This is a genomic window from Streptomyces sp. HNM0575, assembly GCF_012726265.1.
Classification (GTDB): Bacteria; Actinomycetota; Actinomycetes; order Streptomycetales; family Streptomycetaceae; genus Streptomyces.
The window spans coordinates 747317-934398 of record NZ_JAASAG010000002.1 but is presented as its reverse complement, the minus strand read 5'-3'; the positions used below and the strand labels follow the sequence as shown (position 1 = coordinate 934398).

The window sequence follows — 187082 nt, the reverse complement described above, 5'->3', positions numbered from 1 at the left end:
GTTTCGGTGGTCATAGCGTGAGGGAAACGCCCGGTTACTTTCCGAACCCGGAAGCTAAGCCTTACTGCGCCGATGGTACTGCATGCGGGAGCGTGTGGGAGAGTAGGACACCGCCGAACTATCAGTGAAACAAGCCCCGTTGGAACGGCCACGGCCACCCCAACGGGGCTTTTTCACACCCCCGTACAGTAACGGCATGGGCAGTTATGACGTGGTCGTGTTCGACAACGACGGTGTGCTGGTGGACAGTGAGCCGATCTCGAATCGGGTTCTGGCCGGCTATCTGAGCGAGTTGGGGCATCCGACCACGTATGAGGACTCGATCCGGGACTACATGGGTGCTGCGTTGCACCGGGTTCACGACCTCGTGCTGGAGCGGTCGGGGCGGCGGCTGCCGGACGATTTCGACGAGACGTTCCATGAGCGCGTGTTCGCCGCTTTTCAGCGGGAGTTGGCGGCGGTGGAGGGTGTGCGGGAGGTGCTGGCGAAGCTGGATGCGGATGGTGTGCCGTACTGCGTCGCATCGTCCGGAAGCCATGAGCGGATCAGGGTCGCGCTGCGGAAGACCGGACTGTACGAGCATTTCGGAGAGGGACGGATCTTCAGCGCGCAGGACGTCGGCCGCGGCAAGCCCGCCCCGGACCTCTTTCTGCTGGCGGCGGAGAAGATGGGCGTGCGGCCCGAGAGATGCGCCGTCGTCGAGGACAGTCCGCTCGGGGTGCGGGCGGCCGTTGCTGCCGGTATGGACGTCTACGCGTTCGCTGCGATGACGCCGAGGGAGAGCCTCGCCGGGGCCACGGCCTGCTTCTCACGCTTCGAAGAGCTGCCCGCACTGCTCTGCCGGGCGTAGAGGGCCGTAGAGGCGGCCGCTTCGTTCGCTCATCGGGGGGTGCCGGTACGGTGGCGGGATGAGTGGCGGCGCACGGTTGATGTGGGACGAGGCAGTCACCGGCTATGACTTCGGCCCCGGGCACCCGATGGATCCGGTCCGGCTGGCGCTGACGATGCGGCTGGTCGAAGCGCTGGGTCTGGACAAGCAGGACGGTCTGAAGGTGGCCGCCGCGAAGCCCGCGGGGGACTCGACGCTGCGGCTCGTACACAGACAGGACTACATCGAGGCGGTACGGCGGATCTCGGGTGACCCGGGATCGGCGACGGGGGAGTACGGGCTGGGTACGCCGGACGATCCGGCGTTCGCCGGCATGCACGAGGCGTCCGCGCTGATCGCCGGCCAGTCGGTGGCCGCGGCGGACGCCGTGTGGCGCGGCGAGGTCAAGCACGGTGTCAACTTCGCCGGGGGCCTGCACCACGCGATGCACGCGTCCGCGTCCGGTTTCTGTATCTACAACGACGCCGCCCTGGCCGTCGCCCGGCTCCTGGAGCAGGGGGCGGAGCGCGTGGCGTATGTGGATGTGGACGTACATCACGGCGACGGAGTGCAGGACGCGTTCTGGAACGACCCGCGTGTGCTGACGATTTCGCTGCACGAGCATCCGCGCATGCTGTTCCCCGGCACCGGCTGGCCCGAGGACAGCGGCGGCCCCGATGCGGAGGGGGGCGCCGTGAACGTGGCGCTGCCCGCCGGCACCGGCGACGAGGGATGGTTGCGGGCGCTGCACGCGGTCGTGCCCGAGCTCCTCGCGGAGTTCCAGCCGCAGGCGCTCGTCACGCAGCACGGTGCCGACACCCACTTCGAGGATCCGCTGGCGCATCTGGCCGTGAGCGTGGACGCGCAGCGCGCGGCGGCGGAGGCGCTGCACGGCTGGGCGCACGAGTACGCGGACGGGCGCTGGGTGGCGCTCGGAGGCGGCGGCTACGCGGTGTTCGACGTCGTTCCGCGGACGTGGACGCATCTGGTGGGGATCGCGGCGGGGGCGCCAGTGAAGCCCGAGTCCGAAGTCCCGGACTCGTGGCGGGAGTTGGTGTACGCGCGTACGGGCAGCCCGGTGGCGCCGCAGCGGATGACGGACGGACGTGAGCCGGTGTGCCGCATGTGGTCCGAGGGCTACGACCCGGCTGACGCGCTCGACCGGGCGGTGCACAACACCAGGAAGGCGGTCTTCCCCGCGCACGGATTGCTGCCGTAGCCCTCGGGGCACCGGGAGTCGTGCGCGATTCTGGCTGAAACCTGCGGGGCGGCCGGCGGTCCGGCTACTGTCCCCGGGAGACGGCGCGGACCGTTCCGGACCCTCGCCGGTGCCGCTGAGCGGCACGTTCCCCGGATGCCGTCGGCAGAGCCCCGGCGTGGCTCAGAGGCTTCTACGTCACATGGGCCTCAGATCTATCGTCGCCTGGACGCACTCGTCTCACACCAGCGGTGGGGAGACCTGTCGACATAACGACCCGGTTCGGTGTACGCACGCCAAGTCCCGTTCGGGCACGGGGAGTTGCACGGGAACACGGCCCCGGCGTACATCCCGCACCCCGTGCGCCTGTGGTGCACACGTATTCGCCCCTGCCGCTCCGGACCGTGTCCGTCACGGCGATGACGGGACGCACGTATCGGCGCGGCCCGGTCCGCGGGTCTCATCGGACATCGCCAACGGGTCTGCGCAGCAGGTCAGTTGGGTATCGATAACGATTGAGGCCATCGGGCACGAGGGGGCGGACGATCCGGTGGCGTACGCGGGCCGTGCCGGGGGCAGTGCCGCGCCGTGGCGGCCGGTGACGCTGCGCGGTTCCGTGGCTACGGTCCGCTGGGCGCGCTATGTACTCAATCGAGCGTGTCTGTCACAGTAGGAGACCGATCGCTACTCCTCTTCCCCACTTGCATCACCCGCCCCTAATCTGGGGAGGAGCGCGCATGCGAGCGGGAGTCGCCGGAAGGGGAAGCCGGTGACCGACATGTGCGGAAGGTTCAGGTGTGACATGGCAGCTGGCAAGGGACCTCTGAACGAGGTCAACTTTCTGACCGTGGCCGAAGTCGCCTCGGTGATGCGAGTGTCCAAGATGACCGTGTACCGGCTGGTGCACAGCGGTCATCTGCCGGCGATCCGGGTGGGCAGGTCCTTCCGGGTCCCAGAGCAGGCCGTCCATGAATACCTCCAGGAATCCTATGTGGGGGTGGAAACGGCCTGACGGCGCTGCGCGACGACCCTCGGATTACGAGCCGCGCCCGGCGACGGGTAGGCTGAACCTCATGTAGGTCGTGTGGGCTCGGACGCCCCGCGCCGAGTGAAGACAGTTCTCTCCGCATCGGCGGAGATGATTTGTGAGCGAGGGTTGTCGTGGGCTCAGTAATCAAGAAGCGGCGTAAGCGGATGGCCAAGAAGAAGCACCGCAAGCTCCTGAAGCGGACGCGTGTTCAGCGTCGCAACAAGAAGTGAGCGAGCGCCGCGTTCGTCGTTGACCGCCGTTCTGCTGCCCGCACCAGGTGTGCGGCGCGGCGGGGCGGCGGTTTCGTTACGTAGGCTGCGTTTCGGGGCCGCGTGTACGGACAGGCGTGAACCGGAATCCGCAGAAGCGGAGCCGTGCTGCCCGCCGGATCCGAATCCCGCTTTGCGGGACACAAGCCGCAAATGGGCGCCTGGGGAGGGAATTTGGGCAGGGTCGTGCTCGTCACCGGAGTGGCCCGGCCGCTCGCCGGCCGCTTCGTGCGGCGTGTCCAGCGTGAGCCGGACGTGGACCGGGTGATCGGCGTCGACGTCGTCGAACCCGTGCATCACCTGGGCACCGGCGCCGAGTTCGTGCTCGCCGACATCCGGCAGCCGGACATCACCGGCGTGCTCGCCCGGTACGGCGTGGACACCGTCGTCCACATGGATGTGAACGGGACGCCGCCGGCGGTGCCCGGGAGCGGCGGCCGCGGCTCCGTCAAGGAAGTCAACGTCATAGGCACGATGCAGCTGCTCGGCGCCTGCCAGAAGGCCCCGGCCGTGCGGCGGCTGGTGGTGAAGTCGACGACGGGCGTCTACGGCGGTACGCCCCGCGACCCGGCCGTCTTCGACGAGTCCACGCCCGCCAAGTCGCTGCCCGGGGGCGGCTTCGCGAAGGACGCGGTGGAGGTCGAGGGGTATGTACGGGGCTTCGCGCGGCGCCGTCCCGAAGTCTCCGTCACCGTGCTCAGGTTCGCCCATGTGCTCGGGCCGTCCATGGACTCGCCTCTCGCGTCGTACTTCGCGCTGCCCGTGCTGCCGACGGTGCTCGGCTACGACCCGCGGTTGCAGTTCGTGCACGAGGACGACGCGGTGGAGGTGCTGCGGCTGGCGGCGCGAGAGCCGCGGCCGGGGACGCTGAGCGCGGGCACGTTCAACATCGCGGGAGACGGCACCCTGTTGCTCTCGCAGTGCGCGAGGCGGCTCGGGCGGCCGACGGTGCCGATGCTGCTGCCCGCGGTCCGCTGGGGCAGGTCGCTGCTCCAGTCGACCGGGCTCGCGGACTTCTCACCGGAGCAGGTGCGGCTGCTGACGCACGGACGCGTGGTGCGCACGGCTCAGATGCGTGAAGTCCTCGGTTTCGAGCCGCGGTTCACGACGGCCGGGACGCTCGCGGCCTTCGCGCGCGGTCGCGGGCCGGGGCTGCTGCCGCCGGAGACTCTCGCTCGTACGGTGGACAAGCTGGCCGCGATGGTGGGGTCGCCGGATGAGGAAGGACCGCAGGACGAGGAGGTCGGCCGGCGTGGCTGATGCGAAGGTCATACCGTTCGGGTCTCCCGACGACGGGCACGAGCGGGGCGGTGCGTACGAGCGGAGCGGGCAGCAGGGCAACGAGCGACGCGGCGGACAGCAGCGGCAGCAGGGGCGCCCCGGAGGAGGGGAGCAGCGGCGGCTGCGTGCCGGACGGGCGGACGGATACCGGGCGGAGGGCGGCCGGGCAGAGGGTGACCGTACGAAGGGAGACCGTACGGGCACCGGACCCACGGGCACCGGACCCACGGGCACCGGACCCACGGGCACCGGACCCACGGACGCCGGGCGGGCGCAGGCAGGGCAGACGGATGGCGGCCGGCACGACGCCGGCGACGGTCCCGGCGCCGCCTGGGACGGCAGCGTCTGGGAGGACAGGGCCGCCAAGGCGCTGGCATTCCTCCGCAGGAGGGTCACCGGCGAGTACGAGGTCGACGACTTCGGCTACGACGCCGAACTGACCGACCAGGTGCTGATGTCGATGCTGCGCCCCCTGTACGAGAAGTACTTCCGCGTCGAGGCGCGCGGCGTCGAGAACATACCCGCCGACGGCTCCGCACTCGTCGTCTCCAACCACTCCGGCACCCTGCCGCTCGACGGTCTGATGATGCAGGTCGCCGTGCACGACAACCATCCGGCGGGCCGCCACCTCCGGCTGCTCGCGGCCGATCTCGTCTTCACACTCCCGGTCGTCAACGCGCTGGCGCGCAAGGCCGGGCACACGCTTGCCTGTTCGGAGGATGCGGCGGCGCTGCTGAGCAGGGGCGAGGTCGTCGGCGTGATGCCCGAGGGGTTCAAGGGGCTGGGCAAGCCGTTCTCGGAGCGCTACAAGCTCCAGCGCTTCGGACGCGGCGGCTTCGTGTCGACGGCGCTGCGCGCGGGGGCGCCGATCGTGCCGTGCTCGGTAGTCGGCGCCGAGGAGATCTATCCGATGGTGGGCAACGCGAAGACGCTCGCCAGACTGCTGGGCTTCCCGTACCTCCCGGTGACGCCGACGTTCCCCCTGCTGGGGCCGCTCGGTGCCGTACCGCTGCCGACGAAGTGGACCATCCAGTTCGGCGAGCCGATACCGACGGACGGCTATCCGCCCGGATCGGCCGACGACCCGATGCTGATGTTCAACCTCACCGACCAGATACGGGAGACCATCCAGCACACGCTCTACAAGCTGCTGGTGCGGCGGCGTTCGGTGTTCTTCTAGGGCCTGGTCCTGGGCCTCCAGAGCCCGTTGTGGAAACGGACCCTGTCGCGGTCGCGGTCGCAGTGGCAGCCGGAACGCGGCGCGGCGCCCCTTCCCCGTACGGCTACGGGAAGGGGCGCCGCGTGCTGCGCTGGCGCCGGGCGCCCGCTACTCGTCGTGCTCCGAGAGCTTCTTCAGCCCGGGAAGTACGTCCGGAACGATGGGCGGCAGCGTGACGTCCGACCCGCGCCCCGAGTCGCCGCTCCCGCCGGAGCCCGGCCGCGACTGGCCGCCGTGCCCGTGCGGATCCCGGGACGGGTCCAAGAGGCCGCTGCCGCCGATGAGTTCGCCGGTGCGCGGGTCCGTGCCGGAGGGCGACGGTGTGCCGCTCTCGCCCGCCGCCCGGTCGCCGGTGTCGGCGGAGCCGGACGGCGAGGCGGACCGGCGGGCCTCGTCCGCACGCTTGCGGGCGCCCGGACCGCCGCGTCCGCCGGAGCCCGAAGTGGCCTCGTCGTCGGCGGAGATGAGGCTCGCGATCGGTGCGACGTCGCTGTCCATCGAGTCGAACACGGAACTCACTTCGTCGCCCACGTCGGCGAACTCCGGGGGAAGGTGCTCCCGCAGCTTCGTCCAGCTCTCGCGCTGCCCTGAGCTGAACGAGGACAGCGAGCGCATCGGCGCGATGCTGCCGTCCCTCTCGTACGCGGCGTTGAGCAGCCGCCGGCCCTCCGCGGCGTCGTAGCTCATCCCGGCGAGGGCCCTGTGGACCCCGGCCGCCGACTCCTCGTCCAACTCGGCGCCGCCACGGGTGCGTTCCATCAGCCGGCGGGCCTCCCGCAGCCGCGTCGCCGCGTGGTCGAGATGGACCTGGCCGCGGTCGGCCTCGTCGTCCGCGTAGTCAAGGCGGAGGTCTTCCATGCCCCGCTTGACGCCGTACAGCGAGTCGCCGGGAAGCGCCTCGCTGCTGGCCGCGGCGACTCCTCCGAGGGCCGAGGCGGCGACGCCGACGCCCAGCCCTCCTGCCGCGATCCCCTTGCCGAGACGGGAGTTGGGGCGGAGCCTGCTCAACGGGCCGAGGGCGGGGGCCCGATGGGCTCCTTTCCGTGCGCCGCCACTGCGCACATCGCGCTGTGCGGGGATCTGGCGGGCGCGGGCCTCCGGCGAGGCGAACTCCGCCTCCATGGCGGCGATCAGCCGTGCCCGCTGGACGATCTTGACGTCGGGCGCCATCGCGGGTCTGGGCACGGCGCGGAGTCTCTCGGCCAGGCCGAGCAGCAGCGACGGCTCGGCCTCACCGTCCTCGTCGGACGAGCACTCCACCGGGGCTGCTACGGGCCCGGCCCCGGCCGCCACCGGATCGTCGCCGGCCGGGGCGCTCGGCGCGGGCAGCCGCAGGGCGGCGGGCAACGAGACGCCTGCGCGCTGGTCTTCCGTCGTACGGTCGGCCGCCGCGGCCTCGTCGAGCTCGTGCTCGCGCTCGTGCTCGTCCAGGGCTCGGGCGAAGGCGGCAGCCCGCTTGCTCGCGGCTACGGACCCGATCACGGGCGGCACCTCCTCTCGTCAGCACGGTCCACTCCCTGCCACGAACGGACGGCTGTCCGGCATTACGCCGATGTTCACTCGTAAGTGGGAGCGAAACCTTGCGCGTCACGGGTGCGGGGAGACAACACCCCCACAACGAGCGGCAAGCCACTCGGGTTACGGACTCACGATGATGTGACCGCATGCGTGCGCGGCGTCACTCTGTGCTGAAGTCACGGCCGTGGAAAAAGCGGTGAAAACGGTCCAACCGGGCGCCGGGACAGGCGAGTTGGGCTGCGGTGGGGTCGGACGCTCAGCGCGCGTCCTGAGGCAGCAGCCGTGCCAGGGTGCGCACCGCGCGGTACTGAAGAGTCTTGATCGCGCCCTCGTTCTTGCCCATGGCGCGTGCCGTCTCGGCCACGGAGAGGCCCTGGAGGAAGCGCAGGGTGACGCACTCCATCTGCTGCGGGTTGAGCCTGCGTACGGCGTCGAGCAGTGCGGCGTTGGAGAGGGACTCCAGCACCGACTCCTCGGGGCTGCGCTCGACTTCGTTGGCGTCGAGCATCTCGCCCGTGGTCACTTCCAGCCGGAAGCGGCTCGACTTGAAGTGGTCGGCGACCAGGTTGCGCGCGATCGTGACCAGCCACGCGCCGAAGTCGCGGCCCTGCCAGGTGAAGGTGCCGATGCGCCGGAGCGCCCGCAGGAACGTCTCGCTCGTGAGGTCCTCGGCCGTCGCCCGGCCGCCCACGCGGTAGTAGATGTACCGGTAGACCGTGTCGCTGTACTGGTCGTAGAGACGCCCGAAGGCCTCGGCCTCGCCGGCCTGCGCGCGCTCGACGAGGTCCATCATGCGGCGGCTGTCGGTGTCCGTCGCGGCGGGCCGTGCGCGCCGGGCGGTGGAGGCGCCCGAACTGCCGGACGCAGAGCTGCGGGTGCGCCGTCCGACACCGCCGGAGGCCGTGGCGCCGCCGCCGGCCGACGAGGACGGTGAAGCGGACGGAGCGGGGACGGGGGCGGATGAGGGGACAGGTGCGGCGGGGGCGGCCGCGGCGCCCACGGCGCTCGTGGCGGCGCGGTGGGCGAGTGCGTAGCGGGGGCCGGCGGGGACGGGCACGGCTGATGCGAGGGCGGGGGCGTACGCATGGGGGACAAGAGCGCGTAGCCGGCCGAGTGCCGCAACGACCGTGCTGCGCAGCGTAGCCAGGCCCGAGGCGTCAACCCCGACGTGTGGGTACACGGGACTCCCAGAGGCAGAGCTTCCATCACGTGCAGTACGGGACCGTTCGACCCGGAAGGGACGTGTGGGTACCGATTGCGTCTGAGGAGAATAACGCTTCGTATAGAGAGTGCTACGCGTAGTTGCTGAAATCGCCGGTTCGGTCTGATCTGTTACGCCTTGGTGCCTGGTATTGCACCGAGTGTGATCGGTCCAACGATCGCTTTCCGGTCGTAACTTGTCGTTCGAGTTACGACTTGTGCCCAGAGGTCCGAAGCGTCACAGGCGGGAGCACGATCGCCGCACGGCGGGGAAATCGCGGCGTCCGACCGCCCGGGAGGTACGCCGTCACGGCGTGTCGCCGCCTCCGTCCGGCGGTTTGCGGTCCGTCCCCCCTCATCGCCGGCGGCGCTGAAGGGCGACCGCGGCCGCGGCTCCGCCCGCCACGGCACCGACGCCGGCGGCTGCCGGAATGCCGACCTTCGCCGCCTTCCTGCCGGTCCGGTAGTCCCGCAGCCGCCAGCCCATTTCGCGCGCGTGGTCGCGAAGGCGGCTGTCAGGATTGATCGCATACGGATATCCGACGAGCGAGAGCATCGGAATGTCGTTCGCCGAGTCGCTGTACGCGGCGCAGCGCTCCAGCTCCAGTTCCTCGGCCGCGGCGAGCGCCCGTACGGCCTCGGCCTTGGCCGGACCGTGCAGCGGCTCGCCCACCAGCCGGCCCGTGTAGACGCCGTCGACGGATTCGGCGACCGTGCCGAGCGCACCGGTCAGTCCGAGGCGGCGGGCGATGATCGTCGCCGTCTCGACCGGCGCGGCGGTCACGAGCCAGACCTTCTGGCCCGCGTCGAGATGGGCCTGTGCGAGGGCGCGGGTGCCGGGCCAGATGCGGCCGGCCATGTACTCGTCGTAGATCTCCTCGCCGATCGTGGTCAGTTCGGCGACGCTGTGCCCCTCGACGATGGACAGGGCGCTGGAGCGCACGTCCGCCATGTGTCCGGCGTTCTCATTGCCGGCCATCCTGAACCACGCCTGCTGCCAGGCGAACCGGGCCAGTTCGCGCTTCTCGAAGAAGTCGCGCTTGTACAGGCCGCGGCCGAAGTGGAAGAGCGCGGCGCCCTGCATGACCGTGTTGTCGAGGTCGAAGAAGGCGGCCGCGCGGGTATCGCCCGCGACGGGGAACTCGAACTCCTCTTCCTCTTCTGCCTGCACGGCCGCGAACACGCCCTGCTGGAGCTCTTCGGCCTGCCGCAGCTCCAGTTCCTGCTTGCGGGCCGCGTCGGCGGACGCCTCGCCCGCGAGCACGCTGCGTGCGCTCACGGCGCGGCCGCGGCGGGCGATCCAGGACCACGCGTGCCGGGGAGCGTGCCGGGGAGAGGGGCGGGAACGCCGGGAGGACATGGCATCGAGGATAGCCACTTCGCACGGCATGCCTGTTACGCATGGATGTCCAACTGTGGGCCGTGCAGGACATATTCGGGACACGGCGGTTGCATACCGCTGGTATGGCGCCGGGTGGGCGGCGTCCCCCGTGCCGGTTGTGAAACGTCGCGGAGGTGACGTGTGGTGCCGGAGAAGCGTGACAATGGCGGGCATGAGGACTGTCACCCTGATCGGCAAGCCCGGATGCCATCTCTGCGACATCGCGCGCGATGTGATCGTGCGGGTGTGCGCCGAGACCGGAGCGTCCTGGGAGGAGAAGAGCATCGAGAACGACCAGGAGCTGTACCGGAAGTACTGGGAGCAGATCCCGGTCGTGCTGGTGGACGGTGCGCAGCACGACTTCTGGCGGGTGGACCCGCAGCGGCTGCGCAAGGCACTGGAGAGCTAGACCGGCCCGTGGCCGCCGGGTTCAGGTGTGTGCCCGTCGCGTACGGGCCGCGCATGAGCGGCGTACGGGTCGCGTACGAGCTGTATACGAGCCGTGTGCGGGCCGCGCACCGGATGCGTACGGAGCGCGTACCGGACGTGTACGGGTCGTATACGCGACGCGTACCGGTCGTCGTGCGAAAGGGCCGGTCGCCGTGCCCCGCACGGCAGTTGGGAGCCGGGCGGGGAAGCCGCCGGCGGCGGCCGTGATGTGAGGAGTGACGTGTGTCGCGTCTGTCGCATGTGGCACCGGTCACGTTGACCGGACAAATCGGACTCCATCTTTGTGCACGCGTTCACAAAGGCATAGCCTTGTCACGATGGAGCGTTCGGGACGCGCGGCTCGCGCGGGAGCGCTCACCGCTTCGCGCAACCGGCAGGAGCACCGTGGCAACTGGCCGAAACCACCGACCGGCGGCGACCCGGAGCCGAGGGATCCCCGAGGCCACCGTCGCCCGGCTACCGCTGTATCTGCGGGCCCTGACGGCGCTCTCCGAGCGCTCGGTGCCCACGGTCTCCTCGGAGGAGCTGGCCGCCGCGGCGGGGGTGAACTCGGCCAAGCTGCGCAAGGACTTCTCGTACCTCGGTTCCTACGGCACCCGCGGCGTGGGCTACGACGTCGAATACCTCGTCTACCAGATCTCACGTGAGCTGGGCCTGACCCAGGACTGGCCCGTCGTCATCGTCGGCATCGGCAACCTCGGTGCGGCGCTTGCCAATTACGGGGGCTTCGCCTCCCGCGGGTTCCGCGTGGCCGCGCTGATCGACGCCGATCCCTCGCTGACCGGGAAGCCCGTCGCCGGGATCGACGTGCAGCACACGGACGGGCTCGAGCAGATCATCGACGAGAGCGGCGTCTCCATCGGGGTCATCGCCACTCCCGCGGGCTCCGCGCAGCAGGTGTGCGACAGGCTCGTGGCCGCCGGCGTCACCTCCATCCTCAACTTCGCGCCGACCGTGCTGTCCGTCCCCGACGGCGTCGACGTACGGAAGGTCGACCTCTCCATCGAGCTCCAGATCCTCGCCTTCCACGAGCAGCGCAAGGCGGGCGAGGAGGCCCCCGAGGAGGAGACCGAGACCGCGCCTCCCGCGGCGCCGCCCGCCGCGTCGGTCAGCAAGCGCTCCGAGCCGGGATCTGACGGGGACCGCCCCGCCGTGATGCCCGCATGAGCCTGCTGGTCGTCGGACTGAGCCACCGCAGCGCGCCCGTGAGCGTGCTGGAGCGCGCCGTGCTCGCACCCCGCGTACGGGAGAAGCTGCTTCAGGACGCCGTGAGCGCCGAGCCCGCGGCGGAGGCCGCCGTGCTCTCCACCTGCAACCGCATCGAGCTGTACGCCGACGTCGACAAGTTCCACGCCGGCGTCGGCGAGCTGTCGACGCTGCTCGCGCAGCACAGCGGCGTCGGTCTGGACGAGCTCACGCCGCATCTGTACGTGCACTACGAGGACCGGGCCGTCCACCACCTGTTCTCGGTGGCCTGCGGCCTCGACTCGATGGTGGTCGGCGAGGGCCAGATCCTCGGCCAGATCAAGGACGCGCTCGCCGTCGCCCAGGACCAGCACACCGCCGGGCGGCTGCTGAACGACCTCTTCCAGCAGGCGCTGCGCACGGGCAAGCGCGCGCACAGCGAGACGGGCATCGACAAGGCGGGGCAGTCGCTCGTCACCTTCGGCCTGGAACAGCTCGCGCGTCCCGCGCCCGTCGAGAAGTGGGTGCGCGGCAAGCGGGCGCTGGTCGTCGGGGCGGGCTCGATGTCGTCCCTGGCCGCCACGACCCTCGCGCGGGCCGGTGTGGCCGAACTGGTGATCGCCAACAGGACCCTGGACCGCGCCGAGCGGCTGGCCTCCGGGCTGGCTCCAGGCCTTGCCGCGGGGGCGGCGCCCGCCGCCGCGCTGACCGCCGGGCACGGGCCGCGCGCGCATGCGCTGCCGATCGACGGGCTCGCCGCGGAGCTGCCGCGCGCGGACATCGTCGTCTCCTGTACGGGCGCCACCGGGCTCGTGCTCACGGTGGAGGCCGTACGGGAGGCGCTGGAGCAGCGGACGCAAGCGGCTGCCGGGACCGAGTCCGGGTCTGACGGGGCCGCCGGTGCCGGGTCCCGGTCAGACGGCTCCCCGGGCTCCGAAGACGGCGGCCCCGGCGCCTCCATGGCCCTGCTCGACCTGGCCATGCCCCGCGACATCGACGCCGCCGTCCACGGCACCGAGGGCGCCCGCCTCGTCGACATCGAGTCGCTCGCGGAGGTCGCCGCCGACGCGCCGCTCGCCGCCGACGTGGACGCCGTACGCACCCTCGTCAGGGAGGAGGTCGCCGCCTTCGGCGCCGCACAGCGGGCCGCGACGATCACCCCCACCGTGGTCGCGCTGCGCACGATGGCCGCGGACGTCGTGGCGTCCGAGATGGCCCGGCTCGAAGGCCGCCTCCAGGACCTCGACGACAAGCAGCGCGCGGAGATCACCCAGACCGTGCGGCGGGTCGTCGACAAGCTGCTGCACGCGCCGACGGTGCGTGCGAAGCAGCTGGCCGGTGAGCCGGGCGGCGCCGGTTACGCGGACGCCCTGCGCGAGCTCTTCGACCTCGATCCGCAGACGGTCGCCGCCGTCAGCAGCCCCGTCTCCGGCGTACCGGAGCCCACACCGTCCCCGGAGCGCCGCGGCGACGGCCCGCGGGGCGAGCAGAACGAGAAAGCAGGCGCCCCGGGTCACGGCACGGCCGGGCGCGACGAGGTGAGCACATGAGCAACAGCCCAGCGAACGCCCTGAAGTTGGGCACCCGGCGCAGCAAGCTCGCCATGGCCCAGTCGGGCCTCGTGGCCGAGCAGGTGCGCCGGGTCACCGGCCGTCCCGTCGAGCTGGTCGAGATCACGACGTACGGCGATACGAGCAGGGAGCACCTCGCGCAGATCGGCGGCACCGGCGTCTTCGTCACGGCGCTGCGCGACGCGCTGCTCGACGGCCGCATCGACTTCGCCGTCCACTCGCTGAAGGACCTGCCGACCGCGCAGCCCGGGGAGTTGACCCTGGCGGCCGTGCCGCGCCGCGCCGACCCGCGGGACGTGCTGATCGCCCGCGACGGCCTGCGCTTCGAGCAGCTCGCCGCGAGCGTGCGTGCGACCGGCAGGCCCGCCCGCGTCGGCACGGGATCGCCGCGCCGGATGTCCCAGCTCGCCGCCTGGGCCCGCGGCCTCGGTACGGAGGTCGAGACCGTGCCGATCCGCGGGAATATCGACACGCGCATCGGGTATGTGCGCTCAGGCGAACTCGACGCCGTGGTGCTCGCAGCAGCCGGGATGGAACGCACCGGACGCCTCGACGAGGTCACGGAACTGCTCAGTCCCGACGCCCTGCTGCCGGCCCCCGGCCAGGGGGCACTCGCCGTCGAGTGCGCATCGGCCGACGCACATCTGGCCACCCAGCTCGCCGAGCTCGACGACCCGCACACGCGGGCCGCCGTGACCGCCGAGCGAACCCTGCTCGCCGCCTTGGAAGCCGGTTGCAGCGCCCCCGTGGGCGCGCTCGCCGACCTGCTTGGCGACGGGCAGGCTGTCACCGAAATGCGCCTGCGCGGCGTCGTCGGAACCATCGACGGCGAGACGCTGGTGCAGCTGTCCACCACCGGTCCCGTACCGGCGTCCGCGGAGGGCACAGCGACCCCGGAGAAGATGGGGCGCGAGCTCGCCGACGAGATGCTCGCCAAGGGCGCGGCCGGTCTGATGGGGGAGCGAGCACTTTGAGCCCCACCACTGCCCACAACTCGACAACTCAGCACCTCTACGGCGCACACGGGCACGTCACCTTCCTCGGTGCCGGTCCCGGTGACCCGGGTCTGCTGACGCTGCGCGCCGTCGAGGCGCTGGCGCAGGCCGACGTGCTTGTCGCCGACCCGCAGGTGTACGACGTCGTCCGCAGCCATGCGCGGGCAGGGGTGGACACGCCGCTCCGAGTGGAGGACGGGGCCGGGCAGGACCCGAAAGCTGACGGCACGTCAGCGGGCGGGGCCGCGAACGGTGCAGCAGATCTTGCCATGGCGGCCGCACGGTCGGGCAAGCGGGTCGTGCGAGCGGTGACGGGCGACCCCGGCCTCGACGCCGACGCGGCGCGCGAGATGCTGGCGTGCGCCGGCGAAGGCATCCCGTTCGAGGTGGTGCCGGGCATCGCGACCGCCGTGGGCGTGCCCGCGTACGCCGGGATCCCGCTGCGCGACGGCGAGGGCACCGACGTCCGCTTCATCGACGCGCGTACGGCCGACGACAGATGCTGGACGGAGGTCGGCGCGAGCGACGCGACCGTCGTCGTCTCCACGACGCTGGACTCCGTCGCCTCCGTCACGGGCGAACTCGTCGCGGGCGGACGCAAGCCCGAGACGCCGCTCACGGTCACCGCGGCGGGCACCACCACCAGGCAGCGCTCCTGGAGCGCCACGCTGGGCACGATGGGCCAGGTGCTCAAGTCCGCGAAGGTGCTGCCGTCCTCCGACGGCGGGCAGCCGGTGATAGCCGTGGTCGGGGAGCGCGGTGCGGCGGCGGAACGCCAGCGCCTCGCCTGGTTCGAGTCCAAGCCGCTCTTCGGCTGGCAGGTGCTTGTGCCGCGGACGAAGGAGCAGGCGGAGTCGCTCTCCGACCAGCTGCGCAGTTACGGTGCGGTGCCCGCCGAGGTGCCCACCATCGCCGTCGAACCGCCGCGCACCCCGCAGCAGATGGAGCGCGCGGTCAAGGGACTGGTCACCGGGCGGTACGAGTGGATCGCCTTCACGTCGGTCAACGCGGTGAAGGCGGTGCGCGAGAAGTTCGAGGAGTACGGGCTGGACGCGCGTGCCTTCGCCGGGATCAAGGTCGCGGCGGTGGGCGAGCAGACCGCGAAGGCCCTCGTCGAGTTCGGTGTGAAGCCGGACCTGGTGCCCAGCGGCGAGCAGTCCGCCGCCGGGCTGCTGGACGACTGGCCGCCCTACGACCCGGTCTTCGACCCCATCGACCGCGTCTTCCTGCCGCGGGCCGACATCGCCACCGAGACCCTCGTGGCCGGGCTGATCGAGCTGGGCTGGGAGGTCGACGACGTCACCGCGTACCGCACGGTGCGCGCCTCGCCGCCGCCTGCCGAGACGCGGGAGGCGATCAAGGGCGGCGGCTTCGACGCGGTGCTGTTCACCTCGTCGTCCACGGTGCGGAATCTCGTGGGCATCGCGGGCAAGCCGCACAACGTCACGGTCATCGCCTGTATCGGCCCGGCCACCGCCAAGACGGCGGAGGAGCACGGGCTTCGCGTGGACGTCATGTCGCCCGAGCCGTCGGTGCACAAACTGGCCGAGGCGCTGGCGGACTTCGGTGCGGAGCGCCGGGCGGAGGCCCTGGAGGCCGGTGACGTGGTGAAGCGGCCGAGCGAGAAGCGTCCGGCCAGGAGGAGGGCACGGTCGTCGTGAGCGCAGCAGCAGGACTCCCGGGCGGTACGGGCGGCACCGCGGGCGGCTTCCCGTCCGTACGGCCGCGCCGGCTCCGTACCACGCCGGCGATGCGCCGCATGGTCGCCGAACACCGGCTGCACCCGGCCGAGTTGATCCTTCCCGTCTTCGTGCGGGACGGCATCGGGGAGCCGGTGCCCGTCTCGTCCATGCCGGGCGTCGTGCAGCACACGCGCGAGACGCTGAAGAAGGCGGCGCACGAGGCGGTACGCGCGGGCGTCGGCGGAATCATGATCTTCGGCGTGCCCAAGGAGGAGGACAAGGACGCCGTCGGCACGGCCGGCACGGACCCCGAGGGCATCCTCCAGGTCGCGCTGCGGGACGTACGGGCCGAGGTCGGCGACGACATCGTGATCATGTCCGACCTGTGCCTGGACGAGACGACGGACCACGGCCACTGCGGCGTGGTGGACGAACGCGGGCGGGTCGACAACGACGCGACGCTGGAGCGGTACGCCGAGATGGCCCGCGTACAGGCCGAGGCCGGCGCCCATGTGCTGGGCCCCAGCGGCATGATGGACGGCCAGATCGGCCATGTGCGGCGCGCGCTGGACGAGGCGGGGCACCAGGACGTGTCCCTCTTCGCCTACACCGCGAAGTTCGCCTCGGCCTTCTACGGGCCGTTCCGCGAGGCCGTCGGCTCCTCGCTCCAGGGCGACCGCAACACCTACCAGCAGAACCCGGCCAACTCCCGCGAGGCGCTGCGCGAGCTGTCCCTGGACGCCGCCGAGGGCGCCGACATGGTGATGGTCAAGCCGGGCCTGCCGTATCTGGACGTGCTGCGCGACTTCGCCGAGCACGCCCGAGTCCCCGTCGGCGTCTACCAGATCTCCGGCGAGTACGCGATGGTCGAGGCCGCCGGGCGGAACGGCTGGATCGACCGGGACCGGGCGATCATGGAGACCCTGACGAGCTTCAAACGCGCGGGCGCGGACCTGATCCTCACGTACTGGGCGACGGAGGTCGCGGCCAAGCTGTGACGCCGTGCTGATGTGACGTCGTAATGCCGTGACGCCGCGCCTGCGGTGCCCATGGCGGCCGGTCCGGGTCTCCGGGGCTCGGGTCTCCGGGTTCCGGCCGCCTGGTATGGCGGCCGGGCCGTCGTCAGGGCTTGCGGCCGATGCCCGCGTAGAAGAAGGCGTCCTCGTCGGTGATGCCGGAGTCGCCGTCCGGGCGCCAGCGGTGGGTCGTGGTCAGGCCCGGCTCGATCAGCTCGGTGCCCTCGAAGAAGCGCAGCACCTCGGACTTGGTGCGTATCTGGGCCGGGGTGCCGCTCTGGCGGTAGACCTCGACGGCCTTCTGCGCCGCGGGGTTGAAGTCGGGGGTGGCGTGCGAGAGGACCAGGAAGCTGCCGGGGGCGAGACGGTCGACCATGGACCGTACGATCTCCTGCGGCCTGTGCTCGTCAGGCAGGAAGTGCGTGACGGCGAGCATCGACAGCGCCAACGGCCTTTCCAGGTCGATGACTTCGCGGAGCTTCGGGTCGTCGAGGATCGAGTCCTGCCGCAGGTCGGCGTGTACGTACGCCGTGCGGCCCTGGGGGCTGCTGAGGGTCAGCGCGTCGGTGTACTCCAGCACCGTCGGGTCGTTGTCGGCGTAGACCACGCGTGATTCCGGGGCGGCCTGCTGGGCGACCTGGTGCAGGTTGGGCTCGGTGGGGATGCCGGTGCCGACGTCGACGAACTGCCGGATGCCGTACTCGCGGGCGAGGGTGCGGGTGGCGCGGTGCATGAAGTCCCGGTTGGCGCGCGCGCCGAGGACGATGAAGGGAAAGACCTTCTTGACCTTCTCGGCGGCCTCCTGGTCCACGGGGTACCAGTCCTTGCCGCCGAGGTAGTAGTCGTACATCCGGGCCGAGTGCGCCCTGCTGGTGTCGATCTGGGAGGGCCGTTCGCCGGGACCGGTCATCGCTGTGCTTCCTCTTCTGCCGTGCCGCTGAGGGTGCGGATGCAGGGGGCGGTCACACGTCCGGGCCCCGGTCCCTGGTCAGGGGGCGTGCCGGCCGTCAACTGCCCTTATGTGCAGCCGCGTTGAAGCTATCAGAGCGATGGTTGCGCATTGAAGATCCTGGGCGGTACGAGGACGGGTGGAATCCGCCGCGTGGACGGCGGAACGCACAGCGCAGGGCCCCGACGTCAGACCGGTGTCAGGTGGGTGTCAGGCCGGTGTCAGGTCGACGTCACGTCGAGGTCAGTCCCGCGTCCCGGGCCAGCAGCGCCGCCTGCACCCGGTTGTCCACGTCGAGCCCGGTGAGTATCCGGCTGACGTGCGCTTTGACCGTGCTCTCCCGCATCCCGAGGGCCTGCGCGATATGGGCGTTGGTCGCGCCCTCGGCGAGCAGCGCGAGCACGTCCCGCTCGCGTGGCGTGAGAACGCCGAGGCGGGACTGGGCGGCGCCCGCCCTCGGGCCCGTCGCGTGGTGGTAGCGGTCGATGAGGTGGCGGGCGGCGGCGGGGTGCAGCATCGCCGAGCCCGAGGCGACGAGGTGCACCGCGCGCCGGATCTCTTCCGGGCGGGTGTCCTTCAGCAGGAAGCCGTCGGCCCCGGCGGCGAGCGCGTCGTGCACGTACTCGTCGAAGTCGAAGGTGGTCAGGGTGACGACCCTCGGCGGGTGGGGCAGCGCACGCAGATGCATGGTGGCGGCGATGCCGTCCATGCGCGGCATCCGTACGTCGACGAGCGCGACGTCGATGCGGTGTGCGGTGGCGCATTCGACGGCCTGGCGTCCGTCGGCGGCCTGGGCGACGACCTCGATGCCGTCGTCGCCGTCGAGGAGATCGGCGAGTCCGAGGCGGACGAGGGCGTCGTCGTCGACGATCATGACGCGGATCACTGGGGGACACCGTTCTGTTCGGAGCGGGCCGTATGGGGAATGCGGGCGGCGACGCGCCAGGACCCGGTCCCGGCCGGACCGGCCTCCAGGTTTCCTCCCAGGGCCTCGACGCGTTCCGCCAGACCGACCAGTCCGAAGCCGGACGGAGGCGGTGGACCGGCCTGTGGGGTGGCTGTGTTGGTCACCTCGACGAGGGTAGTGGGCGGTCCGTAGCCGATGTCGACGGTCACGGATCCTTCCGGGGCGTGCTTGCGGGCGTTGGTGAGCGCTTCCTGTACGAGGCGCAGCACCGCGAGCCGGTGGGCGGAGGGCGCCTGCTCCGGGCTGCCGTGGCTGTGCCACTCGACCGACTGCCCTGCCGTACGGGCCTGTTCGATGACCTCGCCGACCTCCTGGAGCACGGGCGCCGCGACTCCCTCGGCTCCGCCCTGCGGCCCGGACTCCCGCAGGGCCCGCAGCACGTCGCGCAGGTCGGCCAGCCCGTCGGTGCACGCGGTGCGCAGCAGGTCGACGCGTTCGGCCATCGGCTCGGGGAGGGCGGCCTTCTTGGTGGTGAGGACGCCGCTGTGCAGGGCGATCAGGGTGAGCCGGTGTGCGAGTACGTCGTGCATCTCGGCGGCTATCGCGGATCGTTCGGACAGCCGGGCGGCCTGCTCCCGCAACTCCCGTTCGGTGAGGAGGTGTTCGACGTTCGCGGTGAGGGCGGCCACGAGCCGGCGGCGGTTTCCGGCCCACAGCCCCAGCACCAGGGCGAGGGTGAGGAAGAGCGCGGGCCCGTACTGCTGCGGGGTGAGCAGTGAGATCCGGGGCCGGAACACCGCGTTGCCCAGCAGGGACAGCACCGCGCAGGCGGTCGCGACGAGGGCACGGCCGCGTACGGCGAGGTCGTAGAGGGCCACCAGCAGCGGGGCCAGCATGGGCCAGCCCCAGACCCCGGCGGCGGCGGTCGTCATGACCGGGGAGGCCGCCGGGAGGCCGTGGCGCAGGAGCAGTGCGCCGCCGCACAGCAGTCCGGCGGCGGGAGCGGGGTTGAGGTAACTGCCCGCGACGGTCGCGCTGTTGCTCACGGCTGTGACGGTCACCGCCGCCACCAAGGCGAGGCGGCCCCGACGCGACCACGAGCCGATGTCCCCTGGACCCACGGGCAGGAGAGTAGGCCGTGGGCGCCGTGTGGCCCTCCTACGTTCGGACACCTCCGCCCCCGACTTTCGTAGGGGGTGGCAGTCGCACATGGGCGGGTCCGCCCGGCGGCCGCCGTCAATACCGTCCCGGTCATGGACAACCGGACGAACACCGCCGGCCGCCTGCCCGCGCAGCGGCCGGCCGCCAAGCAGCCCGCCCGGCACCCCGCGGGGAGCTGGCTGTTCCTGCGCGAGGCCGCGCGCAACATGCGTACGACGGGCGCCGTCGCCCCCAGCGGCAGGGCGCTCGCGGGGCTGCTCGCGGCACCGCTGGACGACTGGGCCGGGCGGCCGCTCGACGTGCTGGAAGCGGGCGCGGGCACCGGGTCGGTCACGCGCGTACTGCTCGGCAGGCTCTGTCCCGGCAGCCGGCTGGACCTGGTGGAGGCCAACCCGCGGTTCGCGGCACGGCTGCGGCGGTTCGAGGGCGCGCGTGTGGAGCGGGCGGACGGGGAGGACGGGGCGGAGGCGGCGGAGGTACGGGTCCACGAGGAGTTCGTGGAGAGGCTGGAGACCGGACGCCGCTACGACGTGATCGTCTCCGGGCTGCCGCTGACCAACTTCGCCCCGGAACAGGTCGAGTCGATCATGGAGTGCTATCTGGCGCTGCTGCGGCCCGGCGGCGTGCTCACCTGGTTCGCATACCGCGGCACCGGAACCGCGCGGTCCCTGCTGTCCTCTCGTGCCGAGTCGAGCCGGCACCGCGCCGTCGAGGAGACCCTCGCCCGCTACCGGAACCGGTACGAGACCGCCGCGCGCACCGCGTGGAGCAATCTGCCGCCCGCGACGGTGTGGCAGCTGCGCCTGCCGTCCGTACAGCCCGCCGCCGCCATGTCCGCCGCCACCCCCATGCCCGCCGTCGCACCGCAGCCGCCCCGGCGGGCGCTGCGGTGAACGAACTGGCCGAACTGCTCGGAAGAGTGCCGGACCCCGTCTCCTACGCCGTACTGGTCTCAGCCGTACTCGCCGAATCGGTGCTGCTGATCGGGGCGTTCGTGCCCACGCTCACGCTGCTGCTGACGGCCGGCGCGCTCGGCCGCAGCGGTGTGCTGGAACTTCCGCTCGTCGTCACGGCCGCGGCCTGCGCCGTCGTCGCCGGGGACGCGCTCGGCCACCGCACCGGGCGGCTGCTGGGCGCCCGTGCGCGCACCGGACGGATCGGCCGACGCGTGCCGGCTGCCGCGTGGCTGCGCGCCGGTGCCCTCATGGACGCGTACGGCGGCCAGGCCGTCTTCCTCGCTCGCTTCGTGCCCGTCGTGCGCACGCTGGCGCCGCATCTGGCGGGTGCGGCGCTGCTGCCCTACCGGCGGATCGCGCCGTACAGCGCGGTGGCCGCGCTGGTGTGGGCCGGGGCGGAGGCCGGCGCGGGCTACGCGGCGGCCTCCGCCCTGCCGCGGTTCGGCCCCCTGGGCGGACCGGCGATCGGCGTCGCCCTCGCGGCGGCGGCAGCGCTGGCCGTCACGGGTGTGAGGCTGCGCCGCCGCCGTGAGGGGCGTGGCGGGCGTGGCGGGCGTGACCGGCGTGACGGTACGGACGTGACGCCAACCGGACGCCCGGACGGGCCTGTTCGCATGCCGCCACGATGACGGCTCCCCCCGGCCGCAGCTCCGCCCGTGAGGCTCCGGGACCGTCAGAGGTCGTGAGGGGCCTTGAGAGGCAGGGGCCTTGAGAGGCCAAGAGGCCAAGAGAACGGGAGGCCAGGAGGCCGAGAGGACAAGAGGCCGTGCGGCCGAACCGCCCGCCGCGCACGGCCTCTCGCCTTTCCGCCGTCCCCGTCCGTTCAGAAGATGCCCTGGCCCGGGACGAGGATGCCCGCCGGGTCGTAGCGGCGGCGCGCGGCGGCCAGGGCAGGCCACGCCTCCCCGAAGTGGTCCCGCCAGTCGGGGCGGCGGAACGGTACGGATCCCACCGGGTACTGCTTGCCGCCCGCGTCGCGCACCGTCTCGTACGCCGCGCGGTTGGCCGCGAGCAGCCGGTCGACGGTGGCCTGGTCGTCGGGCGGACCCGTGCGCAGCACCGCGAGCAGGTACGGCACCGGGTCGTCCGGCATCCGCAGCAAGGGGGCGTGCAGCACCTCGCGCCGCAGCGGGTAGAGCAGCACGACTCCGCTCGTACCGACGTCCTCCGGCCTGAGCGCGTCGAGGATGCCGGAGGCCAGCCGAGTCACGGAGGCGGACGGCAGCAGCAGGTTGAGCCAGGGGTGCGGGTCGTCCCAGAGGCCCTGCTCCTTCTGGTCGGCGACTGAGGGCGCGAGCCGGTCCAGGAACGCGTAGTACTCCAGGGTGTCCGCGGTCATTCCGGCGCTGTCGAAGCGCAGTCCCGCCAGCAGCCTCTCGTCGTCGGGCTCCGGCCCGGCGGGAGGTCCGTAGGCGACGGCCTCCAGCACGTGGATCTGGAAGACCCCCTCGGCGCCGCCCGACTGGGAGGCACCCGCGGACTCGGTGGGAAGCACCAGGCCCTCGACGTAGTCGAAGCGGCGCTCGGCCGTCAGCCGCCGCTGGTCCTCCAGGAAGACCTCCAGGTCGGTGTACGGCAGCTGGAAGTGCCGCACCGTCTTCGGGGCGCGTACGAGGCGCAGCGTGGCACCCACGACGACCGCGCACTGGCCCAGGCCCGCCCGTACGGCGTCGAACAGGTCCGCGTGCCGCGTCGCCGAGCAGCGCACCGACTCGCCCGCGCCGGTGACGACTTGGAGCTCGGTGACCGTGTCGGCCTGTGAGCCGTGCCGGTGGGCCTGCCCGCCGAGGCCGCCGACGGACAGGGTGCCGCCGACGGAGAGTTCGAGATAGTCCGTGAAGACGGGCGGTGTGAGGCCGTGCCGCAGCGTGGACTTGGCGACGGTGCTCCACCGGGCGCCCGCGCCCACCGTGACCGTGCCGTTCTCGACCTTGCCCACGTGGTCGAGCGGCGACGTCTCGATCACCAGGCCGCCCTCGGTCTGCGCCTGCCCGAACGTCGCGTGGCCCTGGCCGCGGGGCGCCACCGGGATGCGGTGCCTGCGGCAGAAGCGGACCATCGCCACGACGTCGTCGACGGAGCCGGGCCGCAGGACCGCCGCAGGGCGGCGGTGGACGATGTGCCCGAAGTCCTCGGCCGCGGCGTCGCGCGAGGCGTCGTCGGTGAGCAACTCGCCGTCCAGCGGCGGCACATGCTCGAATCCGCCGCCCGGGGGCCGCCGCCGTACGGTGCGCTCGGTGGCCCAGGCGCGCGAGCCGGGGTCGAATCCGACCACGGCCGCGGCGCCGGCCAGGCCGTAAAGGGCGGTACGTCTGGAGGGTTCTGAGCGTTCCCGGGGCATGAGCGTCCTCCTGATGCGGCGTCAGCGGGTGTCTCCCGGTCGTGGATGCTACTTCCGCCCGCGGGGGCGCCGCGCGCTCTTGACCGCCGGACACGGCCCGCCCGTACTCGCGGCGTGCGGACGGAAAGCTCTGATTCTCCTCAGATCCGCAATGGGCCCGTGCGCCGCCGGGTAGCGGCTGTCAGGAGACCCGGAACGACCGGGGACCAAGGGGGAATGAATTCATGGTGGCCCTGATCATCGCGCTCGCCGTCTGCGTCGCGGTCGCCGTCGGCCTGACCGCCGTCGTCTTCACGCGGCAGAGGCGGGGGACCGGCGAGAGCGCCGAAGGCCGCGCGTACGCCGATGTGGACCCGTACGGCAGGCAGTGGAAGTGGAAGGCCCAGATGGGTGGCGGCGGAGGCCACCAGGGCAACAACCTTCCCTTCACCTAGAGCGCTCCGCCCCGGCAGGGCGTCCGGCCGGAGCGCTCCCGTGAGAGCGCTCCGCCGGAACGTGCTCAGAGCCGCTCGGGCGTGCGGATGCCCAGCAGCGCCATGCCCTGCCCGAGCGTGCGGGCCGTGAGGTCGCACAGGAAGAGGCGGTTCTGGACCAGCTCCGTGGTCTCCGCCTTCAGGACCGGGCAGTTCTCGTAGAACGGGCTGTAGAGCGTGGCCAGTTCGTAGAGGTACGCCGCCAGCTTGTGCGGCTCGTAGCTCTCCGCCACTGCCGCGAGGGTGTCGCCGAACTCGTCGAGGTGCAGCGCCAACGCCCGTTCCGCGGGCTCCAGTTGCAGCAGCGGGTGCACCTGCGCCCGCTCGCCGCCCGCCTTGCGGAAGATGGACTGGATGCGCGCGTACGCGTACTGGAGATAGACGCTGGTGTCGCCCTGAAGGGAGACCATCCGGTCCAGGTCGAAGACGTAGTCCCTCGTCATGGAGTTGGACAGGTCCGCGTACTTCACGGCGCCGATGCCGACCTGCGCGGCGCGCTCCTGGATCTCCTCCTCCGTGAGGTCCTGCGCCTTCTCCCGTACGACCACGGCGGCGCGCTGCGTCGCCTCCTCCAGCAGGTCCGCCAGCCGCACCGACTCGCCGGCGCGGGTCTTGAACGGCTTGCCGTCCTTGCCGAGCACGGTGCCGAACGCGAGCTGCCGCGCGGCCCCTTCGGGCAGCCAGCCCGCGCGCCGCGCCGTCTCGAAGACCATCCGGAAGTGCAGCGCCTGCCGCGCGTCCACCACGTACAGCACGGTGTCGGCGTGCAGCTCGCCGATGCGGTCGCGGATCGCGGCGAGGTCCGTGGCGGCATAGCCGAAGCCGCCGTTGGACTTCTGCACGATCAGCGGCGTCGGCGTGCCGTCGGGGCCCTTGACGTCTTCGAAGAAGACGCACAGGGCGCCCTCGGAGCGCACGGCCACACCCGAGGACTCCAGGTCCTTCACGACCGCCTGGAGGCCGTCGTTGTAGGCGCTCTCGCCGACGATGTCCTCGTCGCGGATCTCGACGTCGAGCGTCTCGTAGACGCCCTGGAAGTACGTCTTCGACTCGTCGACGATCTTGTGCCAGAGGGCCAGGGACTCCTCGTCGCCGGACTGGAGCGCGACGACCCGGTCGCGGGCGCGTGCCTTGAACTCCTCGTCGGACTCGAAGAGCGAATAGGCCGCCTTGTAGAGCCGGTTGAGGCGCGCCATGGCGGCCTCGCCCTCGTCCTTCGCGTCCACCGCGTCCGACTCGTGGTCCAACTCGTGCGGATGCTCGACCAGATACTGGATGAGCATGCCGAACTGCGTGCCCCAGTCGCCGATGTGGTGGCGCCGGATCACCTTCTCGCCGCGGTGCTCCAGGATCTTCATGATCGCGTCGCCGATGACCGTGGACCGCAGGTGGCCGACGTGCATCTCCTTCGCCACGTTCGGCTGCGAGTAGTCGATCACCGTGGTGCCGGGCCGGTCCGCGTACGGGACGCCGAGCCGCTCGTCGTCGGAGCGCGCCGCGAGGGTGCGCAGCAGGGCGGCGTCGGACGCGGTGATGTTGATGAAGCCGGGGCCGGAGACCTCGACGCTCTCGATCTCCTCGTTGGGCGGCAGGCTCTCCACGACCCGGCCCGCCAGGTCCCGGGGGTTCGCCTTGAGCCGCTTGGCGAGCGCCAGCACGCCGTTGGCCTGGAAGTCCGCACGGTCGCTCCGGCGCAGCATGGGGTCGATCCACCCTCCGGGAGTGTCCTCCGGCAGGGCGGCCGAGAGAGCCTCCGCGAGGCGCTGGTGGAGCGTGGTGGCGAGCGACGGGACCGAGGGCATGAAGCGAGCCGTTCCGTACGTGGGTGACTGAGCGGAATCCGAGTATTTCACGCGGTGCCACCGGCCGTCGCAGCAGTATTCGGTGTGAAGGGCGGCCGTACGCAGTGGGAGAATGGGCCCCGCAGGCTTGGCGGAGAAGACAGAGAAGGATGTGCCGGAAGTGGCTCAGACCACCCCCGAGACCGACTGGGTCTCCCGTATCGCGGACGACGTCATCGCCGAGGCGGAGCGTCGGTCGCCGGGGAAACCAGTCGTCTGCGCCTCCGGCCTCTCGCCCTCCGGGCCGATCCATCTCGGCAATCTGCGCGAGGTGATGACGCCGCACCTGGTCGCCGACGAGATCAAGCGCCGCGGCGTTCCGTGCGAGCACATCATCTCCTGGGACGACTACGACCGGTTCCGCAAGGTGCCCGCCGGAGTCGAGGGCGTCGACTCGTCGTGGGACGAGCACATCGGCAAGCCGCTGACGTCCGTGCCCGCGCCTCCCGGCAGTCCGTACGGCAGCTGGGGCGAGCACTTCAGGTCCGCGATGGAGGACTCGCTCGCGGAGCTGGGCGTCGAGTACCGCGGCATCAGCCAGACGGAGATGTACACCTCGGGCGCCTACCGCGAGCAGATCCTTTTCGCGATGCGCGAACGCGACCACATCGACGCCGTGCTGGAGCGGTACCGGACGCTGGACAAGGCGGCCGCGGCCCCCATGGGCAAGAAGCAGCAGCAGAAGAAGCAGAAGCAGGGCGAGCCGGACGCCGCCGAGATCGAGGCCGCCGAGGGCTCCGGCGCCGCCGCCGAGGACGACGGCTCGGGCTCGGGCGCCGGTGCGTACTACCCGTACAAGCCGTACTGCACCGCCTGCGGGCGCGACACCACGACGGTCACGGCCTACGACGACGGGACCACCGAGCTGACCTACACCTGCGGCAGCTGCGGGCACAGCGAGACGGTGCTGCTGAGCGAGCACAGCCACGGCAAGCTCGTATGGAAGGTCGACTGGCCGATGCGCTGGGCCTACGAGGGCGTGGTCTTCGAGCCGAGCGGTGTCGACCACCAGTCGCCGGGGTCGTCGTTCGTGGTCGGCGGCCAGCTGGTGAAGGAGATCTTCGGCGCCGAGCAGCCCATCGGCCCGATGTACGCGTTCGTCGGCATCAGCGGCATGGCGAAGATGTCGTCGTCGAAGGGCGGAGTGCCCACGCCCGCCGACGCGTTGGAGATCATGGAGGCGCCGCTGCTGCGCTGGCTCTACGCCCGCCGCCGCCCGAACCAGTCCTTCAAGGTCGCCTTCGACCAGGAGATCCAGCGTACGTACGACGAGTGGGACGCCCTGGAGCGCAAGCTCGCCTCAGGGGCCGCGCAGCCCGCCGACGCCGCCGCGCACGCCCGCGCCTCGTCCACGGCCTCCGGGCCGCTGCCCGCCACGCCGCGCCCGCTGCCGTACCGCACGCTGGCGTCCGTGGCCGACGTGACCGCGGGCAACGACGAGCAGACGCTGCGGATCCTCGGCGAGCTGGACCCGGAGCGCCCGGTGCGCTCCCTCGACGAGGTGCGGCCGAGGCTGGACCGCGCCCAGCGGTGGATCACCACGCAGGTACCGGCGGAGCAGCGCACGCGCGTGCGCGAGGAGCCGGACACGGCGCTGCTGGAGTCGCTGGACGACGGGCAGCGCGAGTCGCTGCGGCTGCTGCTGGAGGGGCTCGACGACCACTGGTCGCTGGAGGGGCTGACGCAGCTCGTCTACGGGGTGCCGAAGATCCGCGCGGGCATCGATCCGGACGCCAAGCCCACGCCCGAACTCAAGGTGGCGCAGCGGTCGTTCTTCGCGCTGGTCTACAGGCTGCTCGTGGGCAGCGACACCGGGCCGAGGCTGCCGACCCTGCTGCTGGCGGTGGGCGCGGACCGGGTGCGCAAGCTGCTCGGGGCGTGACGCACGCGGGCGCGGCCGAGCGCGTCGCAGTGATGTGGTCGCAGTGATGTACGTGCCGCTCGGCCGACTCAGTCGGCTCGGCCGGCTCAGCCCGCGAGGCCCATCTCGGTGTTGTAGCGCTCCCTGAACTCCCGCAGATAGGTGCGCAGATACGCCTCGCTGAGCAGCGAGCCGTCCACGTTGGTCACACCGTGCCGCTCGTGCAGGTCGCGCGAGAGCTGGCGTGCGTTGGGGAAGCTGGTGTGCGACGCGACGAACTGGCGGTACGCGGAGAAGTAGAACTCCTCGCGCGGCACGCCGTCCGGTATGCCCACGGGCTCGGCGTCGTCGGACGCGGAGGGCGCCGGCGCGGGCGGCTCGGGCTGCGCGGAGGCGAAGTCGAGGTCGTCCGCCGCGGCACCGGCGTACGCCGCACCCGCGGCCGGGGCGGGCTCCATGAACAACTGCTGCTGCTCCTCGGCCCGTTGGGGAGGCAGATAGGCGGGAGCGCCGTTGCTGCCGGGCGGGTTGGAGTTGCCGAGCGCGCGGCGCCGTCCCGGGCCCACGGGGACGGTGACCTGCGGGCCGGAGGACGCCGACCCTGCGGCGTACGTGTACTCGGGGGCGGCGGACTCGCCCTGCGCGACCGGGTCCTGGGCCGCCGTCCCGTAGCCGGGCACCTCCTGCACGGGGTCGGGCACCTGCGCCTGCGCCCGGGTGCGGGCGGCCCGCGGCCCGGCCTCGGCGGCGGGCTGCTGCGGGTATCCGGCGGCACCGGCGTCCTCATACGGCTGTGACTGCGGCTGTGCGGGCTGCTGTTGGGCCTGCTGCGGGGCTTGTTGCGGCTGTCCGGGCTGCGGCCGTTCCGCCGCTCCCGCCCCCGCGTACGCGCCCGCTGCGCCCTCCGGGCTCTCCAACTGCCTGTACCAGCCCTGCTGTTCGGCACGGCCGGACTCAACGGGCGCGGTCTCCTCCATGCCGCCCGTGCCGCCCGTGCCCGCCGTGAGCGCCGCGTGCTGCCGCCGCAACGCCCCCGCCTCCCCCTCGGCGGCGCCCGTTCCCGCACCCGCCTCCGTACCGGTGACCGCCCCCGTGCGCGCCCGCGTCAGCGTCGCCGGCGCCTCGATCCCGGCGGCCTCCAGCCCGGACGGACCGGTCTCGGCGAGCGGGACCCCGTAGCGCGCCAGCTTCAGCGGCATCAGCGACTCCACGGGGGCCTTGCGCCGCCAGCCGCGTCCGTAGTGAGCCTGGAGCCTGGCCTCGTAGACGAGCCGCTCCTGTTCCATGCGGATGACCTCGTCGTAACTGCGCAGCTCCCACAGCTTCATCCGGCGCCACAGCTTGAAGGTGGAGGGGAAGGCGAGCAGCCAGCGCGAGATGCGTACGCCCTCCATGTGCTTGTCCGCGGTGATGTCCGCGATCCGGCCGATCGCGTGCCGCGCGGCCTCGACCGAGACGACGAAGAGGACCGGGATCACCGCGTGCATCCCCACGCCGAGCGCGTCGGGCCAGGCGGCGGCGCCGTTGAAGGCGATGGTGGCCGCGGTCAGCAGCCAGGCCGTCTGGCGCAGCAGCGGGAACGGGATGCGGATCCACGTCAGCAGCAGGTCCAGCGCCAGCAGTACGACGATGCCCGCGTCGATGCCGATGGGGAAGAAGGGCGCGAAGGCGCCGAAGCCCTTGCGCGCGGCGAGATCGCGCACGGCGGCGAAGGACCCGGCGAAACCGATGGCGGCGATCGTCACGGCACCGATGACGACCACCGCGACCAATATGCGGTGTGTACGAGTCAGTTGTACGCCTTGCACTGGAGTTGTCCCCCACCCTCGGAAAGCGACGCGGCGCACCAGACTGGCACATGCGTCAAGCCTTCGCCGCACGGGTGTGCGACTCGCGGGCGCGTCATGTGCCCCACCTGCGCCGGGCGCGAGCGCGCCCGGCGCGGCGGTGCGTCACTCGGTGAACGTCACGCCGGTGAACGCCACTTCGGCGAAGTCACCTCAGCTGAAGTCACTTCAGCGACGCGACGGCTTCCTTGGCGGCCTGCTCGGCGTTCTTCTTCAACTCGTCCGCGCCGGGCGTCTTTCCGCTCTCGAAACCGGCGCCCGCGTAGTCCACGGTCACCACGACGTTCGCGGTGCGTGCCACGACACGGTGCTCACGGAAGTCCTCGGACTTCTTCCCGTCCTTCTTCTCGACCTCGTAGCCGAGGGACGTCGCGCTGTCGCCGATCCCGCTCACCGGGGAGGACTTGACGTCCTTGTTGGACTTCTCGGTCTTGAGCGCGTCCGCCTGCTGCGACATGAACGCGCCCGCCAGCTTGTCGCCGGAGCCGCGCGAGGCGTCGGACTCGAAGCGCTTGAGGGAGATGGTCAGCTGCCGGTAGTCGAACTTGTCCAGGCCGCTCCACAGGCAGCTGCCCGAGTCCGTGGTGTTGCCGGAGCCGATCCGCTTGCCGGAGGCGTTGTCCGTCTTCGGCGTCAGCTTCTCGACCGTGCCCTTGGAGAGCGACTTGCAGGCGTCCGGGAGCTCCTTGAACTTCACCGGAGCCGCGGTCTTCTGGCTTCCGGCGTCGTCCGACGAGGCCGCACCGCCGTCGTCGTCGCCGCCGGAGTCGGAGGAGCAGCCCGCCAACAGCAGTGCGGGGACTGCGACTGCCGCGCAGGCGAGCGTCCGTACCGGACGCCGGGAGCGTCGCCCTGAGGTTCGCTGAGCATTACGAGGCATGATTCCTTCGCTTCCAGTCGGTCTGCGTCAGTTGTCGTCGAAGCCCGCAGCCAGCTCCGCGGCCACGTTACGGGCCTTCTCCTGCAACTCGGCGCTGTCCGGGGTGCGCCGCTTGTCCGTGAGCCACTGGTCGTACCTGACGGTGGCGATCACGTTCGCGCTGCGGAAGACGAGCGTGATGTCACGGTGGACTCCCGAGTCGCCGGTGTCCAGTTGGTCGTCGATGTAAGCGTTGTCGCCGATGTCGCCGAGCATACGGGGCGAGAGATCCTCGTCCGGAGACTGGGACGCGTCGGGGCCCCCTCCGGATTCGTTCGCGGCCGCGGAACCGCTGTCGGATTTCTCACCCTCGTCGTTCCCGTCGCCGCCGCCGTCCCCGCCCGCGTCGGCGCCGCCGCTCTTGCTCTTGTCGCCGCCCTTGCCGTCGCCCGCGTCGCTGTTCTTGTCGCTGCTCTTGTCGTCGCTCTTGCCGCCGTCGCCGGTGTCCCCGCCCGTGCCTTGGTCGTCGCCGCCGTCGGCGTCCCCGCCGTCGTCGGGCGGGGGAGTGCTGTCGTCGTCCGTGGGGATCTCGGCCTGGCCAGCGCGCTCGTCGTAGAGCAGTTGGGCCTGCTTGTCGTCGCTGACGGCCGGGTCGTAGGAGACGACCCGCTCCAGGTCGACCGCGAGATGGCGGGTGGCGAGGGTGGTCGCGCTCTTCCAGCGGCAGCCGGCGCGGCGGTCGGTGTCGTACGTGACGATCGCCTGCCCCTTGAACGGGGAGGAGTCCGGGTCGGCGTCGTCGTTCTTGCCGGACGCGTCGCTGCTGCCGCCCGCGCCCTCGGCGGCCTCGGCCCCGGGCAGCAGCTTCTTGAGGGTGCCGAGCCCGACGGCTCCGCACGGCTCGGGCAGCGTGCTGTACTTGCCGGGCTGCGCCGGGGGCCCGGCGGACGAGGAGTTGCCGGGCTTGGTGTCGGAGCCGGAGCCCTGGCCGGACGAACCGGTGCAGGCGGTGAGCCCTCCGGAGAGCACGGCGACCAGCGCGAAACCGGTGACGCCGGTTGCGTACGTCCTTGCCCTCCGCTGCACTGTGCTGCCTCCTGCTCGGCGCTGCTGCCGTCCTGTGGGCGCCCCGTCGACGCCCGGTGGGGATCGTGCTTCCGCGGCGGCGGTGCCGCGGAAGACAATGTCTACCGCACGCGCGCCGGAGGCGTCCGTCCGGGCAGTGCATATGTTGCGCGAAGTCCGGGTTTTCCGTTTCGCGGATTCAGTGCGTCTTCTTCTGTTCTGTTCGCGGGGCGCCAAGTGAGATGTCTTACGCGGGGGTTCTGCACGGGCCCGCAGCCCGCAACCAGCCCCCCTGCCCCTTGCCCCCTGCACGGGGACGCCGGTGGCGGAGCGCGGCCGGCGCGTGCGCCTCAGCGTTCGCGGTGGACCTTGGTGTTGGAGGCCTGGGCGCGCGGACGCACCACCAGCAGGTCCACGTTGACGTGCGGCGGCCGGGTCACGGTCCACGCGATCGTGTCCGCCACGTCCTCCGCGGTGAGCGGTTCGGCGACGCCTTCGTAGACCTTCGCCGCGCGTGCGGCGTCGCCGCGGAAGCGGGTGAGCGCGAACTCGTCGGTCTTCACCATGCCGGGCGCGATCTCGATGACTCGTACGGGGTCCCCGCACAGCTCCAGGCGCAGTGTCTCGGCGAGCACATGGGAGCCGTGCTTGGCGGCGACATAGCCGCCCCCGCCCTCGTAGGTTCCGTGACCCGCCGTGGAGGAGACGACAACGACGGTGCCCTCGCCGGAGGGGGATCGGGTGAGCGCAGGCAGCAGCGCCTGTGTGAGGTGCAGTACGCCGATGACGTTGACCTCGTACATGCGGCGCCAGTCGGCGGGGTCCGCGGTGGCGACGGGGTCGGTGCCGAGGGCGCCTCCCGCGTTGTTGACGAGCACGTCGCAGCGGTCGAGCCCCGCCGCGAAGGCGTCGACGGCGGCGCGGTCGGTGACGTCGAGGGCGTGGGCCTCGGCCGAGTGCCCCTCGCCCGTCAACTCCGCGGCCAGAGCGTCGATCCGGTCCTTGCGGCGCGCGGTGAGCACGACCCGGTATCCGGCCTCGGCCAGCCGGCGGGCGGTGGCGGCGCCGATGCCGCTGCTGGCGCCGCTGATGACGGCGGTGCGGTTGCTCATGGCCAAGAGGCTACGCCGTGTGCCGGTGGGCCCGGCCGCCGCGGGGTGCACGTGGGATCCCCGGACCGGGGCGGTACGGGTCGCCGCGGGGACGGTCGCCGCGGTGCGGGGGAGGGCCCGGCCCGCGGTCAGTGGCCGCGCGGCGCGTACATGATGACGGCGACTCCGGCGAGGCAGATCAAAGCGCCCGTCACGTCCCAGCGGTCCGGGCGGAACCCGTCCATGGCCATGCCCCACAGCAGGGAACCCGCGACGAAGACGCCGCCGTACGCGGCGAGGATGCGGCCGAAGTGGGCGTCGGGCTGGAGCGTGGCGACGAAGCCGTAGACGCCGAGGGCGATCACGCCCGCGCCGATCCAGGCCCAGCCGCGGTGTTCGCGAACTCCCTGCCAGACGAGCCACGCTCCGCCGATCTCCATGAGCGCCGCGAGGACGAACAGGGCGACGGAGCGGGCGACGAGCATGGCGGCAGGTTACGCGAGGCCCGCGGTGTGCACGGAGGGCGCGGGTCGCGGGCGATCTCGTCTACGTGCGGTCCCGCGTGCCGCGGCCAGGGAGCCCCGCGGTCCCGCGCCCGTCGCTGCGGAGCCCCGCGGTCCCGCGCCCGCGGATACGGAACCCCGCGGTTTCGTGTCCGCGGATACGGAGCCCCGCGGTTTCGTGCCCGCGGATACGGAACCCCGCGGTCCCGTGCTCGCGGATACGGAACCCCGCGGTCCCGTGCTCGCCGTCAGGCCGCTTACGCTTCCACTTCCCGTACCGCCGGTGAGCCCGTCCACTCCGCCAGCGCCTGACGCAGCCCCTGCGGATCCTGCTTGTCGCTCGCCCACGCGATATAGGCGTCCGGCCGTACCAGCAGGGTCCGGCCGCCGGTCGACGCCGAACGCACGTGGACCGTACGGTCGTCGGCCTCCACGCCCGTGTCCGGCGGAGGCGCGTCCACAGGCGAGACGAGTACGAACGAGCCCGCGCGCAGCGCCTCGTAGAGACGGGACCCGGAGGCGAGCGGCAGGTCCGGCGCGCGCCTGCCGGCGAGCGGATGGGAGCCGCGCGGCGCCGGGTAGGAGATGGCGATGCCGGAGACCGTCCGCACGGCACGTCCGGCCAACGGGCGTACGCGGCTGAGGAGTCCGGCCCCGGTGGCGCGCAGCGTGCGGCCCGCGGCGGAACGCGCGAGGGCGAGCCGGATGATGGTGCCGCTGATGCGCAGCACGAGGCTGCCCACGGGGTGCCGTTCGCCGTCGTACGTCTCCAGGAGCGTGGCGGGGGAGTGGCCGCGCAGCACGGCCGAGAGCTTCCAGCTGAGGTTCGCCGCGTCCTGGAGGCCGGTGTTCATGCCCAGGCCGCCGGCGGGCGAGTGGACGTGTGCGGCGTCGCCCGCGAGGAAGACCCGGCCCACGCGGTAGCGCGGTGCCTGCCGTTCGTCGCTGTGGAAGCGGGAGATCCAGCGCGGGTCGTGCATCCCGTGGTCGGAGCCGAGTGCCGCCACCGCGAGCTCCCTGACCTCCTCCAGTCCGGCGGGCTCGGTGTCGGGCAGCTGCCGGTGGCGGCTCCAGCCCATCACCCGGTACCAGCCGTCTCCGAAGCCCGCGATGAGCGCGAAACCGTCCTGCGTCGCGTTGACGAGGAAGGGGTTGGACGGCGGGTCGGTCAGCCGGACGTCGGCCAGCACGATCGAACGGATCACGGACTTGCCGGGGAAGGGCAGCCCCAGCAGTTCGCGGACGGTGCTGTGCACGCCGTCGGTGCCGATGACGTAGGAGCCGCGAAGCGTGCGGGGCGCGTCGGCGGTCCCGGCCGTGGCGGTCGCCCCGGCCGTTTCGGCCGTCTCGGCCGACTCCGTGGTGCCGGACGCGTCGGCCGTACGGCCCGCTTCGGCCGTGACGGAGGCGTCGGCCGGGGAGGACGCCTCGGCCCCCGCCCCCGCATCGGCCCCGCCTTCCGTCTCGCTCCCGTACGCGGGAACCGTTCCGTCGTACGCCCCCTCCTCCGGCGGCGTGGCCGCGACGTCGACCTCGACGCCCGAGCCGTCCTGGCGGAGCTCCAGCACCTCCGTGCCGTGCACGAAGGTCACCCCCGCCTTGCGGGCGCGCCGCTCCAGCAGCCGCTCCACCTCGTACTGGCCGGTGACCAGTACGAACGGGAAGCGGCTCGGCAGCCGCGACGGTCGCAGCTCCGCACGTCCGAAGAGGCCGAGCGTCTCCATCCGGGCGCCCGTGCCGATCAGTTCGTCGGCCAGACCGCGGGCGTCCAGCTGCTCCAGCGTGCGGGCGTGCACGACGAGGGAGCGGGTGAGGTTGCTGATCCCCTCCGGGCGGCGCTCGACGAGCGTGACCCGGTGCCCGGCCTCGGCGAGGTCCCCGGCGGCCATGAGCCCCGTGGGCCCCGCGCCGACGACGATCACGTCCGCGGTCCGGTCGCCGCCGTGGGCGATGCGCTCCGGCTCGCCGCCGGGAGCCGTACCGGTGGCTCGGGTGCCGCTGGGTGCCATGAGTCCTCCCGATCGCCGAACAAGGCCGGACAAGCGGATGCCGATGTCAACAGACGTTGGTCAACACCCGTTGGCACCACGGTAGATGGGCCCTCTCGGCGATGTCAACGCATGTTGGCCCACGGGTGTTGGCTCAGGTGCCGGTCTACGGGGAATCGGCTCACAGGGCCCGGCTCACGGGACCCGGCTCACGCAGCCCGGCTCACGGGGTCCGCCCACGCGCCCCGGGCTGCGAACTCACGCTCGCCTGCCCGCGGATGAGAGCGGCGCCGGCGCCGCCCCGCGCTCAGTCGTCCAGGCGCGCGCAGAACAGGTCCACCAGGCGCGCCAGGAACGCGCGCCCCTCCTCGCCGGGCTCCATGGAGATCGTGCCGCCGCCCCAGTCCAACGTGCCGACCATGGCCTGGTATTCGGAGTGCAGATGGTGAAGGATCCCGCTGACCCGCGCCCGCGGCAGGTCCAGCAGCTTGCACACGGGCTGTACGTACGGCTGCCAGCGGTTCGTGACCGCACGCAGCAGCAGCTCGCCCACCTCGGCGCCGAGCCCGGTGACGTCGAGATACGCGCGGAGCGGCAACGCGAGTGCCTCCGCGAGGAGTTCGGCCTGACGCCCGGTCAGCCGCCACCGTCCGCTGCGCTCCATCTCCTCGTACTCGGCGGGGGAGACGCCCAGGCGCAGCGCCATGTCGAACGTCGAGACGCCACGGGCGAGCCGGTGCTGGTGCACACTGCTCAGCGAGCCCATGAGGTCGCCCACCGAGCACCACAGCACACCCGCCAGAGCCGCCAACTCCCGCTCGCCGGGGCTCTGGTCGCCCGACTCCCAGCTGAGCACCGTCAGCGGGGTGACCTGCACGCCGTACGCGCTGAGCATCGTGGACGCGACGTCCTCGGCCCGCATCCCGAGGGCCTGGCGCGTGCTGCGCGCCGCCTCGCGGTTGAACGCGGGCCTGCCGGGGTCGGATGACGTGTGCTGGGACAAGCGGTCCACTTCTTCAGTCGTCTCCCTGATGGCACGGCCACGGGCCCGAAGTACAAAGGATGTCAAAGCGCTACGGCAGCGTCCAGGCCAGGATGCCGGACTGTGCATAGATCAACACGGAGAGGATCAGCAGCAGTCCGAGGCTCCACTTGAGCGTCGCGCGCAGCAGTTCGGACTCCTGGCCGGCGCAGCCGACCGCGGTCGCGGCGATGGTGAGGTTCTGCGGGCTGATCATCTTGCCCACGACGCCGCCCGAGGTGTTCCCGGATACCAGCAGCGTCGGATCGAGGCCGGCTCCCTTGGCGGCGGTGTGCTGGAGGGTCGCGAAGAGCGCGTTGGCCGAGGTGTCGGAGCCCGTGACCGCGGTGCCGAACCAGCCGAGCACCGGGGAGAGCAGCGCGAGCGCGCTTCCGCTCCCGGCCACGAACGTGCCGATGGTGATGGTCTGGCCGGAGAGGTTCATCGCGTACGCGAGCGCGAGCACGGACGCGACGGTCAGCAGCGCCGTGCGCAGCTTGACGAGCGTGGCGCCCAACTCCCGCAGCGCGGACTGCGGTTCGATGCGGAGCACGAGCGCGGTGATGACGCCGGAGAGCAGCAGGAGGGTCCCGGGGGAGGACAGCCACGCCAGGTTGTAGACCGTGGAGTCCACTTCGCCGCCGGAGACGGTGCGCAGCTTTCCGTCCAGGCCCGGCCAGGGGACGGCGATGTCGGTGGCGCCGAGGAACTCCTTGACGGGCGTCCACAGTTGGGCGACGGAGAAGACCGAGATGACGATGATGTACGGGGCGAAGGCCGAGGCCAGGCGTCTGCCGTCCGCCGGCGGGCGCACGGGTGCGGCTCCGTGGCCGGTGCGCGGTGCGTGTGCCGCGGTGCCGTGCCGCGCGTGCCCGCGTCCTCGCCCGTGGTCGCCGTGCTGTTCGCGGTGGCCGTACGGTCCGCCCGTCGGTCCTCCGTGTCCTCCGTGCCCGCCGTTTGATCCGCGCGCCGTCGCCGTCCGCTGCCCGCCCGCGTCGTAGCGGCCCCGTCCGCCGGCCTCGCCGAGGAGTTCGGCCCTCGCCTCCTCGCTGCCCCGCGGCCGCCAGAACCTCATGAACACCACGGCCGCCACCATGCTGGCGAGCGAGGTGATGATGTCGGTCAGCTCCACGGATATGTAGTTGGAGCTGACGTACTGCACGAGCGCGAAGGTCGCGCCGCACACCAGCGCGACCGGCCATATCTGCCGCAGCCCGCGGAAGCCGTCCACCAGCACCGTCAGCAGCAGCGGCACCAAGAGCGCGAGCAGCGGCACCTGATGGCCGACGTACGCGCCGATGTCCGTGTACGGGATCTTGGTCAGCCCGCCCGCCGTGATGACGGGTATGCCCATGGCGCCGAAGGCGACGGGCGCGGTGTTGGCGACCAGCACGGTCACCGCCGCGCGGAACGGCGGGAAGCCCAGCGCGATCAGCATGATCCCGGTGATCGCCACGGGTGCGCCGAAGCCCGCGAGCGCCTCCAGCAGGGCGCCGAAGCAGAACGCCAGCACGACCGCCAGCACCCGCGGGTCGTCGCTGATGAGACCGAGTGAGCGGCGCAGATCCTCGAACGTGCCGCTGACGACGGTCAGTTGGTACAGCCAGATGGCCGTCACCAGGATCCAGCCGATGGGGAAGAGGCCGAACACGGCGCCTTCGCTCGCGGCGAGGGCCGCCAGCTTCAGCGGCATCCCGTACACGGCGACGGCGATGCCCACCGCGACGGCCAGAGCGGCGAGTCCGGCCCAGTGCGCGCGTACCCGGGCCGCTCCGAGCAGGAGGAACAGGGTCAGCAGCGGCACCGTGGCCACGAGCGCCGACAGCGCGAGGCCGCCGGAGAGCGGAGAGAGCGCGGGCTGGTACAAGGGCATCCCCGTACGGATTTGGTCAGACCATGCAAAGAAGCTGCCACACACTATGAAGAGCCCAACTCGCTGTCCAGGGACCGCACATGATGTGGTCCGACCAAAGCATGGGTGATTGGATTGCGCTCCCGGCGACAGGTGCCGTGCCGTTTCGGCGCCACCGGGCGAGTGGCACGACGCCGCGGATTCGGGAGGGGTTTCATGGCCGGGCCGGACGACTGGGAACCCGTGGCCCGTTCCCGTACGTACGAACTCGTGCTCACCAGGATCGAGCAGCTCATCCACAACGGAAGGCTCCGGGTGGGCGACCGGCTGCCGCCCGAGCGGGAGTTGAGCGAACTGCTCGGGGTGAGCAGGGCGGCCGTGCGCGAGGCGCTGCGCGTGCTGGAGGCGCAGGGGGCGCTGCGGCCCCGTGTCGGCACGGGACCGGATTCGGGGAACGTGATCGCAGCCATGCCCGACGCGGGGCTCACCCAGTTCCTCAGACTGCACATCGCGCTCGCGCACTTCCCGCTCGACGACGTCGTCGAGGCACGTGCCGTACTGGAGCGTTCCAGTGCCCGGCTCGCCGCCGAGCGCGCCGGTCCGGACGACCTCGCGCGGATTCGTGAGCAACTGGACCGCATGGACGCGGCCGGCCTTCCGCGCGAGGCGTTCAACGACTGCGACACGGACTTCCACGTCGCCATCGCGGAGGCGGCGGGCAACCGCCTCGTCGCCGACCTGACCGTGTCCGTGCGCAACGCGGTGCGGCAGACGCTGCTCACCGTCTTCAACCGCGTCGACGACTGGGAGACGGTCGCCGCCCGGCTGCGCTCCGAGCATCACGAGATCTACGACGCCGTGGCGGCCGGTGAGGCCGAGCGTGCCGGGCAGGCGGTGGAGGCGCACATCCGCTCCGTGCACCGGGAGATCGTCCTGCCGTCGCTGTCGCCCGTGCCCTGAGACGGCGGCCGCACGGGACCGCCGGTGCTCCCGCACTCCCCGGGCAGCGCCGGCTTCCGTACCCCGTGACCAGGGGTCTGGTCCGTCAACGCACGTTGGCCTACAGTCGTTGGCGTGGAAGACGAAGCGAAGTCACGCCCCCGTGCGGGAGCCTCCGCCGAAGCCGCGGCCCCGTCCGTCGCCGCAGCCGGCAAGGCCCATGCGGCCTCCGCGCAGGCGGCTCCCGTCCGGTCCACGCGCCGCTCGGACTCGACGCGTGCGGCGATCCTGCGCGCCGCACGCGAGCGCTTCGCCACGGACGGATACGAGCGGGCGACGATCCGCGCCATAGCGCGCGACGCCGGCATCGACCCCTCGATGGTCATGCGCTACTACGGCAACAAGGAGGGCCTCTTCGCCGCCGCCTCCGAAATCGACCTGCGGCTCCCGGAGTTGAGCGGCGTACCCGCCGACGAGATCGGCACCCGGCTCGTACGCCACTTCCTGCACCGCTGGGAGGGCGACGAGACCCTCAACGCACTGCTGCGCGTCGGCGTCACCAACCCGGCGGGCGCGGAGCGCGTGCACTCGGTCTTCCGCGACCAAGTGGCGCCCGTCGTCGCCACGGTGTGCCCGGACCCGGAGCAAGTGCCCCTGCGTGCGGCGCTGCTGGCCTCGCAGGTCCTCGGGATGGCCGTCAGCCGTTACGTGCTGAAGCTGCCGTTCTCGGTCGGACTGACGCACGAGGAGATCGTGAACTGGCTGGGACCCACGGTGCAGCGCTATCTCACGGCGGAGAGCCCGTAGCGGTCAGGGCCACACCAGGCAGTACGGCTGGTGGCCCGCCATGTGCAGACGGTCGGAGAAGTCCTGCCACTCGTGCAGGAGTTGATACACGTTGAACGCGTCCTGCGGGCCCGCGCGGTCGGGCACCGTGGACCAGATGAAGGCCGCCGCGCCCACCGACTCCTCGCCGATGCCGCGCAGCGGGTCCACGACGGTCATGGGCAGCTTGACGACGGCGTAATCCGGGTGCAGCACCACGAGTTCGAGCGGCGGGACCCGGTGAAGAGGTATGCCCTCGATGCCCGTGAGCACCATCGCGGCCATGGTCTCCGGCTTGATCTTGGTGAACATGCCGTGGCCGAGCTCGTCTCCGCCGAGCTCCTCGGGGCGCATGGAGACCGGGACCCGGGCAGCCGTCGCGCCGTCCGGTGCGCCGAAGTACTTGTAGGTCACCCCCACTCGGCCGCCACCCCTGCTGCTCCCTGTGTCTCTCTCCGCCGCGTCTCTACGGTGGCGTCCCCGCGCGCGCTCCGGACCGAGGTCCCCGGTACCCTCTCCCAGTCCACCACCGCGCTGCATGTCACCACCCGACCACTCGCGGCCGCCGCCGCGCAACCCGATCATCGTGACAGAGACCTCCCCGCCCTGCGGTCCGTGAAACGCCCCGCAGCGCCCGGGTAATCCCCGCGTTACCGGGCCGGTACCTCACCGGCCTCCTGCGTCTCGCTTACCCACCCGCGGCAAGACGACGCAGTGCTCTCACGATGCTCTGACACCATGGCCCTGTGACTTACTCGTACGAGGCCCCAGTATCGCAGTCGCTCTTCGACCGCGCCGCCGCCGTGACGCCGGGAGGCGTGAATTCTCCGGTCCGCGCCTTCCAAGCAGTGGGCGGTACGCCCCGGTTCATGGTGTCCGGTGCCGGTCCGTACCTCGTGGACGCCGACGGACGGGAGTACGTGGACCTCGTCTGCTCGTGGGGACCGATGATCCTCGGCCACTCCCACCCCGAGGTGATCGCCGCCGTGCAGGAGGCGGTGAGCCGGGGCACGTCCTTCGGCACGCCCGGCGAGGGCGAAGTCGCCCTGGCGGAGGAGATCGTGGACCGCATCGGACCGGTCGAGCGGGTGCGGCTCGTCTCCTCCGGCACGGAGGCGACGATGTCGGCGATCAGGCTCGCGCGGGGATTCACCGGGCGCTCCAAGGTCGTGAAGTTCGCGGGCTGTTACCACGGGCATGTGGACTCGCTGCTGGCGTCGGCGGGTTCGGGCGTCGCCACGTTCGGGCTGCCGGGCACGCCGGGAGTCACCGAGGCGCAGGCGGCGGAGACGATCGTGCTGCCGTACAACGACATCGACGCCGTACGGGCCGCGTTCGCCGCGCAGCCGGGCGCGATCGCGTGCGTCATCACCGAGGCGTCCCCCGGCAACATGGGCATCGTCCCGCCGGAGCCGGGCTTCAACGGGCAGTTGAAGGAGCTGTGCCGGGAGCACGGCGCGCTGTTCGTCTCGGACGAGGTGATGACGGGCTTCCGCGTCAGCAGGCAGGGCTGGTTCGGGATCGACCAAGTCGTCCCCGATCTGATGACGTTCGGCAAGGTGATGGGCGGTGGCTTCCCGGCCGCGGCCTTCGGCGGACGGGCTGACGTGATGGCCCAGCTCGCCCCGGAGGGGCCCGTCTACCAGGCCGGCACCCTCTCCGGGAATCCGGTCGCCACCGCCGCGGGCCTGGCTCAGCTGCGACTGCTGGACGACGCGGCGTACGCGGCGGTCGACTCGGCGTCCGAGCAGCTGCGCGGTGCCGTCACCGAGGCGTTGAGCAAGGCGGGCGTGGCGCATCAAGTGCAGGCCGCGGGCAACATGTTCTCCGTGTTCTTCACCGACGAGCCCGTCACCGACTACGAGGGGGCAAGGGCCCAGGAGGTGTTCCGCTTCACCGCGCTCTTCCACTCGATGCTGGAGCAGGGCGTGTATCTGCCGCCCTCCGCCTTCGAGTCGTGGTTCGTCTCGACAGCGCACGACGACGGTGCGCTGGAGCGCGTCGCCGATGCGCTGCCCGACGCGGCGCGGGCCGCCGCGGAGGCGACGGCATGAGCGACAGCCGTGAGGGCCGCGGGAGTTCGGAGGCCCGGGGAAGTTCGGAGGGCCAGGGAAGTTCGGAAGCCCGGGGGAGTTCGGAGGGCCGCGAGGGGGTCGTCACCGTCGTGCACGTGATGCGGCACGGCGAGGTCGAGAATCCCGGCGGCGTCCTCTACGGGCGGCTGCCCGGCTACCACCTCTCCGAGCTGGGGCGCCGGATGGCCGACCGGGTCGCCGAGCATCTCGCCGGCCGCGACATCGCCCACGTCGTGGCCTCGCCGCTGGAGCGGGCGCAGGAGACGGCGGCGCCCATCGCGAAGGCGCACGGCCTGGACGTCGCCAGCGACGACGGCCTGATCGAGGCCGACAACGTCTTCCAGGGCAAGACCGTCGGCGTCGGCGACGGCGCCCTGCGCAGGCCCGCGAACTGGCGCCACCTCTTCAACCCCTTCCGGCCCTCGTGGGGCGAGTCGTACGTGCATCAGGTGCGGCGGATGCGGACCGCGCTCGACGCGGCCAGGGACGCCGCCCGCGGGCGCGAGGCGGTCTGCGTCTCGCACCAGCTGCCGATCTGGACGCTGCGCAGCTTCGTCGAGCGGCGCCGGCTGTGGCACGACCCGCGCCGCCGCCAGTGCACGCTGGCCTCGCTCACGACCTTCACCTTCCACGGGGACGAGATCGTCTCCGTCGGCTATACGGAACCGGCCCGCGACCTCGTGCCCCCACATCTGCGGACGGGCGCCAGGCGCGGCACGGGCGGCGGCGGGCGCGGCGCCTGACGGGTGCGGTGCGTGACGGCGCCCGCCCCAAGTGCGGACGGCCCGTGCGCAACGGGCACAAGGGGGGCGTGAAAGATCGGCCACGGGCCCATGCGAAACTTTTCACATGAGTCAGACCCGCCCCTTCCGATACCGCTCCGCACTGCTGGCCGTGTTGCTCGCGGCGGCTGCGTCGGTGCTGGCCGGCTGCGGCGGCGGCGAGGACGACACCGGATCGTCGTCGGGGGACACGAAGTTCGTACGGGGCACCGGGAAGATCACCGAGGTGAAGCGCGGCGAGCGGCAGCAGGCTCCGGACATTTCGGGCAAAGGTGTCGACGGCAAGCGGCTGGAACTCTCCGACTACAAGGGCAAGATCGTCGTCCTGAACGTCTGGGGCTCCTGGTGCGCGCCCTGCCGCGCGGAGGCCCCGAACCTCGCCAAGGTCGCCAAGGACACCGAGGACAAGGACGTACGGTTCGTCGGCATCAACACCCGCGACCTCGACCGCGCCAACGCCAAGTCCTTCGAGCGCAACTACGGCATCGACTACCCGAGCTTCTACGACCCCAGCGGCAAGCTCATCCTCCGCTTCCCCAAGGGCAGTCTGTCCCCGCAGGCAATTCCGTCCACGCTCATCCTCGACCGCGACGGGAAGATCGCCGTACGGGCCCTGAAGGAGCTCGGCGAGAAGGAACTGCGTTCCGTGCTCGACCCGTTGACGACGGAGAAGTGACGACGCCATGAGCGTGCTCGCCACCGCCGCGGCCACCGCCCACGGCCCCGTACTCGCGGCCGGTACGGGCGGGGTGAACCACACGGTCCTCAGCGGAGCACTGCTGCTGGCGGTGCCCGTGGCCGTGCTCGGCGGTCTCGTCTCCTTCTTCTCCCCGTGCGTGCTGCCGCTGGTGCCCGGCTATCTCAGCTATGTCACCGGCGTCAGCGGCACGGATCTGGCGCAGGCCAGGCGTGGGCGGATGCTGCTCGGCGCGGGCCTGTTCGTGCTCGGCTTCACCGCGGTCTTCGTCTCAGGCGGCGCCCTCTTCGGCGGCTTCGGGGCGACGCTCCAGGAGCACCGCACGGTCATCTCCCGGGTGCTGGGCGCCCTGACGATCGTGCTGGGGCTGGCGTTCATGGGCGCCCTCGGCCCGCTGTCGCGTCTCACCTCCCGCGAACTGCGCATACAGCGGCGGCCGTCGGTGGGCCTGGCGGGGGCGCCGATGCTCGGGGTGCTGTTCGGCATCGGCTGGACGCCGTGCATCGGGCCGACGCTCGCGGCCGTGCAGACGCTGGCCTTCAGCGAGGCCAGCGCGGGACGCGGGGCGCTGCTGACCGTGGCGTACTGCCTGGGTCTGGGCGTCCCGTTCGTCGTGGCCGCGATCGCCTTCCGCCGCACGCTCGGTGCCTTCGGCTGGGTGAAGCGGCACTATGCGTGGGTGATGAGGACCGGCGGCGTGATGCTCGTCGTGGTCGGTCTTCTGCTCGTCACCGGGATATGGGACCGGATCGTGTACGACCTTCAAGTCTGGTCGTCGGACTACACAGTGGGAATCTGATGCGTACGACGGACACGGGGACCGGCGGCGGCGTCGACGGTGACGCCGCGGTCCCCGGCGGCGGTGACGGCGCCGCAAAGGGCGGCTCCGAGGAGGCGCGGCTCGCGCGCGAGGCCGAGTCCCAGCTCTCGTCGCTCTCCACCGCGCCGGGCGAGGAGAAGCTCAACGTCCCCTCCATCGGCGTCGTCGGCTGGGCCCGCTGGTTCTGGCGGCAGCTGACGTCGATGCGCGTCGCGCTGATCCTGCTCTTCCTGCTCTCCCTCGCGGCCATCCCCGGATCGGTCATCCCGCAGAGCAACGTCGACAGCGTCAAGGTCGAGGAGTTCCAGAAGAAGCACGACGTACTCGCGCCCGTCTACGAGAAGTTGCAGCTCTTCGACGTCTACACGTCCGTGTGGTTCTCGGCGATCTACATCCTGCTCTTCGTCTCCCTGGCCGGCTGCATCGTCCCGCGCACCTGGCAGTTCGTCGGGCAGCTGCGCAGCAGGCCGCCGCGCGCACCGCGCCGCCTGGAGCGGATGCCCGCGTACACGACCTGGCGTACGGAGGCGGGCCCGGAGGAGGTGCTCGGCGGCGCGCGGAAGCTGCTGGGCGGACGCCGGTTCCGGGTCGAGCGCGAGAGCGACGCCGTCGCGTCCGAGAAGGGCTATCTGCGCGAGGCCGGCAACCTGGTCTTCCACGTCGCGCTGATCGTGCTGCTGCTCGCCTTCGCCGCGGGGCAGTTGTGGAAGTCCGACGGCGGCAAGCTGATTATCGAGGGCGACGGCTTCTCCAACACCCTCACCCAGTACGACGACTTCAAGTCCGGCTCCCTCTTCGACCCGGACGACCTGGACTCCTTCGGCTTCACGCTCAAGGACTTCCGCGCCACCTACGAGGAGTCCGGCCCGCAGAAGGGCACGGCACGCGACTACCGCGCCGGCGTCTCGTACTGGCAGGGACCCGGCGGCAAGGAGAAGCAGGGGTCGATCAGGGTCAACCACCCGCTTGAGGTGGGCGATTCCAAGGTCTTCCTCAACGGCAACGGCTACGCGCCCGTCGTCTCCGTCAAGGACGGCAAGGGCCGCACGGCCTACCGCGGCCCCGTGGCCTTCCTCCCGCAGGACCCCAACCTCACCTCGTCCGGCGTCGTCAAGGTCACCGACTACAAGAACGCGCAGGGCCGCAAGGACCAGCTCGGCTTTCAGGGCTTCTTCGTGCCGACCTTCGGCGGCTCGGGTTCGGGCTCGATGTTCTCGCGGTCGCCGTCCCTGAAGTACCCGGTGCTCTTCCTCACCGCGTACCACGGCGACCTCGGTATGGAGTTCGGGGCCGGGCAGAGCGTCTACCAGCTCGACACCAAGCGGATGAAGCAGTTCAAGAAGTCCGACGGGAGCCCGCTTGCGAAGAAGATGCTGCCGGGCGAGACCATGAAGCTGCCGGACGGCGGCGCCGAGCTGAAGTTCGAGGGCGTACGGCAGTGGGCCCAGTTCCAGGTCGTGCACCAGGTGGGCGCGGGCTGGGCGCTCGGCGGCGCGCTCGCCGCGATCGGCGGGCTGGCCGGGTCGCTGTTCATCCAGCGGCGGCGGGTGTGGGTGCGTGCGGTCGCGGGTCCGGACGGACGTACGGTCGTGGAGATGGCCGGGCTCGGACGCAGCGAGTCGGCCAGACTCCCGGAGGAGCTGGGTGACTTGGCGTACGCCCTACAGGCGGAGGCGCCGCCGGTACGGGACCGGGACGCCGGTGACGCCACCGACAGCGCGCACAGCGCCAACGGCACGAACAGCGCGAACGGCAGCAACGGCACAGAGGACGACGGCCGGGACCAGGGCAAGGACCAGGGCAGGGACCAGGGCAGGGACCAGGGCAAGGACGAGGACAGCGCCGAAGCCTCGCCGCGAGGAGAACGCACGTGAACATCGCCGCCGGAACGAACGAGAATCTCGCCGAGATCAGCAACTACCTGGTCTATTCGGCGATGGCCGTCTACACCCTCGCCTTCCTCGCGCACGTCGCCGAATGGGCCTTCGGCAGCCGCAGCAAGGTGGCCCGTACGGCCGCCGCGCTGAGCCCGGGGAAGGCTCGGGACGAGCAGACCGCGACCGCGGGCACGTCGTCCGGCAAGGCGTCCCCCGCCAAGTCGTCCTCCGCCGGGGAGGGTTCGGGGGCCGCCTCGTCAGGCGGCACGTCCGTCCTGGAGCGCCCGCGCCCCGAGGTCGTCGTGCGCTCCTCCGCGGGCCGCCGCGGCGAGCTGCCGGACGGTCCCGGCGCCGCCGCGGGCGACGAACAGGGCGATCTGTACGGCCGGATCGCGGTCTCGCTCACGACGCTCGCCTTCCTGCTGCACGTCGCCGGGGTGCTCGCACGCTCCCTGTCGGTGCAGCGCGCCCCCTGGGGCAACATGTACGAGTTCTCGACGGCCTTCTCGATGGTCGCCGTCGGGGCGTACCTCGGCTTCCTCGTCGCGAAGAAGAACGTCCGCTGGATCGGCCTGCCGCTGGTGACGACGGTGCTGCTCGACCTGGGCCTGGCCGTCACGGTGCTCTACACCGACAGCGAGCAGCTGGTGCCCGCGCTGCACTCGTACTGGCTGTGGATCCACGTCTCGCTGGCGATCACCTGCGGCGCCCTGTTCTACCTCGGCTTCGTCTCGACGGCGCTCTACCTCTTCCGGGACCGCTACGAGACCAAGCTGCTGGCGGGCGGCACCCCTGGCGGCTTCGCCACCTCGGTGCTGGAGCGGCTGCCGTCGTCGACGTCGCTGGACAGGTTCGCGTACCGGATCAACGCGGCCGTCTTCCCCTTCTGGACCTTCACCATCGTCGCGGGCGCCATCTGGGCGGGCGACGCGTGGGGCCGCTACTGGGGCTGGGACCCCAAGGAGGTCTGGTCGTTCATCACGTGGGTCGCGTACGCCTGCTATCTGCACGCCCGCGCCACCGCCGGCTGGAAGGGACGCAAGGCCGCCTACCTGGCACTGCTCGCCTTCGCGTGCTTCCTGTTCAACTACTACGGCGTGAACATCTTCTTCAACGGCAAGCACTCGTACGCGGGGGTCGGCTGACGGCCCCGGCCCCGCTGACCGCCCCGGTCCGCTGACGGCCCCGGCTCCGGGGCGCTCAGCCCTTGGGCGCCGCTCAGCCCTTGGGCGGCGTCTCGTCCGGGCCGCCCCGGCCGTCGTCCCGGCGCCCCGACTCCTCGTCGTGACGGCGCACTTCGGCCTCCTGCGGCTCGGCCCCGGGGCGCGGCGCCGGCGGCTCGGCCACCGCGGTGCCGGCTCCGGTGTCGCCTCCGGCCGCTGCACCGTCGCCGCCCGCGTCGGAGCCCGTACCGTCCTGCTGCTGCCCTTCGCCCCTCACCTCGTCGTCGCCCGGGTCGCGCTGCTGCGCACCGTCCTTGAGCGACTTGAGGAACTCCGGGTTGTCGTCGGGCGCGATCCAGCGGCGCTCGTCGGGGCGCGTGGCACCGTACGGGGCGTTCCTGCGCGGACGCCCGACGATGAACCACGCGACGGGGCCCAGCAGCACCTGCCCGAAGAGCAGGATGACGATCACCCACACCACCTTGGGCAGCTTCCGGACCTCCTGCTCAGGTGTGTTGAGGCAGTCGATGAAGGCGTAGATCCACACCGCCAGGACGAGAAGGAACGGCAGATACCTGAGCATGCGGGACGCCCCCTAGGCGAGCTGACTCGGCACGGCGGGCCGGAAGTGCGGTTGGTGCGGTTCGTCTTGCTGTGCATGTGCGTGTGTATGCGTCTGTGCTTCGCGCGTGCGCTTGTCACGCGGTACGCACCGCGATCCGGCGCCGTACGTACGTAAGCCAGCGTAACGGTGCGCGGAGGGCCCCGGGGGCGGGCCGTCAAGTGCGTGAGCCCATGCCGGATACTGGGGCGCATGGCATACGACGACCTCCGCTCGCTGCTGCGGGCACTGGAGCGCGACCGGGACCTGAAGCGGATCAAGGCGGAGGTGGATCCGTATCTGGAGGTCGGGGAGATCGTCGACCGGGTGCAGAAGTCCGGCGGCCCGGCGCTGCTCTTCGAGAACGTGAAGGGCTCGTCCCTGCCGCTCGCGATGAACGTCTTCGGCACGGACCGCCGCCTGCTGAAGGCGCTGGGCCTGGAGTCGTACGACGAGATCAGCGAGAGGATCGGCGGCCTGCTCAAGCCCGAGCTCCCGCAGGGCTTCGTCGGGATGCGCGAGGCCTTCGGGAAGCTCGGCGCGATGGCGCACGTACCGCCGAAGAAGGTGAAGGACGCGCCCGTACACGAAGTGGTGGTGCGCGGCGACGACGTCGATCTGGAGACGCTGCCCGCGCTGTTCACCTGGCCCGAGGACGGCGGCTCCTTCTTCAACCTCGGTCTCACGCACACCAAGCACCCCGAGACGGGCGTGCGCAACCTCGGTCTCTACCGCCTCCAGCGGCACGACCGGCGCACCATCGGCATGCACTGGCAGATCCACAAGGACAGCCGGAACCACTACCAGGTCGCCGCGCGGCGCGGTGAGAAGCTGCCCGTCGCCATCGCCTTCGGCTGCCCGCCCGCTGTGACGTACGCCTCGACGGCGCCGCTGCCCGGCGACATCGACGAATATCTCTTCGCGGGCTTCACGCAGGGCAAGCGCGTCGAGATGACCGACTGCAAGACGGTGCCGCTTCAGGTGCCCGCCAATGCCGAAGTGGTGCTGGAGGGGTGGCTGGAGCCCGGGAAGACGCTGCCGGAGGGCCCGTTCGGCGACCACACCGGTTTCTATACGCCGCAGGAGGACTTCCCGGCGCTGACGATCGACTGCGTGACGATGCGGAAGCGTCCCGTCTTCCAGTCGATCGTGGTGGGCAGGCCGCCGACGGAGGACGGGCCGCTGGGGCGCGCCACCGAGCGGTTCTTCCTGCCCCTGCTGAAGATCATCGTCCCCGACATCGTGGACTACCACCTCCCGGAGGCCGGCGGCTTCCACAACTGCATGCTCGTCTCGATCGAGAAGAAGTACCCGAAGCACGCCCAGAAGGTCATGCACGCGATCTGGGGCGCGCACATGCTCTCGCTGGAGAAGCTGATCGTGGTCGTCGACGCCGAGTGCGACGTGCGGAACATGCACGAGGTGGCGTGGCGGGCGCTCGGCAACGTCGACTACTCGCGGGACCTGACGGTCGTCGAAGGCCCGGTGGACCATCTCGACCACGCCTCCTACCAGCAGTTCTGGGGAGGCAAGGCCGGCGTCGACGCCACGGCGAAGCTGCCCGAGGAGGGCTACACGCGCGACGGCGGCTGGCCGCACGCGATCGACTCCGACCCGGAGGTCGCACGACTGGTCACCGAGCGGTGGAAGGAGTACGGCCTGTGAGCGGGGACGCCGCGACGGGGGAGGGCGCCCAGGCGGACCTGTCCGGAAGGCCCGGGAGGATCGTGCAGCCCGGGAAGACCGGAGAGTCCGGGAGGATCGGAAAGCCCGGGAACCTGGAAGAAGCCGGGAAGTCCGGAAGGAAGTCCGGAAGCGCCGACGGGTCCGAGTCCGGGAAGCCCCAACGGCCCGGCGCGGTACGGGCGTTCCTGCGCGTGGTGATGATCGAGCACTCCGTCTTCGCGTTGCCGTTCGCCTACATCGCGGCGCTCACGGCGATGTTCCTCGCGGGCGGCGCCGTCCGGTGGCGCGAACTGCTGCTCGTCACCGTCGCGATGGTCGGGATGCGTACCTTCGCGATGGCCGCGAACCGGATCATCGACCGCGAGATCGACGCCCGCAATCCGCGCACCGCCGGCCGTGAGCTCGTCACCGGCGCGCTCTCCGTACGCTCCGCGTGGACGGGCGCGCTGGTCTCCGTCGCCGTCTTCCTCGGCGCCTGCGCGCTGCTCAACCCCCTGTGCCTGGCGCTCGCGCCGGTCGCGGCCGTGCCGATGGTGGTCTATCCGTACGGCAAGCGCTTCACGGACTTCCCGCACGCCATCCTCGGTCTCGCGCAGGCGATCGGCCCGGTCGGCGCCTGGATCGCGGTGACCGGCGCCTGGTCGTGGGAGGCGGCGGTGCTCGGGCTGGCGGTCGGCGTGTGGATCGGCGGCTTCGACCTCATCTACGCCTGCCAGGACGTCGCGGCCGACCGTGCCCACGGTGTGCGTTCCGTGCCGGCCCGCTTCGGCATCGCGTGGGCGCTCCACGGGGCGCGCGGGAGCCATCTCGTCACGGTGGCGCTGCTGGCCTGGTTCGGGCTGCTGACCGGGGCGGGGCTCTTCTACTGGCTGGGCCTGCTGACCGTCGCCGTCGCCTTCGTCTACGAGCACTCGATCGTCAGGCCGGGCGACCTGTCCCGGCTGAACCGGGCCTTCTTCAAGGTCAACGGGTTCATCGGCATCGCGCTGTTCGTGTGCGCGCTGCTGGACCTGGCGGTGCGCGGGCTGAGCGTCTGAACGTACGGATCACGACGTACGGATCACGGCGTACGGCTCACGACAGACGGACCGCGCTCAGTGCCAGTCCGGCTTTGCGCCCCCCGCACGGGCCGACGAGGTCATGAAGGCCGCGACGACCCCGCCGATCAGCCCGAACAGATGCCCCTGCCAGGAGACTCCGCTCTCGGTGGGCAGCACGCCCCACAGGATCGAGCCGTACAGCACGGCGACGACGCCGCCGAGCGCCACGTCCGTGATGCGCCGGTCCACGAAGCCGCGCACGAGCAGATAGCCGAAGAGCCCGAAGATCAGGCCGGAGGCTCCCGCCGTATTGCTGCCGTCCGGTGCGACGAGCCATACGCCCAGGCCGCTGACGACGATGATCGTGAAGGCGACGGCCAGGAAGCGCCCGGTGCCGCGCAGCGCCGCGAGGAAGCCGAGGACGAGCAGCGGCAGCGTGTTCGCGATGAGATGGCCGAAGCCGAAGTGCATGAAGGCCGCCGGGATCACGTCGACCAGCTCGCCCTCCCTGCGCGGGATGATCCCGAAGGTGTCGAGCGAATTGCCCGTCGCCTGGTCGACGAACTCCAGCACCCACAGCAGCGCCACCCAGAACAGGATCAGCTTGGCCGCGGGCCATGCGGTGCGCCGCGGAGACCTGTCGCTGGTGCTGTTGATGCCGGAGCCTGATCTGTACGCCATCGAGTCTCCCCCTGAGAGACAGTGAGCGGAGCCGATGCTGTGACCTCGCGGACCTCGACTTCGTGGACCTCGTGAACACCTTGGAAACGTGGCACACCGCATGTGGAGTTCCGCGCTGCGGGAACTCCACACGTCCAAGGATGACGTCAGAACTTCTCCGTGCCCAGAGCGCCGTACATCATCGCGGCCACCAGGTCCTGCGGCTGAAGCTCCTTCGTGCCGCCCGGCGCGGTCACGGCGACCGCGTCGCCGCCGCTGAACTCCAGGCTCAGCGGCAGGTGGGCGTCGCCGCGCGTGAACTGCCCGAGGTCGAGAGTGAGCGAGGTGAGCTGGCCCCGCCGGATCGACAGGTCGGCCGCGATGTCGCCGTCGGGCACCCGCTTCGGATCGATCTCCGCACCCAGCGGGCGCAGAGCCCCGACCAGGTCCTTCGCCGCCTTGTGGCCCGGCAGCGTCATCCGTACGCGCTCCGCGCCGCCGCGCTCCCCCTTGGCGTCGAACTCCGCGTGCTTACGCAGCAGTTCCTGGACCCGGTTGACGAACTCGCGCTGCGACTGGCCGTCGAGCGCCGAGCCGACGGTGATCGCGTCGCGGATCTCGCGGGCGCGCTCGGCCTGGTCGCGCGGCCCGTCCTTCCCGCCCTTTTTGTCGCCTTCGTCCTGCTTTGCGCTCTTGCCGTCGCCCTTCTCGTCACCCTTTTCGTGGCTCTTCTCGTCCGCCTTCTTCTCCTGCGCGGCCCGCTGCCGCTCCGCCAGAATCTGGGCGGCGTGCGCGAAGTCGTCGAACGCCGCGGGATCCGCACGCACCCACTCGCCCTTGAGCGCGTCCTGTGCCGCCCCGAGCGTCGAGGGCAGGTCGTCGGCGAGGTCCACGATCTCCTCGGCCTTGTCCTGAGCGTCCTCGGAGCCCCGGGTCTCGTCGACCAGCAGGGGCAGGTCCGCCTTGAGATAGAGCTTGTCGTCGACGGACTTGATCCCCGCGACGTCCTTCCCGCCGAAGTTCAGCGCCGCCGCCACGTTCGCGGCGTCGGACCGCGGCATCTCCTTCAGCGGCGTCTTCTCCTCCTCGTCGCCCGTACCTGCCGACAGGGTCAGCTCGGCACGCGCCAGCCTGAACGCGTCCTTCTTCGAGACCCGGTGCTTCCCGCCCCCGCCGCGGGCCTTCGTGAGGAACTCGCGGGCCTGACGCGGCGATCCGTCGACCGAGGCGACGACGGTGGCGGCCGGCTGGTCGCCCAGCTTCAGGACGGCGTTCCGCACCTTCATGCCGGTGGTCAGGTGCTCCGCCGAGCTGCACGCGGAGACGGAGACGGCGAGCAGCGCGGCGCAGCCGACGGTGAGAGCGGCGCGACGAGCCGTGCGGGAGCCGCGGCCGGTGGTACGGGTGCTAAGGGTCGTACGGGTGCTAAGGGTCGTACGGGTGGCACGCGCCGTACGGGAAGCGGCCCCGGAGGGCGCGGACGGCGGACGGAAGAACTGCATGCGCCGAGCCAACCGCACAACGGGCCCGTCACGCCAGTCGCATCCGCAGACCTAGGCCTCTCCGGCCCGCGCGCTCCCCAACTCGCCCTCCCAGCGCCGGTAGAGCTTGTGCGGTACGCCCGCCGCGTCCAGCGCGCGCCCGGCGACGAAGTCGACCAGCTGCTGCGCCGTGCTGCCGCCCGCGTAGAAGCCGGGGGACGCCGGCAGCACCACCGCTCCCGCGTCGTCGAGGGAGACGAGATGTCTGAGCGTCTGCCCGTGCAGGGGCGTCTCACGTACGGCCACGACCAGCGGCCTGCGCTCCTTCAGCGTCACCGAGGCCGCCCGCTGGAGCAGGTCCTTCGAGAGCCCGAGGGCGACTCCGGCCACGCACGCGGTGCTCGCGGGCACCACGATCATCCCGCGTGCGGGATACGAGCCGGAGGACGGTCCCGCGGCGAGGTCCCCGGCGGCCCAGTGCCGTACGGACGAGACGTCCGGGTCGAAGGCGTCGGGCGTGCCGTCGGCGCCGGCGGACAGCCAGCGGCGCAGGTCCTCGTGCGCGTGCGCGTCGCGGAAGGGGTGCCCCGTCTCGTCGAGGACCGTGAGCCGCGCGGCACGGCTGACGACGAGGTCGACGTCCTCGCCGGCGTGCAGCAGCGCACGCAGTACGGCCGCCGCGTACGGCGTGCCCGAGGCGCCGGAGACGCCGACGATCCAGGGCCTGCGCGGCGTGCGGGCTCCGTTCGTATCCGTCACGCCGACGAGCCTACGCGTGGGCACCGGCGACGGCGGAGCCACGGGTCGGGCCCGGCCTCTTGCGGTCCGGCCCGACCCCTTGCGGTCCGGCCCGACCCCTTGCGGTCAGGCCCGGTCTCTTGCGGATCACCTCGCGTACGGCGACGCCTCGCGGGAGTCCTCGCCGGGGCCCGGAGTGCGCTCACGACCCCATGAGGTGCCGAGAAGGCCCCTTGAGGAGAGGTCTCTGAGGGCGAGCGCTCCCCATGCCTTAGATTCGTTACCGGAGATTTCGCGGAGCCCACGGTTCCCCGGCCACCGGCGAAGAAGCCGGGTCCCCGCCCGGCGGGCGGTCCCCGGCGCCCTTCCCCGGCACAGGCGCGGGGGGCCTTCATATTCGGCAACGGAGGCACCAGGACCCATGGACGCGGTGGACAGGCAGCTCATCCAGGCGCTGCGGGAGAACGGCAGGGCCTCCTATGCCGAACTGGGCCGGCTCGTCGGCCTGTCCGGGCCCAGCGTCACCGACCGCATCAACCGCCTGGAGACCGCCGGCGTGATCACCGGCTACCGCGCGACGGTCGACGCCAAGTCGCTGGGCCTCGGCGTCACGGCCCTCATCGGCATCCAGCTCACCGACGCCACCGACCACGAGGACGTCGCGGCCCGGCTGCGCGAGCTGAACGAGGTCGAGGACTGCTGGTTCATCGCGGGCGACGACTCGTTCATGCTCAAGGCGCGCGCGTCCGACGTGGACGCGCTGGAGTCCCTCATCCGCCGGCTCTCCGGCACGAAGGGCGTCTCCCGTACGCGTACGACGGTCGTGCTCTCCACCAAGTGGGAGAACCGGGTCACCGATCTGCCCGACGAAGCCTGACCCGCGGCCGGTCCGCGGGCCCGCGTGAGCGGGGAGTAGGCTCACAAAGGCGCTCGAAGCAGAAATCTTAGGAGGGCGACGCATGGACTCTGGGCTCAAGCGCGAGCTGGAGGAGAAGGTCCGCGCAGGCGAGCGGCTGACCCGCGAGGACGGCATCGCCCTGTACGAGTGCGACGACCTGTCCTGGCTCGGCGGCCTCGCCCACGAGGTGCGGACGCGCAAGAACGGCGACGTCGTCCACTTCAACATCAACCGCCACCTCAACATGACCAACGTGTGCACCGCGTCCTGCGCGTACTGCTCCTTCCAGCGCAAGCCGGGGGAGAAGGACGCGTACACGATGCGCATCGAGGAGGCGGTGAAGCTCGCCAAGGCGATGGAGGGCGACAACCTCACCGAGCTGCACATCGTCAACGGCCTGCATCCGACGCTGCCTTGGCGCTACTACCCGCGTTCGCTGAGCGCCCTCAAGGAGGCGCTGCCGGAGACGGTCTCGCTGAAGGCGTTCACCGCCACCGAGATCCACCACTTCGAGAAGATCTCCGGGATGGACGCGAGCGAGATCCTCGACGTCCTCATCGACTCCGGTCTGGAGTCCCTCACGGGCGGCGGCGCCGAGATCTTCGACTGGGACGTACGGCAGCACATCGTCGACCACGACACCCACTGGGAGGACTGGTCGCGCATCCACCGCCTCGCGCACCAGAAGGGCCTCAAGACGCCGTGCACGATGCTGTACGGGCACATCGAGGAGCGCCGCCACCGCGTGGACCACGTGCTGCGGCTGCGTGAACTCCAGGACGAGACCGGCGGTTTCCAGGTCTTCATCCCGCTGCGCTACCAGCACGACTTCGTCGACATGCAGGACGGCAAGGTGCGCAACACCCTCCAGGCGCGCACCACGATGGCCTCCGGCGCGGAGGCGCTGAAGACGTTCGCGGTCTCGCGTCTGCTCTTCGACAACGTGCCGCACGTGAAGGTCTTCTGGGTCATGCACGGCGTGCAGACCGCCCAACTCGCGCTCCAGCACGGCGCGGACGACATGGACGGCTCCGTCGTCGAGTACAAGATCACTCACGACGCGGACAACTACGGGACGCCCGACAAGCTCACCCGCGAGGACCTGCTCGACCTGATCCGCGACGCCGGCTTCAGGCCCATGGAGCGCAACACCCGCTACGAGGTCATCCGCGAGTACGAGGGGCCCGACCCGGAGCGCCGCGAATCGCCCCAGCCCATGCGCATCTGACGCGGCGCCACGGGCCCCGCCGGCCGCGCGGCACAGCGCGGCGGGCGGGGCCCGTGGAGTTCCGTTCCGCTCAGGGGACGTTTTCGTTCCGGTCAGCGGCGGGCGGGCGCGGGCTCTCCCGTCAACTGGCCGTCCGCGCGGTGCTGTTCGGTGGTCCGGGCGCGGGCGGCGTGCGGCACGGTCGCCAGCCTGGGCTCGGCCAGCCGCCGCTTCACTCCCTGCACCACGCGGTTCGCCGCGAAGGTCGCCCCGTACACGAAGCGCATGGACGGCCCGAACGACGGGGTCGCCAGCAGGCCCGTAAAGAAGAGTCCGGGGTGCGACGACTCGAACCTGGCGTTGAGTTCGGGGGCGTCGCTGGAGCCGACCCGGTGCAGGATGCTGCGCACCGAGGTGTCCAGCATCGACAGCCGTGCCAGCCGCGGGGTGAAACCGGTCGCCGCCACCACGTGGTCCGTCTGCACCGTGCGCACGACGCCGTCGGCCGACTCCAGCCGCAGCCGCACCTGTTCGCCCACCTGCTCCGCGGCGCTGAGCCGGCTGCTGAGCAGCACCGGCACCGCGAACTCGAAGCGGTCGCGCAGCCACCACGCACCGGCCGGGCCCAGCGCCGTACGCGCGATGTGCTGTCTGAGCGGCGCCGGAAGCTTCCGTACCGCCCAGGGGATCTCGGAGAAGACCCAGCTCGGCCAGCCGGTGCCCAGCCCGCAGTGCGGATCGCGGATCGCCTTGAGCAGGGTGCGCTGGAGGGGCTGCGGCGGGGAGTTCCAGTTGATGCGGTCGGCGCGGGCGACGACCCTCACGTGCGCGCCCTCCTCGGCGAGCAGCGCCGCGGTCTCCAGGGCCGCCTGCCCCGCGCCGACCACCGTGACGTCCCTGTCCTTGAAACGGCTCAGGTCCTGGTGGTGGCTGCTGTGCGAGACGAGCGCGGGCGGCAGCTTCCGCAGCGGTCCCGGCTTGTGCACGAACGGCATGACGCCGACGGCGACGACGACGGTACGGGTCACCAGCACCTCGCCCTCGGCCGTCTCCACGCGGAAGCCGCGCGCGCACGGCACGACGGACGTCACCGTCTGCTCGTCGGCCGGCGGCGCGGCCCGCCGGCCGAACCACTGCCCGTACTCGGTGAACGTGCCGAGCGGCAGCGGCCGTCCGTGCTCCACCGTGATGCCGCGCGCGGAGCAGTAGGCGGCGAGCGTGTGCGTACCGGCCGGGTCCGAGAGGTTGGAGGACCAGGGCTCGGACTTGAGGTACATGCCCTGTGGCATGTGGTCGCGCCACGAGGCCATGGGACGGCCTAGGACGCGCAGGTTGAGTCCGGCGGCCGCGGCGTGCGAGGCGATGGAAAGGCCGTAGGGGCCTGCGCCCACCACTACGAGGTCGTACATGCGTTTCCTTCTCTCTGATCTTGCACTGATCGCTCGTCACGAGTGGTTCGGAAGTGCGCTGCGGCCGGCAGCCCCGGCGCCGCGGCGGGCAGCGCCGCCCTTACGGAACCGACGCGATGCCAGACCTTGAGGGCGCCGCGTACGAACCAGGCGCCGGCCATCGCGAAGAACGGCCGCGGATCGTCCAGCGCGAACCAGGCACGCTCGACGCCCCGTCCGGCGCCGGCGCGCCCATGTCCCCGCCGTCCCCGCCCGCCCAGGGGCAGGCGGAGCCCCAGCCCAAGCCCAAGCCGCAGCCAGACCCGGAGCCGGAGTTGGAGCCGGAGCCGCAGCGGCAGCGGGGTCCCGTGCTCCCCCTCCTCGCGCCGCGCCGTCCGCCCCCGCCCCGCCCGCAGCAGCTCGCCGACCAGCGAGGCGCCCGCCACGAGCGCCGACAGCAGCGCGTAGTTCTCCGCCACGAACACCCGCCCCTGCCCGTCGCCCTGCCGCGGCACCGGACGCCCCGTCAGGTGCAGATGCTGCGCCCTTACGACGTCCAGCCCGTCCTCGTCCGTGAAGAGCCGGAACTGCGCGCCGGGCCGCGGATTGAAGTCGAGCAGGTGGTACGAGCCGGTGACCGGGTCGAAGCGGAAGTCGAGGTCGAGGATTCCGCGGTAGCCGACCTGTGCGGCCAGCCGCGCCGCCGCGTCCTCCACCTCGCGGTTGGCGAGCCAAGTGCCGACCGCCGTCAGGCCCGTACGGGGCGGCCAGGAGCGCTCCTTGCGGCCGGCGCCGCCCACGAGGAACCCGCCCTCGCCGTCGGCGTAGCCGTGGAAGAACCAGTCCGTTCCGCGCCCGCCGCTCAGCCGCTGCTGCAACAGCAGCCGGCTGCCGGCGTGAGCGCTGCGCTCGTACAACTCGGAGGCGTCGGCGGGAGTGCGTACGAGCGTCGTGCTGCGCATGCCCTTCGGCAGCAGCCATGGACGGCTCCACTTCGCGACCGCGGGAAGCCCCAGCAGCGCCGCCTCACGCGCCGCCTCCGCCGCGCTGCCGGGCGTGACGGTGACGGGGTGTGAGATTCCGGCCGCGGCGCATAGTTCGGCGAGTTCGGCCTTGTCGGCGACGCGGGCGGGCAGTCCGGGAGCCGTCGCCGGGAGCAGGAAGCGCTCGCGCAGCCGGTCCGCCAGCGCGGCCACGGCGATCGCGCCCCGGTCGTCGAGTGCGATGAGCACGGCGGGTGCGCCGATCGCGTCCGAGACGCGGCACAGGGCCCTCTCGAGTTCCGCGTCCGAAGTGCCGTCCGGCGGCAGCGAATGCACCCGGTGCACGAACCGGGAGCGGTCCACAGGTCCCGGTGCCGCCTCCGCGACGTGCACCTCGATTCCCGTACGCCCCAAGGACCGGATGGCGCCCAGCGTTCCGTGGTGGAACGGATTGGGATCGAGCCGGAGCAGCAGGACGGGGACTTCCGTGTCGAACGACGGCATGGGTATGTCCTTGCATCATGAATAGGGCGAACAGGGAGAAAATATCCCCATTGGCCTATCAGACCGCACCGAGCCGTCCCGAGCGGTGAGGTCTCAAATGCGTGTTTCGCGGCCGAGGACAACGACGGCATACCTGGAGGAGCCATGGGAAGTCCCAACCGCCGCGGATACAAAGGAGCGTGCGGCGCCGTCCTGGCCGCCGGGCTGCTGGCCTCCTGTAGCGTCCTGCCGGTGAATCTGCCCGACTTCGAGACGGAATCGTTCATCCGCAGCGTCGCCTCGACCGTCGGCGGCCCCGGCGAGGCGGCCCCCACCCCGACCCCCGCTCCGAGCACCGGCACGGGTTCTGCTTCCGGCGGCGACGCGGGGGCGGGCGCCCCCGCACTGCGCTCCGCGGCGGCACCGCTCGCGCCGCTGGGCGCGTTCCTCCGCTCCGGCGCCGACGGAGTGCAGCGCATGACGCAGTTTCAGAACTGGCTCGGCGGTACGGAACTGAACGTCGCCCACACCTATCTGCCCGGCGACCGGTGGTCCAACATCGAGGGCCGGCCCGAGTTCCTGACTCCCTGGACGCAGTGGCGGCAGGCCCGCAAGGACCGGCTCTTCGTGCTCAACGTGCCGATGCTGGAGCGCAACGAGGCCGGTCTGCCCGACCACGAGGTCCGGTCGCTGCTGCGTGCGGGCGCGGACGGCCGCTTCGACGCCCACTTCCGCACCCTCGCCGAGCGCCTGGTACGGCAGAAGGCGCCGGACACCGTGATCGTGCTCGGCTGGGAGATGAACGGCCTTACGTACTCGCACCGTTGCGGGCCCGACCCGGAGGCGTGGAAGGCGTACTGGCGGCGAGCCGTCGCCGCCATGCGGTCGGTCGCAGGGCAGAAGTTCCGTTTCGACTTCGCGCCGAGCCGCGGCAAGGACGCCTTCCCGTGGACGGAGTGCTACCCCGGCGATGACGTCGTCGACGTGATCGGAATGGACACCTACGACCAGCCCGAGGGCCGGTCCTTCGATGAGCAGGTGAACGAACCGCTCGGACTCCAGGCCCAGGTCGACTTCGCCAGGCAGCACGGCAAGGCCGTCTCCTACCCGGAGTGGGGACTCTTCCGCAACGGCGACAACCCGGAGTACGTGCGGCGGATGCTCGACTGGTTCGACCGCCACAAGCCGCTGTACCAGACGCTCACCGACTACTGCCCGCACGGCGTGTGGCAGTGCCCGCACAACCCCGCCTCCGCCGAGACCTTCCGGGCCGCGCTCTTCGCACGGAGCGGGGCGGCGGAGGGGGCCGCGCCCTCGCCGTCGCCCGGCGCGAGCGGGACCCCGTCGGCACCGCCCACCGCGTCCACCGCTCCCGTGCCGCCCACGCCTTCGCCCTCGCGCACCGCGGTGCCCGTGCCGACGGAACCGGGGCGCCGCATTCCGTGGTACGAGCACTGCTTCGTGGTCGGTGACTTCTGCGTACGGTTCGACAAGGTGCTGCCGGACAGGTGGGGCTTCAGGGACTAGTACGGGACTGGTACGGAGACGGAACGCGGGCGCCCCCGGAGGGAGGCGCCCGCGTGGCATGTGGAACACGTCGGAACGTCGGCTAGGCCCGCTCCCGTTCCGCTGCCGCTCCCGCCGACGAGCCGGATCCCGAACCGGATCCCGAACCGGATCCCGAAGCGGCGCCCTGGCCCGGTCCCGGAGCGTGGGCCGTACCCTCCGGGCCGCCGGGCAGGATGCGCCGCAGCCACTCCGCGTCCCGTCCCCTGCGTACCGCACCCGCCGCGAGACCCCGTCCCGCGATCTGCGCCAGATGCAGGCCCAGCGCCGGAGCCATCTCCCTGCGGGTCATGATCAGCCGCCGGTTGGCCACCGATTCGGCCTGCCATCTCAACTTGTGCGGTTCCGCGCCCCGCAGCAGGTTGAGCGTTCCGCATCCCTTGGCGTCGGCGTGCCCGGCCGCGTGCCGCAGCAGCATGGTGGTGATGTCCACCCGCTGCGACCGCAGCCGCGGATGTGCGCCGTAGAGATAGCCGCAGACCATGTCGCGGCTGACGAACGTGATGTCCGAGGCGACGGCAGCGTCGTCGATCCGGTACACGGTGATCGTCGCGTCGCCGCTCTCCGTCAGCCGCTCGACGGTGCGTTCAAGGTGCGCGCGGAAGCGCGGCCGCAGGTGCTCGGGCGTCACGCCGCGGCCCTTCCACTGCAACTCGTGCAGGTGCAGCAGGGTGCGTACGGCCTCGGCCGCCTCGGAAGGCAGCACGTCGTGCTCCTTGATCCCCATCTTGTCGATCTTGCGGAGCTTCTGCCGGGTGCGCTTGGCGCTGGCCGTCGGCAGCCGTTCCAGCAGCTCCTCCATGGGGACGCCGGGGAGTTCGAGGCACGCGGAGTCCGCGAGCCGCCGCCCGATGCCCGGCCACACGTCGTAGACCTGCTCGGCCGCGGCACCGGGACGCACCTCGCGCAGGTCGATCAGTGCCCCGCGGGCCGCCCGGTGCAGGGCCGCCGCGAGGCACGCCGCCGCACCGGGGAACTCGGCGTCGAACAGCACGTCGCAGAAGTCCGTGATGCCGCCGCCGAGCACCACCAGCGCGGGCAGCGGCCGGTGGGTGAGCATCATCGGGGCGGCGGCGACGAGCCGGCCCTCGCTGCGTACGAGGACGACGCGCAGCCGCCCCCTCCTTCCGTACGACTGCCACCAGGAGTGGAGCCACGCATGCGACTGGAAGGTCGTGGCGCCGGGGCTGCGGCGGCGCAACTCCTCCCACTCGCGGGCCAGTTCGCCGAACTCGGCCGGATCGCGGCAGACCGTCGCCGAGGTCATCGCCGCTGCTCCGTCCCGGGGGTCGCGGCGGGCGCGGAGGTCTCGGGGGACGCGGAGGTCGCGGGGGACGCGGAGGTCGCGGGGGTTCCGGCGGACGCGGAAGCCGCGGAGGTCTCGGCGTAGGTCCCGGAGGAGACCGCGGGAGCCGCGGTGGCGGTCTCCGGACGGCGGCGCGACCGCGGGAGCGTGAGCAGTACGAGCCCGCCAAGCAGCCCGCCCGCGCAGGCGCCCACGGAGATCGCGACCACCGGGGACGGAGACACCGGAGTCGCGGGAGCCATGGAGTCGGAGAGCACGGTGAGCCGTGCGCCGGTCCGCTTCACCGACGACTTGGCCGTGTGCGTGAGGGCCTTGGCGACGGCGTCGGCGTTCTTCGCGGCCTGCGACGCGTTGGACGAGGTCGCCGTGATCTGCACCATGGGCGCGTCCGGCGAGGTGCTGGCCTGGATGCCCTGGCGGATCGTGCCGGGGCGCAGATGGGCCCGCTTCTCGGCGTCCGCGATGATCACCGGGTCCGTGGCGATCTTGCCGTATGCCTGTGCGTAACCGAGCGCGCCCCCCGCCTCCGACTGACCGGCGGGCGAGACCACGACATAGCTGACCGCTGCGTACTGCGCGGGCGTCATCGCCGAGTAGCCGGCTCCCGCTCCTGCTCCCAGTGCCAGGCACAGCGGCAGCGGCCACCAGAAGGGCACGCGGCGCAGTCCCGCCATCAGGCGCCGGGACAGCCTGGGGCGACGGGGCTTCGCGGGCTCCGGGACGGGGCTGCGGACGCCCGGGCGGGTGCGTGCCCGGGTGTCACGGGCGGCCACCGTGTCCGTACGCGTGCCGGTGCCCGTACGCGTGCCGGTGCTCGTGCTCGTGGTCGTGCCGGTGGCTCCGGGCGCGGATGTGCGCGAGGGGGAGGTGCCGCCTCGACCGCCGTTCCCCGTAAGGGCGTTGGCGCGCAGCGGGGTGGTCCGGGTGAGCGAGGCGGTCTTCGGGCTCGTGCCGATAGGGGTTCCGGCGCCGGGGCCGTCCTTGCCACCCGCGGCCGAAGTCGCCTTGAAGGTCTGGGTCTTGACGGCCTCCGTCCCGGCCGTGTCCTTCCGGGCGCCGACCGGCTCGGCGGTGCCGGATGCTGCTCCGGCGGCGGGACGGGAACCCGCGGCCGGGTTGCCGCTCTCCTGCCCGGACTTCGTCTCCGTACCGGCCTTGGTGTCCGTGGCGGACTTCGTCTCCGTACCTGTCTGAGCGTCCGTACCGGCCTTCCCCTCCGCCGCGTCCGCGCCGTCCTTGCCGGTGCCCGCGGGGGTGTCGGTGGTGTGCGTCTTCGGGGCCGTACCGCCGGGCCTCGGTCTCACCTCGTCATCGCTCCTCGTCGTCGCGCCGGACGTCGCGTTCTCCGTCGTCTCCTCCTTCATTTCCTTCTCGACCTCCTCCTTCGCCCCGTCTTCCGCTTCGGCGGGTGCGGAGCCGCCGGGCCTTCCCCGGCGGGCTTCGCGTCTGGACTGTTTCGTACGTGCCGAGCCGCCCGCGTCGGGGGACTTGGCCGATCCCTGTGCGGCCTTGCGCATGGCAGAACTCACCTCGATGTCAGGGGTAGGGACGCCGGCGCCGGTACGGGCGTCGGCGCGGACGGTGCCGGTGCGGGCAGTTGCGGTGCGCCCGTCGCGGCGCGGTAGACGGCCATCAGCCGCTCCGCGCTGCGGGCGATGTCGTAGCGGTCCACGACGGGGGGCACGGGCAGTCGTACGGGCCCGGCCTTCTCGTACTGGCAGAGCAGCGCGGTGAGTTCGGGCACGCCGGTGCCGATGCGGCGCGCGCCGGGTGCCTGCTCCGCGGGCAGGTCGTCGATGGCGGGGCACGTCACGTGCAGCGTCGGCAGACCGGCCGCGAGCGCCTCCAGCACGGCCAGCCCGAACGACTCGTCGGAGGACGGCGAGACGAAGACGTCCATCGCGGCCAGCAGACCGGGGATCTCCCAGCCGCCGGCGCCCGCAGGGGAGACCGTCCCGTCGCACTCGCCGAGCATGTGCACGCGGTCGAGCGCGCCGAGCGCGGAGGCGATCTCGTGGAGCCGTTCGCGCTCGGGGCCGTCGCCGGCCAGCAGCAGCCGTACGCCCGGGAGTACGGACACGGCCCGTACCAGCGTCTCGAAGTGCTTGCCCGGCACGAGCCGCCCGACCCCGCCCACGACGAACGTGCCCTCCGGGATGCCGAGCCGGGCCCGCGTGGCCGCACGCGCCACGGGGTCGAAGCGGAAGCGGAGGGCGTCGATGCCGTTGGGCACGGTGTGCACCCGCGACGCCGGTACGCCCCACTTACGCAGCCGCTGCGCCACCGTGTCGGACACGGCGATCGTGGCGCAGCCCAGCCGTTCGGAGGCGAGATACAGCGCGCGGACACCGGCGCTGAGCGGGCGCCCCTCGATCGTGTCGTCGCCCAGCGAGTGCTCGGTGGCGACCACCGCACGTACGCCGGCGATGCGCGCGGCGAGCCGTCCGTAGAGACAGGCCCGGTAGAGGTGGGTGTGTACGAGGTCGTAGCGGCCCTCGCGGAGGAGATGGACCAGGAGCGGCATGACCGTCGCGTCGAGGTTGCCGGTCATGCCCAGATGAGTGACCCGGTGGCCGTCGGCGAGGATGCCCTGCGCCACGGAGCCCGGCGCGGTCAGGGTGAACACGTCGCAGCGGGCGGGGAGATGGCGGAGCATCAGCCGCAGCTGCTGTTCGGCGCCGCCGACGCCGAGCCCGGTGATGATGTGCGCGACTTTCATCGGCCGCCGCCCGTTTCGCTTCCGACGGCGTCCGCGTCCTGCCCTGCGGCGTCCTCGTCCTGCCCTGCCGCGCGGCCTGCGGCGGGAGGCGCCTCCGGCGTCCGGGGCTCCTGCGCCCGGGGTGCCGCGGGCGATCCCTCCGCCTGCGGGTCCTGACCGGGCGACTCCTGGACCGGTGAGTCCTGGACCGGTGAGTCCTGGACCGGTGCGTGCCGGACCGGTGCGTGCTGGACCGGCGGTTCCGACGGGAGCGGCTTGCGGCGCAGCGGGTTCAGCATCCGCTTCAGGAACAGCCGTACGGACGTGTCCGAGGCGTCGATGTGCACCCGCGGAAGCGCATGAATGCACGTCAGCGTGCCCGGGTCGATGGCGCACGCGTAGCCGTAACCCGCGTCGCGCACCGCCTCGACCGCGCGTGAGTCGACCGTCCCGTACGGATAGCAGAAGCCCTGCGGCGCGGTGCCGGTGATGTCGGCCAGGCAGGCGCGGCTGTGCTTCGTCTCCCTTTCGAGGGTGGCGTCGTCGGCGGTGGTCAGGTCGGTGTGCATGAGGCCGTGCGAACCCACCTCCATCCCTTCCGCGGCGGCGGCGCGGATGCCGTCGGCCGTCAACAGCGGTTTGCGCGGGCCGAGTTCGTCCCAGGCGTTGTCGCCGCCGAGCCGTCCGGGCAGCACGAAGACGGTCGCCGTGCAGCCGTGCCGGCGCAGCAGCGGCAGCGCGCTCTCGGCGAAGTCCGCGTAGCCGTCGTCGAAGGTCAGCCCGACCAGTCCGGCGCCGCGACCGGCGGCCCGTGCCCGCATCAGTTCGCCGACGCTCACGCCCGACAGTCCGTGGTCGCGCAGCCAGCGCAGCTGCCGGTCGAGCCGGTGGGGGGAGACGGTGATCCGGTACGGGTCGTCGGTGCAGCCGGAGACGGAGTGGTACATCAGCACCCAGGGAGGCCGTCGGCGCCGCACGCCTGAACGGGCCGTGGCGGTCGCCGGCTCGCGCGCGGACGCGGGTGCGGGCACGCGGCGCTGCGGCGTCGGCAGCGGCAGAGCGGGGATGCGGGCACGGAAGCCGGCGTACCCGGCGGACCGTGCGGACCCCGTGGGCCCGGCGGACCCCGCGGATCCGGCAGGCCGGGCGGTCTCGGCGGTCTCGGCGGACTCGGCGAATGCGGCGGACTCAGCGGACATGAGCGAACCTTCGTTTGACGGCGGCGAACAGCTGAGGCAACTCGGGGGCTCGTACGAGATGAGCCACGGACGCGAAGACGACCAGCACGGCCAGGCCGCCGACGGCGGCTCCGGCCAGCGGACTTGAGACGAGCCGGGCGGCGCCCCAGCCGGCCGCCGCGGCGACCGCGGCGGACAGCAGCAGCCGCGCCAGCCCGCCCGCGACTCCGCGTACGTCGATGGCGACGACGCGGGCGCCCAGGCCGTGCAGCAGGAGCAGCGCGGCGGTGAGGATCCCGGCGGCGTTGGCGGCGGCGATCCCGTGCACGCCCCAGACGCGCACCGCGAGCGCTCCCGACGCCACGGTCACGAAGAGCCCGGCGCCCATCGCAGCGGCCGGATACCAGGGGGGCCGAGCACCGGAGAAGAACGGGCGCACCAGCGCCCCCACCAGGCTGTGACCGAGCAGGCCGCAGCTGTATACCCGCATCACCGACGCCGTGTCCGCGGTGTCGCCGGCGTCGAACTCGCCGCGCTGGAAGAGGAGTCGGATGAGCTCCGGGGCACAGGCGATGACGTACGCGGCACCCAGCAGCACGACGATGCCGACCAGCGCCAGATCACGCTCCACGCGCAGCCGGGCGCGCTCCCGGTCGCCGTCCGCCATGGCGCGCGCGACGACCGGGAAGGTGACCGTGCACACCATGAGCGAGAGCACCATCGGCATCTGCGCGACCTTCTGCGCGTAGTTGAGGTGCGAGATGGCCCCGGCGGGCAGCGGTGAGGCCAGATAGCGCTCGAAGAGCACCTGCGCCTGACGGCTGACGGCGAAGGTCACGACCGGTGCCAGTACGCCGAGACCGAGCATCGCGATGCGTCCGGTGGACGGGTCGGGTGCGACGTCCGTACTCGGCCCGGGGAAGGGGGCGTTGGACGTGGCGGTCGCGGCGGACGTGGCGGGCGCGGTCGCGGGCTCGCGTCCGGCACCGGTCGGCAGACCGGCCGCGTCAGCCGCGTCCGCGGCAGGGGCACCCTCGGGCAGGTGCGCGGTCGTGGCGGTGTGCTCGGCCGTGTGCGTGGTCGCGTGCGCCGTCACGTGCGCGCTTTTCGCCGTCGCCACGGCAGGGCCCTTCGCCGCCGCGGGCCGCGTGCCGCGGGCCCTCCGCGGGGACGACCGCAGCTCCCGGGACGACCGCAGCTCCCGGGACGGCAACTGCTTGATGAACGAGGGGAGTTGGACGAGGACCATCAGCGCGCCGCCCGCCGCGACCCCCAGCGCGGCCGCCCGCACCCCCCATACGTTGTGCCCGGCGAACATCACCGCGATGATCGCCGCGTTGTATGCGACGTAGATCGACGCGGGGGCCACGAAACGCCGGTGCGCGCGCAGCGCCGCGCTGAAGTACCCCGCCAGCCCGAACGTCACCACGGTCAGCGATGTCAGACGCATGCAGTCGACGGCCGTGTCCGCGTCCGGCAGCCCCGGCGCCAGGATCCGTACGAGCACCGGCGCCGCGAGCAGCATCAGAACCGCGATGGCCACGAGACCGAGCAGCAGCCGGGGCAGGGTCCGCCGCACCACGCCCCACACCGGGTCGGGACCTTCGGGGGGTGCGCCCGGGAGCGTCGCGCCGTTCGCCGCGAGTGTGCCGTCCACGAGCGCGTCCGCCGCGAGCGCGTCCGCCGCGAGCGCGTCGTCCGTACGCGGAAGGCCCGCAGCCCGCCGCGAGAGCGCGAGGCTGAACGCGGGGACGAGGATCAGCGCCATCGCGTCCTCGATGAGCAGCGTGGCCGCCAGTTCCGGGACGGTCCAGGCGACGAGGAAGGCGTCGGTGTCGGCGTCGGCGCCGAAGAGGCTGGCGATCGTCTGGTCGCGCAGCAGCCCGAAGAAGGCACCGGCGGCGGTGAGAGCCGCCGTGATCACCGCCGCCCGCGCGAGGAACCGACCCAGCAGCGGGGGAGCGCCGTCCCCGCCGCCGAGTCGGCCGCCCGGGCCCTCGCCGTCGCGGACTTGATCGCCCTGGACCTCTTCGCCCTGGAGTTCCTCGCGCTGGATCGCTTCGCCCTGGACTTCGCCGGTGCCTGATGCCCGGGACGGCGACGCCGGTGCGTCCCGAGCGGAGGTCCGGGAGGCGTGCGTATCGGTCATCGAGCCGGTGCCTCTGCCTTGCCCTCGCGGCCTTCGGCGTACCCGGCCTCACCGGCGTCGCCGGCGTCGCCGGCGTCCGCGGCCGAGTCGCCGTCCGCGGGGGACGCGAGCGCCCACCAGGCGACACCGCCGAGCACGACCGCGGTCAGCACGGTCGACGGGCCGCCGATGTCGGCGTACAGGAAGTCGACGGCCTGCCAGACGAGCAGTCCGGCGGCGGCCAGCCCGCACTCGTACGAACCCGGGGCGCACGAATCCGGAACGTACGAATCCGGGACGTACGAACCCGGGGCGTCCGAGACCCTGACGTCCGAGGCCGTCGCGTCCGGGCCGGAGGCGTACGAACTGCCCCCGCCCCAGCCGCCGTAGCCGTGCGCCTGCCGCGCCCTGTGAGCCGCGTGCACCCTCCGCAACCCGCACACCAGCAGCACGCCTCCGCCGCCGACGAGCGCCGTGATCCCGACGAGGCCCTGCTCGCTGAGCACGAGCAGATACATGTTGTGCGGCGAGAGCAGCGGCTCCTTCTGGAACTGCATGCCCGCGCCCGCGGTGTCGCTTCCCGAGGAGAGCCCGAGCGTGGCGTGCCCGTCGCGCTGCGCCGCGAAGTTCTTCGGGCCGACGCCCGTCACCGGAGAGTCCTGCCAGATGCCGGTCGCCGCCGACCAGAGGCTGTAGCGGTCGGTGACGGAGCGGTCCGGCGCGGAACCGATGTCGGCGATGCTCGTCAGCCGCTCCGTGACCATCGCCGAGCCGACGCCGAAGCCGCCCACCAGCACCACCGATGCGGCCACCAGCGCCAGCAGCACCGCCACGGCCCTGCGCACCCCCGCCAGCACCAGCACCGTCGTACAGGCGACGGCCGTCGCGATCCACGCGCCGCGGCTGTAGGACAGGACGAGCGGCGGCAGCAGCGCGAAGGCACAGCACATCGCGGTGATCCGCTGCCGGCGTGAGCAGTCGGCCGGGTACGCGAGGGAGAGCGCGAAGGCGGCAACGAGCCCCAGGGAGACGACAGTCGACATCCCCATCACGTCGAGCGGCCCGAAGGTGCCCACGGCGCGGACGTTCTTCCCCATGTACGAGGCGCCGGTGCCGGTCAGGCTCTGTACGACGCCGACCGTCCCCTGCACCAGCGCCAGCACGATCACGGACCAGCACAGGAGTCTGAAGTCCCTTGCGCCGCGCAGCAGAAGCAGCAGCGCACCGGGGACCAGCACGAAGATCTGGAGGCAGCGTACGAAGCCGGGCACGCTCGCCCACGGATCGGCGGACGCGGCGGTCGCCACCGCGAAGGCGACAGCCGGTGCCCCGAGCACCACCGCCGCCCTGGGTGTCAGACGACCGCCGCGTCCGCGCAGCAGCCTCACCAGGCACCACACCACCAGCACCATGGAGGCCGCGTCTGCGGCAGTGATCTTGCCCGAGGTGGTCACGTCGCCGGTACGCACCGGCGCACAGAGGACCAGCACGGTCGCCACCGCCGGAGCCATGGGAGCCCAGTGCCGCCAGGGCACCGGTCCGTTCGCACCCGCCGGGCTTCCGGCCGGACCGTGGGACGCCGGCGCCCGGTGCCCCGGGCCGTGTCCGCCGTCCGCACGGGCGGCTCGTGCGCCCGCGTCGTCGCCGCCCGGCGGACGCCGGCTCTCCGGAAGTGCGACCGTCACCCCGATCACCGTCCTTCGAGGCGGAAGAACGAGGTCACCGTGCGGAACATGATCCGCACGTCCTGCCAGAGCGACCACGTCTCGATGTAGTGGTTGTCGAAGCGCGCCCGGTCCTCGATGGAGGTGTTGCCGCGCAGCCCGTGCACCTGAGCCAGCCCGGTGATGCCGACGGGCGAGCGGTGCCGCTCCGCGTAGCCGGGTAGCTCCTGGCTGAACTGCTGCACGAAATAAGGGCGTTCGGGCCGCGGCCCGACGAGGCTCATGTCGCCGCGCAGCACGTTCCACAGCTGCGGCAGCTCGTCCAGCGACGTACGGCGCAGCAGCCGCCCGACGGCGCTCATCCGCTCGTCGCCCGCGACGCTCCACAGCGTCGCCGACTCGTTCTCGTCCGCGGGCCGCAGCGTGCGGAACTTCAGCAGCGTGAACGGACCGCCGCCCAGGCCCACCCGCTCCTGACGGAAGATCACTCCGCGCCCGTCCGACAGCCGTACGGCCAGCGCGCACGCCGCCAGCAGCGGCGCCGCGACGACCAGCGCCGGCGCGACCAGCGCCAGGTCCAGCAGCCGCTTGCGCCAGCTCCACCCCGAACCGGGGCACTCCAGGGACAGCCGCCTGCACGAGAAGCCCCACACATGCGAAGGCCCCCCGTCGTGCGTTCCGTGAGCCCCCACGGCACAGCCCGGCCGCACGAGCCAGCCCGTCACCCCGCGTTCGCCCAACGCCCTTGCCAGCAGGGCGTTCCGGGCCTCCTCCCACGGAGATCCGAGGAAGACCACGTCGCGGACGGTGTTCTGGATGACCGCTCTCGTCACGTCCTCCAGCACGACGACCACCGGCAGCGGTGCGCCGTCGCGGTCCGCGTGCCCGTCGCCGGCGTCCGTGCCGGTGGCGTCGCTCGCGCCGTCGAGGGCCGCTGCGGTGTCCGCCGTGCCGACCAGGTCGACGAAGCCGACGGGCCGCAGCCCGTAGCAGGAGTGCTCGGAGAAGACGCCGGCGACCGTACGGGCCAGCCGTCCGCTGCCCACGATCAGCGCGGGCCGTGGCCGCCGCCGCGCCTTCATCCGCCGGAAGCCGTGCACCAGGAAGCGGGCCGTGGCGGTGAGCACCGCGTTCGCGCTGATCGCGATGAGGAGTGCCGCCCAGTCCAGCGCCGACGGGCGGTCGAGCGACGCGAGGAGTGCCGCGGCGACGCACCAGACCACGGCGACGCGGGAGGCCACCGCGGGGAGTTCGTCGAGCGCGTACGCCATCAGCCCCGGCCGGTACAGGCCCGCCTGGGCGTTGAGCGCGAGAGCGCCGCCCACGACGGGCCCCAGCAGCAGGGCGTCCGCTTGTGACCCGCCGACGGCCGAGGCCATCACCGCCACGACGGCCGCGCCCGAGGCCGCGTCGGCGAAGGCGAGCGCCGCGGCACCGCGATGGCGAAGCCGCAGCAGGTTCCGGCGTCTGCGCAGAGTGCCGACTGGCGCGGGCACGGCCCGGTCGGCCGCCTGCTGGGGTGGCCGTACGACGACGCCGCTCTCGGAGGCCTTTCCCGGCGCCGACGCAGGCTTGGTCACCACCCGTGCGCTGCTCGCCCGCTCGTCCGTGCTGTCCGCCGTCATAGTGCCGCCCGTCCCTTGCCGTCGCGGGCGCGGGCGCCGAGCACTTCGCCGTACAGCCGCAGCACCGAGGCCGCGGTCTGCCGCACGTCGAAGTCGGCGCGCACGTGCTTGCGTGCGGCCTCGCCCATGAACTCCCGTACGTCCGGCGCCCGCAGCAGATGCGTGACCGCCTCGGCGAGGGCCCCCGGATCATCGGGCGGCACGAGGGACGACTCGTGCTGCCCGGGCGGCAGGCACTCGCGCGCCCCGCCCACGTCCGTGAGCACGACGGGACGGGCGTGGGCCATCGCTTCGAGGGGAGTGAGCGCCATGCCTTCCCAGCGGGAGGGCAGTACGACCAGATCGGCCGCGGCGTACCAGCGGCCGGCCGTGTCGCTCGCCCCCGCGAACAGCACCCGCTCGGGCGCCGATCCGCTCAGATCACCGCGGTCGGGCCCGTCGCCCACGAGCACGAGCCAGGCCTCCGGTACGTCGTCGGCGATGCGCCGCCACGCGTCGAGCAGCACCCGCTGCCCCTTCTGCCTGCACAGCCGCCCCACGCACACCACGAGCGGAGCGCCGTCCGGCACCTCCGCCAGCTGGTGCAACTCCTCGCGCGCCACGGCACGTTCGCAGGGCTCGGCCTCCGGGACGCCGTTGTGCACCACGGCCCACCGCGCGGCGATCCCGGCCTGCTCGCCCGTACGGCGTTCCGCCTCGCTCACGCACAGCACGCGGTCCGTCCAGCGCGCGGCCCGGCGCTCCCAGGAGCGGGCGAGCCGGGCGGTGCGCCCCTCGACGGCCTCGAACGACCAGGCGTGCGGCTGGTAGACGGTGGGCACCCTGCCGCGCAGCGCCAGCCGTGCGGCCAGTCCCGCCTTGGCGCTGTGCGCATGCACGACATCGGGCGAGATCCGTCGGACCAGCCGTGCCGCCCGAAGGGTCTCCGCCGCGATCTGGGGGCCCAACTCCCTTACGGCCGCCCAGAGTTCGACTTCCGCACCGCCGTCCGCGGCCTGTCCGGAGAGGCTTCCGCCGTCCGGACAGGCCACCACGGCGCGTACGCCTTCCCGCGTCTGGGCCCGGGCCAGATCGGCCACGACCCTCGCCACCCCGCCTTCGACCGGTTGTGCCAGATGAAGGACCGTCAGCCGGTCAGTTCCTTCTCTACGCTGGGATTGCACCCGGACGTCTCCCTCAACGTCACAGCCGGACAGGCTTCTTGGCGGAACAGCGGATTCTCGGAGTCAGCGGCGGGCGTCTACCTGCGCGAAGAGCGCGCCGAGCAGGTAGTCGTCGTCGCCGGACGCGAAGCGGAACTGGAGGCGGTTCCCGCCGGCACGCAGCGCCTCCCGCGCGTCCAGCACGTCGGAGTCGTATCCGAGCGTGTTGCGGTACGCGGGAGCCCGCCCCGCCACCTCGCGGCCGCGGTCGGTGATCGTCGAGTTGAACAGGTCGTCGCGGGGGTTCGCCGAATTCGAAATCCGCGTCCCCGCACGCTTGTTGGCCGACACCGTGAGGGACTCGCCGCCCGCTCCGCGGTCGCCGTCGTATCCGACGACGCCCACCGATCCCTTGGCGCCCGCGGGGAATTCCATCGCCGGGCCCGCCACGGGCATGCCGCCGGAATTCCGTTCCGACGCCGCGAATCCGTCCCAGACGCTCAGATGACGAAGCGGCGACTTCTTGTTCTCGTACGCCACGACCAGCGTCCAGCCGCCCCACGCGCCCGCCTTGGAGCGGCCCTTGGCGACATTGAGCTGCGCCACGGTGTACGCGCCCGGGCCGCTTTTGCGCACCAGCGACGTCACGTTCGCGGAGGCCTGGTAGGCGTCCGCTCCGTCCGCGCGGCGGTGCGTGCGCACCGTGTCCGCCTTGACCGACCGGTACGAGCCGCGCGGCTCGGCCATCAGCGCCCGGCCGTTGTCCTTCGCCGGCTTGACCTCGCCGACACGGAGATTGCCGCCCCAGTAGAGCCGCGCGTAGGAGACCTCGGCCTTCTTCGGCAGCCGCAGCGTCGCGCGGGTGGAGTTGTACGTGTTCCGGTCGCGGTCGACGTCGGAGTAGAACATGTCGAAGTCGCTGTTCCGGCCGCTCCCGCCCTTCTGGGCCGAGCCGCACGGGCCGGCTTTTGCGGCCGACTTGCGGCATGTGATCGACGCGTTCGCGGCGGTGGCGATGCCGCCGTGACGCGTCGCGTGGTAGCGCTCCTTGAGCGCCTGGCCCGTCTCATTCGGCCTGGGGTTCGGCGCCGACGTCGCCTGCGGCGAGAGCGACACCGTCGCCGCCGCGCAGAGCATCGCGCAGGTCAGTCCGCGCACAGCTGATTTCTTCTTGCCCACCATGGTTGTCTCCGTCTCCCGTCACGAAACAGAGCGACCTTTACAAAGGCGGTGGTTCAAAATCCGGTGGCGCGCCGGTCATCTTTACCTTTTCACTGACTAGCGGACACCCGATGGTGCGCGTCCGGCTGAAGAGGGCATCGGAAAGGGCCGGACGAATGCCCGGGCAAGCTCGGTCGTAAGGTCGGTCCTATGTCGCTCACCTTCGAAACGGATCCATCCATCACGCCTCAACTCCGCGACGGCTTGGGCGCGTTGTGGGCGGACGTCACCAATGCGGGCGGTGCCGTGGGCTTCGTGCCGCCGGTGACTCCGGAGGAGGTGCACCCGGATCTGCTGGCCCACCTGGCCGCCGTCGACTCCGGCCGTACGCGGATGCTGATCGCCCGCGACGGGCGCGACACGATCGTCGGGGGCGCCTTCATCGCCCTGAACGGGCACCGGCTCAAGCGCCACTGGTGCTCGGTCTACACCGTGATGGTGCACCCCTCGCTCCAGGGGAAAGGCCATGGGCGGGAACTGATGTCCGAGGTCGAGAAGACGGCACGGGAGATCGAGGGCATCACCGCGATCCGGCTCACCTGCCGCGGCGGACTCGGCCTAGAGCGCTTCTACACCGGCTGCGGGTATCGCGAGACGGGGCGTCTGCCGGGTGCGATCAAGGTCGCGGACGGCGATCTGCGGGACGACGTCACCTTCTGGCTGGCCCTCGACTAGAGCCCGGCTCCGGGGCCGGGAGGGGCCGGAATGATCGCCTGCGCGCTGTGTTTGACTGGACGGAGGGCACGCGCGGTCCCTGCGCACCCGCACACTCGCGCACTCGCACCGCGTGGGCGCACCGTGCGCCGCGCACCGCGCCACGGCCCCCGAGCCGCATGAAGGGCGCCGCACGACAGGCGGGCGCCCGTATCACCGAGAAGTCCGGAGAAGACCCCGTGAGCAGCAAGTCGCACGCAACGCTCCGCTACACCGCCATGCGGGCCGGCGTCTTCGCCGCCTGCCTCCTCGTCGTCGCGCTCCTCGCGTACACCGGGATCATTCCCGAGGGCATCGGCAGCTCCAACCCGCTGTGGGTCGTGCTGCTGGCGCTGGTGGTCTCGGCCCCGATCAGCTTCGTGCTGCTGCGCAGGCAGCGCGACGCGATGTCCGAGCAGATCGCGGACGGCGTCGGCCGGGCCAAGGAGCGGATCTCGGCGAACCAGAGCCAGGAGGACGGCGTCGCCTGACGCCGTCGGAGACCGGGGCCGCGGGACCGCCGGGACGCGGCTGCGGCCGCTGCGCCGGCACCCGCCGGTGCTCAGCTTCCGTCCTCGGAACCTGGCTGGTCGACGGACATCTCGCCGAGCTGCGACCAGTCGTCCTGGTCGATGTTCGCGTTGATGATCAGGGGAGTCTCGGCGAGATGCGGGGGTAGTTCGCGCCGGGCGGTCTTGAAGTGCTCGGAACCGACGTGTGCGGCGCCGGCTTCGTCGTCACGGAAGGCCTCGACCAGAACGTACTCAGTCGGGTCCTCGACGCTGCGGGACCAGTCGAACCACATGCAGCCCGGCTCCGCGCGCGTCGCCTCGGTGAAGTCGCGGGCGATGTCGGGCCAGCGGTCCGCATGCTCGGGCCGTACGCGGAACTTCGCCGTGATGAAGATCATGCCGTTCTCTCCTCTTGCGCAGATTGCCCGTAATGCCGCTGCACGGGGACTGGTGAAGGCAGTTGGCGAGCTTGTCGCGGTGCTCACCGGCCGGTCCACGGCCTGCCAACATACATAGTCGCTGTGCGGCGGCGAACGTGGCCGGGGAGTCGGTGATACCCGTGCCGGTCCGCGCCCTCCGCGGGCTCAGACCACGTCGTATGAGACTCCGAGCAGGTCGTCGTCGGCGAGGCGCTGCTTGAACGAAGTGAGTTCCGGGCCTTCCGGGTTGAGGCTCTCCGCGACCTTGAGCCCCGAGTACAGGGACGTCTCCTGGAGGTCGGTGATCGTGGTGAAGCTGCCCGCGAAGTAGAGGTTCCGCTCGCCCTGCAAGGCCATCATGTCGCGTGCCGCGCCGAGGCTGCGGGGCGTGCACAGGGGGTGCCGGAACCGGCGTTCGGCGAGGATCTCGGCGGGATCCGAGGACCGGTAGGCGGCCCAGCTCTTGAAGATGTTCGGCTTGGTGGCCGGGTCCGAGGTGCCGTAGTACGCGCCGACCCAGATCGACGTCTCGCAGTTGCGGCCGCCCGCGGCGGCGTTCTGGACAGACCAGTAGCCCTTGTCGGCGGGCATGTAGTGGGGGTCGCGGTGGATGACGAGGCGCGCGGGGTGGTATTCGTGCAGGCCCAGGTACTCCCCGATGCGGCTCAAGTCCGGGGCGTCGCCGAAGAAGCCCTTCGAGACGGGCGGCGGGGCGGTGACGACGACCGCGTCGTACGGGCCGTGACGGCCGGAGTCGGTACGGACGTGCCAGGTGCCGGACCGCTCCTCCAGGCTCTGCACCGCGGCGCGGGTGAGGACGTTGGTGTTCTCACAGGCGTCGAGCAGCATCCGCAGATAACCCTCAAGGCCCACCGTCGAGTTGTAGGTGTGCACGGACTCGAAGATGTTGCTGGGGAAGGTCTTCGCGAACGACGAGAGATGGGCGCGCGCCGACTGCGTACGCACGAGTTCGGTGTCGCCGCAGGTCAGGGAGGACAGCCAGGGGGTGAGGACGTCGCGCCGGTAGTCGGCGTCGATGCTGAGGCCGTCGAGCCACTCGCCCATGGTGGTCCCCCACGGGGCGTCGGGCTCGGTCATCTTCCGCGCCTCCCTGGTGAAGGCGAGGAAGCTCAGCGCGCCGGGGAGGTCGTCCAGGACGTGTTCCGAGCCGAAGCGGGGCTTGCCGGTGGCGCCGTCGAAGACGGTGAGGCTCGCCGGCCCCTCGATCACCTTGCTCGTCGCGGGGTCGTCGGTGCGGGCGCCGATCTCCTCCAGGAACGACCAGTACATCGGGTGGGTGTTGGGGTGGAAGAACTCGGCGCCGATGTCGACCGCGTACTTCTTGTCCCCGTCGGTGACGGACACCGTGTCGGCGTGGCCGCCGATCTTGTCCCGCGACTCGAAGAGGTCGACGCTCCACGACGAATCGCAGAAGTAGGCGGTGGCGACGCCCGCCGCGCCCGCGCCTATGATCGCGAGCCGCTTGCCCGGTGCGTCCGCGTTCCTCTGCCCCTTCCTCTCCCGCTTCGGCCCGCTCGGCAGGCTCGCTTGCGCGGTTCCCGCTCCGAGCACTCCCAGGGCCGCGGCCCCCAGGACTCCTTTGCGCAGGACCGATCGACGCCCCAAGGGATGTCCCGAGCCAGGCATTTGACCTCCACATGTTTGGTCTGAACCTTTAGGTGGAGGGCCATGGTACGGGCGGAAGGCGGCCCGCGACACAGCGGTCCGGCCGGCGGGTGTGGCCGCTGCTCAAGTGCCCCGGCCCGTCCGGTCATTCGATGCCGAGCGGGCCCACGCCCAAGTCCTCCCGCATGCGGTCGCGCATCCTGGCCATGGCCGTACGGCGCTGCGCGATCAGCGGGGCGTCCTCGCCGGAGCCGACGGGGACGCCGCGGGCGTAGGCGTCGCGTATCCGGCTGTTGCGGTCCGCGATCAAGGTGGCCGCGATGCCGATGACGGCACCGCTCAGCGTGGAGAGCAGCGGCATCCAGTCCATGCGCGGCAGCCTGCCGGTCCCGTCGCCGCCGCACCAGACCGCACCGGACGGCACCTGACCGCATCAGGGGGGCCAGGGGGGCGCCGGGCCGTCGCCGGGCGAGGGGCTTCGAGGCAGCGGCAGGTACCGAATCGGCGAGAATGCGAGGTTCACCAGATTCATTACCCGTCCGGGATGTTCCGCATTGGGCGAAGTGCGGTTCCGGCCCGTGGAGCGGGCCGAAATTCGACCGGCCTATAAATCGAATACGCCCTTCCCCAGGTGGAAGTGCGTGTTAACTGTGCCGCCGGGTCTGCGAGTCGTGGCTCCCGTCCCGAAGAAGGGACGAGGAGTGGTATGGCCTGAAAACAGTGAACAATTCAGACGGAGTATGCAATGGCAGTTCAAGATGGAAGCAGCGGGACGCTTTCATCCGGCACAGTCAGAACCGCGGTGCCGGCACGCCTTGACAGGCTGCCCTGGTCGCGCTGGCACTGGATGATCGTGATCGGGCTCGGCACGGTGTGGATCCTCGACGGGATGGAGGTCACCCTCGTCGGCAACATCGCCGGGCGGCTGTCCGAGTCCGGTAGCGGGCTCGACATCTCCTCGGCGCAGGTCACGGGGCTCGGCGCCGCGCTGTATGTCGCGGGGGCGTGTCTCGGGGCGCTGTATTTCGGCTGGCTGACCGACCGTTACGGACGGAAGAAGCTCTTCCTCCTCACGCTCGCCGTGTACCTCGCGGCGACGGCTCTGACGGCGCTCTCGTTCGACAGCTGGTGGTTCTTCCTCTGCCGCTTCGCGACCGGTTTCGGTATCGGCGGCGAGTACGCGGCCATCAACTCGGCGATCGACGAGCTCATTCCCTCGTACTACCGGGGTCGTGTGGACCTCATGATCAACGGCAGCTTCTGGCTCGGCGCTGCGGCCGGCGCGATGCTGTCGATCCCCATGCTCGACACTGACATCTTCGCGGCGGACGTCGGCTGGCGTCTGACCTTCGCGTTCGGCGTCATCCTCGGCTTGGTGATTCTGGTGGTGCGGCGGAATGTGCCGGAGAGTCCACGGTGGTTGTTCATCCATGGACGCGGCGACGAGGCCGAATCCATCGTGCAGGACGCGGAGGCACGCTGTCTGGCACAGCACGGCGAGGGCAGCCTGCCCGAGCCGGCCGGCGAGATGGTCATCAACCAGCGTGAGGCCGTCGGTTTCGGGATGATCGCGCGCACGGTCTTCTCCAAGTACCGTTCCCGTGCATTCCTGGGGCTTTCGCTCTTCGTCGGCCAGGCGTTTCTGTACAACGCGGTCACATTCGGATTCGGCGCCATTCTCGCGGCCTTCTACAAGGTGCCCGCGGGATCGACGGGTTACTACTTCGTCGCCATCGCGGTCGGGAATCTCCTCGGTCCGATTCTGCTCGGTCCGCTCTTCGACACGGTGGGCCGCCGGATAATGATCGCCGGTACCTATATCGGGTCCGGTGTGCTGCTGTTCGGCACCGCGGCGCTCTTCTCGAGCGGCGTGCTGTCGGCGACGACCCTCACGGTCTGCTGGAGCGTCGTGCTGTTCTTCGCCTCCGCGGGAGCCAGCTCGGCGTACCTGACGGTCAGCGAGATCTTCCCGATGGAGACCCGGGCCATGGCCATCGCGTTCTTCTACGCGCTGGGCACGGCGGTGGGCGGCATCAGCGGTCCGCTCATCTTCGCCTCGCTGACGGAGAACGGCGTACTGGCCGACACGACCCTCGCCTTCGAGATCGGTGCCGGGCTGATGTGCCTGGCCGGTCTGGTCGCGGCGTTCCTGGCCGTGCCGGCGGAGCGGCGTTCCCTGGAGGACATCGCCACGCCGCTGTCCGCGCAGGAGACGCCGGCCGCCGCAGCCGGCTAGCAGATCCCGCCGGCGCAGCAGGCCGGCGGACACCGCCGTCGTGACGGCGAAGACCTCCGTGACCGGAGCCGTACGAGGCTTCGGTCACGGAGGTCTTCGATGCGTCGGGGGTCGTGTGCTGCCCTGCTCGTATGTCCGGGCTGATGCGTCCGGGGCCCGGACGCCCGGGGGCGGTCACTCGGCTTCGCCGGCTCTCCCCTCGGGGTGCGTCTGCCCGCGGGCCGCGATGACGCGGCTGACGAGGTGCTCGTAGACCAGCGCACCGATGACGGCGCCGATGAGCGGGCCGATGATGGGGATCCACCAGTAATGGCTGTACCAGTCGAAATTGCCGGGGAAGGCGATCGACCCCCATCCCTCGAAGAAGGTGAAGAGCCGGGGGCCGAAGTCGCGGGCAGGGTTGATGGCGTAGCCGGCGTTCGTCCCGTATGCGAGGCCGATGGCGACGACGACGAGACCGATCAGGAACGGCCCCATGTTCGACTTGGGCGCCGTGTTGCGCATGTCGATGAGCGCGCAGACGAGCAGCAGCAGGAACGCGGTGCCGACGATCTGGTCGAGGAACGGCCCCCACCACGAATCCCCGAAGTACTCGGCGGGGAAGGTCGAGAAGATGGAGAAGGTGGGCAGCGACTTCTCACGTCCCGTGCCCTCCTTCGCGTTGAAGGCGTCGATCGCCCAGTGGTAAGTGGCGTATACGACCGAGGCGCCGACGAAGGCTCCGACCAGCTGCGCCCCCCAGTAGGGAAGAACCTTCCGCCAGGGGAAATGGCCGCGCACCGCGAAGCCGAGCGTCACCGCCGGGTTGATGTGGGCGCCGCTGATTCCGCCGGCCACGTACACGCCGAAGACGACGGCCAGGCCCCATCCCCAGGAGATGATGAGCCAGTTCGAGGGGCCGAAGTCGCCGGTCTGGCGTCCGGATCCGGAGAGTCCGACGACCGCGACGGCCACCGAGCCGCAGCCGATCAGAATGAGGACGAAGGTGCCCAGGAATTCGGCGATGAGCTCGCCGCCGAGTCCAGTTCTGTAACCGATTCGGCGTGGACTGCTCTTCGTGTGTTGCTCAGCCATCGGCTCTCCTTGGTCGATCGGAACAGCCCTGCCTCCCCCTCCCTCCGGAACCGTATGCAGGGGCGGCCAGCACGGTCGGGGGGCTGAGCGCGCGTCACTCCGTTTGTCCACCCGATGGCGTACGGGTGCGCCGTTGCAGGCGTCCGATCAGGAATTTGGCCGGGAAAAGCGTGAGCCAGAACCATTTCGCGGCCGTCGGCGAGGCGAATGCGAGCGGTACGGCGGCCCCGAAGACGAGCACCGTCGAGGCCAGGTCCGCCGATTCGAGACGGCGGCTGCGGAGCGTGGCGCCGGACGCGGGGCCCAGGCGCCGGTGCGAGCTGTACAGCAGGGAGAGATGCACGCCGTTGAGCGCGGCGACGCTGAGGCCGTAGACGGCGACGGCCTGCGGCTTGTCGCTGTATTCGGCGAGGAGCGCGGTGGGGAAGGGCAGCAGCGCCGTCAGTCCGAGGCCGAGCAGCGTCAGCGCGGTGACGCGGCCGTCCACCGCGGCGAAGGACGACAGGATGCGCCGGTGGTCGAGCCAGAACTCCGAGATGACCGCGAAGCTCAGGGCGTACGCGGCGATATGGGGCAGCGTCAGGTGGAGGGACTCGCGGAAGCCTTCGGTGCTGAGCCCGCGCCGGACGGTGATGTCGAGCACCAGCAGCGTCATGGCGATGGAGAAGACGTTGTCGGACAGGTTCTCCAGGCGTTCGGGCCCTCCGCTGCCCCGCGGGGCGGCCGGTGTGTGATCCACGTGCCGGATGTTAGATGTGCTCCGGTTTCGGCTGATTGATCCCGCGCCAGGGCCGTACGGAATCGCATGCGACGGCTTCCGGGCGGTCTGCACGCGCCGGTGCCGGGCAGACGCAGGTCGGTGGGCGTGCGCCGTACCCGCGCTCGCCAGCTGCGTTGACGGAGGGTCCGCGTACGCTTACATCCGAGGATTGTGTGGGGAGACGGGGGAGATGACGCGGAGGGGCGTGCAGGTGGGGACCAAGAGCACGAGCAGCGGGGGGCGCCGGCGGATGCCGCGGGAGGTGCGCGAGCGGCAGATGCTGGACGCCGCCGTCGCGGGCTTCGCGCGGCATGGCTATCAGGCGGCGTCGATGGACGACATCGCGGAGGAGGCGGGGGTCTCCAAGCCGCTGGTCTATCTCTATCTGAAGTCGAAGGAAGACCTGTTCACGGCGTGCATACGGAGGGAGCGGGCGGCGCTCGTCGCCGCCGTACGGGGCGGGACGGGCGATGGCGAGCGGGCCGCGGAGCCGCGGCACTCGGACGCCGAACGGCAGCTGTGGCGCGGGCTGTGCGCCTTCTTCGCGCACACGGCGGCCAGACCCGACGGGTGGTCGGTGCTGCACAGGGCCGCCACGCAGGGCGAGCCGTTCGCGCGTGAGATCGCCGGGATGCGGGCGGAGATCACGGAGCTGGTGACGCTGCTGCTGGGCAGGGCGGCCGTCGACGCGGGCTGCGACGAGGAGTTCGCCGAGCGCGAGGTCTCGGGGCTCGCGCACGCCATGGTGGGAGCGGCGGAGTCGCTGGCGGTGTGGGCCAACTCCCGTACGGATGCGGCACCTTCGCCCAAGGAGACCGCGGCCACGCTGATGAACTTCTGCTGGACGGGGATGGGGCAGATGATCAAGGGCGCTCGCTGGTCACCTCACCGGTGAGATGGAGCCGGGGGCGGCCTTCGCCCTCGCCGTGCTCCGCGCCGCCGTTGCTTCGGGCCCCCGGGGCCCCCGGGGCTCCCTGGGGCGCGGTCGCGTCGTCGCCGCTGCGCAGCTCGAAGCGGTGCACGCGTACGGGCGCGCGGTAGCCCCCGGCGGAGGCGGTCGGCTCGTCCACGCAGTAGGCGACGGACGAGGGGAGCGGCACCGGAGCCTTGAACTCCGCGCGGGCGGTGAGCTGTTCGCTGCCATCGGTGGCGCCCGTACCGGCGAGTGCGCGCGCGAAGGTCCACATGCCGTGGGCGATATGGCGCGGGAAGCCGAAGAGCTTCGCGGTCAGCGGGTGCAGATGGATGGGGTTGCGGTCGCCGGAGGCGCGGGCGTAGCGGCGTCCGAGGCCGGACGGCAGATCCCAGTGCTCCCGCACGGGCAGGGGTGCCGCGGGGTGTTGCGGTGCGGGGTGTTGCGGTGGCGGGTCCGTTGCGGGGAGCCGGAGCCCGGGGGGCTGTTCGCCGGGCTGTTCCTCGGGCCGCCGGCCGCCGTCCGCGGTGCGATGACGGCACAGGTAGGTGCTGCGCGAGTGCCATATGAGGGCGCCGTCCAGGCGGGCCTCGGTCACCACGTCGAAGCTGCTGCCGCGCCGGTGCGGTGCCGGTCCCTCCGCGTGCACGGAGATCTCGGGCCGGTCGCCGGTCCGCAGCGCGCGGTGCTGGGTGAGTTCGATCCCGGTGTGCACGAGGCCGAGCACCGGGAACGGGAAGCCCGGCCGCGCCATCAGCTCCATCGCGAGCGGGAAGCCGAGGACGTGCGGATAGGTGGGCGGCACGGGCGAGCCGGTGGCCGGAAGGGGCTGCCCGGGCCCCTGTCCCGCGTCGCGTATCTGTGCCGTGCCGTATCCCTGTGCCGCGCCGGGCCCCTGCCCCGTCGTGGCCTTACCGTCCCCGCCGTCGAAGCCGCAGACCCGGGCGTACGCCCGCAGCCGCCTCTCGTCGATGCGGGCGTCGGGCAGCAGCAGCCGCTCCCCGGGCAGCCGCGCGTGTTCGTACGGACCGCGCCTGGAGCGGGAGGCGAGCGCGCCCCTCGCGAGTACGAGCGGCAGCCGGGGCGGTGTGCTGAGGCGCTGAACGGTCATCGCGGTCACGCTCCCAGCAGGCTCTGGCCGCAGACTCGTACGACCTGGCCGTTGACGGCGCCGGAGTCCGGTGCTGCCAGCCAGGCCACGGTCTCGGCGACGTCGACGGGAAGACCGCCCTGCGACTGGGAGTTCATGCGCCTGCCCGCCTCGCGGATGAAGAACGGCACGGCCGCCGTCATCTTCGTCTCGATGAATCCCGGGGCCACGGCGTTGACGGTCACTCCGTGCTCGGCGGCGGCGCGCGGCGCGAGCGAGCGTACGAGGCCGATGATTCCGGCCTTGCTCGCCGAGTAGTTGGTCTGGCCGACGTTGCCCGCGATGCCGGAGATGGAGGCGGTGGCGACGACCCGGCCGGTGCCGCGGCGCAGGGCGCCCGCCGTCAGCAGATGGTCGGTCGTGCGCAGCACGGAGGCGAGGTTGACGTCCAGCACCTGGTCCCAGCGCTCGGGCTTCATGTTGACGAGCCTGCGGTCCCGAGTGATGCCCGCGTTGTGCACGAGCACGTCGAGGCCGCCGCCGGGCAGGGCCTCCGCGATGCGGGCGCCCGCGTCGTCGGAGGTGATGTCGAGCGGGAGCGCCGTGCCGCCCGACGCCTCGGCGACGCGGGCCAGTTCGGCCTCCGCCTGCGGTACGTCGAGGCAGAGGACGTGCGCGCCGTCACGCGCCAGCGTCGCCGCGACGGCCTCGCCGATGCCGCGTGCCGCACCGGTGACGAGCGCGGTGAGGCCCTGGAGCGGGCGCTCGCGGCCTGCCGCTTCCACGGCGCCGGATCCCGTCTCCGCGGCACCGGACGACGCGGTCCCCGCGGGTCCGGCGATCTCGACGACCTGCCCGCTGACGTAGGCCGACCTCGGCGACAGCAGGAAGCGCAGGGTGGACTCGGCGTGTGCCGGGGTCGCGTCCGGTGCGAGCCGTATGAGCTGCACCGTGCGGCCGCCGCCTGTCTCCTTCGCGAGCGAGCGCACGAAGCCCTCCAACGCCTGCTGCGCGGCGGCCTGATGGTGATCGCCGGCGTCGGGGCGTGCGGCGAGCACCACGATGCGGCCGCACTCGGCGACCGAGCGCAGCACCTCGTGCAGGCACTCGTAGACGTGGTGCAGCCCCGGTACGTCGCGCAGGCCCGTGGCGTCGACGACGACGGCGGCGTGGCGGGTGCCGGGTTCCGTCCCGCCGCCGTCCGTGCGGACGGGGAGGCCGGTGGCCTCCAGCGCCGCCGCGAGCTCCTTCGCATGCGTACCGCCGCCGCCGCTGCCGTCGCCGCTGCTGTCGGCCCCGCTGTCCCTGTCGCCGCCGTTGCCGCCGTTGCCGTCCCCGGTTTCGCCTCCGCCGCGCGGCGGCAGCGGCGTGAGGTGCAGTATGGGGCCGCCCCCGAGCGACGGCCGCTCCGCAGACCAGCGGTGCAGCGGTACGGGACGGGGGAGGCCGAGCCGGCGGGAGAGGAGGCGGCCTGGACGTGTGTTGGTCCAATGCAGATAACGGTCAGCCATTCCCTGTTCCCTCCGGCTCGCGTAAATTTACTTCCGAGTAAGGTTACTTTCAGGTCAGGAGTCTGGTCGAGGATGAGTTCCAACGGCCTCACAAGTCCCAGCACCACGCGCCGTGTTGCCGTGATCGGCGGCAGCCGCATCCCCTTCGCGCGCTCCGACGGACCGTACGCGACCTGCTCGAACCAGGAGATGCTCTCGGCCGCGCTCGACGGGCTGATCGAGCGGTTCGGGCTGACGGGCGAACGTGGGCGCGGCGTCGGGGAGTTCGTGGCCGGTGCCGTGCTCAAGCACAGCCGGGACTTCAATCTCGCGCGGGAGACCGTGCTCGGCTCCCGGCTCGATCCCCGCACTCCCGCCTACGACATCCAGCAGGCCTGCGGCACCGGCCTCCAGGCGGTCATCGCCGTCGCCAACAAGATCGCGCTCGGCCGGCTCGACGCGGGCATCGCGGGCGGCGCCGACAGCGCGAGCGACGCGCCCCTCGGCGTCAACGACGAGCTGCGGCGGATCCTGCTGGCCGCCCGCCGGGCCAAGACGTGGCAGGAGCGGGTGAAGCAGATCGCGCGGGTGCGCCCGCGGCACCTCGTACCGGAGATCCCGCGCAACGCCGAACCGCGCACCGGGCTGTCGATGGGCGAGCACGCCGCCCGCACCGCACACGACTGGGGCATCGGCCGGTACGAGCAGGACGTGCTCGCCGCCGCCAGCCACCGCAACCTCGCGACCGCGTACGACAGCGGCTTCCTGCACGACCTCGTCGTGCCCTTCCGCGGTCTGGCCCGCGACCACAACCTGCGGCCCGGCACCTCGGTGCAGAAACTCGGCGAGCTGCGGCCCGTCTTCGGCACGGAGTTGCCGGACGCGACCATGACGCCGGGCAACTCCACGCCGCTCACCGACGGCGCCGCGACGGTGCTGCTCGCGAGCGAGGAGTGGGCCGAGCGGCACGGACTGCGGCCGCTCGCCTATCTCTCCACGTACGAGACGGGCGCGGTGAGCTTCTACGACGAGGACGGCAGGCCCGGCGAGGACGGTCTGCTGATGGCGCCCGCGTACGCGGTGCCGCGGATGCTGGAGCAGGCCGGGCTCGGCATCGAGGACTTCGAACTCTTCGAGATCCACGAGGCGTTCGCGTCCCAGGTGCTGGCGACGCTCGCCGCGTGGGATAAGCGGGGTCTCGCGCCCGTGGACCGCGAACGCCTCAACGTCGCCGGCTCCTCGCTGGCGACCGGCCACCCCTTCGCCGCGACCGGAGCCCGGATCGTCGCCACCCTCGCCAAGCTCCTCGCCGAGCGGGAGGGCGCCGGGACCGGTGCGAAGGGGCTGATCTCCATCTGCGCGGCGGGGGGCCAGGGGGTGACCGCCGTACTGGAGAAGGCCTGAACGCCGCCGGTCGGGCCGGGTGTTCGCCGGGAGGACGACCCGGCCGGCGCCGCGGAGCCCGTGGCCGGCCGTTCCGCGCCTGGCGCCCGGCACCGTTCCGCAAACCGGCCCTTCCGCAACCGCCGTTCCGCACCGGTCCCTTCGACACCGGTCCGCTCCACGGCGGACCGGTCCGTCCGGCCAATCCCGGTGATCCGTAAGACCGCCGGGCAGGCCGGGACCATCCGAACCAGGCCCGAATCGACACCGGATCAAGAGGTACCGCACGAACAGGAGCCGCTCGTGACGACCCAGCCCGCAAGCCCAGCCCCGGCACCCGTCGGCATCAGCCCGGGCGCCACGCTCGTCGAGCCGGAGAAGGAGGTGGTGGACGGCGTCGTACGCCAGGTCTCCATGCGGCCGTTCGCACCGGCGGTCACGAGCGGTTCCCTCGGCGACATCCCCTTCACCAACGCCGCCGAGGCCCCCTCCGAGGCGGTGCTCAGCCGCAAGCAGCCGGACGGCACCTGGCATGACGTGACGTCCTCGGAGTTCGCGCAGGAGGTGCTGAGCACCGCGAAGGGCCTCATCGGACTCGGCCTCGAAGCGGGGGACCGGATCGCGATCATGGCCCGCACGACGTACGAGTGGACCCTGCTCGACTTCGCGGGCTGGGCCGCGGGCCTCGTCACCGTCCCCATCTACCCGACGTCCTCGTCCGCGCAGGCCCGCTACATCCTCCAGCACTCGGGCGCGCGCGGCTGCGCCGTCGAGAACGCCGAGCTGTCGCGGATGCTCTCCGCGGAGCGCGAGGCCATGCCCGCCCTCGAACACCTCTGGCAGCTCGACGCGGGCGGGCTCTCACAGATCGTCGCCGCGGGCACGCAGACCGACGACGACGCGGTCGCCGGACGCCGGGGCGTGACAGGTCCCGGCAACGTCGCCACCCTCATCTACACCTCCGGCACGACGGGACAGCCCAAGGGCTGCGTGCTCACCCACGGCAACTTCTTCGCCGAGGTGGACAACGACATCGAACTGCTGCACCCGGTCTTCAAGTCCGTCAGCAAGGACCCTGCCTCGACGCTGCTGTTCCTGCCGCTGTCGCACGTCTTCGGCCGGATGGTCGCGGTCGCGTGCATGCGGGCGCGCGTACGGCTCGGGCACGCGCCGAGCATCCAGACCGAGGATCTGCTCGCCGATCTCGCGGGCTTCCGGCCGACGTTCCTGCTGGGCATCCCGTACGTGCTGGAGAAGGTCTACAACACGGGCCGCGCCACCGCCGAGAAGATGGGCCGTGCCTCGTCCTTCGACCGTGCCGCACGCATCGCACGCCGCTACGGCGAGGCCGTCGAGCAGCAGGAACACGGGCGCGGCAACGGTCCCGGCGCCGGCCTGAAGACGGCACGCGGCCTCTACGACCTGCTGGTCTACCGCCGCATCCGGGCCGCGCTCGGCGGGCGCTGCCGCTATGTCATCAGCGGCGGATCGCCTCTCGGGTCGCGGCTGGCCGCCTTCTACGAGGGCGCGGGGATCTCGGTGTTCGAGGGGTACGGGCTCACCGAGACCACGGCCGCCTCGACGTGTACGCCGCCGCTCAAGCCCAGGCTGGGCACCGTCGGCTGGCCGATGCCCGGCACGGCGGTGCGCATCGCCGACGACGGCGAGGTGCTGCTCAAGGGCCCGCACGTCTTCGCCGGTTACTGGGACTCGCGGACTCAGGCCGCGGTGCCGGACGTCGGCGGCGACGGCTGGTTCGCGACGGGCGACCTCGGTGCCCTCGACGACGAGGGCTATCTGACGATCACCGGCCGCAAGAAGGACCTCATCATCACCTCCGGCGGCAAGAACATCGCCCCCGCGCCCCTGGAGGACTGGCTGCGCGCGCATCCGCTGGTCGGCCAGTGCCTGGTCATCGGCGACAACCGTCCGTACATCACCGCGCTCATCACCCTCGAACCGGACGGCCTCGCGCACTGGCAGCAGATGCACAAGAAGAAGGAGCTGACCCGCGAACAGCTCGCCGAGGACCCCGACTTGCTCGCGAACCTCCAGCAGGCCGTCGACGAGGCGAACCGTATGGTCTCCCGCGCCGAGTCCATCCGCCGCTTCGTCGTGCTGCCGCAGGACTTCACCGAGGAGGCGGGCCATCTGACGCCGTCGATGAAGCTGAAGCGGGCCGCGATCGTGCGGGACTACGAGGGGGAGATCGCGAAGCTGTACGAGAAGTGACGCGTGGGTGGTGGCTGTCGCGGACGTCGACGTGAGGGGCCACCGGGCCGGGCCGGGCCGGGGGTTCCGGATGCGGGGCTCGGGCTCGGTTCCGGGGCTCGCGGGTCCGGCTGCGGGTTCCGCTGCGGTGCGCGGGGGTTCGGGGCCCGGGCCCCGCTGACCGTGGCGTTCGGCCGGTGCGGTCAGCGGGGCGGGGCGGGGACCTCGTGCGCGGCGGTCAGCTGCCGCAATCCCCTTGCGTGGGCTCGCCCTTGAAGCGGTCGGAGAGCCAGTTCATCGCGGGGATCGAGGCGAGGACCGCCGTGCCCGCGTGCGGTGAGAGCGGGAAGCTCGTCCACTCGACGGTGTCGCCCTTCGCGCACCAGTCGGCGCGCAGCTGCTTCCCGACGTCGTACGGAATGATCTCGTCGGCCTCGCCGTGGTACAGGTACACCGGCGCACTCGGTGCTTTGGTGCCGAGCTTGTCCTCGGCGAGGCGCTGCTGCCAGTCGGGCTGGTCGTTGGGGTCCTTGGTCGTGACGTCCTCGACGGACTTGTTCGCGCCCGCCTGCGACGCCTCGTCGACACAGCCCTCCTTCATGATCTTCGTGATCCGCCTGCCCTCGTCGTTGAGATAGGCGTCCAGGCCGAGTTCGGGGAAGGCGGCGTCGTGGCCGATGGCGGACATCAGCACCAGGCCCGCCTCCGCGTCGCCGTCGTTGTACTCGGCGACCTTCGGCAGGTCGGCCGGTACACCGCCGCTCGCCGTGCCCTTGACCTGGAGCTCGGGCGCGTACGTTCCGGCGAGTTCGGCCGCCCAGCCGCTGGCCTGGCCGCCCTGTGAGTAGCCCATGATGCCGACGGGCGACTCCTTGGTGACGCCCAACTCGGCCGCCTCGGGCAGACGTTGGGCGGCGCGTGCGGCGTCGAGCACCGCGTTGCCGGCCGAGCGGCCGACGGTGTAGGTGTGCGTGCCGGGCGTCCCCAGGCCCTCGTAGTCGGTGACCGCGACGGCCCAGCCGCGCAGCAGCGCGCCCTCGATCAGCGGCGCCTCCTTGGTCTTGCCCACGGGGAAGTTGACGGACGGCGCGCACTTGTCGGCGATGCCGACGGTGCCGACCGCGTACGTCAGCAGCGGTCTCGGGCCTTCGTGGTCGTCCTTCGGTACGAGGACGGTGCCGGAGACGGTGTCGGCCTTCCCGTCCGCGGCGGTCGACTTGTACTGGATCCTCCAGGCGTGCGTGGGGAGCGATACGCCCGGGAAGACCTGGAAATCGGTCGGTTCGGCGCTGACGACGTCACCGGGGCCGGCGGCCTCGGGAGCGGCCGTGGCAGCGGCAGCGGGGAGGGCCAGCGCCCCGGAAAGCGACAAGGCGGCCACCGCGACTGTTGCGGTGACCGCCTTGCTACGGACGTTTCCGGTACGGGGGCGTCTTCTTCGGAGGGGGATGTGCATGGGGGGTCTCCCAACGATTCGGAAATGCTGGGCTCGTCAGATGGAACGTACTGACGCGTCAGTACCTCCGCCAGGGGGCGCGCAGTTGTTGTGCATGTACGGCACAACAACGGCCGAGAACGCGCCCCGGGGGCGGCGGCATCGCAGGGCGATGGGGTCTTCGAGGTGGGGGCAGTGGCGGACGGCGAGTTGGACGCAGGGCCGGCAGATCGGCGGTTTGGTGCAGAAGATGCCGTCGGTCGGTTCGTCAGTGGGCATGTCCGGGCCCGGCATGAGGAAGAGCCATCCGCGGGATGTCCGGTTTGCGGGGGCGCCGCAGACTTGGCATAGCAGTGTCCGTACGGCGCGTCGCTGCCGTACGGAGTGCACGGTCCCGAAGTTCGGCCGTCCTTGGCCGGGGATCTGCCGCGTCCGTGCCCAGAGCACTCCGTGCTGGTCGCGGTCCGCGGGTGTCTCGTCGCGGTAGCACAGGCCTCTGCCGTCGGCGCGGACGGCCAAGTCGCGGCCGACAGCGCCGGATTCGCCGCTCCAGGCCACGACGTACGGCACGGGCAGTTCGCGAGACCCCCACGTGCGCAGACGGGCGGGGGCGACGCCCTGCTGATCGCGTCGCGCGTGGTGAACCTCGTCGCTCACCTCGGGTAGTGAGCGGTGCGGAGGAGCAGGAGTGGTTTCACTGTGGGACATGCTTCTGTCAGGACGGTGAAGAGCCACCTGTACCAACGGTCAGGGGCACATTGGTGAACTGGTCAACGCAAGCCATCCGAGAGGCTTCGCGCACGGGCAACTACGGGTGCGTGGTCAGGCTTGCCCGCGAAGCGGCCGGTGTATCGCAAAGGCAGCTCGGTGAAGCCTGCGGCATCAGTCAATCCGCTGTCTCCCGAATGGAGGGGCACCGTGCCGCCTCCTATGACATGACCCAACTGGCGAGAGCTGCCACTCACTTACAGGTTCCCCTGCGACTGGTCGGTCTCGCCGATCAGCCTGCGGCTCAGACCGCAATCGTGGACGGAACAGAAGTGGAACGGCGTGATTTCCTTGCCGGGGCGGCGGCAGCCGCCAGCAGGCCCGCGCTCGCAGCACTCGGTACCGGTCATGGATCAGTTGCCGAGAACAGCCAACCTGCCACGCTCCGGCTCGCGACGAGCGCATTCCGCCGTATGGACGGCTCAACGCCGTCCCGTCACCTGGCCGAGCCTGTGCTTGCTCATCTGCGGCTGGCTCAGACAGTCGCCAGCGAAGCGGAGGACAAGACGGCAAGGGCTGGGCTCGCGGCAGTCGGCAGCGAAGCCGCCAGTCTGGCCGACTGGCTCTCGTGGGACATGGGGGACTACGGATCGGCTCGCACTTGGTACGGCACGGCCATCAAGGCCGCTCGCAGCTCCCGTGATCGTCTCCTGACCGCCTACCAAATGGGAAGTCTCGCCCAGTTCGAAGCACACACCGGCAACGCAGCTCAGGGGCTCTCCCTGACTCGCTCGGCTCGTCGTCAACTCGGCCCGGAGCGCCCCGCGATCGTTGACGCGTGGCTGTCCACAGTCGAAGCACTCGCACACGCGGCAGCCGGGGACCGTGCTTCTGCTGACCAAGCGCTGCATGAAGCCGCGGCGGACACCTACCGCATAACGGTCGAAGAGCCGCCACCCTGGCCGTGGGTCTTCACCTTCAACAGCAGCAAAGTCGCTGCCGGTCGACTTGCCTGCGGCGCACGGCTGGGTGTTCCACAGTGGGTATTCGACGCTCAGGACGAAGCGGGGCCGGTCCTTGCTTCGGGTCACGACAAGCAGCGCGCCCTCTACGTCCTTGATGTGGCAGCGGCTCACCTTGCTGCCGGTCGACCGGACGGTGCATTCGCAATGGCGACGCGTGCGCTGGAGGTAGGAGTGCGGTACCGCTCGGGCCGCATCGTGGAGAAGGCCCGGTCGCTGCGCCGGTCCTTCGTCACCAACCCTCCCCCCAGAGTCGTGCGCGACTTCGACGACCGGCTCTATGGCGTCCATCTATGAGCAGTGGAAGGACACACATGCGCCTGGGCATCACGGGACATCGCGGGCTCCCCGATGAGACAGAGAGCCTGGTCCGCGCGGCTCTGAATGAGCAGGTGCAGCAGCACAGTCCGGACGGGCTCGTGGGGATCTCTTGTATCGCTGACGGGCCCGACTCCTGGTTCGCGGAGTCCGTGCTTGAGCACGGTGGGCAGATCGAGGTCGTGGTTCCGGCATCCCGCTACCGGGACGACTTGCCTGCTTCGCATCACGCGACGTATGACCGGCTGTTGGGGCAGGCGCGTGAAGTGCACTCGACCGGCTTGTCTGAATCCGGCTCCGAGGCGCATATGGCAGGCAGTGAAGTCCTCGTGAGCGTGGCTGACCGGTTGGTAGCCGTTTGGGACGGCAAGCCTGCTCGCGGCTACGGTGGAACGGCTGACGTGGTCGCGTACGCGAAGCGGAAGGGCGTGCCTGTAGACGTTCTGTGGCCCGAGGGCGCGACCCGGGACGCATGAGCGAGGACGTCATCACTACCGGGCGGCTCGTCAGCGTCGACGCGAGCCGGCGCTTCCGCGGCGGGCGGCTCAGCCCGGCCAGGGCCCACTCCGGCTTCGCGCGCCCTGAGTCGGCGCATCTCGTGCTGAACCTGGCCGACTTGTCGCGTTGACGCTGACAACTGGCCTGAGGGGCCCTCCCGTCACAGAAGGCCCCTCCGTCAGAGGCTCTGCGTCAGAAGGGGCGGTCGCCCGCGATCGCGACGCGTTCGGCCACGCGGCGCTGCGGGGCGTAGTCGTCGATCGCGTAGTGCTGGGTGGCGCGGTTGTCCCAGAAGGCGATGTCGCCGGGCTGCCAGTGGAAGCGGACCTGGTACTCCGGCACGTGCGCCTGCCGTACGAGGTAGCTCAGCAGCCGGTCGCTCTCGTCGCGGTCCATGCCCACGATGTGCGTGGTGAACGACGTGTTGACGAAGAGCATCCGGCGCCCCGACTCGGGATGCGTCCGCACCACCGGGTGTTCGACGGGCGGGAACTGCTCCTGCATCGGGATCAGCTTCTCCGGGCCGTAGAAGCGGGCGAAGCCCGGGATGAAGTCGTGCACGGCGGTCGCCGAGTCGATGCGGGCCTTCACCGTGTCCGGAAGGTTGTCGTACGCGGCGGCCATGTCCGCCCACATGGTGTCGCCGCCGACGGGCGGGACCTCGCGGAGCTGGAGCACGGCGCCGAGCGCGGGCCGTTCGCGGAAGGTGACGTCCGCGTGCCACACGTTCTCGAACGTCGGCGCGGCGTTGCCGCCCTTCTCGAAGCGGACGACCTCGGCCGAAGCGCCGCGGGCCAGCAGCGGATTGGTCTCCAGCTCGCCCCAGTTCGCGGCGAAGTCGCGCTGCTGCCCGGAGGTCAGGCCCTGGCCGCGGAAGAAGAGCACCTTCCACTCCAGCAGTGCCCGGTTCAGCTCGTCGCGCAGCTCGGGGGTGAGCGGACGCGACAGGTCGAGGCCGCGGATCTCGGCGCCGATGACGCGGCCCTGCGGCACGACCTCGAAGCGCTCGTACGGGAGTTCAGGCGCGCCCTCGGGCAGCCGGTGCAGGGTGCGGCGGCCCTCGTACATGCCGTCGGCGGGGACGCGGGCGTCGCGCAGTACGGGGGCAGGGGAGGCGGGGGTGAGAGTCATGGTGAAGATCCTTCGAAGTCAGCGGTCGGCGTTGGAAGTCGAAGTCGGAGCCGGTGCGCACGTACGGAGGTGGCGCGCGCACGGGCGCGCGACGAGTGCGTGGGGCACCTATCGGCCGGACCGCTCACACCCACGCCGCCACGGCACGCTGAGGCGTCCACAGGCGGCGGCGGAGGTGTGCTGGATCATGGCCACATTCTGTGGGTGCGGCTCCGGGCTCGTCAACGCCCGACCGCGATGCGGACAGGCACCCGGGACGGCCCGTGCGACGGCTGGCCGTACGGCCCCTGGCACCGGCCACGGGGCGCTCGCCGGACGGCTCGGGGCCGACTCGGGGTCGTAACCCAACTGCCCCCTGCACGCTACGACTTGGGGACCGGGCCGATGGAACTCCCCGCCCACGACGGCGCCTTCTCCGTGAGCGACGCGAAGCGCTCACGCACGGCGTCGGGGAACGGCGCCGCCCGGCCCGCGCCCTGGTCGACGTGGATCATCAGCAGCTCCGAGGTGGCCACCGGGTCCTTCCGGCCCTTCGCCCGCATCTCCAGCACGAGGCGCACCTTCTTCGCGTCGACGCCCAGGATCCGCGTACGGACGTTGAGTTCGGCGCCCTCGGAGACCTCGCGGAGATAGCGCACGTGGGCCTCAGCCGTGTAGAGCGAGCAGCCGCTCTCCTCGCGGTACTTCTGGCCCATGCCGGTGTCGATCATCATGGCGTCCGTGGCGTGCCCGAAGACGAGCACGTAGAAGGCCTCGTTCATGTGGCCGTTGTAGTCGATCCATTCGGGACGCACGGTCGCCTCGTGGTCCGGGATCAGGCCGTCGCCGGGCGCTGCCGGCGACGGCTGCGCTGCCGGTGACGGCTCCGCCGCCTGGGCGGCGTCCTGTGCCGCGCTCTCGTCCCGACCGGTCTCTTCGGCTTCGGTGTTCACCTTGTCTCTCCCTCTACGGGGGCTTCTCCTCGGTCCTTGTGCCCGCCACCGCCGCGCGGCAGGCGGCCCGTCGCGCGCAGTACGTCGATGACGCCCTGGTCGCGCTCGGCCACGAGCTGTGCGATGGAGCGGCCGTCGGCCGCCTCGTCGCAGCCGTCGACCATCGCATCACGCAGCTCCGCGTCGAGCTCCGGCGCCTCCAGCCTCGTCCAGGGCGACTTCAGGCTCGGACCGAAATGGTCCAGCATGTGGGCCATCCCGCCCTCGCCGCCCGCGAGCGCGAACGTGAGGCACGGCCCCATGAACGCCCAGCGCAGACCGGGGCCTTCGGTGATCGAGTCGTCGATGTCGCGCACGCTCGCCTCGCCGTTGGCGACCATGTGCAGCGCCTCGCGCCACAGCGCCTCCTGGAGGCGGTTGGCGATGAAGCCGGGCAGTTCGCGGTCCATGGTGATCACGGACTTGCCCGCCGTCTCGTAGAAGCGCGACGCCCAGGCGACCGCCTCCGGGTCCGTCGACTCGCCGCCCACGACCTCGACGAGCGGGATGAGATACGGCGGATTGAAGGGGTGGCCGACCAGCAGCCGCCCGGGGTCCGCCGCCTCCCCCTGCATGTCGGTCATCGGATAGCCCGAGGTGGAGGAGGCGATGACGACGCCGGGCGGGGCGGCGGCGTCCAGTTCGGCCAGCAGCGAGCGCTTGAGCTCCAGCTTCTCCGGTGCGCTCTCCTGCACGAACTCGGCCTCGGCGACGGCTTCTTGAAGCGTGGACGCGACCGTGAGACGGCTGGGCGAGGCTCCTTCGGCGAGGCCGAGCTGCTCCAGGGCGGGCCAGGCGGCGTCGACGAGCCGGCGCAGCTTCTCCCCGGCGTCGGGCGCCGGGTCCCATGCGGTGACGTCGTAACCGCGGGCGAGGAAGTGCGCCACCCAGCCGCCGCCGATGACGCCGGCCCCGATGCAGGCGACTCGGCGTACGGCCTCGGGCGGGCGGGGCCTGCCGGGCCGGCCGGCGGCGGGGGAGGGGGAGTCTGCGGCGGTCATCGTGATGGGTGTCCTTACGTGCGTACGTTGCTGCTGCTCGGGGAGGACGGGCCGGGGCGGCGGGCGGCGTATACCGTCACGCGCCGCGAACCGTCATGCGCGTGGCTTGAGTCCCAGCCGCTCGCGGGCCTGGTCCGGAGTGGCGACCTGCGCGCCCAGCAGCTCCGTGATCTGCACTGCGCGCTCGACGAGTTGGGCGTTGGTCGCCTTCACGCCCTTGCTGAGGTAGAGGTTGTCCTCCAGTCCGACCCGTACGTTGCCGCCGAGCAGGATCGACTGCGCGACCCAGGGCATCTGCATCCGGCCCAGCGCGAAGCTCGCCCACTGGGCGCCCTCGGGCAGGATGTCGACCATCGACTTGAGCACTCCCGGCTCGGCCGGAGCACCCCACGGGATGCTCATGCACAGCTGGAAGACGGTCGGGTCGTCCAGCAGGCCCTCGTCCCGCAGCTGCTTGGCGAACCACAGCTGACCGGTGTCGAAGATCTCCAACTCCGGCCGCACGCCCAGCTCCTGGATGCGCTTGGCGCCCGCTCGCAGCATGTCGGGCGTCGAGATGTACAGATTGCTGCCCTCGCCGAAGTTGAGCGAGCCGCAGTCGAGGGTGCAGATGTCGGGCAGCAACTCCTCGACGTGCGGGAGGCGTTCGACGCCGCTGACGAGGTCGGTGCCCGGCAGATGGGTCAGCGGGTCGTCCGGGTCGATGACGAGGTCGCCGCCCATGCCCGCGGTCAGGTTGATGACGACGTCGGTCCCGGTCTCCTTGATCCGCTCGACCACCTCGCGGTAGAGGCGCGGGTCGCGGGCGCCCACGCCGGTCTCCGGGTCGCGTACGTGGATGTGCACCACGGCGGCGCCCGCCTCGGCGGCCTCGACCGCGGAACGGGCGATCTGCTCGGGCGTGACGGGGACGTGCGGGCTGCGGCCGACGGTGTCGCCGGCGCCGGTGAGCGCGCACGTGATGATGACGGAGCTGTTCATGGGCATGGGTTTCCTCCGCTCGTACGGATCGGACGGGTTCGGTCGGCGGGTCGCGCGGATTCGCGCGGTCCGCGAGTCGGTCGCGGGTCGGTCGCGGGTCGGTTCGCGGTCGGTTCGGTCGTGGGTTTCGGGGCCGGGTCCCGGGCTCAGGCTCTGGCCGGGGTCCGGGCCCGCTCGTACGGAATCAGCGGGCGGGCTTCGCGGACAGCTCCGAGTCGATGTGGGCGAGAAGCACGTGCCGCATGGCCTCGGTCTCCTCGGCGCCGTCCGGTCCGTCCGGTCCGTCCGGTCCGTCCGGTCCGTGTGGTCCGTCCGGGGCGCTCGCGGCGGCCGGTGCCGTGGCGAGCGCCTGTGCGGCGAGACCGTCGATGAGGGCGGTGAGGCGCAGGGCGGCGGACCCCGGCTCCACGTCACGGAACACGCCCTGCTCGACACCGCGCCGGATCACGTCGGCGACCGTCGTACGCCACTGCCGGTAGTAGTCGGCGTGCAGCTGTCCGACGGCGGTGGAACGGGCCGCCTCCGCCCACAGGTCGAGCCAGACCAGCCACTGCCGGCGCTGCTGCGCGCTCCGCGGGATCTGGAGCTCGACCAGCCGGCGCAGCTCGTCGGCCGCGTCGTCGCCCGCCTCGGCGGTACGGGCCGCACGGCGCGCGGTGTCCTCGTCCATGCACCAGCGGACGGCGGCCTCCAGCAGCTCCGCGCGGCCGGGGAAGTGGTAGTGGATGGCGGCGGTGCTCGTCGCGCAGGCCTCGGCGATGTCGGATACGCGTACGGAGTGGAAGCCGTGCTCCGCGATGAGTCGCACGGTCTCGCGGACGATCTGGAGGGGGCGCCCGCCTTCGGGTGCGGGTGCGGGTGCGGGGGTCGTGCTCCCGGCCGCGGCTCCGGTTCCGGCTCGGGACCCGGTCACGATTCCGGTGCCGTTCGCACCGCCCGCACCGCCCGCACCGGACGAGCCCAGCAGCCACCCCGCGTCGACGCTGCCCGCGTCCGCGATGCGCGCGAGCTCGGCCACGGTGAAGCGGCGGCCGCCGCTCAGCGAGCGGGACAGCTTCGACGGGTCCATGACGATCCGCCGCGCGAACTCCCGCTGGCTGCAACCGGCTTCACCGATCACCTTGCGCACGCGTACGGAGACGTCGCCGCCCGTGTCGGCGACTCGGCTACCCGGCTCCTGCTGCATGCGGGACACCGTACGAGAGTGTTGAGAAAAACGCAATATTGGCGGCAGTCTCAACGAGAACAGCAAGTTCAGAGCTGGTGTCGAGCTGCGTTGAGCTGCTGACTGATGCGCCAGTCAGTGATGAGCCACAGCCCGCGGCGCCCGGCGCCCCACCCGTCGCGGAGCCCGCGCCCCACCCGTCGCAGCGGCCGTGCCTCGTTCCCGCGCCCGCTGACTGCCCGTCAGCCGCTTCGCGATCGGTGTACAACCCCCGCGGGGGTTCGCCGGTCTCTTCTTGTGGACCGGCGGCCTGTGGACCGCAGCAGCCGCCGTCGCCGTTCGACCGACCATCGACCGGGCAAGACCGATGACCATGACTGGGGGAACAGTTATGCGTTCCAAGAGTGCCGCTCTGGCCGCCGCCGTGATCTTCGCGGGTACGGGACTGATCGCGACCGCGGGCACCGCCTCGGCCGCGACGTCCGCGGGCGCCACGAGTGCCACGGCCGCCGCCGGCGCGGAGGCAGCACCCAAGGCGGCGTACAACGGGGCCTGCGGCTCCGGGTATTCGGTGGTGAACTCCGCCGGCATCGCCGACCTGGGCACCGTCTATCTCACGTACAACGCGCAGACGGGCAGGAACTGCGTCGTCACGATTCGCAACGCGAAGGACGACCCGATCCACATGGCCGCCTCCGTCCGCGTCCTCAAGGACGGCGAGGAGACCGAACCGGTCGTGGAGGAAGGCGAGTTCAGCCTCTACGCGGGCCCGGTCTACGTGGACGAGGGCTCGGGCCACTGCATCGAGTGGAGCGGCGTCATCGGCGACGAGGAGTACTTCAACAGCGGCTCGAACTGCGGTCAGTTGAAGTAGCCGTCGCGCCGGCGGCCGTGCCCGCCCGCCGCTCGGCGCGCGGGCAGCGGCCGTGGCTCAGAGACGTCAGGGGCGGTTGACCAGGGGGAACGGTCAACCGCCCCTGACCGTGAGGGACTTGCACCTGCTCCCTTCGCCCGGCAGTCGTGCCCTCACTCGTCTGCTGTCGGTACCGGTCCTCGGCGTATCGGCCGGTGTACCGGTCCGCTCAGGGCTGCTTCCACGTGTCGAGCGCCGTGCTGAAGACCTGGCTCTTCTGGGAGTCCCAGAGCCGCTCCGCCGTCTCGAAGTAGATGGTGTACTCGGTGCCTTGGCCGTCGATGTACGCCTGCTGCACGACGTGCATCTGCTCGCCCGACTCCGGTACGTAGGTGAACTCCCAGCGCGCTCCGTTGTCCCCCTGGAAGGTGTTGTGCGCCAGGGTGATCCGCGAGTAGTCGTTCCCGGACTGCTGCATCGCCTGTTCCGTCTCCAGGAACCTGATGAACGAGGCCTTCGGCGCGCCCTCCACCTCACTGACGTGGAGATACTGGTCGCCCGTCGGCGCCATGTAGCCGACCTGCGTCGGGCTGAGCTCCTGACGCTGCCAGCCCTCCATCACGGCGAGCGAGAACCCGTGGTCGTCGACGACCGTATGGAATCCCGCGGGCAGTTGGGGACCGGGGTCCTTCGTCGGCTCGGGCTTGGGGGGCGGGCTCGACGACGTCTTGCTCGGCGACGGCGTCGGCGACGCCGGCTTCACCTTCTTCTTCTTCTCCTCCTTCACCTTCGGCGACGCCGACGCCGTGGTGGGGGAGGGCTCGGGGGACGCCCCTGTGTCGACCATCTTGTACTGCGACACCTTGTGGTCCGCGCGGTCGTCGGAGGCGTCGTCCCGGTTCATCAGAATCCCGGAGGACGTGCCCGCGCCGACCAGGAGGGCCATGACGCCGAGAGTGATCCCCAGCCGTACGTAGTTGGTCCTGGTGCGGAACTTGAACGGAGGCGGCGGCGGAGGCGCCGTCAGCGGATACAGGGCGCGGCCGCAACCGCCGCAGGCGTCGGACGAGGCCGGTGATCTGGTGCCGCAGTGCGGGCATGTGGTCAGCATGAGCAGCTCCCGAGCGATCCCGATGGTCCCCAATAACGCGCGGTGTACCGACAGACGGTACTGGCGGGAACACACTTTGCTCCGCTGCGGATTGACTTTTAGCAGACACGTACAGTATCTGAGCTGGGAACTTTCCCTATATGCCGGACGATTCACGGTCAATCGCCCTCAGTCACGCAGGGGCGGACGTAAACGGGCGGGCTGCCGGGAAACGGCAGGAGCCCCCGCCGGTATCCCGGCGGGGGCTCCTTGGGTGGTGCGATTCTGCTGCGCCTCAGATCACTGAGGCGTGACGTTCTCCGCCTGGGGGCCCTTCGGGCCCTGGGTCACGTCGAAGCTCACGAGCTGGTTCTCCTCCAGGGAGCGGAAGCCAGTCGCGTTGATCGCGGAGTAGTGGACGAAGACATCGGGACCGCCGCCGTCCTGGGCGATGAAGCCAAAGCCCTTTTCAGCGTTGAACCACTTGACGGTTCCGGTAGCCATAAGCCCTCCTTGGGCCTATAAGGGTCGCCCTGCTCCCAGAACCCCGCTAAGAAGTCTCTGAAAACGACGAGAGCCCGCGGTCACATGCTCCGCAGGCTCAGGTACTGCAAGGAAACCAAACTGCAACTTGCCGGTGAGCGTAGCACGGTGCCGCGTGGGGTGGAAGGGCAGACGATCTCGGCTCTGCGCTGCTGGGTTTCCGTCTGCGTTTCTCCCGGCGCTCCCTCTCGTCCTCCGCGCTCCTCGCGCCTTACCGGCTCTCCTTCCCGGCCCTCCTTCCGGATGACCGCCCGGAGCCTTCCGCTGGCCTTCCGGCCGCCTTCGCCCCACGTTCCACTTCCCTCCCGGCCCGCTCCGCGCGCACCGGAAAACGGTCGTGCGGCGGCGGGCCGGGGCTGTGCCGGACGGCCCGCGGGCGCGGCGTACGCTCCGGGGTGTGACTGAGTTTCCGAGCTTCAGCAGATCCCGTCCGCGCGTGGGCCACATCCAGTTCCTCAACTGCCTTCCGCTCTACTGGGGCCTTGTGCACACCGGCTCCCTGCTGGATCTGGAGCTCACCAGGGACACCCCCGAGAAGCTGAGCGACCAGCTGGTCGACGGTGATCTCGATATCGGGCCGGTCACCCTCGTCGAATTCCTCCGGAATGCAGACCGGCTCGTCGCCCTCCCCGACATCGCGGTCGGATGCGACGGCCCCGTGATGTCGTGCGAGATCGTCACGCGCAAGCCGCTCGACCAACTGGACGGCGCCAAGGTCGCGTTGGGCTCCACGTCGCGCACGTCCGTACGGCTGGCCCGGCTGCTGCTGTCCGAGCTGTACGGCGTGCGCCCGGACTACTTCACGTGCGAGCCCGACCTCGGGCGGATGATGAGCGAGGCCGACGCGGCAGTCGTGATCGGCGACGTGGGGCTGCGCGCGTACCTGCGGAACCTGCCGGAGCCGGGCCTCGAGGTCCACGACCTGGGCGAGCTGTGGAAGGAGTGGACGGGCCTGCCGTTCGTCATGGCGGTCTGGGCCGTGCGCCGCGAGTACCTGGCGCAGCACCCGGAGACGGTGCACGAGGTGCACCGCGCCTTCCTCTCCTCCCGCGACCTCGCCCTGGAGGAGGTGGCGAAGGTCGCCGAGCACGCCGCGCGCTGGGAGGTCTTCGAACCGCCCGTGCTGGAGCGGTACTTCACGACGCTCGACTTCCGGCTCGGGAGCCGTCAGCTCCAGGGCGTCGGCGAGTTCGTGCGCCGCACTGCCGCGGCCGGCGACTACCCCGCGGACGTACGGGTCGACCTGCTGCCGGCGCCCGGCCGGGACTGAGGGCCGGCCGCGGGCTGAGCACGGTGCCCGGAGCCGCTCCCCGCCCCTGGCGTACGCTGGCGTGGCACAGCAAATGCCGCCTGCCACCTCCGGAGGGACGCCCCGGTGCCCGAAACCGCCGACCGTCAGGCCGTTCTCGACCGCGCTGCCGAGGGCGCCCGCATCACCCCCGAGGAAGCGCTCGACCTGTACCGCTCAGCACCCCTGCACGCGCTGGGCGCGGCGGCCGACGCCGTCCGCCGCAGGCGCTACGCCGGTACGGAGCACATCGCGACGTACATCATCGAGCGGAACATCAACTACACCAACTCGTGCGTGACCGCCTGCAAGTTCTGCGCCTTCTACGCCTCGCCGAAGAGCGACGACGTGTGGACGCGCGACCTCGACGACATCCTGCGCCGCTGCGCTGAGACGGTCGAACTGGGCGGCACGCAGATCATGTTCCAGGGCGGCCACCACCCGGACTACGGCGTCGAGTACTACGAGGAGCACTTCGCCGCGATCAAGGAGCGCTTCCCGCAGCTGGTGATCCACTCGCTGGGCGCGTCCGAGGTCGAGCACATGGCGAAGATCTCCGGCGTCACCCCGGAGGAGGCGATCCGCCGCATCCACGCCGCCGGCCTGGACTCCTTCGCGGGCGCGGGCGCCGAACTGCTGCCCGCCCGGGCGCGCAAGGCGATCGCCCCGCTCAAGGAGTCGGGCGAGCGCTGGCTGGAGATCATGGAGACGGCGCACGGCCTCGGCGTGGAGTCCACCTCGACGATGCTGATGGGCACGGGCGAGACCAACGCCGAGCGGATCGAGCACCTGCGGATGATCCGCGACGTGCAGGACCGCACGGGCGGCTTCCGCGCCTTCATCCCGTACACGTACCAGCCGGAGAACAACCACCTGAAGGGGCAGACGCAGGCCACGCTCTTCGAGTACCTGCGGATGATCGCCGTCGCGCGGCTCTTCTTCGACAACGTCGCGCACATCCAGGGCTCCTGGCTCACCACCGGCAAGGAGGTCGGCCAGCTCTCCCTGCACTACGGCGCCGACGACCTGGGCTCGGTGATGCTGGAGGAGAACGTGGTCTCCTCGGCGGGCGCGAAGCACCGCTCGAACCGCACGGAGCTGCTGGAGCTGATCCGCTCCGCGGACCGGGTCCCGGCGCAGCGGAGCACGACGTACGAGCACCTGGTCGTCCACGACGACCCGGCGGAGGACCCCTCGGACGACCGCGTCGTCTCGCACTTCTCCTCCACGGCCATCGAGGGCGGCAGCGCGCACCCCGAACTCAACCTGATCGAGGCGAAGTAGTCCCTGGCGGGACCGGCCGGGCCCCGGTGAAGGCCGGGCCCCCGTGAAGGCCTCGGGTGGGGCGCGGGTCACAATGGGGGCGTGACCCGCGCATCACTGGACAAGCAGCCGCAGGAAGTCGCCGCGATGTTCGACGACGTCGCCGCGCGGTACGACCTCACCAACGACGTGCTCTCCCTCGGGCAGACGCGGCTGTGGCGGCGGGCCGTGGCCCGTGCCGTCGACGCGCGGCCCGGTGAGCGCGTGCTCGATCTCGCCGCCGGTACGGGGACCTCGTCGCTGCCGTTCGCGGCGGCGGGCGCGTACACCGTGCCGTGCGACTTCAGCCTCGGAATGCTCGCCGAGGGCAAGAAGCGGCACCCGTGGCTGCCCCTCACCGCCGGCGACGCGACCCGACTCCCGTTCCGCGACGGGGCGTTCGACGCCGTGACGATCTCGTTCGGGCTGCGCAACGTGCACGACATCGACGTGGCGCTGCGCGAGCTGCACCGGGTGACGGCGCCGGGCGGCCGCGTCGTCGTCTGCGAGTTCAGCCACCCCACCTGGGCGCCGTTCCGCACGGTCTACACCGAGTACCTGATGCGGGCGCTGCCGCCGGCCGCGAGAGCCGTCTCTTCCAGCCCGGACGCGTACGTCTATCTCGCCGAGTCCATCCGCGCCTGGCCCGACCAGCCCGCGCTCGCTCGCCGCCTCCAGGACGCGGGCTGGGCGAAGGTCGCCTGGCGGAACCTGACGGGCGGCGTGGTCGCCCTGCACCGCGGCGTACGGCCGTGAAGTACGGCCGTGAGGGCTTGGCCGAGCGCCGTTCCGGGCCGCCCCGGACCCGGTGATGCGGGCCCGGTGATGCGGGCCGAGGCCGGACCCTGTCGGCTCGTGCCGTCCTCTTAGACTGCAACTGCCCAGTACCCAGCCTTTGCGGGAGTCCTCGTGACCGACACCGTCACCTCCGAGCGGACCGCCGATGTGATCGTCGTAGGTGCCGGCCCCGCCGGGGCCACCACCGCCTACCACCTCGCCCGCAGCGGCCTCGACGTGCTGCTGCTGGAGAAGACCGCGTTCCCGCGGGAGAAGGTGTGCGGCGACGGCCTCACGCCGCGTGCCGCCAAGCAGCTCGTCGCGATGGGCATCGACATCTCCGAGGAGGCCGGCTGGCTGCGCAACAGGGGCCTGCGGATCATCGGCGGCGGACAGCGGCTGGAGCTGGACTGGCCGGAGCTGGCCACCTACCCGGACTACGGACTCGTGCGCAAGCGCGACGACTTCGACGAGCAGCTGGCCCGGCAGGCGGAGAAGGCCGGTGCCCGGATGTACGAGCGCTGCAACGTCGGCGAGCCGATCCTGGACGCCGGGGGCCGCATCACCGGCGTGCACGCCAAGCTCGGCGAGGAGAAGACGCCCGTCACCTTCCACGCGCCGCTCGTGGTCGCCGCCGACGGCAACTCCACCCGCCTCTCCCTCAAGATGGGCCTGCACAGGCGTGAGGACCGTCCGATGGGCGTCGCCGTGCGCACGTACTTCACCTCGCCCCGGCACGACGACGACTACCTGGAGTCCTGGCTGGAGCTGTGGGACCGGCGCGGCGCGCAGGACCGCCTGCTGCCCGGCTACGGCTGGGTGTTCGGCATGGGCGACGGCACGAGCAACGTCGGCCTCGGCGTGCTCAACACCTCCGAGGAGTTCAAGGAGCTGGACTGGCGGGAGATCCTCAAGGCGTGGACGGCGTCCATGCCGGAGGAGTGGGGCTACACCCCGGAGAACATGACGGGGCCCATCCGCGGTGCCGCGCTACCCATGGCCTTCAACCGGCAGCCGCACTACACGCGGGGGCTGCTGCTCGTGGGCGACGCGGGCGGCCTGGTGAACCCGTTCAACGGCGAAGGCATCGCGTACGCCATGGAGTCGGCCGTCATCGCCGCCGAGACCATCGTCCAGGCCCACGCACGCGCCACCCCCGCACAGCGCGAACTGGCCCTGCGCCGCTACCCGAAGATCCTCAAGGAGACCTACGGCGGCTACTACACGCTGGGCCGGGCCTTCGTGAAGCTCATCGGCAACCCGAAGGTGATGAAGGTGGCGACCGAACGGGGCCTGTCCCACCCGCTGTTGATGCGCTTCGCGCTGAAGATGCTGGCCAACCTCACGGACCCGTCGGGCGGCGACGCGATGGACAGGGTCATCAACGGCCTCAGCAAGGTCGCCCCGCGCGCGTAGAGCGGCACCCGGACACCCGGCTCCGGACACCCGGCACTGGGACACCCCGGGCACCCTCACACCCCAGCCGGGCAGCCCGGCCGGGCGCGGCAAGACGAAGGCCCCACCGTGAGCGGTGGGGCCTTCGCCGTCGACTGCAAGGGTGCGGAAGAGATGAGAAGCGTGCGACGGACGGGTGTACTCCGGGCGCTGCGGGCCGGGCCGCAGCCACCCGTCAGGTGAGTCGCACCGCGCCCGTCGGCGGGTCGTAGTCCAGCGGCTTCTCGACGACGCCCGTAGAGGAGTTCTGGGCGCCGATGAACTTGCCGTCGCCCACATAGACGCCGACGTGGTAGGCGCTGCCCGCGCCGCCCCAGTACAGGAGGTCGCCCTTCTGAAGGGAGTCCATGGAGACGGAGGTCCCCTCGGTGGACTGCGCCTGGCTGGTGCGCGGGAGGCTGACCCCGAGCTGCTTGAAGGCGGCCTGGGTCAGTCCTGAGCAGTCGTAGGAGGAGGGCCCGCTGGCCCCCAGCACATAGGACTTGCCGACCTGCGCCTTGAGGAAGCTGACGAGTCCGGCGACGTTGCCGCTGCCGGCCGAGAGCGACGTGCGCTCGCTGGTGCGCGAAGCGCGGGACGCGGCGGCCTTCTTGCGGGCGGCCTCCGCCTTGCGCTTGGCGGCCTCGGCCTTCTTCTCGGCCTTGTGCGCCGCGTCCTGCGCGTGGTCCGCGGCCTTGGCCTCGGCGTGGTTCACCTCGCGCTGGAGGGCGTTGGTCTTGAGCGAGTCGGCCGCCTTGGCGGACGACACCTCGACGGAGTGGCTGACCGCGGCCGTTTCGACTGTTTCGGCGGCTTCGTCCTGTTTCTCTGCTGCCGAGGACGCCGGAGAGATCGCAGTGGTGAGTGCGACCGCTCCCAAGACGCCACCGGTGGCCCCTGCGCGCAGCGCCTTGTTGACGTTGCTGCTCCGGGGTTTCCGGTGTCTGGGTATGTGAGCGTTCCGGGACATGGGGCATGGATAGCAGGACGGGGATGATCCGTTCAAAGAAGGTGCGATGCGCCACAGTGGCGCCGCATTCGTCCAGTTGAGCCCGAGTTGATCTTCCAAGGTCTCGATCCGGTCACGGGCTTACGCCCAACTACGGGGCTGTGACCACGTAGTTGTCCGTATTGCGTGCATTGCTTCCGGCGCAATATCACCTTGCGGCAGGCCCCGGCAAAGGTGGCAGGGACTGCCATCGCGGCCTGTGGTGCAGGTCACTTCTTCACTGTCAAGTCTGGGCGGAAAAGGACCTGTTGATCCTCTGTCATCCGTTTTAGGTGGCGGAGATCCGATGTGCGGGGCGTGAAGGAAGTGGCAGCCCCGGGAGGTTTGTGCTGCCGTTCACGAACTGAAGGCGTGGCGCCTTCCCTGGGGCGTTCGCGGGGCGAGTCGCCCCGAACGGCGCTTTCCGGGCAGCGCGGATGCGGTCTCGTTCCTGCTGCGCGCGGGTCTCGTTCGGGTATCGGTTGCCGGTGCTCCCGGCTGGTTTGCCGGTGCACTTTCCGGGGTCGCGACGAGGCCCCCGTGCTGGTCGTACGGCCACTTCAGGGCAGCTGTGCCGAAAAGCCTTGCCGGGCTTCGCAGTTGAAGATCGACATCCCTGTGACGTGCCGTTTCGGCACCGCGTGTTGGAGATCACAAACCTCTACCGGGACCCCGTGTCGCAGATCACAAGTCCCAGGCATAGGATGCCTCCCGCAAGGGCTTGTGAACTGCCTCACATAGAAGCGATCTTCATGAGGGCGGGACATTCGCCCGGCGGACAGCCGGCAGTCAGCGTCGACGGCCCCTCCGGTCCCACCGGTCCGCGAGGGACGAAAGGGTCGACTGGAAGGAGCGGGGAGCGGTGAACGCCTACACGCCAATCCTTGTACTGGGGGCCATCGCGGCGGCCTTCGCGATCTTCTCGGTGGTCGCGGCATCGGTCATCGGCCCCAAGCGCTACAACCGGGCCAAGCTGGAGGCGTACGAGTGCGGCATCGAGCCCACTCCGCAGCCGGCCGGCGGCGGGCGTTTCCCGGTCAAGTACTACCTGACGGCGATGCTCTTCATCGTCTTCGACATCGAAATCGTCTTTCTCTACCCGTGGGCGGTCCACTTCGACTCCCTCGGGCTCTTCGGACTCGCCGAAATGCTGGTCTTCGTCGCCCTCATCGGCGTCGCGTACGCCTACGACTGGCGGCGCGGCGGCCTGGAATGGGATTAGGGGCAGGTACTCAATGGGACTCGAAGAGAAGCTGCCGAGCGGCTTCCTGCTGACCACCGTCGAGCAGGCCGCGGGCTGGGTGCGCAAGTCGTCCATGTTCCCGGCGACCTTCGGACTCGCCTGCTGTGCCATCGAGATGATGACGACGGGCGCGGGCCGCTACGACCTCGCCCGCTTCGGCATGGAGGTCTTCCGCGGTTCGCCGCGCCAGGCCGACCTCATGATCGTGGCGGGCCGCGTGAGCCAGAAGATGGCCCCGGTGCTGCGGCAGGTCTACGACCAGATGCCCAATCCGAAGTGGGTCATCTCCATGGGCGTGTGCGCCTCGTCCGGCGGGATGTTCAACAACTACGCGATCGTGCAGGGCGTCGACCACATCGTCCCCGTCGACATCTATCTGCCCGGCTGCCCGCCGCGTCCCGAGATGCTCCTCGACTCGATCCTCAAGCTCCACGAGCACGTGAAGGGCGAGAAGCTCGGCGTCGACCGCGAGCAGGCCGCCCGTGAGGCGGAGGAAGCGGCGCGCAAGGCGGTCCCGACGATCGAGATGAAGGGGCTGCTCCGGTGAGCGATCAGAACAACAGCGACGGCGGCAACGGGGAGAACGCCAACGGTTCGGTGCCCGCGCCCCGTCAGGACCCGGGCGAGGCCATCGCCGTACGCCGCGGCATGTTCGGCGCCAACAACGGCGGGGACACCTCGGGTTACGGCGGTCTGGTCCGCACGGTCCGGCTGCCCGGCGCGAGCAGCCGTCCCTACGGGGGCCCGCGCGGCGGGCGAAGCGCGTACGGAAGCTTCGACGAGATCGCGGACGAACTCGAAGGCGCCCTCGAAGAGCAGGGCCTCGACCCCGACCAGGCCATCGAGAAGACGGTCGTCGACCGCGGCGAGATCACCTTCCACGTCGCGCGGGAGCACCTCGTGCAGGTCGCCAGGACGCTGCGCGACGACCCCGCCCTCCGCTTCGAGTTGTGCACCGGCGTGAGTGGCGTGCACTTCCCCGGCGACAAGGGCCGGGAGCTGCACGCGGTGAACCACCTGCGCTCGGTCACGCACAACCGGACCGTCCGCATCGAGGTCAGCGCGCCCGACGCCGACCCGCACATCCCGTCGATCGTCGACGTCTATCCGACCAACGACTGGCACGAGCGCGAGACGTACGACTTCTTCGGCATCGTCTTCGACGGCCACCCCGCGCTGACGCGGATCATGATGCCCGACGACTGGCAGGGCCATCCGCAGCGCAAGGACTACCCGCTCGGCGGCATTCCCGTCGAGTACAAGGGCGCCCAGATCCCGGCTCCCGACCAGCGGAGGTCGTACAGCTGATGAGCACTCCCACGCACGCACCCGCGGGCATCCGCGAGACCACCGAGGGCACCGTCTACGACGTCACCGGAGGCGACTGGGACGAGGTCGCCGCCGCTGCCGCCCGCAGCGACGACGAGCGGATCATCGTCAACATGGGCCCGCAGCACCCCTCCACGCACGGAGTGCTGCGGCTGATCCTGGAGATCGACGGCGAGACGGTCACCGAGGCCCGCTGCGGCATCGGGTATCTGCACACCGGGATCGAGAAGAACCTCGAGTACCGGACGTGGACGCAGGGCACGACGTTCGTGACGCGCATGGACTACCTCACGCCGTTCTTCAACGAGACGGCGTACTGCATGGCCGTCGAGAAGCTCCTCGGCATCGAGGACGACATCCCGGACCGGGCCAACGTCATCCGCGTGCTGATGATGGAGCTGAACCGGCTCTCCTCCCACCTGGTGGCCATCGCCACCGGCGGCATGGAGCTCGGCGCCACCACCGTCATGATCTTCGGCTTCCGCGACCGCGAACTCGTCCTCGATCTGTATGAGTTGATCACCGGGCTGCGGATGAACCACGCGTACATCCGCCCAGGCGGCCTCGCCCAGGACCTGCCGCCCGGCACGGTCGACGCGCTGCGCGAGTTCCTGAAGAAGATGAAGAAGAACCTGCCCGAGTACGACGCGCTCTGCTCCGGCAACCCCGTCTTCAAGGCCCGCCTCCAGGACATCGGCTATCTCGACCTGGCCGGCTGCATGGCGCTCGGCGCCACGGGACCGATCCTGCGCTCCGCGGGGCTGCCGCACGACCTGCGCAAGTCGCAGCCGTACTGCGGCTACGAGACGTACGACTTCGAGGTCCCGACGGTCGACACCTGCGACTCCTACGGGCGCTTCCTGCTGCGCCTGGAGGAGATGCGCCAGTCGCTGCGGATCATCGAGCAGTGCATCGACCGGCTGGAGCCCGGGCCCGTCATGGTCGGCGACAAGAAGATCGCCTGGCCCGCGCAGCTCGCGCTCGGGCCCGACGGACTCGGCAACTCGCTCGACCACATCAAGAACATCATGGGCACCTCCATGGAGGCCCTGATCCACCACTTCAAGCTCGTCACCGAGGGATTCCGCGTCCCGCCGGGGCAGACGTACGCGGCGGTGGAGTCCCCGAAGGGCGAACTCGGCGTGCACGCCGTGAGCGACGGCGGCACCCGCCCGTACCGCGTGCACTTCCGCGACCCCTCCTTCACCAACCTCGAAGCCATGGCGGCGATGTGCGAAGGCGGCCAGGTCGCCGACGTGATCGTGGCCGTGGCCTCCATCGACCCCGTGATGGGAGGCGTCGACCGATGACCACCGCGCCCGACAGCGCCCGCGAACGGGGCACCGCACCCGAGGCACCGATGCTGGGCATCCCCGCGATGCCGGCGCCGGAGTATCCCGCCGAGGTGCGCGAGCGGCTGGAGCCGGACGCCCGCGCGATCATCGCCCGCTACCCCGACAGCCGTTCCGCGCTGCTGCCGCTGCTGCACCTCGTGCAGTCCGAGGAGGGCCATGTCACGCCCACCGGGCAGCGCTTCTGCGCCGAGATGCTGGAGCTGACGACGGCCGAGGTGAACGCCGTCGCGACGTTCTACTCGATGTACCGGCGCAAGCCCTCCGGTGACTACCAGGTCGGCGTCTGCACCAACACGCTGTGCGCGGTGATGGGCGGCGACGCCATCTTCGACGACCTGAAGGAGCACCTCGGCGTCGGCAACAACGAGACCACCGAGGACGGCAAGGTCACCCTCGAGCACATCGAGTGCAACGCCGCCTGCGACTACGCCCCCGTGGTGATGGTCAACTGGGAGTTCTTCGACAACCAGACGCCCGAGTCCGCGCGGCGCCTCGTCGACGACCTGCGCGCCGGACGCGAGGTCGCCCCCACCCGCGGCGCCCCGATGTGCACCTTCAAGGAGACGGCGCGCATCCTCGCCGGCTTCCCCGACGAGCGCCCCGGCGCCGTCGAGGCCACCGGCGGCGGCGGTGAACCGTCCCTCGCCGGGCTGCGACTGGCCAGGGGCGAGGCGCCCGCCGGCAGGCTGGCGCACCCGCCGGGTCCGCCCGGGCCCGCGGACCAGCCGGTGCCGCTTCCCGGTGAGGAGGCCCCGGAGAGCCACCCCAGTTCGCACGATCTGCCGCAGTCGACGTCCGCGTCCGACCCGGACAACGCCGCGGGCCCGGCCCGTCCGGAGCCGGGGGAGGAGAGCGAGTAATGGCGACGGAATCCCCGGAAAAGCTGCTCACCCCGGTGCTCTCCGCGTACTGGGACGAGCCCGAGGCGTGGACCCTGGAGACGTACAAGCGGCGCCACGACGGATACGCCGGGCTGGCCAAGGCCCTGGCCATGCCGCCGGACGACGTCATCGCGTACGTGAAGGACGCGGGACTGCGCGGACGCGGCGGCGCCGGCTTCCCGACGGGCATGAAGTGGCAGTTCATCCCGCAGGGCGACGACAAGCCGCACTATCTCGTCGTCAACGCCGACGAGTCGGAGCCGGGCACCTGCAAGGACATCCCGCTGATGTTCGCCAACCCGCACTCCCTCATCGAGGGCATCATCATCGCCTGCCACGCGATCCGCTCCTCCCACGCGTTCATCTATCTGCGCGGAGAGGTCGTGCCCGTGCTGCGGCGGCTGCATCTCGCGGTGCGCGAGGCGTACGAGGCGGGGCTGCTCGGCAAGGACGCGCTCGGCGAGGGCAAGGACCTCGAACTGACCGTCCACGCCGGCGCCGGCGCGTACATCTGCGGTGAGGAGACCGCGCTGCTGGACTCCCTGGAGGGGCGGCGCGGACAGCCGCGGCTGCGGCCGCCGTTCCCCGCCGTCGCCGGCCTGTACGCATGCCCGACGGTCGTCAACAACGTCGAGTCGATCGCTTCGGTGCCCGCCCTGATCAACAAGGGCAAGGAATGGTTCCGCTCGATGGGCAGTGAGAAGTCCCCGGGCTTCACGCTCTACTCGCTCAGCGGGCACGTCGCGAACCCCGGCCAGTACGAGGCGCCGCTCGGCATCACGCTGCGCCAGCTGCTGGAGATGAGCGGCGGGATGCGCCCCGGTCACCGGCTGAAGTTCTGGACGCCCGGCGGGTCTTCGACGCCGCTGCTCACCGACGAGCACCTCGACGTGCCGCTCGACTACGAGGGCGTGGGCGCCGCCGGGTCGATGCTCGGCACCAAGGCGCTCCAGTGCTTCGACGAGACGACCTGTGTCGTACGGGCGGTCACACGCTGGACCGAGTTCTACGCGCACGAGTCGTGCGGCAAGTGCACGCCCTGCCGCGAAGGCACGTACTGGCTCGTCCAGTTGCTGCGCGACTTCGAGGCCGGCAAGGCCACGAAGGCCGACATCGACAAGATCGACGACATCCAGGACAACATCAACGGCAAGTCCTTCTGCGCGCTCGGCGACGGCGCCGCCTCCCCGATCGCCTCGTCTCTCCAGCACTTCCGCGAGGAGTACGAGCAGCACATCGAGGAGGGCGGCTGCCCCTTCGACCCGGCCAGGTCGGTCATCTGGGCCGACGGCCACCACAACGCTCACCCGGAGGTGAAGGCGTGACAGTCACCACAGACGCGAAGACCTCCTCGGGGGGCGAGGCGGACCGTCCGCCCGAGGACCTGGTCTCGCTCACGATCGACGGTGCCGAGATCTCCGTGCCCAAGGGCACGCTGGTCATCCGCGCCGCCGAGCAGCTGGGCATCGAGATCCCGCGCTTCTGCGACCATCCGCTCCTCGACCCGGTCGGCGCCTGCCGGCAGTGCATCGTCGAGGTCGAGGGCCAGCGCAAGCCGATGGCGTCCTGCACGATCACCTGCACCGACGGCATGGTCGTCAAGACGCAGCTGTCCTCGCCCGTGGCGGAGAAGGCGCAGCGCGGCGTGATGGAGCTGCTGCTCATCAACCACCCGCTGGACTGCCCCGTCTGCGACAAGGGCGGCGAGTGCCCGCTCCAGAACCAGGCGATGTCGACCGGCGACTCCGACACCCGCTTCGAGGGCGCCAAGCGCACCTTCGCCAAGCCGGTGCCGATCTCCGACCAGGTGCTGCTGGACCGCGAGCGGTGCGTGCTGTGCGCGCGCTGCACCCGCTTCTCCAACCAGATCGCGGGCGACCCGATGATCGAGATGCTGGAGCGCGGCGCGTTGCAGCAGATCGGTACGGGCGAGGGCGACCCCTTCCAGTCGTACTTCTCCGGCAACACGATCCAGATCTGCCCGGTGGGGGCGCTGACTTCGGCGGCGTACCGCTTCCGGTCACGGCCCTTCGACCTGGTCTCCTCGCCGTCCGTCTGCGAGCACTGCTCGGGCGGCTGCGCGACGCGCACGGACCACCGGCGCGGCAAGGTCATGCGCCGCATGGCCGCCAACGACCCCGAGGTCAACGAGGAGTGGCTGTGCGACAAGGGCCGCTTCGGGTTCCGCTACGCACAGCGCCCGGACCGGCTCACCACTCCGCTGGTGCGCGGTGAGGACGGCGAACTGGCCCCGGCCAGCTGGCCGGAGGCGCTGGAGGCGGCGGCGCAGGGCCTCGCCGGTGCGCGAGGCCGTGCCGGTGTGCTGACCGGCGGCAGGGTCACCGTCGAGGACGCCTACGCCTACGCGAAGTTCGCGCGCGTCGCGCTCGGCACCAACGACATCGATTTCCGCGCCCGGGTCCACTCCCGTGAGGAGGCCGCCTTCCTGGCCTCGCACGTCGCCGGGCACGGAAAGGACCTCGACGGCGCAGGCGTCACCAACAGGGCGCTCGAGGCCGCGCCCGCCGTGCTGCTCGTCGGCTTCGAGGCCGAGGAGGAGGCGCCCGGCGTCTTCCTCCGGCTGCGCAAGGCCATGCGCAAGCGCGGCCAGCGCACCTTCTCCCTCGCCTCGTTCGCCACCCGCGGCCTGGAGAAGGCGGGCGGCACGCTGCTGCCCGCCGCGCCCGGCACCGAGAGCGAGTGGCTGGACGCCCTGTCCGGACGGGTCGGCCTCGACGAGACGGGCGAGGCAGCGGCCGAAGCCCTGCGCGCCGACGGCTCGTTGATCGTCGTCGGCGAGCGGCTGGCGGCGGTGCCCGGCGCGCTGACCGCGGCCGTACGCACCTCCGCGGCGACCGGTGCCCGGCTGGTGTGGATCCCGCGGCGGGCCGGCGAGCGCGGCGCCGTCGAGGCGGGCGCGCTGCCGACGCTGCTGCCCGGGGCCCGTCCCGCGGACGACGGGCGCGCACGCCACGAGGTCGCACGCGCCTGGGGCCTGGCCGAACTGCCCGCCGCGGCGGGCCGGGACACCGCCGGCATCGTCGACGCGGCGGTCGACGGCGAGCTGGAGGCGCTGGTCGTCGGCGGCGTGGAGCTCGCCGATCTGCCGGATCCGGCACGTGCCGCGCAGGCCCTGGACGAGGTGGGATTCCTCGTCAGCCTGGAGCTGCGGCCGAGCGAGGTCACCGACCGGGCGGACGTCGTCCTTCCGGTGTCGGCGGTCGCGGAGAAGTCCGGGACGTTCCTCAACTGGGAAGGCAGGGCAAGGCCGTTCGAGGCCTCGCTCAAGGCGGACCAGATGACCCGCCGCCACGTACAGCCGGACGCCCGGGTGCTGCACATGCTCGCCGACGCCCTCGACGTACACCTGGGGCTGCCGGACGTACGGACCATCCGCGGCGAGATCGACAGGCTCGGCCAGTGGGAGCCCGCCGGTTCCGGCGACTCCTTCGCGGCCGCCTCCGGTACGGGCTCCGCCGCCGCCTCCACCCCGCAGGCGGGCAAGGGCGAGGCGGTGCTCGCGGGCCACCGGATGCTGCTGGACCAGGGCCGGCTCCAGGACGGCGACGAGGCGCTGGCCGGTACGAGGCACGCCGCCCGCGCCCGGCTCTCCAGGGCCACGGCCTCCGAGGCGGGCGTCACGGACGGCGATGTGCTGTCGGTCTCCGGGCCGCTCGGCAGCGTCCAGTTCCCGCTGGAGATCACGCCGATGCCGGACCGCGTGGTGTGGGTGCCGCTGAACTCGGCCGGCGGCGGCGTCCAGGCCGACACCGGGGCCCTGCCCGGCGAACTGGTCCGCATCGCGCCGGCACCGGCAGCGCGCGATCGCGCCGTAAACGAGGAGGTGGGCGCGTGAGCACGCTCTCGGACATCCAGCCGTCCGGCATGCGACTGGCCGAGGAGGACCTCTCCTTCTTCGGGCACGACCCGATCTGGCTGATCGCGCTGAAGGCCGTGTTCTGCTTCGCGTTCCTGATGGTGACGGTGCTGATCTCCATCGTGATGGAGCGCAAGGTCGTCGCCTGGATGCAGCTGCGTATCGGCCCCAACCGGCACGGCCCCTGGGGCATGCTCCAGTCGCTCGCCGACGGCATCAAGCTGATGCTGAAGGAAGACGTCGTCGTCAAGGGCGCCGACAAGGTCGTGTACCTGCTGGCGCCGGTGCTGGGCGCGATCCCGGCGTTCATGGCGATCGCCGTGATCCCGTTCGGGCCTCCCGGCAACGAGGTGTCGATCTTCGGCACCCGTACGGCGATGCAGCTCACGGACCTTCCGGTGGCCGCGCTCTACATCCTGGCCACCGCGTCCATCAGTGCGTACGGCGTCGTCCTCGCCGGCTGGTCGTCGAACTCGACGTATCCGCTGCTCGGCGCCGTCCGCGCCACGGCGCAGGTCATCAGCTACGAGATCGCGATGGGCCTGAGCTTCGCGGCCGTCTTCCTCTACTCCGGGTCGATGTCGACGTCGGCGATCGTGGACGCCCAGCGGGACACCTGGTTCGTGGGGCTGCTGCCGGTGTCGTTCCTGATCTACATGGTCTCGATGGTCGGCGAGGCGCACCGCGCGCCGTTCGACATGCCGGAGTCCGAGGGCGACCTGGTCGCCGGCTACCAGACCGAGTACAGCTCGATCAAGTTCGCGCTGTTCATGCTCGCCGAGTACGTGCACATCGTGACGCTCTCCGCCCTCGCGGCCACCCTCTTCCTGGGCGGCTGGCGGGCCCCGGCGCCGATCTCCACGTACTGGGAGGGCGCCAACCACGGCTGGTGGCCGCTGCTCTGGTTCTTCCTCAAGGTGTGCTGCCTGATCTTCTTCTTCGTCTGGATCCGCGGCACGCTCCCGCGCGTGCGCTACGACCAGTTCATGAAGCTGGGCTGGAAGGTGCTCATCCCCGTCTCCCTGGTGTGGCTGATGCTCGTCGCCGCGGTGCGGGCGATGCGCAACGAGGGCTACGACTTCGCGGGGATCGTCTACTGGGTCGCCGGCGCGGCCCTCGCGATCCTGCTGGTCTCCTTCGTCATCGACGTCTTCCGCGGGCGCAAGGAGGCGGCAGAGGAAGAGGCCGCCGAACGGAAGGCGGCCTCCGAGGTCTTCGACCCGATGGCGGGCGGCTTCCCCGTACCGCCGCTGCCAGGACAGACGCTGCCGCCGGTGCCGCGCCGCCGCCCGCGCCACGACCGCACGCTGGTCGGGCCGTCCGGCGCGGCGTCGGACTCCGCGGGCGAGAAGGACGCGTCCGGGAAGGCCGCCCAGAACACTGACGGAAAGGAGGCCGACGGTGCCTGACAACGAAGCACAGGGGCTGCACCCCGAGGCCCACCGCAGCTCCCCGGCCGGCTTCGGCTTGACCTTCAAGGACATGTTCAAGAAGCGGCTGACCGAGCAGTACCCCGAGTACAAGAAGCCGACGGCACCGCGCTTCCACGGCCGCCACCAGCTCAACCGGCACCCCGACGGGCTGGAGAAGTGCGTCGGCTGCGAGCTGTGCGCCTGGGCCTGCCCCGCGGACGCCATCTACGTGGAGGGCGCGGACAACACCGACGAGGAGCGCTACTCGCCGGGCGAGCGCTACGGCCGCGTCTACCAGATCAACTATCTGCGCTGCATCCTGTGCGGCCTGTGCGTGGAGGCCTGCCCGACGCGCGCGCTGACGATGACCAACGAGTACGAACTCGCCGACTCCTCCCGCGAATCGCTCATCTACACCAAGAAGGAGCTGCTCGCGGGCCTGGAGGACGGCATGGTCGACTCTCCGCACGCCATCTTCCCGGGCATGACGGAGAAGGACTACTACCGCGGTCTCGTCACCGAGGCCGCGCCCGGCACCGAGCCGCAGACGGCCACCGACAGCGGCGATCCGCAGGAGTCGGCACGGGACTTCGGCTCCGCCGAGCCCGCGGCCCAGCCGGTCGTCACCGACGGGCCACTGGACGCCGCCGGCGACGCCGACGGTGTCGACCCCTCCGCGCGCGACGCCGCCGAGGCGGACACCGCCGGGCAGGGCGCCGCCGTACGGGCCCAGGGCAACCGCTCCGGGAACGACTCGAAGGAGGGACGGTGACGATGCTCGCCACGCCCGCCGTTCTCGCGACGCCCGACGTGACCTCGTCCGCGGGGGCGTTGCAGCTGGCCGCGTCCTCCACGTCGGCCGGCGAGACGGCGGCGTTCTGGGTGCTGGGCACGGTCGCCGTGCTCGGCGCGCTCGGCACCGTACTGCTGCGCCGGGCTGTGCACTCGGCGCTCTGCCTCGCGGGCACGATGGTGATCCTGGCGCTCTTCTACCTCGCCAACGGCGCGTACTTCCTGGGCATCGTGCAGATCGTCGTCTACACCGGCGCCGTGATGATGCTCTTCCTGTTCGTGCTGATGCTGGTGGGTGTGAGCGCCGCCGACTCGCTCAAGGAGACGCTCAAGGGCCAGCGTTGGCTCGCCGCCGCGTGCGGTCTCGGGCTGGGCATCCTGCTGGTCGCCGGCATCGGCCAGGCCTCGGTGCACAGCTTCGCCGGCGTCGGCCGCGCCAACGCCGGCGGGAACGTGCCCGCGCTGGCCTCGCTGCTGTTCACCAAGTACGTCGTCGCCTTCGAGGTGGTGGGGGCGCTGCTCACCGTCGCCGCAGTCGGCGCGACGCTGCTGACGCACCGCGAGCGCATCGAGAAGTCCAAGTCCCAGCGCGAGCAGGCCGAGGAGCGCGTCAAGCGGGGCACGCAGCTGCCGCCGCTGCCCGCGCCGGGCGTGTACGCGCGGCACAACGCCGTCGACCGTCCCGGACTCCTCCCCGACGGCACGCCGTCCGAGCTGACCATCAGCGCCACGCTGCGCAACCGCGGCCAGGTACGCGAGGTCGGCAAGGAGGCGCTGCACCGCGTCGCCGCGCTGGAGCAGCGCACCGCCGACAGCCACGGCCAGACCGAGCACACCGGCCGGATGTACGGCGAGCCCCACGACCCGGAGCGGGACGTGGACGACGCCGACGACGCGGGGGAAGGCGGCCGTGAGGCCCGCAAGGCCCGGGAAGAGGAGGCCGCGAAGTGAGCCCGGTCAACTACGTCTATCTCGCCGCGGTGCTGTTCACCATCGGCGCCGCCGGAGTGCTGATCAGGCGGAACGCGATCGTGGTGTTCATGTGCATCGAACTGATGCTGAATGCGGCGAACTTGACCCTGATCGCCTTCTCCCGCATCCACGGCAATCTCGACGGCCAGATCATGGCGTTCTTCGTCATGGTCGTCGCCGCAGCCGAGGTCGTGGTCGGACTGGCGATCATCGTGATGATGTACCGCTCCCGTCACTCGGCCTCGGTCGACGACGCCAGCCTGATGAAGCTGTAAGGGGTACGAACCAGTGGAGTCATTGATCGGACTGCTCGTCGGCTTCCCGCTGCTGGGCGCGGCGGTGCTGCTGTGCGGCGGCAGGAAACTCGACCGGAGCGGGCACTGGCTGGGCGTGCTGCTCTCCGGGGCGTCGTTCGTGACGGGCGCCGTCCTCTTCGCCGGGATGCTCGGCAGGCCCACGGACCAACGCGCCCTGCACCAGCACCTGTTCAGCTGGGTGCCGGTGGAGAGCTTCCAGGCGGACGTGGCCTTCCAGCTCGACCAGCTGGCCATGACGTTCGTGCTGCTGATCACCGGTGTGGGCACGCTGATCCACATCTACTCGGTCGGCTACATGGAGCACGACGTCGACCGCCGCCGCTTCTTCGGCTATCTCAACCTCTTCCTCGCGGCGATGCTGCTGCTCGTACTCGCGGACAACTACCTGCTGCTGTACGTCGGCTGGGAGGGCGTGGGCCTCGCCTCGTATCTCCTGATCGGCTTCTGGCAGTTCAAGCCGAGCGCGGCGGTGGCGGCGAAGAAGGCGTTCCTGGTCAACCGCGTCGGCGACGCGGGCCTGGCCATCGCGATCTTCCTGATGTTCACCACGTTCGGCAGCTTCACCTTCGCGCCCGTGCTGGGCAACGCAACGGACGCGAGCGAGGGCAAGCTCACCGCGATCGGGCTGATGCTGCTGCTCGCCGCGTGCGGCAAGTCGGCGCAGGTGCCGCTCCAGTCCTGGCTCGGCGACGCGATGGAGGGCCCGACCCCGGTCTCCGCGCTCATCCACGCGGCGACGATGGTGACCGCGGGCGTGTACCTCATCACCCGCTCCGGCGCGATCTTCAACGGGGCGCCCGACGCGCAGACGGCGGTCGTCGTCGTGGGCGCGGTCACGCTGATCTTCGGTGCGATCGTCGGTTGCGCGAAGGACGACATCAAGAAGGCGCTGGCCGGTTCGACGATGTCGCAGATCGGCTACATGGTGCTGGCGGCCGGACTCGGCCCGATCGGCTACGCGTTCGCCATCATGCACCTCGTCACGCACGGCTTCTTCAAGGCGGGCCTCTTCCTCGGCGCCGGCTCGGTGATGCATGGCATGAACGACGAGGTCGACATGCGCAAGTACGGCGGCCTCCGCAAGTACATGCCGGTCACCTTCGTGACGTTCGGGCTCGGATATCTCGCCATCATCGGATTCCCCGGGCTGTCCGGCTTCTTCTCCAAGGACCAGATCATCGAGGCCGCGTTCGCGAAGGGCGGCACCCAGGGCTGGATCCTCGGCGCGGTCACGCTGGTCGGTGCCGCGATTACCGCGTACTACATGACGCGCGTGATGCTGATGACCTTCTTCGGCGAGGAGCGCTGGAAGGGCCAGGAGAACGAGCCGCATCCCCACGAGTCCCCGAAGGTCATGACGGTCCCGATGATCGTGCTGGCCTTCGGATCGGTCTTCGCGGGCGGCCTGTTCAAGGCTGGCGAGTCCTTCGTCCACTGGCTTGAGCCCGTCACGCAGTTCGAGCACGGGCACTCGCCGCTGCCGGCGTCCGCGGTGACGGGCATGACGATCGTGGCGCTGCTGCTCGGCGTCGCGGGCGCCTGGCTTCAGTACGGGCGGCGGCCGGTCCCGTCGGTGGCGCCGCGCGGCAGCCTGCTGACGCGTGCGGCCCGACGCGACCTGCTCCAGGACGACTTCAACCACGTCGCCCTGGTCAAGCCCGGCGAGTATCTGACGCGCGGGCTCGTCTACGGCGACAACAAGGTGGTCGACGGGGCGGTCAACGGCACCGCCGCGGCCTTCGGCGGCCTCTCCGGGCGCACGCGCCGGGTCCAGAACGGTTTCGTCCGCTCGTACGCGGTCTCGATGTTCGGCGGCGCGGCGATCCTGGTCGCCGCGACCCTGCTGATGAGGGCGGTCTGAGTCATGTCTACAGCTAACGCAGGTTTCCCCCTGCTGACGGTCACGGCCGCGCTGCCCGCGGTGGGCGCGATCGCCACCGCGGCGCTGCCCGCCGCCAGGCGTGGCGCCGCGAAGTGGGTGGCGCTGCTGTTCTCGGCGGCGACGCTGGTGTTCTCGCTGATCGTGCTGGCCCGCTTCGACCCGGGCGGCGCGCGCTATCAGCTCACCGAATCGCACTCCTGGATCGCGGACTTCGGCGTCCGGTACGAGCTGGGCGTCGACGGCATCGCCGCCGTACTGATCGCGCTGACCGCGCTGCTGCTGCCGTTCATCATCGCCGCGGCCTGGCACGACGCCGACGAGCTGGAGCCCGAGCGCCCCAACCGGCGCTGGCGGCCCACCCAGGGCTTCTTCGCGCTGATGCTCGCGACCGAGGCGATGGTGATCGTCTCCTTCGCCGCGACCGACGTCTTCCTCTTCTACGTCTTCTTCGAAGCCATGCTCATCCCGATGTACTTCCTCATCGGCGGCTTCGGCGACCGGGCGCACGCGGGGGGCGAGGACGAGGCGGCGAAGCAACGCTCGTACGCGGCCGTGAAGTTCCTGCTCTACAACCTCGTCGGCGGCCTCATCATGCTGGCCGCGGTGATCGGCCTCTTCGTCGTCACCTCCGATCAGCTGGGCCAGGGCACGTTCTCGCTCCAGGAGATCGCGCGGGCGCGCGCCTCGGGCGAGCTGAGCATGGGCACGAACATCGAGCGGCTGCTCTTCCTCGGCTTCTTCTTCGCCTTCGCGGTGAAGGCGCCGCTCTTCCCGCTGCACACCTGGCTGCCCAACGCCATGGGCGAGGCCACGGCTCCGGTGGCCGTGCTGATCACCGCCGTCGTCGACAAGGTCGGCACCTTCGCGATGCTCCGCTTCTGCCTCGGCCTCTTCCCCGAGGCGAGCAAGTGGGCCACGCCCGTGGTGCTCGTACTGGCGCTGATCAGCATCCTCTACGGTGCGCTGCTGGCCGTCGGGCAGCGGGACATCAAGCGGCTCATCGCCTACGCGTCGATCTCCCACTTCGGCTTCATCATCCTGGGCGTCTTCGCGATGACCAGCCAGGGCCAGAGCGGCGCCACGCTCTACATGGTCTTCCACGGCGTCTCGACCGCCGCGCTGATGCTGGTGGCGGGCTTCCTCATCAGCCGCCGCGGCTCGCGTCTCATCGCGGACTTCGGCGGCGTGCAGAAGGTCGCGCCCGTGCTCGCCGGGACGTTCCTCGTGGGCGGTCTGGCGACGCTGTCGCTGCCGGGGCTCGCGCCGTTCATCAGCGAATTCCTTGTGCTGGTGGGCACGTTCAGCCGCTATCCGGTCGCGGGCGTCGTCGCCACGGCGGGCATCGTGCTCGCGGCGCTGTACGTACTGCTGATGTACCAGCGCACCATGACCGGGCCCGTAGAGAAGCCGGAGGTGCGGGCCATGCCGGACCTGCGGGTGCGCGAAGTGGCCGTGGCCGCACCGCTGGTGGCGCTGCTGATCTTCCTCGGGGTCTTCCCGAAGCCCCTGACCGAGATCGTCGACCCGGCCGTGAAGCACACGCTCTCGGACGTGCACAAGAAGGACCCGAAACCGGACCACCAGGTCGCCGAGACCGGCTGGTTCGACTACAAGCCGGCCGAGCACGCCGGAGGTGACCACAAGTGAGCGCGGTGGCAACGGTTTCGGGGGCGGCGGGAACCGTCCCCAGCCTGTGGACACTCGGGGCGGAGGAACTCCAGGCCCCGAAGATCGAGTACGGCGCCCTGTCCCCGACGCTGATCGTGCTGGGCGCGGCCGTGATCGGCATCGTCCTGGAGGCGTTCCTTCCGCGGAAGCTGCGCTACGGCGCGCAGTTGATCCTCGCGGCGCTGGGGCTCGCGGGCGCCTTCGCCGCGGTTCTCGCGCTGGCGGTGACGGGACACGCGACGACGAAGGCCGCGATCGCCGGCATGGGCGCCATCGCCGTCGACGGTCCGACGCTCTTCCTCCAGGGCACGCTCCTGCTGGTCGGCCTCGTGTCGGTGTTCGTCTTCGCCGAGCGCCGGCTGGAGCCGCGTTCGCAGACTGCGACCGTCGACTCGTGGGCCGCGCAGCCCGCGGCCGTACCCGGCGGCGAGGGCGAGCGTGAGGCCACCAAGGCGGGCTGGACGACCACCGAGGTCTATCCGCTGCTGCTCTTCGCGGTCGGCGGCATGCTCATCTTCCCCGCGGCCAACGACCTGCTGACGCTCTTCATCGCGCTCGAGGTCTTCTCCCTGCCGCTCTACCTGCTGTGCGCGCTGGCCCGCCGCCGGCGGCTGCTCTCGCAGGAGGCCGCGGTCAAGTACTTCCTGCTGGGCGCCTTCTCGTCGGCGTTCCTGCTCTTCGGCGCGGCACTGCTCTACGGCTACGCCGGCACCGTCAACTACTCGGGCATCGCCCGCGTCATCGGCAACGCCGACAGCACCACCAGCGCCGTGCTCGCGGAGACCACGGGCAACGACGCGCTGCTGCTGATCGGCGGCGCCATGGTCGTGATGGGACTGCTGTTCAAGGTCGGCGCCGTCCCGTTCCACATGTGGACCCCGGACGTCTACCAGGGCGCGCCCACGCCGGTCACCGGCTTCATGGCGGCGGCGACGAAGGTGGCCGCCTTCGGTGCGCTGCTGCGGCTGCTGTACGTGGTGCTGCCGGGCCTGCGCTGGGACTGGCGGCCGGTGATGTGGGGCGTCGCGATCCTCACGATGCTGGCGGGCGCGGTCGTGGCCATCACGCAGACCGACATAAAGCGTCTGCTGGCCTACTCGTCGATCGCGCACGCGGGCTTCCTGCTCGCCGGCGTCATCGCCACGTCCAGGGACGGCGTCTCCTCGGTGCTCTTCTACCTGGGTGCGTACTCGTTCGTCACGCTGGGCGCCTTCGCGGTCGTCACCCTCGTACGCGACGCGGGCGGCGAGGCCACGCATCTGTCCAAGTGGGCGGGGCTGGGTCGCCGTTCGCCGCTGCTGGCGGGCGTCTTCGCGGTGTTCCTGCTGGCCTTCGCGGGGATTCCGCTGACGTCGGGCTTCGCGGGCAAGTTCGCGGTCTTCAAGGCGGCGGCGGAGGGCGGCGCGGGCGCGCTGGTCGTCGTGGGTGTGATCGCCTCGGCCATCGCGGCGTTCTTCTACATCCGCGTGATCGTGCTGATGTTCCTCAGCGAGCCGAAGGCGGACGGTCCGACGGTCGCGGTCCCCAGCGTGTGGACGACGTCGGCCATCACGGTCGGCGTCCTGGTGACCGTCGTTCTGGGCGTCGCACCGCAGTACTTCCTGGACCTGGCGAGCCAGGCGGGCGTCTTCGTCCGCTGACCCGTCCGCCGGCTGCGCGCCGAGTCGACGCCGCCGCCCGGCAGCCCCAAGGGGCGCCGGGCGGCGGCGTTTTCAGCGGGCCCTGCGACTGCTAGCTTGACGTGGCCCTGCGGAGTGGAACGGGGCCGAGAGCCGAGACCGGGGAAACCGGAGAAGGAGCACGGGTGCGTACGTCGGCGCGGAGGGCGGGAGCGGTGGCCGTGATCGCGGCCGGCGCGCTGCTGGTGAGCGGCTGCGGAAGCAGCGACGACAAGGGCGGCAAGGACGAGGGCGGAGGCAAGCCGGAGGCTTCGGCCTCCAAGTCGGCCCCGGAGCCCACGGGGAAGGGGCAGCCGGATCAGCCGTCCGGCGATGCCTCCGACGGCGCCACCGGCGCCCCGGACGACGGCTCGGACGACGGTGCGGACGGCGGCACGGGCGGCCGGCCGGGAGGGTCCGGCAAGGCGGGCAAGCTGTCGGGCGTCTGGAAGGCGAAGGGCAAGCAGTACGTGCTCACCGTCGTCGGCGACAAGGTCACGCTGCTGCGCGAGCGCGGGAGGAACTGCACGGGCTCCCTCGGCGGCTCCGCCGGGCGGACCCTGTCCCTCAAGTGCCCCGGCGGCGCGGACGAGGTCCGCACGGACGGCACGGTCGGAGCCCACAAGGGCAAGTCGCTGACGGTGAGTTGGAAGGGCGGCCCGAGGGAGGACTACGCCCGGGTCACCGACGTACCGGTGAAACTGCCCGAGGAGTAGCAGCGGGCGGGTAGTGGCCCCGTGGCGTTCTTGGCGGTCCTGGCGGTCCCTGGTTCCCGGACCTGGGACGCGGGCCCCGGTACGCGGGGCCCGGGAGCACCGACGGACGGGAGGCGGCCCCGGCCGTCCGTTCCGGCCGGAGCCGCGACTCCGAGGCGGTGCCCTTCGCGCGTCCCTTGGTCGCACGCCCTGCGACCCAACGCCCTGCGGCCCAACGTCCCGTGATCCCACGTCCCTTGGTCTCGCGTCCGTTGGCCTGGCGTCCCGTGGTCCCACGTCCCGTGGTCTCGCGTCCCGTGGTCGCGCGCCCTGCGGCCCAACGTCCCGTGGTCTCACGTCCGTTGGCCCAACGACCTGCGGCCCAACGTCCCGAGGTCCCACGTCAGGGGGCTGCGCTAGCGGCGGCGTTCGCGGCGTACCAGCGGGCGGTCCACCGCCTCGGTGAGCCAGTCCAGCCGGGCCTGGTCGCCGACCACCGGATTGGTCAGCGTGCCCACGCCCTCGATCTCGATGCGGGCCTCGTCCCCGCCCCGGAGGGTGAAGTCCATATCGGGCACGATGCCCGTGCCCGTCGCCAGCACCGCGCCGTCCGGGAACGGCTGGGCGTGGAAGAGGTGTACGGCCAGGCCGTGCGGGTCGCGGTGGAACGCGGCGGTCGAGGTCTCGCCCTCGAAGACGGCCGTGCCGCCGCGGCTGACGGTGAGCGTGATCCGCAGCGCGCTCACGTCCTCCAGCTCCCACGCGGGGACGATGCCGGGGGAGACCGCCGCGCTTCCGCCGTAGATCTTCGCCTGCGGCAGATACAGCGGGTTCTCGCCCTCGATGGAGCGGGAGCTGACGTCGTCGGTGACCACGTAACCCGCCGTCTCGCCCCCGCTGTTGAGGACGAGGCCCAGTTCGGGCTCGGGGACGTTCAGCTCCGAGTCGTCGCGTACGGCGACGGGTTCGCCGTCCGTCACGATCCGCCACGGCGGCGCCTTGAAGAACAGCTCGGGACGCTCGGCGTCGTAGACCCGCTCGTATACGGACCGTTCGGTGCTCTCGGCGACGCGGGCCTCGCGTGAGCGCTCGTACGTGACGCCCGCGGCCCACAGCTCCATCAGCCCGTCCAGCGGCGGCAGCAGCACGACCCCGCCCTCGGCGAAGACGGCGGGCCCGGCCGCGGTCCGCTCGACGAGGCCGCGCAGGTCCCCGGGGGACAGGCGCAGCAAGTCGGCGATGCGCGGCGCGCCTTCGAAGGCGCGGATCGCTCCGGTGCCGTCCGCGATGCCGGTACGTACGGTCCCGCTGTCGTCGGCGAAGCGCACTATGCGTGTCATCGCTGCTCCCTCTCGCCTGTGGCGTCGGCCGCCCGTCGTGGGGCGTCCGGTCCTTGCGGTCCTTCCGTTCCGTGCGAGCCCTGCGGCGGCTGCTCGTCGTGACGCGGGCCCGCGGGTGCAGGCTGCCGCCGCGTGCCCGTCCAGCGGAAGCCCGTGACCACGAGCGCGCCGACGGCGACCACCGCGGCGATCAGATAGAGCCCGTTCGCGCCGGAGCCGGTGCTCTTCTCGACGGCGCCCATGACGTACGGGCCGATGAAGCCGCCCAGGTTGCCGAAGCCGGAGATCAGGGCGATCGTCCCGGCCATCTGCGCGCCGGAGAGGATCGTCGGCGGCACCGTCCAGAAGACCGGCTGCGCGCCGAGGAAGCCGAAGGCCGCGACACACAGCGCCGCCACCGCAGGCACGGGCGGCAGCACCACACCGCCGATCAGTCCGGCGAGCGTCAGCAGCAGGGCCAGCCGCAGCGGACCGCGCCGGTCGCCCGAGCGGTCGGAGAGCCAGGGCAGGACGATCACGCCGAGCAGCGCGAACACCCAGGGCAGCGCGGATACGAAGCCGATGCCGAGATCGTCGAGGCCTTCGATGCGGCCGACGAGCGCGGGCAGCCAGAACGTCACGCCGTACACGCCGATCTGGATCGCGAAGTAGACGAACATCAGCCGCAGCACCTTGCTGTCACGGACGATCCGCCCGACCCTGGCGGGCACGCGGCGGCTCTCGTCGGGGACGTCCGCGGCGATGCGTTCGGTCAGCAGTCCCCGCTCGGCGGCCGTCAGCCAACGGGCCTGTTCGGGGCGGTCGGTGAGCAGCCAGGGCACCGCGAGCGCCATGACGACGGTGGGGGCGCCCTCCAGGATGAACATCCACTTCCAGCCCTCAAGGCCCGCCAGTCCGTGCAGGCCGAGGAGGTAGCCGCCAACGGGGTTGCCGATGATGCTCGCGACGGCGACCGCCGACTGGAACATCCCGGTGGCCTTGCCGCGGTCCTCCGCCGGGAACCAGTACGTGATGTAGAGGATCACGCCCGGGAAGAAGCCGGCCTCGGCGGCGCCGAGCAGGAAGCGCAGCACGTAGAAGGAGCCGGGGCCGTCGACGAGGCCCATCGCGCACGACAGCAGACCCCAGACCAGCATCAGGAAGGCCAGCCAGCGGCGGGCGCCGAAGCGGTGCAGCACCAGGTTGGAGGGGACGCCCAGCACCGCGTAGCCGACGAAGAAGATGCCTGCTCCGAGGCCGAAGGCGGCGGCGTCGATTCCGGCGTCGGTGGCCAGGTGCGACTTGACGAGCGCGACGTTCGTACGGTCGAGAAAGCTCAGCACGAACATCACGAAGAGCGGGGGCAGCAGCCGCCGGGCCACCTTGTGGCGCACGGATTCCGCGGTCGCGGCCGCGTTCATGGGACCTCCCTGGTACGGGCGACGGAGGCGAGGGGCGCCGGCGGACACCCGGGGGACGCCGGGGACATCGGCGAGGCGCCCGGAGCGCCGCGAGGCGTCGGGAAACGCCGGGGAAACGGCTAAGACATCTGACCGCTGGAACGTAGCCCTCGCATGGACACCTGACAAGAGGTGTTCCGGATCTCTTTCATCCGGTCGTTTATCTGGCTATTCATGGGTTCTTTTAAGGGCATCGCGGTCTACGGAAGGGCTGGCGGTACGGGAAGACATCTGACATCTTGGCGACGGCACCGCGTTCCACCGCGTTCCGACCGCAAGCCTTCGCAGCCCTCTCGCCCCCTCGCACGTATCAGGAGTGAGTGCCGATGACCGCCCGCATCGTCGACGTCGAGACGATCGACGTCCGCTTCCCCACCTCGCGCGACCTCGACGGGTCCGACGCGATGAACGAGGCGCCCGACTACTCGGCCGCGTACGTGATCCTGCACGTCGGGGACGACGGCGCGGGCGGGGACGGGAACGGCGCGGACGGGAGCGGCGGGGAGCGGAACGGCGGCGACGGGAGCGGCGCGGACGGGAGCGGCGGGGAGCGGAACGGGGCGCGGCCCGCGGTCTCCGAGGGGCACGGCTTCACCTTCACCATCGGCAGGGGCACCGACCTCGCCGTGGCCGCCGCCCGCGCGATCGGCGAACGCGCCGTCGGGATGTCCGTGGACGAGATCACCGGCGACCTGGGCGCCTTCTCCCGCCACCTCCTCGGCGACAGTCAGCTGCGCTGGCTCGGCCCCGACAAGGGCGCCATCCACCTGGGCGCCGCCGCGGTGATCAACGCCGCCTGGGACCTGGCCGCCAAGCAGGCGGGCAAGCCCGTGTGGAAGCTGCTCGCCGACTTCACCCCCCAGCAGATCGTCGACCTCGTCGACTGGCGCTACCTCAAGGACGCGCTCACCCCCGAGGCCGCCCTGGAGCTGCTGGAGTCGCGGCGCGAGGGGCGCGGCGAGCGCGAGGCGTACGTACGCGAGCACGGCTACCCGGCCTACACCACCAGCGCCGGCTGGCTCGGCTACGACGACGGGAAGCTGGCGCGGCTGTGCCGTGAGGCCGTCGAACAGGGCTGGGACTCGGTCAAGTTGAAGGTGGGCGCGGACCTCGGCGACGACGTCCGCCGCTGCCGCATCGCCCGCGAGATCATCGGCCCCGACCGCCGCCTGATGATCGACGCCAACCAGACGCTCGGCGTCGACGAGGCGATCGAATGGGCCGACGCGCTCGAGGAGTTCGGCATCTGGTGGTTCGAGGAGCCCACCAGCCCGGACGACGTGCTCGGCCACGCCGCGATCCAGCGGCGCATCGCCCCCACGCACGTCGCCACCGGCGAACACGCGCACAACGCCGTGATGTTCAAGCAGTTCCTCCAGGCCGGTGCGATCGGCATCTGCCAGATCGACGCCTGCCGGCTCGGCGGTGTAAACGAGGCCGTGGCGGCGCTGCTGCTGGCCGCCGCGCACGACGTGCCGGTGTGCCCGCACGCGGGCGGAGTCGGGCTGTGCGAACTGGTGCAGCACCTCTCGGTCTTCGACTACGTGGCGGTCAGCGGCTCCATGGAGGACCGCGTCGTGGAGTACGTCGACCACCTGCACGAGCACTTCCACGACCCGGTGCGCGTCGAGGGCTCGCGCTACCGCGTGCCCGAGGCGCCCGGCTACAGCGCGCAGATCCGCCGCGAGACGCTGGAGGCCAACCGCTTCCCCGGCGGCTCCGTGTGGGCCGGCACGGCACCGGTGACATCCTGACCGGCATGAAGACCGACAGAGACGGCGACGAGGGCAGCACGGGCGCGGGCTCGGGCTCGGGCGCGGGTGCGGGCGCACGCGCCACCGGCACGGGCAGCAGCGTCGTGGACGTGGCGATCGGCCGCCTCAAACAGCGCATCGAGAGCGGCGAGTTCGCCCCCGGGCACCGGCTGCCCCCCGAGTCCGTGCTGGCGGGCGAGCTGGAGCTGTCCCGTCCGTCCCTGCGCGAGGCCGTACGGGCGCTCGCGATGGCCGGAGTCCTCGAAGTGCGGCGCGGCGACGGCACGTTTGTCACGGACCTGCGTCCCGAGCGGCTGATGAGCGCCATCGGCAGCTTCCTCGACCTCGCCCAGGACACCGCCCTGGAGGAGATGCTGGAGTGCCGCAAGGTGCTGGAGCCCGGCGCCACGGCCCTCGCCGCGACCCGCATGGACGACGCCGCGCTCGACGGCCTGCTGGAGCGCGTCGAGCGGATGCGTACGCTCCAGGAGCCGGGCGAACTCGTCCGCGAGGACCTGGCGTTCCACGCCGACATCGTCGCCGCGACCGGCAACCGCACCCTTCAGTCGCTGGTCTCCTCCGTCAGTAACCGCACGGCCAGGGCCCGCATCTGGCGGGCCCTGGTCAAGTCGGACGTCCTCGCCTGGACGCACCAGCAGCACATGGACATCCTCGGCGCGCTCCGCGCCCGCGACAGCCTCGGCGCCTTCGCCGCCGCGAGCCGTCACGTCAACGACGTGGAGACGTGGGTGCGCGAACGGCTCGCGGCGGTACGGGAGGGCCCTGCCGGGCCGGGCGGTCCCCCGGCCTGAGGGGAGACGGAATCCGGCGCACGCGCCGCGCCCACCCAGCGCCGCGCCCACCCCAAGGCGGCGAGGCGGGTCCGGCGTGGCGGGCTCAGCGCGGCGGGCCTACCGAGGCGGGACGATCCGGCCCGTCACCTCGCCGAGGCCGATGCGGGCGCCGTCCGGGCCCGGTGCCCAGGCCGTGAGCGTGACCTCGTCGCCGTCCTCCAGGAACCCGCGGCTGCCGTCCGGGAGTCGGAGCGGCTCCTTGCCGCCCCACGTCAGCTCCAGCAGGCAGCCGCGCTGCCCGTGCTCGGGACCGCTCACCGTGCCCGAGGCGTAGAGGTCGCCCGTACGCAGCGAGGCGCCGTTGACGGTCATGTGCGCCAGCTGCTGTGCGGCGGTCCAGTACATCGCGGAGAACGGCGGCTCGGAGACCGTGTGGCCGTTGATGTCCACCGTGATGCGCAGATCGATGCCGCCGGGCTCCGGCCCGGCCGAGTCGTCCAGGTAGGGCAGGAGCGGCACGTCCCGTGCGGGCGGGGCGATGCGGGCGGCGTCCAGGGCGTCGAGCGGCGTGATCCACGCGGAGACCGACGTCGCGAAGGACTTGCCGAGGAACGGTCCGAGCGGCACGTACTCCCAGCCCTGGATGTCGCGCGCGGACCAGTCGTTGAGCAGCGTCACGCCGAAGACGTGGTCGCGGAAGCCGGACAGCGGCACGCTCTCGCCCTGCTCGGACGGTGTGCCGACCACGAAGCCGACCTCCGCCTCGATGTCGAGCCGCCGCGACGGCCCGAAGAGCGGAGCCTCCTCGTGCGGCGGCTTGCGCTGCCCCTCGGGCCGCTGCACGGGGGTGCCGGACACGACGACGGTGCCCGCGCGGCCGTGGTAACCGATCGGCAGATGCTTCCAGTTGGCCGGCAGGGCCGCGCTGTCGGGACGGAAGATCCTGCCCACGTTGGTGGCGTGGTGCTCGCTGGCGTAGAAGTCGACGTAGTCCGCGACCTCGAAGGGCAGACGCATCGTCACGCCGGAGAGCGGACGCAGGAACCGTGCCGTCGTCTCCCGGTGCTCCGGCGCGGTCAGCCACTCCCGCAGCTGCGCGCGCACGGACTGCCACACGGGGCGGCCCGCCGCCATCAGCGGCCCGAGCAGGGGCTGTTGGAGGATTTCCGCGTGCGGGGAGCCGAAGGCCGCGGCCGCTCCGCCCGCGTCGAGCACCGAGTCTCCGAAGCGGACGACTATGCGCGGCCGTTGCGGGTGCTCGGGGGTGGTGCACACGCCGTACGGGAGGTTGTCCGGGCCGAAGGGGTTGTCCGGGCCGAAGGGATCGCCTTCGGGAGGGTTCGGGTCTGTCACTGTGCCTCGCCTTCGAGATCGTCGCCGGTCACGGGCGAGTTCAGCGTACGGGCACCGTCCGGGCGCGCTGCGGCCAGTACCGGGAGCACGGAAGGGCCGTGGGCGCCGCGGTGTTGCCCGGAACGTACGCACGGTTGCCCGGAACGTGCGCACGCGACGCGTGGCCGGTGGAGCCGTGCGCGGGCCGCCGCCCGTGCGGTGTCCGTCTGGCGATACGCGCCCATGGAGATCGGCACGCGACCGGATACGCTGCCGGGTGATGGCGACGACCGGAAGCGAACCCGGAAGTGAAAGCAGCGAGCGTTCCCCGTGACCGCTCATTCGTCGTATGTCGTATGCAGACAGGAGAACCCTCGTGACCGACGTCGGGCCTTTCGGACTGACCGTGCGGGACAAGGCTCTCGAGGCCGATGTCCGGGCGGGGCTGGCTGCTGTCGAGGAAGGCCTCTTCGAGGCGACGAAGAGCGACGTCCCGTTCATAACGGGCGCCGCGCAGCACCTCGTACGCGCCGGCGGCAAACGCTTCCGGCCGCTTCTGGTGATGCTCGGCGCACAGTTCGGCGACCCGCACGCACCGGGGGTGGTGCCCTCGGCCGTCGTCGTGGAGCTGACGCATCTGGCGACGCTCTATCACGACGACGTGATGGACGAGGCGGACGTGCGCCGCGGCGTTCCCAGCGCGAACGTCAACTGGACCAACTCGGTCGCGGTGCTCACCGGTGACTATCTCTTCGCCCGCGCCTCCCACATCCTCGCCGACCTCGGCCCGGAGGCCGTACGCATCCAGGCCGAGGCGTTCGAGCGGCTGGTGACGGGCCAGATCATGGAGACCGCGGGCCCCGGCGACGGACGCGACCCGGTGCAGCACTACCTGGACGTCATCGCGGGCAAGACGGGCTCGCTGATCGCGGTGGCGGGCCGGTTCGGCGCGCTCATGGCGGGCGCGGACGAGAGCTTCGTCTCGATCCTCACCCAGTACGGGGAGCGGGTCGGCACGGCCTTCCAACTCGCGGACGACGTACTGGACATCGCGAGCGACTCCCACGAGTCCGGCAAGACGCCCGGCACCGATCTGCGCGAGGGCGTCCCCACCCTTCCCGTGCTGCGCCTGCGCGCCCATGCCGCCTCCCCGGAGGCCACGGCCGAGGACCTGGCGCTGCTCGAACTGCTCGACGGCGACCTCACCGACGACGCCCGGCACGCGGAGGCGCTGACGGCGCTGCGCGCGCACCCCGCGCTGGAGCAGGCCAGGCAGGACACGGTGCGGTACGCCAACGAGGCGCGCGAGATGCTGACGCCGCTGCCCGACTGCGCCGCCAAGGACGCCCTTTCGCAGCTGTGCGACGCGGTCGTGCACCGCGCGTCCTGACGCCCGCCGCGCGGCGGTCCGCGGTCCGGTTCATCGACCGGCTCAACGTCCCGGCTCAGGGTTCACACCCATCGGCGGGCCTCCGCACGGGGGACACGATCCTCCGCTTCTCCACCCGCAGGAGTAGGCGCAGTTGCCTCCATCGGCTGACGCGCAGCGCTGACGGGTTTGATGCCATGGAGACTCCACCCCGCACGTCCCCGAGGAATTCGGGGACAATGGCCGGGCAGGGGACGGAGGAGTGCGACGTACAGAACCGGCCACCGACCCGGAGGTAGGGCACGACATGGCACAGATCCAACCGAGGACATCCGGCAGGAAGGCCGTCCGGTACGGGATACCAGCCGGCGTCGCGGGACTGGCCGCGCTGACCATCGGACTCGTCCCGGCACTCGCCAACACCGGCGCCCCCGATCTCCCGAAGATCTCGGCGAAGGAACTGGTCGCGAAGATGGCCGCGTCCGACACCCAGCAGATGTCCGGCACGGTGAAGGTCAGCACCGACCTCGGTCTGCCCGAGCTGCCCGGCATCGCCGGGGGCGGCAAGCAGGGCGGCGGTCTCTTCGGCGGCGGCCGGCACGGTGACGGACAGCCCGGCGAGAAGGGCGGCAAGGGCCCGTCGGCCGATCCGCAGCAGAAGCTCATGGAGCTGGCCTCCGGCGACCACACCCTCCGGGTGGCGGCCGACGGACCGGAGAAGCAGCGCGTCTCCATCGTGGAGGACGCGTCCGAGTACAGCTTCATCCACAACGGCGACGAGGGCTGGGTGTACGACAGCGGCTCGGACTCCGCCTTCCACATGAAGGCGCCGAAGGGCGCGGCAGAGAAGCACGGAGAGCACGGCAAGGGCCACGGCGGTCTGCACGGCGGGCTCGGCGACGTGACTCCGCAGAAGGCGGCAGAGCAGGCGCTGAAGGCGGCGGACGACACCACGTCCGTGACGGTCGACGGTACGGCGAAGGTCGCCGGCCGGGACGCGTACCAGCTGCTGATCAAGCCGAAGGGCGCCGCCCACTCGACGGTCGACTCCGTGCGCATCGCGGTCGACGCGGACAACGGCACGCCCCTGAAGTTCACGCTCTCCCCGAAGGGCGGCGGCGAACCGGCCGTCGACGTGGCCTACACGAAGGTCGGCTTCGGCAAGCCGGACGCCGGCACCTTCGACTTCAAGCCCCCGAAGGGCACGGACGTCACGGAGGCGGGGCCGCACGGCAAGGCGGACGGCCGGCGCCTCGGCGGCCCGTCGGAGCACGTGAAGCCCGGTGAGAAGGGCGAGTCGAAGAAGCTGAAGAAGTTCAGGGAGTCCAAGGAGTTCAAGAAGCTCAGGGACGAGAAGCCGAAGAAGGGCGAGGGCTTCGGGCCCGCCGGGCCCGGCGGATTCGACGTGCTCGGCAAGGGCTGGGGCTCGGTCGCCGAGTTGGACATGGGCAAGGGCGGCGCGAGCGGCTTCCCGGGCGCGGGCGCCGGGGGCTCCGGCGGCGACGACGCCAAGTCGCCGCAGGGCAAGCAGCTGCTCGACGGCTTCAGCGACAAGGTCAAGGGAGACTTCGGCACGGGCCGGGTCTTCCACACCCGGCTGGTTAACGCTCTGATGACGGACGACGGAAAGGTCTACGTGGGCGCCGTGACGAAGGAGGGCCTGATCAAGGCCGCCGACGCCGCCGCCAAGTGACCCTTCCCGGCAACGAGCCGTGACCGGCCGTCCGTCCCCACCCCTCCGCTCGTCGCGGGGCGGTGGGGACGGGCGTTGCCGGGGCCGCGGCCCGGGGCGCGCAGAGGCAGTACAGCGACAGAGGCACGTACGGCGACAGACGCAGGTACAGCAACAGCTCGACGTACGGCGACACACGCACGTACGGCAACAGGCCCACGTACAGCGGCAGTTCACGTACAAGCGACCGAAACACTGCACGTACAGCGCCAGTTCCGGACCGCGGCAGACAGACCCGAACCGCGGCAGACTCCGACCGAACGTGGGAGCGCCATGGCCCAGCCGTCAGCCGAAGCGGTCATCGAGACCCGCGCGCTCAGCAAGCGCTACCGCGGCGGCCAGCTCGCCGTGGACGGGCTGGACCTCGCCGTCCCCCGCGGAAGCGTCTTCGGCTTTCTCGGGCCGAACGGCTCGGGCAAGACCACCACGATCCGCGTGCTGCTCGGCCTCATCGACGCCACCGAGGGCGCCGTGAACGTGCTGGGCGAGCCCATGCCGTCGGCGGCCCGCCGGGTGCTGCCGCGGGTCGGCGCCCTCATCGAGGGTCCGGCGCTGTACGGCTTCCTCTCCGGGCGGGGAAATCTCCACCGTTACGACGCGGCCGACCCCACGGCCGATCCCCGTACGCGCAGGGTGCGGGTCGAGCGGGCGCTGGAGCGGGTCGGGCTGTCGGCGGCGGCGAGCAAGAAGGCCAAGGCGTACTCGCTGGGCATGAAGCAGCGCCTCGGCATCGCCGCCGCCCTGCTCCAGCCGCGCGAACTGCTGGTGCTGGACGAGCCGACCAACGGGCTCGACCCGCAGGGCATGCGTGAAATCCGTTCACTGGTCAGGGCGTTGGCGGAGGACGGCACGACCGTCTTCCTCTCCTCCCACCTGCTCGACGAGATCGAGCAGGTCTGCTCGCACACGGCCGTGATGAACCGGGGGCGGCTCGTCACCCAGGGCACCGTCGCCGAGATGTCGGCGGACGCCAGGGGCCGGCTGACGGTCACCACGCCGGACGGAGGGGAGGCGGCGCGCGTACTGAAGGAGCACGGCGTGGGCGATCTGACGGTGGCGGGCGACGAGGTGACCGGTGAACTGCCGCTTCCCGGGCCTGAGACGGACTCCCCGCCGCCGCCCGAGCTGGCCGATCTGAACGCCGCGCTCGTACGCGCCGGGGTCCGTGTGCGGGCCTTCGGCGTGACGCGGGCGTCGCTGGAGGACGTGTTCGTGGCGCTCACCGGGGAGGGTTTCGATGTCGCGGGCTGACTTCGCGGGTACGGGACGGGACGCCGCTCCCGGCGCGGGCGCGGGCACGGGCGCGGGTACGGACGCGGGCAAGAGAACGGACGCGGGCACGGGCGACGGTGGGCGGAACGCCGCCCACGCCAATCACGCAGCCCCGGCCGCCGTACGCGGCGGCACGCGTACCCGGCGCATGTCCGGCCTCCTCCGCAGCGAACTGCTCACCACCTTCCGCCGCTGGCGCACCATCGCGCTTCTGGGCGTCCTCGCGGCGATCCCCGTACTGGTCGGCATCGCGGTCAAGATCGAGACGGGGGACGGGGGTTCGGGCGGTGGCGGCGACGGCGGCGGGCCCGCGTTCATCTCGCAGATCACCAACAACGGACTGTTCCTGGTCTTCACCTCGCTCGCGGCCACGCTGCCGTTCTTCCTGCCGATGACGGTGGGCGTCGTCGCGGGCGACTCCGTGGCGGGCGAGGCGAACGCCGGCACGCTGCGCTATCTGCTGGTCGCCCCCGCCGGACGCACCCGGCTGCTGCTGGTGAAGTACGCGAGCACGATGGTCTTCTGCCTCGCCGCCACCCTCGTCGTCGCGGTCTTCGCCCTCGCGACGGGTGCGGTGCTCTTCCCGCTGGGGGAGGTCACCCTGCTGTCGGGAAGCACGGTGCCGCTGTCGGAGGGGCTGGTGCGGGCGTTCGCGATCGCCGTCGCCGTGGCCCTCTCGCTGACCGGGCTGGCGGCTCTCGGGCTGTTCGTCTCGACCCTCACCAACAGCGGCATCGCGGCGATGGCCGCCACGGTGGGGCTGCTGCTGATGGTGCAGATCGTGGACACCATTCCGCAGCTGCACGCCGTGCAGCCGTACCTCTTCCCGCACTACTGGCTGAGCTTCGCCGACCTGCTGCGCGACCCCGTCTACTGGGACGAGCTGGTGAGGAACCTCGGCCTCCAGGCGCTGTACACGGCCGTGTTCGGGTCGGCCGCCTGGGCCCGCTTCACGGGCCGCGACATCACGGCCTAGAGCCGCCCGGCACGGCCCCGGACGCGTTCGCGCCCGACCCGGGCTCAGACTCCGGCTCCCGCTCCGGCTCCGGCTTCGTCCCGGCCGCCCCTGCTTCGGCCGTGCCTGTTTCGGCCGTCCCTGCCCCGGCCGCCTCGGCCGCCCCGGCCGCCTCCGCCGCCCGTGCCGCGGCCGTACGCAGCTGCTCGCGCCCCTTGCGCCTGGTGCGCAGCGCGTCCCACGTCAGCACGCACAGCGCGGCCCACACCAGCAGGAATCCGGCCCAGCGCTCGGGCGGCATCTCCTCGTGGAAGGCCAGCAGCCCCAGCACGAACATCAGCGCCGGCGCCAGGTACTGGAGCAGCCCGACGGTCGTCAGCGGCAGCCGCACCGCCGCGCTCCCGAAGAAGATCAGCGGTACGGCCGTGACCACGCCGGACGCGGAGAGCAGCAGGGCATGTCCCACGCCTCCGTCGACGAAGGAGCCCTCGCCGGTCGTCCAGAGGTAGACGAGGAAACCCAGCGCGGGCACGAACTGGACCGCCGTCTCCGCGCTGAAGCTGTCCACGCCGGACAGCAGGATGCGCTTCTTGACCAGCCCGTACGTGGCGAAGCAGAGCGCCAGCCCGATCGACAGCCACGGCACCCGTCCGTACCCGATGCTCAGCACGGCCACCGCGGACGCGCCGATACCGACGGCCGCCCACTGCGCGGGGCGCAGCCGCTCACGCAGCAGCAGCACGCCGAAGGCGATGGAGACCAGCGGGTTGATGAAGTAGCCGAGCGAGGACTCCAGGACCATGCCGACGCTCACGGACCAGATGAACAGGCCCCAGTTGACGGAGATCGCGGCGGCGGCGACCACGACGAGCCCGAGCCGCTTCGGCTGCCGCAGCAGCGGCCGGATCCACGACCAGCGCCGCAGCACCGTCAGCAGCACGATGACCGTCGGCAGGGACCACACCATGCGGTGGGCCAGGACCTCGGCGGGGTTGGTGGATTCGAGCAGGTGCCAGTAGAGCGGGAGGATTCCCCAGAGGCCGTAGGCGGCGACACCGTAGAGCAGTCCGGTCCGCTGGTCGCTTCGGTTTCCCACGAACCGTCCTCCTCGAGTGAGAGCCGTCGGTGCGGGACCGACCGTAGCTCCGCCGAGACGCGGCTGTCATCTCCGTTTCACATGACGGTACTGACGGTGCGAGCGGTGCGGAGCGGATCCCCGACGGACCGTCGGCGCACTGCCGACGGACCGCCGGACGCCTCCCGGCGGGCACCCCGGACTCGACGACGCGGCCCCGCCGGGAGCGTGAAATGCCCGGCGGGGCCGCGTGGTTGCCGATGTCGGCGGTGCTGCTGTGGTCGTTGCCGCTGTCGGCGGTGTCGCGCGCGGGTGTCGCGCGCGCGTCGCGTCAGCCCGCGACCGTCCATGTGTCGTTGCCCGCGAGCAGCGCGCCAAGGTCGCCCTTGCCCTGCTTCTCCATGGCGCCCTCCAGCTGGGTGCTCATGTCGGTGTCGTACACGGGCCGCCGCACGTCCCGCAGCACCCCGATCGGCGTGCGGTACAGGGTCTCCGGGTCGGCCAGCCGCGACAGCGCGAACGCGGTCGTCGGCGACTCGGCTTGCGCGTCGTGCACGAGGACGCCGTCGGTGCCCTCCTCCGTCACGTCGACGACGCGCAGATCGCCGGTGGCCGGGTCGCGTACGACGCCCTTCGTGCCGAGGCCGTCCTCGCCGGGGACGCCGAAGCGGATCGGCTCGCCGTGCTCAAGGCGGATCACCGCCTCCTGGGCCTGCTCCTTGTCTTTGAACGCCTCGAAGGCGCCGTCGTTGAAGATGTTGCAGTTCTGGTAGATCTCCACCAGCGCGGTCCCGTGGTGGTCGGCCGCCGCCCGCAGCGTGCTCGTGAGGTGCTTGCGGTCCGAGTCGACCGTACGGGCCACGAACGAGGCCTCCGCGCCGAGCGCCAGCGACACCGGGTTGAAGGGGGAGTCGAGCGACCCCATGGGCGTCGACTTCGTGATCTTGCCGGTCTCCGAAGTGGGGCTGTACTGGCCCTTGGTGAGCCCGTAGATCCGGTTGTTGAACAGCAGGATCTTCAGGTTCACGTTGCGGCGCAGCGCGTGGATGAGGTGGTTGCCGCCGATGGACAGCGCGTCGCCGTCACCCGTGACCACCCACACCGACAGATCGCGCCGAGTGCTCGCCAGCCCGGTGGCGATGGCCGGGGCCCGTCCGTGGATGGAGTGCATCCCGTAGGTGTTCATGTAGTACGGGAAGCGGGACGAGCAGCCGATGCCGGAGACGAAGACGATGTTCTCCTTCGCCAGTCCGAGCTGCGGCATGAAGCCCTGGACGGCCGCCAGCACGGCGTAGTCGCCGCAGCCGGGGCACCAGCGCACCTCCTGGTCGGACTTGAAGTCCTTCATGCTCTGTGCTGCTTCGGCCTTCGGGACCAGTGAGAGCGCCTCGCTGCGGCGGGTCTCCGGTGTCGTCTCAGTCATCGATGGAGGCCTCCTTCAGTGCGGTCGCGAGCTGCTCGGCCTTGAAGGGCATGCCGTTGACCTGGGTGTAGGAGTGGGCGTCGACGAGGTATTCGGCGCGGATCAGCGTCGCGAGCTGGCCGAGGTTCATCTCGGGGACGATCACCCGCTCGTAACGCCGCAGCACGGCGCCGAGGTTGGACGGGAACGGGTTGAGGTGGCGCAGATGCGCCTGCGCGATGTGCTGCCCGTCCCTGCGCAGCCTGCGTACGGCGGCGGTGACGGGCCCGTATGTCGAACCCCAGCCCAGCACGAGCGTCTTCGCGCGGCCGCCCGGGTCGTCCGCCTCGACGTCGGGGACGTCGACGCCGTCGACCTTGGCCTGCCGCGTACGGACCATCAGGTCGTGGTTGGCCGGGTCGTAGGAGATGTTGCCGGTGCCGTCCTGCTTCTCGATGCCGCCGATGCGGTGTTCGAGGCCGGGCGTGCCGGGCACCGCCCACGGGCGCGCGAGGGTCTGCGGATCGCGCTTGTACGGCCAGAAGGCCTCGGTGCCGTCGTCGAGCCGGTGGTTGGGCGCCTCGGCGAACTGCACGCGCAGGTCCGGGAGTTCATGCGTCTCCGGCACGCGCCAGGGCTCGGAGCCGTTGGCGAGATAGCCGTCGGAGAGCAGGAAGACGGGCGTGCGGTACGTCAGCGCGATACGGGCCGCCTCCAGCGCCGCGGTGAAGCAGTCGGCGGGGGTGGACGGCGCCACGATCGGCACCGGCGCCTCGCCGTTGCGCCCGTACATCGCCTGGAGCAGGTCGGCCTGCTCGGTCTTGGTCGGCAGGCCCGTCGAAGGGCCGCCGCGCTGGATGTCGACGACCAGCAGCGGCAGCTCCAGCGAGACGGCGAGGCCGATGGTCTCCGACTTCAGCGCGACACCGGGACCGGACGTCGTGGTCACGCCGAGCGCGCCGCCGAAGGCCGCGCCGAGGGCGGCGCCGATGCCCGCGATCTCGTCCTCGGCCTGGAAGGTGCGCACCCCGAAGTTCTTGTGCCTGGACAGCTCGTGCAGCACGTCCGAGGCGGGGGTGATCGGGTACGAGCCGAGGAAGAGGGGCAGCCCGGACTGGTGCGAGGCGGCGATCAGGCCGTAGGCGAGGGCGAGATTGCCCGAGATATTCCGGTACGTACCCGGCGGGAAGGCGGTGCTGGCCGGGGCCACCTCGTAGGAGACGGCGAAGTCCTCGGTGGTCTCGCCGAAGTTCCAGCCGGCCCGGTACGCGGCGATGTTGGCCTGCGCGACCTGCGGCTTCTTCGCGAACTTCGTACGCAGGAAGTGCTCGGTCTGCTCCGTGGGGCGGTTGTACATCCAGGACAGCAGGCCCAGGGCGAACATGTTCTTCGAGCGGCCGGCGTCCTTGCGGCCCAGGTCGAAGTCCTTCAGCGCCTCCACGGTCAGCGTGGTCAGCGGCACCTCGTGCACCCGGTAGTTGTCGAGGGTGCCGTCCTCCAGGGGGCTCACGGCGTAGCCGACCTTGGCCATGGCGCGCTTGGTGAACTCGTCGGTGTTGACGATGATCTCCGCGCCGCGCGGCACGTCCGCGATGTTGGCCTTCAGCGCCGCCGGGTTCATCGCGACCAGCACGTTGGGGGCGTCGCCGGGCGTGAGGATGTCGTGGTCGGCGAAGTGCAGCTGGAAGGAGGAGACGCCGGGAAGCGTGCCCGCGGGGGCGCGGATCTCCGCCGGGAAGTTCGGCAGCGTCGAGAGGTCGTTGCCGAAGGAGGCCGTCTCGGAGGTGAAGCGGTCACCGGTGAGCTGCATGCCGTCGCCGGAGTCGCCCGCGAAGCGGATGATCACCCGGTCCAGGCGGCGCACCTCCTTGGCGGTGCCGGTGGCGGTCGCCGGGGCGCTGCCGTTGACGCCTTCGGTGCCGTTCACGCCTTCCGCGCCGTTCGCGTACGCGGTGCCGTTCGTCCCGTTCATCCCATTCGTACCGTCCGCCGCGGGCTCGTCGGCGCCCGGGCGCTGCCCGGCTGGGCTGTTGACCTGGTTGGTCACGGTGGATCGGACCTCCTAGAGGCGGCGGGCTCGCCAGCCATCGTACGTCGGTAAGGGTCACCTTCCCTGGCGTGGCCACATCGCGGACCCATTGCCGAGACACCCGCGGCTCACCTTCCGCCACCCCCGCCGGGCGCTTTGTCCCCGTGCGCCCGTACTGCGAAGTCCCTGTTCACGGTGGTGCGAGCGGTCGCGGGCTCGGCCGCGCGGCTGGAGCGGACCGGAGGAGGCCCGACGGGAGCCGGGTCACGTGCCGAGATACGTCAGCACCGCCAGCACGCGGCGGTGATCAGCGTCACTCTGCGACAGGCCCAGCTTCATGAAGATGTTGCTCACGTGCTTCTCGACGGCGCCGTGACTGACCACCAGCTGCTGAGCGATCGCGGAGTTCGTGCGCCCCTCTGCCATCAGCCCCAGCACCTCCCGCTCGCGCGGGGTCAGCGCCGCCAGCACGTCCTGCTTGCGGCTGCGGCCCAGGAGCTGGGCGACCACCTCCGGGTCGAGCGCCGTACCGCCCTGCGCGACTCGGACCACCGCGTCCACGAACTCCCGCACCTCCGCCACGCGGTCCTTCAGCAGATAGCCGACGCCGCTGCTTGAGCCGGCCAGCAGCTCCGTGGCGTACTGCTCCTCCACGTACTGCGACAGCACCAGCACGCCCAGGCCCGGGTGGGCCTCGCGGAGCGCGACGGCCGCCCGTACGCCCTCGTCGGTGTGGGTCGGCGGCATCCGTACGTCCGCGACGACCACGTCCGGGAGCGAGTCCGCGGCGGCCAGCTCGGCGACCGTCTTGACCAGCGCCTCGCCGTCGCCGACGCCCGCGACGACCTCGTGGCCGCGGTCGGTGAGCAGCCGGGTCAGGCCCTCGCGCAGCAGCACCGAGTCCTCGGCGATGACCACCCGCACCCTGTCCTCCACGTCCTTCGCCATCAGAGACCCCCGTCCGCCCTTGTGGGCTGCTCAGTACGACGCATGCGACGCGCTCAGCATTCCAGAATCGCGGGCGCCGGGCGGTGGGACGCGGGAGATGGGACCGGTGGTCAGACCCGCCAGGGGAGTTCGGCGGTGATGGTGGTGGGTCCGCCGGTGGGGGAGTGGATGAGGAGGAGTCCGTCGACGGCGGTGAGGCGGTCGGTGAGGCCTGCGAGTCCGGTGCCGGTGTTGGTGTGGGCGCCGCCTTTGCCGTCGTCGGTGACGTGGAGGAGGAGGCGGTCGTCGGTTTTCCAGAGGTCGATGTGGGCGGTGTGGGCGGTGGAGTGTTTGGTGATGTTCTGGAGGAGTTCGGAGGCGGTGAAGTAGGTGATGCCTTCGATGGCTTGGGCGGGGCGTTGGGGGAGGTCGACGGTGATGGTGACGTCGGCGGTGCAGCGGGTGGCGAGTGCGGAGAGGGCGGGGCCGAGTCCGCGGTCGGTGAGGATGGCGGGGTGGATGCCGCGGGCGAGGTCGCGGAGTTCTTGGAGGGCGAGTTTCACTTCGCCGTGTGCTTCGTCGACCATGTCGGCTGCGGCTTGGGGGTCTTCGAGGAGTTTTTCCTTGGCGAGGCCGAGGTCCATGGCGAGGGTGACCAGGCGTGCTTGTGCGCCGTCGTGGAGGTCGCGTTCGATGCGGCGCAGGTCGGCGGCGGCGGTGTCGGCCACCGAACCACGATCCGACTCCAACTCCCGTACGCGGGTGGCCAGTGGCGAGGGGCCGAGCAGTCCGAGCACCATCAGCCGGTCGATCTGCGTGAGGCCCCGTACGATCCACGGCGTCGCCAGCAGCAGCACCAGCCCGGCCGCGCAGGTGAGCGCGATCTCGGGCGGGCTGTCCACGTAGGTGCCGCCGATCCGCGTCGTGCCGTCGATCGTCGCTCCGTCCGGGCCGAGCCGGATGCCCGGCTGGCCGAGATGGCGCGGGAAGACCCACTGCCAGGCGGGATACAGGGTCAGCGCCCACGCGCTAGAGAAGAAGCTGACGGAGACGACGAAGGTGAACAGCGCCCACGGGAAGTGGAGCAGCGTGTAGAGCAGGTGCCGCCAGGAGACGCCGCTGCGCAGCAGCGCCCCCATCCACGGCATCGGTCCGCCGCGCCGCTGGAGGGCCCGTACGGGCTCGGGCTCGGCGATGTCCACGTCCAGCAGCGTCCTCGCGCGCAGCCGTTCCAGTACGCCGACGCCGCGGCAGCCCGCCAGGCCGGCGGCCAGCACGGGCACGCCGAGGAAGGTGATCAGCAGCCCGGCGCCCGCCGAGACCATGACGACGGCGTACGAGAAGAACACGCACGCCAGCGGCATCCCCGTGACGACGTGCAGCAGCTCGCGCCAGGCGCGTGCCTCGAAGGGGGCGCGCAGTGCGCCGGGCGCCCGGTGGGTCCGGTGGGTCCGGGGCCGTGCTAGGTCGGTTGCGGTAGCCATGGGGCGGATGCCCGTCCTTCCGGGTCCGTGGTGTGGGCCGGGCGTTCACGGGCGGCCGGGGCGTGTGCGTGCGGTGCGCCGGGGGCGCGCGTGAGCGTCCCCTACAGGGTCCGCCGCGGGTACGGGGCGCTGCCATGGCGTGAGCACGTGTCCCGGTGAGGGGGTTAACCCGACCTCGGCCCGGTCGGTCCCCGTGCGGGGGCGCGGTGAGCTCGCAAGCGCGATGAGCACGGGGCGCGTTGGGCGCGACGAGGCCGCGGCCCGTCAGTGGACCCGTCAGTGGACCCGTCAGTGGACCCGGCGGAGCCGCTTGCGCTTCGTACGGGGCTGCTTGCCGCGGCCGTCCTTCGTGCCCGTGCCGCCGGTGGCGCCCGCGCTGCCGTCGTGCCCGATCTCCCGTCCGCGCCAGGGGAGTTCGGCGGTGATGGTGGTGGGTCCGCCGGTGGGGGAGTGGATGAGGAGGAGTCCGTCGACGGCGGTGAGGCGGTCGGTGAGGCCTGCGAGTCCGGTGCCGGTGTTGGTGTGGGCGCCGCCTTTGCCGTCGTCGGTGACGTGGAGGAGGAGGCGGTCGTCGGTTTTCCAGAGGTCGATGTGGGCGGTGTGGGCGGTGGAGTGTTTGGTGATGTTCTGGAGGAGTTCGGAGGCGGTGAAGTAGGTGATGCCTTCGATGGCTTGGGCGGGGCGTTGGGGGAGGTCGACGGTGATGGTGACGTCGGCGGTGCAGCGGGTGGCGAGTGCGGAGAGGGCGGGGCCGAGTCCGCGGTCGGTGAGGATGGCGGGGTGGATGCCGCGGGCGAGGTCGCGGAGTTCTTGGAGGGCGAGTTTCACTTCGCCGTGTGCTTCGTCGACCATGTCGGCTGCGGCTTGGGGGTCTTCGAGGAGTTTTTCCTTGGCGAGGCCGAGGTCCATGGCGAGGGTGACCAGGCGTGCTTGTGCGCCGTCGTGGAGGTCGCGTTCGATGCGGCGCAGGTCGGCGGCGGCGGTGTCGGCCACCGAACCACGATCCGACTCCAACTCCGCGATCCGCCGCTCCAGTTCGTCCGAGGGCGACAGCAGGCCCCGTACGAGCGCACGGTCCACGTTGGTCAGTCCACGCGCCAGCCACGGCAGCACCGGCCAGAGCACGAACAGCGCGGGCAGCATCACGCCGAAGCTCAGCCAGCCCCAGGGCAGCCGGACGAAGAAGTAGAGCACGTGCCGCCAGGCCACCGGGTCCTTCAGCTGCGTCCACAGCCAGGACAGGAAGCCGTCCTCCCGGGCCCGCAGCGGGCTCGGTTCGTCGATGCGCACGCGCAGCAGCAGCCGCGCCCGTGCCCGCTCGAACCGTCCCAGCCCGCGCGCCCCGAGCAGCGTCAGCGCCAGCAGCGGCAGCCCGATCAGCGTGAACGACAGCCCCGCCGAGGCGCAGATGCACACCGTGACGTACACGAACCCGGCCACGCCCACCGGCATGTTGCACAGCAGATGCGCGATCTCCCGCCACGTCTGCGCGCCGAGCACGGGCGCGGGCGGCGGCAGCCGCTCCTCGCCGTGGTCCCCGGTGCCGCCGGGGCCGGAAGGATGTGCACTCGCGGTCATGGCGCAAGCCTGCCCGGTGGGCGGGTGCCGCGCCATGGGGTCCGGCGGCGTGACGACGTAGGGATAACCCCACCTCGCCGCGCGGGCGGCCTCGCGGGGGAAACCGGCCTCGCACAGGAATCCGGTCTCGCGCAGCACGACGCCCGCGTGTGCACCGGAGTGCGCACGCGGGCGTCATCACAGTCGCGGACGGTGGCCTGCCCGGCAGGCGGGCAGGCCGGAACGCGTCAGCCCAGGTCGGCCGCGCCCTTCTTGATGTCGGCCGCGAAGTTGCTCACCTCGGTGTACACGCCGGGCTTGCCCTTGCGCGCACAGCCCTCGCCCCAGCTGACGATGCCGACCTGCACCGGCTTGCCGGCCTCGTCCTTACGGAACATGGGGCCGCCGGAGTCGCCCTGACAGCTGTCGACGCCGCCCTCGTCGATGAGGCCCGCGCACAGCTCCTCGCCCGGGATCAGCTCGGAGTAGGCGCTCTTGCAGGTGTCGTCGTCGACGAAGGGAACGGTGGCGGTCAGCATCTTCTGCTGCTGCTCGCCGCCCTCCTTGTCGGCGCCCCAGCCGGCGATGGTGAAGTCGCCCTTGTTGTTGGCGTCGTCCTCGGCGATCGGCAGGGTCTTCTGGTCGATCGGCTTGGCGAGCTTGATGAGCGCCCAGTCCTTGCCCTTGCCGTCGTAGCCGGGGGCCTGGAGGATCTCCTTGGACTTCACCTCGACCGCGTCGGAGTCGTCGAGGTCGACGACGCCACCGGTGGCGGTGATGCTGTCGTCGGCGCCGCTGCCGTCCACGCAGTGCGCGGCGGTGAGGACGATGTCCTTCTCGAAGAGCGCACCGCCGCAGCCCATGGAGAGCCGCACCATCCAGGGGAAGTCGCCCTTCTTGGCGGGCTCGCCGCCGACGATCTTGGCGCTGACGTCGTCGGAGTGCTGTGCGGGCGCTGCCGCCGCCTTGGACTGTCCGGCCTTCGCGCCGGTGCTCTGTCCGGCCATGGCCGCACCCATCGGTGCCAGGCTCAGCGCTGCGGCCGCCACGGCGGCACCGGCTATGAGTCTCTTGGCCGTCTTACCAGGCTTCTGCACGGGTTTTTCCTCTCGTGGGGGGTTACGCGCGTAGCCCGACGGGGATGGCCCAAATCGCCTTGAAAATCCGGGAATTGGGCGGCCCCCGACTAGCGTTCCGCGATTGTCTTCCGGCCGCGTGCGGCATGGCAAGGGGCGGTTTCCGGCGACAACAGCCCCATACGGGGGCACATGCGGCACGTATCGGGCTGCCGGATCCTGCCGGGTGAAAGATTGCGCGTACGCCCTAGACTCCCCTGCGTACTGAGTGCTGGACGCACATGAGCGGCTGGACGCACATGAGCGGAAGGCGTGGCCGAAGCCGCGCACGGTGCGGGCGGCCCCGGGGCGGCACCGCACCCGGGCACGCGCGGCACGCGACACATCGAGACGGGCGCGCGGCGGGCAGCCGGCGAGTGAGGAAGGGCAGACGTGCCGGACTATTTCCACGGCTATTCGGTCGTCGGGCTGGTCGCGGTGGTCGGAGTGCTCTTCGTCGCCGTGGCGTTCGCCGCGGGACGGCTGCTGCGGCCGGTGGTGCCGACGCGGGAGAAATTTCTGACCTATGAATGCGGCGTCGACCCGGTGGGCGAGGGCTGGGCGCACACGCAGATCCGCTACTACGTCTATGCGTTCCTCTATGTGATCTTCGCCGTCGACTCGGTCTTCCTCTTTCCGTGGGCGACCGTATTCGCGGCGCCGGGCTACGGCGGCATCACCCTGGCGGAGATGTTCGTCTTCCTCGGTTTTCTCACCGTGGGCCTGCTGTACGCGTGGAAGAAAGGCGTCCTGGAATGGACGTGAGGAACGACGGCAACGAGCGGGACGGGAACGACAGGAACCACGGGAACCACAGGAACGACGGGAACGACAGGAAAGACGTGACGATCGAGGCGAAGCCCGGCGCGGCCGTCGAGGCGGGGACCGGATCCGGGACCGGGTCCGGGGCCAGGTCGATCGGCCCGCTGGCGAGGCTCGCCCCCGAGCCCATGAAGGTCGTACTCAACTGGGGCCGCCGCTACAGCCTCTGGGTCTTCAACTTCGGACTCGCCTGCTGCGCCATCGAGTTCATCGCGGCCTCCATGGCCCGGCACGACTTCATCCGCCTCGGCGTGATCCCCTTCGCGCCCGGGCCCCGGCAGGCGGACCTGATGGTGGTGTCGGGGACGGTCACGGACAAGATGGCGCCCGCGGTGAAGCGGCTGTACGAGCAGATGCCGGAGCCGAAGTACGTGATCTCCTTCGGGGCCTGCTCCAACTGCGGTGGCCCGTACTGGGATTCGTACTCCGTGACGAAGGGCGTCGACCAGATCATCCCCGTGGACGTGTACGTGCCGGGGTGCCCGCCCCGGCCCGAGGCGCTGTTGCAGGGCGTGCTGAAGCTTCAGGAGAAGATCGCGCAGGAGTCGACGGCACGGCGGTACGCGACGGGGCGCGGGCCGTCGCCCGCCGCGCTCAGGAGCGGCCTGGTGGAGCGGCCGGCGACGAAGCCCGGCGGGGAGGCCGGTTCCGGCCGGGGTGCCGGGGCGGCCGAGTCCGCTGGTGAGTCCCGTCCCGACGGGGGCACCGCGTCCGGCGGTGGCCCTGGAGCGGGTGGTGAGGCCGGTCCCGATGGGGGGACCGAGCCTGGCGGTGAGTCCGGTTCCGGCGGGGGGACCGCGTCCGGCGGGGCGGCCGAGTCCGGCGGGGCGGCCGCATCCGGTGGTGGCCCTGGATCGGGTGGTGAGTCCGGTTCCGGCCGGGGGACCGCGTCCGGCGGAGAGCCTGGATCGGGCGATGGCCCTGGAGCGGGCGGTGAGGCCGGTTCCGGTGGTGAGGCCGGGTCCGGAAGCGGGCCGGGCGCCGGTGCCGAACCGGAGGAGGGCGGCGGCCGGTGAACGGACCGGAGGAGCCGAAGCGAGGTCAGATCCCGGGCAAGCCGCATGGGACGAATGCGGACGGAACGGATCCCGACGGCACGGGCACGGGCACGGACGGGACGGAGACGGAAGCGGGCGCGGGCGCGCAGCGCCCGGCGGGCGCAGCGGACGCGGCAAGCCGGCCGGACGCGGTGGGCGCGGCGGACGCCGCGAACGCTGACCGGGAAGGCCCCGAGGAGGAGCCGGACGCGGACGCGCGGCCCGAGTCCGCGACCGTGCCCGTCGGCTGGCTGCCCGACGGCGCCGAGGCGCTGTTCGGCGAAGGCGCCCGCGCCGAGGAGGCGTATGCCGTGCTGACAGTCGACGTGCCTCTCGGCTCGTGGATCTCCGCCCTCGAAAGCGCACGGGACGGGCTCGGCTGCCGCTTCTTCGACTGGCTGAGCGCGGTGGACGAGCCGGGCACCGGCTTCCAGGTGTGCGCACATCTCGTGGCGCTGCCGGGCGAGGGGCAGGGGCAGGACGAAGGGCCGCACGGGCGGGCCGTGCGCCGGCTGCTGCTGCGTACGACAGTGCCGCACGAGGCGCCCGCACTGCCGACCGCGACCGCCGTCTTCGCGGGTGCCGCCTGGCACGAGCGGGAGACGCACGAGATGTTCGGCGTGGACTTCACCGAACACCCGGGCTTGGAACCGCTGTTGCTGCCCGAGTCCTTCGAAGGGCACCCGCTGCGCAAGGACTTCGTCCTCGCCGCGCGCGTGGCCAAGGCGTGGCCCGGAGCGGTGGAGCCCGGAGAGTCGTCCCACGGGGCCCCGAGGCGGAGGCAGATGCTGCCGCCCGGCGTACCGGATCCCAATGAATGGGGGCCGCTCAAGGGGCAGTTGCCGCCCGTGCCGTCCCGGCCCGCGCGTGGACGTGCGGGCCGCGCGGGTACGGGGGAGCGCCCCGCCCGGCGCGCCCGCTCGGCGAGTGAGGGCTCGGCCGGTCAGCGCGGCGGCGACGCGGAGGCGGGGGCGGGCACCCGGCGCCGCGAGGGCGGGCAGGAGGCCCCCGGACAGTCCCCGGAGCAGTCCGCCGAACAGACCCCGCAGCAGACGTCGGAGCAGCCCTCCGGCCGGACTTCGGAGCAGCCCTCCGGCCAGACCCGGGAGCAGGCACCGCCCGGCGGCCCGGCCCGCGGCACGTCCGGCCCCCGCTCGTCCGACGCGCCGTGGCACGACGGCGGCGACGGTTCCGGCAGGGGCCGTCCCGACGCCGAAGGCCAGGGCAAGGACGCTCCCGGTCAGGACGGTCGGGGTCGGGACGCTCCCGGTCAGGGTGCCGCCAACGAGGGCGGTGCCGACGAAGGCCGTTCCGGTCAGGGTGCCGCCAACGAGGGCGGCACCAACGAGGGCGGTGCCGACGAAGACCGCTCCGGCGACGGCGGCGCCGACGAAGACCGCTCCGGCGAGGCCCGTTCCGGCGAGGGCGGCGCGGACGACGGCGGCTCCGATGAGGGCACGCCGAAGGGAGGCGCCTGATGGATGCGGTCGACGTCCTGTGGCGGCTGCTCGCCGTACTCCTGGCGTTCCTGCTGCTTCCGCTGATCGTCGGACAGGCCGAGCACAAGGCGATGGCCCATATGCAGGGCCGCGTCGGCCCGATGTACGCGGGCGGCTTCCACGGCTGGGCCCAACTCGTCGCCGACGGCGTGAAGTTCGCGCAGAAGGAGGACATCGTCCCGGAGGGCGCCGACCGCCGGATCTTCCAACTCGCGCCCGCCGTCGCCCTGTTGCCGTACCTCGTCGTACTGATCGTGATCCCCGTCGGGGACGGCGACGCCGTCGGGCAGGTCGTCGACGCGGGTGTCTTCTTCGTGCTCGCCGTGATGGGCGTGGGCGTACTGGGCTCGCTCATGGGCGGCTGGGCCTCCGCGAACAAGTTCTCGCTCCTCGGCGGCCTCCGCACGGCGGCCCAACTGCTCGCGTACGAGCTGCCGATGCTGCTCGCCGCCGCCTCCGTCGCGATGGCGGCGGGCACCCTCTCCCTGCCCGGCATCCTCGACGCCTGGCAGTGGTGGTGGCTGCCCTGGCAGATCGTGGGCGGGCTGGTCTTCTTCACCGCCGGGCTCGCGGAGTTGCAGCGGCCCCCGTTCGACGCCCCGGTCGCCGACTCCGAGATCATCTTCGGTGCGTACACCGAGTACACGGGGCTGCGCTTCGCGCTCTTCCTGCTCGCCGAGTACGCGGGCATCGTCGTGCTCTCCGCGCTGACGTCCGTGCTCTTCCTCGGCGGCTGGCACGGACCCGCCGAAGGCCAACTGGGCTGGGTGTGGACGCTGTTGAAGACCGCGGTCCTCGCCTTCGTCGTCATCTGGCTGCGGGTGAGCTATCCGCGGCTGCGTGAGGACCAGATCCAGCGTGTGGCCTGGACCGTGCTCGTGCCCCTCGCCCTGCTCCAGATCGCCCTCACGGGCGTCGTCAAGGTGGTGATCCAGTAATGCCGGTGCCCGGCTCGGGACTCGCCAAGGGGCTGGCCGTCACCCTTCGTACGATGACGCGCCGCTCCGTCACCGCGCACTATCCCGACGCGCTGCCCGAACTGCCCCCGCGCAGCCGCGGAGTGATCGGACTCTTCGAGGAGAACTGCACGGTCTGCATGCTGTGCGCCCGCGAGTGCCCCGACTGGTGCATCTACATCGACTCCCACAAGGAGACGATGCCCGCCGCCTCGCCGGGCGGCCGCGAGCGCAGCCGCAACGTGCTCGACCGCTTCGCCATCGACTTCGCGCTGTGCATGTACTGCGGCATCTGTATCGACGTGTGTCCCTTCGACGCGCTCTTCTGGTCACCGGAGTTCGAGTACGCCGAGACCGACATCCGCGACCTCACCCACGAGCGGGACAAGCTGCGCGACTGGATGTGGACCGTGCCCGAGCCGCCACCGCTGGATCCGGCGGCCGAGGAGCCCAAGGAGGTCGGCGCCGCACGCAAGACGGCGGACAAGCTCGCGGCGCGGCAGGAGGAGTCGGCGCAGGAGGAGTCGGCGGGGCCGGGAGCGGCGGATTCCGGTCCGGCGGGTTCCGGTCCGGCGCCGGAGCGCGGTGAGCAGGAGGGCGACTCGTGATCTCCGCCTCCGCTGCGGCCTCGGCCGCGGCGACCGCAGCCGCGGCGGTCCCCAGAGCCGCCGGTACGGCCGCGTCCCACCCCGGCTTCCTCTCACCCACCGGCGTCGAGATCGTCTTCGTGCTCGTCGGCCTGGCCACCTTCGGCGCCGCGCTCGTCACCGTCACCACCAAGCAGCTGGTGCACGCCGCTCTGTGGCTGGTGGCGGCGCTCGGCGGTGTGGCCGTCGAATATCTGCTCCTCACGGCCGAGTTCATCGCATGGGTCCAGGTGCTGATCTACGTGGGTTCGGTCGTGGTGCTGCTGCTGTTCGGGCTGATGCTCACGAAGGCGCCCATAGGGCCCTCGCCCGATGCCGACTCGGGCAACCGGTGGCTCGCGCTCGGCGTCGCTCTCGTATCCGCCGCCACACTCGTCACTCTCGTCGTCGACGCGTTCCGTACGACCTGGATCGATCTGCGCACGTCAGCGGAGGGTTCCACCCGGCTCACCGGTGAAGCGCTCTTCCGCGGCTGGGTACTTCCCTTCGAAGCCTTGTCCGTACTGCTGCTCGCGGCGCTCGTCGGTGCCATAGTCCTCTCCCGGAAGGCGGCACCGGAGAAGAAGCAGGAGGGGCAGCGCTGATGCACATCGCCTACCCGGCCGTACTCGCAGCCCTGCTCTTCTCCACCGGCCTCTACGGCGTACTCGCCCGCCGCAACGCCATCCTCGTGCTGATGTCGGTCGAGTTGATGCTCAACGCCGTCAACCTCAACCTCGTCGCCTTCGACGTCTGGCTCCGCGAGGAACTGCACACCGGCCAGGCCCTCGCGCTCTTCACCATCGCCGTCGCCGCCGCCGAGATCGGCATCGGGCTCGCCATCGTGCTGCTGGTGTACCGCGGCCGCGGCAGCTCCGACATCGACGGCCTCAGAGACCTCCGCGAGGGCGGCCCGGACGAACCGTACGGCCCGTTCGTCGACGCGGCCGCACACCCGACCGGCGACGCGGACGCGGACGGCGCCGGGGCCGAAGGCTCAAGACCCGCCGCCCCGGCCAACGCCCCGGCAGACGACAGAGAGACGGCAACCACCGGCACCGGCACCAGCACCAGCACCAGCACCGGAACCAGCACCAGAACCACCAGCACAAGCACGAGCACCACCAGCGCCACGAGCACCACCAGCGCCACCACCGGCACCGGCAGCGGGAGGCAGAAAGCGTGAGCACCACGACCCTGGCCGCCCTGGTCCCCCTGCTGCCGTTCCTCGGCGCCGTCGCGGGCCTCCTCACCGGCCGCCGCGCGCCCGGCTACGCCCAGCCGCTCGCCGTGCTGCCGACCCTCCTCTCCACGGCGTTCGCGATCGTCGTCGCCGTACGCCAGGGCGGCGGCGAGCCCCTCAAGGCCGCGACCGAGCTGACGCCCACGGGCGACGCCTCCCTCTCCGTCCAACTGGCAGTGCAGCTCGACGGGTTCGCCGTCCTCGTCGCCGTACTGGTCGGGGTCGTCGCCTCGTGCGTGCAGCTCTACTCGACGGGCTATCTGCGCGACGACCCCCGCTACGCGAGCTACGCCGCCTTCGTCTCCCTCTTCACCGCAGCGATGCTGCTCGTCGTCTACGCCGACGACCTGATCGTGCTGCTGGTGGGCTGGGAGGTGATGGGCATCTGCTCCTACTTCCTCGTCGGGCACTACTGGGAGACGCAGGCCGCGCGGGCCGCGTCCATCAAGGCCTTCCTCGTCACCAAGCTCGGCGACGTGCCCTTCCTCATCGGCATCCTCGTGCTCGCCACCGAGGCGGGAACGTTCCGCATCAGCGGCATCACCGGCAAACTCACCTCCCAGCTCGCCCAGTTCGATCTGACGCACCCCACCGTCATCGCGCTGCTGCTGCTCGCAGGCATCGCCGGCAAGTCCGCGCAGTTCCCGCTGAACACCTGGCTGCCCGACGCCATGGCGGGCCCCACGCCCGTATCGGCGCTGATCCACGCGGCCACGATGGTCGCGGCGGGCGTGTACGTCGTGGCCCGGCTGCTGCCCGTCTTCGCCGCCTCCACCGCCGCGCTCGTCGTGCTCGCGGCCATGGCGGCCGTGACCATCGTCGGCTCGGCGCTCTCCGCGCTCGCCCAGGACGACGTCAAACGAGTCCTCGCCTACTCGACGATCGGTCAACTCGCCTATATGGCAGGCGCGTTGGCCGTCGTGGACAGCAGTGCCGCCGTCTTCCACCTCCTCACGCACGGCGCGTTCAAGGCGCTGCTCTTCCTGGCCGCGGGCGTCGTCATCCACGCGGCGGGCACCAACTCGCTCGCCGCCATGTCCCGCATGGGCGGGCTCACCAAGATCGCCCCCGACGCGTACTGGACGATGACGATCGGGCTGCTCGCCCTCGCCGCCCTGCCTCCCTTCAGCGGTTTCTTCTCCAAGGAGGCGGTGTTCGCCGCCGCGGAGCACGCCGCGTTCGGCGGCGGCGCGCACGCCGCCCAGGCCGCCCAGGCCGGAGGCGGCGTCCCCCCGGCCGCCGGATGGATCGTGCTGATCGCCGGCATGCTCGGCGCACTCCTGACCGCGGCCTACGCCACGCGGCTGTGGCTGCTCGCGTTCCGCGGCGAGGGTCCGCGCGCCTCCGCAGCGGAGCACGGGCGTGAACCCGCCGTCATGAACGTCGTGTTGTGGGTGCTGGCCGTCCCCTCCCTCGCTCTCGGTCTCGCCTCCGGAGCGCTGCCGGACTGGTTCGGCGGCGGCTCCCTCGCCCCGACGCTCGCGACGTCCGTGCCCGCCACGGGCGCCGCCCTCGTCGGTGTGCTCGTCACATACGGCGCCTGGCGGCACACCACCGCCCTCGCCGCGTCCCGTGCCCCGATGGGCGCCGTGGCCGCGCACCCGCAGGGCGACCCCGGGCTCTCCGAGGCCGAGGCCATCGCCACCCACCAGCCCGCGTACGGAGACATCGCCTCCGCACCCGACCCGGCCGACCCGGGACGGCTGCTGCTCGGCCCCCTCCACCCGGCCGCGGCACACGGCTTCCGGCTGGACGCCGCCTACCGCGCGCTGTTCGTACGTCCGACACAGGCCGCCGCCCGGCTCGTCCGCTTCCTCGACCGCGAGGTCGTCGACGCCTGGGTGCGCGCCGCCGCTCTCGGGCCCGGGCTGCTGGGCACGCTCGTACGCCGCACACAGACCGGCAACACGCAGACGTATCTCGGTGCGCTCGTCGTCGGCTCGGTGCTGCTCACCGTGGCCGTCGTGGTCGCCGCCGGAACCGGAGGAGCCTGACCTTGATCCCCGTCGGCAACACCGTCATGCAGGCGCTCCTCGTCGCCGTGGTCGTCCTCCCCCTGCTCGGCTCGGCCGCCGCGCTGCTCCCGGCGCCGCCCGGGCTCAAGGGCCGCGACCCGGGGCAGGCCGTACAGCGTCACGGCGTGACCGTCACCGGCGCGGTGCTCGCCGCATCGGTCGTGCTCGCGCTCGGCTTCGACACCGGACGGCCCGGCACCATGCAGGCCGAGTCGGACGTCGAATGGATCCCCTCCCTCGGCATTCACCTCCATCTCGGGGTCGACGGCGTCTCGTTGCCGCTCCTCGTACTGACCGCTCTGCTCACCTTCCTCTGCGCCCTCCACAGCTACGGGACCCACGTCAGGACCGGACCGGCGAGCGCCGGCGGCCCCGACGCGGACCAGGACGCCGGCCCCGGCCGGCCCGCCGGCGCCGCCGCAGCCCCGCGCGACGGCGGCCCCCAGGCCTTCGTCGCGCTGATACTCCTCCTGGAGGCCGGGACGCTGGCCACCTTCGCCACGCTCGACCTCCTGCTCTTCTTCCTCGCCTTCGAGACCGTGCTCGTCCCGATGTACTTCCTGATCGCCCGCTGGGGCGTGGCGGACCCCCGCGAACGAGCCGCCGCCGCCTGGAAGTTCATCCTCTACACACTGCTCGGCTCCGTGGTCATGCTGCTCGGCCTGCTCCTCATCGGGCTCAAGAGCGGCACGTTCGACATGGTGGCACTGGCCACTGACAGTCACCCCGGGCTGAGCCGCACCACCCAGATCCTCGCCGTGCTCGCCATCGGCGCGGGCCTCGCCGTGAAGACCCCGATGTGGCCGCTGCACAGCTGGCTCCCCGACGCGCACACCGCGGCGCCGACCGTCGGCTCCGTACTGCTGGCCGGCGTCCTGCTGAAGATGGGCACCTACGGCTTCGTACGGATCCTGCTCCCCGTCGCCCCCGACGGGATGCGCGTCTTCGCCCCGTATCTCGCCGCGCTCGCCGTGACCGGAATCGTCTACGGTTCGCTCGCCTGCCTCGCCCTCGCACGCCCCGGCGCCGACGGCGACCTGAAGCGGCTCATCGCGTACTCCAGCGTGGGCCACATGGGATTCGTGCTGCTCGGCATCGCGACGATGACACCCACCGGCGTCAACGGCGCCCTGTTCGCCAACATCGCCCACGGCCTCATCACCGGCCTGCTCTTCTTCCTGGTCGGCGCCCTCAAGGAACGCGCGGGCAGCACCGGCCTCGACGCTCTTTCGGGTGAGACGGGCGGCGCCCTCTACGGCACGGCACCGCGCTTCGGCGGGCTGCTCGCGTTCGCGGCCGTGGCCTCGCTCGGACTGCCCGGACTCGCGGGATTCTGGGGGGAGATGCTGGCGCTGCTCGGCGCGTACGATCCGGCCGGCGGCCTCAGCAGGCCGGCGTTCATCACGTACATGGCGATCGGCGGCCTCGGCACCCTGCTGACCGCCGCGTACATGCTCGTCGTCGTGCGCCGCGTCTGCATGGGCGACCCGCTCGAAGAGCGCGGCGACGCCGACCACCGCGAGCGCTGGCAGCTGCGCGACCCGGAGCCGGGCACATCGCCGCGGCCCGAATCCCCGGGGGAGCATCCGGCCCCCGCGACGGTGCGGCTGCCCGACGTACGCGGCTACGAGTACGCGGCATGGACGCCGCTGGTCGTTCTCACGGTCGCCGCGGGACTGTGGCCCGCGCTCCTCCTGGGACTGACCGACCCCGCCGTACAGAACCTCCTTCCGGGGGTGGCCCGATGACCGGCTCGATGACCTTCCTCGCCCAAGGGGCCACGCACGCCGCGCAGTTCGCCGACCCGGCGCACGCGGAACGGCTGACGCACCTCGCGGACTCCGCAGACGGGTACGCCTCCGCCTCTGCCTCCGCCGTGCAGTCCGTCGACTGGCTCGCGATCTCCCCGCCCACCATCGCCGCCGTGGCCGGTCTCGCCGTCCTCGTCGCCGACCTCTTCCTCTCCGAGCGCGCCAAGCGGCTGCTGGGCCCGCTGTCCGCGGTGACGCTCCTGCTGTCGGCCCTGCCACTGCTCTTCCTCCGTACGAGGGACCTCAAGACCTTCTGCCTGCCCGATCTGCCCGCCGGCTCCCCGACGTGCAGCTACTCCGCCGACACCCTCGCCCTCGTACTCCAATTCCTCATCCTGGGCGCCGCGTTCGTGACGGCGCTGCTGTCCATGCCCGCGGTGCGGGACCTGCGGCTGCCCGCGGGCGAGTACTGGTTCCTGCTGCTGTCCGCCACCGCCGGCGCCGCGCTCGTGCCCGCCTCCCGCGATCTGGTCACCCTCGTCATCGCCCTGGAGACCGCCTCGCTGCCCGCCTTCGCGCTCGTGGGGATGCGCCGCGGAAGCCGCGGCTCGGCGGAGGCCGCGCTGAAGTTCTTCCTCTCCTCCGTCACCGCGACCGCCGTGACGCTCCTCGGCGCGAGCTTCCTCTACGCGGTCACCGGCACGCTCTACTTCCAGGGGATCAGCGAGGGCCTGACCCGCGCCGACCCCCAACTGGACGCCCTCGGCGGCGCGGGCATCGCCCTGACCCTCGTCGGCTTCGCCTTCAAGGCGTCCGTCGTGCCCTTCCACTTCTGGGTCCCGGACACCTATGTGGGCGCGCCCGTGCCTGTCGCCGCGTTCCTGTCGGTGGTCGGCAAGACCGCGGGGATCTCGGGCCTCGTCCTCCTCCTCGTTCAGGCCTTCTCCTCACGCGCGGAGCTGTGGGGCCCGGCACTGGCGGTGCTCGCCGCCGTCACCATGACCGTGGGCAACGCCGCGGCCCTGCGCCAGCGCGCCGACCGCGCGCACGGCGCCGTACGCCTGCTGGCCTGGTCCTCCGTCGGCCAGGCCGGATATCTCCTGGTGCCGCTGGCCGCCGCCGCGGCGGACTCCGGCGGAGCGGAGCCCTCCGGCCCGGCCCTGTCCACGGTCGGCGCCACCGTCGCGTACCTGCTGATGTACGCGGCCGTGAACCTCGGCGCCTTCGCCGTCGTCGCGCACATCAGCCGCACCAGCAGTCACAACCGCCTCACCGACTACCGCGGCCTGCACGCCTCCCATCCGCTGGCCGCCCTCGCGCTCGCCTTCTTCCTGCTCTGCCTCGCGGGGCTGCCGCCGGGCGTCATCGGTCTCTTCGCGAAGGTGGCGATCTTCTCGACGGCCGTCGCGGGCGGCCTCGGCTGGCTCGCCGTGATCATGGCCGTGAACGTGGTGATGGCCCTCTTCTACTACCTGCGCTGGACCGCCCTCGTCTTCCGTGCGAGCGCACCCGTCGCCGCGGTCACACCCGGCGGACCCGCCACGGCACCCGTGCCGGACCCGGCGCAGCGGCGTCCGCGCATCGCCGCGCCGCTCGCCGCCGGCATCGCCCTCACCGCCGCGGCCGGCATCGCGCTCTCCCTGGACCCGGACCTGGTGCTGACCTTCACGGCGGGCGGGCTGCGGTAGCGCTCGTCCCGGCGGGACCGCGGGTCCGTACGGGAAGGCGGGTCCGTACGGGAAGGCGGGTCCGCGGGGGACGGGCCAAGGGCCGTACGGGACGGCCGGGTTCGCACGGGACGGCACGGACGGCACGGCCCGCACGGCCCGCACAGGGCGGCGAGGGGCCGTACGGGGCACATCGTCCCTGGCAGGGAACTGTTGTCCGGCCCTCCGCGTTGACCAGGGCGGAGAGGTTCCACCGAACCGTGGCGCGACCACGCGGCTCAGGGCTGGTTCCCCTGCTGCACCACTGGAGGGCGTACTGTGCACCGGCACAACGGGCTGAGGACAGCTCTGCTCCTCGGGGGACTGTCGGCACTCATCATCGTCATCGGCAGCTTCTTCGGCCGTACGGGCCTCGTCGTCGCACTGCTCCTCGCTCTCGGCACCAACGGCTACGCGTACTGGCGCAGCGACAAGATCGCCCTTCGCGCGATGCGGGCACGCCCCGTCAGCGAGTTCGAGGCTCCGGGGCTCTACCGGATGGTGCGTGAGCTGTCCACGGCGGCCCGGCAGCCCATGCCCCGCCTGTACATCTCGCCCACCCAGGCGCCGAACGCCTTCGCCACCGGCCGCAATCCCCGTAACGCCGCCGTGTGCTGCACCGACGGCATCCTCCGCCTGCTCGACGAGCGCGAGCTGCGCGGCGTCATCGGCCACGAGCTCAGCCACGTCTACAACCGGGACATCCTCATCTCCTCGGTCGCCGGCGCGCTCGCCTCCGTGGTGATGTTCCTCGTCAACTTCGCCTGGCTGATCCCCTTCGGGCGCAGCGAGGACGACGAGGGGCCGGGCCTCTTCGGGCTGCTGATGGTCATGTTCCTGGGCCCGCTCGCCGCCTCGGTCATCCAGCTCGCCGTCTCGCGCTCCCGCGAGTACGAGGCGGACGCCTCGGGCGCCCAGCTCACCGGCGATCCGCTCGCCCTCGCCTCCGCGCTGCGCAAACTCGAGGCAGGCACCCGGCAGTTGCCGCTCCCGCCGGAGCCGAGGCTGGAGGCGGCGAGCCATCTGATGATCGCGAACCCGTTCCGCCGGGGCGAGGGCATGGCCCGCCTCTTCTCCACGCATCCGCCCATGGCCCAGCGCGTCGCGCGCCTGGAGCGGATGGCGGGCCGCGGCCGGTAACCGGCCGAGCGCCCAGCGAGCCACCCCACGAGCCACCCACGGGCCCATGGGCCGCCGCGTCCGGCAGACCGTCCCGCGACCGCCCGCCCCGGCCCGCGACCGCCCGACGGTGAGTGACGCGTACCACGTACGAAACGGTTTCGTTTCGACGCGAGCCCTGGATAGGCTTCCGCTGTACGAAACCGTTTCGTTCGTCAGGAGTGGACGAGCATGACCGAGTCCGCGGCGGCACGCCGGAGCCGGATCACGCCCGAGCGCGAGTCCGAGCTGTACGGGGCCGTGCTCGGTCTGCTCCGCGAGGTCGGCTACGACGCCCTCACCATGGACGCCGTCGCCGCCCGCACCCGTTCCAGCAAGGCCACCCTCTACCGCCAGTGGGGCGGGAAGGCCGAACTCGTCGTCAGGGCGCTGCGGCACGAGAAGCCGGTCAACCTCGCCGACGTCGACACCGGGACCCTGCGCGGCGACTTCCACGAACTCGCCGTGCGCCAGAACGACTGCCAGCTGGAGGCGGACTCCGCGCTGATGCGCGGCCTGGCCATGGCCGTGCACGCGAACCCCGATCTCCTCCAGGCCTTCCGCGAGTTGCTGATCGAGCCCGAACTGGCGGAGCTGCGGCGGATGTTGCAGCGCGCCGTCGACCGCGGCGAGGTCCGCGCGGACAACCCCGCCTGCGAATACGTGCTGCACATGCTGATCGGCGCGTTCGCGGCCCGCACCCTGATCGACGACCTGCCGCCCACGCAGGACTTCCTCGTCTCGTACGTCGACGCCGTCGTCCTCCCCGCACTCGGCGTCTGAGTCTCCTCATGCGACAACCCACAGCACCTGGGACGACCGCTCACGTCGCCGGGCCGAATCCTCTTGACCCGCAAGACCCCACGACCCGACCGGGAGTACGTCCGTGGCAACGTTCCTGAGCAAACTCGGCCGATTCGCCTTCCGGCGACGGCACTTCGTGGCCCTGATCTGGGTGGCCCTGCTGGCCGTCGCGGGCCTGGGCGCCGCACAGGCGCCTGCCGCCGGCTCCAGCTCCTTCTCGATCCCGGGCACCGAGGCGCAGCGGGCCTTCGACCTGCTGGAGGACCGGTTCCCCGGTTCCAGCGCCGACGGAGCCACCGCCCGGGTCGTCTTCAAGGCGCCCGACGGCGAGAAGATCACCGCCGGGCACAACAAGGCGGCCGTACGGGAGGCCGTCGCGGAGCTCGGCAAGGGCTCCGAAGTCGCCTCCGTGGTCGACCCGTTCCGCGCCAGGGCCGTCAGCAAGGACGGCGCGGTGACCTACGCGCAGGTCTCGTACAAGGTCCCCGGCATGGAGCTGGAGGACTCCTCGCGTGATGCGCTGAAGGACGTCGCACGGGACGCCAGGGGCGAGGGACTGACCGTCGAAGTCGGCGGCGACGCGCTCACCACCATCCCCGAGACGGGCTCCACGGAGGTGATCGGAGTCGCCGTCGCCGCGGTCGTGCTGGTGATCACCCTCGGCTCGCTCGTCGCGGCCGGGCTTCCGCTGCTCACCGCCCTCATCGGCGTCGGCATCGGCGTCTCCACGATCACGGCGCTGGCCGACACCCTCGAACTGGACTCCACCACCTCGACGTTGGCGATGATGATCGGCCTCGCCGTCGGCATCGACTACGCGCTCTTCATACTCTCCCGGTACCGCGCGGAACTCGCCGACGGCCGCGGACAAGAGGAGGCGGCCGGCCGAGCCGTCGGCACCGCCGGCTCGGCGGTCGTCTTCGCCGGACTCACGGTCGTGATCGCGCTCGTCGGCCTTGCCGTGGTCGACATCCCCGTACTGACGAAGATGGGCCTGGCCGCCGCGGGCACGGTGGCCGTCGCGGTCCTCATCGCCATCACCCTGATCCCCGCCCTGATCGGACTGGCGCGCAAGCGGGTGCGGCCCGCGGGCGCGAAGCGGCGCAAGGCGCCGGAAGGCGGTCACAGGAAGGCCGGGCACGGGGAGGCGCAGCCGGCCGGCGCCGGACCGTACGAGGAAGTCCACGGGGAGGTCCACGGGGAGGGAGCCCGCACCGGGCCCAAGCCCAACATGGGCACCCGCTGGGCGCGCTTCGTGGTCCGCCGCCCCCTCACCGTCCTGCTGCTCGGCGTCCTCGGCCTCGGTGCGGCGGCGCTCCCGGTCGGCGAGCTCGAACTCGGCCTGCCCGACGACGGTTCGAAGCCGGTGAACACCACGCAGCGCAAGGCGTACGACCTGCTCTCCGACAGCTTCGGCCCCGGCTTCAACGGGCCCCTCATGGTCGTCGTCGACGCCCGTGCCGGCGACGACCCGAAGGCCGCCGTCAGCGAGGTCGCCAAGACGGTCAAGGGCCTCGACGACGTGCTCACGGTGACACCGCCCAGGTTCGACAAGTCCGGCGACACCGCGATGCTCAACGTGATCCCGGCCTCCGGACCGTCGGCGGACGCGACCGAGGACCTGGTGCACGACATCCGCGGTTCCGGAACGGACATCAAGGACCGCACCGACGCACGGGTCCTGGTCACCGGCACCCCCGCGATGAACATCGACGTATCGCAGAAGCTCGACGACGCCCTGGCCCCCTATCTGGCGCTCGTCGTCGGACTGGCCTTCCTGCTGCTGATCGTCGTCTTCCGCTCGATCCTCGTGCCGCTCAAGGCCGCGCTTGGCTTCCTGCTCTCGGTGCTCGCCGCGCTGGGCGCCGTCGTCGCCGTCTTCCAATGGGGCTGGCTGGCCGAGGTGATGGACGTCGAGGAGACCGGCCCCGTGATGTCGATGATGCCGATCTTCATGGTCGGCGTCGTCTTCGGCCTCGCCATGGACTACGAGGTCTTCCTCGTCACGCGCATGCGGGAGGCGTACGTACACGGCGAGCAACCGCGAGAGGCGGTCGTGACCGGATTCCGGCACGGAGCCCGGGTGGTCACCGCCGCGGCCGTCATCATGATCGCCGTCTTCTCGGGCTTCATAGGGTCGACGGACTCGATGGTGAAGATGATCGGCTTCGGGCTCGCCGTGGCCGTCTTCTTCGACGCGTTCATCGTGCGCATGGCCGTCGTACCGGCGGTCCTCGCGCTGCTGGGCAGGGCCGCCTGGTGGCTGCCCCGCTGGCTCGGCCGGGCGCTGCCCAACGTCGACGTCGAGGGCGACGGCCTGCGGGACGCCCCGGCGGGCGGTGCGGGCGGCGGCGGTCCGGAGGGCCCCGTCCTGATCCCCCGGCCCTCGCCCGGGGGCGCGCACCCTGCGCCCGCAGCGGCCACGGATGTGTCCGCCGCCCCTGCGGAGCAGTACGAACTCGCCGGCTGCGGCGTACACGGCACCGTCCGCGGCGCCGACGGTACGGGCCTGCCGCACGCGGCACTGACGCTGATCTCAATGAGCGGGCGCCAGTTGGGCCGCTCCACCGCGCACCGGAACGGCTCCTACATCCTGGAGGCCCCGCAGCCCGGCAGCTACGTGCTGATCGTGGCGGCCGGCCGGCACAAGCCGCGGGCCTCCACGGTCGTACTGGGCGACGAGCCGCTCAGCCACGACGTCGTGCTCTCCGCCACCAGCGGCCTGGCGGGCCAGGTGCGCGACGCGGCGGACGCCCGTCCGGTGGCCGACGCCATGGTCGTGGTGACCGACGAGCGGGGCGAGGCGCTGGCCACCGGAAAGACGGACCAGCGGGGCGACTTCGGCTTCGAGGGACTGGTCACCGGAGCCTTCACGCTCGCGGTGAACGCGCCGGGCTACCGGCCCACCGCCCGCCCGGTCGAAGTGGACGGGCACGGCGTGACCCGCATCCGTATCGAACTGGCCGCGGGCGCACAGGTCCAGGGCACGGTCCGTGCGGGAGCGCGCAACGAGCCCCTGCCGGACGCACGGGTCACGCTCGTGGACGCGGCGGGCGCCGTGATCGCGACGTCCACCACCGGCGAGGACGGCGCGTACGCCTTCACGGACCTGGACGGCGGCGACTACTCCGTCGTTGCGGGCGGCTACCCGCCCGTGGCGACCACGCTCCACGTGGACGGCCCGGTGGTGGAGGGCTTCGACATCGAACTCCGCCACCCCGACGAGTAGTTCACACCGGCCCCCAGGGTCCCCGGCGGGCCGGTGCGCGGCGCGCGTACGAGCGGAGCGCGCGCCGCCCGGCCGTCCGGCAGGGCCCCGGGCCATGGACCCGGCGGGCGTGTGCGATCAGGGGCAGGAATGCGCGTACGGGTACGGGCAGGAGTGCGCGTCCGAGTACGAGTACGGGCACGACCACGGGTACGGGCGCGGCGATCCCCGTGCCGTCAGCGGTAGTTGACGAACTGAAGCGGGAAGTCGAAGTCCTTGCCCTTCAACAGCGCGATGATCTCCTGGAGATGGTCGCGGCTCTTGGACGAGACCCGCAGCTCGTCGCCCTGCACCTGGGCCTTGACGCCCTTGGGGCCCTCGTCGCGGATGACCTTCGCGATCTTCTTCGCCTCGTCCTGTGCGATGCCCTCCTTCAGCGACGCGAAGATCTTGTACTCCTTGCCGGACGCCTGCGGTTCGCCCGCGTCCAGCGCCTTCAGGGAGATGCCGCGCTTGATCAGCTTGGACTGGAGGATGTCGAGGACGGCCTTCACCCGCTCCTCGGCGTTGGCACGCATCTCGATCTTCTCGCCCGACCACGCGACCGAGGCGTCCACGCCACGGAAGTCGTAGCGCTGCGAGATCTCCTTGGAGGCCTGGTTGATGGCGTTGTCGACCTCCTGCCGCTCGACCTTCGAGACGATGTCGAAACTGGAGTCGGCCATGGTGAGTTGGCTCCTCGTAGATAGATCCGTCAGAGAGGCGGCCCACGGCGCGGACCGCCGGGTCAGCCTAGCCACTGAGCAGCCCCCGCACCCCTGATCAACCGGGTGGCGAAGCCCCCCCGGTCATCGGGTATGGTTTACGTCGTTGCCACGGAGGACCGCCCAAGGGCGGACCGGGCAGCAATCCCAGGCGGTGTGCCCGAGCGGCCAAAGGGAGCAGACTGTAAATCTGCCGGCTCAGCCTTCCTAGGTTCGAATCCTAGCGCCGCCACAGCCGAGAAGGGGCCCGTGACCAGCATCTCCGCTGGTCACGGGCCCTTCTGCATTGCCTTCTGCGATCACGCTTCCGCGGCCGCTGTACCGATGTGGCCTTCACGCTCCGGCGCTGGGGACTCCCGAGCCGTCCATGTAGTCGCGGACTCGCGTGATCAGTCCGTTGTGGACGTGGAGTATCAGGAGTCCGGGGACGGTGAACGTGGTGGCCTTGGTCGTCAGTGTTCCCACCACGACATGCTCGGCGATGATCACTTCCGGATCGGTGGTCTCGTAGGCCGCGATCCTCCTGACCTCCTGCACCTGGGCGGGGCTGGCGCCCCAGGCCGCCCGGTATCCGGCGCGCACGGCCTCACGTCCCTCGTAGCGCGGGGGGAACCCGGGAGAGGTGAACGGGAATTCGTGCACCGCGTCCACGGCGTAGAGATCGGCGAGATCGTCCGGGGATTTGTCGAGCATGGCCTGGTAGTAGCAAGTCAGCACCTCGTGAGGGGTGCGAACAGCAGGTGTATCCGGATGCGGCACAGGGCTATTCCATTCGCTCGACACTTGTCGACCCCCTCGGCCCACTCACCCCAGGGTGACCGGAAGTTCGGTCAGCCGCCAGAACGGCTGCGAGCCGATCCCCACACCCGGCTCGCGTCGGTGGCGTTCGTCATGCCTCGTAATCCGGCAGGGCGAGGGCCGTGTTGGCCTCCCTGCCCTGCTGCCCGGAGGTGAGGTCGGTGTGGTGCAGGAGCGCTTCGTTGCGGGTGTCGATCTGCTGCTGCGTGCGGGGGGCGACCACGTCGCCGCCGGCGGTGGCCAGAGCCTGGTTCAACTCGACGAACCCGCGCACGGTCTTCTCGTAGGACTCGAATGCGGTGGTGTGGTCGGGGCGTGTGGCGAGTTCCCCGGCGAGGACGTAGGCGCTGACGAGGGCGCAGCTGGAGCCCTGGCCGGACATGAACGAGGTCGCGTGGGCGGCGTCTCCGGTGAGGGCGATGTGCCCACGGGACCAACTGGGCATGTGGATCTGGCTGACGACGTCGAAGAAGAGGTCGTCAGAGTTCCGCATGGCCTCGACCATCATCGGGATCTGCCACCGGGTCTCGGGGAAGTGGGCGGCGACCAGGTCGCGTTGGGCATGAGGGTCGCGGAAGGCATCGAGGGGCGGTTCGTCCTGGGCGAAGGTGAGGAAGCCGTGCAGGGCGTCGTCGGGTTCGTGGGCGTAGAGGACGGCGGCCCTGCCGGGGACGTTCCACAGCTGTGCTTCGCGTACGAGGCCGAGGGTGTTGGGCAGGGTGAAGCCGGCGAAGGAGTAACCGAGGTAGCGGTGGTAGTGCTCCTCCGGGCCGAAGGCGAGCCGGCGGGTGTTCGAGTGCAGTCCGTCGGCGCCGAGGACGAGGTCGAAGGTGCGGCGTATGCCGCTGTCGAAGGTGACGTCGACCTGCTCGCCGGTGTCGTGGAGGGTGGCGATGGAGTCGCGGAAGAGGAACTCGACCTTGCCCTCGACGGCTGCGTACAGGCAGTCGGCTAGGTCACCGCGCCGGACCTCCAGGTCCAGTCCCGCGGCACCGCCGGTCGCGAACTCGGGGCGGATGGCGGCGAGTTCGCTGCCGTCGGGGTGGAGGAAGGTGATCTGCTCGGAGTTCACGTGGGCCTCGCGCAGGCGGGGCAGCAGTCCCATGCGGTCGACGACGTCGCGGGCGGTGCCGCGGATGTCGATGGCGTAGCCGCCACCGCGTATGGCGGAGGCCTTCTCGACGACGGTGACGTCGAAGCCGTAGCGGTGGAGCCAGTAGGCAAGGGTGGGACCGGCGATGCTGGCGCCCGAGACCAGAATCCTGCGAGGTGCGGGGCGGTTCCGGAGGGGAGGGCGTCGATACATAACTTAGGTATCCTTTGGCTGGACATGAAGCGGCCCCGGAACCGTGCCGCGACTCCAGTATAGATACATAAGTTAGGTATGCAAATGGCTCAAGGTGGAACGCCCACCCCACCCGGAGACGACCCCGGCGAACCCCCGGCCGATCCCCCCGCCGAGGTCCTGGCCGCTCTCCCTCGCGTCATGCAGCTCAGCCGCACCCTGGGCCGAGGTCGGGTGGCCGAGCACGCCATGGACGCCACCGGCACGAACCTCGAACGGCCCGCCTTCGCCGTCCTGATCACCCTCCACTTCGCCGACGAGCCCCTGCGCATCAAGCAGATCGCGGAGCAGATGCAGGTCGTCCAACCGCACGTCACCCGCCAGGTCCAGCTCCTGGAACGCCGCGGCCTCGTCCGCCGCACCGCCGACCCTGACGACCGCCGGGCCAGCATCATCGCCCCCACGCCTGAAGGATCCGCGGCCGCCGAACGCTACGCCACGACCCTCCTCGGCTGGTTCACTCAAGCCATCGCCCACTGGCCCGACCAGGACCGCCGCGACCTCGGCCGCCTCCTCTCCCGCCTCGTCGACGACGTCACGACGTCACTCCGCCGGTTCGGCGACGAGCAGGAAGACTGACGAGCGGGGCTGCCAGAAGGCCGGTGTCTGCCCGGCAGGACGGTCATCCGCGGGCGGTGCTCTGGGCGCATCGGTCGGGTGGGGCGGCGGCTTGGGTGTCGGCGGCGCCTCAATCACGGAGGGGCCGTGTTGATGAGTTCCGGAGGCACTGGGCCTCTTGCCAAGGCAGCAGCGGGGTGCTGTTGGTGGAGGGGCGGGGGCCGCTGGTCATGCAGCCACAGCCACAGCCACAGCGCGGCAGTGGGCTCAAGAATCGAGCACGGCGGCGACGGCCTCGATCTCCACGAGTTGGTTCTCGTAGCCGAGCACGGTGACGCCCATCAAGGTGCTGGGGACGTCATGGTCAGCGAACGAGTCCCGTACCACCTCCCAGGCAGCCACCAGGTCCTCCTGCCGGGCCGATGCGACGAGGACCCTGGTGCTGATGACGTCCTGGAGCGACGCACCCGAGGCAGCGAGAGCGGTCTGCATGTTCTCGACGGCCTTCATCGCCTGGCCCGCGTAGTCCCCGAGCGCCGCGGTGGAGCCGTCATCGTTCAGCGGACACGCACCGGCGAGGAAGATCAGGCGTGACTCGGCGGGCGCCGTGGCGGCGTAGGCATACTCGGCGACGTCGGACAGGGACGCGGAGCGGATCAAAGTGATGGCGCGAGACATGGTCGTCGGGTCCTCTCCCGTCGGGTGTCGAGCAGGACGGACATCCTGCCAACGCCTCGTCAGGCCCCGCCTTCCCTTTTCGCCGCTCCCGCGGCAGCGCCGTCACTTCTCCAAGAGCGTCGGCCGGCAGCCGCCGCAGTCGACAGCGGCCGGGGCGCCGACGAGTGCGCTTGACTTCAAGCGCTTGAGGTATCGGAGGCTGTCGGCATGGCAGGAGCGACCAGAGAGCAAGCGGCGGATCTGACCATCCAGCAGATGGCACGACGATCGGGCTTCAGCGATCCCACGCTGCGCTACTACGAGAAGATCGGCCTGCTCGGAGAGGTCGCACGGGACGAGTCCAGTGGCCACCGCCGCTACCCGCCGGCGACCGTGGACCGCGTCGAGGCGCTGTCCTGCCTGCGTTCCGCCGGGATGACCGTCACCGGGATGCGCCGCTACCTGGAACTGCTCGCCGAAGGCGATTCCGCGGCGGCCGAACAGCGGGATCTGTTCGCCTCGCAGGCGAAGAAGCTGGCCGCCGAGATCGAGCAGCTTCAACTTCGTCTGGCGTATCTGCGAGGCAAGGCGGACCTGTGGGATGCCCGGGTCCGTGGGGACGCGGACGCCGAAAAGCGGGCGATCGACGACGTCACGCACGTCATGGACCAATTCACCGTGAAGGACTGAAGGTTGACTACAGAAGATCTCACCGCTTCCCCGTCAGAACGCGGGACGGTGCTCGTCACAGGTGGCACCGGATTCGTCGGCAGCCACTCGGTCGCCCGACTGTTGCGCGAGGGATATCAGACCCGTGTGACAGTCCGGGAGCCCGGACAGGAGGCCGAGGTCCGGGCCGCGCTCCGGCGGGCCGAGGTCGATCCGTCCAGCCGGCTGGAGTTCGTCGTCGCCGACCTCAGCGCCGACGACGGCTGGGCGGACGCCATGGACGGGGTCGGCCACGTACTGCACCACGCGTCGCCCTTCCCGTCCACCCCGCCCGAGACGGAGGAGGAGCTCGTCCTCCCCGCCCGCGACGGCACCCTGCGCGTCCTGTCCGAAGCCCGGAAGGCCGGGATCCCGCAGGTCGTGATGACGTCCTCCTACGCAGCGGTCGGATACACGGTGAAGCCCGGCAACCACTACTCGGAAGCGGACTGGACCGACCCGGACACCGAGGGCCTGCCCGCCTACCACAAGTCGAAGGTGCTGGCCGAGCGTGCCGCCTGGGACTACGTCCATACTCACGGCGGCATCGAGCTGGCGGTCGTCAATCCCACCGGGATCTTCGGTCCCCAGCTGGGCGACCGGCCGTCCGCCTCGCTCGGTCTCGTCAAGAACATGCTGACCGGGCAGATGCCCGTGGTGCCGATCATGTACTTCGGTGTGGCCGACGTACGGGACGTCGTGGACCTGCACCTGCGGGCCATGCTGCATCCGAAAGCGGCGGGCGAGCGCTTCATCGCCGTCGGCGGACCGGCGATCAGCCTCTTCGGCATGGCACAGATCCTGCGCGAACACTTCCCCGCCGCAGCAGATGTCCTGCCCTCCACGGAGCTGACCATCGAGCAGGTACGCGAGGCCGCCAAGACGGAGCCGGCACTTCGCGACGCCGCGGCCATGCGAGGCCGGATCCCCGTCATCAGCAACGAAAAGGCCCGGTCGCTGCTCGGCTGGAAACCCCGGGACGTCACCGAGACGATCGTGGCCACCGCGGACGGGCAGATCCGGCTGGGCCTGACGCTGCCCGAAGGCGACTGAGCCGCGGGACCCGTCTCCATACGCCGTTTCCATACGTCAGCACGCGGCGCGATGAGGATCCGACAGCTTCAGCGCGAGGGGGCACCAGGCCCGCGGCGCGGAAGATCGCCAGGCGCCAGGCAAGGAGATTCGGGCACAGGTTCCGGAGTGGCTACTGCCACACGTCGGGCCCACCCCGGCGCCACTCGATGAGCTCGGGGTCGTCGAACCGCACGTCCTCCGGGTCCAGGCCGACGCGGCGCAGAAACTCGGCAAGGTCGCGCAGGTCGTGGGCGAGGCCGAGGATGGTCCCGTCCGCGGTGACACGGCGGCCACCGGACGGCGACGGGGGATGCACGACGATAGGCGCGGCCATGTCACCAGCCTGCGGCCAACGAGGCGCGTGCGCATCCCGATCCGCCACCCGTCGGTGTCTCGCGCTGGTGCGTCGCCGACGGCATCACGCGCCTGCCGAGTTCGCTGACGAGGTGCTGCGCCCCGCTCAACTGGTCAACTCCGGCTCTCAGCACCGTGATTGAGCCGCAGCGTTGGCGATCGGGACGCCATGCGGTCCGAAGGACTCTGGACGAGGTCGCTACCGCGACCTACGGGTCTTGCCGTCCTTGGCGGGCGAGGCGTCGAGGCAGTCCGTCGTCCGGTCCGGGACGAGATCGAGCTACGCATCCGGGAGTTGCTGGCCCGAACTGGACCTTACGGGACGCCCGAACGAAGCTGCCTGAGAGCACCTGGTACCAGCCCCCGTACAGGGCGCACCGAGGACGCAGTCGAGGACGCGGCCGAACGGCAGACCCGGAGTGCGAGCAGTGGACCCGTCGCATATGTCTGAGTGGTGATCAGCGGCGCTCGGGGGCGGGGCTGCTCGGTGGCCGGGCGGCGCATGGATCGCGTAGGCCCTGCCCCTGCCCCCACAGCCAAAGGGAAGCCGCATGACCGACATGCTCAGACGCGTATGCGTGCCAGCCGTCACCGGCCTCGGCCTGTGCCTGACGCTCCTGCCCGCCGGCCAGGCGCAGGCGCAGGCACAGGCGCCGACGCGAGTGCCGTGCAACGACATCGCTGCGCTGAAGAAGGCCATCGACGACGCGAACACGGGCGGCGGGAGCATCGTCCTCGCCCGCGACTGCACATACTCCCTCACCGCGGAGGACAACACCGACGACGGTCTTCCGGAGATCACCGGCAAGGTGCGGATCTCGGGGAACCGCACCCTCATCCAGCGCGCTCCCAGTGCGTCCGCAGCATTCCGCGTCTTCCACGTGACGCAGACCGGCAGCCTCAGCCTGGACTCGGTCACCGTCCGCGGCGGCGACGCATCGGGCGACGGCTTCGGCGCGGGCGGCGGAGGCATCCTCAACGACCGCGGCCGGCTCACGCTGACCGGTGTAACGGTCAGGAACAACAGCTCCGGCTTCCTCGGCGGCGGGATCTGGAACAACGTCGGAACGCTCAGCCTGAAGAACACCACCGTCAGGGACAACACCAGCGGGAACGCGGGCGCGGTCGCCACCAGCGGAACGATGACGATGCAGGGCGGCGCCCTCCGGGACAACACCGCCTCCTCCTGGGCAGGCGGCCTCGCCAACGCGGGCGACACCAAGCTGAACCGCGTCTCCGTCGCCGGCAACAACGTCGGCGAAGGCGCGGGCGGCCTCGGCGGCGGCATCATGACGCTGGGCATCAGCAGCGGTTCGGGGCTCCAGACCGGGCCGCTGCGCCTGAACTCCACGCGGGTCGGAGGCAACATCGCCGAGACGTCCGGCGGCGGCATCTTCGTCGGGGAGGACCAGCCGACGACCCTCTACCGCAGCGTCGTCACCCGCAACACAGCGAACGGCGGCCCCGCCCGGGGCGGCGGCATCAACAACGACGGGCAGGGCTTCGGCATCATCATCCGCCCGACCGGCAGCCCCGAGCGTCAGCCGGGCAAGGCAGGCGGTGCCGGCGAACAGCAGCTGCCCGAGGTGCACCTCATCAAGAGCACGGTCTTCAAGAACACGCCCACCAACTGCGCCCCGCCCAACAGCGTCCCCCGCTGCGACGCGGTCGGCTCCGCGCCCGCCGGTCCCGGCGGGAACTGATGAGACCGCGACGTTGAAAGCGTTGAACTAGGCCCCGCCGGGAGTGCGGACGGGTACCCCGCCACTGCCCTGTGATCCCTCTCCTGTAATCCTTTACACTGGCGTGGTGACGGGTGAGCAGAAGAAGCGGACCAGAGCGTCCCGGGCGCAGGCGTCCGGGCACAAGACCGTGAGCATCCGCGACGTCGCCGAGGCGGCGGGAGTGTCGGTGGCCACGGTCTCCCGCGCGCTCAGCGCCGACTCGGAGAGCTTCCAGATGAGGGCCGAGACGCGCCGTCATGTGCTGGAGACCAGCGCCGCCCTGGGATACCGGCCGAACGACCTGGCCAGGGCGCTGCTTCAGCAGCGCACCTCGGTCCTCGGCGTGATCGTGCCGGACATCTCCAACCCGTACTACCCGGGGATGGTCCGGGGGATCGAGGACGTCGCCTCGCTCGCCGGATACCGGATAGTGCTGTGCAACACCGACCGCGAGCCGGAGCGGCTGAACCGCTATCTGGAGACGCTCGTCAAGAGCAGGGTCGACGGCGTCCTGATCGCGGGCGGTGCCGCGGACACGGCGATCGACGTCGGCATTCTCGACCAGTACAACACCAAGGTCGTGGTGGTCGGGCGGCACGGAATGCACTGCCCGTCGGTGCAGGTCGACAACGTGGCCGCGGGTGAGGCGATCACCGCGCACCTGATCGCGCTGGGGCACCGGCGCATCGCGTTCGCCGGCGGCCCGGAGTCCTCGCGCACCATGCAGGACCGGGTGGAGGGCTACCGGCGTGCGCTGACCGCACATCGACTCGCATACGACGAAAGCCTCGTGCGGGCGGGCGAGTTCGACGAGGACTCCGGGTACGGGGCGGCGCGGGCGCTGACCCGGCTGCCCGATCCGCCGACAGCCGTGGTCTCGGTCAACGACCGGGTCGCGGTGGGTGTTCTGGCGGCGCTGCACGACGAGGGGGTTCCCGTGCCGGGCCGGATGTCCGTCACCGGCTTCGACGACGTGTCGTTCTCCTCGTTCCTGCGTCCCAAGCTGACGACCGTAGCGGTGCCGACGTACGAAATCGGCTCCACGGCGGCCCGGTTGCTGGTCGACCGGATTCCGGCGGGCCGGAGCGAAGGGGCCTCCGAGGAGGACGAGGGGGCGGGCGAGTCCCGCGACGGGGCGACCATGCTGCCGACCAAGGTGGTCGTCAGGGACAGTTCGGGCCCGCCGGCCTGACGGCCTGAGAGGCGCGGTACGCGGAGGGCGCGGCGCCCCTCACGCACCGCGCCCTCCGGCCCGTACGGCATCCCTCGCTGACGTACGTCAGACCACCAGCGCGGAGAGCGGCCCGGCCGCCATCAGCACCACGACCAGCACGAACAGCAGCAGATACAGCACGCTCCACCAGAACGTACGGCGGAACAGCACCCCTTCCTTTCCGGAGAGTCCGACGGCGGCTGCGGCCATCGCCAGGTTCTGCGGGCTGATCAGCTTGCCGAGGGCGCCCGCCTCGCTGTTGGCGCCGGCGAGCAGGTAGGGGCTCACGCCGATGTGCTGTGCGGAGGCCACCTGCACCGCTCCGAACAGTGCGTTGGCCGAGGTGTCCGATCCGGTGGCCGCGACGCCGAGCCAGCCGAGGACGGGGGAGAGCAGTACGAATCCGCTGCCGGCCAGCGCGAAGAAGGCACCGATCGAGGCGGCCTGGCCCGAGTAGTTGAGCAGGTACGCGAACGCGAGCACCAGCACGACCGTGGTCGCCGCGAACCGTATCTGCACCGCGGCCTCGCGGTACTCCCTGACCGCGGTACGCAGCGCGACGCGCAGCACGAACATCGCGACGACGCCCGTGACCAGCAGCACCGTCCCGGTGGCGCCGACGAGGTCGAGCGTGAACTCGCGGAGCGCCAGGGGGCTGCCGTCCGGTGCCGCCACCTCCGTTCCCGGCCAGACGAAGCTCAGTTGAAGCCCTTCGAGGAACGTCTTCACGGGGCCTTCGAGCGACACGAGCGCCAGCAGCCCGGTGAGCATCGCGTACGGCACGAAGGCCCGCACCGTGTGGCCGACCATGTGCCGCTGGAAGCGGGGAGGGGTGGCGGTGGCGGTGGCTGTTGCGCTCCCGCCCGCGCCCCCGCCCGCGCCTGCGCCTGCGTCCGCGCCCGCGCCGCCCTCCGCATGGGCGACCCCCGCAGGACCGCCTCCCGAAGGGGCGCCTCCCGAAGGGGCGTTCCCGGGGAAGCCGTCTTCGAGGAGTCCGCCCTCGGCCGCCCGTGCGGCGTCGCCTTCGGCGTCGTCTTCCGGTGCCGCGCCGGGCGGCCCGTCCGGCACCGTGACCGGATGCCGTGGACGCCAGAAGCGCAGCACCACGACCGCCGCCAGCGCCGCGAGGACCGCACCGCACAGGTCCGCGAGCTGGAACGCCACGTAGTTGGACGTCACGAACTGGCCGACGCTGAATCCGGCGGCCACCGCGAGCGCCACCGGCCACAGTTCGCGCAGGCAGCGCAGTCCGCCGAGGACGAGCAGCAGGACGAACGGTACGAAGAAGGCCACGATCGCCGACTGGCGTCCCACCATGTCGCCGAGCCTTTCGGCGTCCAGCCCGGTGGTCTTGCCAAGTGCCGTGATCGGATTGCCGACCGAGCCGAAGGCGGTTCCGGCCGCGTCGGCGAAGAGCGCGACCGTGGCCGCCCGTACCGGACTGAAGCCCAGCGCCAGCAGGATCGCCGCCACGACGGCGATGGGCGCTCCGAATCCGGCCATCGCCTCCAGCAGCGAGCCGAAGCAGAACGCCACGACGAGCGCCTGCACCCGCACGTCGTCGGAGAGGATCATGAACGTCTCCCGGACGCGGTCCAGATAGCCGGAGACCTGAACGAGCCTGTTCACCCACACCGCGTTGAGCACGATCCACACGATCGGGAACAGCCCGGTGGCCGCTCCCTCCGCGGCGCCGCTCAGCGCCGTGAGCGCCGGCAGCCGGTAGACCAGTACGGACACCGCCAGCGCCGCCACCACGCCCGTGAGCGCCGCCCAGTGGGCCTTCACTCTGAGCACGCCGAGCATGATCAGCAGAATGATCAGCGGCAGTGCTGCCACCAGTGCGGACAGTGCCAGCGAACCCGCCACCGGCGTAACGATCTGTTCGTGCATCGGAATCTCCTCCGGTCAGCCCGGCTCGGCCCCCGGTTCTCCCCCGCCTGCTCTCCAGCCCCGAAGGGCACGGCCCGCCCCGGGCACGTGTCGCTCAGGGCACGCCCCGCTCAGGTCGCGCGCCCCGCCCAGGGCAAGTCCCGCTCACTGCACGGCGCATCCGCGTACGGCGCACCCGCGCAACGCACACCCGCGCAACGCACACCCGGGGCGCCGCCCTCGAACTACGTGAAGCGCGAGCGCGCACAGCGCATGAACGTCCAAGTCGCCGACGTTCAGGGCACGATGACGACCTTCAGCGGATCGCCGTCCCGCTCCTTGATCACCCGGAACGCCTCCTCGATGTCCTCCAGCGGGAAGTGGTGCGTGACCAGCCGCTCTCCCTGGAGCTGACCGCTGGCGGCCAGTGCCACCGCGCGTTCGACGTTGTTGCCGCCTTCGCCCCGCGAGGTGTACATGGTGATGTCCTTGCGGATGGCGCTGCTCAGGTCGAACTCGACCTTGCCCGGGTAGAACGCGACGAAGAGGATCTTGCCCCCGCGCTTGGTGACGTCCACGCAGAACTGAGGGGTGTCGGGTCCGCCGGACGCCTCGATGGTGAGGTCCAGCCCGGCGCCTCCGGTGAGTTCGAGGATCTTCTCGACGGGGTCCTCGGCGGTGACGTCGACCACGTGGTCCGCGCCCAGCTCCAGGCCCAGGTCCAGACGCGACTTCCGCGTACCGGCGAGGATCACCTTGGAGGCGCCCATCAGCCTGCACATCTGGACGGTCATCAGGCCGACCGCTCCGGGCCCGAACACGGCGACGTCCTGTCCGACGATGTAGCTCTGGGCGGCGTCGAGACCGTAGAGCCCGGTGCCGGCCGTGGTGATCAGCACGCCGTCCTCGGGGCTGAGATGGTCCGGGAGCCTGTAGAGCGCGGCGACATGATGCACGGCGTACTCGGCGAAGCCGCCGTCGGTCGTCATGCCGCTGGCGCGGTGCCCCTTCGACACGTCGCCGTAGTTGAGGCAGGCGGTGTACTTGCCGGTCACGCAGTTCGCGCAGCGTCCGCAGCCGTGGTGCGCCTCGATGCACACCCGGTCTCCGGGACGGAACTCGTCGACGTTCTCGCCGACGGCGGCGACCGTGCCGGTCCACTCGTGTCCCGGGGTGTACTCGCCGAAGGGCGGCGTCTGCGGGAAGTGCCCGGCGAGGATCTTCAGGTCGGTGCCGCACGCTCCGCACATCGCCACCCGGACGAGCACTTCTTCGGGCCCGAAGGCGGGTATCTCGCGGTCGACGACCCGGATGTCGCCGGGGCCGAACAGCACGGCCGCGCGCATCTTCTCCGGGATGCCGTCCTGGACGGGCTTGTCGGTACGGGCAGGGGTAGGGGTAGGCGTTCGCGTGGTGGAGCTGCCTGTCGCGTGGCTCATCGTCGAACTCACCTCAGGTGGGTGCTCGTGCCATCAGATGTCGTCCCCGGCCTCGGAGAGCAGCCGCACGAGTTCGTCGGCGGCGCGCCTCGCCAGCTCCGGTTCGTTGATCGTCGTGTGCAGCCGCTCGATCCGGACGGTCTCCGGTGCGGCCGCGCCGAGTTCGTCGGCGAACCGGGCGTTGGCTTCGGGGTCGTGAAGGGGCCCGCCCGGTGAGCCGGCGTGTGACCAGCCGAGTTCCGGGACGAACACGGTCACGGGCGCTCTGGAGGCGCCCAGCCGTGCGGCCATGGTGCGTGCGACTTCGGCCAGTTCGTCGGCGTTCGCCCGCACATTGGTGTTGTTGGGGTTGTGATGGTGGATCGGGCGGTCCCTCATCGGCTCGGGGATGGTGTCCGCCGCTGCGAAACAGTGGTACTCGAGCCCACCCGGAAGCACCACCTGTGGGATTCCCACTTCTCCTGCGGCGGTGAGCCTGCCGGGTCGTACGGGGGTGTAGATGTCCGCCGGATACAGCTCGGCGAGCAGTTCGTGCGTCGTCAGGTCGAGCACTCCGTCGAAGAGCCCTTCGCGTACGAAACGCTCCATGGCCGAGCCGGAGGCCCCCGACGCGTGGAACGGCACGACGTCGATTCCCTGCTCCCGCAGCCGGCCGATCGCCGTCGTCACGGCGTCGTGCGTATTGCCGAACGCGGTGACGGCCACCAGCCGCCCGCCTTCCGTACGGCCGGGAGGCGCGCACCGGGCCATGCCCGCGACGGCCGCCGCGGCCTGGCGCAGCACGGTGCCGGTGATCAGGTTGGGGCCGCCGAGCAGGTCGCCGACGGAGAAGGCGAAGGTGATGTCGCTGTCCCCGATGAAGCCGCGCAGGTCGCCCGACGCGACGGTGGAGACGACGTACTTCGGCAGTCCGAAGGGGAGCGACCGCATGGCGCCGGCGGCCAGCGCGGTGCCCTGGTTGCCGCCGACGCCCAGCACACCGTGCAGTGCGTCCCGGCCGTGCCACTCGCGCAGGATCTCGCCCGCGCCGGCGGCCATCGCGGCCATCGCACGGTCCCTGCGGGTGAACTCCCGCAGATCGGCGAGGAGTTCACCGGCGGCGGAGGCCACGGCCGACGCGTCCACGTCGGCGAGGCGGCTCTCCGCCTCGCCGCTGCGGACGCCGACGTCGACGATGCGCGGACGGCAGCCGTGGTCGCGCAGCTCTCCCGCCAGGAAGGCCGCCTCCTCGTGCTTGGTGTCCAAGGTGGCCACCACCGCGATCACCGGTGTCACTCCGTCCCTCCTCTCCGGGGCTGTCGGCGGCTGCTGCGTCTCAGCTGCGGCGGCTCACCCTTCGGCCTCCGCGTGCGGCGCGCTGTCCTCCGCGAGACGGAGCGCCCGCGGCGGCCCGCCGGTTATCTGCGCGGCCAGCAGCGCCACCTTCGCGTCGTCCTCCAGATATTCCGTGCGGTAGTACGCCGTACGTACGTCAGGTCCGACCGTGACGGTGCCGTGCTCCCGCATCACCAGCCCCCGGATCTCCGTACCGGCGAACTTCTCGACCACCGCGTCCGCGAGTTCACGCGAACCCGCGGGGAGCAGATCCACGCTGTCGAGCGCCCGCAGATGTCCGCGCGCGGCGGCGTGCACCAGCATCGGCACCTCGTCGGCGACCGCGAAAGCCACCGAGTACGGCGGATGCAGATGCACGATTCCGCCGACCTCCGGACGGGCCCGGTAGATCCCGGCGTGCCAGAGCCATTCCTTCGAGGGCTTGCGCCCGGGGTCGAGTACGTCGCCCGAGAGGGACATCAGCACGGTCTCCGCCTCGGTCATCTCACCCTGGCAGCAGTCGGTCGCCTTGATGAGGAGGAGTTCGGTACCCGGCACCCGCAGGCTGTTGTTGCCGCTGACGCCGGGCACCAGCCCGCGTTCGTACCCACGCCTGGAGACGGCGGCCAGCTCGGACCGAAGCGCACGGAGCAGCCCGGGTGCGACCCGGACGTCCTCGGCTCCGTTCTCCATGAGGGAAACCTCCTTGGCCTGTCGGCCGGTCGGGGTCAGGCGCGGGTCGGGTAGTCGCTGTAGGTCACCTCGACGTCGAACTTGCGGACTTCCTCCACGTAGGCCGTGAGGTGGTCGGCCATGCGGTCCAGCATCTTCAGCCCCTTCTCCTTGTCGGAGCGGAACGGATTGCCGATGACCGCCGTGTCGCAGTACTCGTGGTGCTCCATCGGCACCCAGATGTTCTCCGAGCCCTGGAATTTCACCGTCGCGGTCCCGTCGATCTTGGAGAACGCCTCGGTCATGTACGCCGGTGCGTGCGCCCGGTCCTCGACCGCCCGGTCCATGTTCACGAGGCCGTCGGCGGTGGCCATCAGCGCGGAGGTCTCCAGCTCGCTGGAGTGCCAGCCCGGGGTCTCCTCGGGCGGGTTGTCGAAGAGGTCCTGGATCACCGAGGCATCGCGCTCCGTCGGTGTCTTGTAGTAGGAGACGAAGGCGCCGGTGTCGTAGCGGAGCTGCCGCATGATCTCGTCGATCGGCTTGACGTTCGAGCCGTGGTGGCTGACGAAGATCAGTCGCTTGTAGCCGTGGAAGATGAGGCTGCGGGCGATGTCGCTCATGATCCGGCGGTACGTCTCGGCCCGCAGCGTGATCGTGCCGGCGCCCTCGAGGTGCCTGCCCATGTGGTGCGGCGAGTAGCCGAACGGCACCAGCGGCGAGTACACGACGTCGGCGGCCTCGGCCGCCCGCTTGACCACCTCCATGGTCACGTAGCTGTCCGTGCCGAGCGGGATGTGCGCCCCGTGCTTCTCCGTGCTGCCGAGCGCGATGAGGGCGACGTCCTGGTTCGCCTCGCTCAGCCGCTCCGTCACCTCGGCGTAGGACATCGCGAGGAGGTTGTGCTTGCGCTCCGTGTCGGCGTCCTCGTTCACGTAGTCGGCGTCGGCCATCCGAACCTCCTGCTGTAAAGCGTTTCTGTAAAGCGTTTCAGGGAGCGTACTCACACCCGCGTGAAAGTGACAAGAGGTCGGACGGCGACCGGTTGCGGGCTTCGGTCCGCGACTGGCGCGCCCGGGGCGCCGAGCCCCTCGGGGGCTGCGCCGGCTCTCGCGTCGCGAACCGCCGGGCGGGGCCCGCCCGTGCCCGCACGTACGACGGCCCCGGACCGGTAACTTCCGGTCCGGGGCCGCCAGTTGAGCGGTGCTACGTCGTCTGTGCGGGCGATCGGTTCATCCCCGCGCACAGTGCCCAGATGATGAACACGTCCACCGCCAGCGTGATCACTGCCCAGAGCGGGAAGTAGGGCAGCCACATGAAGCTGGCGATCATGCCCAGGCCGGCCAGCACTATGCCGACCCATCGCGCCCACGTTGCGCCCGTCAACATCACGGCGATGCCGGCCACCGCGATCGCGGCGCCCAGGAAGAGATGGACCCATCCCCAGCCCGTGAGGCTGTAGTCGAACGCGTAGCTTCGCGTCGACGCGAATACGGCGTCCTCGCGCAGGGCTGCGACACCTGAGGAAACGGCGAGCAGTCCGCCGAAGAACATCAGCGCACCGGCCAGCTTCGTCCAGCCGCTGAACATCGTCGTCGGCTTGCCTGTATGGCGCACGGCGGTGCCCGCGTGTGCTCCGCCACCGGCGGCATGAGTTGCCATGTCGAGACCCTCCTCCTGCAAGGTCTGCCTTCACCTGTTCAGGTGCTTAGGCACCAGTTTGAACGGAATATCCAGACCTTGCTACCGGAGACGTTTCCGCAGGTCGGAGCCGGTACAGGAGCACATGTCCAGCAGTGCGGGTTCCGCCACCGCAGGTCCGCGGGCCGTCCCGTCCCGTACGCGGTCCTCGCCTCCCGGGTGCGGTCGCGGACCCGCCGTACGGACCCGGAAGGGCGTGTGCGCACCATGTTTCCGGCAGGGCCAACCCGGCCAGACGCCTTACCAGCCGCATCACGACGGCGCCGCCCGCGCGGCAGGCGTACGTGCCGAGCACCGGAGCGGGTGGAGAGAACAAAGTGGAGGGGACCGGAGTGAGCACTGGCGTGACCGGGGGAGAGGCCCGGCCGGGACCGGACGGACCCGGCACCTCGGCGGCCCCCGCCCCGGCGGCACGGGCGCCTTCCCCCGCATCCGCGCCGGCCGCGCGCGGCTCCCTGCCCTCGCTCGCCGACTGCCGCACCGCCCTGCGCCGTACGCCCGTCTCCGTGTGGAACGACGACGTCACCGACTGGGCCGCCGCCCTCACCTACTACGCGGTGCTCGCGATCTTCCCCGCCCTGCTCGTCACCGTCTCCGCCGTGGGCCTCATCGGTACGGATGCCACCCGCGAGCTCATCGCCCGCGCCACCACCGTCCTGCCCGCCCAGTCCGGCGAGTTGATGGCGGGCGTGCTGAAGGACATGGCGGCGCAGAGCACCGCGGCCTGGCTGCTCGCCGTCTTCGGCACGGCCTGGTCACTCTGGTCCGCCTCCAGCTACCTCAGCGTCTTCCGGCGCGCGCTGCACGGAATGCACGGCGTCGAGGACCACCGCCCGGTGTGGCGGACGATCCCGCGGATCGTGCTGACCGCGACGGCGCTGCTCGCGCTGCTCGTCTCCAGCGTCTTCGTGCTCGTGCTCAGCGGCGAGGTCGCACGCACCGCGGGCGGCCTGCTCGGCATGGGCGCCTTCGCCGTCGGCGCGTGGAACACGATGAAGTGGCTGCTTCTGCTGGGCCTGGTCGCCGTGCTCGTGCTCGTCGTCTTCCGCACGGGGCCCGCCGGGACGCGCGGCGTGCGCAGACGCGCACCCGGCGGTGCGCTGGCGGTGCTGCTGTGGCTCGCCGCGTCGTTCGGTTTCGCGCTGTACGCCTCGCACGTCGGCACGTACCACCGGCTGTACGGATCGCTCGCGGGGATCGTCGTCTTCCTGGTCTGGCTGTGGATGTCGAACCTGGCGCTGCTCGTGGGCGCCCAGTTCAACGCCGAGCTCGCCAAGCTCCGCCGCGCGGCGGGCAGTTGAGCCGTCCTGGGCCGTCGTCGCTGCTGTCGTTGCCGTCACCCGAGCCGAGCCGCATCGGGGGTCCGTCAGGCCCGCCCGGCGCTCACCGCAGCGCGACCGCCCCCACCGCCTCGTCGACGGGGGTCTCGCCGCCGATGAGTTCGAGCGTCAGACCCGCCGTGCCCGGAGCGTGCAGCAGCGCACCGATGACCGCCGCGACGTCGTCACGCGTCACCTCCGCGCGCCTGGTCCGCTCTGCGAGCCGCACCCGTCCCGTACCGGCGTCGTTCGTCAGCCGCCCCGGCCGCAGCACCGTCCAGTCGAGGTCCTCGCGCGCCCGTACGGCGTCGTCCGCGGCGCCCTTGGCCCGCTGGTACGCGGCGAACACCGGGTCGGTGCCGGGCGGCGGCTCGGTCAGCCCGGCGTCGGCCCCCATCGACGAGACGATGATGTAGCGCCGTACCCCCGCCTGTGCCGCCGCGTCCGCGAAGAGCACCGCCGCCGCGCGGTCCACAGTCTCCTTGCGCTCCGCGCCGCTGCCCGGACCGGCCCCGGCGGCGAAGACCACCGCGTCCGCGCCCTCCAGATGCGCGGCGACCTCGTCCACCGACGCCGACTCCAGGTCGCAGACCACCGGTTCGGCACCCGCCGCCCGGAGATCGTCGGCCTGTTCCGGTTTCCGGATGACTCCCGCAGCCTCGTCGCCGCGCGCGGCGAGCAGCCGCTCCAGCCGCAGCGCGATCTGACCGTGTCCACCAGCGATGACTGTGCGCATGCCCCGACCGTACGTCACGGCGGCGCGCGCCGCGCTGCCGCCCACGGAGCGGGACCACCCGCCCTCCGTGCCCGGCTGACCGCTCGTCAGCCCTGCGACTGCCGCGGCAGATCGAACTCCGACGTACCCGTGAAGTCGCAGAATTCGCGCACCGCGCTGGTACGCGCGACCACACGCCCCCGGTGCACCACCACTCTGCTGTACGCGAGCGAGAGCGCCCCCGCCAGCTCCGTACCCCGCACCGCCAGCAGCTCGGCGGGGAACCCGGCCTCCACCCGCACCTCCGGAAGGCCCATCGTCGTACGTGCCCGCGCGCAGACCGCCTCGTACGACGCCTCCGGACTCGCCTCGCCGTGCGACGCCAGCAGATATGCGGCCTCCAGGGGGTCGCCCCGGCCGACGGTGTTGGCGGCGTCCCGCAGCGCCCCGCCCCCGGCGGCGACCGTGACACCGGCCGCCCTCAGCAGCCGTACGGGCGCCACCCGCGAAGGCGCCGTCTGCGAAGGGCGTTCCAGCACACCGCAGTTGCCCTGCGGCAGGCACACGACCGTGACGCCGGCGGCGGCCAGCCGCTCCGCAGTACGCACCGCCGCCTTGTGCGGCAGCCTCGCGAGCCCCGCGCAAGGCCCGATCGCGACCCCCGGCCGCAGCCCGCCCGCCGCGGCGGCGAGCCGGGACAGCCGGGCCGGGTCGCCGCCGTCCGTGTGCAGATCGACGGGGCAGCCGTGCTCGGCCGCGACCTCCAGCACCGCGTCCACGTAGCCCGCCGGATCGGGGTCGAGGTCGGGGCAGCCGCCGATGACTGAGGCGCCCATCTTCACCGCGTCCCGCAGCATCGACAGACCGTCGGCACCGGCGACCCCGGTCAGCAGCCGCGGCACTGCCACGGTGCTCAGCTCGACGAGCCCACGCAGCGCACGGCGTGCCTGAAGCACCGCCTCCAGCGAACGCAGTCCCGCGACATCGCCGATGTGCACGTGGGTGCGGGTCGCGGTGGCGCCCAGTCCGAGCTGCATCAGGGCCGCCTCGGTCGTACGGCGCTGCACGTCCTCGGGGGCGCTGCGGGGCGGCCCGGCTGCGACGGGGGAGACGGCGGTCAGCGCCGTGTCGTAGTGGGCGTGCGCCTCGGCCGGCGCCGGAAGCAGCAGATAACCGGCGAGGTCGACCCGGGAACCGCCCGCCGGCTGCGGGAGGCGCGCCAGGCTGCCGGCCGTTCCGACCGCCTCGATGCGGCCGCCTCCCAGCCGTACGTCCACGGTGCGGCCGTCGGCGAGACGGGCGCCGCACAGCATGAGGGTGCGGGGGGAGGCGGTGTCGGGGGAGTCGTCGCGGGGGGCGGCGGGTTCACGGGCGGATGCGCCGCCGGAGCCGCTCGACGAGTTGCCCGCGCCGCCTTGCCGGCCGCCGTCCGGGCCACCGTTCGTGTCGGATTCGTCACGGGAGCCCTCGCCGTCCACCGGCCCCTCTGACTGGCTGTCGGCCATCGCACTCCCCACATCGGCGGATGATCATGATCACGCAGCGTGAGTAGAGAGTAGGGCGCCCGCAGGGCACCGGCGAGGAGGAGGCGAATAGTCGTACTGACGTGGTGCGAGGGGATGTTGAGGCATTCCACGGCACCGGATGAGACCCTGTGAGCAGGGCCCGCGAGGGGTGCTGGACGGGCGCGATACGGATTTCACCTTTGGCTGTCAGGCGTGTAATGTCTTCACCGCTCGCCCCAATAGCTCAGTCGGCAGAGCGTCTCCATGGTAAGGAGAAGGTCAACGGTTCGATTCCGTTTTGGGGCTCTGATGTGTGAGATCTCCCGTCGGGAGATGGGAGTCCGCGCATCGTGGCGGTGTAGCTCAGTCGGTAGAGCAAGCGGCTCATAATCGCTGTGTCACCGGTTCAAGTCCGGTCACCGCTACTTCACCGAATGTAGCCGATTGTGGGGTCGGTCCTTCGATCGGCTACTCTTTCTGCTTGTCTAGCCCATCTGTCCGTCAAGGAGCACTCACGTGGCTGCCACAGACGTCCGCCCGAAGATCACGCTGGCCTGCGTGGAGTGCAAGGAGCGGAACTACATCACCAAGAAGAACCGGCGTAACAACCCGGATCGTCTGGAGATGAAGAAGCACTGCCCGCGTTGCAACGCGCACACGGCGCACCGCGAGACGCGCTGACCCAGGCCCTTCTGCGAGGCCGTCCCCACAGCGGGGGCGGCCTCGTGTCGTTGGTCAACTCGGCCCGGCTGCCGTGCCGTTGCTCCGGGGCGTCGCCGCACGCGCCGGGCCACCGCGGCGGCGCCGCCTCACCGACCCCGTTCAGGAGGTGTCCGCGCCCATGGCGCTCGACCAGTCCTTCGTCGGGCGGAGCTATCCGCCCACCAGCCCTTACGAGGTGGGCCGCGAGAAGATCCGCGAGTTCGCCGAGGCTGTCGGCGACACCAACCCGGCGTACACGGACCGCGCCGCGGCCGAAGCCCTCGGCCACCCCGATGTGATCGCGCCGCCCACCTTCGTCTTCGCGATCACCTTCCGCGCGGCCCGCCAGGTCACCGAGGACCCCCAACTGGGCCTGGACTACGACCGCGTGGTGCACGGGGACCAGAAGTTCGCCTATACGCGTCCCGTACGGGCGGGCGACCGGCTCACGGTCTCCTCCACCATCGAGGCCATCAGGTCGATGTCGGGCAACGACATCCTCGACGTACGCGGCGACGTCCACGACGAGTCGGGCGAGCTCGTCGTGACCGCCTACACCAAGCTCGTCGCCCGCGCACCCGAGACGGAGGGCACGTGATGGCAGCGAAGATCGCGTACGCCGATGTGGAGGCCGGCACCGAGCTGCCCGCCCGCACCTTTCCCGTCGACCGTGAGCGCCTCGTGCGCTATGCGGGAGCCTCGGGAGACTTCAACCCCATTCACTGGAACGAGCGGTTCGCCAAGGAGGTCGGACTGCCCGACGTCATCGCCCACGGCATGTTCACCATGGCCGAGGCGATCCGGGTCGTCACCGACTGGACGGGCGATCCGGCGGCGGTCGTCGAGTACGGGGTGCGCTTCACCAGGCCCGTCGTCGTGCCCGACGACGACAAGGGCGCCGCGATCGAGGTGACCGGGAAGGTCGCGGCCAAGCTCGACGACGAGGCGCGCACCGTACGGGTGGACCTGACGGTGATGAGCGCGGGCCAGAAGGTGCTGGGCATGTCGCGGGCCGTGGTGCGGCTCGCCTGAGGGACGCGGACCGGAGCCGCGGGTCCGGTGGCCGAGATCCGAGATCCGAGATCCGAGGTCCGGTGGCCGGGGCGGTGGGGGGCCGGGTGCGGACGCCGGCCCCGTCCCGCTCTCGTACGCTGGTGCGCGTGCAGGAACTCCATGACGCCCCCCTCGCCCCGCTGACCACCTTCCGGCTCGGCGGCCCGGCCGCCCGCCTGCGTATCGCGACGACCGACGACGAGGTCGTCGAGGCCGTCCGCGAGGCCGACGCCGGAGGCTCCCCGCTGCTGATCGTCGCCGGTGGCAGCAACCTCGTCGTCGCGGACGAGGGCTTCCCGGGCACCGCACTGCGCATCGCCACCAGCGGTGTCGAACTCTCGGGCACGAGCCTGGAGTTGGCGGCCGGCGAGAACTGGTCGGACGCCGTCGCCCGTACGGTCGACGCGGGGCTCGCGGGCATCGAATGCCTCGCCGGAATCCCCGGCTCCGCCGGCGCGACCCCCATCCAGAACGTGGGCGCGTACGGGCAGGAGGTCTCCTCGACCATCACCGAGGTCGTGGCATACGACCGCCGTACGGACGAGACGGTCGTCGTCCCGAACTCCGAGTGCGGCTTCTCCTACCGCCACAGCCGCTTCAAGGCCGACCCGACGCGCTTTGTCGTACTGCGGGTCCGCTTCCGGCTGGAGGACGCCGGAGGGCTGTCGGCGCCGCTCAAGTACGCCGAGACCGCGCGGGCGCTCGGTGTCGGGCCCGGCGACCGCGTACCCGTGCAGACCGCACGCGAGACGGTGCTCAAACTCCGCGCGGGCAAGGGCATGGTGCTCGACCCGGAGGACCACGACACCTGGTCGGCGGGGTCGTTCTTCACCAATCCGGTGCTCGACGAGCGCGACTTCGAGGCCTTCACCGCCCGCGTCGCCGAACGCCTGGGCGCCGACGTCGCCGCGCCCGCCTTCCCGGACGGCGAGGGCCGTACGAAGACCTCCGCCGCCTGGCTCATCGACCGTGCCGGCTTCGGCAAGGGCTACGGGACGGGCTCGGCCCGCATCTCCACCAAGCACACCCTCGCGCTCACCAACCGGGGGGACGCATCGACGGCGGACCTGCTGGCGCTCGCCCGTGAGGTACGGGACGGGGTGCGCGAGGCCTTCGGCATCACCCTCGTCAACGAGCCGGTGACGGTGGGCTGTTCGCTGTAGCGACGGCCGGTCCGGGAGACGGTGAGGCGTAACGGCCCGTCGGGATGCACCGGTTCGGCCGCGGTCGGCTGCGGTTCGGCTCATGCGCCGCGGGCGCCTGTCGCCACGGCGCCGCCCGTCGCCACGGTCCCGGCTCGCGCCGGCACACGTACGCCCCGGTGCGCATCAACAAGCGCCCGTGCACCAACAAGCACCCGAAAGGGGGGACTTGGAGGCGGGCGGGACGGCCAAGGCGCTCCGGGTGCCGCGGCCCCGGAAGCTCCACGACCTCCCGGTCCGCCGGGACTCAGGACGCGACGCCGATCCCCTGTCCCACCGTCGCCGGATCCTCCACCATCGCCAGGATCGCCGCCGCCAGATCCGCACGCGGCACGGAGTGGCCACGGGGCACATTGCCGCCTGTCACCTGCCGGTACGTGCCCTTCGCCGCCGCATCGGTCAGTTTGGGCGGACGCACGAGGGTCCAGTCGAGGCCGCTCGCCCGTACCACGTCCTCCATCACCGCCAGGTCCGCGTACACCTGCCGGAACACCCGGCGCACCAGCGGCACCGCCACCGTGCGGAAGAGCAGCGTCTCGCCCTCTCCCCACGCCACCACCGGAGCCGCGCTCACCCCGACATAGCGGCGCACCCCGCCCTCCTTCATCGCGGCCACGATCGCCCGCGTACCGGCGGAGGCGATGCCCGCGCCCTTGTTGCTGGGCGCGCCCAGTGCGGACAGCACCGCGTCCCGCCCCCGCACCGCGGGCACCAGGGCCTCCGGGTCCGTGACGCCGGCGGTGACGACCTCCAGGCGCGCCGAGGTCTCCTGTTTCACGGGCAGCCGCGCCGGATCGCGTACGACCGCGGTGACCTCGTGCCCTGCGTCCAGGGCCTGCTGCACGAGCTGCCGGCCGGTGCCGCCGGTCGCGCCGAAGACTGTGAAGCGCATGGGGTTCCCCTTTCGAAGGAAGCGATGGACGGAAGTACGGAAGCGCAGGTACGGAAGCGCAAGTGCGAAAGCGGAAGGACCGGAAACGCAAGAACCGGAAGCGGAAAGAGGACGAGGACTAGGCGAGCCACTCCTCGATGCCGGTGAGCGCCCTCTCCCGCGCGTCCGCCGGCATCGACGCCGCACGCACCGACTGCCGTGCCAGCTCGGCCAGTTCGGAATCCGTGAACCCGTGCGCCTCCCGCGCGATGGTGTACTGGGCCGCCAGCCGGGAGCCGAAGAGCAGCGGGTCGTCGGCGCCGAGAGCCATCGGCACCCCGGCCTCCCAGAGCCGGCGCAGCGGCACGTCCTCCGGCTTGTCGTAGACGCCCAGCGCCACGTTCGAGGCGGGGCACACCTCGCAGGTGACGCCGGCCGCCGCGAGCCGTGCGAGCAGTGCCGGATCCTCGGCCGCCCGCACGCCGTGCCCCACGCGCGAGGCGTGCAGGTCGTCCAGGCAGTCCCGCACGCTGCCGGGGCCGGTCAGCTCCCCGCCGTGCGGCGCCGCCAGCAGTCCGCCGCTACGGGCGATCGTGAACGCGCGGTCGAAGTCGCGGGCGAATCCCCGGCGTTCGTCGTTGGAGAGCCCGAAGCCCACGATGCCGCGGTCGCGGAAGCGCACGGCGAGCCGCGCGAGCGTGCGCGCGTCGAGCGGATGCTTCATCCGGTTCGCCGCGACGATCAGCCTCATCCCCAGACCGGTGCTGCGCATCGCCTCGTCCACCGCGTCCAGGATGATCTCCAGCGCCGGGATCAGGCCGCCCAGCCGGGGCGCGTACGACGTGGGGTCCACCTGGATCTCCAGCCAGTGCCCGCCGTCCCGTACGTCCTCCTCGGCGGCCTCCCGCACCAGCCGCCGGATGTCCTCGGGCTCGCGCAGGCATGACCGCGCGATGTCGTAGAGACGCTGGAAGCGGAACCAGCCGCGCTCGTCCGTCGCCCGCAGCTTGGGAGGCTCGCCTCCGCTCAGGGCAGCCGGCAGGTGCACGCCGTACTTGTCGGCGAGCTCCAGCAGCGTGGACGGACGCATCGAGCCCGTGAAGTGCAGATGCAGATGGGCCTTGGGCAGGGTGCGCAGATCTCGGACAGCCATCCACAGATTTTGCCGCACGTGCCCCGTGTGCCGGTAGCCGCTGCCGCCTGAACGAGCGCTTGCCCGAACATGAGGACGGCCCCCGGCACGTAAACCGGGGGCCGTCCGTACTCCTTGTCCGTTCTCCCTGTCCGTTCTCCTGATCCCTACCGCCGGGAGGCCGAGGAGACCGAAGACGCGGAGGACGCCGGGGACTTGGAGGACTCCGCATACTCTGCGGGGCGGCTCCGCGGGGCGTTCCGCCTCAGTCGCGCGCCTCGCCCAGCAGCTTCTGCATGCGCGATACGCCCTCGGCGAGGTCCTCGTCCCCGAGCGCGTACGACAGCCGCAGATAGCCGGGGGTGCCGAAGGCCTCGCCCGGCACGACCGCGACCTCCGCCTCCTCCAGGATCAGCTCGGCGAGCTCGACGCTCGTGGCGGGACGCTTGCCGCGGATCTCCTTGCCCAGCAGGGCCTTGACCGACGGGTACGCGTAGAAGGCGCCCTCGGGCTCGGGGCAGACCACGCCCTCGATCTCGTTCAGCATCCGCACGATGGTGCGGCGGCGCCGGTCGAAGGCCGCACGCATCTCGGCGACCGCGTCCAGGCTGCCCGAGACGGCGGCGAGGGCCGCGACCTGCGCCACGTTGCTGACGTTCGAAGTGGCGTGGGACTGAAGGTTCATCGCCGCCTTCACCACGTCCTTCGGGCCGATGATCCAGCCGACCCGCCAACCCGTCATCGCGTACGTCTTGGCGACGCCGTTGACCACCACGCACTTGTCGCGCAGCTCCGGCACGACGGCCGGCAGCGAGGTGAACGCGGCGTCCCCGTACACGAGATGCTCGTAGATCTCGTCGGTCAGGACCCAAAGCCCGTGCTCCACGGCCCACTTGCCGATCGCCTCGACCTGCGCACGCGGATACACGGAACCGGTCGGGTTGGACGGCGAGACGAAGACGACCATCTTCGTACGCTCCGTGCGCGCGGCCTCCAACTGCTCGACGCTCACGAGGTAGTCGGTCGTCTCGTCGGCGACGACGGGCACCGGCACGCCGCCCGCCAGCCTGATCGACTCCGGGTAGGTGGTCCAGTACGGAGCCGGGACGATGACCTCGTCGCCCGGGTCGAGGACCGCTGCGAACGACTCGTAGATGGCCTGCTTGCCGCCGTTGGTGACCAGCACCTGGGTGGGCTCGACCTCGTAACCGGAATCGCGCAGCGTCTTCTCGGCGATTGCGGCCTTCAGTTCAGGCAGGCCTCCCGCCGGGGTGTACCGGTGGTTCCTCGTGTCGCGGCAGGCCTCCGCAGCCGCGTCCACGATGTAGCCGGGAGTCGGGAAGTCCGGTTCGCCCGCGCCGAAACCGATCACCGGACGCCCGGCGGCCTTGAGGGCCTTGGCCTTGGCGTCGACGGCGAGCGTCGCGGACTCGGAGATCGACCCGACGCGGGCCGACACACGTCGTGCGGTGGGTGACTGGGCAGGTGGCGTTGCAGCGCTCATACAGGCATGTTCCCAGACGGTCCTCCGCGGGGGCACCGGGGTTCGC

The 187082-nt window shown here is 71.4% G+C and carries 157 protein-coding genes, 3 tRNA genes, 1 rRNA gene and 6 pseudogenes; 93 read left to right on the top strand and 74 right to left on the bottom strand.

Features of this window, described 5'->3' with window-relative positions:
- The first annotated feature begins 2 nt into the window (after positions 1-2).
- The 7 genes from rrf to HCC61_RS07980 all read left to right on the top strand — a co-directional run bounded on the left by rrf (position 3) and on the right by HCC61_RS07980 (position 5826).
- Positions 3-119, top strand: a 5S ribosomal RNA gene (rrf, locus tag HCC61_RS08010).
- 77 nt (positions 120-196) lie between these two features.
- Positions 197-850 (top strand): HAD family hydrolase, encoded by a 654-nt coding sequence (locus tag HCC61_RS08005; protein ID WP_169134484.1) that lies wholly within the window; start codon positions 197-199, stop codon positions 848-850.
- A gap of 58 nt (positions 851-908) precedes the next feature.
- Positions 909-2087 carry an acetoin utilization protein AcuC gene (locus HCC61_RS08000; protein ID WP_169134483.1) on the top strand — a complete coding sequence of 393 codons (1179 nt, stop codon included), beginning with the start codon at positions 909-911 and terminating at the stop codon, positions 2085-2087.
- A gap of 781 nt (positions 2088-2868) precedes the next feature.
- A complete protein-coding gene (locus HCC61_RS07995; RefSeq protein ID WP_158677109.1) occupies positions 2869-3078 on the top strand; it encodes a helix-turn-helix domain-containing protein in 210 nt (69 codons plus the stop codon).
- 149 nt (positions 3079-3227) lie between these two features.
- On the top strand, positions 3228-3326 hold the full coding sequence (locus HCC61_RS07990) for an AURKAIP1/COX24 domain-containing protein (RefSeq protein ID WP_003948845.1): 99 nt from the start codon (positions 3228-3230) through the stop codon (positions 3324-3326).
- A 213-nt stretch (positions 3327-3539) separates the two neighbouring features.
- Positions 3540-4625 (top strand): NAD-dependent epimerase/dehydratase family protein, encoded by a 1086-nt coding sequence (locus HCC61_RS07985; RefSeq protein WP_169134608.1) that lies wholly within the window; start codon positions 3540-3542, stop codon positions 4623-4625.
- Entirely contained in the window at positions 4618-5826 is a 1209-nt protein-coding gene (locus tag HCC61_RS07980) for a lysophospholipid acyltransferase family protein (protein WP_169134482.1), read from the top strand. Before HCC61_RS07985 ends, HCC61_RS07980 begins: the two co-directional genes overlap by 8 nt.
- 147 nt (positions 5827-5973) lie before the next feature.
- On the opposite strand, the gene HCC61_RS07975 is transcribed toward HCC61_RS07980, so the two are convergent.
- The 3 genes from HCC61_RS07975 to HCC61_RS07965 form a co-directional block, all read right to left on the bottom strand.
- Positions 5974-7347, bottom strand: a complete 1374-nt coding sequence (locus tag HCC61_RS07975) for a DUF5667 domain-containing protein (protein WP_169134481.1) — start codon at positions 7345-7347, stop codon at positions 5974-5976.
- Positions 7348-7639: 292 nt separating this feature from the next.
- Positions 7640-8563, bottom strand: coding sequence for an ECF subfamily RNA polymerase sigma factor, BldN family (locus tag HCC61_RS07970; RefSeq protein WP_169134480.1), 924 nt, complete (start codon positions 8561-8563; stop codon positions 7640-7642).
- A gap of 375 nt (positions 8564-8938) precedes the next feature.
- Positions 8939-9943: an HAD-IB family hydrolase gene (locus HCC61_RS07965; RefSeq protein WP_169134479.1), complete on the bottom strand. Its 1005-nt coding sequence runs from the start codon at positions 9941-9943 to the stop codon at positions 8939-8941.
- Positions 9944-10136: 193 nt separating this feature from the next.
- Here HCC61_RS07965 and HCC61_RS07960 point away from each other — a divergent pair, with 193 nt between their 5' ends.
- The 6 genes from HCC61_RS07960 to hemB all read left to right on the top strand — a co-directional run bounded on the left by HCC61_RS07960 (position 10137) and on the right by hemB (position 16845).
- Complete coding sequence (locus HCC61_RS07960) at positions 10137-10373, top strand: glutaredoxin family protein (protein WP_169134478.1); 237 nt, start codon at positions 10137-10139, stop codon at positions 10371-10373.
- Between the two features lie 425 nt (positions 10374-10798).
- Positions 10799-11581 carry a redox-sensing transcriptional repressor Rex gene (locus HCC61_RS07955; protein ID WP_169134477.1) on the top strand — a complete coding sequence of 261 codons (783 nt, stop codon included), beginning with the start codon at positions 10799-10801 and terminating at the stop codon, positions 11579-11581.
- A complete protein-coding gene (locus HCC61_RS07950; RefSeq protein ID WP_169134476.1) occupies positions 11578-13149 on the top strand; it encodes a glutamyl-tRNA reductase in 1572 nt (523 codons plus the stop codon). The genes HCC61_RS07955 and HCC61_RS07950 overlap by 4 nt, the downstream gene beginning before the upstream one ends.
- On the top strand, positions 13146-14144 hold the full coding sequence (gene hemC, locus HCC61_RS07945; RefSeq protein ID WP_169134475.1) for a hydroxymethylbilane synthase: 999 nt from the start codon (positions 13146-13148) through the stop codon (positions 14142-14144). The genes HCC61_RS07950 and hemC overlap by 4 nt, the downstream gene beginning before the upstream one ends.
- The gene (locus HCC61_RS07940; protein ID WP_169134474.1) at positions 14141-15826 is read left to right on the top strand and encodes a uroporphyrinogen-III synthase; all 1686 of its coding nucleotides are present in this window, start codon (positions 14141-14143) and stop codon (positions 15824-15826) included. Before hemC ends, HCC61_RS07940 begins: the two co-directional genes overlap by 4 nt.
- Positions 15823-16845 carry a porphobilinogen synthase gene (gene hemB, locus HCC61_RS07935; protein ID WP_169134473.1) on the top strand — a complete coding sequence of 341 codons (1023 nt, stop codon included), beginning with the start codon at positions 15823-15825 and terminating at the stop codon, positions 16843-16845. Before HCC61_RS07940 ends, hemB begins: the two co-directional genes overlap by 4 nt.
- Positions 16846-16969: 124 nt before the next feature.
- Here hemB and HCC61_RS07930 read toward each other — a convergent pair whose 3' ends face one another.
- The 3 genes from HCC61_RS07930 to HCC61_RS07920 form a co-directional block, all read right to left on the bottom strand.
- On the bottom strand, positions 16970-17773 hold the full coding sequence (locus tag HCC61_RS07930) for an SAM-dependent methyltransferase (RefSeq protein ID WP_169134472.1): 804 nt from the start codon (positions 17771-17773) through the stop codon (positions 16970-16972).
- 271 nt (positions 17774-18044) lie between these two features.
- Entirely contained in the window at positions 18045-18698 is a 654-nt protein-coding gene (locus HCC61_RS07925) for a response regulator transcription factor (protein ID WP_169134471.1), read from the bottom strand.
- On the bottom strand, positions 18695-19840 hold the full coding sequence (locus tag HCC61_RS07920) for a histidine kinase (protein ID WP_346777069.1): 1146 nt from the start codon (positions 19838-19840) through the stop codon (positions 18695-18697). The genes HCC61_RS07925 and HCC61_RS07920 overlap by 4 nt, the downstream gene beginning before the upstream one ends.
- Positions 19841-19972: 132 nt before the next feature.
- Between HCC61_RS07920 and HCC61_RS07915 the strand changes: the two genes are divergently transcribed.
- Positions 19973-20773, top strand: a complete 801-nt coding sequence (locus HCC61_RS07915) for a methyltransferase (protein WP_169134469.1) — start codon at positions 19973-19975, stop codon at positions 20771-20773.
- Positions 20770-21465: a VTT domain-containing protein gene (locus HCC61_RS07910; RefSeq protein WP_169134468.1), complete on the top strand. Its 696-nt coding sequence runs from the start codon at positions 20770-20772 to the stop codon at positions 21463-21465. The genes HCC61_RS07915 and HCC61_RS07910 overlap by 4 nt, the downstream gene beginning before the upstream one ends.
- Before the next feature lie 194 nt (positions 21466-21659).
- Here the strand turns inward: HCC61_RS07910 and HCC61_RS07905 are convergent, their stop codons facing one another.
- The gene (locus tag HCC61_RS07905; RefSeq protein WP_169134467.1) at positions 21660-23177 is read right to left on the bottom strand and encodes an FAD-binding protein; all 1518 of its coding nucleotides are present in this window, start codon (positions 23175-23177) and stop codon (positions 21660-21662) included.
- A gap of 224 nt (positions 23178-23401) precedes the next feature.
- Between HCC61_RS07905 and HCC61_RS07900 the strand changes: the two genes are divergently transcribed.
- Positions 23402-23611 carry a hypothetical protein gene (locus HCC61_RS07900; RefSeq protein WP_169134466.1) on the top strand — a complete coding sequence of 70 codons (210 nt, stop codon included), beginning with the start codon at positions 23402-23404 and terminating at the stop codon, positions 23609-23611.
- Between the two features lie 65 nt (positions 23612-23676).
- On the opposite strand, the gene argS is transcribed toward HCC61_RS07900, so the two are convergent.
- Complete coding sequence (argS, locus tag HCC61_RS07895; RefSeq protein WP_169134465.1) at positions 23677-25452, bottom strand: arginine--tRNA ligase; 1776 nt, start codon at positions 25450-25452, stop codon at positions 23677-23679.
- Positions 25453-25612: 160 nt separating this feature from the next.
- Between argS and lysS the strand changes: the two genes are divergently transcribed.
- The gene (lysS, locus tag HCC61_RS07890) at positions 25613-27373 is read left to right on the top strand and encodes a lysine--tRNA ligase (protein ID WP_169134464.1); all 1761 of its coding nucleotides are present in this window, start codon (positions 25613-25615) and stop codon (positions 27371-27373) included.
- 86 nt (positions 27374-27459) lie between these two features.
- On the opposite strand, the gene HCC61_RS07885 is transcribed toward lysS, so the two are convergent.
- The 8 genes from HCC61_RS07885 to HCC61_RS07850 form a co-directional block, all read right to left on the bottom strand.
- Positions 27460-29145, bottom strand: a complete 1686-nt coding sequence (locus HCC61_RS07885; protein ID WP_169134607.1) for a DUF2637 domain-containing protein — start codon at positions 29143-29145, stop codon at positions 27460-27462.
- A 217-nt stretch (positions 29146-29362) separates the two neighbouring features.
- Complete coding sequence (locus tag HCC61_RS07880) at positions 29363-30079, bottom strand: DUF3558 domain-containing protein (protein ID WP_169134463.1); 717 nt, start codon at positions 30077-30079, stop codon at positions 29363-29365.
- A 27-nt stretch (positions 30080-30106) separates the two neighbouring features.
- Positions 30107-31144, bottom strand: a complete 1038-nt coding sequence (locus HCC61_RS07875; RefSeq protein ID WP_169134462.1) for a hypothetical protein — start codon at positions 31142-31144, stop codon at positions 30107-30109.
- A 329-nt stretch (positions 31145-31473) separates the two neighbouring features.
- Positions 31474-32235 carry an SDR family oxidoreductase gene (locus tag HCC61_RS07870; protein ID WP_169134461.1) on the bottom strand — a complete coding sequence of 254 codons (762 nt, stop codon included), beginning with the start codon at positions 32233-32235 and terminating at the stop codon, positions 31474-31476.
- 128 nt (positions 32236-32363) lie between these two features.
- The gene (locus HCC61_RS07865) at positions 32364-32699 is read right to left on the bottom strand and encodes a YnfA family protein (protein ID WP_169134460.1); all 336 of its coding nucleotides are present in this window, start codon (positions 32697-32699) and stop codon (positions 32364-32366) included.
- Between the two features lie 275 nt (positions 32700-32974).
- Positions 32975-34726: an FAD-dependent oxidoreductase gene (locus HCC61_RS07860; RefSeq protein WP_240968547.1), complete on the bottom strand. Its 1752-nt coding sequence runs from the start codon at positions 34724-34726 to the stop codon at positions 32975-32977.
- Positions 34727-35012: 286 nt separating this feature from the next.
- Positions 35013-35708, bottom strand: a complete 696-nt coding sequence (locus HCC61_RS07855; protein WP_169134459.1) for a helix-turn-helix transcriptional regulator — start codon at positions 35706-35708, stop codon at positions 35013-35015.
- A 70-nt stretch (positions 35709-35778) separates the two neighbouring features.
- The gene (locus HCC61_RS07850; RefSeq protein WP_169134458.1) at positions 35779-37593 is read right to left on the bottom strand and encodes an L-lactate permease; all 1815 of its coding nucleotides are present in this window, start codon (positions 37591-37593) and stop codon (positions 35779-35781) included.
- Positions 37594-37794: 201 nt separating this feature from the next.
- Here HCC61_RS07850 and HCC61_RS07845 point away from each other — a divergent pair, with 201 nt between their 5' ends.
- Both HCC61_RS07845 and HCC61_RS07840 read left to right on the top strand, forming a co-directional pair.
- On the top strand, positions 37795-38538 hold the full coding sequence (locus tag HCC61_RS07845) for a FadR/GntR family transcriptional regulator (protein ID WP_169134457.1): 744 nt from the start codon (positions 37795-37797) through the stop codon (positions 38536-38538).
- 264 nt (positions 38539-38802) lie between these two features.
- Positions 38803-39324 carry a TetR family transcriptional regulator gene (locus HCC61_RS07840; protein WP_346777086.1) on the top strand — a complete coding sequence of 174 codons (522 nt, stop codon included), beginning with the start codon at positions 38803-38805 and terminating at the stop codon, positions 39322-39324.
- 3 nt (positions 39325-39327) lie between these two features.
- Here HCC61_RS07840 and HCC61_RS07835 read toward each other — a convergent pair whose 3' ends face one another.
- Positions 39328-39882 (bottom strand): hypothetical protein, encoded by a 555-nt coding sequence (locus HCC61_RS07835; RefSeq protein ID WP_169134605.1) that lies wholly within the window; start codon positions 39880-39882, stop codon positions 39328-39330.
- Positions 39883-40088: 206 nt separating this feature from the next.
- On the opposite strand from HCC61_RS07835, the gene hemL reads away from it, so the two are divergent.
- From hemL to ccsB, 6 genes are all read left to right on the top strand, one after another.
- Complete coding sequence (hemL, locus tag HCC61_RS07830; protein ID WP_169134455.1) at positions 40089-41396, top strand: glutamate-1-semialdehyde 2,1-aminomutase; 1308 nt, start codon at positions 40089-40091, stop codon at positions 41394-41396.
- A 119-nt stretch (positions 41397-41515) separates the two neighbouring features.
- Positions 41516-42160: a histidine phosphatase family protein gene (locus HCC61_RS07825; protein ID WP_240968703.1), complete on the top strand. Its 645-nt coding sequence runs from the start codon at positions 41516-41518 to the stop codon at positions 42158-42160.
- 106 nt (positions 42161-42266) lie between these two features.
- Complete coding sequence (locus tag HCC61_RS07820) at positions 42267-42875, top strand: TlpA disulfide reductase family protein (protein WP_169134453.1); 609 nt, start codon at positions 42267-42269, stop codon at positions 42873-42875.
- Between the two features lie 7 nt (positions 42876-42882).
- Positions 42883-43695: a cytochrome c biogenesis protein CcdA gene (locus HCC61_RS07815; RefSeq protein WP_169134452.1), complete on the top strand. Its 813-nt coding sequence runs from the start codon at positions 42883-42885 to the stop codon at positions 43693-43695.
- Positions 43695-45590: a cytochrome c biogenesis protein ResB gene (locus HCC61_RS07810; RefSeq protein ID WP_169134451.1), complete on the top strand. Its 1896-nt coding sequence runs from the start codon at positions 43695-43697 to the stop codon at positions 45588-45590. The genes HCC61_RS07815 and HCC61_RS07810 overlap by 1 nt, the downstream gene beginning before the upstream one ends.
- Positions 45587-46738, top strand: a complete 1152-nt coding sequence (gene ccsB / locus HCC61_RS07805; RefSeq protein ID WP_169134450.1) for a c-type cytochrome biogenesis protein CcsB — start codon at positions 45587-45589, stop codon at positions 46736-46738. Before HCC61_RS07810 ends, ccsB begins: the two co-directional genes overlap by 4 nt.
- Before the next feature lie 328 nt (positions 46739-47066).
- Here ccsB and HCC61_RS07800 read toward each other — a convergent pair.
- A pseudogene (locus HCC61_RS07800) lies at positions 47067-47339 on the bottom strand (PLD nuclease N-terminal domain-containing protein); the annotation flags it as partial.
- A gap of 231 nt (positions 47340-47570) precedes the next feature.
- Here HCC61_RS07800 and HCC61_RS07795 point away from each other — a divergent pair.
- On the top strand, positions 47571-49022 hold the full coding sequence (locus HCC61_RS07795) for a menaquinone biosynthesis decarboxylase (protein ID WP_169134449.1): 1452 nt from the start codon (positions 47571-47573) through the stop codon (positions 49020-49022).
- Between the two features lie 113 nt (positions 49023-49135).
- Positions 49136-50080, top strand: coding sequence for a menaquinone biosynthesis prenyltransferase MqnP (mqnP, locus tag HCC61_RS07790; RefSeq protein WP_169134604.1), 945 nt, complete (start codon positions 49136-49138; stop codon positions 50078-50080).
- Between the two features lie 57 nt (positions 50081-50137).
- Here mqnP and HCC61_RS07785 read toward each other — a convergent pair whose 3' ends face one another.
- The 3 genes from HCC61_RS07785 to HCC61_RS07775 all read right to left on the bottom strand — a co-directional run bounded on the left by HCC61_RS07785 (position 50138) and on the right by HCC61_RS07775 (position 52983).
- Positions 50138-50764: a rhomboid family intramembrane serine protease gene (locus HCC61_RS07785; protein WP_169134448.1), complete on the bottom strand. Its 627-nt coding sequence runs from the start codon at positions 50762-50764 to the stop codon at positions 50138-50140.
- Positions 50765-50910: 146 nt separating this feature from the next.
- Positions 50911-52245, bottom strand: coding sequence for a hypothetical protein (locus HCC61_RS07780; protein ID WP_240968545.1), 1335 nt, complete (start codon positions 52243-52245; stop codon positions 50911-50913).
- A 51-nt stretch (positions 52246-52296) separates the two neighbouring features.
- Entirely contained in the window at positions 52297-52983 is a 687-nt protein-coding gene (locus HCC61_RS07775; protein WP_169134447.1) for a UbiX family flavin prenyltransferase, read from the bottom strand.
- Between the two features lie 400 nt (positions 52984-53383).
- Between HCC61_RS07775 and HCC61_RS07770 the strand changes: the two genes are divergently transcribed.
- Together HCC61_RS07770 and mqnE are read left to right on the top strand one after the other, a co-directional pair.
- Complete coding sequence (locus tag HCC61_RS07770; protein WP_169134446.1) at positions 53384-53839, top strand: Lrp/AsnC family transcriptional regulator; 456 nt, start codon at positions 53384-53386, stop codon at positions 53837-53839.
- A gap of 82 nt (positions 53840-53921) precedes the next feature.
- Complete coding sequence (mqnE, locus tag HCC61_RS07765) at positions 53922-55088, top strand: aminofutalosine synthase MqnE (RefSeq protein WP_169134445.1); 1167 nt, start codon at positions 53922-53924, stop codon at positions 55086-55088.
- 92 nt (positions 55089-55180) lie between these two features.
- Here mqnE and HCC61_RS07760 read toward each other — a convergent pair whose 3' ends face one another.
- Together HCC61_RS07760 and HCC61_RS07755 are read right to left on the bottom strand one after the other, a co-directional pair.
- A complete protein-coding gene (locus HCC61_RS07760) occupies positions 55181-56476 on the bottom strand; it encodes an NAD(P)-binding domain-containing protein (protein WP_169134444.1) in 1296 nt (431 codons plus the stop codon).
- Complete coding sequence (locus HCC61_RS07755) at positions 56461-57942, bottom strand: ATP-grasp domain-containing protein (RefSeq protein WP_206322162.1); 1482 nt, start codon at positions 57940-57942, stop codon at positions 56461-56463. The genes HCC61_RS07760 and HCC61_RS07755 overlap by 16 nt, the downstream gene beginning before the upstream one ends.
- 144 nt (positions 57943-58086) lie before the next feature.
- Here HCC61_RS07755 and HCC61_RS07750 point away from each other — a divergent pair, with 144 nt between their 5' ends.
- On the top strand, positions 58087-59448 hold the full coding sequence (locus HCC61_RS07750; protein WP_169134443.1) for a glycosyl hydrolase: 1362 nt from the start codon (positions 58087-58089) through the stop codon (positions 59446-59448).
- Between the two features lie 82 nt (positions 59449-59530).
- On the opposite strand, the gene HCC61_RS07745 is transcribed toward HCC61_RS07750, so the two are convergent.
- The 9 genes and pseudogenes from HCC61_RS07745 to HCC61_RS07700 all read right to left on the bottom strand — a co-directional run bounded on the left by HCC61_RS07745 (position 59531) and on the right by HCC61_RS07700 (position 72410).
- Positions 59531-60754 carry a GNAT family N-acetyltransferase gene (locus HCC61_RS07745; protein ID WP_169134442.1) on the bottom strand — a complete coding sequence of 408 codons (1224 nt, stop codon included), beginning with the start codon at positions 60752-60754 and terminating at the stop codon, positions 59531-59533.
- The gene (locus tag HCC61_RS07740; RefSeq protein WP_169134441.1) at positions 60751-62310 is read right to left on the bottom strand and encodes a hypothetical protein; all 1560 of its coding nucleotides are present in this window, start codon (positions 62308-62310) and stop codon (positions 60751-60753) included. Before HCC61_RS07740 ends, HCC61_RS07745 begins: the two co-directional genes overlap by 4 nt.
- A gap of 8 nt (positions 62311-62318) precedes the next feature.
- Positions 62319-63512, bottom strand: coding sequence for a glycosyltransferase (locus HCC61_RS07735; protein WP_169134440.1), 1194 nt, complete (start codon positions 63510-63512; stop codon positions 62319-62321).
- A gap of 248 nt (positions 63513-63760) precedes the next feature.
- Positions 63761-64438: pseudogene (locus HCC61_RS07730) on the bottom strand (polysaccharide deacetylase family protein); the annotation flags it as partial.
- 241 nt (positions 64439-64679) lie between these two features.
- Positions 64680-66818: a lipid II flippase MurJ gene (locus HCC61_RS07725; RefSeq protein WP_169134439.1), complete on the bottom strand. Its 2139-nt coding sequence runs from the start codon at positions 66816-66818 to the stop codon at positions 64680-64682.
- Positions 66815-68308 carry an O-antigen ligase family protein gene (locus HCC61_RS07715; RefSeq protein WP_240968542.1) on the bottom strand — a complete coding sequence of 498 codons (1494 nt, stop codon included), beginning with the start codon at positions 68306-68308 and terminating at the stop codon, positions 66815-66817. The genes HCC61_RS07725 and HCC61_RS07715 overlap by 4 nt, the downstream gene beginning before the upstream one ends.
- Before the next feature lie 179 nt (positions 68309-68487).
- A complete protein-coding gene (locus tag HCC61_RS07710) occupies positions 68488-70086 on the bottom strand; it encodes an exopolysaccharide biosynthesis polyprenyl glycosylphosphotransferase (protein WP_169134438.1) in 1599 nt (532 codons plus the stop codon).
- The gene (locus tag HCC61_RS07705) at positions 70083-71201 is read right to left on the bottom strand and encodes a glycosyltransferase (RefSeq protein ID WP_206322264.1); all 1119 of its coding nucleotides are present in this window, start codon (positions 71199-71201) and stop codon (positions 70083-70085) included. Before HCC61_RS07705 ends, HCC61_RS07710 begins: the two co-directional genes overlap by 4 nt.
- A gap of 111 nt (positions 71202-71312) precedes the next feature.
- Positions 71313-72410 carry a DUF3344 domain-containing protein gene (locus HCC61_RS07700; RefSeq protein ID WP_169134437.1) on the bottom strand — a complete coding sequence of 366 codons (1098 nt, stop codon included), beginning with the start codon at positions 72408-72410 and terminating at the stop codon, positions 71313-71315.
- 183 nt (positions 72411-72593) lie between these two features.
- On the opposite strand from HCC61_RS07700, the pseudogene HCC61_RS07695 reads away from it, so the two are divergent.
- Both HCC61_RS07695 and HCC61_RS07690 read left to right on the top strand, forming a co-directional pair.
- Positions 72594-73124, top strand: a pseudogene (locus HCC61_RS07695) (GNAT family N-acetyltransferase); the annotation flags it as partial.
- A 218-nt stretch (positions 73125-73342) separates the two neighbouring features.
- Positions 73343-73633, top strand: a complete 291-nt coding sequence (locus HCC61_RS07690; protein ID WP_346777068.1) for a DUF4229 domain-containing protein — start codon at positions 73343-73345, stop codon at positions 73631-73633.
- Between the two features lie 71 nt (positions 73634-73704).
- Here the strand turns inward: HCC61_RS07690 and HCC61_RS07685 are convergent, their stop codons facing one another.
- The 3 genes from HCC61_RS07685 to HCC61_RS07675 form a co-directional block, all read right to left on the bottom strand.
- Complete coding sequence (locus HCC61_RS07685; protein ID WP_169134434.1) at positions 73705-74052, bottom strand: putative quinol monooxygenase; 348 nt, start codon at positions 74050-74052, stop codon at positions 73705-73707.
- 186 nt (positions 74053-74238) lie between these two features.
- Positions 74239-75699, bottom strand: a complete 1461-nt coding sequence (locus tag HCC61_RS07680) for an FAD-dependent oxidoreductase (protein ID WP_169134433.1) — start codon at positions 75697-75699, stop codon at positions 74239-74241.
- Between the two features lie 145 nt (positions 75700-75844).
- Positions 75845-76069, bottom strand: a complete 225-nt coding sequence (locus HCC61_RS07675; protein ID WP_240968539.1) for a hypothetical protein — start codon at positions 76067-76069, stop codon at positions 75845-75847.
- A 375-nt stretch (positions 76070-76444) separates the two neighbouring features.
- On the opposite strand from HCC61_RS07675, the gene HCC61_RS07670 reads away from it, so the two are divergent.
- Positions 76445-77935, top strand: a complete 1491-nt coding sequence (locus tag HCC61_RS07670; RefSeq protein WP_169134432.1) for an MFS transporter — start codon at positions 76445-76447, stop codon at positions 77933-77935.
- Positions 77936-78109: 174 nt separating this feature from the next.
- Here the strand turns inward: HCC61_RS07670 and HCC61_RS07665 are convergent, their stop codons facing one another.
- A complete protein-coding gene (locus HCC61_RS07665) occupies positions 78110-79009 on the bottom strand; it encodes an MIP/aquaporin family protein (RefSeq protein ID WP_169134431.1) in 900 nt (299 codons plus the stop codon).
- Between the two features lie 94 nt (positions 79010-79103).
- Positions 79104-79748 carry a TMEM175 family protein gene (locus HCC61_RS07660; RefSeq protein WP_346777067.1) on the bottom strand — a complete coding sequence of 215 codons (645 nt, stop codon included), beginning with the start codon at positions 79746-79748 and terminating at the stop codon, positions 79104-79106.
- Between the two features lie 271 nt (positions 79749-80019).
- On the opposite strand from HCC61_RS07660, the gene HCC61_RS07655 reads away from it, so the two are divergent.
- Positions 80020-80664 (top strand): TetR/AcrR family transcriptional regulator, encoded by a 645-nt coding sequence (locus HCC61_RS07655; RefSeq protein WP_169134598.1) that lies wholly within the window; start codon positions 80020-80022, stop codon positions 80662-80664.
- Here the strand turns inward: HCC61_RS07655 and HCC61_RS07650 are convergent.
- Both HCC61_RS07650 and HCC61_RS07645 read right to left on the bottom strand, forming a co-directional pair.
- Positions 80633-81793: a MaoC/PaaZ C-terminal domain-containing protein gene (locus tag HCC61_RS07650; protein ID WP_240968537.1), complete on the bottom strand. Its 1161-nt coding sequence runs from the start codon at positions 81791-81793 to the stop codon at positions 80633-80635. The two genes, HCC61_RS07655 and HCC61_RS07650, sit on opposite strands and share 32 nt — an antisense overlap.
- Positions 81794-81798: 5 nt before the next feature.
- Positions 81799-83283, bottom strand: coding sequence for a 3-oxoacyl-ACP reductase (locus tag HCC61_RS07645; RefSeq protein WP_169134430.1), 1485 nt, complete (start codon positions 83281-83283; stop codon positions 81799-81801).
- A gap of 72 nt (positions 83284-83355) precedes the next feature.
- Here HCC61_RS07645 and HCC61_RS07640 point away from each other — a divergent pair, with 72 nt between their 5' ends.
- Positions 83356-84666, top strand: coding sequence for an acetyl-CoA C-acetyltransferase (locus HCC61_RS07640; protein WP_169134429.1), 1311 nt, complete (start codon positions 83356-83358; stop codon positions 84664-84666).
- A 324-nt stretch (positions 84667-84990) separates the two neighbouring features.
- A complete protein-coding gene (locus HCC61_RS07635; protein WP_346777085.1) occupies positions 84991-86877 on the top strand; it encodes an AMP-dependent synthetase/ligase in 1887 nt (628 codons plus the stop codon).
- 217 nt (positions 86878-87094) lie between these two features.
- Here the strand turns inward: HCC61_RS07635 and HCC61_RS07630 are convergent, their stop codons facing one another.
- On the bottom strand, positions 87095-88237 hold the full coding sequence (locus HCC61_RS07630; protein WP_346777084.1) for a lipase family protein: 1143 nt from the start codon (positions 88235-88237) through the stop codon (positions 87095-87097).
- A gap of 504 nt (positions 88238-88741) precedes the next feature.
- Between HCC61_RS07630 and HCC61_RS30580 the strand changes: the two genes are divergently transcribed.
- The 4 genes from HCC61_RS30580 to HCC61_RS07615 all read left to right on the top strand — a co-directional run bounded on the left by HCC61_RS30580 (position 88742) and on the right by HCC61_RS07615 (position 90967).
- A complete protein-coding gene (locus HCC61_RS30580; RefSeq protein WP_240968533.1) occupies positions 88742-88957 on the top strand; it encodes a hypothetical protein in 216 nt (71 codons plus the stop codon).
- A 95-nt stretch (positions 88958-89052) separates the two neighbouring features.
- On the top strand, positions 89053-90318 hold the full coding sequence (locus HCC61_RS07625; protein WP_346777066.1) for a helix-turn-helix transcriptional regulator: 1266 nt from the start codon (positions 89053-89055) through the stop codon (positions 90316-90318).
- Positions 90319-90335: 17 nt separating this feature from the next.
- Positions 90336-90815, top strand: coding sequence for a hypothetical protein (locus HCC61_RS07620; RefSeq protein WP_206322161.1), 480 nt, complete (start codon positions 90336-90338; stop codon positions 90813-90815).
- Positions 90812-90967: a hypothetical protein gene (locus tag HCC61_RS07615; RefSeq protein WP_169134426.1), complete on the top strand. Its 156-nt coding sequence runs from the start codon at positions 90812-90814 to the stop codon at positions 90965-90967. The genes HCC61_RS07620 and HCC61_RS07615 overlap by 4 nt, the downstream gene beginning before the upstream one ends.
- Positions 90968-91029: 62 nt before the next feature.
- Here HCC61_RS07615 and HCC61_RS07610 read toward each other — a convergent pair whose 3' ends face one another.
- From HCC61_RS07610 to HCC61_RS07590, 5 genes are all read right to left on the bottom strand, one after another.
- Positions 91030-91968 (bottom strand): TauD/TfdA family dioxygenase, encoded by a 939-nt coding sequence (locus HCC61_RS07610; protein ID WP_206322160.1) that lies wholly within the window; start codon positions 91966-91968, stop codon positions 91030-91032.
- Between the two features lie 362 nt (positions 91969-92330).
- On the bottom strand, positions 92331-92786 hold the full coding sequence (locus tag HCC61_RS07605; protein ID WP_240968698.1) for a thioesterase family protein: 456 nt from the start codon (positions 92784-92786) through the stop codon (positions 92331-92333).
- A 110-nt stretch (positions 92787-92896) separates the two neighbouring features.
- On the bottom strand, positions 92897-93940 hold the full coding sequence (locus HCC61_RS07600; protein WP_169134425.1) for a 3-hydroxyacyl-CoA dehydrogenase NAD-binding domain-containing protein: 1044 nt from the start codon (positions 93938-93940) through the stop codon (positions 92897-92899).
- A gap of 93 nt (positions 93941-94033) precedes the next feature.
- Positions 94034-94921 (bottom strand): 3-keto-5-aminohexanoate cleavage protein, encoded by an 888-nt coding sequence (locus tag HCC61_RS07595; RefSeq protein ID WP_206322159.1) that lies wholly within the window; start codon positions 94919-94921, stop codon positions 94034-94036.
- 184 nt (positions 94922-95105) lie between these two features.
- Positions 95106-96107 (bottom strand): TetR family transcriptional regulator C-terminal domain-containing protein, encoded by a 1002-nt coding sequence (locus HCC61_RS07590; RefSeq protein ID WP_169134423.1) that lies wholly within the window; start codon positions 96105-96107, stop codon positions 95106-95108.
- A 370-nt stretch (positions 96108-96477) separates the two neighbouring features.
- Between HCC61_RS07590 and HCC61_RS07585 the strand changes: the two genes are divergently transcribed.
- Positions 96478-96960 (top strand): spore-associated protein A, encoded by a 483-nt coding sequence (locus HCC61_RS07585; RefSeq protein WP_169134422.1) that lies wholly within the window; start codon positions 96478-96480, stop codon positions 96958-96960.
- Positions 96961-97168: 208 nt separating this feature from the next.
- On the opposite strand, the gene HCC61_RS07580 is transcribed toward HCC61_RS07585, so the two are convergent.
- Together HCC61_RS07580 and HCC61_RS07575 are read right to left on the bottom strand one after the other, a co-directional pair.
- Positions 97169-98050: a hypothetical protein gene (locus HCC61_RS07580; protein ID WP_169134421.1), complete on the bottom strand. Its 882-nt coding sequence runs from the start codon at positions 98048-98050 to the stop codon at positions 97169-97171.
- A gap of 279 nt (positions 98051-98329) precedes the next feature.
- Positions 98330-98533, bottom strand: coding sequence for a cold-shock protein (locus HCC61_RS07575; protein ID WP_028432886.1), 204 nt, complete (start codon positions 98531-98533; stop codon positions 98330-98332).
- Positions 98534-98969: 436 nt separating this feature from the next.
- Here HCC61_RS07575 and HCC61_RS07570 point away from each other — a divergent pair, with 436 nt between their 5' ends.
- The 4 genes from HCC61_RS07570 (at position 98970) to HCC61_RS07555 (ending at position 103355) form a co-directional block, all read left to right on the top strand.
- Positions 98970-99842, top strand: a complete 873-nt coding sequence (locus HCC61_RS07570) for a menaquinone biosynthesis protein (protein WP_169134420.1) — start codon at positions 98970-98972, stop codon at positions 99840-99842.
- A gap of 105 nt (positions 99843-99947) precedes the next feature.
- Positions 99948-101144: a cyclic dehypoxanthinyl futalosine synthase gene (gene mqnC / locus HCC61_RS07565; RefSeq protein WP_169134419.1), complete on the top strand. Its 1197-nt coding sequence runs from the start codon at positions 99948-99950 to the stop codon at positions 101142-101144.
- Between the two features lie 81 nt (positions 101145-101225).
- On the top strand, positions 101226-101918 hold the full coding sequence (locus HCC61_RS07560) for a demethylmenaquinone methyltransferase (RefSeq protein ID WP_169134418.1): 693 nt from the start codon (positions 101226-101228) through the stop codon (positions 101916-101918).
- 153 nt (positions 101919-102071) lie between these two features.
- Positions 102072-103355 (top strand): geranylgeranyl reductase family protein, encoded by a 1284-nt coding sequence (locus HCC61_RS07555; RefSeq protein ID WP_169134417.1) that lies wholly within the window; start codon positions 102072-102074, stop codon positions 103353-103355.
- A 214-nt stretch (positions 103356-103569) separates the two neighbouring features.
- Here the strand turns inward: HCC61_RS07555 and HCC61_RS07550 are convergent, their stop codons facing one another.
- The gene (locus HCC61_RS07550) at positions 103570-104343 is read right to left on the bottom strand and encodes a C40 family peptidase (protein ID WP_169134416.1); all 774 of its coding nucleotides are present in this window, start codon (positions 104341-104343) and stop codon (positions 103570-103572) included.
- 880 nt (positions 104344-105223) lie between these two features.
- On the opposite strand from HCC61_RS07550, the gene HCC61_RS07545 reads away from it, so the two are divergent.
- The 15 genes from HCC61_RS07545 (at position 105224) to HCC61_RS07475 (ending at position 122463) form a co-directional block, all read left to right on the top strand.
- Positions 105224-105583, top strand: a complete 360-nt coding sequence (locus HCC61_RS07545; protein WP_070018860.1) for an NADH-quinone oxidoreductase subunit A — start codon at positions 105224-105226, stop codon at positions 105581-105583.
- Between the two features lie 13 nt (positions 105584-105596).
- Positions 105597-106151: an NADH-quinone oxidoreductase subunit B gene (locus HCC61_RS07540; protein WP_169134415.1), complete on the top strand. Its 555-nt coding sequence runs from the start codon at positions 105597-105599 to the stop codon at positions 106149-106151.
- Positions 106148-106912: an NADH-quinone oxidoreductase subunit C gene (locus HCC61_RS07535; protein ID WP_169134414.1), complete on the top strand. Its 765-nt coding sequence runs from the start codon at positions 106148-106150 to the stop codon at positions 106910-106912. Before HCC61_RS07540 ends, HCC61_RS07535 begins: the two co-directional genes overlap by 4 nt.
- Complete coding sequence (locus tag HCC61_RS07530; protein ID WP_169134413.1) at positions 106912-108243, top strand: NADH-quinone oxidoreductase subunit D; 1332 nt, start codon at positions 106912-106914, stop codon at positions 108241-108243. The genes HCC61_RS07535 and HCC61_RS07530 overlap by 1 nt, the downstream gene beginning before the upstream one ends.
- Entirely contained in the window at positions 108240-109148 is a 909-nt protein-coding gene (gene nuoE / locus HCC61_RS07525; RefSeq protein ID WP_169134412.1) for an NADH-quinone oxidoreductase subunit NuoE, read from the top strand. Before HCC61_RS07530 ends, nuoE begins: the two co-directional genes overlap by 4 nt.
- Positions 109148-110494, top strand: a complete 1347-nt coding sequence (gene nuoF / locus HCC61_RS07520; protein WP_169134411.1) for an NADH-quinone oxidoreductase subunit NuoF — start codon at positions 109148-109150, stop codon at positions 110492-110494. The genes nuoE and nuoF overlap by 1 nt, the downstream gene beginning before the upstream one ends.
- Entirely contained in the window at positions 110491-113025 is a 2535-nt protein-coding gene (locus HCC61_RS07515; RefSeq protein WP_169134410.1) for an NADH-quinone oxidoreductase subunit G, read from the top strand. The genes nuoF and HCC61_RS07515 overlap by 4 nt, the downstream gene beginning before the upstream one ends.
- A gap of 29 nt (positions 113026-113054) precedes the next feature.
- Positions 113055-114455, top strand: coding sequence for an NADH-quinone oxidoreductase subunit NuoH (gene nuoH, locus HCC61_RS07510; RefSeq protein WP_169134592.1), 1401 nt, complete (start codon positions 113055-113057; stop codon positions 114453-114455).
- A complete protein-coding gene (nuoI, locus tag HCC61_RS07505; protein WP_346777065.1) occupies positions 114448-115230 on the top strand; it encodes an NADH-quinone oxidoreductase subunit NuoI in 783 nt (260 codons plus the stop codon). The genes nuoH and nuoI overlap by 8 nt, the downstream gene beginning before the upstream one ends.
- Before the next feature lie 2 nt (positions 115231-115232).
- Positions 115233-116201, top strand: a complete 969-nt coding sequence (locus HCC61_RS07500; protein ID WP_206322260.1) for an NADH-quinone oxidoreductase subunit J — start codon at positions 115233-115235, stop codon at positions 116199-116201.
- Positions 116198-116497, top strand: a complete 300-nt coding sequence (nuoK, locus tag HCC61_RS07495) for an NADH-quinone oxidoreductase subunit NuoK (protein WP_169134409.1) — start codon at positions 116198-116200, stop codon at positions 116495-116497. Before HCC61_RS07500 ends, nuoK (HCC61_RS07495) begins: the two co-directional genes overlap by 4 nt.
- Positions 116498-116510: 13 nt before the next feature.
- Entirely contained in the window at positions 116511-118400 is a 1890-nt protein-coding gene (gene nuoL / locus HCC61_RS07490) for an NADH-quinone oxidoreductase subunit L (RefSeq protein WP_169134408.1), read from the top strand.
- A gap of 3 nt (positions 118401-118403) precedes the next feature.
- A complete protein-coding gene (locus HCC61_RS07485) occupies positions 118404-120068 on the top strand; it encodes an NADH-quinone oxidoreductase subunit M (RefSeq protein WP_169134407.1) in 1665 nt (554 codons plus the stop codon).
- On the top strand, positions 120065-121729 hold the full coding sequence (gene nuoN / locus HCC61_RS07480; RefSeq protein WP_169134406.1) for an NADH-quinone oxidoreductase subunit NuoN: 1665 nt from the start codon (positions 120065-120067) through the stop codon (positions 121727-121729). Before HCC61_RS07485 ends, nuoN begins: the two co-directional genes overlap by 4 nt.
- Before the next feature lie 164 nt (positions 121730-121893).
- On the top strand, positions 121894-122463 hold the full coding sequence (locus HCC61_RS07475; protein ID WP_169134405.1) for a hypothetical protein: 570 nt from the start codon (positions 121894-121896) through the stop codon (positions 122461-122463).
- Between the two features lie 395 nt (positions 122464-122858).
- Here the strand turns inward: HCC61_RS07475 and HCC61_RS07470 are convergent, their stop codons facing one another.
- The gene (locus HCC61_RS07470) at positions 122859-123782 is read right to left on the bottom strand and encodes a fumarylacetoacetate hydrolase family protein (RefSeq protein ID WP_169134404.1); all 924 of its coding nucleotides are present in this window, start codon (positions 123780-123782) and stop codon (positions 122859-122861) included.
- Positions 123779-125182: an MFS transporter gene (locus HCC61_RS07465; protein ID WP_169134403.1), complete on the bottom strand. Its 1404-nt coding sequence runs from the start codon at positions 125180-125182 to the stop codon at positions 123779-123781. The genes HCC61_RS07470 and HCC61_RS07465 overlap by 4 nt, the downstream gene beginning before the upstream one ends.
- A 365-nt stretch (positions 125183-125547) precedes the next feature.
- On the opposite strand from HCC61_RS07465, the gene HCC61_RS07460 reads away from it, so the two are divergent.
- Complete coding sequence (locus HCC61_RS07460) at positions 125548-126975, top strand: enolase C-terminal domain-like protein (protein WP_240968530.1); 1428 nt, start codon at positions 125548-125550, stop codon at positions 126973-126975.
- Positions 126976-126980: 5 nt separating this feature from the next.
- Positions 126981-127787, top strand: a complete 807-nt coding sequence (locus HCC61_RS07455; RefSeq protein WP_169134402.1) for a FadR/GntR family transcriptional regulator — start codon at positions 126981-126983, stop codon at positions 127785-127787.
- A 99-nt stretch (positions 127788-127886) separates the two neighbouring features.
- Here HCC61_RS07455 and fahA read toward each other — a convergent pair whose 3' ends face one another.
- Complete coding sequence (fahA, locus tag HCC61_RS07450) at positions 127887-129122, bottom strand: fumarylacetoacetase (RefSeq protein WP_169134401.1); 1236 nt, start codon at positions 129120-129122, stop codon at positions 127887-127889.
- A gap of 355 nt (positions 129123-129477) precedes the next feature.
- Between fahA and HCC61_RS07445 the strand changes: the two genes are divergently transcribed.
- The 4 genes from HCC61_RS07445 to HCC61_RS07430 all read left to right on the top strand — a co-directional run bounded on the left by HCC61_RS07445 (position 129478) and on the right by HCC61_RS07430 (position 134450).
- A complete protein-coding gene (locus HCC61_RS07445; RefSeq protein ID WP_169134400.1) occupies positions 129478-130491 on the top strand; it encodes a polyprenyl synthetase family protein in 1014 nt (337 codons plus the stop codon).
- A 286-nt stretch (positions 130492-130777) separates the two neighbouring features.
- The gene (locus tag HCC61_RS07440) at positions 130778-132163 is read left to right on the top strand and encodes a DUF2092 domain-containing protein (RefSeq protein ID WP_169134399.1); all 1386 of its coding nucleotides are present in this window, start codon (positions 130778-130780) and stop codon (positions 132161-132163) included.
- Positions 132164-132475: 312 nt separating this feature from the next.
- A complete protein-coding gene (locus HCC61_RS07435) occupies positions 132476-133453 on the top strand; it encodes an ABC transporter ATP-binding protein (protein WP_169134398.1) in 978 nt (325 codons plus the stop codon).
- 169 nt (positions 133454-133622) lie between these two features.
- The gene (locus HCC61_RS07430; protein WP_169134588.1) at positions 133623-134450 is read left to right on the top strand and encodes an ABC transporter permease; all 828 of its coding nucleotides are present in this window, start codon (positions 133623-133625) and stop codon (positions 134448-134450) included.
- On the opposite strand, the gene rarD is transcribed toward HCC61_RS07430, so the two are convergent.
- From rarD to HCC61_RS07395, 7 genes are all read right to left on the bottom strand, one after another.
- Complete coding sequence (rarD, locus tag HCC61_RS07425; RefSeq protein ID WP_169134397.1) at positions 134440-135525, bottom strand: EamA family transporter RarD; 1086 nt, start codon at positions 135523-135525, stop codon at positions 134440-134442. The two genes, HCC61_RS07430 and rarD, sit on opposite strands and share 11 nt — an antisense overlap.
- Before the next feature lie 310 nt (positions 135526-135835).
- Positions 135836-136927, bottom strand: a complete 1092-nt coding sequence (locus tag HCC61_RS07420; protein ID WP_169134396.1) for a 2-oxoacid:ferredoxin oxidoreductase subunit beta — start codon at positions 136925-136927, stop codon at positions 135836-135838.
- A complete protein-coding gene (locus HCC61_RS07415) occupies positions 136920-138953 on the bottom strand; it encodes a 2-oxoacid:acceptor oxidoreductase subunit alpha (RefSeq protein ID WP_346777064.1) in 2034 nt (677 codons plus the stop codon). Before HCC61_RS07415 ends, HCC61_RS07420 begins: the two co-directional genes overlap by 8 nt.
- A 246-nt stretch (positions 138954-139199) precedes the next feature.
- The gene (locus HCC61_RS07410) at positions 139200-139871 is read right to left on the bottom strand and encodes a response regulator transcription factor (protein ID WP_169134586.1); all 672 of its coding nucleotides are present in this window, start codon (positions 139869-139871) and stop codon (positions 139200-139202) included.
- Between the two features lie 122 nt (positions 139872-139993).
- Positions 139994-141346 carry a sensor histidine kinase gene (locus tag HCC61_RS07405; protein ID WP_169134395.1) on the bottom strand — a complete coding sequence of 451 codons (1353 nt, stop codon included), beginning with the start codon at positions 141344-141346 and terminating at the stop codon, positions 139994-139996.
- A 288-nt stretch (positions 141347-141634) separates the two neighbouring features.
- Positions 141635-142924, bottom strand: a complete 1290-nt coding sequence (locus HCC61_RS07400; RefSeq protein WP_169134394.1) for a sensor histidine kinase — start codon at positions 142922-142924, stop codon at positions 141635-141637.
- A gap of 227 nt (positions 142925-143151) precedes the next feature.
- Positions 143152-143922 (bottom strand): serine protease, encoded by a 771-nt coding sequence (locus HCC61_RS07395; RefSeq protein WP_169134585.1) that lies wholly within the window; start codon positions 143920-143922, stop codon positions 143152-143154.
- A 489-nt stretch (positions 143923-144411) separates the two neighbouring features.
- Here HCC61_RS07395 and HCC61_RS07390 point away from each other — a divergent pair, with 489 nt between their 5' ends.
- The 14 genes and pseudogenes from HCC61_RS07390 (at position 144412) to HCC61_RS30575 (ending at position 160864) form a co-directional block, all read left to right on the top strand.
- Complete coding sequence (locus HCC61_RS07390) at positions 144412-144783, top strand: NADH-quinone oxidoreductase subunit A (RefSeq protein WP_169134393.1); 372 nt, start codon at positions 144412-144414, stop codon at positions 144781-144783.
- A gap of 185 nt (positions 144784-144968) precedes the next feature.
- A pseudogene (locus HCC61_RS07385) lies at positions 144969-145463 on the top strand (NADH-quinone oxidoreductase subunit B family protein); the annotation flags it as partial.
- 650 nt (positions 145464-146113) lie between these two features.
- The gene (locus tag HCC61_RS07380) at positions 146114-147355 is read left to right on the top strand and encodes an NADH-quinone oxidoreductase subunit C (protein ID WP_169134584.1); all 1242 of its coding nucleotides are present in this window, start codon (positions 146114-146116) and stop codon (positions 147353-147355) included.
- Complete coding sequence (locus HCC61_RS07375) at positions 147352-148314, top strand: complex I subunit 1 family protein (protein WP_169134583.1); 963 nt, start codon at positions 147352-147354, stop codon at positions 148312-148314. The genes HCC61_RS07380 and HCC61_RS07375 overlap by 4 nt, the downstream gene beginning before the upstream one ends.
- The gene (locus HCC61_RS07370; protein ID WP_169134392.1) at positions 148314-148940 is read left to right on the top strand and encodes an NADH-quinone oxidoreductase subunit I; all 627 of its coding nucleotides are present in this window, start codon (positions 148314-148316) and stop codon (positions 148938-148940) included. Before HCC61_RS07375 ends, HCC61_RS07370 begins: the two co-directional genes overlap by 1 nt.
- Before the next feature lie 110 nt (positions 148941-149050).
- Entirely contained in the window at positions 149051-149563 is a 513-nt protein-coding gene (locus tag HCC61_RS07365; RefSeq protein ID WP_346777083.1) for an NADH-quinone oxidoreductase subunit J, read from the top strand.
- Positions 149563-149859, top strand: a pseudogene (gene nuoK / locus HCC61_RS07360) (NADH-quinone oxidoreductase subunit NuoK); the annotation flags it as partial. The gene HCC61_RS07365 and the pseudogene nuoK (HCC61_RS07360), both read left to right, overlap by 1 nt.
- Positions 149860-150140: 281 nt before the next feature.
- Positions 150141-152195: an NADH-quinone oxidoreductase subunit L gene (locus HCC61_RS07350; RefSeq protein WP_169134390.1), complete on the top strand. Its 2055-nt coding sequence runs from the start codon at positions 150141-150143 to the stop codon at positions 152193-152195.
- A 26-nt stretch (positions 152196-152221) separates the two neighbouring features.
- On the top strand, positions 152222-153964 hold the full coding sequence (locus tag HCC61_RS07345; RefSeq protein WP_169134582.1) for an NADH-quinone oxidoreductase subunit M: 1743 nt from the start codon (positions 152222-152224) through the stop codon (positions 153962-153964).
- Positions 153961-155655, top strand: a complete 1695-nt coding sequence (locus HCC61_RS07340; protein ID WP_240968528.1) for an NADH-quinone oxidoreductase subunit N — start codon at positions 153961-153963, stop codon at positions 155653-155655. The genes HCC61_RS07345 and HCC61_RS07340 overlap by 4 nt, the downstream gene beginning before the upstream one ends.
- A gap of 297 nt (positions 155656-155952) precedes the next feature.
- Positions 155953-156813, top strand: coding sequence for a zinc metalloprotease HtpX (htpX, locus tag HCC61_RS07335; protein WP_169134389.1), 861 nt, complete (start codon positions 155953-155955; stop codon positions 156811-156813).
- Positions 156814-157023: 210 nt separating this feature from the next.
- Positions 157024-157614, top strand: coding sequence for a TetR/AcrR family transcriptional regulator (locus tag HCC61_RS07330; RefSeq protein WP_169134388.1), 591 nt, complete (start codon positions 157024-157026; stop codon positions 157612-157614).
- A gap of 103 nt (positions 157615-157717) precedes the next feature.
- A pseudogene (locus HCC61_RS07325) lies at positions 157718-159958 on the top strand (MMPL family transporter); the annotation flags it as partial.
- Positions 159959-160063: 105 nt separating this feature from the next.
- Positions 160064-160864, top strand: coding sequence for a carboxypeptidase-like regulatory domain-containing protein (locus HCC61_RS30575; RefSeq protein WP_346777082.1), 801 nt, complete (start codon positions 160064-160066; stop codon positions 160862-160864).
- 215 nt (positions 160865-161079) lie between these two features.
- On the opposite strand, the gene HCC61_RS07315 is transcribed toward HCC61_RS30575, so the two are convergent.
- Positions 161080-161568, bottom strand: coding sequence for a YajQ family cyclic di-GMP-binding protein (locus HCC61_RS07315; RefSeq protein ID WP_169134387.1), 489 nt, complete (start codon positions 161566-161568; stop codon positions 161080-161082).
- Positions 161569-161757: 189 nt separating this feature from the next.
- Between HCC61_RS07315 and HCC61_RS07310 the strand changes: the two genes are divergently transcribed.
- Positions 161758-161839: transfer RNA gene (locus HCC61_RS07310), tRNA-Tyr, on the top strand.
- A 101-nt stretch (positions 161840-161940) separates the two neighbouring features.
- On the opposite strand, the gene HCC61_RS07305 is transcribed toward HCC61_RS07310, so the two are convergent.
- Together HCC61_RS07305 and HCC61_RS07300 are read right to left on the bottom strand one after the other, a co-directional pair.
- Positions 161941-162300: a nuclear transport factor 2 family protein gene (locus HCC61_RS07305; RefSeq protein ID WP_206322155.1), complete on the bottom strand. Its 360-nt coding sequence runs from the start codon at positions 162298-162300 to the stop codon at positions 161941-161943.
- A gap of 196 nt (positions 162301-162496) precedes the next feature.
- Positions 162497-163711: an FAD-dependent monooxygenase gene (locus HCC61_RS07300; protein WP_169134385.1), complete on the bottom strand. Its 1215-nt coding sequence runs from the start codon at positions 163709-163711 to the stop codon at positions 162497-162499.
- Between the two features lie 84 nt (positions 163712-163795).
- Here HCC61_RS07300 and HCC61_RS07295 point away from each other — a divergent pair, with 84 nt between their 5' ends.
- Entirely contained in the window at positions 163796-164329 is a 534-nt protein-coding gene (locus HCC61_RS07295; protein WP_169134384.1) for a MarR family transcriptional regulator, read from the top strand.
- Positions 164330-164575: 246 nt separating this feature from the next.
- On the opposite strand, the gene HCC61_RS07290 is transcribed toward HCC61_RS07295, so the two are convergent.
- The gene (locus HCC61_RS07290; RefSeq protein ID WP_169134383.1) at positions 164576-164986 is read right to left on the bottom strand and encodes a Rid family hydrolase; all 411 of its coding nucleotides are present in this window, start codon (positions 164984-164986) and stop codon (positions 164576-164578) included.
- A gap of 207 nt (positions 164987-165193) precedes the next feature.
- Here HCC61_RS07290 and HCC61_RS07285 point away from each other — a divergent pair, with 207 nt between their 5' ends.
- Positions 165194-165655, top strand: coding sequence for a MerR family transcriptional regulator (locus tag HCC61_RS07285; protein ID WP_169134382.1), 462 nt, complete (start codon positions 165194-165196; stop codon positions 165653-165655).
- A 3-nt stretch (positions 165656-165658) separates the two neighbouring features.
- Positions 165659-166726: an aldehyde reductase gene (locus HCC61_RS07280; RefSeq protein WP_169134381.1), complete on the top strand. Its 1068-nt coding sequence runs from the start codon at positions 165659-165661 to the stop codon at positions 166724-166726.
- Positions 166727-166877: 151 nt separating this feature from the next.
- Here the strand turns inward: HCC61_RS07280 and HCC61_RS07275 are convergent, their stop codons facing one another.
- A complete protein-coding gene (locus tag HCC61_RS07275) occupies positions 166878-167081 on the bottom strand; it encodes a hypothetical protein (protein ID WP_169134380.1) in 204 nt (67 codons plus the stop codon).
- A gap of 571 nt (positions 167082-167652) precedes the next feature.
- On the opposite strand from HCC61_RS07275, the gene HCC61_RS07270 reads away from it, so the two are divergent.
- A complete protein-coding gene (locus HCC61_RS07270; protein ID WP_169134379.1) occupies positions 167653-168804 on the top strand; it encodes a hypothetical protein in 1152 nt (383 codons plus the stop codon).
- Between the two features lie 106 nt (positions 168805-168910).
- Positions 168911-170017 (top strand): LacI family DNA-binding transcriptional regulator, encoded by a 1107-nt coding sequence (locus HCC61_RS07265; protein ID WP_169134378.1) that lies wholly within the window; start codon positions 168911-168913, stop codon positions 170015-170017.
- Positions 170018-170104: 87 nt separating this feature from the next.
- Here the strand turns inward: HCC61_RS07265 and HCC61_RS07260 are convergent, their stop codons facing one another.
- The 6 genes from HCC61_RS07260 to HCC61_RS07235 all read right to left on the bottom strand — a co-directional run bounded on the left by HCC61_RS07260 (position 170105) and on the right by HCC61_RS07235 (position 176994).
- Positions 170105-171931: an L-lactate permease gene (locus HCC61_RS07260; RefSeq protein WP_169134377.1), complete on the bottom strand. Its 1827-nt coding sequence runs from the start codon at positions 171929-171931 to the stop codon at positions 170105-170107.
- Between the two features lie 275 nt (positions 171932-172206).
- Complete coding sequence (locus HCC61_RS07255) at positions 172207-173349, bottom strand: alcohol dehydrogenase catalytic domain-containing protein (RefSeq protein ID WP_169134376.1); 1143 nt, start codon at positions 173347-173349, stop codon at positions 172207-172209.
- A 33-nt stretch (positions 173350-173382) separates the two neighbouring features.
- Positions 173383-174624 carry a Tm-1-like ATP-binding domain-containing protein gene (locus HCC61_RS07250; RefSeq protein ID WP_169134375.1) on the bottom strand — a complete coding sequence of 414 codons (1242 nt, stop codon included), beginning with the start codon at positions 174622-174624 and terminating at the stop codon, positions 173383-173385.
- Between the two features lie 54 nt (positions 174625-174678).
- Entirely contained in the window at positions 174679-175356 is a 678-nt protein-coding gene (locus HCC61_RS07245) for a class II aldolase/adducin family protein (protein ID WP_169134374.1), read from the bottom strand.
- 35 nt (positions 175357-175391) lie between these two features.
- Positions 175392-176285, bottom strand: a complete 894-nt coding sequence (locus HCC61_RS07240; protein WP_169134373.1) for a creatininase family protein — start codon at positions 176283-176285, stop codon at positions 175392-175394.
- A gap of 253 nt (positions 176286-176538) precedes the next feature.
- Entirely contained in the window at positions 176539-176994 is a 456-nt protein-coding gene (locus HCC61_RS07235; RefSeq protein ID WP_240968526.1) for a hypothetical protein, read from the bottom strand.
- A gap of 371 nt (positions 176995-177365) precedes the next feature.
- Between HCC61_RS07235 and HCC61_RS07230 the strand changes: the two genes are divergently transcribed.
- On the top strand, positions 177366-178334 hold the full coding sequence (locus tag HCC61_RS07230) for a YihY/virulence factor BrkB family protein (RefSeq protein ID WP_346777063.1): 969 nt from the start codon (positions 177366-177368) through the stop codon (positions 178332-178334).
- An 82-nt stretch (positions 178335-178416) separates the two neighbouring features.
- On the opposite strand, the gene HCC61_RS07225 is transcribed toward HCC61_RS07230, so the two are convergent.
- Together HCC61_RS07225 and HCC61_RS07220 are read right to left on the bottom strand one after the other, a co-directional pair.
- Positions 178417-179088, bottom strand: coding sequence for an NAD(P)H-binding protein (locus tag HCC61_RS07225; protein WP_169134372.1), 672 nt, complete (start codon positions 179086-179088; stop codon positions 178417-178419).
- An 86-nt stretch (positions 179089-179174) separates the two neighbouring features.
- Positions 179175-180572, bottom strand: a complete 1398-nt coding sequence (locus HCC61_RS07220; protein WP_240968525.1) for an amidohydrolase family protein — start codon at positions 180570-180572, stop codon at positions 179175-179177.
- Between the two features lie 233 nt (positions 180573-180805).
- Here HCC61_RS07220 and HCC61_RS07215 point away from each other — a divergent pair.
- The 6 genes from HCC61_RS07215 (at position 180806) to HCC61_RS07190 (ending at position 183490) form a co-directional block, all read left to right on the top strand.
- Positions 180806-180878 (top strand) — tRNA-Thr (locus tag HCC61_RS07215).
- Positions 180879-180924: 46 nt separating this feature from the next.
- Positions 180925-180997: transfer RNA gene (locus tag HCC61_RS07210), tRNA-Met, on the top strand.
- 91 nt (positions 180998-181088) lie between these two features.
- Positions 181089-181253, top strand: coding sequence for a 50S ribosomal protein L33 (rpmG, locus tag HCC61_RS07205; RefSeq protein WP_003948671.1), 165 nt, complete (start codon positions 181089-181091; stop codon positions 181251-181253).
- 160 nt (positions 181254-181413) lie between these two features.
- Complete coding sequence (locus HCC61_RS07200) at positions 181414-181872, top strand: MaoC family dehydratase N-terminal domain-containing protein (protein WP_169134371.1); 459 nt, start codon at positions 181414-181416, stop codon at positions 181870-181872.
- On the top strand, positions 181872-182306 hold the full coding sequence (locus HCC61_RS07195; protein WP_169134370.1) for a MaoC family dehydratase: 435 nt from the start codon (positions 181872-181874) through the stop codon (positions 182304-182306). Before HCC61_RS07200 ends, HCC61_RS07195 begins: the two co-directional genes overlap by 1 nt.
- Before the next feature lie 128 nt (positions 182307-182434).
- The gene (locus tag HCC61_RS07190; RefSeq protein ID WP_169134369.1) at positions 182435-183490 is read left to right on the top strand and encodes a UDP-N-acetylmuramate dehydrogenase; all 1056 of its coding nucleotides are present in this window, start codon (positions 182435-182437) and stop codon (positions 183488-183490) included.
- A 286-nt stretch (positions 183491-183776) separates the two neighbouring features.
- Here HCC61_RS07190 and HCC61_RS07185 read toward each other — a convergent pair whose 3' ends face one another.
- The 3 genes from HCC61_RS07185 to HCC61_RS07175 all read right to left on the bottom strand — a co-directional run bounded on the left by HCC61_RS07185 (position 183777) and on the right by HCC61_RS07175 (position 187036).
- Positions 183777-184421, bottom strand: a complete 645-nt coding sequence (locus tag HCC61_RS07185; RefSeq protein ID WP_169134368.1) for an SDR family oxidoreductase — start codon at positions 184419-184421, stop codon at positions 183777-183779.
- Positions 184422-184539: 118 nt separating this feature from the next.
- Positions 184540-185553 carry an adenosine deaminase gene (locus tag HCC61_RS07180; protein WP_169134367.1) on the bottom strand — a complete coding sequence of 338 codons (1014 nt, stop codon included), beginning with the start codon at positions 185551-185553 and terminating at the stop codon, positions 184540-184542.
- A 244-nt stretch (positions 185554-185797) separates the two neighbouring features.
- Positions 185798-187036, bottom strand: a complete 1239-nt coding sequence (locus HCC61_RS07175) for a pyridoxal phosphate-dependent aminotransferase (RefSeq protein WP_169134366.1) — start codon at positions 187034-187036, stop codon at positions 185798-185800.
- Between the last annotated feature and the right edge of the window lie 46 nt (positions 187037-187082).

Coding starts and splice junctions, on each gene's coding strand:
- HCC61_RS08005 (WP_169134484.1), top strand. CDS start 197: ATGGGCAGTTATGACGTGGTCGTGTTCGACAACGACGGTGTGCTGGTG.
- HCC61_RS08000 (WP_169134483.1), top strand. CDS start 909: ATGAGTGGCGGCGCACGGTTGATGTGGGACGAGGCAGTCACCGGCTAT.
- HCC61_RS07995 (WP_158677109.1), top strand. CDS start 2,869: ATGGCAGCTGGCAAGGGACCTCTGAACGAGGTCAACTTTCTGACCGTG.
- HCC61_RS07965 (WP_169134479.1), bottom strand. CDS start 9,943: ATGTCCTCCCGGCGTTCCCGCCCCTCTCCCCGGCACGCTCCCCGGCAC.
- HCC61_RS07960 (WP_169134478.1), top strand. CDS start 10,137: ATGAGGACTGTCACCCTGATCGGCAAGCCCGGATGCCATCTCTGCGAC.
- HCC61_RS07950 (WP_169134476.1), top strand. CDS start 11,578: ATGAGCCTGCTGGTCGTCGGACTGAGCCACCGCAGCGCGCCCGTGAGC.
- hemC (WP_169134475.1), top strand. CDS start 13,146: ATGAGCAACAGCCCAGCGAACGCCCTGAAGTTGGGCACCCGGCGCAGC.
- HCC61_RS07930 (WP_169134472.1), bottom strand. CDS start 17,773: ATGACCGGTCCCGGCGAACGGCCCTCCCAGATCGACACCAGCAGGGCG.
- HCC61_RS07915 (WP_169134469.1), top strand. CDS start 19,973: ATGGACAACCGGACGAACACCGCCGGCCGCCTGCCCGCGCAGCGGCCG.
- HCC61_RS07905 (WP_169134467.1), bottom strand. CDS start 23,177: ATGCCCCGGGAACGCTCAGAACCCTCCAGACGTACCGCCCTTTACGGC.
- HCC61_RS07900 (WP_169134466.1), top strand. CDS start 23,402: ATGGTGGCCCTGATCATCGCGCTCGCCGTCTGCGTCGCGGTCGCCGTC.
- argS (WP_169134465.1), bottom strand. CDS start 25,452: ATGCCCTCGGTCCCGTCGCTCGCCACCACGCTCCACCAGCGCCTCGCG.
- HCC61_RS07880 (WP_169134463.1), bottom strand. CDS start 30,079: ATGCCTCGTAATGCTCAGCGAACCTCAGGGCGACGCTCCCGGCGTCCG.
- HCC61_RS07870 (WP_169134461.1), bottom strand. CDS start 32,235: ATGAGCAACCGCACCGCCGTCATCAGCGGCGCCAGCAGCGGCATCGGC.
- HCC61_RS07865 (WP_169134460.1), bottom strand. CDS start 32,699: ATGCTCGTCGCCCGCTCCGTCGCCCTGTTCGTCCTCGCGGCGCTCATG.
- HCC61_RS07860 (WP_240968547.1), bottom strand. CDS start 34,726: ATGGCACCCAGCGGCACCCGAGCCACCGGTACGGCTCCCGGCGGCGAG.
- HCC61_RS07845 (WP_169134457.1), top strand. CDS start 37,795: ATGGCCGGGCCGGACGACTGGGAACCCGTGGCCCGTTCCCGTACGTAC.
- HCC61_RS07835 (WP_169134605.1), bottom strand. CDS start 39,882: ATGCAGCGCGGTGGTGGACTGGGAGAGGGTACCGGGGACCTCGGTCCG.
- HCC61_RS07825 (WP_240968703.1), top strand. CDS start 41,516: ATGCGGCACGGCGAGGTCGAGAATCCCGGCGGCGTCCTCTACGGGCGG.
- HCC61_RS07820 (WP_169134453.1), top strand. CDS start 42,267: ATGAGTCAGACCCGCCCCTTCCGATACCGCTCCGCACTGCTGGCCGTG.
- HCC61_RS07815 (WP_169134452.1), top strand. CDS start 42,883: ATGAGCGTGCTCGCCACCGCCGCGGCCACCGCCCACGGCCCCGTACTC.
- HCC61_RS07810 (WP_169134451.1), top strand. CDS start 43,695: ATGCGTACGACGGACACGGGGACCGGCGGCGGCGTCGACGGTGACGCC.
- HCC61_RS07795 (WP_169134449.1), top strand. CDS start 47,571: ATGGCATACGACGACCTCCGCTCGCTGCTGCGGGCACTGGAGCGCGAC.
- HCC61_RS07785 (WP_169134448.1), bottom strand. CDS start 50,764: ATGGCGTACAGATCAGGCTCCGGCATCAACAGCACCAGCGACAGGTCT.
- HCC61_RS07780 (WP_240968545.1), bottom strand. CDS start 52,245: ATGCAGTTCTTCCGTCCGCCGTCCGCGCCCTCCGGGGCCGCTTCCCGT.
- HCC61_RS07770 (WP_169134446.1), top strand. CDS start 53,384: ATGGACGCGGTGGACAGGCAGCTCATCCAGGCGCTGCGGGAGAACGGC.
- mqnE (WP_169134445.1), top strand. CDS start 53,922: ATGGACTCTGGGCTCAAGCGCGAGCTGGAGGAGAAGGTCCGCGCAGGC.
- HCC61_RS07760 (WP_169134444.1), bottom strand. CDS start 56,476: ATGTACGACCTCGTAGTGGTGGGCGCAGGCCCCTACGGCCTTTCCATC.
- HCC61_RS07755 (WP_206322162.1), bottom strand. CDS start 57,942: ATGCCGTCGTTCGACACGGAAGTCCCCGTCCTGCTGCTCCGGCTCGAT.
- HCC61_RS07750 (WP_169134443.1), top strand. CDS start 58,087: ATGGGAAGTCCCAACCGCCGCGGATACAAAGGAGCGTGCGGCGCCGTC.
- HCC61_RS07745 (WP_169134442.1), bottom strand. CDS start 60,754: ATGACCTCGGCGACGGTCTGCCGCGATCCGGCCGAGTTCGGCGAACTG.
- HCC61_RS07740 (WP_169134441.1), bottom strand. CDS start 62,310: ATGCGCAAGGCCGCACAGGGATCGGCCAAGTCCCCCGACGCGGGCGGC.
- HCC61_RS07735 (WP_169134440.1), bottom strand. CDS start 63,512: ATGAAAGTCGCGCACATCATCACCGGGCTCGGCGTCGGCGGCGCCGAA.
- HCC61_RS07725 (WP_169134439.1), bottom strand. CDS start 66,818: ATGACCGATACGCACGCCTCCCGGACCTCCGCTCGGGACGCACCGGCG.
- HCC61_RS07715 (WP_240968542.1), bottom strand. CDS start 68,308: ATGGCTCCGGCGGTGGCGACCGTGCTGGTCCTCTGTGCGCCGGTGCGT.
- HCC61_RS07710 (WP_169134438.1), bottom strand. CDS start 70,086: ATGACGGCGGACAGCACGGACGAGCGGGCGAGCAGCGCACGGGTGGTG.
- HCC61_RS07700 (WP_169134437.1), bottom strand. CDS start 72,410: ATGGTGGGCAAGAAGAAATCAGCTGTGCGCGGACTGACCTGCGCGATG.
- HCC61_RS07685 (WP_169134434.1), bottom strand. CDS start 74,052: ATGATCTTCATCACGGCGAAGTTCCGCGTACGGCCCGAGCATGCGGAC.
- HCC61_RS07675 (WP_240968539.1), bottom strand. CDS start 76,069: ATGGACTGGATGCCGCTGCTCTCCACGCTGAGCGGTGCCGTCATCGGC.
- HCC61_RS07670 (WP_169134432.1), top strand. CDS start 76,445: ATGGCAGTTCAAGATGGAAGCAGCGGGACGCTTTCATCCGGCACAGTC.
- HCC61_RS07665 (WP_169134431.1), bottom strand. CDS start 79,009: ATGGCTGAGCAACACACGAAGAGCAGTCCACGCCGAATCGGTTACAGA.
- HCC61_RS07655 (WP_169134598.1), top strand. CDS start 80,020: ATGCCGCGGGAGGTGCGCGAGCGGCAGATGCTGGACGCCGCCGTCGCG.
- HCC61_RS07650 (WP_240968537.1), bottom strand. CDS start 81,793: ATGACCGTTCAGCGCCTCAGCACACCGCCCCGGCTGCCGCTCGTACTC.
- HCC61_RS07645 (WP_169134430.1), bottom strand. CDS start 83,283: ATGGCTGACCGTTATCTGCATTGGACCAACACACGTCCAGGCCGCCTC.
- HCC61_RS07640 (WP_169134429.1), top strand. CDS start 83,356: ATGAGTTCCAACGGCCTCACAAGTCCCAGCACCACGCGCCGTGTTGCC.
- HCC61_RS07620 (WP_206322161.1), top strand. CDS start 90,336: ATGCGCCTGGGCATCACGGGACATCGCGGGCTCCCCGATGAGACAGAG.
- HCC61_RS07615 (WP_169134426.1), top strand. CDS start 90,812: ATGAGCGAGGACGTCATCACTACCGGGCGGCTCGTCAGCGTCGACGCG.
- HCC61_RS07610 (WP_206322160.1), bottom strand. CDS start 91,968: ATGACTCTCACCCCCGCCTCCCCTGCCCCCGTACTGCGCGACGCCCGC.
- HCC61_RS07600 (WP_169134425.1), bottom strand. CDS start 93,940: ATGACCGCCGCAGACTCCCCCTCCCCCGCCGCCGGCCGGCCCGGCAGG.
- HCC61_RS07595 (WP_206322159.1), bottom strand. CDS start 94,921: ATGAACAGCTCCGTCATCATCACGTGCGCGCTCACCGGCGCCGGCGAC.
- HCC61_RS07590 (WP_169134423.1), bottom strand. CDS start 96,107: ATGCAGCAGGAGCCGGGTAGCCGAGTCGCCGACACGGGCGGCGACGTC.
- HCC61_RS07585 (WP_169134422.1), top strand. CDS start 96,478: ATGCGTTCCAAGAGTGCCGCTCTGGCCGCCGCCGTGATCTTCGCGGGT.
- HCC61_RS07580 (WP_169134421.1), bottom strand. CDS start 98,050: ATGCTGACCACATGCCCGCACTGCGGCACCAGATCACCGGCCTCGTCC.
- HCC61_RS07575 (WP_028432886.1), bottom strand. CDS start 98,533: ATGGCTACCGGAACCGTCAAGTGGTTCAACGCTGAAAAGGGCTTTGGC.
- HCC61_RS07550 (WP_169134416.1), bottom strand. CDS start 104,343: ATGTCCCGGAACGCTCACATACCCAGACACCGGAAACCCCGGAGCAGC.
- HCC61_RS07540 (WP_169134415.1), top strand. CDS start 105,597: ATGGGACTCGAAGAGAAGCTGCCGAGCGGCTTCCTGCTGACCACCGTC.
- HCC61_RS07530 (WP_169134413.1), top strand. CDS start 106,912: ATGAGCACTCCCACGCACGCACCCGCGGGCATCCGCGAGACCACCGAG.
- nuoE (WP_169134412.1), top strand. CDS start 108,240: ATGACCACCGCGCCCGACAGCGCCCGCGAACGGGGCACCGCACCCGAG.
- nuoF (WP_169134411.1), top strand. CDS start 109,148: ATGGCGACGGAATCCCCGGAAAAGCTGCTCACCCCGGTGCTCTCCGCG.
- nuoH (WP_169134592.1), top strand. CDS start 113,055: ATGCGACTGGCCGAGGAGGACCTCTCCTTCTTCGGGCACGACCCGATC.
- HCC61_RS07500 (WP_206322260.1), top strand. CDS start 115,233: ATGCTCGCCACGCCCGCCGTTCTCGCGACGCCCGACGTGACCTCGTCC.
- HCC61_RS07485 (WP_169134407.1), top strand. CDS start 118,404: ATGTCTACAGCTAACGCAGGTTTCCCCCTGCTGACGGTCACGGCCGCG.
- HCC61_RS07470 (WP_169134404.1), bottom strand. CDS start 123,782: ATGACACGCATAGTGCGCTTCGCCGACGACAGCGGGACCGTACGTACC.
- HCC61_RS07465 (WP_169134403.1), bottom strand. CDS start 125,182: ATGAACGCGGCCGCGACCGCGGAATCCGTGCGCCACAAGGTGGCCCGG.
- HCC61_RS07460 (WP_240968530.1), top strand. CDS start 125,548: ATGACCGCCCGCATCGTCGACGTCGAGACGATCGACGTCCGCTTCCCC.
- HCC61_RS07455 (WP_169134402.1), top strand. CDS start 126,981: ATGAAGACCGACAGAGACGGCGACGAGGGCAGCACGGGCGCGGGCTCG.
- HCC61_RS07440 (WP_169134399.1), top strand. CDS start 130,778: ATGGCACAGATCCAACCGAGGACATCCGGCAGGAAGGCCGTCCGGTAC.
- HCC61_RS07435 (WP_169134398.1), top strand. CDS start 132,476: ATGGCCCAGCCGTCAGCCGAAGCGGTCATCGAGACCCGCGCGCTCAGC.
- HCC61_RS07430 (WP_169134588.1), top strand. CDS start 133,623: ATGTCCGGCCTCCTCCGCAGCGAACTGCTCACCACCTTCCGCCGCTGG.
- HCC61_RS07420 (WP_169134396.1), bottom strand. CDS start 136,927: ATGACTGAGACGACACCGGAGACCCGCCGCAGCGAGGCGCTCTCACTG.
- HCC61_RS07405 (WP_169134395.1), bottom strand. CDS start 141,346: ATGGCTACCGCAACCGACCTAGCACGGCCCCGGACCCACCGGACCCAC.
- HCC61_RS07400 (WP_169134394.1), bottom strand. CDS start 142,924: ATGACCGCGAGTGCACATCCTTCCGGCCCCGGCGGCACCGGGGACCAC.
- HCC61_RS07395 (WP_169134585.1), bottom strand. CDS start 143,922: ATGGGTGCGGCCATGGCCGGACAGAGCACCGGCGCGAAGGCCGGACAG.
- HCC61_RS07370 (WP_169134392.1), top strand. CDS start 148,314: ATGCCGGTGCCCGGCTCGGGACTCGCCAAGGGGCTGGCCGTCACCCTT.
- HCC61_RS07345 (WP_169134582.1), top strand. CDS start 152,222: ATGCAGGCGCTCCTCGTCGCCGTGGTCGTCCTCCCCCTGCTCGGCTCG.
- HCC61_RS07340 (WP_240968528.1), top strand. CDS start 153,961: ATGACCGGCTCGATGACCTTCCTCGCCCAAGGGGCCACGCACGCCGCG.
- HCC61_RS07330 (WP_169134388.1), top strand. CDS start 157,024: ATGACCGAGTCCGCGGCGGCACGCCGGAGCCGGATCACGCCCGAGCGC.
- HCC61_RS07315 (WP_169134387.1), bottom strand. CDS start 161,568: ATGGCCGACTCCAGTTTCGACATCGTCTCGAAGGTCGAGCGGCAGGAG.
- HCC61_RS07305 (WP_206322155.1), bottom strand. CDS start 162,300: ATGCTCGACAAATCCCCGGACGATCTCGCCGATCTCTACGCCGTGGAC.
- HCC61_RS07300 (WP_169134385.1), bottom strand. CDS start 163,711: ATGTATCGACGCCCTCCCCTCCGGAACCGCCCCGCACCTCGCAGGATT.
- HCC61_RS07295 (WP_169134384.1), top strand. CDS start 163,796: ATGGCTCAAGGTGGAACGCCCACCCCACCCGGAGACGACCCCGGCGAA.
- HCC61_RS07290 (WP_169134383.1), bottom strand. CDS start 164,986: ATGTCTCGCGCCATCACTTTGATCCGCTCCGCGTCCCTGTCCGACGTC.
- HCC61_RS07285 (WP_169134382.1), top strand. CDS start 165,194: ATGGCAGGAGCGACCAGAGAGCAAGCGGCGGATCTGACCATCCAGCAG.
- HCC61_RS07275 (WP_169134380.1), bottom strand. CDS start 167,081: ATGGCCGCGCCTATCGTCGTGCATCCCCCGTCGCCGTCCGGTGGCCGC.
- HCC61_RS07270 (WP_169134379.1), top strand. CDS start 167,653: ATGACCGACATGCTCAGACGCGTATGCGTGCCAGCCGTCACCGGCCTC.
- HCC61_RS07260 (WP_169134377.1), bottom strand. CDS start 171,931: ATGCACGAACAGATCGTTACGCCGGTGGCGGGTTCGCTGGCACTGTCC.
- HCC61_RS07255 (WP_169134376.1), bottom strand. CDS start 173,349: ATGAGCCACGCGACAGGCAGCTCCACCACGCGAACGCCTACCCCTACC.
- HCC61_RS07245 (WP_169134374.1), bottom strand. CDS start 175,356: ATGGAGAACGGAGCCGAGGACGTCCGGGTCGCACCCGGGCTGCTCCGT.
- HCC61_RS07240 (WP_169134373.1), bottom strand. CDS start 176,285: ATGGCCGACGCCGACTACGTGAACGAGGACGCCGACACGGAGCGCAAG.
- HCC61_RS07235 (WP_240968526.1), bottom strand. CDS start 176,994: ATGGCAACTCATGCCGCCGGTGGCGGAGCACACGCGGGCACCGCCGTG.
- HCC61_RS07225 (WP_169134372.1), bottom strand. CDS start 179,088: ATGCGCACAGTCATCGCTGGTGGACACGGTCAGATCGCGCTGCGGCTG.
- HCC61_RS07220 (WP_240968525.1), bottom strand. CDS start 180,572: ATGGCCGACAGCCAGTCAGAGGGGCCGGTGGACGGCGAGGGCTCCCGT.
- HCC61_RS07200 (WP_169134371.1), top strand. CDS start 181,414: ATGGCGCTCGACCAGTCCTTCGTCGGGCGGAGCTATCCGCCCACCAGC.
- HCC61_RS07195 (WP_169134370.1), top strand. CDS start 181,872: ATGGCAGCGAAGATCGCGTACGCCGATGTGGAGGCCGGCACCGAGCTG.
- HCC61_RS07185 (WP_169134368.1), bottom strand. CDS start 184,421: ATGCGCTTCACAGTCTTCGGCGCGACCGGCGGCACCGGCCGGCAGCTC.
- HCC61_RS07180 (WP_169134367.1), bottom strand. CDS start 185,553: ATGGCTGTCCGAGATCTGCGCACCCTGCCCAAGGCCCATCTGCATCTG.
- HCC61_RS07175 (WP_169134366.1), bottom strand. CDS start 187,036: ATGAGCGCTGCAACGCCACCTGCCCAGTCACCCACCGCACGACGTGTG.